This is a genomic window from Streptomyces sp. NPDC052114, assembly GCF_040680155.1.
Classification (GTDB): domain Bacteria; phylum Actinomycetota; class Actinomycetes; order Streptomycetales; family Streptomycetaceae; genus Streptomyces.
Genome location: NZ_JBFAWC010000011.1, coordinates 1 through 226,436, shown reverse-complemented (window position 1 = coordinate 226,436; position 226,436 = coordinate 1). Strand labels below are relative to the sequence as shown.

Below are 226,436 nucleotides of genomic sequence, written 5' to 3'. Positions count from 1 at the left end.
TACGTACGCCGCACCGCCCGCCGCACCCCTCAGGTCAGCGCCGCCCCCAGCGCCACGAACACGCAGATCAGCACCGCCAGGACGACGAGCAGCGGCCACACGAACCGCAGGTACTTGTCGTAGCCCACCTTGGCGAGCGCCACCCCGCCGATGGTGACCGCGGTCGTCGGCACCCACAGGTTCATCCAGCCGCTGGCCGACTGCCAGGCGGTGACGACGACCGCGCGCGGGACGCCGGCGAAGTCGGCGAGCGGCGCGAGGATCGGCATGGCGAGCGTGGCGTGGCCCGAGGTGGAGGGGATCAGGAAGGCGAGCGGCAGGTTCACGAGGAAGACGATGACCGCGAAGAGCCCCGAGGAGGTCCCCTTGACCACGCCCTCGATGGAGTGCAGCACGGTGTCCGTGATCTTCGAGTTGTTCATGATGGTCGTGACGCCGCGGGCCAGCAGGATGACCAGCGCGGGCGAGACGAAGTCGGCCGCGCCCTGGATGATCGTCGAGCTGAGCTTCTGCTCGCCCATCCGCGCGACGAGCCCCACCAGCACGGCCGCGCACAGGAACAGGGCCGCCAGCTGCGGGAAGGACCAGCCGAGCTCGAATCCGTACGGTCGCGCGTCCGCCTTGCCCGTGAGCGCGCTCGACCAGGGCACCACCGAGAAGATCATGAAGGTGAAGACGAGCGCGGTCACGACGAGCACGGCCTTGTGCAGAGCGGTCAGCTCCGGCACCTCGACCGCGTCGGCGGCGGACTGCTCCCGGTCCCCCGGCAGGAACCCGGACAGGGAGCGCCCCGGATCCCTGCGTACGCGCCTGGCGTACCGGATGACGTACGCGACGGTGACCCCCGTCAGCACGCACCACATGGCGAAGCGCAGCACGATGCCGTCGCCCAGCGAGATGTCGGCGGCGGACGAGGCGACGCCCGTCGCGAAGGGGTTCACGGTCGAGCAGAGGACGCCGACGCCCGCGCCGAGGATGATCGCGCCGACGGCGGTCATGCGGTCGTAGCCGAGGGCGAGCATGAGCGGCACGATCAGCCCGTAGAAGCCGAGGGTCTCCTCCGCGAAGCCCTCCACGGTCCCGAGGACGGAGAAGACGACCATGACACCGGCGATGAGCAGCGCGCCGCGCTCGCGCAGCCGGTGGGCGAGCCGTCCGATGCCCCGGTCGAGCGCCCCGGTCGCGAAGACGACGGTGATGAAGGCACCGATGGCGAGCACGAACAGGAAGACACCGGCACTGCCGTACAGCGCGCCGACGTTGTCGGGCGCGACCAGCGAGGTCTTCTCGTCCTGGATGCCGTACAGGCCGTTGACGGGCGACAGGAAGAGGTCGTTGAGCCGGTCGACGAAGGACTGCCCGGAGTCGACGCGGTGGTAGGTGCCCTGGACGGGCGCGCCGGAGTCGTTGCGGTCGTACTGCCCGGAGGGGATGAGGAAGGCGAGCAGCCACACCGCGACGGTGACGATCGCGAGAACGGTCAGCGCGCTGGGAAAGGTGAACTTCCGCTTGCCGGTGGGCTCTTCGGCCGGGTCGCCGCCCACGGAGGTCTCGCTCGCACTCACGCGACGCCACCGTCCGACCGCTCGGACCCCTGCGCCTGCGCGTCCCGGAAGCCGGCGGCGTACTCGCGCACGAAGGCGCACAGGGCGACGACCGTGTTGCGCAGCTCGGAGAAGAGGACGCGCTCGTTCGGGGCATGGAGATTGCACATGCCGTCCTGCGCGCCGAAGAGCAGCACCTCGGCGCCGGGCGCGGCCTTCGCGAGCCCGTTGACCAGCGGAATGGAACCCCCGGTTGCCACGTACGAGGCCTCCTTCCCCCAGCCCTCCCGCAGCGCGGTGAGCGCGGCGCGGTAGGCGGGCCCGCCGGTGGCGGCCTCGTAGCCGGGCCCGGTGTCGCCGGGCGTGACGGTGAGCGCGACACCGAAGGGCTTGAGCGACCGCAGGTGCTCCACGAGCCGCGCCTGTGCCTCGCGCGGATCCTGCAGGGGATGGAAGCGGAGGTTCAGTTTGGCGCGGGCGTACGGCACGACGGCCGACGCGGCATGTTCCACGCTCGGCGCGTCGAGCCCGATGACGGTGAGCGCGGGACCGCTCCACAACCGCTCCCCGAGCCCTCCGCTGCCCACGAGAGGCACCCCGTCCCGCACCCCCGCCAGGGACCGGAACTCCTCCTCCGTGTACCCGGCGCCCGCCCACTCCTCGCGCCGCAGCCCCTCCACCGCGACGTCGCCGTGCACGTCGTGCAGCGTGGCGAGCGCCTTGACCAGGACGAGCAGCGCGTCGGGGGCCGCGCCGCCGAACTCCCCGCTGTGGCGCGGCTCGTCGAGGGTGCGGACCTCGACCGTCACCTCGCAGGCGCCGCGCAGACCGGTGGTGAGGGTGGGGGTGCCGGGGCGCAGGTTGCCGAGATCGGCGATGACCATGGCGTCGCAGGCGAACCGCTCGGGGTCGGTGGGCGGGTAGTCGTCGAAGGCGCTGCCGTACTCCTCCTGCCCCTCGATGACGATCTTGACGCCGACCGGCGGCCGGCCCTCGTAGGCCCGCAGCATCCCGAGGTGCGCGATGACGTTGGACTTGTCGTCCGCGATGCCCCGGGCGCGCAGCCCGCCCTCGACGGGCGTCGGTTCGAAGGGCGGCGACTTCCACAGCGACGCGTCGCCGGGCGGCTGTACGTCGTAGTGCCCGTACAGCAGCACGGTCGGCGCGTCGGGCGAAGGGGGCGGGATCTCGCCGTAGATCACCGGCGCGGTGTCGGGCAGGTCGAGGCGCTCCACCCTCGCCACCCCGGCGTCCCGCAGCAGCCCGGCCAGCAGGTCGTGGGCCTCCTCCACCGGCCCGGCGGGGAACCCGGGGAACGCGATCGAGGGGATCGCGGCGAGACGTTCGAGGTCGACGCGCAGCCGGTCCATCAGACCGTCGACGGTGGCTTCGAGGGCTTCGTGAGAGTTCATGGGAGCTTCCCGGGAGTCGTCCATGTGCCACGTCAGGTCCGTTCTGTGGCGATAGGGACGGATTATCGACGGCCGGGGTCAGCGGATTCCGGACGGCTCGCCGGGAGGCGGGGATGCCGCACCGAAGCCGGACTAAGGTCGGGGCATGGCTTCGGAGACTTCAGGCGACGGCACGGGCGGCGGCCCCAGGGGCGGCGGCGAGGGCGGCTCGGTGCGCGTCGACAGCTGGATCTGGTCGGTCCGCCTGGTCAAGACCCGCTCGGCCGGCGCGGCCGCCTGCAAGGGCGGCCATGTGCGGGTCAACGGCGAGCGCGTCAAGCCGGCGTACGGCGTGCACGTCGGCGACGAGGTACGCGTACGGAGCGCGGGCGGCCACGAGCGGATCGTCGTCGTCAAGCAGTTGATCCGCAAGCGCGTGGGCGCCCCGGTGGCCGTCACCTGCTACGTCGACAACACCCCGCCTCCCCCGCCCCGCGAGACGTTCGCCCCCGCGGGCATCCGCGACCGCGGCGCGGGCCGCCCCACCAAACGCGACCGCCGGGAGATGGACCGTCTCCGCCCTCCGGGCGGCTGAGGCGAACTCACCGCCGCAGCAGGCCGATCAGGCGCACGGTCTCCTCGCGGCGCGCCCAGGCGATCCAGGCCAGGGGCACGACGAGGATCAGCGGCGTGGCGGCGTTCTCCCCGCCCATCGCGGTGACGGTCACGACGAACGCGCCGGTCATCAGCCCGATGAACGCCGTCGCGGCGACCGAGGAGAGCAGCGGGACCAACAGCGCGATACCGCCGAGCAGTTCCAGCGCCCCGATGGTGTACATGCCGGGAGCGCCCCACCCGAGCTTGTCGAAGGACTCGACGGCGGTGGGGTGCGCGATCAGCTTGGGCACCCCGCTCGCGACACCGAAGAACACCCCGAGCAGCACCTGCAGGGAACGCAGCGCCATGCGGGCCGCACGGCGCCGCGGGGCGGTGCGGGTGGTGGAGGAGGCCGCCGCGACGGGGGTGGCGGAAGTGGCGGTGGCGGGAGTGGCGGTGGTGGACATCTGAGGTCTCCTCAAAAGCGTGGTGCCGTGCTGTCATGGAGGTAGACGGGTCACCAACGCGGAACTCATCGGCCCCGGGACGGGGAATCCCTCGGGGCCGCGAGGGATCCCTCAGCCCCTCGGCACCGCCCTCACCCACACGCCGTCCTCCGTCAGGTACGTGTCGACCTTCAGGTCGGCCTCGGCCAAGGCGTCCTCGAACTGTTCCGGGGTGAGGGGGCGGGCGAGGAAGGTCTGGGTCCAGACGGCGTCCGGGAACACGTACTCCGCGCGGACCTGGTTCACGCCGTCGCCCACCGGCTCCGCGGAGACGATGCGGACCGTGTAGCCGCCGGGGTCGACCCGTTCGCGGGGCAGGTCCGTGTGGTAGTCCGCGCCCTCGCGCTGGATCAGTACGCAGCCGTCGTCGGTGACATGGCTGCGGCAGGCCCGCAGCATGCCGCGCCGGACCGCAGGATCGCCGTTGTGCACGAGGAACGACGCGAGCATCACCACGGGGAACTTCTCGTCCAGGTCGAGCTTCTCGATGGGGCTCCGCACCGCGCGGACCCCGCCGTCGAGCGCGGCGACCTTCTCCAGCATCTCGGCGGACTCGTCGACGGCCGTCACCCTGAAGCCCCGCTCCAGGAGGGGGCGGGTCACGCGTCCCGCGCCGCTGCCCAGCTCCAGGATGTGCGCGCCGGCCGGCACGGCGCCCGCGACGACGTCGGGCTCGTCCCCCACCGAAAGGCGCGTGTACAGATCGACGGCGCAGCCGTCCGGTGTGATGGCCCCGGGCCCCGTTCCCTCGTATCCCGCCCGCTTCTCCACAGTCATGCCCGGCCAACGACGTGTGCCCCGGCCACGTTCCGCGGGTCCCGTCGGCTACAGCGGGAACCAGCCATGCCCGCCGTACCAGTGGCCGCCCGCCCGCAGATGGTCGCCGACGGCCCTCTCCACCCTTGTGCGTCGCGGGAGTTCGGCCACGGGAAGGGCGTGGTCGCCGAAGACGAAGGAGACCGGGGTGGTGTCGTCGGCCTCGCGCGCGTATCCGTCCGCCGGGACGAATCGGTCCTGGAAGCGGACGATGTTGGAGTCGGCGGGCAGATACTCCTTCAGCTGCGGGTCGAGCAGCCAGGAGTGGCAGACGGCTGTCCGGTATCGCTCCTCGGGGTAGTGGCGGGCGAAGAACTCCTGTGCGAGGGCGAGGGATCGGTCGCAGGACTCGGGGGTCAGCGGGCCCCTGAAGTCGGTGATGTGGAGGTTCAGGCAGGGGTCGCCGGGGGCCGCGTGGCCTGCGGCGGCCGTCGCGCCGCCCATGCGCCCGCCGAGCACGGCCCGTTGGAACTGCAGCCGTCCCAGCTGGTAGAGCTCGCCGCGGAAGTGCAGGGCGGGCCAGCCGGGCGCGACGAGGCCGCCGGTGCCGCGCGCCCTGCGGTGCACCGCGAGATGGCGGCCGAGGTCGGCGAGGGTGCGGCGCGAGACGTCGTCGGGGATGCCGCGCTCGCGGTGACGGGCGCGGGCGTGGTCCAGCGCCGCCACGTACACGAAGACGGGGAAGTACCGCCCGAGCTCCCCCGTCTCCTCGGGCAGCACGGGGACGTGGCCGCCGCTGCCGACCGTGCCCGGGTCGCGGACCAGCGCGTCGACGCACCGGTCGAGCAGCCACCGCGCCTGCGGGTCGGCCCAGAGGCGGTCGCGGAGCGCCACCAGGTCGTTGATGTCCTCGTGCGGCACGGCGAGGTCGAGCAGGACGTCGGGCAGTTCGTCGGGGCCGGGCAGCACCGCCGGGGCGGACGGCTCCCCGGCGGCCTCCAGGGCCGTCAGCCAGGAGCCGAGCCCGTCGTCGGCCTTGAGCGCTTCCAGCACGTTCCCACCCTCTTTATCCTGAAAGGAGGAGATGACCTCGCATGATGCGCACAGGCAGTGAGCCGACGACCGCGCGCAGTCCCCTGCGGATGCGCCTCTGGTTCAGCGTATGGGGGCTGGCCTGGGCGGTCTTCGGCACCGTCGCCTTCGTCCTCACCGGGCGGACGGAGTGGGCGGTGGCGTGCGGCGTCCTGGTCCTGGTGGTCGCCGGGGACCTGGGCTGGGTCGTGCACCGCATCCGCCAGGGACCGCACTACCAGCCCGGCCGGGACGTCCCGCCGTACGAGCCACCGGACGCCCCCTGAGACCCGGCCCCGGGTCGGTCGGCCGACGGGGCTCCCGGGCCGGCCCCCTCAGCCGGCCTGGTCCGTGTCGTCGAAGCGCGCCGCGGCCACGTACTCCGGCTGCGGATCGAGCGCGGCGGCCAGGCGGAAGTGGCGGCGCGCCTGCTCGTTCCGCGAGCCGCGCTCATAGGTGCGGGCGAGGGCGAAGTGCGCGAACGCGTTGTCCGGCTCGCGCTCCAGGACGATGCTGAACTCCAGCTCGGCGGCGCGCAGTTGCGCGGCGGCGAAGAAGGCGCGGGCGCGCAGCAGCCGCGCCGCGGTGTTCTCGGGGTGGGCGGCGATGACCGTGTCGAGCAGCTTCACCGCACCGCGCGGATCCCGCGCGGCAAGGAGTTGCTCGGCCGCGCGGAAATCGATGACATGGGTCTCCGGGGTGATGTCGGGCACGCCGGACTCCTTCCCTCGCTCGCCCGTGTCAACGCCCGCCGCGGCCCCGTGTATTCCGCCCGCCCCACGCGCGCGGGCGGATGCGCGGGACGGGGCGCGCTCAGCCGGCCACGGCCACAAGCACGAGCCCCAGCAGGACGAGTGCCGCGCCCGCGCCGACGAAGGCCCGGTCGAGGCCGGTGCGCTCGCCGCCGACGAGCACGGTCTCGCGCGGGTCGTCGGTGTCGTACGCGATGCCGACCAGGTCGCCGGGGGCGAGCGGTCTGCGCGGGGTGGGCGGCACGGGCGAGACCACCTCGACGACGCGTCCGTCGGCCGTCTCGAACTGGAGGGTGGGCCGCTCCGCGCCGGGCGGCGGGGCCTTCACCAGGGCTTGTGCGAGCGCTCCGGCGGCGGTGATGCGCCGGGTCTGCCACAGGCCGTACGCGCCGGCGAGCGCCGCGACCAGACCGCCCAGAGCCGTGACCACCGCCAGTACGACCACCGCTGCCCCTCCCTAGGCGCGCGCCTTTCGCGCGAGCTCGGCCCACACCTCGTCGACCCGCTGCCGCAGCCCGTCCAGCGGGCCGTCGTTGGCGATCACGATGTCCGCGATCTCCAGGCGCTTCTCGCGGGTGGCCTGGGCGGCCATCCGCGCGCGGGCGTCCTCCTCGCTCATGCCGCGCAGCCGCACCAGTCGGTCGAGCTGGGTCTCGGGGCTCGCGTCGACGACGACCACGACGTCGTACAGCGGCGCGAGGCCGTTCTCCGTGAGGAGCGGCACGTCGTGGACGACCACCGCGTCGTCCGGGGCGGACCGCTCCAGCTCGGCGGAGCGGGCGCCGACGAGCGGGTGCACGATCGCGTTCAGGACGGCCAGTCTGTCGGCGTCGGCGAAGACGACGGAGCCCAGCTTCGGCCGGTCGAGCGAGCCGTCCGGGGCGAGGATCTCCCGCCCGAAGGCCTCAACGACCGCCGCCAGTCCGTCGGTTCCCGGTGCCACCACCTCCCGCGCGATCCTGTCCGCGTCGATCAGGACGGCGCCGGACGCGACGAGCAGCCGCGACACCTCGCTCTTGCCGGCACCGATGCCGCCGGTCAGGCCTACTTTCAGCATGACCGGCAGCTTAGGCCCTGGGATTACGCGTCGCCCTCCCGCTCGGCGAGGAAGCGTTCGAATTCACGGCCGATCTCGTCGGCGGACGGGATGTCCATCGGCTCGGCGAGCATGTTGCCCCGCTCCTGCGAGCCGGCCGCCGCGTCGTACTGGTGCTCAAGGCCCTGGACGAGCGCGACCAACTCCTCGTCGCCCTCCTGGATCTGGCGGTCGATCTCGGTCTGGGTGCGGTGCGCCTCGGTGCGCAGTCCGTGCGCGACGGTGGGCAGCACCAGGCCGGTGGCGGCGGTGATCGCCTCCAGGACCGTGAGGGCCGCGTCCGGGTAGGCGGAGCGCGCGATGTAGTGCGGCACGTGCGCGGCGACGCCGAGCACGTCGTGGCCCGCCTCCACGAGGCGGTACTCCACCAGGGCGGCCGCGCTGCCCGGCACCTGCGCCTCGTCGAAGGGGCTGCGGTGGCCCGGCACCAGGTCGGTGCGGTTGCCGTGCGGCGTGAGGCCCACGGGCCGGGTGTGCGGCACGCCCATCGGGATGCCGTGGAAGTTCACCGAGAGGCGCACGCCGAGCCGCTCCACGATCTGCTGGACCGCGGCCGCGAAGCGCTCCCACTCGATGTCGGGCTCGGGCCCGGAGAGCAGCAGGAAGGGCGCGCCGGTGGCGTCCTGGACGAGGCGGACGTCGAGCGACGGCACCTCGTACCCGGTCCAGCGGTCGCGGCGGAAGGTGAGCAGCGGGCGGCGGGCGCGGTAGTCGACGAGCCGGTCGTGGTCGAATCTCGCCACCACCTGCCCGGGAAGGCTGTCCGTGAGCCGTTCGACGATCTGGTCGCCCGTCTCGCCCGCGTCGATGTAGCCGTCGAAGTGGTAGAGCATTACCAGTCCGGCCGATTCCTGGGCGAGCGCCATGTCGACGACGGCGAGGCCCTTCGGCTCCCATGAGTACAAACCCTGCGGATCAAGCACGGTGACCGCTCCTCCTCGTGTTCGTAGGGAAGAACGCACGCGGCGGCACGCGCATTCCCGGCCGCGCCGTCCCGGTCCGTGTTCGTATGCGTGAACTCCCTTACCTGGTACGTACCTTGACGCGCACATGCCCCGCCTCTACGTTCATCTGTGTTCACGCTCACACCCAGCGTTCAGGTAGAAGAACCGACAGGGAAGAACAAGCCCCGGAAGAACCGACGGGAAGGCCACCCCCATGCGCACCCGACGTACCCTCCTCACCGCCCTGCTCACCGCGACGGCCGCCGTCTCGGGGACGGCCGTCGCAGCGACCGCCGCGCCCGCGCGGACCATCGAGGTCACCACCGCCACCGAACTGAAGGCGGCGCTGACCGACGCCTCCCCCGGCGACACGATCCACCTCGCCGACGGCACGTACTCCGGGAACTTCAAGACCTCCGTGGCGGCGAGCGCCGGCTCCCGCATCACGCTGACCGGCTCCTCGAAGGCGGTGCTCACGGCGGGCGGCGGCTACGGCCTGCATCTGAACGGCGCCGCGTACTGGACGGTCAAGGGCATCACCGTCACCGGCGGCCAGAAGGGCATCATGATCGACTCGGCGCGGGGCGTCGTCGTGGACACCGTCACGGTCCACGGGCTCGACATGGAGGGCGTCCACTTCCGGAAGTCGAGCAGCGACGGCGTCATCAAGAACTCGCGGATCTACGACACCGGGAACGACGACCGGGGCATGGGCGAGGGCGTCTACGTGGGCAGCGCCAACACGCTCTCCGACAAGAGCGACAACGTGACGATCACCGGCAACACCATCGGCCCCGACGTGGGCGGCGAGGCGGTCGACCTCAAGGAGGGCACCACGGGCGGCAGGGTCTCGGGCAACACCTTCGACGGCAAGGGCCTGACCGGCAACAACTACGACGACTCGTGGATCGACGTGAAGGGCAACGACTACGTCATCGAGAACAACACCGGCAAGAACACCACGAACAACGGCTACGAGACCCACACCCAACAGTCCGGCTGGGGCTGCGGCACGGTCTTCCGCGGCAACAGGTCGACCCTGACGGGCGCGACGGGCGACAAACAACTGGCGATCAACGTGACGAACCAGAGCGGCGGTTGCCGGACGACGGTCTACGCGAGCAACACGGTGACGGGCGGCAAGGGCCTGACGAACATAGAGGTGACCCCGTAGAAGCGGGTCCCGAAGGGACGAGCTTCTAGGGGCACGGGGAACTGCGCGCCCAGCCCCCCACGGACCCGCACCCAGAAACAACGACAACGGGCCCGCACCTCCCGGAAGGGAGATGCGGGCCCGCAGCGTTCAGCTACCGCCTAGGAAGAGCGACGCGAGGTCAGCTCTGACCGCCGGCCAGCTTCTCGCGAAGCGCGGCCAGCGCCTCGTCCGAAGCCAGGGCGCCGGAGTTGTCGTCCGACTCCGAGGAGTACGAACCGCCGCCGCCACCGGCCGCGGCCGGAGCCGCACCAGCCGCGTCGCCGCCCTCGGCCGCCGCCTGGGCGTCGGCCTCGCGGGACTTGATGACCTGGGCCTGGTGCTGCTCGAAGCGCGTCTGCGCCTCGGCGTACTGGGTCTCCCAGGCCTCGCGCTGGGTCTCGTAGCCCTCGAGCCAGTCGTTGGTCTCGGGGTCGAAGCCCTCGGGGTAGATGTAGTTGCCCTGGTCGTCGTAGGACGCGGCCATGCCGTACAGGGTCGGGTCGAACTCGACGGCCGACGGGTCGGCGCCGAAGGACTCGTTGGCCTGCTTCAGCGACAGCGAGATCCGGCGACGCTCGAGGTCGATGTCGATGACCTTGACGAAGATCTCGTCGTTGACCTGGACGACCTGCTCCGGGATCTCCACGTGGCGCTCGGCCAGCTCGGAGATGTGGACCAGGCCCTCGATGCCCTCGTCGACGCGCACGAACGCACCGAACGGAACGAGCTTGGTGACCTTACCCGGGACGACCTGACCGATCTGGTGGGTCCGGGCGAACTGCTGCCACGGGTCTTCCTGCGTCGCCTTGAGCGACAGGGAGACGCGCTCGCGGTCCATGTCCACGTCGAGAACCTCGACGGTGACTTCCTGGCCGACCTCGACAACCTCGGAGGGGTGGTCGATGTGCTTCCAGGAAAGCTCGGAGACGTGGACGAGACCGTCGACGCCGCCGAGGTCCACGAACGCACCGAAGTTGACGATCGAGGAGACGACGCCGGAGCGGACCTGGCCCTTCTGCAGGGTCGTGAGGAACGTCTGGCGGACCTCGGACTGGGTCTGCTCGAGCCAGGCGCGGCGGGACAGGACCACGTTGTTGCGGTTCTTGTCCAGCTCGATGATCTTGGCCTCGAGCTCCTTGCCCACGTAGGGCTGAAGGTCGCGGACGCGGCGCATCTCGACCAGGGAGGCCGGGAGGAAGCCACGGAGGCCGATGTCGAGGATGAGACCACCCTTGACGACCTCGATGACGGTACCGGTGACGATCCCGTCCTCTTCCTTGATCTTCTCGATGGTGCCCCAGGCACGCTCGTACTGGGCGCGCTTCTTCGAGAGGATCAGGCGGCCTTCCTTGTCCTCCTTCTGGAGAACCAGGGCCTCGATCTCGTCACCAACCGCGACGACCTCGTTCGGGTCGACGTCGTGCTTGATGGAGAGCTCTCGGCTCGGGATGACGCCTTCGGTCTTGTAACCGATGTCGAGCAGGACCTCGTCCCGGTCGACCTTCACGATGACGCCGTCGACGATGTCGCCGTCGTTGAAGTACTTGATCGTCTCGTCGATCGCGGCGAGGAAGGCTTCCTCGTTACCGATGTCGTTGACCGCTACCTGCGGAGTGGTGGCGGTGGTCTCGGTGCTGCTCGTCATGTGGGAAAGGGCTCCGGTACGGACATTGAAGTCGTAGGTACTGCAACGCCGGAGCCGATTTCGCTCTGTAGAAGCCGGACAGCCTTGGAAGCGCGACTTCCGGGTAAGCGGAAGGCGCCTCGACAACCGAGGGGACATACAACAGACGCGAGCGCAGCCTGCTATGTCTGAGGAGCGCAGGCTCGCAGCGCAACTTGTAGCATACGGGGGCCGTCGGGCAGGGTCAATGCGCGAAGGCGCACACCCGGGGCGGAACGCCGCATACCCGGCACAAAACCTGTCGCCTGAGGCCACACGGGCCGCACAGCGCCCCCCTCGCGACGAGTTTCGACGAAGATTACGACGAGGGAGCCGATCATCCAAGAGTCCGAGCCGTCCGAGCCCGAAGCCACCCGGCGTGCAGCGAATGTCACGGAGAGCAGCCGTGCGAACCGCGGCTGGTGGGACCGGAACGCGGACGAGTACCAGATCGAGCACGGCACGTTCCTCGGGGACGACCGGTTCGTGTGGGGCCCCGAGGGCCTCGACGAGGTGGAGGCGGAACTGCTCGGTCCGCCCGAGGAGCTGAAGGGCAAGGCCGTCCTGGAGATCGGCGCGGGCGCGGCCCAGTGCTCGCGCTGGCTGCTCTCCCAGGGCGCGCGCCCGGTCGCCCTCGACCTCTCGCACCGCCAGCTCCAGCACGCGCTGCGCATCGGCGGAAACGTTCCGTTGGTGCAGGCCGACGCCGGGGTGCTGCCGTTCCGCGACGGCTCCTTCGACCTCGCCTGCTCCGCGTACGGGGCGCTGCCCTTCGTCGCCGACCCGGTGCAGGTCCTCAAGGAGGTGCGGCGCGCGCTGCGCCCCGGCGGCCGGTTCGTGTTCTCCGCGACGCACCCGATCCGCTGGGCGTTCCCGGACGAGCCGGGTCCGGAGGGCCTCTCCGTAGCGGCCTCCTATTTCGACCGCACTCCTTATGTGGAGCAGGACGAACAGGGCAACGCCGTCTATGTGGAGCACCACCGGACGATCGGCGACCGGGTGCGGGACATCGTGGCCGCCGGCTTCCGCCTCGTCGACATCGTGGAGCCGGAGTGGCCCGCCTGGAACACCCAGGAGTGGGGCGGCTGGTCCCCGCTGCGCGGAAACCTGATCCCGGGGACGGCGATCTACGTGTGCGTACGGGACTGAGTACGTGACCGGTCTCCGTTACGACGCCCTGGACCTGCCCGTACGCGACGCGCTGCCCGCCCTCCGCGCCGCTCTGGAGGGGCCGGGCAGCGCCGTGCTGTGCGCGCCGCCCGGCACGGGCAAGACGACGCTGGTGCCGCTGGATCTCGCGGGTCTGCTCGACGGCCCCGACGGCGCCGGGCGTCGCGTCGTCGTGGCGGAGCCGCGGCGCATCGCCGCACGGGCCGCCGCGCGGCGGATGGCCTGGCTGCTCGGCGAGAAGGTCGGCGACCGCGTCGGTTACACGGTGCGCGGCGAGCGCGCGGTGGGGCCGCGCACGCGCGTGGAGGTCGTCACGACGGGCGTCCTGCTGCAACGGCTGCAGCGGGACCAGGAGCTGACCGGTGTCGACGTCGTGATCCTCGACGAGTGCCACGAGCGGCATCTGGACGCGGACACCGTGGCGGCCTTCCTGGTGGACGTGCGGGCGGCGCTGCGGCCCGAGCTGCGTCTGGTGGCGGCGTCCGCGACGACCGACGCGCAGGGCTGGGCACGGATCCTCGGGGACGCGCCGGTGGTGGAGGCGCGGGGTGTCGCGCACCCCGTGGAGGTGGTGTGGGCGCCGCCCGCGCGTCCGGTGCGGCCGCCGCACGGGATGCGGGTGGATCCGGCGCTGCTGACGCATGTGGCGTCGGTGGTGCGGCGGGCGCTGGCCGAGCGGGACGGGGACGTCCTGTGCTTCCTGCCCGGGGTCGGTGAGATCGCCCGGGTGGCCGGGCAGCTGGGCGGGCTCGGGGACGTCGAGGTGCTCCAGGTGCACGGGCGGGCGCCGGCCGCGGTGCAGGACGCGGTGCTGTCCGCGGGCGAGCGGCGCCGGGTGGTCCTGGCGACGGCGGTGGCCGAGTCGTCGCTGACGGTGCCGGGGGTGCGGGTCGTCGTGGACGCGGGGCTGGCCAGGGAGCCGCGGGTCGACCACGCGCGCGGGCTGAGCGCGCTGGCGACGGTACGGGCCTCGCAGGCGGCGGGACGGCAGCGGGCGGGCCGGGCCGGACGCGAGGCGCCGGGTGCCGTGTACCGGTGCTGGGACCAGGCGGAGGACGGGCGTCTGCCGCGCTTTCCCGCGCCGGAGATCAAGGTGGCGGACCTCGCGGCGTTCGCCCTCCAGGCGGCGTGCTGGGGCGATCCGGACGCCGCCGGGCTCGCCCTGCTCGATGCCCCGCCGGGCGGTGCGATGGCGGCGGCGCGGGAGGTCCTCGCGGCGGTCGGGGCGGTGGACGCGGGCACGGGCCGGGTGACGGAGCGGGGTGCGCGGATGGCCCGGGTGGGGCTGCACCCGCGGCTGGCGCGGGCCCTGCTGGACGCGGCGCCGCTGGTCGGTGCGCGCCGGGCGGCGGAGGTGGTGGCCCTCCTGAGCGAGGAGCCGCCGCGTGAGTACGGGGACGAGCTGGCGTCGGCCTGGCGTGCGGCACGGCGGGGCGGGGACGGTTACGCGGCGCGCTGGCGGGCCGAGGCCGGGCGCCTGGCGTCGTCGGCGCCGAAGGACGGTGCCGCGGCGGCGGACGGCGGCGGGGACGAGCGGGTCGCCGGTCTGGTGGCGGCGCTCGCGTTTCCCGAGCGGGTGGCCAGGAACGCGGGCGGCGGGGCGTATCTGATGGCCGGCGGGACGCGGGCCGAGGTGCGGCAGGGTTCGGCGCTGGGCGGGGCGCGGTGGCTCGCGGTGGCCGTGGCCGACCGGCCGGTGGGCGCGGGGCACGCGCGCGTGCTGCTGGCCGGGCACATCGACGAGGACATCGCACGGAGCGCGGCGGCCCCGCTGCGCGCGGAGGGCGACGAGGTGGCCTGGGCCGGCGGCGACCTGGTCGCGCGGCACGTCGAGCGGCTGGGGGCGGTGGAACTCGCGGTGCGGCCGCTCAGGGACCCCGACCCCGGGCTCGTACGAGAAGCGCTCGTGGCCGGGCTGCGGGAGGAGGGGACCGGGCTGCTGACGTGGTCGCGGGGTGCGCGGGAGCTGCGGGAGCGGCTCGCGTTCCTGCACCGGCAGCTGGGGGCGCCCTGGCCCGACGTATCGGAAAGCGCCCTCCACGCGCGCGTGGACGAATGGCTGGAGCCCGAGCTGTCGGCGGCGCGGCGGCGGGCCGATCTGGCGCGGGTCGACGCGGGGCAGGCGCTCGGGCGGCTCCTGCCGTGGGCGACCGGTGAGGCCGCGCGCCTGGACGAGCTGGCGCCCGAGCGCCTGGAGGTGCCGAGCGGGTCCAGGATCCGGATCGACTACGCCGATCCCGAGCAGCCGGTGCTCGCCGTGAAGCTCCAGGAGATGTTCGGCCTCGCCCGGACGCCGAGGATCGCGGACGGGCGCGTACCGGTGCTCGTGCATCTGCTGTCCCCCGCGGGGCGTCCCGCGGCGGTCACCGCGGACCTCGCCTCCTTCTGGGGGTCCGGCTACCGCGCGGTCCGCGCCGATCTGCGCGGCCGCTATCCCAGGCACCCGTGGCCCGAGGATCCGGCGACGGCCGAGCCGACCCGCCACACCAAGGCGCGGCAGGCCAGGCAGGGCGGCGCCTAGGCGTTGACCGGTTCGGGCTCGGGGTCCCGGTCGGCATTCGCGGTGGGCTCGCCCGGCCTGCGGCCGCGGGCCTCCAGCCACAGGGAGAGGGCCAGCAGGAGCACGCCGAGGACCAGGAAGCCCCAGGGCAGGTAGGAGGTCAGCAGGAGCACCAGGACGCGCTGGGACTTGACCAGGTCGACGGTGTGCTCGATGTAGTCCTCGCGCATCTTCACGTGCCCGGAGAAGACGGTGACCTTGTCGCGTCCGCCGAGCAGGGTGCCGCCGCGCAGTTCGTTGTTCTGGATCTCCTCGCCGTAGACGGGGGCGCCGGTGGTCGGGTCGACCCAGAACTTGCGGACGGTGGTGTACCAGCGGGTGGTGCCGGTCTTGGCGAGGGACTCCGGAGTGATGCCCTTGACGGGCATCGTCTTGGGGAAGGGGACCTTGGTCCAGGGGATGGTCTGCTCGAAGTAGTAGACCTCGACGCCGCGGAAGTTCCGGGTGCCCTTGTAGTGGATGGGGCGGGTGATGCGGGCCTGCGCGTCGAAGTACTCGTAGTCCCTCTTCTCGGTCAGGAAGGGCCACTTGAACTCGATGCCCTGGCGCTTGACCGGGTCCCCGTCGACCGACTCCCCGGTGGCGTGGACCGGTTCCTGGCTGTGGGCGTCGAAGATGTAGCGCTCGGGGACCTTGGAGACCATCTTGCCCTCGGCGTCCTGGACGTAGGACAGGGCGTCCCAGACCACGACGTCGCGGTCCGCGCTCTTCTCGATCTTCTCGGAGGCCTCCACGTTGCCCTTGAGGGTCTGCACGATGGTGACCTTGTCGACCTTCTTGGCCTTCATGGAGCCGTAGTCGATGAGGGTGGGGTTCTTCGCCTCCAGGACCGCCTCCTGGTACTGGCTCGGCGGGATCTTCGCGAGGCGCGGGAAGGCGTACCAGCGCATGAGCGGGGACATGGCCGTGAAGAACACGGCGAAGGCGAGCAGGACGAGGCTGGCCTTGCGGCGCATCGCGGCGACCCTCCCTACGTCTACGGGTGCTTGGGGACGGTGGTGAGGAGCGGTTTCGGGGACGTCTCGCCCGGTGGGGCGCCGATCGCCGTGATCGTCAGGACCAGGGCGAACGCGACGGCGAGGCCGGTGGCGGCGGCGATGAGGGCGCGCATGCGGGGCCTCCCGATTCGGCGTACGGCCGGAACTGATAGGGCGTCAGGGCGGGCACCGTAGCAACGGAGGGGCGAGATGAGAACACGTTGCACAAACACGGACCGCCCCTCCGCCACGGGTGGCGAAGGGGCGGTCCCCTGCGGTCGTGCGGCGGCCCGGCGGCCGCCCGGTCAGGCGCCGGGCGAGGCGCTCGGGGTGGCGCCGGGCGAGGCGCTGCCGGACTCCGTCGGCGACGGCGTCGCGTCGGGCTCCGGCTCGGTCACCTTCAGCTCGACGGTGAGGGTGGCGCCGCCCGCCGTGGCGATCCGCAGCAGATAGGTGCCCTCCGCGTCGTCCGCGTACAGCTTCGGGAGCTTCAGCACGCCGTTCGCGCCGGTCTTCAGGCCCTTGAGGGTGCGGACCGGCTTGCCGTCCGCGTCCTTGAAGTAGGGGCCCTTGTCGTTGACCGTCGCGTCGGTGGCCGACGTGATCAGGGTGGCGGTGGTCGCGACGCCGCCGGCCGCCTCGCCCTTGTACGTCGCCTTGACCTCGACCTGGTCGGCGAACTCCTTGCCCGTCTCGCAGACCAGCGCCTTGTCGCCGGTCCTGGCGAGCGCGTCGGCCTGCCGGGCGGTGACCTCGGCCTCGAAGTCGACGCCGGTCGCCCGGCCGCCCACGACCGTGGCGCGCACGGTGAACTTCCCGGCCTTCTCGCCCGCTTCGAGCACCGGGGCGGTGGCCTTGCCCGAACCGCTCGTGGTGACGGTGGCGCTCCTGGCGCCGCCGTCGAAGCGGGCGTCCGTGTCACCGACGACGGTGAACTTCACCTTGGCCTTGGGCACGAACGCGCCCGACTTGGAGAGCGCGCGCACCTCGATCCGCTCGGTGAAGGCGTCGCCCGTCTTCGCGACGAGGTCGCCCGTCCCGGCGTTCGCCAGCGCGTCGACCCGCTCGCTCGGCGTGGGCGTCTCGTTGCCGCCCTCGCCCGGCGGCTTGGGCTTGGTGCTGCCGCCGCCGTCGCCCGGCCTGTTGGGCTTGTCCGGCTTGTCGCCGGGCTTGTCCGTGCCGGGCTTGTCCGTGCCGGGTTTGACCGGCGTGTGCGAGGGCGAGCCGGTGCCCGGCACCGGGTTCGGGGTGACGCCCGGGTACCGGCTGTCGCTGCGGTCGTCCGGCAGGACGCCCTTGCCGTCCGGGACCTCGTGGGTGCCCTTGCGGTAGTACTCCAGCCACGACAGGACCGTGTTCAGGTACTCCGTGGAGCGGTTGTAGCTGAGGATCGCCTTGTGCAGGTCGGCCTCGACGGACAGGTCGCGGTCGGCCGCGCACAGGTAGCGGCCCGCGGCGAGCGCCGCGTCGTAGATGTTGTTGGGGTCCTTCTTGCCGTCGCCGTTGCCGTCCTGGCCCCAGGTGTCCCACGTCGAGGGGATGAACTGCATGGGGCCGACCGCGCGGTCGTGCGTCGTGTCGCCGTCGTACGCGCCGCCGTCGGTGTCGGTGATCTTCGCGAAGCCGTTGCCGTTCAGGACCGGGCCGAGGATCGGGGTGAGCGTCGTGCCGTTGGCGTCGACGCGGCCGCCGCGGGCCTGGCCGGACTCCACCTTGCCGATGGCGGCGAGCAGTTGCCAGGGGAGGTTGCAGCCGGGCTTGTCGGTCGCGAGCGCGGTCTCGGCCTTCTTGTACGCGTCCAGGACGGTGGCCGGCAGGCCCGCCTCGGCCTCCTTGTCACCGCCGCCCGGCGGGGCGCCGGTCGGCGGGACGGGGCTCTGCAGGGGCGGCAGGTCCGTGAAGTAGGGCGAGTTGCCGGTCGCGGAGTCGCCGCCGGGCGGCGGTGTGCTGTCCGAGGAGTCCGCGGTCCGCTCGTCGCGTGGGAGGTTCGCCGCTCCCGGGGCCTGCGACGCGGCGAGCGCCGCCACCGCCGCCGCGGCCACCGCCGTGGTCACCGCTCCCCTGCGCAGCCGCCTGCCGAATACCGGCGCCATGACCGAGCCACCCCTCCCCTTTGACGACTGTTGCGCGCCGCCCCCACATCCGTACACGCTGTCCTGTACGCACACGCATGCCTTCGCACGCGCGTGCCCGCAGAGGGCCGACTCAGGCGACACTACGACAACTACATGCGCCCAGGCACCCGTTCGTGCCCGGTTTTTACCGGTTGGCCAGCAGGCCGCGACAGGGCTGTTACGCGGCCTCGCGGACCGGCCGCTACGGCGTGGGCTCCCCGCCCGCGCACTCCGGCGGCGCCGACCCGTCGGGCACCTCGCTGATCGCGCTCTCCGGGGTGAGGCCCTGGGCGATGGCCCGGCCCTTGTTCAGCCCCCGGTGCACGGCCTGCGCGACGCGTTCCACGGTCCGCACCCCGTACGCCATCGACGGGTTGCCATGGGTGAGGACGACGATGCGGTACGTACGTCCCACGCCGGTGAACGCGCCGACGCTGTGCACGCGCCAGCCGTTCGTCGCACGGGGCAGCCAGCCGTTCTTGAGGTGGGCGCGGACGCCGCGCGGCATCCCCGCGGGCACCCCCCAGCGCTGGTCGCGCCGCACCTCGGCCAGCTGCTTCAGACCGTACGCACGCGCGCTCGGCCGCAGGGTGTCGCGGGCCCCGGTGAGCACGCCGAGCAGCCGCAACTGGTCGCCCGACGTGGTGCGGGTCAGGCCCCAGAGCCGGGACGGGCCAAGGGTGGTGGCGGTGGTGCCGACGCGGCTCAGGAAGCGGGAGAGGTAGGGGTGGCCGAGGTCGTTCCACAGCCGCCAGGCCGCGTTGTTGTCCGAGACGGTGATCATGGGGCGGATCTTGCGGCGCTCCCAGTCGGTGAGTTCGCGGCGCCAGTCCTGCGCGCGGCGCAGCGCGGCCTCCATCATCAGGACCTTGGTGATGCTCGCCGCGTCGTAGCGGCGGTGGCTCGCGAGGTTGCACACGAGTCCGGTGCGGGTGTCGTGCACGGAGACGGAGACGCTGCCCCGCCTGGACGACAGCGCCGCCCGGATGTCCTGGGACATCCGGGCGGCGAGGGAACGGTCGCGGCCTGCCGTGCAGAGGGCCGCGCCCTGCTGACGACTGGCTTCGGCGGCGGTCGCCGGTATGGGGGCCAACAGGGCCGTCGTGACCGCCGCGACAACGGCGACACGGCACTTTCGCAGGTGAGGGGCCATGCGCTCATCCTGACCCCCGCTCCCGCCGGGAGGCGCCTTGCCGGGGGCCACGCGAGTGAGGGCCCGCTGCGCGGGGCTCGAACGGACTCCTGGGGCCCAATGCGCCGCAGAGGCACGGGGGCAGGGGTGAACCTGCGCCGGAAGGGGCGCGGGGAACTGCGCGCCCAGCCAGCACGAACCCGCACCAGAACAACGACACGGGCCACGAAAGGGGCGCGGGGAACGGCGCGAGCAACCACACCTCACCCGCAGCGGAACACCAACACAAGCCCCCGGAAGGGGCGCGAGGAACTGCGCGACCAGCCACAACCCACCCGCACCCGAAGCGGAAACACACAGCCCCACAGGGGCAAGGCCCCCCCGCCAGAGGGGGGGGGGCCGAGCCCGGTGGTGGTCTCCCGGCCCGGGAGGGCTAGTGCGCCGCGGATTCCCAGTCCGCGCCGACCCCCACCGACACATCCAGCGGCGCCCGCAGCGTCACCGCCCCGGCCATTTCCCTGCGGACCAGCTCCTCCACCTTCGCCCGCTCACCGGGAGCGATCTCCAGGACGATTTCGTCGTGGACCTGGAGCAGCATCCGGGAGTCGAGCTTCGCCTCGGTCAGCGCACCGTGCACGTTCAGCATGGCGATCTTGACGATGTCCGCGGCCGTGCCCTGGATCGGCGCGTTCAACGCCATCCGCTCGGCCATCTCGCGCCGCTGGCGGTTGTCGCTGTTGAGGTCGGGCAGATACCGGCGGCGCCCCAGCATCGTCTCCGTGTACCCCGTCGCGCGGGCCTCGTCGACGACGCGGCGCAGATAGTCCCGCACCCCGCCGAACCGCTCGAAGTACGTGTCCATCAGCGCACGCGCCTCGCCCGCGTCGATGTTCAGCTGCTGCGAGAGGCCGAAGGCGGACAGGCCGTACGCCAAGCCGTACGACATGGCCTTGATCTTGCGCCGCATCTCCGCGTCGACGTCGGAGCCGTCCACGCCGAACACCTGCGAGGCGACCGTGGTGTGCAGGTCCTCGCCGGACGTGAACGCCTCCAGGAGACCCTCGTCCTCGGACAGGTGGGCCATCACGCGCAGTTCGATCTGGCTGTAGTCCGCGGTCATCAGGGACTCGAAGCCCTCGCCGACCACGAAGCCGCGGCGGATCGCCCGGCCCTCGTCGGTGCGGACCGGGATGTTCTGGAGGTTGGGGTCCGTGGAGGAGAGCCGGCCCGTCGCCGCCACCGTCTGGTTGAACGTGGTGTGGATGCGGCCGTCCGCGGCGACCGTCTTGATCAGACCCTCGACGGTCACCCGCAGCTTCGCCTGCTCGCGGTGGCGGAGCATGACGACCGGCAGTTCGTTCTCCGTCTGGGCGGCCAGCCAGGCCAGCGCGTCGGCGTCCGTGGTGTAACCGGTCTTGGTCTTCTTCGTCTTGGGGAGGTTCAGCTCACCGAAGAGGACTTCCTGGAGCTGCTTGGGCGAACCCAGGTTGAACTCGCGCCCGGCCGCCGCGTGCGCCTCCTTCACCGCCTGCTGCACCGCGCCCGCGAACTGCTGCTCCATGGACTCCAGGTGGGCGCGGTCGGCCGCGATGCCGTGCCGCTCCAGGCGGGCCAGCAGCGTGGACGTCGGCAGTTCGACGTCCGTCAGCAGGTCGCCCGCGCCGACCTCCGGGAGCTTGTCCCCGAAGGCCGCACCGAGGTCGAGGATCGTCCGGGCCTGCGCCATCAGCGACTCGGCCTCGGCCTGGTCGTCCTCCTCCGTACCGAAGGCGAGCTGGCCGTCGGCCGCGGAGGCGGGCGCCAGCTCACGGCCCAGGTACTCCAGGGACAGCGCGTCCAGGGCGAAGGAACGGCGGCCCGGCTTCACCAGATACGCGGCGAGCGCCGTGTCCATGGTGACGCCGTCGACCGTCCAGCCGTGCTCGGGGAAGACCCGCATCGCGCCCTTGGCGTTGTGCATGACCTTCGGCCTGGCCGGGTCGGCGATCCACTGCGCGAACGCGTTCTCGTCGGACTCGTCCAGGGCGGAGGGGTCGAACCACGCGGCCGCCCCGCCGGCCGCGGCGAGCGCGACCTCGGTGACGGTGCCCGCGCCCAGCTGCCAGGTGTCGACCGTGGCGACGCCGAGCACCGCCGTGCCGTGCTCGGCCAGCCACGGGGCGAGCTCGCCCGCGCCCAGCACCGCGCCGTCCAGCTCGACGCCCGGCTCCACCGGGGTCTGCTCGGCCTCCTCGGCGCCCGGGTCGACGGCCAGGAGCCGCTCCCGCAGCGAGGGATTGCGGATCTCCAGGGTGTCCAGGACCATCGCGAGCGCCGTACGGTCGTACGCCGCGCGCTCCAACTCCTCGACCGTCCTGGGCAGTTCGACGTCGCGCACCATCTCCGTCAGGCGGCGGTTGAGCTTCACCGACTCCAGGTGGTCGCGGAAGTTCTGCCCGGCCTTGCCCTTGACCTCCTCGGCGCGCTCCACGAGGTCGGCGAACGAACCGAACTGGTTGATCCACTTCGCGGCGGTCTTCTCACCGACCCCCGGAATGCCCGGCAGGTTGTCCGACGGGTCGCCGCGCAGCGCCGCGAAGTCGGGGTACTGGCTCGGGGTCAGGCCGTACTTCTCCTGGACCTTCTCCGGAGTGAAGCGCGTCAGCTCCGAGACGCCCTTCGTCGGGTACAGCACCGTCACGTGGTCGGTGATCAGCTGGAAGGAGTCACGGTCACCCGTGACGATCAGGACCTCGAAGCCGGCCGCCTCCGCCTGCGTGGCCAGGGTGGCGATGACGTCGTCCGCCTCGAAGCCGTCGACCGCGAAACGCACCGCGTGCATCGCGTCGAGCATCTCGCCGATCAGCTCGACCTGCCCCTTGAACTCGTCCGGGGTCTTGGAGCGGTTCGCCTTGTACTCGGGGAACTCCTCGGAGCGCCACGTCTTGCGCGAGACGTCGAACGCCACCGCGAAGTGCGTGGGCGCCTCGTCGCGCAGCGTGTTCGCCAGCATCGACGCGAAGCCGTAGATCGCGTTCGTCGGCTGGCCCGTCGCGGTCGTGAAATTCTCCGCGGGCAGCGCGAAGAACGCCCGGTACGCCAGGGAGTGCCCGTCCATGAGGAGCAGCCGCGGGCGCTGCCCGTCGCTCGCCCCGGGGGCCTTCGTCGCCGCGGTCTCGGACTTCTTCTTCGATGCTGTTTCTGCCACGTCCCCGATCCTGCCACGCCCCACTGACAGTCCGGCCCCGCCCGACCCCTGCGCCGGGCATTGTCACCGTCGCGTGGGAGGATCGGAGACATACCTCACGCCTGTGCTCGAAGGGGAGCCGACCATGGCAAGCAAGCCGCCCAAGGGCGATCCGGTCCAGGACGCGCCGCAGGTAGCCCAGGTGCAGCACGCCGCGGCGGGCCTGCCCGCCATCGGTCACACCCTGCGGATCGCACAGCAGCAGATGGGCGTGCGCCGCACCGCGCTGACGCTGCTGCGCGTCAATCAGAAGGACGGCTTCGACTGCCCCGGCTGCGCCTGGCCCGAGCCGGACCACCGCCACAAGGCGGAGTTCTGCGAGAACGGCGCGAAGGCGGTCGCCGAGGAAGCCACGCTGCGCCGCGTCACGCCCGACTTCTTCGCCGCGCACCCCGTCGCCGACCTCGCCACCCGCAGCGGGTACTGGCTGGGCCAGCAGGGCCGCCTCACCCACCCCATGTACCTGGCGGACGGCGCCGAGCGCTACGAACCGGTGTCCTGGGAGCGGGCCTTCGACATCATCGCCGAGGAGATCGAGGCCCTCGACTCCCCCGACGAGTCCGTCTTCTACACCTCGGGCCGCACGAGCAACGAGGCGGCGTTCCTCTACCAGCTGTTCGCCCGCGAGCTCGGCACGAACAACCTGCCCGACTGCTCGAACATGTGCCACGAGTCGTCCGGCTCCGCGCTGACCGAGACGATCGGCATCGGCAAGGGCAGCGTCCTGCTCGACGACCTCTACAAAGCCGACCTGATCATCGTCGCCGGGCAGAACCCCGGCACGAACCACCCGCGCATGCTCTCCGCCCTGGAGAAGGCCAAGAACAACGGCGCGCGGATCATCACGGTCAACCCGCTGCCCGAGGCCGGCCTGGAGCGCTTCAAGAACCCCCAGACCCCGCAGGGCATGCTCAAGGGCACCGCCCTGACCGACCTCTTCCTGCAGATCCGCCTCGGCGGCGACCAGGCCCTCTTCCGCCTCCTGAACAAGCTGATCCTGGAGACGGACGGCGCGGTCGACGAAGAATTCGTCCGCGAACACACCCACGGCTACGAGGACTTCGCCGCCGCCGCCCGCGCCGCCGACTGGGACGAGACCCTCACGGCGACGGGCCTGGAGCGCGAGCGCATCGAAGAGGCCCTGCGCATGGTGCTCGCCTCGCAGCGCACCGTCGTGTGCTGGGCGATGGGCCTGACCCAGCACAAGCACGCGGTGCCCACCATCCGCGAGGTCGTCAACTTCCTGCTGCTGCGCGGCAACATCGGCCGGCCCGGCGCGGGCGTCTGCCCGGTGCGCGGCCATTCGAACGTGCAGGGCGACCGCACGATGGGCATCTTCGAGCGGCCCGCGCCCGCGTTCCTCGACGCCCTGGAGAAGGAGTTCGGCTTCGCGCCGCCCCGCGAACACGGCCTGGACGTCGTCCGCGCCATCCGGGCGCTGCGCGACGGCGAGGCGAAGGTGTTCTTCGCGATGGGCGGCAACTTCGTCGCCGCCTCCCCCGACACGGACGTCACCGAGGCCGCGATGCGCCGCGCCCGCCTGACCGTGCACGTCTCGACGAAGCTGAACCGCTCGCACGCCGTCACGGGCGCCCGCGCCCTGATCCTGCCGACGCTCGGGCGCACCGAGCGCGATGCGCGGATCACCCCGGACGGGAAGAGCGCCGAGCAGTTCGTCACCGTCGAGGACTCCATGGGCATGGTGCACGCCTCGCGGGGCCGCCTGGAGCCCGCGGGCAAGCAGCTGCTCTCCGAACCCGCCATCGTGTGCCGCCTCGCGCGCCGCGTCCTCGGCAGCGGTTCCCGTACGCCCTGGGAGGAGTTCGAGCAGGACTACGCCACCGTGCGCGACCGCATCGCGCGCGTGATCCCCGGCTTCGAGGACTTCAACGAGAAGGTGGCCCGCCCCGGCGGCTTCGCCCTGCCGCACGCCCCGCGCGACGAGCGCCGCTTCCCCACCGCCACCGGCAAGGCCAACTTCACGGCGGCCCCCGTCGAGTACCCGGACCTGCCCAAGGGGCGGCTCCTGCTGCAGACGCTGCGCTCGCACGACCAGTACAACACCACGATCTACGGCCTGGACGACCGCTACCGCGGCATCAGGAACGGCCGCCGCGTGGTCCTGGTCCACCCCGACGACGCGGCCGGGCTGGGCCTCGCCGACGGGTCGTACGCGGACCTGATCAGCGAGTGGCGGGACGGCGTGGAGCGCCGCGCGGACGGCTTCCGGGTCGTGCACTACCCGACGGCCCGGGGCTGCGCCGCCGCGTACTACCCCGAGACCAACGTCCTGGTGCCGCTGGATGCCACCGCCGACACCAGCAACACCCCTGCCAGCAAGTCCGTCGTCGTACGCCTGGAACAATCATCGACCGACTGAGCGTTTGCTCAGCCACCAAGCGACAAGTGGACGACGAACGGAGCCGGGCCCCATGGGTGAGCAGCACAGCGTGAAGTTCCCGCAGGAGGTCATCGACGAGTACGCCTCGCTCGGTGTGGACCTGCCCTCTCTGTTCTCCGCGGGGCACCTCGGCACCCGCATGGGCGTGCAGATCCTGGAGGCCTCGGCGGAGCGGGTCGTCGGCACCATGCCGGTCGAGGGCAACACCCAGCCCTATGGCCTGCTGCACGGCGGCGCCTCCGCCGTGCTCGCCGAGACCCTCGGCTCGGTCGGCGCGATGCTGCACGGCGGCATCACCAAGCTCGCCGTCGGCGTCGACCTGAACTGCACGCACCACCGCGGCGCCCGCTCCGGCCTGGTCACCGGCGTGGCCACGCCCGTGCACCGGGGCCGCTCCACGGCGACGTACGAGATCGCGATCAGTGACGAGGAGGGCAAGCGGGTGTGCAGCGCGCGCCTGACGTGCATGCTGCGGGACGTCCCCGCGGGCGGCGGAGCCACGGCCGCCGCGGCCGGCTGACCACGCGCCGGCCTCCCCGGATCCCGTGCGCCCGCACGGGATCCACCGCCGGCCCCCCCGCGGCGGGCGCCCGCGTCCGCCCCACCCGGCGGGCGCACACACATTGTCGGAGCGTGACGCTCCGGTCTAGCGTCGGTGCATGAGGCACCGGATACGGCTCTGTGCGCTCGCCCTCGCCCTCCCCCTGACACTCGCCACCGCGGGCTGCGGCGACTCGGGGACCCCGGACGCCGACGGCACCACCACGCCCCCCACGGCCTCCCCGGGCACCACCGCCCCCGCCGACCTCTGCGCCACGGTCATCGCCAAGTGGGCACGGAAGATCTACGACTCGGGGGACTCCGGCTACGGCGACTACCAGTCGATGGGCCTGTCCAACGGGCAGTACATGATCCTGCGCGACATCCTGGACGCCGCGCGCGCCGAACGAAAACGCACATCCACCGACGACGGACGGCAGTTGATCGACCGTCAGGCCCGCAAGCGGTGCGCCGAGCGCTACCGCGACGGCGGGCCGAGCGGCGGGCCGTGGGTGTGAACGCCATCGGCCCCGTCGAGCCGGGCGAGGACACCTTCGACCACGAGACGACCGAGCCACGCCCGGTGCGGCTCGATCCGCACCGGCTCCGCCACCGCCGCACGGCGCTGGCGATCACCGCGGCCGCGCTCGTCGCCGCCACCGGGACCACCCTCTATCTGACCCGCCCCGAGCCACCGCCCCCACCACCCCCGCCCTGGCCGTCGCAGAGCGTGTCCGTGAAGTACGCGGGCGACATGTCGAGCCCTCGCGCCGGGGAGCGGAACTTCACCTTCGCCGTCACCGTCTCGCAGGAGTCGGGGCCGCCGGCCACCGTCCGTCGCGTCACCCAGCCATCGGCGGCGCTTTCGGTCAGCACATCCCCTCCCGCCCCTTTCACGGTGAAAACGGGAACTCCCCGGAAGTTGATCATCACGATGCACATTCGCGAATGCGGAGAAGTGCCCCGGAACGCCGGACTCCCTTTCGTGGAAGTAACGCTGCGTAATACGCGCGCAATCGAGAAGCAGAGTTACATCCTCGGTCCGGAATACGCGAATGATCTTTCTCGCGCCCTGGCCGCCGCATGCCCACGAACACCACTGTCATGAGTCAAACGACCTTACAGTCCTGCCAGTTGTCCTGGAGATTCTCAGCATGCGGATACGTCTAGACCCACCGAACAAGGCAATATTCAGCCCCAACCGCCCCCTGCGTTCCAGCCCGGAATACTCCGTGGCATAACAAGAGCGTCACAGCCTTGGTCCGACCACTCCACCTGGAACAAAGGCGCCCTTAGAGTCACGGCCAGTCACCGCGCCCACCGGATTCCTGTCAGTTCGGTTCCGCGCTCGACTCGGCATCCCAACAAGGGACAGCCGTGCCAGGGGAAAGGACTGATCGTGCGCCAACGTTCGCTCATAGCCATCACCGCCGCACTCACCGCGGGGGCACTCACCCTCACCGCCTGTGGCTCGCGCGACGACAAGGACAAGGACAGCGCCGGGGGCGGTGGCACCACGGTCATCATCGGCGTGGACGCGCCACTGACCGGAGAACTCTCCGCGCTGGGCCTCGGCATCCGCAACTCCGTCGACCTCGCCACCAAGCAGGCCAACGCCAAGAAGTACGTCGACGGCGTCACCTTCAAGATCCAGGCCCTCGACGACCAGGGCCAGCCCTCGTCCGGCCAGACCAACGCGACCAAGCTCGTCGCCGACAAGGAAGTCCTCGGCGCCGTCGGCCCCCTGAACTCCTCCGTCGCCGAGTCCATGCAGAAGGTCTTCGACGACGCCAAGCTCGTCCAGGTCTCCCCCGCCAACACCAACCCCGCCCTCTCCCAGGGCGCGGACTGGAACGGCGGCAAAAAGGTGCGGCCCTACAAGTCCTACTTCCGCACGGCCACCACCGACGCGATCCAGGGCCCCTTCGCCGCGCAGTACCTCTACAACAAGGCCAAGAAGAAGAAGGTCTTCGTCGTCGACGACAAGAAGACCTACGGCGCAGGCCTCGCCGCCACCTTCAAGGACGAGTTCACCAAGCTCGGCGGCAAGGTCGTCGGAACCGAACACATCAACCCCGACACCAAGGACTTCGGCGCCGTCGCCACCAAGATCCGCAACAGCGACGCCGACCTCGTCTACTACGGCGGCGAATACCCCCAGGCAGGCCCCCTCAGCAAGCAGATGAAGCAGGCCGGCTCCAAAGCCCCCCTCGTCGGCGGCGACGGCATCTACAGCGCCGACTTCATCAAGCTCTCCGGCAAGCAGGGCATCGGCGACTACGCCACCTCCGTCGGCCAGCCCGTCGAAGAACTCCCCTCCGCCAAGGAGTTCATCGCCAACTACAAGAAGGCCGGCTACAAGGAGGCCTACGAGGCCTACGGCGGCTACTCCTACGACAGCGCCTGGGCCATCATCGAAGCCGTCAAGAAGGTCGTCGACGACAACGACGGCAAACTCCCCTCCGACGCCCGCGCCAAGGTCATCGACGCCATGAAGGACGTCTCCTTCGACGGCGTGACCGGCAAGGTCTCCTTCGACGAGTACGGCGACGCCACCAACAAGCAGCTCACCGTCTACCAGGTCAAGTCGACCGACCCCAAGAGCGGCTGGAAGCCCGTCGAATCCGGCACCTACACCGGATCCAACTGACGTACGACCCGCAGCCCACGACACACCGCGCGGGGCGCCGCACCACAGCGCCCCGCGCGGCGTCGCATCCCCGTCGCACTCGTCACTGACCGTGCGGCCGCGCACAGGCCGATGAGCCACCGCACGACGGCCGCACGACACCGAAAGACTCGGAGGACCTGCGGTGCACGAACTGCCGCAACAGCTGGTCAACGGCCTGCTATTGGGATCCATGTACGGCCTGATCGCCATCGGCTACACAATGGTCTACGGCATCGTCCAGCTCATCAACTTCGCCCACGGCGAGATCTTCATGACCGGCGGCTTCGGCGCCCTCACCGTCTGGCTCTGGCTCCCCGCGGGCACCAGCGTATGGACCGCACTCCCCCTCATGCTCGTCGGCGCCATCTTCGTCTCCACCACCATCGCCATCGGCGCGGAACGATTCGCCTACCGGCCCCTGCGCGGCGCACCACGCCTCGCCCCGCTCATCACCGCCATCGGCCTCTCCCTCGCCCTCCAGCAAGCCGTCTGGGCCTGGTACCCCGAAGCCAAATCGGCCCGCTCCTTCCCCGAACTCCCCGGCGGCACCATCCACATCGGCTCCGTCACCATGCAGCCCGCCGACATCTTCCTGCTCGTCATGGCACCCCTCTGCATGGTCGTCCTCGGCTACTTCGTCATGAAGACACGCATCGGCCGCGGCATGCAGGCCACCGCCCAGGACCCCGACACCGCCAAACTCATGGGGATCAACACCGACCGCGTCATCGTCGTCGCCTTCGCCATCGGCGCCGCCTTCGCCGGCATCGCCGCCGTCTGCCGCGGCCTCAAATACGGCCAGATCGACTTCCGCATGGGATTCATCCTCGGCCTCAAAGCCTTCACCGCCGCCGTCCTCGGCGGCATCGGCAACATCTACGGCGCCATGATCGGCGGCCTCGTCCTCGGCCTCGCCGAATCCATGGCCACCGCCTACATCAACGACGTCCCCGGCATGGACAAACTCGGCGGCCAGTCCTGGGCCGACGTCTGGGCCTTCGTACTCCTCATCGTCGTCCTCCTCGTCAGGCCCCAAGGCCTCCTCGGCGAGCGCGTCGCGGACAGGGCGTGACCACCATGACCACACAGCACACCACGGCCGACAACGCCCACCCGCACAAGGACAAGGCCCCCACCGGACTCCTCCCCATCCCACCCGGCCCCGCCCGCGCACTCGCCACCGGCGGCGGCATCCTCACCATCATCTCCGCCTTCCTCGCCTGGACCTGGACCGCCGCATTCCCCGGCGACCTCACCGTCTACGGCTACCCCGGCGGCCTCCAATGGCTCGTCCTCATCGCAGGCGCCCTCACCACCCTCTACGCACTCGCCTCCTACGGCATCAAGGGCCTCCGCGTCATCGCCCCCGCCGGAGCCGACGCCGCCCTCAAATACGCCGCACTCGCCGCCTTCGCCACCACCTGGTACACCATGTTCGCCATCAGCGAGGAACTCGGCGGACTCGCCAACCTCGAACCCGGCGGCTGGATCGCGGCCCTCGCCACCCTCACCGCCCTCGTCGGCGCACTCGCCCTGCCCTTCGAACGGCCCCACACCTACCCGGTGGACCCCGAAGACAGCTCCTGGGAACAGTTCAAACACCGCGCGCGCAACAGCAAGACGACCCTCAAGGGCGCCTTCGCCGCCGAACCCGCCGCCCCGCCACGCAAACTGAACTCCTACGTCGAGATCCTCGGCATCATCGCCGCCCTCGCCGTCGGCCTGTTCGTCTTCACCTACGGCATCGGCACCGAATACGACCAGCTCTTCATCGGGTTCCTCATCACCGTCGGCCTCGGCTTCGCCGCACTCTCCAAAGCCGGCCTCGTCGCCTACGTCTCCGCCTTCACCGCACGACACCGCAACGTCACCCTCACCGGAGCGTTCCTCGCCGCCGCGGCCTTCCCCTTCACCCAGAGCGACGACCAATACGCCACCATCGGCGTCTACATCCTCATCTTCGCCACCGTCGCCCTCGGCCTGAACATCGTCGTCGGCCTCGCCGGACTCCTCGACCTCGGATACGTCGCCTTCCTCGGCGTCGGCGCCTACGCCGCCTCCATGGTCTCCGGATCCCCCGCCTCACCCTTCGACATCCACCTCCCCTTCTGGGGAGCCATCCTCGTCGGCGCCTGCGCCTCCCTGATCTTCGGCGTCCTCATCGGCGCACCCACCCTGCGCCTGCGCGGCGACTACCTCGCCATCGTCACCCTCGGCTTCGGCGAGATCTTCCGCATCGCCGCCAACAACTCCGACGGATCCTCCGGACCCGACATCACCAACGGATCCAACGGCATCTCCTCCATCCCCAACCTGAAGATCCTCGGCTTCGACTTCGGCGTCGAACACAGCATCCTCGGCTTCACCATCGGCCGATTCGCGAACTACTTCTTCCTGATGCTGCTCATCACCCTCGTCGTCGTCCTCGTCTTCCGCCGCAGCGAGAACTCCCGCATCGGACGCGCCTGGGTCGCCATCCGCGAAGACGAGACCGCCGCCCTCGCCATGGGCATCAACGGCTTCCGCGTCAAACTCATCGCCTTCGCCCTCGGCGCCTCCCTCGCCGGACTCGCCGGCACCGTCCAAGCACACGTCACCTACACCGTGACCCCCGAGCAATACCAGTTCGCCAACTCCGTACCACCCAACTCCGCCTTCCTCCTGGCAGCCGTCGTCCTCGGCGGCATGGGCACCATCAGCGGCCCCCTCGTCGGCGCCGCACTCCTCTACCTCATCCCCAACAAGCTCCAATTCCTCGGCGACTACCAGCTCTTCGCCTTCGGCCTCGCCCTCGTCCTCCTCATGCGCTTCCGCCCCGAAGGCCTCATCCCCAACCGCCGCCGCCAGCTCGAGTTCCACGAGGCCGAACTCAGCCCCGGCGAGACGCCGCCACCCGCAGCCCTCAGCAAGACAGGGGTCTGACCCAATGACAACCGACACCACCCAAGAGGACCGCACCCCGGCCACCCCGACCGGCCAGACCGTCCTCGACGCCCGCGGCGTCACCATGCGCTTCGGCGGACTCACCGCCGTCCGCTCCGTCGACCTCACCGTCAACAGCGGCGAAATCGTCGGCCTCATCGGCCCCAACGGCGCCGGCAAAACCACCTTCTTCAACTGCCTCACCGGCCTCTACATCCCCACCGAAGGCGAAGTCCGCTACAAGGGCGACGTCCTGCCGGCGAAATCCTTCAAGGTCACCGCCGCGGGAATCGCCCGCACCTTCCAGAACATCCGCCTCTTCGCCAACATGACCGTCCTCGAAAACGTCCTCGTCGGACGCCACACCCGCACAAAAGAAGGCCTCTGGTCCGCACTCCTGCGCGGCCCCGGCTTCCACAAAGCCGAAGCAGCATCCAAAGCACGCGCCCTCGAACTCCTCGAATTCGTCGGCCTCGCCGACAAGGCCGAACACCTCTCCCGCAACCTCCCCTACGGAGAACAACGAAAGCTGGAGATCGCCCGCGCCCTCGCCAGCGAACCCGGCCTCCTGCTCCTCGACGAACCCACCGCCGGCATGAACCCCCAAGAAACCCGCGCCACCGAAGAACTCGTCTTCGCCATCCGGGACATGGGCATCGCCGTCCTCGTCATCGAGCACGACATGCGCTTCATCTTCAACCTCTGCGACCGCGTCGCCGTCCTCGTCCAGGGCGAAAAACTCGTCGAAGGATCCAGCGAAACGGTCCAACAGGACGACCGCGTCATCGCCGCCTACCTCGGCGAACCCTTCGAGGAGAACAACTGATGACCGCACTCCTTGAAGTCGAGGACCTCCGCGTCGCCTACGGCAAGATCGAAGCCGTCAAAGGCATCTCATTCAGCGTCGAAGCAGGACAAGTCGTCACCCTGATCGGCACCAACGGCGCCGGCAAGACCACCACCCTGCGCACCATCTCCGGCCTCCTCAAGCCCGTCGGCGGCTCCATCACCTTCGACGGCAAAGCCCTCAGGAAATACCGCGCCGACCAAATCGTGTCACTCGGCCTCGCCCACTCCCCCGAAGGCCGGCACATCTTCCCCCGCATGACCATCGAGAACAACCTCCGCCTCGGCGCCTACCTCCGCTCCGACAAAGCCGGCATCGAAAAAGACATCAACCGCGCCTACGAACTCTTCCCCATCCTCGGAGAACGCAGAAAACAAGCAGCAGGAACCCTCTCCGGCGGCGAACAACAAATGCTCGCCATGGGCCGCGCCCTCATGTCCCAGCCGAAACTCCTCATGCTCGACGAACCCTCCATGGGCCTCTCACCCATCATGATGCAGAAGATCATGGAGACCATCGCCGAACTGAAATCCCAGGGCACGACGATCCTCCTCGTCGAACAGAACGCCCAAGCCGCACTCTCCCTCGCCGACGCCGGCCACGTCATGGAAGTCGGCAAGATCGTCCTCTCCGGGACCGGCCAGGACCTCCTCCACGACGAGTCCGTACGCAAGGCGTACCTCGGCGAGGACTGACCCTCCCCGCACCCGTCCGCACACGCGACGAGGCCCGCACCCCGGGTTCGGGGTGCGGGCCTCTTCGTCGTACGTACGCGTGCGGGCCTGGGCTAGCCCTTCGACGCCTTCTTCTCCTCGGCGTCCTCGATGACCGCCTCCGCGACCTGCTGCATCGACAGACGCCGGTCCATCGACGTCTTCTGGATCCACCGGAACGCGGCGGGCTCCGTCAGGCCGTACTCCGTCTGAAGGATCGACTTCGCCCGGTCCACGAGCTTGCGCGTCTCCAGCCGCTGCGAGAGGTCGGCGACCTCCTTCTCCAGCGTCTTCAGCTCCGTGAAGCGGGACACCGCCATCTCGATCGCCGGGACGACGTCACTCTTGCTGAAGGGCTTCACCAGGTACGCCATCGCGCCGGCGTCACGGGCACGCTCGACGAGGTCCCGCTGCGAGAACGCGGTGAGCATCAGGACCGGGGCGATGGACTCCTCGGCGATCTTCTCCGCCGCGGAGATGCCGTCGAGGACGGGCATCTTCACGTCCAGGATCACGAGGTCCGGCTTGTGCTCGCGGGCCAGCTCGACGGCCTTCTCGCCGTCACCGGCCTCGCCGACGACGCTGTACCCCTCCTCCTCCAGCATCTCTTTGAGGTCGAGCCGGATCAGGGCCTCGTCCTCGGCGATGACGACGCGGGTCGTCAGCGGCGGGACGTGCGACTTGTCGTCATCGGACACGTCGGTGGGCTGGGGCGACTCGGGGGCGGTCACGGGGGCTCCTCGTTCATGGCAGGTGCGCTGCCCTAGCAGGGTACCTAGCTGCGGTGTCACGCGGTGACCCGGTACACTTCCGGCAGCGCCTGGCCGGGTTGGTGGAACGGTATACACGGAGGTCTCAAACACCTCTGCCTGAGAGGGCTTGCGGGTTCGAATCCCGCACCCGGCACCTTCCAATGAAGCGGAGGTCCACGTTCTCGTGGACCTCCGCTTTTTGCTACACATGGCCACGTTTGGTTGCGCAGAGTGGTCGCATGAATTTTCACGGCACAGAGGTACGACAGCGTGCCCTTTCTCTTCTACGCGGCGGAGCCAAGAACGCAGAGGTCGCCCGCACGCTGAATGTGCCCCTCGGCACCATCGGCTACTGGCTCCATGTGGATCGCACCAAACGCGGAGAGTGTCCGGGCAGGCACGACCCTCGGTGCCCTCGCTGTGACGGCCGCGATCTCGACGAGGCCGCCTACTCGTACCTTCTGGGGCTCTACCTCGGAGACGGCCACATCGTCCAATATGCCCGACACCGAGTACCCAGCCTCATGATCACTTGTGGTGACACATGGCCGGGCCTGAAGGACGACTGCGAGCAGGCTATGCGCACAGTATTCCCCGATAACTCCGTCTGCCGGGTCGCCAAGGTCGGCTGCGAGAACATCAAGGTCTATTCGAACCACCTGCGGTGCATGTTTCCCCAGCACGGCCCCGGCAAGAAGCACGAGCGCACCATCACCCTCGAACCATGGCAGCAGGAGATTGTCGACACCCACCCTTGGGGCCTCGTCCGGGGGCTCGTCCACTCCGACGGCTGCCGCATCACGAACTGGACGACACGGCTCGTCGCCGGCGAGCGCAAGCGTTACGAGTACCCCCGGTACATGTTCACCAACAAATCCGACGACATCCGGCGCCTCTACACCGACACTCTCGACAATCTCGGCGTCGCCTGGACGCACTGCACCCGGCACGGGAACGCGTACAACATCTCCGTCGCCCGCAAAGCCTCCGTGGCCCTCATGGACGCCCACGTCGGGCCGAAGTACTGACAGGCCCCGTCCCCTACTTCGGGCTGTCGTCCTCGCCGATGTGGTGGATGCGGACGAGGTTCGTGGAGCCGGGGACCCCGGGCGGGGAGCCGGCGGTGATGACGACCGTGTCGCCCTTCCGGCAGCGGCCGATCTTGAGGAGGAGCTCGTCGACCTGGTCGACCATCGCGTCGGTGGAGTCGACGTGCGGGCCGAGGAGGGTCTCGACGCCCCAGGTCAGGTTGAGCTGGGCGCGGGTGGCCGGGTCGGGGGTGAAGGCGAGGAGCGGGATGGGTGAGCGGTAGCGGGAGAGGCGGCGGACGGTGTCGCCGGACTGGGTGAAGGCGACGAGGAACTTGGCGCCGAGGAAGTCGCCCATTTCGGCGGCGGCGCGGGCGACGGCGCCGCCCTGGGTGCGGGGCTTGTTCCGCTCGGTCAGCGGCGGCAGCCCCTTCGCGAGGATGTCTTCCTCGGCCGCTTCGACGATGCGGCCCATCGTGCGGACCGTTTCGACGGGGTATTTTCCGACGCTGGTCTCGCCGGAGAGCATGACGGCGTCGGTGCCGTCGATGACGGCGTTGGCGACGTCGCTGGCCTCGGCCCTGGTGGGGCGGGAGTTGTCGATCATCGAGTCGAGCATCTGCGTGGCGACGATGACCGGTTTGGCGTTGCGCTTGGCGAGTTTGATGGCGCGCTTTTGGACGATGGGGACTTGTTCGAGGGGCATTTCGACGCCGAGGTCGCCGCGGGCGACCATGATGCCGTCGAAGGCAGCGACGATGTCTTCGATGTTGTCGACGGCCTGGGGCTTTTCGACCTTGGCGATGACGGGGAGGCGGTGGCCTTCTTCGTCCATGATGCGGTGGACGTCTTCGATGTCGCGTCCGCTGCGGACGAAGGAGAGGGCGATGACGTCGAATCCTGAACGCAGGGCCCAGCGGAGGTCGGCTTCGTCCTTGTCGGAGAGTGCGGGGACGGAGACGGCGACGCCGGGGAGGTTGAGGCCCTTGTGGTCGGAGACCATGCCGCCTTCGACGACGGTGGTGGTGACGCGGGGTCCGTCGACCGCGGTGACCTGGAGGGTGACTTTGCCGTCGTCGACGAGGATGCGTTCGCCGGTGGTGACGTCGTCGGCGAGGCCGTCGTAGGTGGTGCCGCAGATCTGGCGGTCGCCTTGGATGCCGTTCTCGACGGTGATGGTGAATTCGTCGCCGCGTTCAAGGAGTACGGGGCCTTCGCTGAAGCGGCCGAGGCGGATCTTCGGGCCTTGAAGGTCGGCGAGGATGCCGACGCTGCGGCCGGTTTCCTCGGAGGCCTTGCGCACGCGCTGGTACCGCTCCTCGTGTTCGGCGTAGGTGCCGTGGCTGAGGTTGAAGCGGGCGACGTCCATTCCGGCTTCGACCAGTGCCTTGATCTGGTCGTACGAGTCGGTGGCGGGTCCCAGGGTGCAGACGATTTTTGCTCGGCGCATGCTTCGAGCCTAGGCCTTACCGGTGGGTAGAGAATTGGCCGGGCGTGACTACTCAACAACCTTTGCATGAAGGGTTATTGACAAGTGTTGAAGTGTGCGGGTGGGCGCTCCGATGAGCGATCACGGGGTGGGCTTGGGGTTCAATTCCGGTGGTGTCATGGTGAATCGGGCGTTGACCTGCGCGTAGACGTGCTGGCGTTGGGGTTCGAGGTCGAGGGGCGGTGCTTCTGTGGCGAGGTCGGGGGCGCCGTAGGAGGCGGCGCGCATGCCTCCGGCGGGGCCGCCGTAGCCGTAGGCGGGGGTGTTCTCGGCGCCGATGTCGGCGAGTTCGACGAGGGCGGCGAGGGTGGTGTCGAGGGCTTCGGCGTATTCGCGGGCGCGTTGGACGGCTTCGCGGACGGCGTGCTGGCGGGCGCGGCGGTGGACGGGTGAGTCGGGGCGCAGGGCCCACCAGGGTCCGTCGACGCGGGTGAGGTCGAGGTCGGCGAGGCGGGTGGTGAGTTCGCCGAGGGCGGTGAAGTCGGCGAGTTCGGCGGTGATGTGGACGCGTCCTTGGTAGGAGTGGATGCGTTCGCCGCGGCCGTGTTTGGTGAGTTGGGGGGTGATGGCGAAGGCGCCGGTCTCGAGTTTTTCGACGGCGTCGCCGTAGGTTTTGACGAGGTCGAGGGCGGTGGTGTTGCGGCGGGTGAGGTCGGCGAGGGCGTCGCGGCGGTCGGTGCCGCGGGCGCTGACGGTGATGCCGATGCGGGCGATTTCGGGGTCGACTTCGAGGCGGGCTTCGCCGCGGACGGCGAGGCGGGGGGCGTCGGGGGTTCCGTAGGGGGTGGCGGTGGGTGTGTCCATGGGGTCACTTTCGCATCATGCGGAGGTACCGGACAGTCACCGGATCGAAACCTGTGGGGGCTGTTGCGGTGGTGGTGGGCGGGTCAGAATCTACGCGCGCTGTCTACGCGCGTTACGTCGGTCGACCGAGGAGTACGAGAGATGCCGTTGAACCGCCGGAAGTTCCTGGGTACGTCTGCCGTCACGGGTGCGGGGGTGGCGCTGACGGGCGGGGGGCTCGCGCCGGCCGCGCGGGCGGCCGAGGGCGGGCGGGGTGGGCCGGGGCGGCGGAAGCGGTATGCGTTCACGGTGCTGGGCACGACGGATCTGCACGGGAATGTCTTCAACTGGGACTATTTCACGGACAAGGAGTTCGACGACAAGGACCACAATGACGTGGGTCTGGCGAAGATCTCGACGTTGGTGAACGAGGTGCGTGCGGAGAAGGGTCGCCGGAACACGCTGTTGATCGATGCGGGTGACACGATCCAGGGCACGCAGTTGTCGTACTACTACGCGAAGGTCGATCCGATCACGGCGGCGCGGGGTCCGGTGCATCCGATGGCGCAGGCGATGAACGCGATCGGGTACGACGCGGCGGCGCTCGGCAATCATGAGTTCAATTACGGCATTCCGGTGTTGCGCAAGTTCGAGGAGCAGTGTGATTTCCCGCTGCTGGGGGCGAACGCGCTGGATGCGAAGACGCAGCGGCCGGCTTTTCCGCCGTATTTCATGAAGCGGTTGCGTACGCCGCACGGCCGGGATGTGCGGGTGGCGGTGCTGGGGCTGACGAATCCGGGTATCGCGATCTGGGACAAGGCGAATGTGCAGGGGAAGATGACGTTCCCGGGTCTTGAGGAGCAGGCGGCGAAGTGGGTGCCGAGGCTGCGGTCGATGGGCGCGGATGTCGTGATCGTGTCGGCGCATTCGGGTTCGAGTGGTACGTCGTCGTACGGGGATCAGCTGCCGTATGTGGAGAACGCGGCGGGTCTGGTGGCGGAGCAGGTGCCGGGGATCGACGCGATTCTGGTGGGTCACGCGCACACAGAGATTCCTGAGTACTTCGTGGAGAACAAGGCGACGGGCAAGAAGGTGGTCCTGTCGGAGCCGTTGAAGTGGGGTCAGCGGTTGACGCTGTTCGACTTCGATCTGGTGTGGTCCAGGGGCCGTTGGACGGTGGAGAAGGTCGGCGCGAAGGTCTTGAACTCGAATGCGGCGGTCGAGGACAGGAAGATCACGAAGCTGCTCGCGGATGAGCACGAGAAGGTCGTGGCGTACGTGAATCAGGTGATCGGGACGTCGAAGGCGGCGATGAGTACGGCCGAGGGCCCGTACAGGGATGTCGCGATCATCGATCTGATCAATCTGGTGCAGCAGGAGACGGTGGCCGGGGCGCTGAAGGGTGGGGCGTATGCGGCGCTGCCGGTGTTGTCGCAGGCGTCGTGTTTTTCGCGGACGGCGCAGATTCCCGCGGGTGAGGTGACGATCCGGGATGCGGCGGGGTTGTATCCGTTCGAGAACACGTTGGAGGCGCGGCTGCTGACGGGTGCGCAGTTGAAGGAGTATCTGGAGTTCTCGGCGCGTTATTACGTGCGGACGGCGGCGGGTGGTCCGGTGGATCCGGCGAAGTTGACGAATGCGGAGAATATTCCGGATTACAACTATGACGCGGTGCGTGGTGTGACGTATGAGATCGACATCGCGAAGCCGGTGGGGTCGCGGATCGCGGAGTTGTCGTTCGAGGGGAAGCCGGTGGATCCGAAGGCGGAGTTCGTCCTTGCGGTGAACAATTACCGGGCGAGTGGGGGCGGGAATTTCCCGCACATCGCGGGTGCCAAGCAGTTGTGGGCGAATTCGGAGGAGATCCGGAACACGATCATCGGCTGGGTGAAGGCGAAGGGGACGATCGACCCGGGGCAGTTCGCGTCGGTGGACTGGAGGCTGACCCGGGACGGTACGCCGGTCTTCTAGGCGGGCTGGGTCTTCAGGGTGGTGAGGTCGACGGCGTCGGCGAGGGCCTTGGCTCCGGCGTCGTTGACGTGGAGGCCGTCGCCGCTGTCGTAGTCGTCGTGGATCCGGTCGGGGTCGGCGGGGTCCGCGACGGCGGCGGCGAGGTCGGCGTAGGCGTCGAAGGGGCTGTCGGTGCCGCGGATCCAGTCGTTGACCTCGCGGGCGACGGCGATGCCTTCGGGGGTGGAGTAGCCCTCGAAGAGGGTGTCCTTGTAGGGGCCGATGGTGGTGGCGATGGTGGTGAGGCCGGCGGCGTGGAGGCGGTCGGCGAGGGCGGTGAAGCCGGCGATGAGGTCGGCGGCGCTGGGGATGGGCGCGGGTTCGGGGTAGGCCTCTTGGCCGGGGATGCCGAGGTCGTTGAGGCCGAAGTGGATGAGTACGTGGGTGGCGCCGGGGACGTCGAGGACGTCGTGTTGGAGGCGGGCGAGGGCGTGTTCGCCGATCTCGTCGGTGAGCAGGCGGTTGGCGGAGAGGCCTTGGTTGACGATCCAGCCCGGGTGTCCGGCGGCGCGGAGGCGGTTGTTGAGCAGGTCGGGGAAGCGCTGGTCGGTGTCGGGGGTGGTGCCGGTGCCTTCGAACCAGGAGTCTCCGAAGGCGACGGTGACGGGGGTGCCGGTGGGGGCGAGGACGTCGGCGCCGCTGATGAAGTGGCGGGTGGCGAGTTCTTCGAGGCCTTCGGTGCCGTCGAGGGTGGGTGCGGTGAGGGCGTTGCCGGGGACGGTGTAGCCGGTGCGCAGGGGGATGGCGGAGTAGGTGGACAGGCCGGTGTCGTGGGGCAGCCAGAGGGTGACGGCGAGTTCGTCGCCGGTGTGCACGGTGCCTTCGACGGGGTCGGTGAGGATGTCCTGGCCTGCGGGGACGGTGAATTCTTCGGCGCCGGCGACGTGCAGGGGGGTGTCGGTGCCGGATTCGATGCCGCTTCCTTCGGTGCGTCTGGCGAGGCGGGCGCCGCCGATGTGGAGGGGTTCCTTGCCGTAGCGGTTGCTGAGGTGGATGCGCAGGGCGGTGCCGCCGCCGTCGAGGCGGATGATCTGGCGGAGTGTCTGGGCGTGGAAGCCGCGGAGTTCGAAGAGGTCGATGCTTTCGTGGGGGCTGATGACGGCGGAGCGGAAGGCGGCGGTCCAGGAGGCCGTGTTGTGTGTGGTCATGGTCGTCCGAACAGGGGTGGTGGGGTTGATATTTCCTGTTCGGGTTCGTTTTCCGGGGGAATATTCGGGGGCGCGGGGGCGCTTGGGGGCGGACAATTCCGGTCATGGACAGTGAACTTGCGGGTGCTCTTGATCTGGTGCTGCGCGATATGAGGGCGACGTGTGCGGTGCAGCCGATCGTCCGTGAGGTGCGTGACGACGACGGCATGGATCTGGTCGTGTTCTATGAGTCGGACGGCTCGGGTGCGGGTCTGGTGGTGCGGTATGGCGCCGGTGGGGCGGAGTTGGCGGCGGATTTCGCGGATCAGGCGCAGGACTGGGCGGTGGAGGCGCTGTGTGCGGTGTTGAAGCCAGCGGTGTGGCCGGAGTGTCCGGCGCACCCCGACGCGCATCCGCTGGCGGCGGGGGTGGTGTCGGGGGTGGCGGTGTGGTCGTGCCCGAAGACGCGGCGGACGGTGGCGCCGATCGGTGAACTTGGGTCTTGAGGGCCGTCAGTTCTTGAGGCGTACGAGGTTTCCGCGCTGTTCGCCGATGCGGCCGGTGGCGGTGGGGTGCGGGGTGGCGGGGTTCTGTAGGCCGAAGCTGGTGAAGGCGGTGCGCTGGGGCAGCGGGTAGGGGTCTTTTCCGGTGAGGGAGTTGAGGATGGTGGCGCTGCGCCAGGCGGCGAGGCCGAGGTCGGGGGCGCCGACGCCGTGGGTGTGGCGTTCGGCGTTCTGTACGTAGACGTTGCAGCCGGTGCCGGTGACGGACGGGTCGAGGACGAGGCGGTACTGCTCGTCGACGCGGGGGCGGGCCGAGGAGTCCTTGCGGATGTAGGGGTCGAGGCCGGCGAGGAGTTGGTCGAGGGGGCGCTCGCGGTAGCCGGTGGCGAGGACGACGGCGTCGGTGGTGAGGCGGGAGCGGGTGCCTTGCTGGAGGTGTTCGAGGTGGAGTTCGACGCGGGTGGTGGCGACGCGTCCCGCGGTGCGGACGGAGACGCCGGGGGTGAGGACGGCGTCGGGCCAGCCGCCGTGGAGGGTGCGCCGGTAGAGCTCGTCGTGGATGGCGGCGATGGTGTCGGCGTCGATGCCTTTGTGGAGCTGCCACTGGTGGGGGACGAGGCCGTCGCGGACGGCTTCGGGCAGGGCGTGGAAGTAGCGGGTGTAGTCGGGTGTGAAGTGTTCCAGGCCGAGCTTGGAGTACTCCATGGGTGCGAAGGCCTCGGTGCGGGCGAGCCAGTGGATCTTTTCGTGGCCGGTGGGGCGGGCGCGGAGCAGGTCGAGGAAGATCTCGGCGCCGGACTGGCCGGAGCCGATGACGGTGATGTGGTCGGCGGCGAGGAGTTGTTCGCGGTGCTGGAGGTAGTCGGCGGAGTGGTAGACGGGGACGGTGGGGGCTTCGGCGAGGGGTTTGAGGGGTTCGGGGATGTGGGGGGCGGTGCCGATGCCGAGGGCGACGTTCCTGGTGTAGGTGCGGCCGAGTGCTTCGGCTTCGCCGTCGGCGTCGAGCTGGGTGAAGTCGACCTCGAACAGGCTGCGTTCGGGGTTCCAGCGGACGGCGTCGATCTGGTGGCCGAAGTGGAGGGTGGGGAGGTTGTCGCTGACCCAGCGGCAGTAGGCGTCGTATTCGGCGCGTTGGATGTGGAAGCGTTCGGCGAAGTAGAAGGGGAAGAGGCGTTCGCGGGTCTTGAGGTAGTTGAGGAAGGTCCAGGGGCTCGTGGGGTCGGCGAGGGTGACGAGGTCGGCGAGGAAGGGGACCTGGAGGGTGGCGCCGTCGATGAGGAGGCCGGGGTGCCAGTGGAAGGCGGGGCTCTGTTCGTAGAAGGCGGTGTCGAGTTCGCCGAGGGGCTGGGCGAGGGCGGCCAGGGAGAGGTTGAACGGGCCGATGCCGATGCCGACCAGGTCGCGGGGGTCTTCGGGGGTGGTGAGCGGCTGGGGGCCGGGGTGGTCGGGCGTGCCGGTCATCGGGGGGTGGTTCCTTCCACGAGCTTGAGGAGCGCGGCGAGGTCGCCGGGCCGGGTGTGGGGGTTGAGGAGGGTGGCCTTGAGCCAGCGGCGTCCTTCGAGGTCGGCGCGGCCGAGGACGGCGGTTCCTTCGGTGAGGAGCTGCCTGCGGACGTGGGAGATGTGGTCGTCGTCGGCGCCGGTGGGGCGGAAGAGGACGGTGCTGATGGTGGGGGTGTCGTAGAGCTGGAAGCCGGGGTGGGCGGCGATGAGGTGGGCGAACTCGGTGGCGTGGTCGCAGACCTGGTCGACGAGGGTGCCGAGTCCGGTGCGGCCGAGGGCCTTGAGGGTGACGGCGATCTTGAGGATGTCGGGGCGTCGGGTGGTGCGCAGGGAGCGGCCGAGGAGGTCGGGCAGTCCGGCGTCGGTGTCGTCGTCGGCGTTGAGGTAGTCGGCGCGGTGGTCGAGGGTGTCGAGGTCGGCGGGGTCGCGGACGGCGAGGAGTCCGGCGGCGGCGGGCTGCCAGCCGAGTTTGTGCAGGTCGAGGGTGACGCTGTCGGCGCGTTCGAGGCCGTGCAGGCGTGTTTTGCGTGTGTCGCTGAAGAGGAGGCCTCCGCCGTAGGCGGCGTCGATGTGCAGGCGGGCGCCGTGGGCCGCGCACAGGTCGGCGATGTCGTCGAGGGGGTCGATGAGTCCGGCGTCGGTGGTGCCGGCGGTGGCGGCGACGAGCAGGGTGTGGGGTGGGCCGGCGAGTTCGGTGAGGGCGTCGTCGAGTGCGGCGGGGTCGAGGGTGCCTGCGGGGGCGGGGACGACGACGGGTTCGGGCAGGCCGAGGAGCCAGGCGGCGCGGGCGAAGGAGTGGTGGGCGTTCTCTCCGACGAGGAGGCGCAGGGGGCCGTGGCGGGTGGGGGTCTCGCGGGCCAGGAGCAGGGCGAGCTGGTTGGACTCGGTGCCGCCGGTGGTGACGAGGGCGTCGCCGCCGGGGTGGATCTCGTCGGCGAGGGCGCGGGTGACGAGGGCTTCGAGGGCGGAGGCGGCGGGGGCCTGGTCCCAGGAGTCCATGGAGGGGTTGAGGGCGGAGGCGGCGAGGTCGGCGGCGGTGGCGACGGCGAGGGGCGGGCAGTGCAGGTGGGCCGCGCACAGGGGGTCGGCGGGGTCGGCGGCGCCTTCGGCGAGGGTGTGCAGGAGGGTGCGCAGGGCCGCTTGGGGTCCGGTGCCGTGGTCGGGCAGGACGGGGTCGGCGGCGGCGCGGACGCGCTCGGCGACGGTGTGGGGGCCGCCGGCGGGCAGGGGGCCGCGGCGGGCGGCCGTCCCCTCGCGCAGGGCGTCGAGCGCGACGGCGATCAACGGCCGTAGGGCATCGGGTCCTTGGGCGCCTCCGGCGAGGGGCGGCGGGCTGCTCATGGGCGAGTCCTTCGGGTGCGCGCGTACAGGGGCACCAGCCTGTACGGCGCGTGGGCCGCGTGGGTGATGTCCTCGGCGAACGGAACCCGAAAGTGGTACTGCCGTGCGGAGAAAACGTGTTGGTGAGGGGAAGGGTGCTAGGGGGTTCGGGGCGTGTCCCGCGTGTCCCGCGTGTCTCAGGGCGTTTCGCGGCGGAAGTCGTCCTTGTGGTCGCGGGCCCATTCCTCGAAGGTGCGGGCGGGCCTGCCGGTGACGGTCTCGACGGTGGTGGTGATCTCGGGTTCGGCGCCGACGGCGGCGGCGAAGGAGGCGAGGATCGCGGGCAGCATCTGTGGCGGGACGTGCGGGAAGAGTTCGGGTCCGACTTCCTGGGGCGGCAGTTCGGTGAATCGCAGGGGTGTGCCGAGGGCCGCGCCGATGGCGTGGATCTGCTGCTCGGTCGTGATCGCCTCGGGTCCGGTGAGGCGGTGGACGGCGCCCTGGTGTCCGTCGTCGAGGAAGGCTCGGGCGGCGACGGCCGCGATGTCGTCCTCGTGGATGGGGGTGGTGACGGCCTGGGCGAAGGGGCCGCGGACGGTGTCGCCGGCGCGTATCTGGGGTGCCCACTGGAGGGAGTTGGTGGCGAAGGCGCCCGGGCGCAGGAAGGTCCAGTCGAAGCCCGCTTCGCGTACGGCGGTTTCCAGGGCGGTGTGGACGACGTGGATGGGGTGGGTCTCGTCGGCGCCGTCCTCGATGATGGCGGAGGAGAGGACGACGACGTGCCGGACGCCGCCGGCGCGGGCCGCGTCCAGGAGTGCCGTGGTGTGTTCGCCGTGTTCGCCGACGGCGTGCAGGTGCAGGAAGAGGCCGCGGGCGCCGGTGAACAGCGGGGCGAGCGTGGCGGGTTCGGAGGGGTCGAGGCGGGCGACGTCGGCGTCTTCGGGGAGGTGGGCGCGGGCGGGGTCGCGGGTCAGGGCGCGCACGGGTACGCCGTCGGCGGCGAGTCGGCCGACGAGGGCGCGGCCGACGTTGCCGGTGGCTCCGGTCACGACGATCACAGGGGCTCCTTGGGGTCCTGGTGGCGGCTGGACCGGCGGGCCCGGCCCGGCTCTTGATCGAGCCTAGGCCGGGGTGCCGGTCGCCGGATCGTCGTGGAGGACCAGGGGGTTGGGCCGCTGGTCCCCGGTCCGGGGACCTAGGACCTGTGGCTCTGGCGTACTCGCAACGCCCGTGCGAGGTCGTCGAGTTGGTCGGCGAGTTTGCGGCGCAGGGCGGGGGTGGGCCGTGCGTCGCGCAGGCACCGTTCGCCCAGTTCGAGGGTTTCGGTGTCGACGAAGGGGAACGGGAACGCGTACCGTCCGGCGGCTTCGGCCATGGCGGGGCCGCGGCGTGCGGCGAGGGCGACGGCGTCTTCGTAGAAGCGGGGGACGTACTCGCGCAGGAGGTCGGTCTGTTCGGGCTGCCAGAAGCCTTGGGCGGTGGCGGCGAAGAGGTAGTTGGACAGGTCGTCCGAGCCGAACATGGCGTCCCACGCGGCGTGTTTGGCGGCGGCGTCGGGCAGGGCGGCGCGGCAGCGGGCGGCGCCTTCCTGGCCGGTGGCGCTCGGGTCGCGGGCCAGTTCGGCGGCGATGGCGGTCTCGTCGGTCGCGTCGAGGACGGCGAGGCGGGCGAGGACGCGCCAGCGCAGTTCGGGGTCGAGTTCGGGGCCGCCTGGCACGGTGCCCTCGGCGAGCCAGGCCTGGAGGGGTGCGGCCTGGGTGGCGACGTCGATGGCGGTGCGGACGGCGGTCAGGCGCAGGCCGGGGTCGGAGCCGTCCTCGGTGCGGCGGACGAGGTCGCGGCAGAGGTCGCCGAGGGTGGCGAGGGCGGTGGGCCGCTCCTCGGGGGTGGTGTAGCGGTCGGCGATGTGGACGGCGAAGAAGAGGACGCCTTGGACGACGGCGAGGTCGTTCTCCTCGGGGAGGTGGTCGTGGGCGGCCCGGAGGTAGGTGGTGGCGTCGAGTTCGCCGTCGCGGACCATGTCGCGCAGGCTGTTCCACAGGACGGCGCGGGTGAGGGCGTCGGGGACGCCGGAGAGGCCGCGCAGTGCGGTTTCCTGGGAGACGTCGTCGAGGCGGATCTTGGCGTAGGTGAGGTCCTGGTCGTTGGGGACGATCAGGGCGGGGCGGCCGCCGTCGCGGGCGGTGGGGGTCTGGGCGGTGTTCTCGTCGGCGAGGATGTCGGTCTCGAAGCGCTCGCGCAGGACGAGGCCGCGGCCGCCGGAGAGGTCGCGGTCGTAGACGCCGACGGCGATGCGGTGGGGCCGGGTGGCGTCTGCGTGTGCGTCTGTGGGGGCGGTGCTGCGGTCGACGGTGAGTGTCCACTCGCGTCCGGCGTGTGCGACCTTCGAGGTGAGTGTGTCGACGCCGGTGGTGCGCAGCCAGGCCCGCGCCCAGGCGTGCACGTCGCGGTCGGTGGCGTGGGCGAGGGAGTCGATGAAGTCGGCGAGGGTGGCGTTGGCGAACTTGTGCCGGGCGAAGTGGATGTTGATGCCGGCGAGGAAGTCCTTCTCGCCGAGCCAGGCGACGAGCTGGCGCAGGGCGCTGGCGCCCTTGGCGTAGGAGATGCCGTCGAAGTTGAGCATCGCGGACGCGGTGTCGGGGACGGCGTCCGGGTCGGGGGCGACGGGGTGGGTGGAGGGGCGCTGGTCGGCCTCGTATCCCCAGGCCTTGCGGGCGACGCCGAAGTCGGTCCAGGGGTCGGTGAAGCGGGTGGCCTCGGCGGTGATCTGGAAGCCCATGTACTCGGCGAAGGACTCGTTCAGCCAGATGTCGTCCCACCAGGTGAGGGTGACGAGGTCGCCGAACCACATGTGGGCCATCTCGTGGGCGATGACCATGGCGCGGGTCTGCCGCTCGGTCTCGGTGACGGCGGAGCGGTAGACGAATTCGTCGCGGAAGGTGACGAGGCCGGGGTTCTCCATCGCGCCCGCGTTGAACTCGGGGACGAACGCCTGGTCGTAGGAGTCGAAGGGGTAGGGCTCCTCGAACTTCTCGTGGTAGCGGTCGTAGCAGGCGCGGGTGATGTCGAGGATTTCGTCGGCGTCGGCGTCGAGGTGGGGTGCGAGGGAGCGGCGGCAGTGGATGCCGAAGGGCAGTCCGCGGTGTTCGGTGCGCACGGAGTGCCAGGGGCCCGCGGCGACGGCGACGAGGTAGGTGGCGATGGTCGGGGTCGCGGCGGCCTGCCAGGTGCCGTCGGCCAGGCGTTCGGTGATGCTGTTGGCGAGGACGGTCCAGCCGTCGGGGACGGTGACGGACAGCTCGAAGACGGCCTTCAGGTCGGGCTGGTCGAAGGCGGCGAAGACGCGCTGGACGTCTTCCATGAAGAGCTGGGTGTAGGTGTACGTCTCGCCGTCGGTGGGGTCGGTGAAGCGGTGCATGCCCTCGCCGGTGCGGGAGAAGCGCATCGTGGCGTCGACGCGCAGCTCGTGCTCGCCGGCGGTGAGGCCGTCGAGGGTGAGGCGGTTGTCGACGAGGCCGGCCGGGTCGAGGGGGTGTCCGTCGAGGGTGACGGAGCGCAGCTCGGCGGGCTTGAGCTCGACGAAGGTGGCGCCGTCCGCGCGGGCGCTGAACCGGATGACGGTCCGGGAGCCGAAGGTGTCGCCGGCGGGGTCGGCCGCCCGGGTCAGGTCGAGGGCCACCGTGTAGTGGTGGACGTCGATGAGTCGGGCTCGGGTCTGCGCTTCGTCGCGCGTCAGTACGGGCATGGGCCCATGCTGCCCGATGGTGCCGTCATGGGTGTATGACTCGGCTCTCAGGGGCCGTGCCGCCGGGCCGGCCCCGGTGCGGGGCCCGGCGGTGCCGCGGGTGTGCTAGGCCGACTTGGCGATCGTCTCGTGGTGGCGGATGACCTCGGCGATGATGAAGTTGAGGAGCTTCTCGGCGAACGCGGGGTCGAGTTTGGCGCTCTCGGCGAGTTCACGCAGGCGCTCGATCTGGCGGGCCTCGCGGGCGGGGTCGGCGGGCGGCAGGTGGTGGTTGGCCTTGAGGTGGCCGACCTGCTGGGTGCATTTGAAGCGTTCGGCGAGCATGTGGACGACGGCGGCGTCGATGTTGTCGATGCTGTCGCGCAGCCGGGACAGCTCGGCGCGGACGGCCTCGTCGGTCTCGGTGCGGGCTCCGGCGCGGGCGCCGTTGGCGGCGGCCGGGTTCGTGTTCTCGTCACTGGTGTGGCTGGTGGTCATGGGCCACGAGCCTACGTTGCCGCTCCGGGGCCGCCGGTCGCGGAGGAGCGCAAAATCGGCGGGTGGTCGGGGTCGGGTATCTGCTGCGACCAGCCGCCAGGTACGGCCCTTCCCTGCTGGTCGCGGAAGCGGACGGGGGCCATGCCCACGCGGCGGGTGAAGAGGCGTGAAAAGTACGCCGGGTCGTCGTAGCCGACGCGGCGGGCGACGGCGGCGACGGGCAGTTCGGTGGCGGCGAGGAGTTCCTTGGCGCGGCCCAGGCGGATGCCGAGGAGGTAGTCCTTGGGGCTGCATCCGGCGCCTCTGCGGACGGCGGTGCGCAGTTCGGCGGGGGTCATGCCGTGCCGTGCGGCGTGCTCGGCCACGGACAGGGGCTGGAAGGCGTCGCGGGCCAGGGCCTGGAGGACGGGGTCGCCGTCGGGGGCGATGTCGGCGCGGGCGCGGCGCAGCGCGACGAGGAGTTCGTGGACGGCGGCGCCCGTCTCGACTTCGAGGAGGGGGTTGCCGCGGCGGGCGGCGCGGGCGATGCGGCCGACGGCGGCGCGGGCGCCCGCCGCGTCGGAGAGCGGCACGACGGGGCGGGCCGGTTCGATGTAGCCGAGTTCGGTGTACGTGGTGGTGGCGGGGCCGGTGAAGTCGACGAAGCACTCGTCCCAGCCGGTGTCGGGGTCGGGGCCGTAGTGGTGGCGTACGCCGGGGGTGAGCCAGATCAGGGCGGGTGCGGTCACGGTGGTGCGGCGGCCGTCGGCGCCGCGGAACCAGCCGCCGCCCGCGCTGATCACGACGGCGACGTGGTGGTCGAGGGTGCGGGGTCCGACGGTCGGCAGGAGGCCGTGCTGGAGGCCGACGCCGAGGCAGGCGAGGCCCAGTTTGTGGTGGGTCGGGCTGGGAGTGAAATACCGCATCCACGTGTGGTACATCCGCGTGCGCCCCTTCCGGTGCGGTCCTTACCCGGCCCGCTCGCTGCGTTGTCGAGATGCGTGCTGTTCGCTCGCTGCGTCCAACCGGACCCGATCTTTGTCCATGGACCCTGCCGCCCGCCAGAGGTGATCGTGGCCGGACGTGAGCGAGAGGACGCGATGAACGGGTTCAGGGTCGGCGAGGACGATTTCGAGCTGGACGGGCGGCCGGTGCGGCTGCTGTCGGGCGCGCTGCACTATTTCCGGGTGCACGAGGCGCAGTGGGGGCACCGTCTGGCGATGCTGCGGGCGATGGGCCTGAACTGTGTGGAGACCTATGTCCCGTGGAATCTGCACGAGCCGCGTCCGGGCGCGTTCCACGACGTGGAGGCGCTGGGCCGGTTCCTGGACGCGGCGCGGGAGGCGGGTCTGTGGGCGATCGTGCGGCCCGGTCCCTACATCTGCGCGGAGTGGGAGAACGGTGGTCTGCCGCACTGGCTGACGGGTGCGGTGGGGGCCCGTGCGCGGACCCGTGACGAGGAGTACCTGGGGCATGTGAACCGCTGGTTCCGGCGGTTGCTGCCGCAGGTCGTGGCGCGCCAGCACCGCGGCGCCGGGGACGGCTCCGGGGCGGGCGGCCCGGTGATCATGGTGCAGGTCGAGAACGAGTACGGCAGCTACGGCTCGGACCAGGTGTATCTGCGCCATCTGGTGGATCTGCTGCGCGCCGAGGGCGTCACCGTGCCGCTGTTCACGTCGGACGGTCCCGAGGACCACATGCTGACCGGCGGTTCGGTCCCGGACGTGCTGGCGACGGTGAACTTCGGCTCGGGTGCCCGCGCGGGCTTCGACACGCTCCGCAGGCATCGCGCCAAGGGCCCGCTGATGTGCATGGAGTTCTGGTGCGGCTGGTTCGACCACTGGGGCGCGGACCATGTCGTGCGGGATGCCGCCGACGCGGCAGGGGCGCTGCGCGAGATCCTGGAGTGCGGGGCGTCCGTGAACCTGTACATGGCGCACGGCGGCACGAACTTCGCGGGCTGGGCGGGCGCCAACCGGGGCGGCGGCGCGCTGCACGACGGGGTGCTTCAGCCGGACGTCACCTCCTACGACTACGACGCGCCGGTGGACGAGTTCGGCCGTGCCACGGCGAAGTTCTGGGCGTTCAGGGAGGTCCTGGCGCCGTACGCGGCGGGCCCGCTGCCGGATCCTCCCCCGCCGCCGCCGTCCCTGGGCGCCCCCGTCTCGGCGGCCCTGACGGACTGGTGCTCCCTCGACACGGTCCTGGACGCGCTGGGCTCCCCGGAGTCGGAGCACGCGGTGCCGCCCACGTTCGAGGAGCTGGACGTGGACCGCGGTCTGGTGCGGTACGCGGTGACGGTGCCGGGGCCGCGTGAGCCGTATCCGCTGAGTGTGCGCGGTCTTCGGGACCGTGCGGTCGTGTACGTCGACGGGGTGCGGGCCGATGTCCTGACGGAGGGCACGCCGACGCTGACCGCGCCCGTGGCCGGGCACGCGCGCGTGGAGCTGTGGGTGGAGTCGCTGGGGCGGGTCAACTACGGTCCGCGCACGGGCGAGCCGAAGGGGGTCACCGGGGGCATCCTGCACGAGCGGCAGTACCTGCACGGGGTGCGGGCGCGGAGTCTGCGGCTGGACGCGTTCGACGTGCCGTCGGCGGTGCGGGCGCTGCCGGTGACCGGGGCTTCCCAGGGCCGCCCCGGCCTGTACCGGGGCGTCGTCGAGGTCGGCTCCCCCGGTGACGCGTTCCTCGAACTTCCCGGCTGGACGCGGGGGTTCGTGTGGCTGAACGGCTTCAATCTGGGCCGCTACTGGTCGGCGGGCCCGCAGACCTCGCTGTACGTGCCCGGCCCGGTCCTCCGGGAGGGTGCGAACGAGGTGTGGGTGCTGGAGCTGGAGGGGGGCGGGGAGCGGGTGGAGCTGGGCTGAGGCCCGGTTCCGTCGATCGCGTCGCGCGCTCGCACCCGAACGCCGGAGGGGCTGGTTCTCGGCCCCTCCGGCGTTCGGGTGCGCCCGTCTGCCCTACAGCTCCGTCACCTCGAAGGCGTCCAGGACGAACTCCGCCTTGCCGTCGTCGCCGGTCTTGCGCAGGCCCACCCAGGCCTCGCCCTCGGCGGGGGCGGTGAACTCGTGGGTCAGGGTGGTGGGCGCGGTGGCGACGGGGAGCGGCTCGCGGGAGAGTTCGCGGGGCGCCGGCGCGTCGACCGCCGTGACCCAGGCGTACTGTCCGGCCTTCTCGTTCTCGTACCGGAACGACACCCGGTAGCGCCGCCCGGCCACGAAGCGGACGGTGTGCGGCACGGTCCGGTAGACGAGCCCGTCGTTCTCGCCGCGGGACTTCAGCGAGTTGGTGCCGTCGATGACGTCGTCGATCTCCTTGCCGTGCCAGCCGCGCTGCGTGTACGGCGCGTGCCGCTGCGCGATGTGCGTCCGCGGATCGGTGACGTCACCGGCGTCGCCCTTCACGAACGGCCCCCAGCCCTGCGGCACGTGCTCGAAGTCCTCGCGCACGAGCGTGGCCCGGGGCAGCTCGGCCGGCCGTGCGGTCGCGACGACGCGTACGTTGTCGAAGCGCACGCGCGCGTCCCCCGCCGCGGCGCGCAGGGTCAGTTCGACGGGCCCGCCGCCCTCGGGGACGGTGAAGTACGTGAACATCCGCTGGAAGCGGGTCCCGTGCTTGCGGTCGGCGGCGACGTAGTTGCCCGCGGTGGACGTCGGGGTGGAGTTGGCGGCGGTGACGCCGTCGGCGGTGCGTACCTCCAGGGAGGCCTCGCGCCGCTCCCCCGCCTTCTCGCCGACCTCGACCTGCACGGAGGCGACGTAGGTGCCGGCCTTCAGGCGGGCGAGCCGCTGCCCCACCGCCGCCGCGCCGCCCGCGCCGATGACCAGTTCGTGGTCGCCGAGCGCGCTGAGCTCGACGGAGGCGGGCCCGGTGACTTTCCAGCCCTTCAGGGAGCCGGAGTGGAAGCCGGGGTCGTGGAGCGGGGTGCCCTGGCCCCAGCGGGGGTCGGGCAGGGCGGCGGCGCGCTCGCGGTAGAGGACGTAGGGCTGCTTCGCGTTGGCGTACAGCGTGACTTTTCCGCCTGCTACGGAGACGTACGACTGGAAGACCCTGCCCTGGTCGGTGAGCCGGTACAGGGCGACGCGGGAGCGGTTGGCCCACGCGCGCGGCAGGCGCCAGGTGCTGCTGCCGCCGGACGGGTTGTAGTGGTAGAGCTTGGCCGGGTCGGTGGCCTTGCGGGGCTCCCAGGGGAGCAGATAGCGGCCCTCTTCGTAGACGACGCGTCCGTCGGTGGTGATGCGCCGGGTGCCGCCGGTGTCGGAGACCGTCGTCGCGGCGCCGGAGCGTGCGTCTCCGAAGAAGGCGATCTCGTGCTCGCCCCACGTCTTGACGGGGTAGGCCTGGAGGTACTTGGCGGGCAGCGAGTGGGTCCAGATCAGGTCGTAGAAGGCGTGCCAGTCGGTCTTGCCGACCCAGCCCTCGAAGTTGCCCATGCGGGCGATGCCCAGGAGGGTGGGCCACTTGTCGGCGAAGACGTCCTTCTGGTGGTTGCGGACGAAGCGGATCAGGCGGGAGTTGATGCCGCGCGAGGTGTCGCCGCCGTAGTCGGGTTCGGTGGCCCAGTGCGACCAGATCGCGGAGCGCTCGAAGCCGTGGCCCCACTCGGTGGTGATCGTCCAGCCCTGTTCGCGGAAGGCCCGCTGGAGGCGGTCGGAGGTCCAGCCGGACTCGCGGAACACGTCGATGTAGAGGGTGTTGAGGCCGCCGTGGGTCTGGGCGCGCAGGTCGGCGAAGCGCTTGACGATGTCTCCGGAGACCAGGTCGCGGCGCTGGTCGATGCGGTAGCTCTGGTCGAGCCAGTCCCATTGCTCGTTGGTCTTGTCGACGAGCTTCTCGGAGAAGGCGTTGGCCACGGGGTAGGACTCGGTGGCGTTGACGTGCACGCTGAAGTCGCTGTTCCACTTCTTGCCCTCGCGGACCAGGGTGTTGAGGTCGTCGAGGCCGCCCGCGCGCGTGTTGTAGTTGTCCGCGTAGTCGGGGTGGGCGGAGTCGTGGCCCTCGGACTGGTAGCCCTTGAGGAGCGTGTACTGGCGCAGTCCGTCGGTCGCCAGGTGGATGCGCTTGACGTTGTCGAGCGTGGCGAGGAACGGGTTGGTGGCCTGCGAGGCGAAGTTGAAGGGGATGTGGGGGACGACGCGCAGGTGCTGCTCGTCGGCGCCGAGCGGGTTCACCATGATGTCGCGGAAGGCGATCGCGGCGTCCTGCCAGTCGACCTTGCCGTCGCCGTTGCGGTCGCGGGTGATCACGACGGTGGCGTACGGGAGGGGTTCGGTGGCGTCGACGGGCGCGGTCGCGGCCCGGTGGGTCCACTGTCCGGGGGTCAACCGGGCCTCTACGTAGTCGGCGTTCCCGGTGGGTCTCACGGTCTCGCGCCACAGGCGGCCGTTCTCCCAGGTGGTGCCGGCCTCGCTGGTGGGCTTGTCGTAGACGGTGTTCGTCTCGATCGCGCCGCCGAGCCCGTCGTGCGCGACGACGGCGTACGCGCAGCCGGTGGCCGCCTCGGCGGGGGTGTCCTTGGTGGGCTGTACGAGGGTGTCGCCGCTCTTGGCCTTGTCGAGCTGCACCTTCGCGGCGAGGAGGGCGGCGCCGGGCTGGTCGCTGCGTACGGAGAGCAGGGACAGGCCGGGGATCCGCAGGGTGCCGACGCGCAGCGCGTCCGTGTCGGCGATCCTGGTGATGCGCCAGTGCACCTGCCGGCCCTCGACCGCGATCTCGACGTCGATACGGGTGCCGCCGTCGAAGGCCAGGACGTACGCGACGCGCTTCTTGCCGGGCGTGGCGGTGACCTCGGGGGTGTGCGCGGTCTCGTCGATCAGGACCGTGGTGAGCGCGTCCGCCCGGCCGTGCAGGACGGCGCCGGAGGCGCGGTCCGTGTACGAGACGACGCGCGGGAAGTCGGTGGCGACGCGCACGTCGAGGTCGGCCGAGCGCAGCACGGTCTCGGCCGCGGGGCGCGTGCCGGACGCGGGCGCGGCCAGCGCGCTGCCACCCGCCCCTACGGCGACCCCGATCCCGGCGATCGCACCCGTGGCGACCACGGCTCTGCGGCTCGGCCCGGACGTGTGTGACGGCAGCATGGGGCACCCCTCCACGGGACGGAACATCGGACGGAACGTGCCGATCACGATGCGCCGGGCGGGGTGAACGCGCCCATGGACAAAGGAGGGACAGGTCTTGGACTTACCGAGGCCCGGCCACCGGCACGGACGGGGGCGCGGGGCGTACGGCGGCTCGGGGCGTACGGCGGCTCGGGGCGTACACGGCGACGCGGGGCGTCCGCAAGAAGCGGACGCCCCGCGCCTGAGCCGTTCGGATGCGTCACACGGGACTCGGATGCGGGCGCACCCGAGGCTCACATGTGAGGGAAGGCGGGTTCGGTCAGAGCTCCGACGCCGCCTTCTCTATGTCGGCCGCGAAGGTCGACACCTCGGTGTAGACACCGGGGAACTTCGGCCGCGCGCAGCCGTTGCCCCAGCTGACGATGCCGACCTGGATGTACTCGCCGGCCTCGTCCTTGCGGAACATCGGGCCGCCGGAGTCGCCCTGGCAGGTGTCCGTGCCGCCCTCGGCGATCTTGCCGGCGCAGAGCTCCTCGCCGGGCGTGAGGTCGGCGCCGTACGCGGCCTCGCAGTCGGCGTCGCTGACGAAGGGGACCTTCGCCTTGAGGAGGTAGCGCTGCTGGTCGCCACCCTCCTTGTCGGCACCCCAGCCGGCGATGTCGAACTCGCCCTCGTTGTACTTGGTGTCCTTGGCGATCTTCAGCGTGGGCTGGTCGATCGGCTTCTCGAGCTTGATGAGCGCCCAGTCCTTGCCCTTGCCGTTGTAGCCGGGGGCCTGGAGGACCTTGGTGGACTTCACCGTGATGGCGTCCGGGCTCTCCAGGTCCACGACACCACCGGTGGCCGTGATGCTGGTGTTGTCGCCGGAGCCGTCCACACAGTGGGCGGCGGTGAGCACGATGTCCTTGGCGTACAGCGCGCCGCCACAGCCCATCGAGAGACGGACCATGAACGGGAATTCACCCTGCTCGGCAGGGGTGCCGCCGACGACACGCTCGCTCGGCGGGGTGGGCTTGGGAGCCGCCTGGGCGGCGACGGGCTGAAGGCTGACGGCGGCGAGGCCGATCGCACCGAGGGTGGCGGCTCTCTTCACTCCACGCAGCTTGGTCTTCAACTGACTTCCCTTCGTGGGGGGTTCGTGGGGGGTCGCACGCGTGACGGGCCCTTGCCGTCCTCGCAGGGTGCGCGTGGATGGCATGAGCCCGCCAAAGCGTTGTTGCGGATTATGGAGATCGATGTCCGCTCAGGACAAGGGGCGGTTTTCGGCCACGGCATGTCGCACGGGCCTCCCCCGGGCGAGGGCAACCCCCTTACAGTGGGACCGAGTTGCGGTGTCCCGGGATGCGGTATCAGGGGGTACGGACGTGACGGTCGGCGGCGGACCTGTGGTGCACGGCTACCCCCACCTGGAGACCGTGCGGGCCGCCGTCACGGCGCTCTACAAACGCCTCTCGTACGACACCGTCCACGCCTTCGACACGAGCGTCGCCCCCGCCGACGTGGCCTTCAGCGACCAGGACGACCTGCACCTCGGCGTGCAGCGGATCGCCCGTGAGATGGTGCGGCACCTGCGGCTGCCCGACGCCCGCGTCATCGTCAGCTTCCGCGAGATGGAGCACGCCGCGTACGTCGAACTCGCCGCAGGACCCGAGTACTTCATCGAGCTGAACGACCGCTTCCGCAGGCACCGCAGGGACATCGGCGCGGCGCTCGCGCACGAGGTCATGCACGTGTATCTGCACCGCCTCGGCCTGTCGTTCCCCGGCACGCGCGACAACGAGATCCTGACCGACACAGCCACCACGTACCTGGGCGCGGGCTGGCTGCTGCTCGACGCCTACCGCGAGGACGGCGCGTCCTCGCAGAAGCTCGGCTATCTCACGCCGGAGGAGTTCGGCTACGTCCTGGCCAAGCGGGCGCTGGCCTTCGGCGAGGCGCCGGAGACGTGGTTCACCAGCCCGCAGGCGTACACGGCGTACACCAAGGGACTCGCGCAGGCCCGCCGCGACGGACAGCAGCCGCCGCTGACGGCGGCGGGGTGGGCGGGGCGGCGGCGGTACGCGAAGGACCGGCGCTACGCCCGCGAACAGGGCGGCGCCGCCGCGTCGGGCGGCCCCTACGCCTTCTCCGTCGACGGCGGGGCGCTGCGGGTGTCGTTCCCGTGCCCCACCTGCCATCAGCGGATCCGGGTGCCGGCGCGGGGGCGGGTGCGGGCGCGGTGCGGGTTGTGCCGGACGGTGCTGGAGTGCGACGCGTAGGCCGCCCTTGGTGTCGCCCTTGGTGCCGCCCTTGGGGCGTCCGGCCGCTCGTTACCGGGTCACCCAGTGTGCGGGGCGGTCGAGGTCGTCGGAGATCCTGGTGCGCTCGTCGCCCTTCGCCGCGTTCACCTGGGTCTGGGTGAGGAAGAGCGCGCCGGTGAGGTCGGCGCCGCGCAGGTCCGCGTCGCGGAAGTCCACGCCGATCAGGTCGGCGTCCCGCAGGTCCGCGTCCCGCAGGTCGGCGGCGATGAGGTACGCGCCGCGCAGGTCCGCGCCCCTGAGGTCGGCGCCCTTGAGCCGGGCGCCGAAGAGGTCGGCGCCCCGGCGGTTCTTCTTCTTGCCGCCCTTGCGCACGTGCTCGGCGCGGACGAGTTCGCTGGTGCGCAGGAGGAGGACGTTGACGTCCTGGCGGTGGGCGGCAACGTCGGTGGCGGCGACGGCCTCGGGGGTGGCCCGGGTGAGGGCCTCCGTCTCGGCGAGGGCGCGCTTCAGGTCGGCGGTGATCGGGCGGGTCTGCGGGAAGGTCAGCGCCTGGGTCACGTACCAGAGGAGTTCGTGGAGCTGCCGCATGATCGGGAAGACCTCGAACATCTGACGGGCGGTGGCCGGATCCTGACGCCAGTCGCGGCCGTCGAAGGTGCCCTGGGAGACGTGCTGTCCCGCGCCGAAGCAGTCGTAGACGGTGCAGCCCCGGTACCCCGTGTCGCGCAGCTTGTCGTGGATGCCGCAGCGGTGGTCGGCCCGGAGGTTGGTGCAGGGCTTGCCCGCGTCCTTGTTCACGGGGAAGTCGGAGGACGCGGAGAAGGCCAGAGCGACGCAGCAGAGCCCGAAACAACTCCCGCAGTCGGCCCGCAACAGAGGCAACGGGACGACTTCACGCTCCGACGACATGAACGGGGCTCCTTGTTCGGGGGAGGGGGGTAGGTGACGCTTCGGCCCCCATTGTGCGTTGTCTGGCGGGGCGCCTTGGGCGGGGGCGCCTTGGCTCCGCCGGCGGGGCGGGTCCGCGGGCGTCTGCACCTTGCCGGGTCTGCGCGCCCGCTTCGTCGGTGGGGCGGGCGGCGCTGGCGTCTGCACCTTGCCGGTCTGCGCGCCCGCTCCGTCGGTGGGGCGGGCGGCGCTGGCGTCTGCGCCGTGTCGGGTCTGCGCGCTCGCTTCGTCGGTGGGGCGGGGCCGCGGGGGTATGTGCGTACTCGCCATCCCTGCGCCCCGCCCCAAGTACAAAGACGCCAACGTGCGCTCAGTGCTCCGTTCGCACATACCCCCACGTCCCCTCAGGCCGGTCGGGCGCCTGCCGGCCGGTGGGGGCCGTTGTGCCGGTGCTGCGGTAGGCGGGACCGTGCCGCTCCGCTGTGGGCGGCGGCACCGGCTGGGTAGCCGCTCCCGCTGTGGGCAGGCGTTCCGCACGGCGGAACGGGTGGGCACAGCCCCCGGCGCCGGGCAGCGATGAAGGTGGCTTAAGCCCCGGCGCAGCCGGACGGGGCCGGGCAGCGGTCAAGGAGGCTCCTGCCCCGGCGCAGGGGGGAAGAACCCCGGTGCCGGGCGGCGATGAAGGTGGCCCCAGCCCCGGCGCCGCCGGACGGCGCCGGGCGGCGATGACCGTGGCCCCAGCCCGGCGCAGCCGTTACGCCGCGCCGCGACGCGCCGTCGAACCGCCGCCGCCGCCTCCGCCACCGCCCCGTCGACCCCGACGAGCACGACCGCCCCCCGCACCGGCCCCACCGGGAGCACCCGAGCCCCCGCCCCCACGGGGCCGCCGGCGCCGCGGCGAGGAGGAGGACGCGGCCGGCGCCGCCGGCTGCGGCGTCTCGATGACCACCGGCACCCCCGACGGCTCCCGCGCCCCGGTGATCCGCACCAGCTCCTCGTCGGAGGAGGCGATCCGCGCCGTGTGCGGACGAATCTCCGCGTCGGACATCAGCCGCGTCATGTCCCGCTTCTCGTCCGGCAGGACCAGCGTCACGACACTGCCCGACTCCCCCGCACGGGCGGTCCGCCCGCCCCGGTGGAGATAGTCCTTGTGATCGGTGGGCGGATCGACGTTGACGACGAGGTCGAGGTCGTCGACGTGGATGCCGCGCGCCGCGACATTCGTCGCGATCAACGCGGTGACCTGGCCGTTCTTGAACTGGTCCAGCGTCCGGTTGCGCTGCGGCTGAGAACGGCCGCCGTGCAGGCCGGAGGCCCGTACACCGTTGGCGAGCAGCCGCTTGGTGAAGCGGTCGACGGCCCGCTTGGTGTCCAGGAACATGATCACCCGGCCCTCGCGCGCGGCGATCCGCATGGCGACGGCCTTCTTGTCGGTCTCGTCCGCGACGTAGAGGACGTGGTGCTCCATCGTCGTGACCGCGCCCGCGGAGGGGTCGACGGAGTGCACGACGGGGTCGGAGAGGAACATCCGGACGAGCCGGTCGATGTTCTTGTCGAGCGTCGCCGAGAACAGCATCGTCTGGCCGCCCTGCTCGACCTGCTTGAGCAGCGCGGTGACCTGCGGCATGAACCCCATGTCGGCCATCTGGTCGGCCTCGTCGAGCACCGTCGTACGCACCTGCGAGAGGTCGCAGTCGCCGCGCTCGATCAGGTCCTTGAGGCGGCCGGGCGTGGCCACGAGGATCTCGGCGCCGCGCCGCAGCGTGCCCGCCTGCCGGGTGATCGACAGACCGCCGACGACGGTCGCGACCCGCAGGTTCACCGACGTCGCGTACGGCGTGAGCGCGTCCGTCACCTGCTGGGCCAGCTCGCGCGTGGGGACCAGGACCATGGCGAGCGGCGACCTCGGCTCGGCGCGCCGGCCGGCGGTGCGGGCCAGCAGGGCCAGGCCGAAGGCGAGGGTCTTGCCGGAGCCGGTGCGTCCGCGGCCCAGGATGTCGCGCCCGGCCAAGGAGTTGGGGAGGGTGGCCGCCTGGATCGGGAAGGGGTCCGTGACGCCCTGGGCGGCCAGCGTCTTCAGGAGGGCCTCGGGCATGTCGAGCTCACCGAAGGACTCGACGGCCGGCAGCGCGGGCGTGACGGTCTCGGGCAGCGCGAACTCGCCGCCCTGCACGGGCCGCGGCTTGCGGTTTCCGGACTTCTTCGCGGAATGCGCGGAGCGCGCCGAGCCGTTCGGCCTGCCTTTTCCACCCGCGGGGGCGGGCCGCTTTCGGGCGGGGCGTGCCGGGCGTTCGGAGCGGTTCATACGGAAATGCCTTCCTGGTCGCTGGACTTCCGGACCTCTGAGCCGGTGCTCGGCTCTGGGCCCGGTCGGGCCCGATGACAGCGCAAGCCGAGGCCCGCACCGTGACGGTGCGGGCCTCGGCTGTGAGGTTCGCGCGCTGCGACGATCAGGCGGGAACGATGTTCTCGGCCTGCAGGCCCTTCTGGCCCTGGGTCACGTCGAAGGAGACCTTCTGGCCCTCCAGGAGCTCACGGAAGCCCTGGCTGGCGATGTTCGAGTAGTGGGCGAAGACGTCGGGGCCGCCGCCGTCCTGCTCGATGAAGCCGAAGCCCTTTTCCGAGTTGAACCACTTAACGGTGCCGGTTGCCATGTCAATCTCCTCAACAGGGGCAGAGTAGGGAGAATCGCGGAATTGCGAATCCCCAGCGCCGCAATGACCCCCATCCGGAGAGAACCGGAAAAACAATAATGCGCCTTCGGAGCATTCCCGTCAGGCGCACATAAAGTTCATGGGTACCAAAACTGCAACACAGTACTTTAACACGTTCGCGGGCCTCCGGTGTTCCAGGGACCGGAGAGACGTACGCCACTCATGCGGCCGGCGCGCCCGGCCCCGTGGACCGTGGCGCTCGCGCGGCCGGGGCCGCCGCCCGGCTCTACAAGAATTGACGATTCGTCAGTACTTGGCGCGCTGCCCTTCCTCCCGCACGGACGCCTCGCTACCTTCGCCCAAACAATCGCTTGGTTGGGAAGGCGGACCGATGCGCATCTCTCGTACCCGTACCGCGGCCGGACTGGCGATCTCGGCCCTCGCCCTGGGCACGCTGCCCGCCTGGGCGGCTCCCGCCGAAACCGCCCCCACGGCCGTCACGGCCCCCGCACCCGCAATCCGCCAGGGCCAGGTCCCGCTCCAGGGCGCCGTCAACGTCCGGGACGTCGGTGGCCACCGGACCTACGACGGCGAGACGGTCCGCACCGGCCGGGTCTTCCGCGCCGACGCCCTCGGCAAGCTCACCGACGCCGACCTGACCACCCTGTCCTGGCTCGGCCTGAAGACCGTCATCGACTTCCGGGTGCCCGCCGAGGTGCAGTACGACGGCCCGGACCGGCTGCCCGCCGGGCTCACCCCCGTGTCCCGGCCGGTCACGGACAACGGCCTGTTCACGCAGCTCCTCACCGCGATCGGCTCGAAGGACCCGGTCAAGCAGGAGGAGATGCTGGGCAACGGCAGGGCCGCCGCGTTCATGCGGGACGTCTACCGCACGTTCGTCACCGACTCCACCAACCGCGAGCGGTTCGCGGCCACCCTGCGCGACATCGCGAACAGCCGCTCGCCGCTGCTCTACCACTGCACCTCGGGCAAGGACCGCACCGGCTGGACGACGTACCTGCTGCTGCGGCTGGTCGGCGTCCCCGAGCGCACGGCCGTGGGCGACTACCTCGCGTCCAACACGTACCGGGCCGCGTACGACGCGAAGGTGCGCGAGGCGCTCAAGCAGGGCGGCATGATGCAGAACCCCGACCTGATCATCCCGCTCCAGGAGGTCCGCACGGACTATCTGGACACGGCGCTGTCCGAGGCCGCCCAGCGGTACGGCGGGCTGCAGGGCTATCTCACCAAGGGGCTCGGCCTCGACGCGGGCACGATCCTGAAGCTGCGCGAGCGGATGGTCGACTGACGTACGGGCGGGGCCGGTTGGCCACCGCGGTCCCGGAGCACCGGCCCGCTCGCCGCAACCGGACCCCGCCCCACCGCTCAAGATCACCGCGTGCAGAATGACCCGTATGCCGATATCGAACACGCCGACGTCGACGACCCCCGACGACGCGCCGCTGATCAGCCGCACCCTGACCCGCGCCTTCGACGACGACCCGATGATGCGCTGGTTCTTCCCCGACGCCGCCTCGCGCGAGGCGGCGCTCGGCCGCTACTTCACCACGATCTTCACGCGGCAGTACGGCCTGCACGGCGTGTGCGAACGCACCGACGCGGCGGCCGCGTTCTGGGTGCCGGCGGACGCGCAGGACAAGGCCGTGCCCGACGCCGCGACCATCCAGGAGCTCCTGGACATCCTCGGCGACCGGGCCGGACTCTTCCGGGACGCGGTCGAGACGGCGGCCGAGCACACGCCCCAGGAGCCGCACTGGTCCCTGGCCCTCATCGGCGCCGACCCGGCCGCCCAGGGACAGGGCCACGGGTCGGCCCTGCTGCGCTCGGGGCTCGCGCGGGCCGACGCCGCGGGCCTGCCCGTCTACCTGGAGTCCTCCAAGCCGTCCAACATCCCCGTCTATGAGCACTTCGGGTTCACCGTGCGCGAGGAGATGCGGCTGCCGGGCGAGGGCCCGGTGCTGTGGACGATGTGGCGCGCGCCGCGGCGCCCGGACGGCGCCCCCGCGGACGCGGCCTAACCCACGATCCCCCGCTCCCGCGCCGCCGCGAGCCACGCCGGGAACTCGCCCACCAACTGGTCGTACAGCCGTTCGTCCGGCACCGCCAGCGGGTCCGTCCCGGCGTGGAAGAAGCCCGCGTTGTCCACGGGCCGCTCAGCGGGGACGGCGAGTTCGTCGAGCCTGCGCAGATAGTCGAACTGCTTGCTCGCCGGGTCGCCGAAGCCGATGAACTGCCAGAACAGCGGAAGCCTCGCCGCCTTGCACAGATAGCGCTCGGCGGCGGGCCTGCTGATCGGGCCGCCGTCGGTCTGGAAGACGACGAGCGCGGGCGCGGTCGAGCCGCTGTCCAGGTAGTGGTCGATGACCGCGTCCATCGCCACGTGGTAGCTGGTCCTGCCCATGTGCCCGAGCCCGGCGACGATCTCGTCGACGCGGCCGCGGTGGTTGTCGAGGGCGATGTCGGTGACCGCGTCGATGTCGGTGGAGAAGAAGACGGTCGGCACGATCCCGTCGTCGTCGAGGTGGGCGGACAGGCCGAGGACGCGGTCGGCGAGCGCCTGGACGCTGCCGTCGGCGTAGTACGGGCGCATGGAGCCGGAGTGGTCGACGACGAGGTAGACGGCGGCCCGCGCCCCTTCGAGCCCGTGCTTGCGCAGGGACACCCCGGCACTCTTGTAGAGGCCGACCAGCGCGGGCGCCGCGTCCTCCACCTTGCGCAGACTGATCGCAGGTCCCATGCGCCGCTCCGTTCCTCGGTGGCGGACCGCCACCGTGCCGGTCCGTCGGCGGTCGAGGGTACGGGGCGCGGCCGGTCCGGCGCGTCATGGCTCTTCTTCCTTGCGCATATGACTGCTAGAGATATTCCTCTTCGTCCGGTGTTCGTCCTATGCGAGGAGGCGCGTCATGGGCGGTGTCCGGGAGATCTCCCACGGGCTCGACGGCAGGACGGTGCTGATCACCGGCGCGGGCCGGGGGCAGGGCGCGGCGGAGGCGCGGCTGTTCGCCGCGGCCGGGGCGCGGGTGGTGGTCACGGACGTGCGTGAGGAGGAGGGGCGCGAGGTCGCCGGTTCCCTCGGGGACCAGGGCGTGTTCGTACGTCATGACGTCACGGACGCGGCGAGCTGGGCGTCGGCCGTGGCCCGTGCCGTCGAGGCCTTCGGGCGGCTGGACGCCCTGGTGAACAACGCGGCGCTGTGGCGCACGGCGTCCGTGGAGGACGAGACGTACGAGAACTTCGAGGCGCTGGTCCGGGTCAATCTCCTGGGGCCGTTCCTGGGCATCCAGGCGGTGCTGCCGGCGCTGCGGGAAGCCGGTGGCGGGTCGGTCGTGAACGTGTCGTCGACGGCCGGGCTCGTCGGGATCGCGGGGCACGCGGCGTACGGGTCCACGAAGTTCGGGCTGCGGGGGCTGACGCGTTCCTCGGCGCTGGATCTGGCGAAGTACGGGGTGCGGGTCAACTCCGTGCACCCGGGGGCGATCGACACCCCGATGATCTCCGCGGCCTCCGCCGGGCGGGACTGGTCGCATCTGCCGCTGGGCAGGATGGGCCGCCCGGAGGAGGTCGGCGAGCTGGTGCTGTTCCTGGCGTCGGACGCGTCGTCGTACATCACGGGCGCGGAGTTCGCCGTGGACGGCGGGTCGACGACGGGGTGAGCGCCCGGTGGGTCAGTGGCGGTCGGTCAGGTACACCGAGCGCAGCTTGAGGCGGTCGGTGGCGGGGTGCCCGTGCGGACGCAGCGTCCAGGAGTCGCCGGTGCAGTCCGGCTCGGTGAACACCATCGCCCATACGTCGGTGTCGTTGTGCGGGGCGAAGGCGGGCTCGGAGGCGTCCGGGTCCGCGGCCTCCGGCAGGGTGACGCAGCCGGGGCTCGGCGGGTCGTGCAGGGTGATCGACTGCGGGTGGCCGTCGGGGCCGGCGAACTTGTAGGAGAAGTCGCCGGTGGCGGCGCTCGCGGAGGTCGGCAGGGTGACGACGAGGGCGAGCGCGCCGAGAGCTGCGGCGGCGGTGTGGCGAAGACGCATGAAGACCTTTTCCGTCGGGGGAGCCGGTCCGTGCGGCCCGGCTCGTGGATGCCTCTGCCGCATCCCCTGACGGCGGTCCCTGGATGCGCGGTGTCACCCGTGCGGGTGTGCCGCATCGATCCTTCGTCCGCCATGTGGGCTACCCGGGCCGCCGAGGCCCGGACCTGTGGACCACCGGGCCGGCGCCGCCGCCCGTCGCTCAGCCCGCCTGGTCCTGGAACGCGGGCAGGGCGAAGATCCGCGTCTTGGCGTCGTCGTCCATCAACTCGACCAGCGGCATGACCAGTTCCCACAGGTCCTGCTTGTCGACCTCGCGGGCGAGCGCGTCGAGGTCGGGCGCGGGCAGCGCCCCCGCGGTGTCGGCGACGACCTTGCGGGACGCGACGGGCAGCGCGTCCACCAGGGGCAGGAACTCGGCCCACAGTCCGGTGGCGACGACGGCCCGCACGACTCCGCCGAGCACGTCCGCGCCGCGCAGCGAGGGCAGTTCGGCCACCGCCCGCCGCTCCTGTGCGCCGAGCAGTGCGACGAGCGGCAGCAGGGACTCCCACAGGTCCTGCTCGGCGACCGTCGTGACGAGCGAGTCGAGGCGGTCACCGGGCTGTCCGGCGGCGAGCGAGGCGATGCGGGCGCGCTGCTCGCCCGTGACCATGCCCGCGACGGCGAGCGCCTCGGGCCACAGTCCGCCGGCGGCGGCCGAGCCGATGACGGAGGCGAGCCGTTCGGCGCCCATCAGGTCGATGATGTGGCCGAGCCGTTCGGGTTCGTCGACGGCGAAGCCCGTCCTGAGGACGGCGGCGTCGTCGACCTGCGGCAGGATGCGGCGCAGCGCGGCGTCCGGGAGGTGGCCGACGAAGCGGCCCATGGTCGGATGGTCGCCGCGTTCGGCGAGGGCGACGGCGACGCGGACGAGGAGGTTCTCGTCCAGGTGGTCGACGATGCCCTTGATGCGGCGGGGGTCGAGGTGGGCGCACGACTCGGCGGTGAAGGACACCGGGAGCTTCTCGATGATGTCGGCGGCGCGCGCCGGTTCCAGGCGTCCGGCGACGGCGGCGGCCAGGCGCGGGCCGAGCGCCTTCTGCGAGATGGCGGCGGCGACACCGGCGGGCACCAGTTTGGTCGCGGCGGCGATCCTGTCGAGCATGTCGGGTGCCCGGTCGAAGAGCGCCGCGACGCTCTGGGCGCGGAAGCGGCGTACGTCGTCGACGGGCAGCGCCTGGAGGAAGGCGAGCGTGTCCGGTTCCACGTCGAGCAGGCGGGCGATCTTGAGGGTCTCGGCCCTGCCGCGCAGCTTGTCCATGCTGACTCCTCGCTCCTGTCGGCTAGCGGAAGAGAATCCGGCGTACGGGGCCGCGGGCCAGCGCGGGCACGAGTTTGAGCGCCTCCTCGGCGGCCTCGTTCAGGCCCGCGGCGCGGTTCTCGCGCTGTCTCTTCAGCGCGTCGGCCAGCGCGGTGAGCTGTTCGGGCGCCAGTTGCCCGAAGGACTCCGGTGGTGTGTCGCGCAGCTCCGCGCCCAGCTGTTCCCGTCGCTCGTGTGCTTCGGTGCTCACGTCGCCTCCCCGGGCCGACCCCCATGGCGGGGTACGGGTCCCGAGACTGGCGCCGAATTGACTATTAGTCAATAGAGTCGGATCCGGTCCTTGGGGCGTCGAATCCGGAAGACGCGCTACCGCACAAGCGCACGTAATCTTGCGCGAATGAAACGCGCCGGTCTCCTTCTCCTCATCGCCGTGGCCCCTCTGGCCACGGTGGCCGCCTACCTCCTGGGCGACGACGCGGACGACGGCGGCACCGACGCGAAGGGCCCCCGGGCCGGGCGTCCGTACGACAAGGACAGGACGGCGGCCGAGATCAGGGCCGACGACGAGCTGATCGAGCAGCTGCCGCCCGGCCTCGCCGCCCCCGCCAAGAAGGACCTCGCCAACAAGCTCGTCGCGAGCGCGGAGAACTCGACGCTGAACTGGCGCGGCCAGTACGGCTACATCGAGGACATAGGCGACGGGAACGGCTACACCGCGGGCATCATCGGCTTCTGCACCGGCACCCACGACCTGCTGACCCTCGTCGAGCGCTACACGAAGGACCACCCGGACAACGGCCTGGCCCGCTATCTGCCCGCCCTGCGCGCGGTCGACGGCAGCGACTCGCACGAAGGCCTGGACCCCGGCTTCACGAAGGCGTGGCGGGCGGAGGCCGCCGAGCCCGCGTTCCGGCGGGCCCAGGACAGGACGCGCGACCGCGTCTACTTCGACCCGGCGGTGCGCCTGGCCAAGCTCGACGGGCTCGGCACGCTCGGCCAGTTCATCTACTACGACGCGATGGTCCTGCACGGCCCCGGCACGGGCCCCCGCGGTTTCTACGGCCTGCGCGAGGCCGCACTGAAGGAGGCGAACACGCCCTCCCAGGGCGGCAAGGAGAAGGCGTACCTCGACATCTTCCTCGACATCCGCACCAAGGCGATGAAGGAGAAGAAGGCCCACCGCGACACGACCCGCGTGGAGACGGCCCAGCGCCAGTTCCTCTACGACGGCAATCTGGGCCTGCGGACTCCGCTGACCTGGAAGGTGTACGGGGAGACGTTCAAGGTGCCGTAGTCCGCACCGTGAACGCCTCCCCGCGGGCGGTGGGTCAGCCCTTGACGGCGCCCGCCGCCAGGCCCGAGCCGAGCTTGCGGTGCACGATCACGAAGAAGATCATGACCGGCAGCGTGACCAGCGTGGAGCTGGCCATGACCGGACCCCAGGCCGTGGAGTTCTCACCGAAGAACTGGTAGATGCCCACGGCCGCCGTGTACTTGTCGCTGCCCTTCATGAACGTGTACGCGAAGACGAACTCGTTCCACGCCGTGATGAAGGCGAAGATCGAGGTGGCGACGAGCCCCGGCGCGACCAACGGCAGCAGCACCGACCAGAACATCCGCGGCCAGGACGCCCCGTCGATGTAGGCGGCCTCCTCGACCTCCTTGGGGATGGTCGCGACGAAGCCGCGCAGCGTCCAGATGGCGAAGGGGAGCGAGAGCGCGATGTAGACGATGCTCAGTCCCAGCAGGGAGTTGAGCATGTCGTAGTCCCGCATCTGGATGAAGAGCGGGATGACAAGGGCCTCCAGCGGCACCATCTGCACGATCAGGATCATGATCAGTACGGAGGTGCGGAAGCGGAACTTGAACCGGGCCACCGCGATGGCCGCGAAGAGCGAGAGCAGCGCGGCCGCGACGATCGTGGCGAGGCCGACGACCGCCGAGTTCAGCAGGTACGTGCCGAAGTTGCCCTTCTCGAAGACGAAGGTGAAGTGCTCGAAGCTGATGCCGCTCGGCAGCACGTCCGAGCCGCGCAGGGAGGCCTTCGGGTCCAGCGCCGTGGAGATCATCCAGTAGACGGGGAACAGCGTGAAGACCAGGAGCGCCACGACCGCGGCCGGGAGGCCGATGCGCGAGGCGAGGGTGGTGCGGCGGGTACTCACAGGTCCTCCTCGCCCTGCCGGAACAGCGTGCGGATGTAGACGATGGTGATCACCAGGAGCAGCACGGTCAGCAGGACCGCGGCCGCGGCGCCCGTGCCGTAGTCGTTCTTGGCGAAGGCCTGGATGTAGGAGAAGACGCCGAGGTTGTAGACGTCCTCGTTGGAGCCGTCGCCGCCCGGCTGGAGATAGATCTGGGTGAAGACCTTGAAGTCCCAGATGGTGGAGAGGATGGTCACCACCAGGAAGACGGGCTTGATCGTCGGCACGGTGATGTTCCAGAACCGCTGCCAGGCGTTCGCGCCGTCCAGCTCCCCCGCCTCGTACAGCTCCTTGGGGATCGTCATGAGTCCCGCGAGGACGGTGATGGCGACGAAGGGGAAGCCGTGGTGGATGACGTTGAGCGTGGCGATCGCGTAGAACGGGCCGCGCTCGGTGAACCAGTTGGTGGTCTCCGGGTCGATCAGGCCGATCGACCCGGCGAGCTGGCTCATCATGCCGTCCTGCGGCTGGAAGAGCCAGATCCACACGTACGTGCCCGTGACCGCCGGCATCGCCCAGGCGGCGAGGATCGCGATCGAGCAGATCACCCGCCAGGTGGACCCCAGGCGGTTGAGCAGCAGCGCCACCAGGGTGCCGAGCGCGACGGTGAGGCCGACGCAGGCGACGGCGAAGAAGACGGTGTTGGGCAGGACCGTCTTCCACAGCAGTCCGCTGGAGAGGAGGTCCTTGTAGTGGTCGAATCCGGTGAACGTCCCTACGCCGCCGCCGAACTTGACCTCGTAGTCCTGCAGGGAGAGCTTGCCGACCTGGATCAGCGGCCAGAGCAGCAGGCCCGCGAGGACCACGAGGGAGGGGGCGAGCAGGAGCCAGGGGCGGGTGAGGTTGATGAGCTTCTTGCGGCGGCGGGCCGCCTCGGCCGCGCCGTCCGGCTGCCGGGGGCCGGGGCGGGCCGGGGATTCCGGCCCGCCGCTGACGAGCGTGTCTTTCACGGTGTCGTGTCTTTCACGAGGTTGGCGTCCTTGACCGTGGCGAACTCGCCCGTGCCTACTCGTCCTTGGCGAAGATCGCGTCCATGTCCTTGGCGGCCTTGTCCGCCGCTTCCTTGACCGACGACTTGCCGGTGAGGATCGACTGGACCATGCCGGGGATGACCTTCGAGGCCTGGATCTCGCCGTACGCCTTGGTCTTGGGGACGGTCGCGCCGGCCTCCAGCATCTGCTTGGCGAACGGCTCGACCAGCGGGTCCTTCTTCGCCTCGATCTTCTTCAGCTCGGAGTTCTGGCCGGGGAAGTAGTTGGTCTGCTCGGCCCACTTGGCGGCGAACTCACCGGTGGTCAGCATCTTCACGAACTCCCAGGACAGGTCCTTCTTGTCCGTGTTGAACGTGGACAGGTAGGAGCCGCCGAGGAACGACTTGCTCATGCCGCCGTTCTCGCCCGGGATCGGCACGGCGCCGAGCTTGCCCTTGAGGTCGGGGTTCTTGTCGACGATGGCCTTCGGGGTCCAGTTGCCGCCGATGGCCATGGCGACCTCACCCTTGTTCCAGGCGTCGCCGACCTCCTTCTCCGTCCAGGTGTTGACCTTGGCCGGGGAGACCTTGTCCTTGGTGGCGAGGCCCGTGTAGAACTCGATGCCCTTGATGGCCTCGGGCGAGTTCACGCCGGACTTCCACTTGCCGCCGGACTCGGTGGCCAGTTCGCCGCCGGCGCCCCAGATGAAGGGGGCCGCGAACATCTCGGCGCCGCCCGCCACCGGGAAGGAGACGAGCTTCGGCTCCTTCTCCTTGAGCGTCTTGGCGGTGGCCTGGAGCTCCTTCCACGTGGTCGGGGGCTTCAGGCCGTGCTTCTCGAAGATGTCCTTGCGGTAGACGATGCTGCGGACGCCCGCGTACCAGGGCATGCCGTACTGCTTGCCGCCCAGCGTGCCGGCGTCCTTGAGGCCCGCGACGAGGTCGTCGTTCAGGCCGGACTTCTTCACCTGGTCGGTGACGTCGACGAGGGCGCCCGTCTCGGCGAACTGCGGCACCCAGGTGGTGCCCACCTCGGCCACGTCGGGCACCTGGTCCTCGCCGCCCTCGATGGCGGTCGTGAACTTCTTCTGGGCCGAGGCCCACTGCTGGTACTCGACCTTGATCTTGGCGCCGGTCTTCTTCTCGAAGGCCTTCCCGGCCTCGTCGAAGAACGGCCGGGCGTCGGGGTTGGTCCCCTCCATGATCCATACAGTGAGGGTCTTGCCCTTGCCGTCGGTGGCCTTGTCGCCCGAGTCGCCGTCATCCCCACCGCACGCCGTGGCGGTCAGTCCGAGACTCATGGCGATACAACCAGCGGCGATGACACGTCGATTCATGCCGGCCCCCTCCAGGTTCCGATTGGTGGGAGCGATTGTGGTCACACAGGACGGAGGCGGTCTAGACCCATTGGGATAAGCGGCCGAACCGTAATGAGGGTTGCGAGTGACGCAACATACGCTCATGCCATTGCGCACCACGCAACGCAACCGTCACGGCGCGGCGCCGTCCAGCGCCGCGCCGCCTTGACGGGAAGGGCCGCGAACGCCACGACGCCCGCCTCCGTCCGGTCGGGGACAAAGCGGGCGCCGCGTCAGTTCCGCACACCGTTGTGCGGGACGTATGAGGGGTCGTACGGACGAGACCGTACGGGAAGGAACCGTAAGGGTTAGACCGTCAGGGAACGGTCCGTCGGACGGATCGGGGCCGGAAGATCACTCGCACCGGTGAGGAAGCGGTCCACTCCGCGCGCCGCCGAGCGGCCCTCGGCGATCGCCCAGACGATGAGCGACTGGCCGCGGCCGGCGTCGCCGGCGACGAAGACACCGGGGACGTTCGTCTGGAACTCGCCGTCGCGCGCGACGTTGCCGCGCTCGTCGAGGTCCAGGGCGAACTGGTCCACGAGGCCGTTCTCGCGGTCCGTGCCGGTGAAGCCCATCGCCAGGGTGACGAGCTGGGCGGGGATCTTCCGCTCGGTGCCCGGCTTCTGGGTCAGCTTGCCGTCGACGAACTCGACCTCGATGAGGTGCAGGAACTGGACGTTGCCGTCCTCGTCGCCCTCGAAGTGCGTGGTCGAGACGGAGTAGACCCGCTCGCCGCCCTCCTCGTGCGCCGAGGTGACCTTGTAGAGCATGGGGAAGGTCGGCCACGGCTGGTGCGGGGCGCGGTCCTCGCCCGGCCGGGGCATGATCTCCAGCTGGGTCACGGACGCCGCGCCCTGGCGGTGCGCGGTGCCCACGCAGTCCGCGCCGGTGTCACCGCCGCCGATGACGACGACGTGCTTGCCCTCGGCGGAGACCGGCGTGGTGACGTAGTCGCCCTCCTGGACCTTGTTGGCCAGGGGCAGGTACTCCATCGCCTGGTAGACGCCCTTCAGCTCCCGCCCGGGGACGGGGAGGTCACGGGCGGTCGTGGCGCCCGCCGCGATGACCACGGCGTCGTACCGCTTGCGCAGCTTCACCGCGTCGATGTCACGGCCGATCTCCACGCCCGTGCGGAACTTGGTGCCCTCCGCGCGCATCTGCTCGATGCGCCGGTTGATGTGCCGCTTCTCCATCTTGAACTCGGGGATGCCGTAGCGGAGCAGTCCGCCGATGCGGTCGGCGCGCTCGTAGACGGCGACCGTGTGGCCCGCCCGGGTCAGCTGCTGGGCGGCGGCAAGGCCCGCCGGGCCCGAGCCGATGACCGCGACGGTCTTGCCGGACAGGCGCTCCGGCGCCTGCGGCTTGACGTCGTTGGAGTCCCACGCTTTGTCGATGATGGAGACTTCGACGTTCTTGATGGTGACGGCCGGCTGGTTGATGCCGAGCACGCACGCCGCCTCGCACGGCGCCGGGCACAGCCGGCCCGTGAACTCCGGGAAGTTGTTCGTGGCGTGCAGCCGCTCGGACGCGGCCGACCAGTCCTCGCGGTAGGCGTAGTCGTTCCACTCGGGGATGAGGTTCCCCAGCGGACAGCCGTTGTGGCAGAACGGGATGCCGCAGTCCATGCAGCGCGAGGCCTGCTTGGAGATGATCGGCAGGAGCGAACCGGGAACGTAGACCTCGTTCCAGTCCTGGACGCGCTCGCCGACGGGACGGCTCTGCGCGACCTCACGGCCGTGGTTCAGAAAGCCCTTGGGATCAGCCATTGGTCGCCGCCTCCATCATCTTCTCGGTGATCTCGGTCTCGGAGAGACCGGCTCGCTCGGCGGCGTCCTTGGCGGCGAGCACTGCCTTGTACGTGCTGGGGATGATCTTGCTGAAGCGGTCCACGGCGGTGTCCCACTCCGCGAGGAGCTTCTCGGCGACGGTCGAGCCCGTCTCCTCCTGGTGGCGGCGCACCACGTCGTGCAGCCACTGCTTGTCGGTGTCGTCCAGCGGCTCGATCGCCGCCAGGTTCCCGGCGTTGACGTTGTCGCGGTCGAGGTCGACCACGTACGCGATGCCGCCCGACATGCCGGCCGCGAAGTTGCGGCCCGTCTCGCCGAGGACGACGGCGTGGCCGCCGGTCATGTACTCGCAGCCGTGGTCGCCCACGCCCTCGGAGACCACCGTCGCGCCGGAGTTGCGGACGCAGAAGCGCTCGCCGGTGCGGCCGCGCAGGAACAGCTCACCGCCGGTCGCGCCGTACGCGATGGTGTTGCCCGCGATCGTCGAGTACTCGGCGAGGTGGTCGGCGCCCCGGTCGGGCCGGACCACGATGCGGCCGCCCGAAAGGCCCTTGCCCACGTAGTCGTTGGCGTCGCCTTCGAGGCGCAGCGTCACACCGCGCGGCACGAAGGCGCCGAACGACTGGCCCGCCGAGCCGGTGAAGGTGATGTCGATCGTGTCGTCGGGCAGGCCCGCCCCGCCGAACTTCTTCGTCACCTCGTGGCCGAGCATCGTGCCGACCGTGCGGTTGATGTTGCGGATCGCGACCTGCGCGCGCACCGGCTGGGCGTCGGTCGCGCCGGACGCGGCGAGCGCGTCGGCGGAGAGCTTGATCAGCTCGTTGTCGAGCGCCTTCGCCAGACCGTGGTCCTGGACCGTGATCTGGTGGCGCACGGCGCCGGCCGGCAGGTCCGGCACGTGGAAGAGCGGCTCCAGGTCCAGGCCCTGCGCCTTCCAGTGGCTGACGGCCCGGGTGGTGTCGAGCAGCTCGGCGTGGCCGACGGCCTCCTCGATGGAGCGGAAGCCCAGCTCGGCGAGGAGCTCGCGGACCTCCTCGGCGATGAACTCGAAGAAGTTCACGACGTACTCGGCCTTGCCGGAGAAGCGCTCGCGCAGCGCCGGGTTCTGCGTGGCGATGCCCACCGGGCAGGTGTCGAGGTGGCAGACGCGCATCATGACGCAGCCGGAGACGACGAGCGGCGCGGTCGCGAAGCCGAACTCCTCGGCGCCGAGCAGCGCGGCGACGATGACGTCACGGCCGGTCTTGAGCTGGCCGTCGGTCTGCACGACGATGCGGTCGCGCAGGCCGTTGAGCAGCAGGGTCTGCTGGGTCTCGGCGAGGCCGAGCTCCCAGGGGCCGCCCGCGTGCTTGAGCGAGGTGAGCGGGGACGCGCCCGTGCCGCCGTCGTGGCCGGAGATGAGGACGACGTCCGCATGGGCCTTGGACACACCGGCCGCGACCGTGCCGACGCCGACCTCGGAGACCAGCTTCACGTGGATGCGGGCCGCCGGGTTGGCGTTCTTGAGGTCGTGGATCAGCTGGGCGAGGTCCTCGATGGAGTAGATGTCGTGGTGCGGCGGCGGCGAGATGAGGCCGACGCCCGGCGTCGAGTGACGCGTCTTGGCGACCCACGGGTAGACCTTGTGGCCGGGCAGCTGGCCGCCCTCGCCGGGCTTGGCGCCCTGGGCCATCTTGATCTGGATGTCGTCCGCGTTGACCAGGTACTCCGAGGTCACGCCGAAGCGGCCGGAGGCGACCTGCTTGATGGCGGAGCGGCGCGCCGGGTCGTACAGGCGCTCCGGGTCCTCGCCGCCCTCACCGGTGTTGGACTTGCCGCCCAGCTGGTTCATGGCGATGGCGAGGGTCTCGTGCGCCTCGCGGGAGATCGAGCCGTACGACATGGCGCCGGTGGAGAAGCGCTTGACGATCTCGCTGACCGGCTCGACCTCGTCGACGGGGATCGAGGGGCGGTCGCTCTTGAAGCCGAAGAGTCCGCGCAGCGTCATCAGGCGCTCGGACTGCTCGTTCACGCGGTCCGTGTACTGCTTGAAGACGTCGTAGCGGCGGTTGCGCGCGGAGTGCTGGAGGCGGAAGACCGTCTCGGGGTCGAACAGGTGCGGCTCGCCCTCGCGGCGCCACTGGTACTCGCCGCCGATCTCCAGGGCACGGTGCGCGGAGGGGACGCCGGAGGCCGGGTAGGCCTTGGCGTGCCGGGCGGCGACCTCCTTGGCGATGACGTCGAGACCGGCGCCGCCGATCTTCGTGGTCGTGCCCGCGAAGTACCGCTCCACGAAGGCCTGCTGGAGGCCGATGGCCTCGAAGACCTGGGCGCCGCGGTAGGAGGCGACGGTCGAGATGCCCATCTTGGACATGACCTTCAGGACACCCTTGCCGAGCGCCTTGATGAGGTTGCGGATCGCGTCCTCGGCCTCGATGCCGGGCAGGAACGTGCTGGCGCGGACCAGGTCCTCGACGGATTCCATGGCGAGGTAGGGGTTGACCGCGGCGGCGCCGTAGCCGATCAGGAGGGCCACGTGGTGGACCTCGCGGACGTCGCCCGCCTCGACGAGCAGGCCCACCTCGGTGCGCTGCTTCGTACGGATGAGGTGGTGGTGGACGGCCGCGGTGAGCAGCAGCGAGGGGATCGGCGCGTGCTCGGCGTCGGAGTGCCGGTCGGAGAGCACGATGAGGCGGGCGCCGGCCTCTATGGCGGCGTCGGTCTCGGCGCAGATCTCGTCGATGCGGTCGGCGAGCGCGTCGCCGCCGCCGCCGACGCGGTAGAGGCCGGAGAGGGTCGCGGCCTTCATGCCGGGCATGTCGCCGTCGGCGTTGATGTGGATGAGCTTGGCCAGCTCGTCGTTGTCGATCACCGGGAAGGGCAGGGTGACGCTGCGACAGGACGCGGCGGTCGGGTCGAGCAGATTGCCCTGCGGGCCCAGCGAGGAGTTCAGCGAGGTGACGAGCTCCTCGCGGATGGCGTCCAGCGGCGGGTTGGTGACCTGCGCGAACAGCTGGGTGAAGTAGTCGAAGATCAGCCGCGGGCGCTCGGAGAGGGCGGCGATCGGGGTGTCCGTGCCCATGGAGCCGAGCGGCTCGCCGCCGGTCTTGGCCATCGGCGCGAGGATGACGCGCAGCTCTTCCTCGGTGTAGCCGAAGGTCTGCTGGCGGCGCGTGACGGAGGCGTGCGTGTGCACGATGTGCTCGCGCTCGGGCAGGTCGGAGAGCTCGATCTCGCCGGCTTCCAGCCACTCCTGGTACGGGTTCTCGGCGGCGAGGGCGGCCTTGATCTCGTCGTCCTCGACGATGCGGTGCTCGGCGGTGTCGACGAGGAACATCCGGCCGGGCTGGAGGCGGCCCTTGCGGACGACCTTGGCGGGGTCGATGTCGAGGACGCCGACCTCGGAGCCGAGGACGACGAGGCCGTCGTCGGTGACCCAGTAGCGGCCGGGGCGCAGGCCGTTGCGGTCGAGGACGGCGCCGACCTGGGTGCCGTCGGTGAAGGTGACGCAGGCCGGGCCGTCCCAGGGCTCCATCATCGTGGAGTGGAACTGGTAGAAGGCGCGCCGTGCCGGGTCCATGGAGGCGTGGTTCTCCCAGGCCTCCGGGATCATCATCAGCACGGAGTGCGGCAGCGAGCGCCCGCCCAGGTGCAGCAGTTCGAGCACCTCGTCGAAGGACGCGGAGTCGGAGGCGTCGGGCGTGCAGATCGGGAAGATCCGGTCGATCTTCTCCTGGCCGAAGAGGTCCGAGGCGAGCTGCGACTCACGGGCGCGCATCCAGTTGCGGTTGCCCTTGACGGTGTTGATCTCGCCGTTGTGCGCGACGAAGCGGTAGGGGTGCGCGAGCGGCCAGCTCGGGAACGTGTTCGTCGAGAAGCGGGAGTGGACGAGCGCGACGGCGGTGGCGAAGCGGCGGTCGGACAGGTCCGGGAAGAAGGGCTCCAGCTGGCCGGTGGTCAGCATGCCCTTGTAGACGATCGTGCGGGCGGAGAGCGAGGGGAAGTACGTCCCGGCCTCGCGCTCGGCGCGCTTGCGCAGCACGAACGCCTTGCGGTCAAGATCAAGGCCCTTGGTGTCGCCGTCGGCGACGAAGATCTGCCGGAAGACGGGCATCGTCGAGCGGGCGGTGGCGCCGAGCAGCTCGGGGGCGACGGGCACGTCGCGCCAGCCGAGGACGGTCAGCCCCTCCTCCGAGGCGATCGTCTCGATCTGCGAGACGGCGGCGTCGGTGGTGCCGGCGGTGTCGACGGGCAGGAAGGCGATGCCGACGGCGTAGGCGCCGGCTTCGGGCAGCTCGAATCCGGCCTCTTCGCGCAGGAAGGCGTCCGGGACCTGGAGCAGGATTCCGGCGCCGTCGCCGGAGTCGGGCTCCGAGCCCGTGGCGCCGCGGTGCTCGAGGTTGCGCAGTACCGTCAGCGCCTGTTCGACCAGCTCATGGCTGGCAACACCGGTGAGGGTGGCCACGAACCCGACACCGCAGGCGTCGTGTTCGTTACGGGGGTCGTACATCCCCTGGGGGGCGGGGCGACCGTCCATGGGCGACCAGGCGTGGGTACGCATCGGCACTCCCGTCGTCGTCGTGTGCATAGGCAATGAGCGAGGGACGACGTTGGCCCTGGCGAAATTTCGTGCAGGTTACATGATGGAACGCTTCTCGAAAAGCGGATAGTTCATTCCACCATGTGGACACCGCTCGCGCAGGTGGGGAGCGGTTCAGAGGGGACCTTTGCGGACAGATCAATGGCCGAAGGCCCGAAGCGACACAGGCCTCATTGCCCGCAGCGCTTACGGCTCATGCCCGGTGGTCATGGAATTGAAACCGCCGAGTAACGGCTACTTATGCAAGGTCCCGCATAGGCCTGCACTGCCTTATCCTACGGCGGTCCCGAACAGGCTGCCCAGGGCGTACGTCACACCGGCCGCCGCACCGCCGAGCGCGAGCTGCCGCAGACCGCTGAACCACCAGGACCGCGCCGTCACCTTGGCCACCACCGCACCACAGGCGAAGAGCCCCACGAGCGCGAGCAGCAGCGCGGGCCACAGCACGGTGGCACCGAGCAGATACGGCAGTACGGGAAGCAGGGCGCCCAGCGCGAACGCGCCGAAGGACGACACCGCGGCGACCAGCGGCGAGGGCAGGTCGCCCGGGTCGATGCCGAGCTCCTCGCGGGCGTGGATCTCCAGGGCCTGCTCGGGGTCCTGCGACAGCTGCCGGGCGACCTCGCGGGCCAGCTCGGGCTCGACGCCGCGCGAGACGTAGAGCGCGGCGAGCTCCCGCTCCTCGTCCTTGGGGTGCTTGCGCAACTCGCGCCGCTCGACGTCCAGTTCCGCCTGCACCAGCTCGCGCTGGGAGGCCACGGAGGTGTACTCGCCCGCGGCCATGGAGAAGGCGCCGGCGGCCAGGCCCACCAGACCGGTGACGACGATGGTCTGCTGCGAGGCGGCACCGCCCGCGACACCGGTCATCAGCGCCAGGTTGGAGACGAGTCCGTCCATCGCCCCGAAGACGGCCGGGCGCAGCCAGCCACCGTTCACGTCGCGGTGGGTGTGGTTGTCGCGGTGCGCCTCGTGCAGCGTCGCTTCGGTCTCGATGATCGCCATGGTGGTGAGCCCCCTCAATGTGCTTGGACAACGTCGAAAGTACGCGCGAAAAAAATCTCCCGCCAGCAAGGAAGGCCGTACTTACCTGCGAAAACGCGGGGTTTTGCGATCCTTTTCGGCCGCCGCGAGAGGGGTGCGTCCGGGGTCCGGAAGGGGGTGCCCGAAGGGGTGACGTCGGCCCGTCGGATGCTCGCGCGCGGGGCGCCGCGTGGGAGGGATAGGGACGTGAGCGACCTCCTGGAAAGGGCGCGCGGCGCGCTCCTCGGCCTCGCCGTCGGCGACGCGCTCGGCGCGCCCGCGGAGAACATGAAGCCGTCCGAGATCCGGGCCCGTTGGGGCCGGATCACCGGATACGTCGCCGAGCATCCGGCCGGCACGGACGACACGGAGTACGCGATCTTCTCGGGACTGCTGCTCGCCCGGCACGGCTCGGCGCTGACCGTCGCCCATGTCGAACGGGCCTGGCACCAGTGGATCGCCGACCTGGACGAGGGCCCGTTCCGCGGGGCGGGCTTCAGCGAACGCGGCACGCTGGAGAACCTCCGCCGCGGCCTCACGGCCCCCATCACGGCCCAGCACCGGCACGCCTGGAGCGACGGTCTCGCGATGCGGGCCGCCCCCTTCGGGGTCTTCGCCGCGGGCCGGCCCGCCGAGGCGGCCCGCCTGGTCGCGATCGACGGCTCCGTCAGCCACGACGGCGAGGGCATCTACGGCGGCCAGGCGGTCGCGGCGGGCGTCGCCGCCGCGATGGCCGGGGAACCGGTGCGGTCGGTGGTGGCCGCGGCCCTCGCCGTCATCCCCGAGGACTGCTGGACGTCCCGCTCGCTGCGGCGCGCCGTGGCGGTCGCCCACCGCGGCGAACGCGCGGTGCGCTCCGCGGTGGTGATCGGCGGCTACCCCTGGACGGACCTCGCGCCGGAGGCGGTGGGCCTGGCCTTCGGGGCGTACGCGGCGGCGCGCGGGGAGTTCTCGGCGGCCGTCCTGACCGCGGTCAACATGGGCCGCGACGCGGACACCACGGCGGCGGTCGCGGGCGCGCTGTCCGGCGCCGCGTGCGGGGCCTCGGCGATCCCCCAGCCCTGGTCCACCGCGATCGGCCCGGCCCGCGGCTCCTGCCTCCCCTCGATGCGGGGCCACCACGTCCTGGACATCGCGGAACTGCTGACCCCGGACGAGGAGGGCAGATGACTGGTACGGACGGATACGGCCCCTCTGCGGGCAGGCGGTCCACACCCGCCCCCGCCGTGGGCAGGCGTTCCGCAGGGCGAGTGGGGCATCCCCCGGTCGAGCGGAGCCGAGAGCTCGGGGAAGGGTGGGCACAGCCCCCGGTGCCGGGCGCCGTTCAAGGGGGCGTTCACGAAGCCGACGTGTCGGCGCCCAAGATCGAGGGCCTCCTCCTCGGGCTGGCCGCGGGCGACGCCGCCGGGTGGCCCGCCGCCCGGCACCGCGCGGCGAGGATGCCCGAGTGGACCCGAAGACTGACCAGGGAACTGGACACCTTCGCCGAGCAGAACGCCACGACCACCCTCCCCGTCCCGATCGCCCTGAACCAGCCCCCCGAGCCCCTGCGGCTCGGCCCCTCGGACGACGCGGAGTGGGCGGCGTTCACCGCCGAGTCCCTGCTCCGCGCGGCGGACGGCACCCTCACCACCCCCCTTCCCCCGCACCGCCGGGTCCGCGCCACCCTGGACCTGGCGTGGTCCGCCCTCGCCGCCGAGGTCGCCGCCGCCTCCGCCCGCGCCCCGGAGGTCGAGTCCGCCGTCCTCCCCCTGCGCGCCCGCATCTCCGTCCGCGCCGGCCTCGGCAACCTCGCCGCGGGCCTGCGCCCGCCCGCCACGGGCCACGACAACCCGCACTACTTCGACGACGCGGCCTGCGTACGCGCCTGCGTGCTCGCCCTCGTCCACCCCGGCGACCCCGAACGGGCCGCGGACCTCGCGGAGTTCGACGCCCGCTACACCCAGGACGGCGACGGCGTGCACGGCGCCCGCGCGATGGCCGCGGCGATCGCGGCCGCCCTGACCGACACCGACGTCGACACGGCCGTGGACGCCGCCCTCGCCGAGCTCCCCGCGCACACGGAGATCGGCCGCAACGCCCGGCACGCCGTGAAGCTCGCCCGCGCCCAGCCGGACGACGGCGCCTTCGCCCTGGTCCCCCTCCTGGAGCACCAGATCGTCGACCACGTCTACAGCTACGGCATCGCCGCCGCCGAGACCGTCCCGGTCGCCCTCGCCCTGACGACCGCCGCGCGCGGCCGTATCGCGGAGGCGGTGCCCGCCGCCGCCTGCCTCTCGCGCGTCGCCGACTCCGCCCCCGCGCTCGCCGGGGCGCTGACCGGCGTCCTCGGCACGGCGGCCGCGATTCCCGAGGCCTGGCGGGAGGCCTGCCGCACCCTCTCGGGCTGTGCGCTCCCCCGTCTCGCGGGCACCGACCTGGTGGAACTCGCCGGGCACCTGGCAGACACGGAACCGACCACTCCAGGTGGACAATCCCGACATGACGACCATGACGCCACGCACTGAGCCGTCCCTGTCCGACCGCATCACGGGCAGCCTCGTCGGAGCCGCGGTCGGCGACGCGCTCGGCGGCCCCGTCGAGGGGTACGCCCCCGAGCAGATCGCCGAGCGGCACGGCGGCCGGGTCCAGGGCATCGTCGGCCCCTGGAACGGCGACCGCTGGCGCACCGCCCGCCCCATCGCGCCGTACCACAAGGGCGACGGGCACGTCACCGACGACACCTTGATGACCCACGCGCTCGTGCGCGTGTACGCCGCCGTCCGCGACCACCTCGACGCCTACTCCGTCGCCGAGCACCTGGTCCCCGACCTGATGACGACACCGCGCTGGATCCCGGAGCTGGAGGCCGAGGCACTCCCCCTCCAGCGGATCTTCCTCGCCGAGAAGTGGCTCGTCGCCCGCGTCCACTACGGCCACGTCGACCCGCGCGAGGCCGGCACCGGAAACATCGTCAACTGCGGCGCGGCGATGTACATGGCGCCGGTCGGCCTGGTCAACGCGGCAGACCCGGCGGCCGCGTACGCCGAGGCGCTCGACGTCGCGGGCGCCCACCAGTCCTCGTACGGCCGTGAGGCGGCGGGCGTCTTCGCGGCGGCCGTCGCGGCGGCCTGCGCGCCGGGCGCCACCGCGGACGCCGTGGTCGAGGCGTGCCTGGACCTCGCGAAGGACGGCACGCGCGCGGCGATCGAGGCGGTGGCGGAAGTGGCCGCGGGGCACCGGGACTTCGAGACGGCCCTGGCGCCGATCCGGGCCGCCGTCGCCCCCTTCGACACGGTCGGACCCGACTACCGCGCCCCCTCCCTCGGCGCCCGCCGCCCCTCCCGCCTGCACGCCATCGAGGAACTGCCCGTCGCCCTCGGCATGCTCCTGACCGGCGAGGGCGACTACCGCCGCACGGTCCTCGGCGCGGTCAACTACGGCCGCGACTGCGACTCCATCGCCACGATGGGCGGCGCGCTCGCGGGCGCCCTGCGCGGCGAGGCGGCGGTCCCCGCGGACTGGGCCAAGCGGGTCGCCGAGGCCAGCCGCCTCGACCTGCGCGCCCCGGCGACGGCGCTCACGGAGATCGCCGAGGAGATCTTCGCCCGCGACGTACGCCGCCGCCGCGCCCACGAGTCGGCCTTCGCGGCCCTGACGGCCACCCGATGATCCGCCTGACCTGGGTCCAGCCGGAGGACCTGATCGGCCACGAACTCGCCCAGTCGGAACTGGAGGGCCGCGACGTGGCACCGCTACGCACCCGCTGGCTCGACGCGGGCGGCCACCTGGCACCGGCAACAGCGGGCGCCTCGCCCACCCCGGCACCACCCCATCTACGGGCCCTGGCGGAACAACTCCTGGACGAACTGGCCCCACCGCCCCCGTTGCGGGCAGGCGTTCCGCACGGCGAGTCGGGCATCCCCCGCTCGCGCGAAGCCGAGAACTTGCACGCCCTACGGCACCGCCTCCACGCCGCCTGGCTCGGCAGAGCCGCAGGCTGCCTCCTGGGCAAGCCGGTCGAGAAGCTCCCGCTGGACGGCATCCGCGCCCTCGCCAAGGCAACAGGGAACTGGCCCCTCCACACCTGGTTCACGGAAAGAGGCGTCCCGCCCGAGCTGAGGGCCACGTACCCCTGGAACCGCCGCTCCGCGCCGACCTCCCTCGCCGAGAACATCGACGGCATGCCGGAGGACGACGACCTCAACTACCCCCTCCTCAACCTCGTCCTCCTCCAGCGCCACGGAAAGACCTTCACCACCACGGACGTGGCAAGGCTCTGGCTCGACGAGCTCCCGGCGGGCCGCACGTTCACCGCCGAACGCATCGCGTACCGCAACCTCCTCGACGGCATCGAGCCCCCGCACACCGCCACCCACCGCAACCCCTTCCGCGAGTGGATCGGCGCGCTCATCCGCGCCGACCTGCACGGCTGGACGAACCCCGGCGCCCCGGAGGCCGCCGCCGAGCAGGCGTACCGCGACGCGGCCCTGACCCACACGGAGAACGGCGTGCACGGCGCGGTGTTCGCGGCGGCCACGATCGCGGACGCGGCGACCGGACGCGCGGACGTCCACCAGTGCCTGAACACCGGCCTCGCCGCCGTCCCTGCGGCCTCGCGTCTGGCCGAGGCCGTCCGCCACGCCGTCCGACTCGCCCACGGCACACGGGACTTCGACGAGGTGGTGGACCGCCTCCACGAGCGGTACGCCACCCACCACTGGGTCCACGTCGTCCCGAACACCGCCCTCGTCGCCGCCGCCCTCACCCACGCCGACGGCGACTTCACCGGCTCCATCACCCGCGCCGTCTCCGGCGGCTGGGACACCGACTCCAACGGCGCGACCGCAGGATCGGTCGCCGGTCTGCTGGCCGGCCGCCCGGACCGGATCCCCGACCGCTGGACCACTCCCCTCAAGAACCGGCTCGCCACGTCCATCGGCGACTTCGACGGCATCGGCTTCGACACCCTCGCAGAACTCACCGCCCGGGAGGCGCACCGCCCATGACAGACCCGACGAAGACCCCCCACATCGCCGTCCTCGGCAGCGCGAACATGGACCTCGTCGCGTACGTCGCCAAGGCCCCGGAGCGCGGAGAGACCGTCACGGGACGCGAGTTCCGCACGGTTCCCGGCGGCAAGGGCGCCAACCAGGCCGTCGCGGCGGCCCGCGCGGGCGCCACCGTCTCGATGATCGGCGCGGTCGGCACCGACGCCTTCGGCACACAGCTGCGCACCTCGCTGGAGCAGTCCGGCGTCGACACGGACCTGCTGCGCACCGTGGAGACGCCCACCGGCACCGCGCACATCGTCGTCGACGACGAGGGCGGCAACGCGATCGTCGTCATCCCCGGCGCCAACGGCACCGTCACCGCCCTGGCCCCCGGTGACGAGGGCCTGATCGCCTCCGCCGACACCCTGCTGCTCCAGCTGGAGGTGCCCGTCGACGGGGTGCTCGCCGCCGCGCAGGCCGCCCGCAGGCACGGCGTGCGCACCGTCCTGACCCCGGCCCCCGCCCGCCCCCTGCCGCCCGAACTCCTGGCCGCCACCGACCTGTTGCTGCCCAACGAGCACGAGGCGGCCGCCCTCACCGGCATCACCGACGACCCGTACGCCGCCGCCGGGGCGCTGCTCTCCCAGGTCCCCGAGGTCGTCATCACGCTCGGCTCGCGCGGCAGTCTGTACGCGGCACGCGGCGCCGAGCCCGTCACGGTCCCGGCCCGGCAGGTCACGGCGGTCGACACGACGGGCGCGGGCGACACCTTCGCGGGCACCCTCGCCGTCGCGCTGGCGGAGGGCAACTCCGTCGTGGACGCGCTGAGTTGGGCCTCCTGCGCGGCGGCCCTCTCCGTGCAGCGCCCGGGGGCGTCGGCGTCCATGCCGTACCGCACGGAGATCGACGGCGCGGCGGACGGCGGATCATGACCGCGCCCCTGACCGGTCTGCGCGTCCTCGACCTGGCCACCCTCTTCGCGGGTCCCCTCGCGGCCACGATGCTCGGCGACTTCGGCGCGGAGGTCATCAAGGTCGAGCACCCCACGCGCCCCGACCCCTCCCGCGGCCACGGCCCCTCGAAGGACGGCGTCGGGCTGTGGTGGAAGCTGCTGGGCCGCAACAAGCGCACGATGACGCTCGACCTGTCGACGCCCGGCGGCCGTGACACCCTGCTGCGCCTGGCCGCCACCGCCGACGTGCTCGTCGAGAACTTCCGCCCCGGCACGCTGGAGAAGTGGGACCTGGGCTGGGCCGAGCTGCACGCCGCCAACCCCCGGCTGGTGCTGACCCGCGTCACGGGCTTCGGCCAGTTCGGCCCGTACGCCCGCCGCCCCGGCTTCGGCACGCTCGCCGAGGCGATGAGCGGTTTCGCCGCGGTCACCGGCGAGCCGGACGGTCCCCCGACCCTGCCGCCGTTCGGCCTCGCCGACTCGATCGCGGGTCTGGCGACGGCGTACGCGGTGCTGACGGCCCTCGCGGCCCGCGACCGCACGGGCGAGGGCCAGGTGGTGGACATGGCGATCATCGAGCCGATCCTCACGGTCCTCGGCCCCCAGCCGCTCTGGTACGACCAGCTCGGCCACGTCCAGCCCCGCACCGGCAACCGCTCCACGAACAACGCGCCCCGCAACACCTACCGCACGGCGGACGGCGACTGGGTCGCGGTCTCCACCTCCGCCCAGTCGGTCGCGGAGCGCGTGCTGCGGCTGGTCGGCCGCCCCGAGCTGATCGCCGAGCCGTGGTTCGCCTCGGGCGCCGGCCGGGCCCGGCACACGGACGTCCTGGACGAGGCGGTCGGCGGCTGGATCGCCCGGCACACCCGCGCCGAGGTGATCGAGGCCTTCGAGAAGGCGGAGGCGGCGGTCGCGCCCGTCCAGGACGTACGCGACGTCATGACGGACCCCCAGTACGCGGCCCTGGACACGATCACCACGGTCCACGACCCGGAGCTGGGCCCCCTGCGCATGCAGAACGTCCTCTTCCGTCTCTCCGCCACCCCCGGCGCGATCCACTGGGCGGGCCGCCCGCACGGCGCCGACACCGACGCGGTCCTGACCGAACTCGGCCTGTCCGAACGGGAGATCACCACCCTGCGCAAGGAGGGCGCCCTGTGACCGCCCTGTCCCCCCTGACCTGGCTGTACGTCCCCGGGGACCGCCCCGAGGTGGTCGCCAAGGCCCTGCACGCGGGCGCCGACGTGGTGATCGTCGACCTGGAGGACGCGGTCGCCCCCGACCGCAAGGAGTACGCGCGCGCGGCGACCGCCGAGCTCCTCTCCGAGCCGCAGCCGCTCCCCGTCCACGTCCGCGTGAACGCCCTGGACGGCCCGCTGGCGGAGGCCGACCTGCGCGCCGTCGCCACGCTCCCCGGCGTCGCGGGCCTGCGCCTGCCCAAGGTCGTCAGCCGCGCGGAGGTCGTCCGGGTCGCCGACCGCGCGGCTCTCGCCACCGCCGAACCCCCTGCCCTGCACGCCCTCGTCGAGTCGGCGCTCGGCCTGGAGCACGCCTTCGCCATCGCCACCGCGCACCCGGCGCTGCGCGGCATCTCGCTCGGCGAGGCCGACCTCCGCGCGGACCTCGGGGTGCGCGACGGAGCGGGCCTGGACTGGGCGCGCTCCCGCGTGGTGGTGGCCGCGCGGGCGGCGGGCCTGGCCCCGCCCACCCAGTCGGTCCACCCGGACATCCGGGATCTGGACGGCCTCACCGCGTCCTGCGCCCACGGCCGCGCCCTCGGCTTCCTCGGCCGCGCGGCGATCCATCCCCGCCAGCTGCCCGTGATCGAACGGGCCTACCTCCCCTCCCCCGAGGAGATCGAGCGCGCGGAGGAGATCACCAAGGCGGCGGCCACGGACGAGGGCGCCCTGGCCCTCCCCGACGGCCGCTTCGTGGACAAGGCGGTGGTGGAGGGGGCGCGGCGGGTCCTGGCCCTGGCCCGGCGGGTCTAGCGCCGTACGCAGTCGACGGGGCCGCCGGACCAATGGTCCGGCGGCCCCGTCGACGTACGAAAAGCGGTGCTGGTCAGGCCTTCTTCGCCGACTCGGCGTCCTCGGGCGTGCCCTTGGCCGCGTCCTTCGAGTCGTCCTTCGCCTTGTCCTCGGCGGCGGACCCGGAGGACTTCTCGTCCTCGCCCTTGTCCGGCTTCACGGAGTCGCTGTCGCCCTCGCCGTCGCCCTCGCGGGCGGCCACCGCCGCGGGTTCGACGATCTCCTCGCGCCCGGGGCGGATCTTCGCGGAGACCACGAGGTAGACCACGGCCAGGACGAACACGACGATCGCGGTCCACACGTTGAGGCGCAGGCCGAGGACGTGGTGCGCGTCGTCGACGCGCATGTACTCGATCCAGCCGCGCCCGGCGCAGTACGAGGCGACGTACAGCGCGAACGCCCGCCCGTGCCCGAGCTTGAAGCGGCGGTCGGCCCAGATGACCAGGACGGCGACGCCGATGCACCACAGGGACTCGTACAGGAAGGTGGGGTGGTACGTGCCGGGGACCCGGCCGTCCTCCGCCGAGGTGATCTTCAGCGCCCAGGGCAGATCCGTGGGCTTGCCGTACAGCTCCTGGTTGAACCAGTTGCCCCAGCGGCCGATGGCCTGCGCGAGGGCGATGCCGGGGGCCAGCGCGTCGGCCCAGGCCGGCAGCGGGATGCCGCGCCGGCGACAGCCGATCCAGGCGCCGACCGCGCCGAGGGCGATCGCTCCCCAGATGCCGAGGCCGCCCTCCCAGATCTTGAAGGCGTCGACCCAGTCACGGCCCTCGCTGAAGTACAGCTGGTAGTCCGTGATCACGTGGTAGAGACGCCCGCCGACGAGACCGAACGGCACGGCCCACACGGCGATGTCGGCCACGGTGCCGGACTGGCCCCCGCGGGCGACCCACCGCTTGTTGCCGAGCCAGACGGCCACGAAGACGCCGATGATGATGCAGAACGCGTAGCCGCGCAGCGGAATGGGGCCTAGTTCGACCACACCGCGCGACGGACTGGGAATGAAGGCAAGGTCCATGGCAGGTCCGACGCTACCGTGCCGGGCGGTGCGGACGGCAACCAGCCCGGCTACGGGTCCATAACGGGCGCCCGGGCGCCGGGCGCTAGCCCTTGTTCGCCTCCTCGACCAGCTGCTTCAGCTTCGCCGGCGTCAGCGGGTTCTGCTGGTCCCCGAAGATGTCCTTGCCGTCGAGCAGCACGGTGGGGGTGCCCCGCAGCTTCGCGTCCCGGAAGGCCTGGTCGGACTTGGCGACCCAGCTGTCGTGCCGCCCCTCGTCCACGCACTTCTTGAAGGAGTCCGTGACCAGTCCGTCGACCTCGCCCGCCAGCTCGGTCAGGCGGCTGTTCTTGGCGTAGGCGTCGTCGGACTCCTCGGGCTGGTTCTTGAAGAGCACGTCGTGGTACGGCGGGAACTTGCCGGCGTCCTGGGCGCACGCCGCGGCGTTGGCCGCGCGCAGCGAGCCCTCACCGCGGAGGTTGTTGTCGATGAGCGTCGCCAGGTGGTACTCGACCTTCAGCTGCCCCTTGTCCACGAGGCCGTTGATCGTCGAGCGATACGTGTCCTCGAACTGCTTGCAGGCCGGGCAGCGGAAGTCCTCCCAGACGGTGAGGGTCGACTTGGCGCCGCCCTTGCCGACGGGGATCGACAGGTCGTCCTTGCCGTTCGCCCCCTCGGGGGCCACCAGCGGGCCCGCCGAGTCGCCCTTGTCGCCGCCGGAGTTGGAGGCGAGCAGCCCCACCACCGCGGCCAGGCCGAGGACTCCCACCACGGCGGCGCCGACGATCAGCGCCCGGCGCTTCTTGTCGCGGCCCTTCTGCCGCTCTCGCTCTTCCGCCAGCCGCTCGCGGGCCGTGCGCTTTCCCTCACGGTTCTTCTCACTCACACCCCGCAAACGAACCGGGGAGGCACGAGCGTGCCTCCCCGGTCCCAGGTCCACCCGTACGGGTTAGGACTTGCCGCGTACGCCGTCCGCGAGCTCACCCGCGAGGAGCCGCACGGCGGCCAGGCCGGACGCCTCGTCCGGCGCGTCCAGCATCCGCTGCACGAAGGCGGAACCGACGATCACGCCGTCGGCGAAGCCCGCCACCTCGGCGGCCTGGCGGGCGTTGGAGACGCCGAGGCCGACGCAGACCGGCAGGTCGGTGGTGGCCTTGGTGCGCCGCACCAGCTCCTGCGCCTGCTCGCCGACCGACGCGCGGGTGCCGGTGACGCCCATCAGCGACGCCGCGTAGACGAAGCCGGAGCCCGCCGCCGTGATGGTGGCGAGCCGCTCGTCCTTGCTGCTCGGCGCGACGACGAAGACCGTCGCAAGGCCGTGCTTCTCGGCGTGCTCCCGCCAGAGCGCCGACTCCTGCACGGGCAGGTCGGGCAGGATGCAGCCCGCGCCGCCCGCCTCGGCCAGCTCGGCGGTGAAGCGCTCCACGCCGTAGCGGTCGATGGGGTTCCAGTACGTCATGACGAGCACCGGCTTGCCGGTCGCCTCGAAGGCCTCGCGGACCGTGCGCAGCACGTCACGGATCTTGAGGCCGCCGCGCAGCGCGATGTCGTCGGCGGTCTGGATGACCGGGCCGTCGAGCACCGGGTCGGAGTGCGGCAGGCCGACCTCGACCACGTCCGCGCCGCCGTCGAAGACGGCCTTGATCGCCGCGATGCCGCCGTCGACGGTCGGGAAGCCGGCCGGGAGGTAGGCGATCAGGGCGGAGCGGCCCTCGGCCTTCGCGGCCGCCAGGGTGTCGCTCAACAGCTGAATGTTCCCGCTCACTTGGCGTCCCCCTCGATCTCCGCGCCGGTGCCGGACGCGTCCGCGTCGACGGTCGCGTCCGTGTCGTACAGGCCGAAGTAGCGCGCGGCCGTGTCCATGTCCTTGTCGCCGCGCCCGGAGAGGTTGACGACGATCAGCCCGTCCTTGCCGAGCTCCTTGCCGACCTCCAGCGCGCCCGCGAGGGCGTGCGCGGACTCGATGGCCGGGATGATGCCCTCGGTCCTGGAGAGGAGGCGCAGGGCCTGCATCGCCGCGTCGTCGGTGACCGCGCGGTACTCGCCGCGGCCGCTGTCCTTGAGGTAGGCGTGCTCGGGGCCGATGCCGGGGTAGTCCAGTCCGGCGGAGATCGAGTAGGGCTCGGTGATCTGGCCCTCCTCGTCCTGGAGGACGTAGGAACGGGAGCCGTGCAGGATGCCCGGCTCGCCCGCCGTCAGCGTCGCCGCGTGCTCGCCGGTCTCCACGCCGTGCCCGGCGGGCTCGCAGCCGATGAGGCGTACGTCCGTGTCGGGGATGAAGGCGTGGAAGAGGCCGATGGCGTTGGAGCCGCCGCCCACGCAGGCGACGGCGGCGTCGGGCAGGCGTCCGGCGCGCTCCAGGATCTGCCGGCGGGCCTCGACGCCGATGACGCGGTGGAAGTCGCGGACCATGGCGGGGAAGGGGTGGGGTCCGGCGACGGTGCCGAAGAGGTAGTGCGTGCGGTCGACGTTGGCGACCCAGTCGCGGAACGCCTCGTTGATGGCGTCCTTGAGGGTGCGGCTGCCGGACTTCACGGCCACGACCTCGGCGCCCAGCATCCGCATCCGGGCCACGTTCAGGGCCTGGCGCTGGGTGTCGATCTCGCCCATGTAGATGGTGCATTCGAGGCCGAAGAGCGCGCAGGCGGTGGCGGTGGCCACACCGTGCTGGCCGGCGCCGGTCTCGGCGATGACGCGGGTCTTGCCCATGCGCTTGGTGAGCAGGGCCTGCCCGAGCACGTTGTTGATCTTGTGCGAGCCGGTGTGGTTGAGGTCCTCGCGCTTGAGGAAGACACGGGCGCCGCCCGCGTGCTCCGCGAAGCGGGGGACCTCGGTGAGGCTGCTGGGGCGGCCGGTGTAGTGGACCAGGAGGTCGTCGAGCTCGCGGGCGAACTCGGGGTCGCTCTTGGCCTTGTCGTACTCGACGGCGACCTCGTCCACGGCGGCGACGAGGGCCTCCGGGATGAACTTGCCGCCGAACGCACCGAAATAGCCCTCGGCGCTGGGGACTTGACCCTCCGGGTCCGGAATGAAGTACTCGCTGGGCATGCGGAAACCTCGCAATGGCTGGCGTGGGCGTGTGCAGTTCGGCATGAGCACGCCTGTGCGCCGTTGCTGGCCACGGCTCTGTGGCGACGCTCGGGCTCGTCGCACAGTTCCCTACACCCCTGACGGGGCGCTGATCAGCTCGGCGGCGCTCAGGCGCCGCCCCGCCATCGCATTCCGGGGATCTGGCCCGGTTCCGCACCGATGTGGTACCGCACGCGCCTGCCCCGCACGCGGCGTGCGGGGGCCCGGCAGCCGCGCGGGCGGCAGCCGGGGGCGAGGCGGGCGGCGAGGGACATCGGGGAGGTCAGCCCCGTCCGTGGCGCAGGGCCGGGTGGGCGCCCGCGGCGACCAGGTCGGAGACCGCGGCCTTCGGGTCGCGGCCGGTGACGAGGGACTCGCCCACGAGGACCGCGTCGGCGCCTGCGTTGGCGTACGCGATCAGGTCGTGGGGGCCGCGCACGCCGGACTCGGCGATCTTGACGACGCTGTCCGGGAGCTCGGGGGCGATCCGCTCGAAGGTGGAGCGGTCGACCTTGAGGGTCTTCAGGTCGCGGGCGTTGACGCCGATGACACGGGCGCCCGCGTCGACGGCCCGCTCGGCCTCGTCCTCGTCGTGCACCTCGACGATCGGCGTGAGGCCGATCGACTCGGCGCGCTCGATGAGCGATTCGAGGGCGGGCTGCTCCAGCGCGGCCACGATCAGCAGCGCGAGGTCGGCGCCGTACGCCCTGGCCTCCCACAGCTGGTACGAGGTGACGATGAAGTCCTTGCGGAGCACCGGGATGTCGACCTTGGCGCGGACGGCCTCCAGGTCGGCGAGCGAGCCGCCGAAGCGGCGCTCCTCGGTGAGCACGGAGATGACGGCGGCGCCGCCCGCCTCGTAGTCGGCGGCGAGGCCGGCCGGGTCGGCGATCGCGGCGAGCGCGCCCTTGGAGGGGCTGGAGCGCTTGACCTCGCAGATGACCTTGACGCCGTCGCCCCGCAGGGCCGCCGCGCCGTCCTTGGCCGCCGGAGCCTTGGCCGCTCGCTCCTTGAGCTCGTCGAGGCTGACGCGCGCCTGCCGCTCCGCGAGGTCGGCACGGACTCCGTCGATGATCTCGTCGAGCACACTCACGCGAGCGGCCCCCTTCCCTGACGGTTGAAGAAGCTGACGTTCAAGCTGGTCACTGCGATGGTATCCGCAGGAGGGCGAAGGCCCCGCATCCGGTTGACGCCCGTCCCACGAAATGGACATCGATCGGGCCCGCCGCCTGCGGATTCAAGGGTGCAGCCACGACCCGAACGGCAGGTTGCGGACGAGCGTGAACAGCGCGACGACCACACCGACGGCCCACAGCTGCGCCGTGCCCCACTCGATTCGCACCGGCCTCCCGCGCACCAGCCGCACCACCCACGCGGTCCACAGGAGCGCGAACAGGCCGTACCCGACGACGGCGAGGGCGTTGGCGCCGAGGGCCGCCGTGAGGTCGCCGTGGATGAAGGCGTGGGCGCTGCGCAGGCCGCCGCAGCCGGGGCAGTAGATGCCGGTGAGGCGCAGCAGCGGGCAGGCGGGGTAGTGGCCCGGTTCGTTCGGGTCGACGGCACCGACGTACGCGAAGGCCCCGGCGACCGCGGCGAGCACCCCGGCCGGCACGAGCAGGCGGGTCAGGACGGCGGGCGCGGCGCTCTCGGTGTCGGCGGTCACCCGTGCATTCTGCCTCCCGCGCGGGCGTGTCGCCCGATGGACGCGGGGGCCGGACGGCGGATACGCCGAGGAGGCGGCCCCGGCTGCCGCCGGACCGCCTCCTCGCGTACGGGGAAGGTCAGCTCTCGGAGGCCGCGACCTGGCGCTGCGGGCGCTTGGCCTGGCCCAGGCCCGCCATGCGCATGGCGCCGCCGACGAGGCCGCCGATCACGATGATCGCCATGCCGGCCCAGAAGCCGGGCACGTTGGCCATCACCATGAAGGCACCCGCGACGCAGAAACCGATGAAGGCGATGATGACACCGGTCCAGGCGGCCGGGGTGTGTCCGTGGCTGGCCATGACTTGCTCCTCGTTGCTGTGTGCGGGGTGATGGGTGGATGGCCCATCGCGCGTCGGACGCTCGGCTCCATTGTCCCGTACTCGGGCGTATGCCCTGAGCGCGGGGTCACGCTTCGCGCGTCGGGTCCTCGCCCCGGTCGAGGGCCTTCCAGAGCTCTTCGGGCCGGTCGGGGTCGGGGGCGCGGCGGGCCTTGCGGGGCGTCGGCGTGCCGTCGCGTTCGTAGCGCCCCGACATCGCGGGCCACGAGCGGCCGCAGGTGAGCGCGACCAGCCCGGCGACCAGGAGCAGCGCGCCCGCCGCGGCGGCGGCGTAGGGCCAGCCGGTGTGGCTGAGGTCACCGATGGTGGCGGCGGCGTCGCCGGAGGCGGTCGCGGCCTTCTCGTCGAGGGCGTCGCGGTCGCCTGCCCCGAGCAGGGCGGCGGCCACGGTGCCCGCGCCGCTGAGCGCGAGCAGCAGGGAGACCAGGACGCGGCCGGTGCGGCGGACCGCGAAGACCGCGACGAGGGCGGCGAGACCCACGACGGCGAGCGCGGCGGGCACGCCCGTGACGTCGCCGCCCTTGGCGGTCAGCGGCAGGTCGCCGCCGGCCACCGAGACGGTCCCGTGGGCCCAGGCCTGGCGGGACGCGAGCAGCGCGAGGGCCGCGCCGACGGCGCCGAGCAGCAGCGCGACGGCGATGCTGCGCCGGCCGCCGCGCCGGTCCGGGCTCTGCGACGGGTTCTCGGTACGGGGCGGTGGTACTGCGGAAGTCACCCGTCCACTATCCCTCACGGCCCGAACCGGCGTGCAGGCGGTTCGCCGTGTGGATGGCGCGCAGCACGGCGGCGGCCTTGTTGCGGCACTCGGTGTCCTCGGCGACGGGGTCGGAATCGGCGACGACCCCGGCCCCGGCCTGCACGTATGCCGTGCCGTCGCGGAGGAGGGCGGTGCGGATGGCGATGGCGGTGTCGGAGTCGCCCGCGAAGTCGAGGTAGCCGACGCAGCCGCCGTACAGGCCGCGCCGGGAGGGCTCCAGCTCGTCGATGATCTGCATCGCGCGCGGCTTGGGCGCGCCGGAGAGCGTGCCCGCGGGGAAGCAGGCGGTGAGCACGTCGAAGGCGCTGCGGCCCTCGGCGACCTCTCCGGTGACCGTCGAGACGATGTGCATGACGTGGGAGTACTTCTCGATGGACATGAAGTCGACGACCTCGACGGAGCCGGGGGTGCAGACCCGGCCCAGGTCGTTGCGGCCGAGATCGACGAGCATGAGGTGCTCGGCGCGCTCCTTGGGGTCGGCGAGCAGCTCGTCGGCGAGCGCCTGGTCCTCCTGCGGGGTGGCGCCGCGGTGCCGGGTGCCGGCGATGGGGTGGACCATCGCGCGCCCGTCCTCGACCTTGACGAGGGCCTCGGGCGAGGAGCCGACCACGTCGAACCCGTCGAGGCGGAAGAGGTACATGTACGGCGACGGGTTGGTCGCCCGCAGCACGCGGTAGACGTCCAACGCGCTGGCCGTGCAGGGGGTTTCGAAGCGCTGCGAGGGCACGACCTGAAAGGCCTCGCCCGCCCGGATGCGCTCCTTGATGTCCTCGACGGCCTCCTGGTACTGCACACCGCCCCACAGCGCGGTGAACTCGGGGAGTTCGGAGGGCGGCAGGGCGGCCGGGGGCTGGGAGACCGGCCGGGAGAGGTCGGCCTCCATGGCGTCGAGGCGGGCGACCGCGTCGGCGTAGGCCTCGTCGACGCCCGTGTCGAGGTCGTTGTGGTTGATCGCGTTGGCGATCAGGAGGACCGAGCCGTCCCAGTGGTCGAGGACGGCGAGGTCGCTGGTGAGCAGCATGGTCAGCTCGGGGAGCCGCAGGTCGTCGCGCTCCCCCGGGCCGATCTTCTCCAGGCGGCGCACGATGTCGTAGCCGAGGTAGCCGACCATGCCGCCGGTGAAGGGCGGCAGTTGGTCGGCACTGACCACGTCGCGCGGGGTGTGCAGCATCTCGACGGTGGCGCGCAGCGCGGCGAGCGGGTCGCCGGAGGTGGGGACGCCGACGGGCGGGCTGCCCAGCCAGTGGGCCTCGCCGTCGCGGACGGTGAGGGTGGCGGCGCTGCGGACGCCGACGAAGGAGTAGCGGGACCACAGGTACGCGGCGCGGCCGTTCTCGGCGGATTCGAGGAGGAAGGTGCCGGGGCGCTCGGCGGCGAGCTTGCGGTAGAGGCCGACGGGGGTGTCGCCGTCCGCGAGGAGCCTGCGGCTGACGGGGATCACGCGGCGGTCGGCCGCCAGCTTGCGGAAGGTCTCGAGGTCCATGGCGTCAGACCCTACTGACCGGGCGACGGCACGCCGGACACCGGAAGCACGTCGGAGTCGAAGCAGGTGCGCGTGCCGGTGTGGCAGGCCGGGCCGACCTGGTCGACCTGGACGAGGACGGTGTCCGCGTCGCAGTCCAGGGCGACCTCCTTGACGTACTGGAAGTGGCCGGAGGTGTCGCCCTTGACCCAGTACTCCTGGCGGCTGCGCGACCAGTAGGTGCAGCGGCCCGTGGTGAGGGTGCGGTGCAGCGCCTCGTCGTCCATCCAGCCGAGCATCAGCACCTCACCGGTGTCGTACTGCTGGGCGATGGCGGGAAGGAGGCCGTCGGCGCTGCGCTTGAGGCGGGCGGCGATCGCCGGGTCGAGGCTGCTGCTGGGCGGGGGCACGCTGGTCATGCGCCCATTGTGCCGCGCCGGCCGGGGCCCTCCGGATGCCGTCCACTGTCCGGACGGGGTGGGCGGTCGTAGGCTGGCCGGCATGTCGACCCATGCGAAGCGTGAACGACTTCTGCTCGCCGATCTCCTGGAGGCGCGGGGCCCGGAGGCCGCGACCCTGTGCGAGGGCTGGAAGACCCGCGATCTCGCGGCCCATGTGGTGGTGCGCGAGCGCCGCGCGGACGCCGCGGGCGGGATCCTGATCAAACAGCTCGCGGGGCGTCTGGAGCGGGTGCAGGCCGAGTTCGCCGCGAAACCGTACGAGGAACTGATCCAGCTGATCCGGACGGGGCCGCCGCGCTTCTCGCCGTTCGCGCTCAAGCAGGTCGACGAGCTGTCGAACGCCGTGGAGTTCTACGTCCACACCGAGGACGTGCGCCGCGCCCAGCCGGACTGGACGCCGCGCGAGCTCGACCGGGTCTTCTCGGACGCCCTGTGGTCCCGTCTGGAGCGCACGGCCCGGCTGGTGGGCCGCAAGGCGCCGGTGGGGCTCGTGCTGCGCCGTCCGGACGGCCAGACGGTGGTGGGGCACCGGGGCACGCCGGTGGTGACGGTGACCGGCGAGCCCGCGGAGCTCCTGATGTTCGCGTACGGCAGGCAGGAGGTCGCCGACGTCGCGCTGGAGGGCGACAAGGAGGCGATCGCGGCGCTGCACGAGACGAAGCGGCTGGGGCTGTGAGCGGCTCTCCCGCCGAGCCCTGTTGAACGGCCTTGTTCAGCGAGGGAGTTCCGCCTGGCGCAGCGGCTTCGAGCACAGGCCGATGACGCCGCCGGCCGCGCTGAGCGCGGCGCACGCCACGAACACCGGCTCGATGCCCCAGGCGCCGATCGCGGCGCCCACGACGGGGTAGCAGAGCGGGGCGACCCCGAGGGTGAAGAGGCTGCCCACCGCGGTGACGCGGCCCAGGTAGGCCGGTTCGCTGACGGTCTGGGCCAACGCCCCGCACAGGGCGCCGCACAGTCCGAGCAGCGCCCCGAGGACGAGGGCGGCGACGACCGCGCCCGCCACCGAGGGCACGAAGCCGAGCGCCGCGAGGGCGGCCGTGCCCGGGAAGGCCACCCAGGACAGCACGGCTCCGGCGCGCGGCACCCGGCCGCGCACGGCGAGCAGCAGCGAGGCGAGCCCGGCGCCCGCGCCGAACCCGGCGATGATCCAGCCCTGCCCCGAGGCGCCCCAGCCGCGCTCCTCGACGAGCAGCACGAGGCCGATGTTGGCGGGCCCGGAGAAGCCCAGCTCGCCGACGGCGATCACGATCATCAGCGGGGCGAGGACGCGGTGACCGCGGATGTACCGCAGCCCGTCGGCCAGGTCGCGCCAGGCGGAGGCGGGCTCGCCCGCCGTGTCGTCGGCGGGCAGTTCGCGCACCCGTACCGCGAGCAGCAGGACAAGCGACCCCGCGAAGAGCACCCCGGCCACGCCGAAGGCCGCCGCCGATCCGCCCGTCGCGACCGCGATCCCGCCCAGCGGGCCGCCCGTGACGGTGGCGACGCGGGCCGCGACCCCGCGCATGCCCTGCACCCGGGCGAGCTGCCCCGGCGCGGTGATGCGGGCCGGCAGGGCGCCCACGCTCGGCAGGAAGAGCGCGTCCACCACGCCGAAGACCAGCGCGACCACGGCGAGGACCCAGATGCCGGGCGTGGCGAGGAGGAGCAGTGCGGCCACGCCGAGGATCACCAGGCAGCGCACGGCGTCGCTCCCGATGACGACGCGGCGCGGCCCGAAGCGGTCGGCGACGACTCCCCCGCCGAGCATGAGGATCGCGCGCGGCACGGCGCCGACGGCGAGGACGAGCCCGGCCTGGGCGGGGCTGCCGGTGCGGGTGGCGGCCCAGGACAGCGCGAGGAAGTAGACGCTGTCGCCGATCATCGACGCGGTGTAGGCGGTCAGCCAGCGCAGGACGTTGCCGTCGCGGTGGGCGGGGCGCTCGACGGCGGCGGGGGCCGGGCGTATGCCGGTGGCGGACACGGCGGCCGTCCCCTTCACAGTGACCGGAAGGGGAACGAGTGCATGAACAGCAGGACGTTCTCGCGGCCCTCGGTGTCCCCGGCCTCCTCGGCGTCCTTGGCGCGTGCCTCGTACGTGCGGACCACGGCGTGCAACTCCTCGGTGAGCGAGGTGAGTTCGGCGGCGGTCAGGCGGGCGAGGAAGTCGGAGTTGTCGGCGGCGTTGCGCCACTCGGGGCTCCAGGCCGAGCGGTGGCCGAGCCAGACGTCCAGGAGGTCGGTGCGCTGTGTGTGGAGGGTGCGGGTCACGGCGGTCAGCGCGGCGGCCTTCTCCGGGGTGTCCTGGAAGTCCTCGGTGTGGAACGACAGGGTCTCCTGCGCCGGCGTCCACCAGCGCTCGCGCCCGTCCCCGCGCTGCGCCTGCGGCGCCTCCTCGATAAGTCCGTGCTCGGCGAGCTTGCGCAGGTGGTAGCTGACGAGCGAGACGGCCTCGTCGACCTCGTCGGCGAGCTGGGAGGCGGTGGCGGTGCGGCCCGGGGCGACCTTCAGGGCGCCGTAGAGCCTCAGGCGCAGGGGGTGGCCGAAGGCCTTGAGGGTGCCGAGGTCGCTGACGCGGCGGCGCTGCTGTCTGCTCATGCACCCACCGTAGATACGAAAGAAAAGTTGCACAACAAATATTGCGCAACTTTCCTTTCGCAGTACGGCGAACAGAAGCCCCGGCCACCTCACGGGTGACCGGGGCCGAAGAGCCGACCAGGAGGGCTACCGCACCGGGTGCCCCGCCTCCCGCAGCGTGTCCTTGACCTCGCCGATCCGCAGATCGCCGAAGTGGAAGACCGAGGCCGCGAGGACCGCGTCGGCGCCCGCCGCCACGGCCGGCGGGAAGTGCTCCAGCTTCCCGGCACCGCCGGAGGCGATCACCGGGACCGTGACGTGCTTGCGCACCGCCTCGATCATCTCGATGTCGTAGCCGTCCTTCGTGCCGTCGGCGTCCATCGAGTTCAGCAGGATCTCGCCCGCGCCGAGCTCGGCCGCCCGGTGTGCCCATTCGACGGCGTCGATCCCGGCGGACGTGCGGCCGCCGTGCGTCGTCACCTCGAAGGCCCCGGACGCGGTGCGCCGCGCGTCCACCGACAGGACGAGCACCTGGCGCCCGAAGCGCTCCGCGATCTCGCGGATCAGGTCGGGCCGCGCGATGGCGGCGGTGTTGACGCCGACCTTGTCCGCGCCCGCGCGCAGCAGCTTGTCGACGTCCTCGGCGGTGCGCACGCCGCCGCCGACGGTGAGCGGGATGAAGACCTGCTCGGCGGTGCGGCGGACCACGTCGTACGTCGTCTCGCGGTTGCCCGACGAGGCCGTGATGTCCAGGAAGGTCAGCTCGTCGGCGCCCTCGGCGTCGTAGACCTTCGCCATCTCGACGGGGTCGCCCGCGTCGCGCAGGTTCTGGAAGTTGACGCCCTTGACGACCCGGCCGTTGTCCACGTCCAGGCAGGGGATGACTCGGACGGCGAGCGTCACGTCGTTGCTCCTCGGAATGCTTCTAGCTCTACTTCGACCAGGATGCGCGGGTCCACGAACCCGGACACGACCAGCAGGGTCGCGGCCGGGCGCACGGCGCCGAACAGCTCCTGGTGGGCGCGGCCGACCTCGTCGACGTCCCGCGCGTGGGTCAGGTACATCCGCGTACGGATGACGGCGTCGGCGCCCAGACCGAACGCGCCGAGCGCCTCCAGGGCGTTGCCGAAGGCGACCCTGGCCTGTTCGTAGGGGTCGCCCTCGCCGTACAGGACGCTGCCCTTGAACGACGTGGTGCCCGCCACCAGGACCCGGTCGCCCGCCGCGACGGCGCGCGCGAAACCGATGGACTCTTCCCAGGGGGATCCGCTCTGCACGCGCCGTGCGGCTTCGCTCATGACGACACGGCCTCCAGGGCCTCTTCGAGGGTGAACGCCTTTGCGTAGAGCGCCTTGCCGACGATCGAGCCCTCGACGCCGAGCGGGACGAGCTCGGCGATGGCGCGCAGGTCGTCCAGGCTGCTCACTCCGCCGGAGGCGACCACGGGACGGTCCGTCGCCGCGCAGACGTTCTTCAGGAGCTCCAGGTTCGGGCCCTGCAGCGTGCCGTCCTTGGCGATGTCGGTCACCACGTAGCGCGCGCAGCCCTCGGAGTCGAGGCGCTCCAGCGTCTCGTAGAGGTCGCCGCCGTCGCGGGTCCAGCCGCGGCCGCGCAGGGTCGTGCCGCGTACGTCGAGACCGACCGCGATCTTGTCGCCGTGCTCGGCGATGACCTTGGCGACCCAGTCGGGGGTCTCCAGGGCGGCCGTGCCGAGGTTGACGCGGGTGCAGCCGGTGGCGAGGGCGGCGGCCAGCGAGGCGTCGTCGCGGATGCCGCCGGACAGCTCGACCTTGATCTCCATGGCCCGGGTGACCTCGGCGATCAGGTCGCGGTTGTCGCCGGTGCCGAACGCGGCGTCCAGGTCGACCAGGTGCAGCCACTCGGCGCCCGCCCGCTGCCAGGCGAGGGCGGCCTCCAGCGGCGAGCCGTAGGAGGTCTCGGTGCCGGACTCGCCGTGGACGAGGCGTACGGCCTGGCCGTCGCGGACGTCGACGGCGGGAAGGAGTTCGAGAGTGCTCACAGGGTTCCGATCCAGTTGGTGAGGAGCTGGGCGCCGGCGTCGCCGGACTTCTCGGGGTGGAACTGGGTGGCGCTCAGGGCGCCGTTCTCGACGGCCGCCACGAAGGGCTCGCCGTGCGTGGACCAGGTGACGCGCGGGGCGCGCATCACCGGGTTCGCGACTTCCAGGGACCAGGTGTGCACGGCGTAGGAGTGCACGAAGTAGAAGCGGGCGTCGTCGTCCAGGCCCTCGAAGAGCGTGGACCCCGCGGAGGCCTGGACGGTGTTCCAGCCCATGTGCGGGACGATGTCGGCCTTGAGCGGCTCGACCGTGCCGGGCCACTCGTCCAGGCCCTCGGTCTCCTCGCCGTGCTCGATGCCGCGCGCGAAGAGGATCTGCATGCCCACGCAGATGCCCATGACCGGGCGCCCGCCGGAGAGGCGGCGGCCGACGATCCAGTCGCCGCGCGCCTCCTTGAGGCCCTGCATGCAGGCGGCGAAGGCGCCGACGCCGGGGACGAGCAGTCCGTCGGCGTTCATGGCCTTGTCGTAGTCGCGCGTTATCTCGACGTCGGCTCCCGTGCGCGCCAGGGCGCGCTCGGCGGAGCGGACGTTGCCGAAGCCGTAGTCGAAGACGACGACCTTCTTGGGAGAGCTCATCTCGCGTACGCCTCCCGTCAGTTCCAGTAGTCGAGCCGCAGGATGCCCGCGGCCAGGCACATCACGGCGCCGATGGAGAGCAGCGTGATGAGGCTCTTGGGCATCCCCTGCTTGGCGAAGGAGATGACGCCGCCGATCAGGAAGAGACCGACGACGATCAGGATCGTGTTCAGACCGGTCATGGCTTTACAGCGCACCCTTCGTGGAGGGCAGGATGCCGGCGGCGCGCGGGTCGTGCTCCGCGGCGTACCGCAGGGCGCGGGCCAGGGCCTTGAACTGGCACTCCACGATGTGGTGGGCGTTGCGCCCGTACGGCACGTGCACGTGCAGGGCGATCTGCGCCTGGGCGACGAAGGACTCCAGGATGTGCCGTGTCATCGTCGTGTCGTAGGAGCCGATCATCGGCGCCATGTTCTCGGGCTCGGTGTGCACGAGGTACGGACGGCCGGAGAGGTCGACGGTCACCTGGGCGAGCGACTCGTCGAGCGGGACCGTGCAGTTGCCGAAGCGGTAGATGCCGACCTTGTCGCCGAGCGCCTGCTTGAAGGCGGCGCCGAGCGCCAGCGCGGTGTCCTCGATCGTGTGGTGCGAGTCGATGTGCAGGTCGCCCTCGGTCTTGACCGTGAGGTCGAAGAGGCCGTGGCGGCCGAGCTGGTCGAGCATGTGGTCGTAGAAGCCGACCCCGGTCGACACGTCGACCTTCCCGGTGCCGTCGAGGTCGATCTCGACGACGACGGAGGTCTCCTTGGTGGTTCTCTCGACCCGTCCTACGCGGCTCATGCTCCCTGCTCCTTCTTGAGTGCGCGTACCGCATCGAGGAACGCGTCGTTTTCGTCGGGGGTTCCCGCGGAGACCCGCAGCCATCCCGGCACGCCGTTGTCCCGGACCAGGACGCCCCGGTCGAGGATCCGCCGCCACACCTCGTGGGAGTCGGCGAACCGCCCGAACTGCACGAAGTTGGCGTCGGATTCGGTCACCTCGTAGCCCGTCGCGCGCAGCTCGGCGACGAGCCGGTCGCGCTCGGTCTTGAGCTGCTCGACATAGCCCAGGAGGGTGTCGGTGTGCTCCAGGGCGGCGAGCGCGGTGGCCTGCGTGACGGCCGACAGGTGGTACGGCAGGCGTACCAGCTGCACCGCGTCGACGACCGCGGGGGCGGCGGCCAGATAGCCGAGGCGCAGGCCCGCCGCGCCGAAGGCCTTCGACATGGTCCGCGAGACGACCAGGTGCGGCCGTCCCTCGATCAGCGGGAGCAGCGAGTCGCCGTGGCTGAACTCGACGTACGCCTCGTCCACGACCACCATCGACGGCTTCGCGGCCTGCGCCGCGTCGTACAGCGCGAGGACGGCCTCGGCCGGGACGGCGTTGCCCGTGGGGTTGTTGGGGGTGGTGATGAAGACGACGTCCGGCCGGTTCTCGGCGATGGCCTTCGTGGCCGCCTCGACGTCGATGGTGAAGTCGTCGTGGCGCGGGCCGGAGATCCAGCCGGTGCCGGTGCCGCGGGCGATGAGGCCGTGCATCGAGTACGACGGCTCGAAACCGATGGCCGTGCGTCCGGGGCCGCCGAAGGTCTGCAGAAGCTGCTGGATCACCTCGTTGGACCCGTTGGCCGCCCAGACGTTGGCGAGCGTGACCTCGTGCCCGGCGGTGCGGGTGAGGTAGCGCGCCAGCTCCGTGCGGAGCTCGACGGCGTCCCGGTCGGGGTAGCGGTTGAGGTCGCGGGCGGCCTCGCGCACGCGCTCGGCGATGCGGTCGACCAGCGCGTCGGGCAGCGGGTAGGGGTTCTCGTTCGTGTTCAGGCGTACGGGTACGTCGAGCTGGGGCGCGCCGTAGGGGGACTTGCCGCGCAGTTCGTCGCGTACGGGAAGGTCGTCGATGTCGGTCACGTCGGTCACTTGCTCTCCGGCACCTTCCATCCGAACCTCGCCTTGATCGCCGCGCCGTGCGCCGGCAGGTCCTCGGCCTCGGCGAGCGTCACGACGTGCCGCGCGACGTCGGCGAGCGCCTCGCGCGTGTAGTCGACGACGTGGATGCCGCGCAGGAACGACTGGACGCTGAGGCCCGAGGAGTGGCAGGCGCAGCCGCCGGTGGGCAGGACGTGGTTGGAGCCCGCGCAGTAGTCGCCGAGGGAGACCGGCGCCCAGGGGCCGACGAACACGGCGCCCGCGTTACGGACGCGGTCGGCGAGCTCGGCGGCGTTCCGGGTCTGGATCTCCAGGTGCTCGGCACCGTAGGCGTTGACGACGGCGAGGCCGTCCTCGGCGGAGTCGACGAGGACGATCGCGGACTGCTCACCGCGCAGGGCGGGCTCGATGCGGTCGGCGCGGTGCTTGGAGACCGCGACCTGCGCGGCCAGCTCCTCCTCGACCGCGGCGGCCAGCTCCGCGGAGTCGGTGACCAGGACGGAGGCGGCCAGCGGGTCGTGCTCGGCCTGGCTGATCAGGTCGGACGCCACGTGCGCGGCGTCCGCGGTGGCGTCGGCGAGGACGGCGATCTCGGTGGGACCGGCCTCCGCGTCGATGCCGATCTTCCCGGTGAAGTAACGCTTCGCGGCGGCCACCCAGATGTTGCCGGGGCCCGCCACCATGTTCGCCGGGGCGCAGGACTCGGTGCCGTACGCGAACATCGCGACCGCCGTGGCACCGCCGGCCGCGTACACCTCGTCGATGCCGAGCAGTGCGCAGGCGGCGAGGATCGTCGGGTGCGGAAGGCCGTCGAACTCCTTCTGCGCCGGGGAGGCGAGCGCGATGGAGGGCACTCCGGCCTCCTGCGCCGGGACCGCGTCCATGATCACGGAGGAGGGGTAGACCGACCGGCCGCCGGGCGCGTACAGGCCCACCCGGTCGACCGGGACCCACTTCTCGGTGACGACACCGCCGGGCGCGACCTCGGTGCGCTCGGTCGTGCGGCGCTGGGCGCGGTGGACGGTGCGGGCGCGGCGGATCGACTCCTCCAGCGCGGCGCGGACGTCGGGGTCGAGGGCGGCCAGCGCCTCGGTGAGCGCGGCGGCGGGCACGCGGACCCGGTCCAGGCGCACGCCGTCGAATTTCTCCGCGTACTCGATCAGCGCCGCGTCGCCACGATGATGCACGTCCTCGCAGATGGGCCGCACCTTCTCCAGGGCGGCCGCGACGTCGAAGTCGGCACGGGGCAGCAGGGCGCGCAGGGCGGGGCCCTCGGGGAGGGCGTCGCCGCGCAGATCGATTCGGGAGATCACATGGCCAATTCTCTCAGACCTTCTTTCGGCACCGGACGCCCGTATCACTGGCTGATATGGAGCGCGGGAGACGACGTTCACCACTAGCGTTCAGCCGGTCACCGAGCGGGCATTAAACAGGTGTACGAGGCACAGGTGTGCCCATCGGTACGGGGAGGACGACAGCAGTGGTCGACGACGTCGGCGCCGGGGACCCGCCGGACGGGCTGACCGCCGCCGAGATCGGCATGTGGCAGGCCTTCCGCAACGGCAGCGTCTACGACCTCAGGTCGGGCGACGCCGCCGCGGACGACCCGCACGGCGGTCATCCCTGGGGCCCCGAGCGCAGCGTGCGGGCGCGCATCGTGTGCTGGCTGCTCCTGGACGGGCCGCCCGCGCTGGCCGGCCGGGTCTCGTCGCTGAAGCTGGCGGGCGTGCAGATCACCGACGTGCTCGACCTCGCGGGCGGCACGGTCGTCCCGTACGCGGAGATGAAGCACTGCCGCTTCGAGAAGGAGGTCCTCCTGCCCGAGGCCCGCTTCACCACGCTGCGGCTCGTCAACTGCTCGGTCCCGCGCATCGAGGCGGCCCGGCTGCACACCGAGGGCGATCTGCACCTGCCGCGCTGCCGCGTCCACAACGGCATCCGCCTGACCGACGCCCACATCGGCACCGACCTGCTCCTGAACCAGGCCGTGGTCTACCGCGACCGGCGCAGCCGCTCCATCACCGGTGACGGACTCACCGTCGGGCAGGACCTGCAGGCCGAGATGATGGAGTCGCACGGCGAGCTGAGCCTGCGCGGCGCGAAGATCGGCGTCTCGCTGAGCCTGCGCGGCAGCAAGCTGATCAACCAGTACGGCAGGCAGGCGCTCAACGCCCCGCAGCTGACCGTCGAGCGCACGCTGTATCTGACGCCCGCCGCCGTCGGCAATCCGCCGCAGACCAGCGGCACCACCCCGGCGCGCGGCACCCGCGTGCAGCGCTTCGAGGCCGAGGGCGGCATCCGCCTGGACGACGGCCGCTTCGGGGACGCCATCGACTGCACGCAGGCCCGCTTCACGCTCCAGAACGACCAGGAGATCTCGCTGCGCCGGGTCCAGACGCCCGAGCTGCGCTTCCTGGGCGAGGCGCCGCAGCGCGGCAAGGTGGTGCTCTCCGGCGCGAAGGTCGTCAACCTCATCGACCGGGCGGCGAGCTGGCCCGGCCCCGGCGGGCTCCAGATGGGCGGCTTCACGTACGAGAACCTCGTGCCGCAGGGCAGTTTCCCGCTCTCGCGGCGGCTGAGCTGGGTGGCGGCCGCGACCGCCGAGTACAACCCGGAGCCGTACGAGAAGCTCGCCACCGTCCTGCGCAACGGCGGCGAGGACGCCGACGCCCGCGAGGTCCTCCTCGCCAAGCAGCGCCGCCGCCGCGAGACGCTGCCGCTGGCGGCGAAGCTGTGGGGGTACGCGCAGGACTGGACGGTCGCGTACGGCTACCGGCCCGGCCGGGCCGCCGTCTGGATGGCGGTGCTGTGGGCGGTGAGCACGGTGGCCTTCTCCCGCGCCGAACACCCGGCGATCAAGCCGGGCGAACACCCCAACTGGGACCCGGCCCTGTTCTCCCTTGACCTCCTCCTCCCCGTCATCAACCTCGGCCAGGACAGCTACTGGCAGCTGAACGGCGGTTGGCAGTGGTTCTCCACGGCCCTGATCCTGCTGGGCTGGATCCTGGCCACGACGGTGGCAGCAGGCGCGACCCGCCTCCTGCGCCGCAGCTGAGCCGCTGAGCCCGCGGGGCGGGCGCGAGGCCGAACGCGGGGCCGACGGCGGCGGGGCGCTGGGGCCGGAGCCGGGGCCGGGGCCGAAGCCGGGGCCGGGGCCAAGGCCGGCGCCGAAGCCGAAGCCGGGGCCGGGGCCAGGGTCGGAGCCGGGGCCAGGGCCAGGGCCGAAGCTGGAGCCGGAGCCAAGGCCGGAAAAGGGCGGCCGTCATGCCGAGGACGGGCGTGATCCGGTCGGCGGCAGGGCCGTCCGGGGCGGCGGCAGGGTCGTCCGGGGCGGCGGGCCGACCGCATCCCACTCCCCCGCACCGCACCGCCCCCGACATGGCTGGATCCGAACGGCCGCGAGGCCGTGGGAGCGGGGCGGGAGCGGGGTGCGGTGGTGCGGACGTGTCCGTTCCGGGGGCGGGCGCGGCCGGAACTCGTCGTCCCGCGCGCCGTCGCCGGACCGTTATGCGACGGCAGGCAACCTTCCCCGCCCTTTGACCGTCATCCCTGCGCAACCAACAATTGAGCAACCACCACGGTGACCGGCACCCCGCGCCAGCGGCGCCGGTTGAGGCGCAAAGGAGGGCACGGTGCTGCGTGCCTTCATCCGTACCGCCCGCATGGTCCGGCACACCCCGCGGCTCGCCGCCGGTCTGCCGCCGGACGACGAGGTACTCCTCGACGTGCCCGACGAGCGGCTCGCACCCGCGCTCGTCGCCGCGGGGCGGGGCGACTACGGCCCGGCCGCGAAGGTCCTCGCCACCACCCGCGAAGCCGCCGAGTGGGAGAACCGCGACCGCTACACCACCCGGCTCGCCGCCTTCGCCCGCTCCCGCCCCGAGTGGTTCGACGACTGGCTCGTCGCGTCCCCGCACGACCCGGACGCCCTGCTCGTCAAGGCCGAGCTCGCGGTGGTGCGCGGCTGGGAGTCGCCGGCCCGCGCCGAGCTGCTCCGGGAGGCGGGACCGCTGCTGAGCGCCGCCGCCGAGGCCGCTCCCCGCGACCCGGTGCCCTGGCGGATCGCCCTCGACCACGCGCGCGGCACGCACGCCCCGCACACCGTCTTCGAGCAGCTGTGGGAGGAGGCCGTGCGCCGCTCCTCGTACCACTACGGCTGCCACGCCTCCGCCCTGCAGTACCTGTCGGCCGCCTGGTACGGCTCGCACCGCGAGTGCTTCGACTTCGCCGAGCGCGCCGCCGCCGACGCGCTGCCCGGCTCGTTGATACAGGTCCTCCCCGCCCGCGCCGCCTTCGCCTATCTGACCAGCCCCTCCGGAAAGGTGCCCCGCGACCGCCTGGACGCGGCCGCCGACCTCGCGATCGGCCTGTCCCGCGAGTACGCGGCCGGGGACCCGTGGCCCGCCGAGGTCCGCAATCTCCTCACCTACGTCCTGATCCGCCTGGAGCGCTGGGAGGACGCCCTCGAACAGCTCCGCCTGATCGGCCCGTACGCGACGTCCTTCCCGTGGGACCGGATGGCGGAGGATCCGCTCGGCCAGTTCCTCGAACTGCGCGACGGCGTACGCATCGAAGTGGCGTCGATGACCCCGCTGCGCACTCCGGGCGGACGCGACCGCTCCGACGAGCATTAGGCTTTCCGGTCGTGACGACCCGGCTTCCGCTCTTCCCGCTCAACTCGGTGCTGTTCCCCGGCCTCGTGCTGCCGCTGAACGTCTTCGAGGAGCGATATCGCGCCATGATGCGCGAGCTGCTCAAGACCCCCGAGGAGGAGCAGCGCCGCTTCGCCGTCGTCGCGATCCGCGACGGCCTGGAGGTGGCGCCCAGCGCGCCCGGGTTCCCCGACCAGACGGCACCGCCCGACCACGGCCCCGCCGCGGGCTTCGGCGAGGACCCGCTGAAGGCCTTCCACGGCATGGGCTGCGTGGCGGACGCGGCGACGATCAGGGAGCGCCCCGACGGCGGCTTCGAGGTCCTCGCGACGGGCACCACGCGCGTGCGGATCCGCTCCGTGGACGCCTCGGGCGCCTTCCTCACCGCCGAGGTCGAGGAGGTGCCCGAAGAGGCGGGCGACGGCGCGGGCACGCTGGCCGAGGGGGTCCTGCGGGCCTTCCGCTCGTACCAGAAGCGGCTGGCCGGGGCCCGCGAGCGCTCGCTGTCGACGGGGGCGGAGCTGCCCGACGACCCGTCGGTCGTGTCGTATCTGGTGGCCGCCGCGGCCGTCCTCGACACCCCGACCAAGCAGCTCCTCCTGGAGGCCCCGGACACGGCGGCACGGCTGCGGGACGAGCTGAAACTGCTGCGCGCCGAGACCGCGATCATCCGTAACCTGCCGTCGCTGCCCGCGATCGACCTGACCCGCGGGACGACCAGCCTCAACTGACGACCAGCCGCACCGGACGCACGGCCTCGACCGGCCCGCGTCCTCGACCGACATGGGGCGCGAGCACCTTGGCGAAGAAGCAGAAGAAGCAGCAGGCGGGCGGGACACCGGCGACGGTGGCGCTCACCGCCGCGGGCACGGCCTTCACGGTCCACTCCTACGAGCACGACCCGTCCCACCCCTCCTACGGCGAGGAGGCCGCCGAGGCCATGGGCGTCTCGCCCGACCGGGTCTTCAAGACGCTGGTCGCCGAGGTCGACGGCGAGCTCACCGTGGCCGTCGTGCCCGTCGCCGGGTCCCTCGACCTGAAGGCACTGGCCGCCGCGGTCTCCGGCAAGCGTGCCGTGATGGCCGACCCGGCCGCCGCCGAGCGCACCACGGGCTATGTGCGGGGCGGCATCTCCCCGCTCGGCCAGCGCAAGAGGCTGCGCACGGTCCTGGACGACTCGGCGTCGGCGCACGCCACCATCTGCGTCTCGGCGGGCCGCCGCGGCCTGGAGGTGGAGCTGGCGCCGGACGACCTGGCGGCCCTCACGGGCGCGGTGCTCGCCCCGATCGGCCGGCCCTGACCGGCGTACGGCCGCGTCCGGACGAGCACGTACGTACGACGTGAAAGCGCCCTCGACACCTGCCCCGCACGGGACTAGTACCGAGGGCATGTCGAAGAAGACGCGCATGCGGAAGTGGCGGGCGAAGAAGCGCAAGGCCAACCACGGAAAGCGTCCCGCCTAGGGCGCCCCCGCACCTCCTGCCCCTGTCCTCACTCAGGAACTCGGACTCATCCCCTCGGGGCGGTCGTCGCCTCGGGGGCCTTCGTAGGCCACCGGCGGCACGGCGTAGGGGTCCGGGTCCCGCGGACCGAACAGCGCGGTGAGGCCGAGGTGCACGGCCAGCGCGGCCACCGGCCAGGCGAGGAGCGTGCCCTTGGCCTTCAGTTCGAGCGGCGCGTCGAAGACGACGCCCTTGCCGACGGCCTTGGCGTGCGCCACGACGTCCGTCTCGGGGCCGAGGAAGATGCCGGCCCGCCATGCCAGGAGCGCGCCGAACAGGCTGCCGAGCGCGAGCCCGACGACGAGCGGGATGCCCCCGCGCTTGCGCAGCAGGAAGACGACGGCGCCGCTGACGACGCCGAAACCCAGCGCGAGCAGCGTGAACGATCCGTCGACGCCGATCGCCTGCTCGCCCTCGGTGTCCTTGAGGTACACCGCCTCGCCGTCCGAGATGAGCGGCACCCGCGGCGCGAGCCACATCCACAGCAGTCCGAGCAGGACGCCGCTCACGGCCACCGCGACCATGATCACTGCGGCCTGCCGCACTTCGGTCTTCATACCGGGACCGTCCTCCTCGTATCCGTGAGGAGGCATGCCTCCCGACGGCTGCGCGGCTGCCTGCCAGGGGTCGTGCGGGGGTTGGTCGTGCGGCGGTTGGGAGGGTGTCAGCGGTGCGGTCACCCCCACATCGTGCCAGCACTCCCTGTGGGGCGCGTCACCGGACGGCCGCCCGGCGGTACGCCCAGGTGGCGACGGCCAGTGAGGCCACCCCGACCCCCGCGCAGACCGCGAGATCGAGGGCGACGACGGCCCAGTCGGGATGCGGCCCGAACGTATGGGCGAAGGCTTCCACGCCGTACGTCGAGGGCAGCAGGTCGCGCGCGTACTGGAGCAGCGCCGGCATGCGGTCGGCCGGCAGCACACCGAGCAGCAGCGCCGCCGACATGCCCATCTGGCCGAGCAGGGTCGCCAGTTCGGGCCGGGGGGCGAGCAGGCCGAGGGCCGCGCCGAGGCCCGCGAGGGCGGCTCCGGCCAGCGGGATCACCGCGACGAGCACCCACAGGTGGGTGAGCGGAAGGCCGAAGAGCGCACAGCCGACGATCGCCGTGACGAAGGTGCCGGGCACCGTGAACGAGGCGTACGCGGCGGCGGCCCCCAGGACCACGGCGGCGGGCGGCACGGGGAGCGTGGCGTAGTGGTCGAGGCCGCCGTCGGCGCGGAGCTGTCCGAAGTACTGGGCGAGCAGATTGAGCGCGACGAACGCCACGACGAGCACCGAGGACCCGGCGACGACCGCCCGCGCCTCCCCGCCCCCGTCGACGACGCCCCGCATCAGGATCATGATCCCGACGGACTGGAAGGTCGCCACGAAGAGCAGCGGAATGCGCGCGACCCTCGCCCGGGACAGCTGGGCCCGGTACACGGCCGAGAGCGCGGGGAACAGCCGCACGGGAGGCCCGAGGGGGGCGGGCCCGTCGGCCTCCCGCTCCGCGCGGGCGCTCTCGGCCCGCACGGCGGCTTCCAAGGGAACCGCGCTCACCGGACGCCCCTCCTGTTCGGGTACGTGTCTGTTCGCTCACCGCACGCGGCCGCAGGACTCACGCCTTCACCAACCCTCTGCCACTCCCGCCCAACGCAAGATAGACGTCCTCCAGACTCGGCGTGGCCAGCGTGAAGTCGTCCAGGGCGGCGAACGCGGCCCCGCCGGTGACGGCCGCGACGGCGGCCCGCGCCTCGTCCGGGGCGAGCCGCAGGGACCACCGCCGGCCCGACTCCACGGCGGAAGAGGCGAGCGCGGCCACCTCGGGGACGTCGAGCGGTGCCCGCTCCCGCCACACCAGCTCCACGCGCACCTCGTCCGCGACCTTCTCCTTGAGCCCTGCCGGGCTGTCGCAGGCGATGACCTTGCCCCGGTCGAGCACCGCGACCCGGTCGAGCACGGTCTCGGCCTCGATGACGTTGTGGGTCACGAGCAGCACCGTCGTGCCGCGCTCGGCCCGGCGCCGGTCGATCGCCGCCCAGACGGCGCGCCGCGCGACGGGGTCCATCCCGGTGGTCGGCTCGTCCAGGACGAGCAGCTGCCGCTCCCCGACCAGCGCGGTGGCGAAGCAGGCGAGCCGGCGCTGCCCGCCGGACAGCTTCTTGAGCGGCCGCGAGGCCAGCTGCACGAGCCCCAGCTCGTCGAGGACCGCGTCCCGCTCGGCCCGTGCCCGCGGCACGTCGAGCCCCCGCAGCCGCCCGGTCGTCTCGACGGCGAGCGACACGGTCAGCTCGTCGAGCGCGGTGGACTCCTGCCCCAGATAGGCGAGGATGCGCGCGGCCCGCTCGGGGTGGCGCACGATGTCGTGCCCGAGGATCTCGACACCGCCGCCGTCGGGCCGCATGAGGCCGGTCAGCTGGCGTACGAGGGTGGACTTGCCGGCGCCGTTGGGCCCGAGCAGCCCGAAGATCTCGCCGCGCCCGACCGTCAGGCAGATGCCGTCGGTGGCGCGGACCTCGGGCGTCGCGGGCCTGCCGCGCCGGGACCGGGCGGCGGGATACGTCTTGACCAGGTCGCGCACCGTACAGACGGCGTCGATGCCGTGTTCCTTGCGGAGCCCCTGTCGGACTGCCGGTGCCGGGCGCGTACTCACGAGGGACGAGACTACGGGGTCCGCGGCCATGAACGACGCCCGGGGCGCCCCGTACGCCCCGTATCAGTCACCTGCCCGGTCCCCCGCGGGCGCGTGCTCGGCGGCCGTGCGCACATCGATCTCCCGCCAGAAACCGGCCCGGATCGCGTAGCGGTCGTGCTCGTCGATCTGGTCGTCCTTGTGCGCGAGCAGGCCGAATCGCGCGGCGTAGCGCAACAGCTCGCCGTCGATGCGGTGCGGGATGCGGGGGTACATCGTCGACAGCTTCTGGAGGTTGTGCTGTTCCGGGAGCCGCGCCATCCAGCGCCGCGCGAACACCTGTCCGACCTCGTAGGGGTCGCCGCCGACGGTGGTGATGTCCTCCTCGCGGTCGGCCCAGCGCTGCTCGGCCGTCGTCAGCTGGGCCAGCGTGGGCAGGGCGGCCGCCTCGGGGCTCTCGGGCGCCCCGCCCGGCCGCTCGACCCAGCCCTTGTCGGAGGACCAGCGCAGGGTCGCGTTCGTGGGGTGCTGCGCGGCATGGGTGCCGGGGCCGCGCAGGGCGGCGAGGTCCTTGGGGGTGGGCACGCCCTTGCCCGCGGGGATGCGGTGCTCACCGCCGCCCCGGCCGTTGGCCGCGGGGGCGGCGTGCGGGACGGAGGTGTCCTCCTCGGCGTGCTGCGCGGCGGCGGCGAGCGCGGACTCCGGCAGCGGTGCGGAGAGGATCGCGGCGATCTCGGGGCGCGGCACGGGCGGCGGCGCGCAGGTGCCGGTCAGCTCCTTGGGGCGGACGGCCTTGGTGATCCACGCCCGGTCGAGCACGCGCCGCTCGTCGGCCTCGGCGACCAGGTCCTCCGACTGGTTGTAGTCGCCGTCGGCGGCCTGGACGGCCCACAGGTGGACGGCGACGCCGTGCTCCTTGGCGGCCATCATGCCGGGCAGCAGGTCGCCGTCGCCGGTCACGAGGACGACGTCGGAGCAGGCGCGGTTGCGGGCCAGCTCGGTGAGCTCGGCGTGCATCGCGGCGTCCACGCCCTTCTGCGCCCACCGCCCGTCGCTGCGGGTCAGGGCGCCGAGCCGGACCGTCACGCGCGGCATGACGCGCAGGCGCCGGTGCTCGGGCTGCGGGACGCGGTCGGGGGCGCCGTCGAACCAGTAGATGCGCAGCAGGGGGCGCTCGGTGTCCGCTTCCGCGCGCTCGCGCAGACCCTGGATCAGGGCGGTGTGCTCGACGGTGATCCGGGACCTGGACGGTTCGCCCGCGAGGAGACTCGCGGCGGCACCCAGCAGATACCCGGCGTCCACCAGGACGATGCAGCGGTCCACGCGATCCACCCTCTTTCCCTGGAGATTCCCTGGAGATTCCCGAAAAGTGCCCGGAGGTTCCTGGACGTTCCCACGAAGGCCCACGAAGACACCCTGTAAGGACAACGAATCAAGGTGCGGGTCCGCGTCGGGTTCCCTTCGAGTCTGCCCGACCGGGCGGAGGTTAACGGCCGGAGCTCGATCTTCGGCGTGGCGCAGCGGCGTACGTCCCTCCGATGGCCCCTGTCACACACGGTAATTCTCCGAAATGCACACCTTGGCGCCATATGTGAATCTGGTCGCGTCCTGGCCCCCAGATCCCCCTCAGGAGGAAGATCACCATGGCCAAGAACAAGAACCGCAAGCAGGGCGGCCAGCAGAACCGCGCCTCGCAGGCCGAGCAGGCGCAGGAGCAGGCCAAGTCGGCCGCGTCCGACGCCCAGTCGGCGGTCCAGTCGCAGGCTCAGGGCAGCCCTGCGGATGTTGCCCGTAAGCACCAGCGTCGCTTCGGCCACAACTGACACACCCCCAGGCACACCTGAGGGGCGCACCCGATGCGGGTGCGCCCCTCAGCGCTGTGGGGTGGTGCGGTGGCTGCGGGGGCCTCAGCCCGCCAGGCAGGACGGGCCGAGCAGCACCTTCAGGTCACCGAAGAGCGCGGGGTCCGGCTTCACGCGGTGCCGGTCGAGCCGGAGCACGGTGGTCTTCTGCGCCCCCTGGAGCTTGATCCGCACCTCGCTGTTGCCCCGGTGGTGGCTGAGGACCTCGCCGAGGCGGGTGATCATCGGCGGGCTCACCTTGACCGTCGGAATGGTGATGATCACGGGCGCGTTGGTGCCCGCGTTCGACAGGTCGGGGACCTGCATCTCCATCGCGACGAGCCGCGGCACGTCCTCGCGCTTGTCGAGGCGTCCCTTGACGAACACCACGGCGTCCTCGACGAGTTGCGTCGAGACGAGCTGGTACGTCGCCGGGAAGAACATGCACTCGATGGAGCCCGCGAGGTCCTCGACCGTGGCGATCGCCCAGGCGTTGCCCTGCTTGGTCATCTTGCGCTGGAGGCCCGAGATGATGCCGCCGATGGTGACGACCGAGCCGTCGGAGAAGTCACCGCCGGTGAGCTGCCCGATGCCCGCGTCCGCCTTGTCCGACAGGACGTGCTCCAGGCCGAAGAGCGGGTGGTCGGAGACGTAGAGGCCGAGCATCTCCCGCTCCTGGGCGAGCAGGTACGTCTTGTCCCACTCGTCCTCGGAGAACTCCACGTCGAGCCCGAAGCCCGGCTCGTCGCCGCCGGACTCGTCGCCCATCCCGCCGAAGAGGTCGAACTGCCCCTCGGCCTCCTTGCGCTTGACCGCGACCACGTTGTCGATCATCGGTTCGTACTGGGCGGTCAGGCCCTTGCGGGTGTGGTTCATGGTGTCGAACGCGCCCGCCTTGATGAGCGATTCGGTGGTGCGCTTGTTGCAGGCGGTCGCCTCGACCTTGTCGAGGTAGTCGGGGAAGGAGACGAACTTCCCCTTCGCCTTGCGCGACCGGATGATCGACTCCACCACGTTCGTACCGACGTTGCGGACGGCCTCCAGGCCGAAGAGGATCACGTCGTCGCCCTGGGCGGCGAAGTTGTGCACCGACTCGTTCACGTTCGGCGGGAGCACCTTGATGCCCATGCGCCGGCACTCGTTCAGATAGACGGCCGACTTGTCCTTGTCGTCCTTGACCGAGGTGAGCAGCGCGGCCATGTACTCGGCCGGGTAGTTCGCCTTCAGGTACGCGGTCCAGTAGGTGACCAGGCCGTACGCGGAGGAGTGCGCCTTGTTGAACGCGTACCCGGCGAAGGGGACCAGGACGTCCCACAGGGCCTGGATCGCCGCGTCGGAGTAGCCGTTCTTCTTCGCGCCCTCCTGGAAGAGGACGAAGTTCTTCGCCAGCTCGTCGGGCTTCTTCTTGCCCATCACGCGGCGCAGGATGTCGGCCTCGCCGAGCGAGTAGCCCGCGATGATCTGGGCGGCCTTCTGCACCTGCTCCTGGTACACGATGAGGCCGTAGGTGAGGCCCAGCGTCTCCTTCAGGGGCTCTTCGAGCTCCGGGTGGATCGGCGTGATCTCCTGGCGGCCGTTCTTGCGCTCGGCGTAGTTCGTGTGCGAGTTCATGCCCATCGGGCCCGGCCGGTACAGGGCCGAGACGGCGGAAATGTCCTCGAAGTTGTCGGGCTGCATCTGGCGCAGCAGGGAGCGCATCGGGCCGCCGTCGAACTGGAAGACGCCGAGCGTGTCACCGCGGCAGAGCAGCTCGAAGGTCTTCGGGTCGTCGAGCGGGAGCGAGAGCATCTCCAGGTCGATGCCCTTGCCCGCGCGCACCATCTTGACGGCGTCGTCCATGATGGTGAGGTTGCGCAGGCCCAGGAAGTCCATCTTGAGCAGGCCGAGCGACTCGCACTGGGGGTAGTCCCACTGCGTGATGGTCACGCCGTCGGTGTGCCGCACCCAGATCGGCGCGTGGTCGACGATCGGCTCGCTGGACATGATCACGCCGGCCGCGTGCACACCCATCTGCCGGACCAGGCCCTCCACACCCTTCGCGGTGTCGATGACCTTCTTCACGTCCGGCTCGTTCTCGTACATCCCCCGGATCTCCCCCGCCTCGCTGTAGCGGGGGTGCTTGGGGTCGGTGATGCCGGAGAGGTCGATGCCCTTGCCGAGGACGTCGGCGGGCATGGCCTTGGTGAGGCGGTCGCCCATCGCGTACGGATATCCGAGCACGCGCGCGGAGTCCTTGATGGCGTTCTTCGCCTTGATCTTTCCGTACGTGCCGATCATGGCGACCTTGTCGGCGCCGTATTTCTCCGTCACGTACCTGATCACCTCGACGCGCCTGCGCTCGTCGAAGTCGATGTCGACATCGGGCATGGAGACGCGCTCGGGGTTGAGGAACCGCTCGAAGATCAGGCCGTGCGTGATCGGGTCGAGGTCGGTGATGCCCATGGCGTACGCGACGATCGAGCCCGCCGCGGAGCCTCGGCCGGGGCCGACCGCGATGCCGTTGTTCTTGGCCCACATGATGAAGTCGGCGACCACGAGGAAGTACCCGGGGAACCCCATCTGGATGATGATGTCCATCTCGTACTCGGCCTGCTTCTGCCGGTCCTCGGGGACACCCTCCGGGTAGCGGCGGTTCATGCCGACCCGGACCTCCTCCTGGAACCAGGTGACTTCGGTGAAGCCGTCCGGGATCTCGAACTTCGGCATCAGGTCGCGCTTCTCGAACATGCCGGTCGTGTCGATCTGCTCGGCCACGAGGAGCGTGTTGCGGCAGCCCTCCTGCCACGCGTCGGAGGAGTCGATCGCGTACATCTCGTCCGTGGACTTCAGGTAGTAGCCCGTGCCGTCGAAACGGAAACGGTCCGGATCCGAGAGGTTCTTGCCCGTCTGGATGCACAGCAGCGCGTCGTGCGCCACGGACTCGTGCGCGTACGTGTAGTGCGAGTCGTTCGTCACCAGCGGCGGGATACCGAGCTTCTTGCCGATCTCCAGCAGCCCGTCCCGGACCCGGCGCTCGATCTCGATGCCGTGATCCATCAGCTCCAGGAAGTACCGGTCCTTGCCGAAGATGTCCTGGTACTCGGCCGCCGACTTCAGCGCCTCGTCGAACTGACCGAGGCGCAGACGGGTCTGGAGCTCACCGGAGGGGCAGCCGGTCGAGGCGATCAGCCCCTCCGACCACTGGGAGATCGTCTCCTTGTCCATCCGCGGCCACTTCTGGAGCCAGCCCTCCGCGTACGCGTCCGAGGACAGCCGGAACAGATTGTGCAGACCCGTCTGGTTCGCCGCCCAGATCGTCTTGTGCGTATAACCACCCGAACCGGAGACGTCGTCGCGCTTCTGGTGCGGCTGCCCCCACTGGATCTTCCGCTTGTTGCGCCGCGACTCCGGCGCCACATACGCCTCGATCCCGATGATCGGCGTCACGCCCGCCTTCTGCGCCGAATGGAAGAAGTCGTACGCCCCGTGCAGATTGCCGTGGTCGGACATCGCGATGTGCGTCATGCCCATTTCATTCGCCGCGTCGAACATGTCCTTCAGCCGGGCGGCACCGTCGAGCAGCGAGTACTGGGTGTGCACGTGCAGGTGCGTGAAGGGCGGCTTGGTCACGGCGGAAGGCCTCCGGAGAACGCTGGGCGACAGGCTGCGGACAGTCTGGGGGGACAGCGTGGAAGTCTAATCCGGCGCACTGACAGACGCCGGGCACTCGGCGGTACGGTCGAACGTTGAAGGGGACGGAAGATCTGTCCCCGTGGGACGGGTCGCCCGTCCCTCACGTCACGCACCACCCCGCACCAGGAGGCACCCAGCGATGTCGGTCCCGCAGCCCACCGCCGAGCAGCGCGGCGAGCAGATCCTCGCCGTCTTCGACACGGCGTTCGGCGAGCTGCTTGCCGCGGACCCCGCCGCGTTCCGGGTGAAGTTCCGGAAGATGGCCTCCTCCGCCTTCGCGTTCTACCGCGGCACGGCCTGCCTCTTCTACGCCGACCTGGAGCGCGAGCAGCACGGCGGCCCCTACCTGGACGACCGCACGGGCCGCGTGTGGATCCACGGCGACCTCCACGCCGAGAACTTCGGCACGTACATGGACGCCCAGGGCCGCCTGATCTTCAACGTGAACGACTTCGACGAGGCGTACGTCGGCCCCTTCACCTGGGACCTGAAGCGCTTCGCCGCCTCCGTGGCCCTGATCGGCTACACCAAGGCGCTCAGCGACGAGCAGATCACCGACCTCGTGCGGGTCTACGCGGCGGCCTACCGCGAGCGGATCCACGACCTGGCGACGGGCGCCAAGAGCGACGAGGTGCCGCCCTTCACGCTGGACACGGCCCAGGGCCCCCTCCTGGACGCGCTGCGCGACGCGCGCTCCCTGACCCGCTTCGGGCTGCTCGACTCGATGACCGAGATCCGCGACTTCGAGCGCCGCTTCGCGCCGGGCGGCGGCTCCATCGAGCTCGACGCCGCCACGCGCTACAAGGTGCTCGCGGCCTTCGACGGCTATCTGGAGACGCTCCCGGAGTCCTCCCTGACCCGCCCCGACTCCTACCGCGTGAAGGACGTCGTGGGCCGCCGCGGCATCGGCATCGGCTCCGCGGGCCTGCCCTCGTACAACATCCTCCTGGAGGGCAACAGCGACGCCCTGGAGAACGACGTCGTGATCTACCTCAAGCAGGCCCAGACCCCGGCGGTCTCGCGGCACATCACGGACGCGGCGATCCGGGACTACTTCCAGCACGAGGGGCACCGCACGGTCATCTCGCAGCGCGCCCTCCAGGCGCACGCCGACCCGTGGCTGGGCTGGACCGAGCTGGACGGCGCGGGCCAGCTGGTCGCCGAGGTGTCGCCGTACGCGGTGGACCTGGACTGGTCCGACATCGACGACCTGGAGGAGATCTCCTCGGTCGTCGCCGACCTGGGCCGTGCCACGGCCACGATGCACGCGGCGGCGGACGACGAGAGCGGCCACTCCGACCTGGTGCCCTTCTCCACGGAGCGCGCCATCGACGCCGCCATCGCGGGCGACGAGTCCGGCTTCGCGGACCTGCTCGTGGACTTCGCTCACATGTACGGGGCACGCGCGCGTGCGGACCACCAGATCTTCGTCGACCTGTTCCGCAACGGCCGGATTCCCGGTCTGTAGGCCCCACCAGGCAAAGCGGAACCAGTGGGCACCCTTCGGGGACCTCCCACAGGAACGCATGGCACACTCCTCGGCGATGGACATATCAGGGACTCGGCTCAGGGCCGTGCGCGCGGCGCTGTTCACGGCACTCGTCGTGACGCTCTCCACCGCGTCGCACGTGCTGCTGTCCCGTGTTCCCCTGCCGCTGACCACGGTCGCGGCGATCGCCGCCGCCGTCTTCGTCATCGCGTACGCGCTGGCGGGGCGTGAGCGGGGCTACGGCCGGATCGCCGCCCTGCTGATCCCGCTGGAACTGGCCGCCGACACGGTGTTCACCGCCGGCCAGCACGTCTGTTACGGCGAGGCGGGCGGCCCGGTCGCGGGTCCGCTGCGCTCCGTCGGCTTCGACGTGCTGTGCGGCGGCACCCCGCTCGGCACCCCGCTGGCGCGGATGACCGCCGACGGCCACGGCAGCGCGGCGACGCTGCTCGCCGAGGCCGAGCCGGGCGCCGCCTGGCTGCTGCTCGGCGCGCACGTCGGCGTGGGCCTCCTCGCGGCGGCCTGGCTGCGGCGCGGCGAGCGGGCGCTGGCCCAGCTGCTGCGCGCGGTGGGCGCCGCCACGTTCCGGCCCCTCCTGATCGCGGTCGCCGCGGTGACCACGTCCCGCATGCCGGTACGCCGTGCGCCGCGCCCCGAGCGCCGGACGCGAACGGCGCGCACGCGGCTGCTCGTGCACTTCGTGGGGCGGCGTGGACCGCCTTGCTCGGCCGTCCTCGCCTGAGCACAGCACCCCACGCAGTTCACCCACACGGAGAAGAATCATGAGCAAGCGCAACAGCCAGGCAGCCAAGGCAGCGGCCCGCGAGCGGATCCGCGCCCAGCAGGAGGCCGAGCGCCGGCGCGAGAAGCGCAAGCGGGCGGCCATCGTCGGTGGCGCGATCGTCGGCGTCCTCGCGATAGCCGGCGGCGTCGGCTACGCCGTCATGCAGTCCAACAAGCCCGGCTACTGGGACGCCGCCAAGGACGACAAGCTGGTCAAGCCCGCCAACACCACGGGCAAGAACGGCACGACCGTCGTCCTCGGCAAGGAGTCCGCGAAGAAGACCCTCAAGGTCTACGAGGACCCGCGCTGCCCGGTCTGCGCCGCCTTCGAGCAGACGGTCGGCCCGACGGTCGAGAAGGACCTGAAGGACGGCAAGTACAAGATCCAGTTCATCGGCGCCACCTTCCTCGACCGGAACATCCCCGGCGAGGGCTCCCGCAACGCCCTCAGCGCGCTCGGCGCGGCGCTGAACGTCAGCGACGACGCGTTCCTGGAGTACAAGAAGGCCCTGTTCTCGGCGAAGTTCCACCCGTCGGAGCAGGAGGACAAGTTCAAGGACGACGCGTACCTGGAGAAGGTCGCGAACACGGTGCCCGAGCTCAAGAAGAGCGCGACCTTCAAGAAGGACGTCGAGAAGGGCACCTTCGACCGGTGGGCCCTGGAGATGTCGCAGACGTTCGACGACAACAAGGACGGCGTCGAGGGCACCCCCTCCTTCGTCATGGACGGCAAGCAGCTGACCGGTCCCGGCTCGAAGAACGCGCCCTCCACGGTCGAGGACTACAAGAAGGCGGTCGACGACGCGCTCAAGGGCTGACCGGACACAGCCGGACATGACCGGCTGAACCGGGACACAACTGAGCGCGCGGACAAGGCGCATGGCGAAAGAGCGGGCGAACTCATCGTGTTCGCCCGCTCTTTGCGATTACCGATCAGTAAGGTGATCGCCCGTGACCAGCCGAAATGATGTTCAGTCGCCGCTCGACCCGCAGACCGCCGGAGCCGAGGGGCGCGCCGCCCGGACGCCCGGCCTCCGGACCCCGAGCCGCCGCACCGTCGTGAAGGCCGCGGCCGCCACCGCCGCGTTCGCCGCCCCGCTCGCCGCGCTCCCGGCGCACGCCGCCGACGGACCGGCCTTCCTGCACGGAGTCGCCTCCGGGGACCCGCTGCCCGACGGGGTCCTGCTGTGGACCCGCGTGACGCCCACGCCGGACGCCGTGCCGGGCTCCGGCAAGGGACCCGACACCGAGGTGCGGTGGGAGATAGCGGAGGACAAGGGGTTCACCCGGGTCGTCGGCCGCGGCGGCACGACCGCGCGGGCGGCCACCGACCACACGGTGAAGGCGGACGTAAGGGGCTTGCGCCCGGCGACCACCTATTACTACCGCTTCTCCGTAGGGGACGGTTCCGCGGTGCGCTCCCCCGTGGGCCGCACCCGCACCACCCCCGCGCACGACGCGTCCGCGCACGGCGTCCGCTTCGGCGTGGTGTCCTGCGCCAACTGGGAGGCGGGCTACTTCTCCGCGTACCGCCACCTCGCGGCCCGCACCGAACTCGACGCGGTCCTGCACCTCGGGGACTACATCTACGAGTATCAGAGCGGCGAGTACCCGGCCGCGAAGTACGTCGTGCGCCCGCACGAGCCGCGGCACGAGATCCTCACGCTCGCCGACTACCGCACCCGGCACGGCGTCCACAAGACCGACGCCGACGCGCAGGCGATGCACGCCACGCACCCCGTCATCGCGATCTGGGACGACCACGAGTTCGCCGACAACGCCTGGTCGGGCGGCGCGGTGAACCACACCCCGGAGACCGAGGGCGACTGGGCGCAGCGGATGGCGGCGGCCAAGCAGGCGTACTTCGAGTGGATGCCGGTGCGCGCCTCCACCGAGGGCACCGTCTACCGCCGCGTCCGCTACGGCAAGCTGGCCGATCTGCACCTGCTCGACCTGCGCTCCTTCCGCTCCGAGCAGGCGGGCTTCGGCAGCGGCAACGTGGACGACCCGGACCGCACGATCACGGGCCGCGCCCAGCTGGACTGGCTGAAGTCGGGCCTGGCGTCCTCGGACGCGTCCTGGAAGCTGGTCGGCACCTCGGTGATGATCTCGCCGGTCGCCTTCGGCTCCCTGCCGGCCCACCTCCTGGAGCCCATCGCGGAGCTGCTCGGGCTGCCCAAGGAGGGTCTGGCCATCAACGCCGACCAGTGGGACGGCTACACGGACGACCGCAAGGAGCTCATCTCCCACCTGCGCGACAACAACATCCGCAACACCGTCTTCCTGACCGGCGACATCCACATGGCCTGGGCGAACGACGTGCCGGCCAAGGCGGCCACGTACCCGCTGTCGGCGTCGGCGGCCACGGAGTTCGTGGTCACCTCGGTGACCTCCGACAACATCGACGACATGCTCCACGTCGCCCCGCACACGCTCTCGCTCGTGGCCGCGGGCGCCCTCAAGGCCGCCAACCGCCATGTGAAGTGGCTGGACATGGACTCGCACGGCTACGGCGTCCTGGACGTCACCGCCGAGCGCTCGCAGATGGACTACTACGTGGTCTCCGACCGGACCGACCCGAAGGCGACGTCGTCCTGGGCCCGTTCGTACCGCACGCTGAACGGCACGCAGAAGGTCGAGCGGGTGCACGCCCCGGTGCGCTGACGCCGCGCACCGTCCCGCCGCCCCCGGTGCGGGGGCGGCGGCACCGGCGTCAGAGGGTCTCCAGGAAGCCCAGCGCCGTGCGCCACGTGGCCTCCGCCGCCTCGGCGTCGTAGTCGTCGAGGTCCGGGTCGGTGTAGAGGTGCCCCGCTCCGGCGTAGCGGTAGACCTCCACGTCGGCCCCGGCCCGTCCCATCCGGAGGTACCACGCGCTCAGCCAGTCGTCGGACTCGAACGGGTCGGGCTCGGCGACGTGCAGCTGCACCGGCAGCTCGTCCACGGAGGCGGTCTCCGCGATGTCGGAGGTGCCGTGCAGGAGCAGCAGGCCGCGCGCCTTGTCGTCGCCGAGGGCGAGGGTCTGGGCGGTCGCGGCGCCGAGGGAGAAGCCGGCGTAGACGAGCCCGCGCTCGGAGTAGGGCGCGGCGGCGAGGATGGCCCGCTTGAGGATCTCGTCCTTGCCGAGCCCGCTCTGAAAGGCCCTGCCTTCCTCGACGCTGTCGAAGACGCGGCCCTCGAAGAGGTCGGGGGTCCACACCTCGTGCCCCGCGGCACGGAGCCGGTCCGCCGCCGCGTGCACCGCGGGCCGCAGACCGTACGTCGAATGGAAAAGCACGATGTTCATGGGGCCATCGTGCCATCCGTGCCCGGCCCCCTACTCTCGGAGGCATGGAGAACGTACTGCGTCCGTTGATCGTGATCGGCGGCTCGGTCGTGCTCACGGTGGTCGTCGGCTGGCTGGTCGACGTGCTGTTGCGCCGGGCCGACGAGAGGCACCGCGAGACCCCGCTGTGGGGTCTGCTGCGCCGCTGCCGTGTCCCACTCCAGCTCGTCCTGTGCACGGCCCTGCTCAGGGGCTCCTACCGACAGACCAAGATCGCCGAGGATCACGAGGCCGGCATCGGCCGCATCCTGTCCCTCGTCCTCATCGGCTCCACCGCCTGGCTCGTGGTGCGGATCGCCACGGCCGTCGTCGAGTCCTCGTACGCGCGCTACGCCACCGCCCACCGCGACCCCGCACGGGTCCGCAGGGTGCGTACGCAGGTGACGCTCATCCAGCGGGTGGTCACCGCGATCGTCGGCGTGCTGGCCGCCGCCGCGATGCTCCTGACCTTCCCCGCGATGCGGGCCGCGGGGGCCTCCCTGCTCGCCTCCGCGGGCATCCTCGGCATCGTCGCCGGTGTCGCCGCCCAGTCCACGCTCGGCAACCTCTTCGCGGGGCTGCAGATCGCCTTCGGGGACATGGTGCGGCTCGGGGACACGGTGGTCGTGGACGGCGAGTGGGGCACCGTCGACGAGATCACCCTCACCTTCCTGACCGTCCGCACCTGGGACGAGCGCCGGATCACGATGCCGGTCTCGTACTTCACGTCGAAGCCCTTCGAGAACTGGTCGCGCGGCAGCGCCCAGATGACCGGCACCGTCTTCTTCCACCTGGACCACTCCGCGCCGGTCGCGCTGATGCGCGACCGGCTCCACGACGTCCTGCGCGACTGCGCGGCGTGGGACGGCCGGGACTGGGGCCTCGCGGTCACCGACACCACGCCGACCACCATCCAGGTCCGCGCCCTGGTCACCGCGAAGGACGCGGACGACATATGGACGGTGCGGGTCACGGTGCGCGAGCAGCTGGTCCGCTGGCTGGCCGAGCACCACCGCTACGCGCTGCCGCGGGTCACCACCGCGGTGGCCGAGCCGCTGTCCAACGGCCACCGGCCCCGGGCCGAGCCGCTCTCGCCGGACGTGCCGCGGACCGGACGCGGCTGAGCCCCGGCCGCGCTGTGCTCACCGCAGGCTGCGTACGTCCAAGTGGTGCAGCACCCGGTCGACGATCTCCGGGTCGGCGCCGGGCTCGCTGCGCGCGGCGAGCACCTCGTGGCGGGCGGCGGACATCATCTCGCGCTGGATGCGCTGGACGGCCTTCCAGCGGTCCACGCGCTTGGCGTACCGCTCGCGGCGCTCGTCGTCGACCAGGTCGGGGCTGATCCTGGCCCCGATGTCGTACGCGCCGCGCTGCAGCCGCTCGGCGACGTCCTCGGGGAGCTCCTCGACCTCCTCGATCTCCTTGAGGCGGCGCTTGGCGGCCTTGGCGGCGCGCAGCGCGAGCTCGCGCTCCAGTTCCCGCTCCGCGTCGGCGTCGGCGCGCACCCCGAGCCTGCGCACCAGCCAGGGCAGCGTGAGGCCCTGGGCGACGAGGGTCGCCATGATGACGCAGAACGCGATGAAGATGATCTCGTCACGGGCCGGGAACGGCGCACCGTCGTCCGTCTTGAGCGGAATGGCGAGCGCGAGCGCCACGGACGCCACGCCCCGCATCCCCGACCACCACATGACGACCGTCTCGCGCCAGCTGGTCGGGATCTCCTCGTCGACGTCCCGCCGCTTGTGCAGCCGCTTGGCCAGCCAGGTCGCGGGCAGCAGCCACATCAGGCGTACGCCGACGACGACGGCGACGATCGCCGCGCCCCAGCCGAACATCTCCCACTCGCGGCCGCTCGCGATGCCGAAGACGTTGTGCAGCTCCAGGCCGATGAGCCCGAACGCGATGCCGGTGACCAGGGTGTCGACGATCTGCCAGAAGGTCTGCCCGGTGATCCGTCCGAGCACGTCGTCGGCGTCGACGGCGTTCTCCGCGAGGTAGAGCGCGGTGGTCAGGACGGCGAGCACTCCGGAGCCGAGCAGTTCCTCGGCCAGGACATAGCTGACGAAGGGCACGAGCAGCGTCAGGCCGGTCTGCAGGGTGGCGTCGCCGAGCAGGCCCATGAGCTTGTTGGTGAGCCAGCCGAGCACCAGGCCGACAGCGACGGCGACCACGGCCGACAGCACCAGCAGGCCCGCGGCGGACGGCCAGGAGAAGCTTCCGCTCACCGCCGCGGCGATCGCCACGTGGTAGAGCACGATCGCCGTGACGTCGTTGAAGAGCCCCTCGCCCTCCAGGATCGACACGAGCCTGCGGGGCAGCCCGAGCGACCCGGCGACGGCGGTCGCGGCGACCGGGTCGGGCGGCGCGACGAGCGCGCCCAGTGCCACGGCGGCCGCGATCGGCAGCCCCGGCACCACCGCGTTGGCCACCGCGGCGACCGCCGCCGTCGTCACGAACACCAGCGCCACGGCGAGCAGGAGGATGGGCCGTACGTTGGCCGTGAACTGCCGCCACGAGGTGCGCTGCACGGAGGCGTAGAGCAGCGGCGGCAGGACCAGCGGAAGGATGTAGTCCGGCGGGATCTCGACGTTCGGCACGAACGGCAGCAGGGCCATGCCGATCCCCGCCAGCGTCATCAGGACAGGCGCGGGCAGCCCGAGCCGGTCCCCCAGCGGCACGGTGACCACGGCACCGAGCAACAAGATGAGCACCAGTGCCAGTTGATCCACGGTGCGGCCTCCGGAGGGTCGAGAAGGGGACGATCAAGACCTCAACCCTGCCACGCATTCACCGCGAACCGGACCAATGCCCCTCATCGCCCGCTCGCGGCGACACCCCGCACGCTCGTGACCCCGCACGCTCGTGGCGACACCCGAACACCCGCGGCGACACCCGGATGTGCCGTGCCGGAGCCCGGCCCCAGCGGCCCGCCCCGACCACCGTGCTACCCCAGCGACCTGCGCATCGCCCGGTGCGGGATGCCCGCGTCGGGGAACTCGGGGCCGTACACCTCGTACCCCAGGCGCTCGTAGAACCCCAGGGCGTGCGTCTGCGCGTGCAGGTCCACCGCCCGCAGGCCACGCGCGCGTGCCGCGTCCTCGATGGCGCGGACCAGGGCGGCCCCGACGCCGAGCCCGCGCGCGGCACGCGTCACCGCGAGCCGGCCGAGGGCGCCCACGCCGACGTCCCCGCCGTTCTTGGCGGCGGCCGCGGCGCCGGTCAGGAGCCGGCCCGTGCCGAGCGCGACGCCGTCCGCGCCCATGGCCAGGACGTGCACCGCCCCTGCGTCGTACGCGTCGTACTCCAGGTCCTCGGGCACCTGCTGCTCGGCGACGAAGACCTCCTTGCGGACCGCGAAGCAGGCCTCCAGGTCGTCCGGGCCCTCGGCGACCCGCACCGTCACCCCGCTCACGTGCTCTCCGCCCGCACCCGGTCCAGGGCCTTCTGGAGGTCGTCGGGGTAGCCGCTCTCGAACTCGACCCACTGGCCGTCGCCCGGGTGCTCGAAGCCGAGCCGGACCGCGTGCAGCCACTGGCGCGTGAGGCCCAGGCGCTTGGCGAGCGTGGGGTCCGCGCCGTACGTCAGGTCGCCCACGCAGGGGTGCCGATGGGCGGACATGTGGACGCGGATCTGGTGCGTGCGACCCGTCTCCAGCTTGATGTCGAGCAGGGAGGCCGCGCGGAAGGCCTCGATGAGGTCGTAGTGCGTCACGGAGGGCTTGCCCTCGGCCGTGACCGCCCACTTGTAGTCGTGGTGGGGGTGCCGGCCGATCGGGGCGTCGATGGTGCCGCTCATCGGGTCGGGGTGGCCCTGCACCAGCGCGTTGTAGCGCTTGTCGACCGTGCGCTCCTTGAACTGGCGCTTCAGCGAGGTGTACGCGCGCTCCGACTTGGCGACCACCATCAGGCCGGAGGTGCCGACGTCCAGGCGGTGCACGATGCCCTGGCGCTCGGCGGCGCCGGAGGTCGAGATGCGGTACCCGGCCGCCGCGAGGCCGCCGATCACGGTGGTCCCGGTCCAGCCGGGGCTCGGGTGCGCGGCCACGCCGACCGGCTTGACGATCACGACGATGTCGTCGTCGTCATGCACGATCTCCATGCCCTCGACGGGCTCGGCGACGATCTGCACCGGAGCGGGCGCCTGCGGCATCTCCACTTCCAGCCAGGCCCCGCCGTGCACGCGCTCGGACTTGCCGACCACCGAGCCGTCGACCGTGACCTTCCCCGCCGCGGCGAGTTCCGCGGCCTTGGTGCGGGAGAACCCGAACATGCGCGAGATGGCGGCGTCGACGCGCTCGCCCTCCAGGCCGTCGGGCACGGGCAGGGTACGGATCTCGGGAATCGTGCTCACCCATTGAGTATGCAGGAGCCCACCGACACTCCCGCACCGCAGGCTCCCCCGCCGGTGGCTCAGTCCTTGTGGACGGTGCCGTCCGGGTCGAGGCCGCGGAAGGACAGCAGCACGATCAGGATGCCGCCGCAGACGATGGCCGAGTCCGCGAGATTGAAGACCGCGAAGCCCTTGGGGGCGATGAAGTCGACCACCGCGCCCTCGAAGACGCCGGGCGAGCGGAAGAGCCGGTCGGTGAGGTTGCCGAGGGCGCCGCCGAGCAGCAGGCCGAGCGCGATCGCCCACGGCAGGCTGTAGAGCTTGCGCGCGAGGCGGGCGATCACCACGATGACCGCCGCGGCAATGCAGGTGAAGATCACGGTGAAGGCCTCGCCGAAGCCGAAGGCCGCGCCGGCGTTCCGGATCGCCGAGAGGCGCAGCCAGTCGCCGATCAGGTCGATCGGCTCGTGGTGCTCCAGCTTGGCGACCACGATCATCTTGCTGATCAGGTCGAGGGCGTACGCGAAGACGGCCACCGCGAACAGCACGGCGATCCTGCGCTTGCCCCTGGGCTGCTGCCCGTCCTCGCCCTCGTCCGCGGCCTCGCCGGACGCCGCCGGCGCGGTCTCGTCGGACTTCTCCGGCACGGCCTCGCCGGGCCCGTCCGACGCGGCCTTGCCGGACTTTTCCGGCGAGGACGTGCCCGCCGCCTTCTCGTCGGAGACCGAGTCGGACCGCTCCGGCTCGGCCCCGGCCGCCTCAGGGATGTCCGGCGTACCGATGATGCGCTCCGCCTCTGCCACGTGAGTCCCTCAACCTAGGTACCTGACTGGGGACGAGAGTACGGCACACGCGTACGGGCCCCGGTGCCCAGGCCGCGCTCAGTAGCGCCGTTCCTGCTTCTGCTTGCACTCCACGCACAGGGTCGCGCGCGGGAAGGCCTGCATCCGGGCCTTGCCGATCGGATTGCCGCAGTTCTCGCAGAGGCCGTACGTCCCCGCGTCCAGGCGCTCCAGGGCGCGCTCGGTCTGCACGAGCATCTCGCGCGCGTTGGCGGCGAGCGCCATCTCGTGCTCCCGCGTGATGTTCTTCGTGCCGGTGTCCGCGTCGTCGTCGCCCGCCCCGTCCCCGGAGTCGCGCATCAGGCCCGCCAGGGACTCCTCGGAGGACGCGATCTCACTGCTGAGCCGCAGCGCCTCGCTCTGAAGCTCCGCGCGGGCCTCCGCGACCTCGTCCGGGGTCCAGGGGTCCTCGCCGGGCCGGACCGCGAGCTCGCCTGGTGCGGCGGCACGCGCCTTGGGTACCGCCGTCGGCTTCTTCGCCGCGGTCGCCGTGCCCGGAGTCTTCTTCGCAACCACCGTCGTGGCTCCCGTCGTCTCCGCGGCCTCAGCCGCACCTTCGGCCGCGGACGCGACCGACTTCTTGGCCGTGCTCTTCTTGGCCGTGCTCTTTGTCGCGGTGCTCTTCTTGGCGGCCGTCCTCTTCGCCGGGACGGCCTTCTCGGCGGTGTCCCCGGCGGCCCGGTCGGCCCCCGCGTCCTGAGCGACCGCCTCCTTGTCCGCCGCCTTCTTGGCGGCGGTCTTCTTGACTGCCGCCTTCTCGGCGGCGGCCTTCTTCGCCGTGCTCTTCGTAGCCGCGCTCTTCGTAGCCGCGGTTTTCGTGGTCGTGGCCTTCGCGGCCGCCGTCTTCTTCGCCGCGGCCTTCTTGGCGGCCGTCTTCTTGGCGGCCGTCTTCTTCGCCGCTGTCTTCTTCGCCGCGGCCTCGGGCCCGGCGGGCTCCGCCCCCTCCCCCGGCGACGTCTTCCCGGCCGCCCGCGCCGCCTCGGCCGCCTTCGCGGCCCCGGCTCCGTGGGTGCTCTTCTTGCCGCTCACGTCCTTGGCCGTCGCCGCGGCCGCGCCTGTGGATCTGCCGGACGCCGAATGCTGTACGGCGGTCTTCTTCGCCACCATGGCCGCGGCCCCTTCACATATTGTGATCTTGCTCGCGAATCGTGCTGGGACGATAAATCGACTTCAGGCCCGCGGCAACGGGGCACGCCGCCCTTTTTGCCCGCCCCGCGGGTGCCGCGCGGCGAGTCTGCATGCGTTGTGCCCAACTCCCTGCCGGGTAATCCGGCCACCTCGGCGCACCCGGATCCGCTCGGTCCGCATGTCGCCATTCGGGTCAGTCGCCACCGCAGGACCCGCCCCTCGCGGGGCTCCCGGAAAAGCGGTCGGCCGCCCCTCCACGGGCGCCGTACACTGGGCTGCAGCGAGAAGCGTGGATGGGGACGAGTAGCGGCGTACGCAGCCATGAGCGACCCGGGGACGGTGTGAGCCCGGGGGCGAGCGCGACGTGAAGATCACCCCGGAGCCACCGGAAGAAAGCCAGGGCCCCGAGCCCGGGCCGGTAGACCCGGTTTCGCGACCCCAATGAGGGGGCTCACCGGCACAGACCCCGTTCCGGAGAGCCAAGGAGGGTGGTACCGCGGGAGCGCGCCTCACCGGGCGCGGGGCTCTCGTCCCTCCGACGGAAGGCAGCACATCCGTTGGAGGAGCTCGTTGATGACGCCGCCGCAGTACCGCCAGGTGCCCGCCCAGGTCGATCTGCCCGCCCTTGAGCACGCCGTGCTCGACTTCTGGCGCGAGCAGAAGATCTTCGCCAAGAGCCTCGAGCAGTCCGAGGGCCGCCCCGAGTGGGTGTTCTACGAGGGCCCGCCGACCGCCAACGGCATGCCGGGCGCCCACCACATCGAGGCCCGCGTCTTCAAGGACGTCTTCCCGCGCTTCCGCACCATGCGGGGCTACCACGTGGCCCGCAAGGCCGGCTGGGACTGCCACGGCCTCCCGGTCGAGCTCGCCGTCGAGAAGGAGCTCGGGTTCAACGGCAAGAAGGACATCGAGGCCTATGGCATCGCCGCCTTCAACGCCAAGTGCCGCGAGTCCGTGACCCGGCACACCGACGCCTTCGCCGAGCTCACGACCCGCATGGGCTACTGGGTCGACCTCGACGACGCCTACCGGACGATGAACCCGGAGTACGTGGACTCGGTCTGGTGGTCCCTGAAGGAGATCTTCAAGAAGGACCTGCTGGTCCAGGACCACCGCGTCGCCCCGTGGTGCCCCCGCTGCGGCACGGGCCTGTCCGACCACGAACTCGCACAGGGCTACGAGACGGTCGTCGACCCGTCGGTCTACGTCCGTTTCCCCCTCACCTCCGGTCCCCTCGCGGGCGAAGCCGCCCTCCTGGTCTGGACGACGACCCCCTGGACCCTCGTCTCCAACACCGCCGTCGCCGCGCACCCCGACGTCACGTACGTCGTCGCGACGAACGGCGAGGAGAAGGTCGTCGTCGCCCAGCCGCTCGTCGAGAAGGCCCTCGGCGAGGAGTGGGAGACGACCGGCGAGACCTTCACCGGCGCCGACATGGAGCGCTGGACCTACCAACGTCCCTTCGAGCTGGTGGAGTTCCCGGCTCCGGCCCACTTCGTGGTCAACGCCGAGTACGTCACCACGGAGGACGGCACCGGTCTGGTCCACCAGTCCCCCGCCTTCGGCGAGGACGACCTCAAGGTCTGCCGCGCGTACGGCCTCCCGGTCGTGAACCCGGTCCGTCCGGACGGCACCTTCGAAGAAGACGTACCGCTGGTGGGCGGTGTCTTCTTCAAGAAGGCAGACGAAAAGCTGACCGAGGACCTCGCGGACCGTGGACTGCTCTTCCGTCACATCCCGTACGAGCACAGCTACCCGCACTGCTGGCGCTGCCACACGGCGCTCCTCTACTACGCGCAGCCGTCCTGGTACATCCGCACGACGGCCATCAAGGACCGCCTGCTCCAGGAGAACGAGAAGACCAACTGGTTCCCCGACTCGGTCAAGCACGGCCGCTTCGGCGACTGGCTGAACAACAACGTCGACTGGGCCCTGTCCCGCAACCGCTACTGGGGCACCCCGCTGCCCATCTGGCGCTGCGAGGAGGACCACCTCACCTGCGTCGGCTCGCGCGCGGAGCTCTCGGAGCTCACCGGCACCGACCAGTCGGGCCTCGACCCGCACCGCCCCTTCATCGACGAGGTCACCTTCACCTGCCCCGAGGAGGGCTGCGCGAGCACGGCCACGCGCGTGCCGGAGGTCATCGACGCCTGGTACGACTCGGGCTCGATGCCGTTCGCGCAGTGGGGCTACCCGTACAAGAACAAGGAGCTCTTCGAGAGCCGCTACCCGGCGCAGTTCATCTCGGAGGCCATCGACCAGACCCGCGGCTGGTTCTACACGCTGATGGCCGTCGGCACCCTGGTCTTCGACAAGTCGTCCTACGAGAACGTGGTCTGCCTCGGCCACATCCTCGCCGAGGACGGCCGCAAGATGTCCAAGCACCTGGGCAACATCCTCCAGCCGATCCCGCTCATGGACCAGCACGGCGCCGACGCGGTCCGCTGGTTCATGGCGGCCGGCGGCTCCCCGTGGGCGGCGCGCCGCGTGGGCCACGGCACCATCCAGGAGGTCGTCCGCAAGACGCTCCTCACGTACTGGAACACGGTCGCCTTCCAGGCCCTGTACGCCCGCACGTCGCAGTGGGCCCCCAGTGAGGCCGACCCGACGCCCGCCCAGCGTCCCCTCCTGGACCGCTGGCTGCTCAGCGAGCTGCACGCGCTGACCGACCAGGTCACCCAGGCCCTGGAGAGCTACGACACCCAGCGCGCGGGCAAGCTCCTGTCCGTCTTCGTCGACAACCTCTCCAACTGGTACGTGCGCCGCTCCCGCCGCCGCTTCTGGCAGGGCGACAAGGCGGCGCTGCGCACCCTGCACGAGGTCGTCGAGACCGTCACGAAGCTGCTGGCCCCGCTGACGCCGTTCATCACCGAGCGCGTCTGGCAGGACCTGATCGTGCCGGTGTCCCCGGACGCCCCGGAGTCGGTCCACCTGTCCTCCTGGCCCGAGGCCGACCTGTCGGCGATCGACCCGGAGCTGTCGAAGCAGATGGTCCTCGTGCGGCGCCTGGTCGAGCTCGGCCGCGCCACGCGCGCGGAGTCCGGCGTCAAGACCCGCCAGCCGCTGTCCCGCGCGCTGGTCGCCGCCTCCGGCTTCGAGTCCCTCAACCCGGAGCTGCACGCCCAGATCACCGAGGAGCTCAACGTCTCCTCGCTGGCGTCGCTCTCCGAGGTCGGCGGCTCCCTGGTCGACACCACGGCCAAGGCCAACTTCCGGGCCCTCGGCAAGCGCTTCGGCAAGGGCGTCCAGGCAGTCGCCAAGGCCGTCGCCGAGGCCGACGCGGCCGCGCTGTCCCTGGCCCTGCGCGAGGGCACGGCCTTCGTCGAGGTCGACGGCGAGAAGGTGACGCTGGCCCCGGACGAGGTGATCATCACGGAGACCCCGCGCGAGGGCTGGTCGGTGGCGTCCGACTCCGGTGCCACGGTCGCCCTGGACCTGGAGATCACCGAGGAGCTGCGCCGCGCGGGCCTGGCCCGTGACGCGATCCGCCTGATCCAGGAGGCCCGCAAGAACAGCGGCCTGGACGTCGCGGACCGCATCGCCCTGCGCTGGACCTCCCCGGACCCGGCCGTGGTGACGGCCCTGTCCGACCACGCCGGGCTCATCGCGGACGAGGTCCTCGCCACGGACTTCGCCCAGGGCGAGGCCGACGACACCTATGGGGAGCCGTTCACCGACGACTCCCTGAAGCTGACCTTCCGCCTCCGCAAGGCGTAAGCGCCCGCGCCCGGGGCACGGCCCCGGGACGCACCGAAGGCCCGGTCCCGCCGAAGATCTTGGCGGGACCGGGCCTTCGGCGTTGCGTCCCCACGTACAGATGAACGTTTCTGCACCACCCTGGCGGCACCACGACGCCCTCGCTGCGCCATCCGTCGAGACACCGCCGCACACAAAAGGGCCGGGCCCCCGGAGAATCTCCGGGGGCCCGGCCCTGAACGCTGCCGACGCCTAAGGCGTGGTCACGCCCGTCAGTTGTCGTCCTCGTCGATGAGGAAGCCGCGCATCGGCGACGGAGCCTGCTGCATCGGAGCGGGGCCCTGGGGCCGCACCGGTGCCATCGGCTGGGTCATCGCCGGGGACATCTGCTGCTGGCCGCCGTAGGACGGACCGCCGGCGGGCTGGTTGTTGCCGCCCATCGACTGGTTGCCGCCGTAGGACGGGGCACCCGCGCCGGCCGGGGCCATCGACGGCGCCGGGGACGGCGGCAGCGAGGCGGTGGCCGGGGTACGCGGCGGGGCCAGCGAGTCGTCGGCCTGGGTCTCCAGCTGACGCAGCTGCGACTCCAGGTAGGACTTCAGACGCGTGCGGTACTCGCGCTCGAAGCCGCGCAGGTCCTCGACCTTGCGCTCCAGCGTGGCGCGGGCGGACTCCAGGGAGCCCATCGCGACGCGGTGCTTCTCCTGCGCGTCCCGCTCCAGGGCGTCGGCCTTGGCACGGGCGTCACGCTCGAGACCCTCGGCGCGCGAGCGCGCCTCGCCGACGATCTTGTTGGCCTCGGAACGGGCCTCCGCGATCGCCTGGTCGGCGGTCTGCTGCGCGAGCGAGAGCACACGGGCGGCGCTGTCGCCACCGGGGCCCTGGCCGGGCTGCGGCATCTGCGGACCGTGGCCGCCCATGGGACCGCCCATGGGGCCGCCCATCGGACCCTGACCCATCGGGCCGGGACCCTGCGGACCGCCCTGCGGGCCGTGCCCACTGGGGCCGGCGGGCAGCTGCGGGGCACCGCCGGGCAGCTGCGGCGGGCCGCCCATCGGGCCGCCCATCTGCTGCTGCGGCGGGACCGGCTGCGGGCCCGATATTGCGGCGGGCACCGGGGCGCCCGGTCCTCGCTGGTCCTGGGGCCCGTCGGGGCCCTTGCGCATGCCGCCCTGCTGCTGGTTCTGAGCAGCGGCGCGGGTGGCGGCGGCCAGCTTGGCGCGCAGGTCCTCGTTCTCGCGGAGCAAGCGGGTCAGTTCGGCTTCGACCTCATCGAGGAAGGCATCGACCTCGTCCTCGTCATAGCCTTCTCGGAGGCGGACGGTCGTGAACTGCTTGTTCCGCACGTCCTCGGGGGTCAACGGCATCTCTTCACCTCAACGTAGTCATCGGCAGTCGGCAAGACCGTATCGTCCACAGTCACCTCGCGAGTTTGCCCACGAGAGCGATCAAGATGTAGACGATGATCATCAGTACGAAGAAGGACAGGTCAAGTGCCACGCCCCCGAGACGCAGCGGCGGAATGAACCGCCGCAGAAGCTTGAGCGGTGGATCAGTGACAGTGTAGGTGGCCTCCAGAACGACCACCATCGCCTTGCCGGGTTGCCATGAGCGGGCGAACTGGAAGACGTAGTCCATGACCAACCGGAAGATCAGCACGATGAGGAAGCACATCAGCGCGACGTAGAGCACCTGCAAGACCACGCCCATGTTCGCGGTTCCCTCTCCCCTGTTTCTCGTACTCGTCGTTCCGGTTCTGCGTCTACAGCAGCTACTTCATCTACTGCGTCTCAGCTCTGGTTGAAGAACCCGCCCTCTGCGATGCGAGCCTTGTCCTCCGCCGTTACATCGACGTTAGCAGGCGACAACAGGAACACCTTCTGCGTCACGCGCTCAATGCTGCCATGCAGACCGAAGACCAGACCGGCGGCAAAGTCGACAAGTCGCTTCGCGTCGGTGTCGTCCATCTCGGTCAGATTCATGATCACCGGAGTGCCCTCACGGAAGTGTTCCCCGATGGTACGGGCCTCGTTGTAGGTCCGGGGGTGCAATGTGGTGATGCGGTAGGGCTCCCGCTCGGACACGACCTTGGGCATGATCACCGGTGCGTTCTTCTCCAGGCTCTGGCGTTCAGGTGTGATGGATGCCACGGGGGCGATTCGTGCCGGACGTCCGGATTCGGCGGCCGACGAAGAGGAATGGACGGCCGGCTCGCGCTGGGCGGGCGGCTGCACCACTCGCACCGATTCGTCCCGTTGAGGCTGATGGGGCTGGTGCGACTGATGCGGCGGTTCGTGCCGCCTGCGGTCGCGCTCGGGCTCCGGCTCGGGTTCGAACTCGTCGTCGGGGTCGAACCCCGGACCGTCGTACCCATCGTCCTCCACGAGGCCGAGGTAGACCGCCATCTTGCGCATCGCGCCGGCCATGCTCTGAGTCCTCCGCTCTGTGGTGGATCGGCTGTCGTCACCAACTGCCCGCGATCCACGAGGTATCCCCGCCCAACAGCGAGAATGACCATATTTTCTGCTGTGGTCCGACTTCTTGGCGACGTTACCCGAGCCCGGGTCGGACTCCGAGTACCGCCGTACCGACGCGCACATGTGTCGCTCCGGCCGCCACGGCCTGTTCGAGGTCCGCACTCATCCCTGCCGACACCATGTTCGCAGCAGGATGAGCCGCGCGCATGAGGGTTGCGAATTCCATCAACCGCTCGAACGCCACCTGTTGCCGTCCCGCGTACGGGCCGGTGAGCGGGGCGACGGTCATCAGACCGTCGAGCCGCAGTCCCGGCGCCCCTGCCACGAGGTCGGCCAACTCTTCGATTCCGCCCGGCCCCACGCCCCCGCGCTCGCCCCGGCCGTTGACCTCCGCGTCGAGCGCGACCTGGATCAGGCAGCCGAGCTCCCGCTCCGCGCGCACCGCGGCCGCCGACAAAGCTGTGACGAGCTTGGGACGATCGACGGACTGCACCAGATCGGCATAACCGACCACGGAACGGACCTTATTGGTCTGCAACTGACCCACGAAGTGCCAGGTGAGCGGGAGGTCGGAGCACTGGGCGGCCTTCGGCGCCGCGTCCTGGTCGCGGTTCTCCGCGACGTGCCGCACCCCCAGTTCCGAGAGGATCCGCACATCGCTCGCGGGGTAGGTCTTCGTGACCACGATGAGGGTCACTTCCTCCCGCTTGCGACCGGCGGCGGCGCACGCCGCGGCGATCCGCTCCTCGACCGCCGCCAGATTTTCCGCGAGTTGAACCTTGCGTTCCGTCATGCCTTATCAGTCCAGCCAGACATAGCCCGCGAGACGACCGGTCGTGCGGTCGCGGCGGTACGAGAAGTGGTCACCGGATTCCAGCGTGCACACCGGCGACTGCTCCCGGTCGCGCACCCCGAGCCGCTCCAGTTGGGCGTGCACTCCGGCGGTCACGTCGACCGCGGGCGTACCCCAGCTCGTCTCGGCGTGCGCCGAGGGCTCGACGGCGGCGACATCGGCGCGCATCGCCTCGGGCACTTCGTAGCAACGCCCGCAGACGGCGGGCCCGGTGCGGGCGACGATGCGGGCCGGGTCCGCGCCGAGCGCCACCATGGCCTCGACGGCGGCCGGGACGACGCCCGCCACCATGCCGGGGCGTCCGGCGTGCGCCGCGGCCGCGACCTTGGCGACCGGATCGGCGAGCAGCACCGGCGTGCAGTCGGCGGTGAGGACCGAGAGGGCGAGGCCCCTGCGGGCGGTCACCACGGCGTCGACGGACGGGATGTCGGCGCCGGACCCCCAGGGGCCGTCGACCACGGCGACGTCACGGCCGTGGACCTGGTTCATCCAGACCACCCGGGCCGGGTCGAGGCCGAGGGTCGTGGCGGCGAGCGTGCGGTTGGCCCGCACGGCCCCGGGGTCGTCGCCGACCGCGCCGCCGAGGTTGAGCTCTTCGTACGGAACGGCGCTCACCCCGCCCCACCTGTCGGTGAAGGCGAAGTGCGCGCCGCTCACGGTGCTGTGCTTGCTTATCACTTCAAGAAGTCCGGCACGTCCAGCTCTTCGGCCTGGCTGTCCTGGTAGGGACGGGCCGGCGGGACCTGGAGCGGCGCCGGGTTCCCGGCCGGGGCCTCGCTCGCCGGGGCGGCCTGCTCGGCGGGCTCCGGCGTCGGGGCCTCCTCGCGCGGGGTGACGCTGCCGAGGCCGCCGAAGGCCGGGCGGGACGATTCGGCGGGGCGGGCGGGCGCCGCGGGCTCCTCGCGCTTGGCCGAGCCGGACGCCGAGCCAAGGACGTTGTCCCGCTTGGACGGTGGCTGTCCGCCGTCGAAGCCCGCCGCGATGACGGTGACCCTGACCTCGTCGCCGAGCGCGTCGTCGATGACCGCGCCGAAGATGATGTTGGCCTCGGGGTGGGCGGCCTCGCTGACCAGCTGGGCCGCTTCGTTGATCTCGAAGAGGCCGAGGTCCGAGCCACCGGAGATGGAGAGCAGCACACCGCGGGCGCCGTCGATGGACGCCTCCAGGAGCGGCGAGGAGATCGCCATCTCGGCGGCGGCCACCGCGCGGTCGTCGCCGCGGGCCGAGCCGATGCCCATGAGGGCCGAACCGGCCTCGGACATGACCGACTTCACGTCGGCGAAGTCGAGGTTGATCAGGCCGGGCGTGGTGATGAGGTCGGTGATGCCCTGGACACCGGAGAGCAGGACCTGGTCCGCCGACTTGAAGGCGTCGAGGACGGAGACCTGGCGGTCCGAGATGGACAGGAGCCGGTCGTTCGGGATGACGATGAGGGTGTCGACCTCTTCGCGCAGCTCCGCGATGCCGTCCTCGGCCTGGTTGGCGCGGCGCCGGCCCTCGAAGGTGAACGGCCGCGTGACCACACCGATGGTGAGGGCGCCGAGCGAGCGCGCGATGTTGGCGACGACGGGTGCGCCGCCGGTGCCGGTGCCGCCGCCTTCACCGGCGGTGACGAAGACCATGTCGGCCCCCTTGAGGACCTCCTCGATCTCCTCGCGGTGGTCTTCTGCGGCCTTGCGGCCGACGGCCGGGTTGGCGCCGGCCCCGAGTCCGCGGGTGAGTTCACGGCCGACGTCGAGCTTGACGTCGGCGTCGCTCATCAACAGGGCTTGCGCGTCGGTGTTGATGGCGATGAACTCGACGCCCTTGAGACCGACCTCGATCATCCGGTTGATGGCATTGACACCACCGCCGCCGACACCGATGACTTTGATGACTGCGAGGTAGTTCTGCGGTGCTGCCACGTCGAAGGCCTCTCGCCTCGAGTTACGTGTCGCCGTTTCGCTCTGCTGCGATGCGACGACTGATGCCGAATGGGACGGTCCGAACGCCGACCCGAACCCTAACGCTGAAGTTTAGGGTTACCAGTGTGTCTGTTCCTTGGACTCTTCCGAACAGGACACTAAGTCGACAAGTGGCGCACGTTCAACGAACACGCCGAACCTCCCGTTTTTCTTTTCACCCTATGTGATCAGCCGTAGCGATGCCGAACCAGGGTGCTGGCCTGCGACGATATGCGTCAACTCCCCGATGACGCAGGGGCGGTGGGGACGCTCACATCGAAGTGCCGTGCCTTGGGCGCCGCTTTCATCAGTGCGGTCAGTGTGGCGGCCTTCGTACGCCCCTTCTCGCCGCTGCCCCAGTCGACCGTTCGTCCGCCTCTCAACTCCAACGAGATCGAGTCGTACGAACGGACCTTGACGTTCCGGGTATCGCGGGCCACGGCTTCGGGCAGGTCACCGGCGACCCGCACCGCCTCGCGCAGCAGCCGGTCGGTGCCGAACCGGCGCAGACTCGCCGCGCCACTGTCCTGATCCGGCGTCAATTCGAGCCGGGGCACCCCCTTCGGGGCGCGTTCGACCGTGGCGAATCGCACTCCCTTGGCGTCCACTTCGGTGAACTTTCCGCCCTTTTCGATGAGAAGAACGGGCTTGCGTTCCGTCACTTTGAGCCCGATTCCGTGCGGCCAGGACCGGACGACCTCAACCGAGTCAATTCGGGGCAATTTCGAGCGGAGCCGCTCTTCGAGCTCGTCGGTGTCGACCGAAATCAGTGGTGCCCCGACCGGGGCCGCGGCCGCCTTCCGCACCTGTTCGGGCGTCAGGACGCGCGTACCGGAGGTCGTCACGCGCTCAAGACGCAGCCACTGCGAGCCGTAGAGCGCCCAGATGGCGCCGGCGCCGAGCAGTACGGCGAGGACCAGCGCCACGATCAGGGTGCGCGACCGCGGCAGTCGCGGGCGGCGGGTGCGCTGCGGGCGGGGCGGGCCGGACTTCTGCTGCTGCCGTTCGGCGGTGGTCGGTCCGGCCACGGTCCCCTGCCTTCTCACGCGTTACGGCGTGACGCAATCGCCTCGTACACCATGCCGACGAGGAGCTCGTCGGCGTCCCGGCGGCCGAACTCCGAGGCGGCACGGGACATCTCGTACAGCCGGTGGGGGTCGGCGAGCACGGGCAGGACATTGCCCTGGACCCACTCGGGCGTCAGTTCCGCGTCGTCGACCAGCAGTCCGCCGCCCGCCTTGACCACCGGCTGGGCGTTGAGCCGCTGCTCGCCGTTGCCGATGGGCAGCGGGACGTAGGCGGCCGGGAGCCCGACGGCGGAGAGTTCGGCGACGGTCATCGCGCCCGCGCGGCAGAGCATCATGTCGGCCGCGGCGTACGCGAGGTCCATCCGGTCCACGTACGGTACCGGGATGTACGGGGGCATCCCCGGCATCTGCTGCACCTGCGGCAATTCGTTCTTCGGACCGACCGCGTGCAGGATCTGGATGCCGGCGCGCTGGAGGACCGGCGCGACCTGCTGGACGACCTCGTTGAGGCGCCGGGCGCCCTGGGAACCGCCGGAGACCAGCAGGGTCGGCAGGTTCGGGTCGAGGCCGAACGCGGCGCGCGCCTCGGGGCGGACCCGGGCCCGGTCCAGCGTGGCGATGGTGTGGCGCAACGGAATGCCGATGTAGCGGGAGTTGCGCAGCTTGCTGTCCGGCGTGGCGACGGCCACCCCGTGGGCGTACCGCGAACCGATCTTGTTGGCCAGGCCGGGGCGCGCGTTGGCCTCGTGCACGACGATCGGCGTCCCCGTCCGCTTGGCGGCGAGGTAGCCGGGCAGCGCGACGTAGCCGCCGAAGCCCACGACGCAGTCCGCCTTGGTGCGCTCCAGGATCTGCTCGGCCGCCTTGATGGTGCCGCGCAGCCGTCCCGGGACGGTGATCAGTTCAGGGGTGGGCTTGCGCGGCAGGGGTACGGCCGGGATCAGCGCCAGTTCGTAGCCCCGCTCGGGTACGAGTCGGGTCTCGAGTCCACGCTCCGTGCCCAGGGCCGTGATCCCCACGGTCGGGTCCTGCCTCCGCAGGGCGTCCGCGAGGGCGAGCGCGGGCTCGATGTGGCCGGCGGTCCCCCCACCGGCGAGTACGACATGCACCGAAATTCACCGCTCTCCGGACGAACGCGCCTTGACGCGCCGTCGCATCGTGTTCCATCTCACCCGAGGTTGCCGCATGGCCAGGGCCGCCTTCGCCGCGGGGTCCGATCGCGCGAAGGCGATGAGGAGTCCGACGGCGAACATGGTCGGCAGCAGGGCCGAACCCCCGTAGGAGAACAGCGGGAGCGGGACACCGGCGATCGGCAGCAGACCGAGCACCGCACCGATGTTGACCACGGCCTGGGCCGTGATCCAGGTGGTCACACCTCCCGCGGCGTACCTCACGAAGGGGTCCTCCGTGCGTCCGGCCACGCGGATACCCGCATAGCCTAGAGCCGCGAACAGGGCGAGTACCGACAGTGTCCCCGCCAGGCCGAGTTCCTCCCCCGTGATGGCGAAGATGAAGTCGGTGTGCGGTTCGGGCAGTTGACCCCATTTTTCCACACTCGCGCCGAGACCGGAACCGAAGAATCCGCCGGAGGCAAGGGCGTAGATGCCGTGCACGGCCTGCCAGCACTGGTCTCCCGGGCCGGGATCCGTCGCGCCGATGCACGCCAGCCGCGCCATGCGGTTGGGGCTCGTCTTGATGAGAATCACACCGAGCAGCGCCGCGACGCCGAGCACGCCGGCGAAGAGCCGGGTGGGCGCTCCCGCGAGCCACAGCAGTCCGAAGAGGATCGCGGTGAGGATGATCGCCGTGCCCATGTCGCCGCCGAGCATGATGAGCCCGAGCAGCATGAACGCGACCGGGACGAGCGGCACCAGCATGTGTTTCCACTGGGTCAGCAACCGCTTGTCGTGTTTACGCGCGAGCAGGTCGGCGCCCCACAGGACCAGGGCGAGCTTGCCGAACTCACTGGGCTGCAACTGGAACGGGCCGCCCAGGTAGATCCAGTTCTGGTTGCCGTTGACGCTGCGCCCTATCCCCGGGATCTGCACGAGGACCATCAGGAAGACGGTCACCGCGAGCATCGGGTAGGCGAGCGCCCGGTGCAGCTTGACGGGCATCCGCATCGCGGCGAGCAGCAGGATCGCGCCGAGCACGGCCGCCACGAACTGCTTGCGGAAGAAGTACGAGGCGGGCAGGTCCAGCTGCAGCGCCTGGATCATCGAGGCCGAGTAGACCATCACCAGGCCGAGCACGGTGATCAGCAGGCTGCTGCCGAAAATCAGGTAGTACGCCGTCAGCGGCCGGTCCCAGGCCTTGCGGGCCCTGTTGTAGAGCCGCCTGGGCCCGCTCTCGCCCGGAGGGTGGGAGGCACCTCTGGCGCGTACCGGAGCCGGTCGTTTGGCGACCCGCACGGAAGACCTGGCCACGTTCCCCTCCCAAGGGTGTGCCCGGCGCCCGGCCGGACGGAAAACCCGGTCAGGCGCTCGTGGAGCCGAGTTCGCGGACGGCGTCCGCGAACGCTTCACCACGCTTGTTGTAGTTGGTGAACATGTCCATCGACGCGCAGGCCGGGGCCATCAGCACGGTGTCCCCCGGCTGAGCCAGCTCCGCCGCCCGCCGTACCGCCTCGGACATCGCACCAGTGTCGGTGCGGTCGAGGTCGACGACCGGGACCTCGGGGGCGTGTCGCGCGAGGGCTTCGCGGATCAGCCCGCGGTCGGCGCCGATCAGGACGACGCCGCGCAGCCGCTTCGCCGCGCCCGTGACGAGCTCGTCGAAGGTGGCGCCCTTGGCGAGCCCGCCCGCGATCCAGACGATCGACTCGTACGCCGCCAACGACGCCTGCGCGGCGTGCGTGTTGGTGGCCTTGGAGTCGTCGACGTACGCGACCTCGGCCACGTCCGCGACGTGCTCGATGCGGTGGGCGTCCGGGCGGAAGGCGCGCAGGCCGTCGCGGACGGCCGTGGCCTGTACGCCGAAGGCGCGCGCGAGGGCCGCGGCGGCCAGCGCGTTGGCGATGTTGTGCGGCGCGGGCGGTCGGACGTCGGAGATCTCGGCGAGCTCCTGGGCCTGCTTCTGGCGGTCCGGCACGAAGGCACGGTCGACCAGGATGCCGTCCACGACGCCCAGTTGCGAGGGCGCGGGCGCGTTCAGCGTGAAACCGATGGCGCGGCAGCCCTCTTCGACGTCGGCCTCGCGGACCAGGTCCTCGGTGGCCTTGTCGGCGACGTTGTAGACGCAGGCGACGTGGTTGCCCTCGTAGATGCGGCCCTTGTCGGCGGCGTACGCCTCCATGGAGCCGTGCCAGTCGAGGTGGTCGGGCGCGAGGTTCAGGACCGCCGCGGAGTGGGCGCGCAGCGAGGGCGCCCAGTGCAGCTGGTACGAGGAGAGCTCGACGGCCAGCACGTCGTAGGCGTCGTCGCCCTCCAGGACCACGTCGACGATCGGGGTGCCGATGTTGCCGACGGCGGCCGTGCGCAGGCCCGCCGCCGTCAGGATCGAGGCGAGCATCTGCGTGGTCGTGGTCTTGCCGTTGGTGCCCGTGATGGCGAGCCAGGAGGCCGCGTCGGGGCCGCGCAGACGCCAGGCGATCTCGACGTCGCCGACGACGTCCACGCCCGCGGCGGCGGCCGCCGCGAACAGCGGCGAGGACGGCTTCCAGCCGGGCGAGGTGACCACCAGGTCGGTGCCCTCGGGAAGCGTCTCGGCGTCGCCGAGGCGTACGGCGATGCCCTCGGTCTCCAGGGAGGCGGCGCGTTCGCGGTGTGCCTCGCCGGAGCCGCCGTCCACGACGGTCACCGACGCGCCGAGGCTGGCCAGGGCGCGGGCGGCGGAGATGCCGCTCACGCCGAGACCGGCGACGGTGATGTTCCTGCCCTGCCAGTCGGACGCTGTGGTCACTTTTCGGCTGCCCATCCCGCGTAGAAGAGACCGAGGCCGACGATCACGCACATGCCCTGGATGATCCAGAAGCGGACCACCACAAGGACCTCGGACCACCCCTTGAGTTCGAAGTGGTGCTGGAGTGGCGCCATCCGGAAGACGCGCTTTCCGGTCAGGCGGAACGAGCCGACCTGGATGACGACCGACATGGTGATGAGGACGAAGAGGCCGCCGAGCAGCGCGAGGAGCAGCTCCGTGCGGGAGCAGATCGCGAGGCCCGCGAGCGCACCGCCGAGAGCGAGCGAACCGGTGTCACCCATGAAGATCTTGGCGGGCGAGGTGTTCCACCACAGGAAGCCGAAGCAGGCGCCCATCAGCGCGGAGGCCACCACCGCGAGGTCGAGCGGATCCCTGACCTCGTAGCACGCCTGGGGGTTCATCAGCGTCGCCGAGTTGGCGCAGGACTCCTGGTACTGCCAGACACCGATGAAGGTGTAGGCGCCGAAGACCATCACGGAGGCGCCGGTGGCGAGGCCGTCCAGACCGTCGGTGAGGTTCACGCCGTTCGACATCGCGAGGATCATGAACAGCGCCCAGACCACGAACAGGACCGGGCCGATCGACCAGCCGAAGTCCGTGACGAACGACAGCTTGGTGGAGGCCGGCGTCTGGTTGCGGTTGTCCGGCCAGTTGAGCGCCATCACGGCGAAGCCGATGCCGACGATCAGCTGGCCGAGCATCTTCGCCTTGGCCCGCAGACCCAGCGAACGCTGCTTGACGATCTTGATGTAGTCGTCGAGGAAGCCGACGAGGCCCATGCCCGCCATCAGGAAGAGCACCAGCAGGCCGGAGAGCGTGGTCTCCGTGCCGGTGAGCACCTTCGTGAGGAAGTACGCGATGAGCGTGGCCAGGATGAAGGCGATACCACCCATGGTCGGCGTACCGCGCTTGCTGTGGTGCTCGCGCGGGCCGTCGTCCCGGATGAACTGGCCATAACCCTTGCGGGCCAGGAGCTTGATCAGCAGCGGGGTACCGACCAGGGTCAGGAAGAGCCCGATCACACCCGCGAAGAGGATCTGCCTCATCGGCCGGCGACCTGCCCCTCAGAAGACATCGCGGCGTCGTCGAGCAGCGCCGCGGCGACCCGCTCGAGACCGACCGATCTGGACGCCTTCACCAGCACGACGTCTCCCGCGCGCAGCTCGCTGCGCAGCAGGTCGATCGCCGCCTGTGCGTCGGACACGTGCACCGACTCCTCACCCCACGAACCCTCGTTGTATGCGCCCAGTTGGAGCCAGGACGCTTCCCTGCCCCCGACTGCCACGAGCTTGCTCACGTTGAGCCGGACGGCAAGGCGTCCGACCGCGTCGTGCTCGGCGAGACCCTCGTCCCCGAGCTCGGCCATGTGCCCGAGCACCGCCCACGTACGACGCCCCTTGCCCATGGCCACGAGCGCGCGCAGGGCCGCTCGCATGGACTCGGGGTTCGCGTTGTAGGCGTCGTTGACGACCGTCACACCGTCCGGGCGCTCGGTGACCTCCATCCGCCAGCGGGACAGCGTGCCCGCCTCGGAGAGCGCGAGGGCGATCTCGTCCACGGACATGCCCAGCTCATGGGCGACGGCGGCCGCGGCAAGCGCGTTCGACACGTGGTGCTCACCGTACAGCCGCAAGGTCACGTCGCTGCACCCGGAGGGTGTGTGCAGCGTAAAAGCAGGCTGTCCGTTCTCTGTGAGCCGGACATTTTCCGCGCGTACGTCGGCGTCGTCGGACTCTCCGAACAGGAGCACGCGCGCCTTGGTGCGCGTGGCCATCGCACGGACGAACGGGTCGTCGGCGTTGAGGATCGCGGCGCCGTCCTCGGGCAGCGACTCGACCAGCTCGCCCTTCGCTTCCGCGATCTTCTCGCGGCCGCCGAACTCGCCGATGTGGGCGGTGCCGACGTTCAGGACGAGGCCGATCTTCGGCGGCGTGAGTCCGGTGAGGTAGCGGATATGGCCGATTCCGCGCGCCCCCATCTCCAGGACGAGGAACTTCGTCTCGTCGGTGGCGCTGAGCGCGGTGAGCGGCAGCCCGATCTCGTTGTTGAGCGAGCCCGGCGTCCAGACCGTGGGCGCGTGGCGCCGAAGCACCTGCGCGAGCAGGTCCTTGGAGCTGGTCTTGCCGACCGAGCCGGTCAGCGCCACCAGGGTCGCGCCGAGCCGCTTGACGACGTGCCGGGCCAGGGCGCCGAGCGCCGCCTGCACGTCGTCGACGACGATGGCGGGCACGCCGACCGGCCGCGAGGCGAGCACGGCGACCGCGCCCGCGGCGACCACGTCGGCCGCGTAGTCGTGGCCGTCGACGCGCTCGCCGACGAAGGCGACGAAGAGGCTGCCGGGCGTCACCTCACGGGAGTCCCGGACGACGGGTCCGGTGACCTGGACGGCCGGATCCGGTATGTCGTACGTCTGCCCGCCGACGACGGTGGCGATCTCGGCGAGGGAGAGGGCGATCACAACTTCATCCCTGTGTTTGCTGGATAGCTTCGCGAAGTACCTGGCGGTCGTCGAAGGGACGCACCACCCCGGCGATGTCCTGGCCCTGCTCGTGGCCCTTGCCTGCGACCAGGACGGTGTCGCCCGGACCGGCGTGGGCGACGACCGCGCGGATGGCGGCGGCGCGGTCCTCGAAGACGGCGACCTCGCCGCGCTCGTGGGCCGGCACGTCGGCGGCGCCGGCGAGCATCGTGGCGAGGATCGCGAGGGGGTCCTCGCCACGGGGGTTGTCGGAGGTCAGTACGGCGGTGTCGGCGAGGCGGGCCGCGGCCGCGCCCATCGGCATCCGCTTGGTCTTGTCGCGGTCGCCGCCGCAGCCGAGCACGATGTGCAGCTTGCCCTCGGTGACCTTGCGCAGCGCGCGCAGGACCGATTCGACGGCGTCCGTCTTGTGGGCGTAGTCGACGACGGCGAGGTAGGGCTGGCCCTCGTCGACGCGCTCCAGGCGGCCGGGCACGCCGGGCACCGCGGCGACGCCGTCGGCGGCGAGCTGCGGGTCGATCCCGGCGACGGCCAGCGAGACGATCGCGGCGAGGGTGTTGGCGACGTTGAAGGGGCCGGCGAGCGGCGACCTGGCGGTGATGCGCTCGCCCTTGGGACCGACGGCGACGAACGTCGAGTCCATCGGGCCGACCTCGACGTCCTCCGCGCGCCAGTCGGCGTCGGGGTGTCCCTCGGCGGAGAAGGTCGTGACGGGCACCTCGGACTCGGCGATGAGCCGACGCCCGTACTCGTCGTCGAAGTTGACCACGCCGAGCCGCGAGCGCCGCTGGGTGAACAGCTGCGCCTTGGCCCGGAAGTAGTCCTCCATGTCGGAGTGGAACTCCATGTGCTCCGGGCTGAGGTTGTTGAAGACGGCGACGTCGAAGACGCAGCCGTCCACCCGCCCGAGCACCAGCGCGTGGCTGGAGACCTCCATGGCGACCGCGTCGACGCCGCGCTCGCGCATCACCGCGAACAGCGCCTGCAGATCGGTGGCTTCCGGGGTCGTGCGCTCCGACTTGATGCGCTCGTCGCCGATGCGCATCTCGACCGTGCCGATCAGGCCGGTCGAGCGGACGCTCCTGAGGCCGCCCTCGATGAGGTACGCGGTGGTGGTCTTGCCGGAGGTGCCGGTGATGCCGATCTGGAGGAGGTCGCGGCCGGGGTGGCCGTAGACCGTCGCCGCCAGTTCGCCCATGCTGCCGCGCGGGTCGTCGACGACCAGGACCGGCAGGCCGGTCGCGGCGGCGCGCTCGGCGCCGGTCGGGTCGGTGAGGATGGCTCCGGCACCGAGGTCGGCGGCCTGCGCGACGAAGTCGGCGCCGTGCATGCGGGCGCCGGGCAGGGCGGCGTAGATGTCACCGGGGCGGACCGCTCGGGAGTCGTGCGTGATGCCCGTGATCTCCGCGTCGCCCGGGGCGCTGATGCCCAGCTGGCCCGCGAGCTCCGTCAGTGGGGTCGCGGAGACGTGGTCCGGCCGCGGCGGCCCCGGATAGGTCACGGGAACGCCCTTCTGGGTGGTTTGGGACTGATCAGCGTGTGGCACGGCGGTGAGCGTACCGGGCGTACCCGCTTCAGAGCCAAAAGGGAGGGGCCTGCGCGTAGCGGAGTCCGTCAAGGGTGGTGGCGGGAGACGGGTGGGCGGGTGGTGTGGCGGGGGGTGGTTCCCCGGGCCGGGCGTGATGGTTGTCACGAGCTGTTCCTGGTGGGTCTCAGGGCTTGAAGGTCACCGGAAGGCGGGCCGGCGTGCTTCCGGTGGGCGGTACTTGGAGCGTCTTGAGGGCGAACTCCATCACTTCCTTGTAGATGGGACCGCAGATCTGGCCACCGAAGTAGCTGCCCTTGGTGGCGTTCTGGATGGCGCAGTAGACGGTGACGCGCGGCTTGTCGGCGGGCGCGAAGCCGGCGAACGACGAGGTGTAGCCCTTGTAGCGGCCGGTCATCGGGTCGACCCGGTTGGCCGTGCCGGTCTTGCCCGCGACGCGGTAGCCGGGGATGCGGGCCTTGGTGCCGGTGCCCTCTTCGTCGTCGACGACGGATTCGAGCATCTGCGCGACGGTCTTCGCCGTCCTGTCGCTCACCACGCGCGTCTTCTTCGGCTTGGACGCGGGCTGGAAGCGGCCGTCGGGGCCCTTCGTGCCGCGCACCAGCGTGGGCTCGACGCGCACGCCGCCGTTGGCGATGGTCGAGTAGACCGAGGTCGCCTGCATCGCGTTGATCGAGACGCCCTGGCCGAAGGGGATCGTGAACTGCTGCGAGGTGGACCACTTCTCGGCGGGCGCGAGGATTCCGGAGGTCTCGCCGGGGAAGCCGAGCCCGGTCTCCTTGCCGATGCCGAACTTGCGCAGATACGAGTAGAGGACGTCGTTGGCCTCGCGCTGCGTCTTGCCGAGCTCGCCGGTGGCCAGGATCGTGCCGATGTTGGACGACTTGGCGAGCACGCCGTTGAGCGTGAGGTGCCAGGTCGGGTGGTCGATGTCGTCCTGGAAGAGGCGGTCGCCGCGGTGCAGCCGGTTGGGCACGGTGACGTGCGTGCCGGGCGTGGCCGCGTTCTCCTCCAGGACGGCGGCCATCGACATGACCTTGGCGGTGGAGCCGGGCTCGAAGGCGTCCTGGAGCGCGGCGTTGCCGAGGGCGGCGCCGTTGGCCTGCGAGAGGTCGTTCGGATCGAAGCCGGGGGCGTTGGCCATGGCAAGCACCTCGCCGGTCTGCGTGTCCTGCACCATCACGTAGCCGCGGTCCGCCTTGGACTTCTTGACCTGCTCGGTGATGGCGTTCTGCGCGGCCCACTGGATGTCGCGGTCGATGGTGAGCTCGACGTCGGAGCCGGGCACGGCGGGCGTCTCCGTGGAGCCCGCGGTCGGCACGCGCCGGCCGCCGGACTGGGCGTAGCGGATCTTGCCGTCCTCGCCCGCGAGCCGCTTGTCGAGCTGCTGCTCCAGGCCGCCCGCGCCCTTGCCGTCGGCGTTGACCCATCCCAGTATCCCGGCGGCCAGGTCGTCGTTCGGGTAGACCCGCTTGCTGCTCGGGTCGGCGAGGACGCCGGCGAGGACGTTCGGGGACGCGGGGTCGGTGCCCGCCTTCTCGGCGAGCGCGCCGCGCAGGTCCTTGATCTGCTTCCAGACCTGGGGGGTCTGGCGGCGGGCCAGCAGGACGTAGCGCGTGTTCGGCGTCCTGAGCTTCTTGGTGAGCTCGGTGGCGTCCTTGCCGAGGATGGGCGCGAGGAGCGCGGCCGCCTGCTCGGGCGCGTCCTTGGTCTTCGTCTCCTTCGGCGCGAAGAGCGTGGGGTCGGCGGTGATGTCGTACGCGTCCACGCTGGCGGCGAGCTCGACGCCGCCGCGGTCGGTGATGCGGCCGCGCTCGGCGGCCAGGGTGTGCGTGAAGTAGCGGTTCTTCTCCGCCTTGGCCGCGTACGCGCTGGCATCGACGGCCTGCACCTGCAGCAGCCGTACGACGAAGGCCAGCATGACCAGCGTCAGGCCGAGGCTGACCATGCGCAGGCGCGGCCGGGGGCTGCCGAGGCGGATGGTGCGGGTCCTGCTCCTGGCCGCGGGCCTGCGGGCGTCGGGGCGGCGGCCTGCGGGGCGCCCGCCGGACGCCGGGCGCCGGGGTGCGCCGGGCCTCGCGGGGCGCGCGGGCCTCGCGGGTCCTGGTACCCGGCGCCGCGGGGGTTCCCTGTCGGACACTGAACGTCACCTGCCGGAGGTCGTCGTGGGGCCGGGCACCGTGGGCTGCGCGGGGGCGCGCTGCGGGGCGGCCGAGGAGGGGGCGGGCGGGGCGGCGGCGCTCGGCCGCGCGGCGGCCGCCGGGCGCTGGGCGGGCGGCGACGCCGGGGGCGCCGCGGGGGCGGAGACGCTCGCGGCCGGGGAGGCCACCTCGCGCGGGCGCGGCGCCATCTCGTGCAGCCCCGAGGGCCGGGCGGCGACGCCGGGCACACCGCGCACGGCGCCGTCGGGGTCGAGGAAGGCGGGGTCGCCGCCGGGGACCATGCCGAGCTCGCGGGCGCGGCGCTGGAGCGCGTCGGGGGCGGCATAGCCGTCCACGTCGCGCTGGAGCTCCTGCTCCTCCTCGGTGAGGTCCTTCGTCTCCTTCTTCAGCTCGCTCACCTGGAACGAGCCTTCGTTGAGGGAGGAGTTCAGGATGAGCAGCGTGATCAGGCCGCCGCCGAGGAGCAGCACGACGAGGAGGACGAAGGGCGTGCGCGCCGCCTGGGTGGGGCCCTGTGGCAGCAGCCGTGCGAGGCGGGCGGCCCTCCCCCGCAGCTCGGGCTTCTTGCTCATGGAGCCTCCTCGCGGACTCTGATCAGCGGACTCTGCACTGCGGACTCGGCACTGCGGACGAGCTCAGGGGCCGGCGTGCGGGCGGCGGCTCACCCGACGTCTTCGCGGACGCGCTGGGCGCCCCGCAGCCGCGCGGGCGCCGCCCGGCGGTTCTCCGCGACCTCTTCCTCGGTGGGCAGTTCGGCACCGCGCGTCAAAAGCTTGAGCCGCGGCTGGTAGCGCTCGGGGACGACGGGCAGGCCGGGCGGCGCCGTCGTCGCGGCACCGGCCGCGAACACCTGCTTGACCAGGCGGTCCTCCAGCGAGTGGTACGACAGGACGGCGATCCGGCCGCCGACGGCGAGCGCCTTGACGGCCGCGGGGATGGACCTCTCCAGGACGCTCAGTTCGCCGTTGACCTCGATGCGCAGGGCCTGGAAGGTGCGCTTGGCGGGGTTGCCGCCGGTGCGCTTGGCGGCCTGCGGCAGGGAGTCGCGGATGAGTTCGACGAGCCGCGCGCTGTTGCTGAACGGCTCCTTCTCGCGCTCGCGCACGACGGCGGAGACGATGCGCTTGGCCTGCTTCTCCTCGCCGTACGCCCGCAGGATCCGCACCAGTTCGCCGGGCGCGTAGGTGTTGAGGACCTCGGCGGCGCTGATGCCGGTCGTCTGGTCCATGCGCATGTCCAGGGGGGCGTCCTGGGCGTACGCGAACCCCCGGTCCGCCTCGTCCAGTTGCATGGAGGAGACGCCGAGGTCGAACAGGACGCCCTGGACGCGCGGGACGTCCAGGCGCTCCAGTACGTCGGGCAGTTCGTCGTAGACCGCGTGCACCAGGGTGGCCCGGTCGCCGAAGGGGGCGAGCCGCTCACCGGACAGGCGCAGCGCTTCCTTGTCGCGGTCGAGGGCGATGAGGCGGGCCGACGGGAACGTGGACAGGAGGGCCTCGCTGTGGCCGCCGAGTCCGAGGGTGCAGTCGACGACGACCGCTCCGGGCTCGGCGAGGGCGGGGGCCAACATGTCCAGGCACCGCTGGAGCATCACCGGGACGTGTCGGCTGTTGTCGCTCAAGGGGCCCTCTCAGGTCCGGCGCGGCGTTCGTACGCACTGCCGGGTCCCCACCCGCTCCGAAGAAGGGGAATGGCCTGCTGCCGCCGGGGAAGTGGCGTCAGCCGACCGGGAGCGGGAGGAGGCCGAGCCGTACGTACGCGCCGCGCACGTGGGGGGATTCAGGGAATCTCCGGGATGTGCAGTCCAGCAGGGAGAAGGTCACGTCTCCCGCTTCGCGTCACTTTAGTCCACGCTGTCGCCCGGTCAATCAACCGGCCTGCGCGTCGCGGGCGGGTCCCGGGCCGGGGTGCAAATCCGGTGCATTCACCCATTCGGCCGTAGCCGTACCGCTCCTGTGGGTTACCTCACAACAAGAGTCTTTGACGTCCTTTGTCCCTTCTCACAGCGGGCCCCATCGATCACTGACCACTAACGTCATGACTATGTCGACTTCCGCATCCCCTTCGGGCAGCACCCCCGCAGAGCAGAACGGCGACATAGTCGCCGGCTCCGTCACCGACCGTCTGGTCGACGCGAACAAGAAGTACGCCGCCGGGTTCACCGACCCCGGCATGGACGCCCGCCCCGTCCTCCAGGTCGCCGTCGTCGCCTGCATGGACGCGCGGCTCGACCTGCACGCCGCACTCGGCCTCGACCTGGGCGACTGCCACACCATCCGCAACGCCGGCGGCGTGGTCACGGACGACGTCATCCGCTCCCTGACCATCAGCCAGCGCGCGCTCGGCACCCGCAGCGTCGTCCTCATCCACCACACCGGCTGCGGCCTGGAGTCCCTCACCGAGGAATTCCGGCAGGACCTGGAGAACGAGGTCGGGCAGCGGCCGACCTGGGCGGTGGAGTCCTTCCGCGACGTCGACCAGGACGTGCGCCAGTCGATGCAGCGCGTGCGGACCTCGCCGTTCCTGCTGCACAACGACGACATCCGCGGATTCGTGTTCGACGTGACGACCGGTCTGCTGCGGGAGATCGACCCTGCGTGACTGACAAAGGGTTGTAAGACCCGACAAATCGGCGCCAGTTATCCACAGGCGAGTGACACGACCCGCTATGCCCAACAACAATGCGGGGGTGGCATCACGCGGTCCATTCACGCGTGATGCCGGTGAATTCGGGGTGGACCGGACCGCGCGCGCGAGCGTCGGTCCGGAGAACGGGCCGAGGAGGGCCGGGTGACGACCTATGACGATCGAGCGAGCCTCACAGATCTGACCACCACAGCGGAGCGTGTCCGCAGGTCGGTGGAGGGTGTGATCGAGGGCAAGCCAGAGGTCGTACGGCTTTCGCTGACCGTGCTCCTCGCGGAGGGGCACCTGCTCATCGAGGATGTTCCGGGCGTCGGCAAGACCATGCTCGCCAAGGCGCTCGCGCGGTCCATCGACTGCTCCGTGCGGCGGATCCAGTTCACTCCGGATCTGCTGCCGTCGGACATCACGGGTGTGTCGATCTTCGACCAGCAGCGCAGGGACTTCGAGTTCAAGCCGGGCGCGATCTTCGCGCAGATCGTGATCGGCGACGAGATCAACCGCGCGTCTCCGAAGACGCAGTCCGCGCTCCTGGAGTCCATGGAGGAGCGCCAGGTCACCATCGACGGGCAGACGTACGAACTGCCCAGCCCCTTCATGGTGGTGGCCACGCAGAACCCCGTGGAGATGGAGGGCACCTATCCGCTGCCCGAGGCCCAGCGCGACCGCTTCATGGCGCGGGTCTCGATCGGCTACCCGGGCCCCGAGGCCGAGCTGCAGATGCTCGACGTCCACGGCGGCGTCTCGCCCCTGGACGACCTCCAGCCGGTGGCGCACGCGCACGACATCGTGAAGCTCATCGACGCCGTGCGCACGGTCCACGTGGCCGACTCCGTGCGGCGCTACGCGGTGGACCTGGTCGCCTCGACCCGCAACCACCCGGATCTCAGACTCGGGGCGTCCCCGCGCGCGACGCTGCACCTGCTGCGCGCCGCCAAGGCCTCCGCCGCGCTCAGCGGCCGGGAGTTCGCCCTGCCCGACGACGTGCAGGCGCTGGCCGTCGCGGTCCTCGCGCACCGCCTGCTGCCCACCGCGCAGGCCCAGTTGAACCGCCGTACGGCCGAATCGGTCGTCCTGGAGATCCTCCAGCGCACGCCGGTGCCCGCCACCGGGCAGCCCGGTCCCGGCGCCTACTTCAACCAGCAGCCGCCCGGCGCCCGGAGGCTGTGATGACGGCCGGGGGGATGCCGGCGGGCCCCGCCGAGGAGGACAGGGGCGGGCTGCGCACGGCTCTCGCGGGCCTGACCACACGCGGACGTTCCTTCCTCGCGGCCGGCGTCGCCGCCGCGATCTGTGCCTATGTGCTCGGCCAGGGCGACCTGCTGCGCGTCGGGCTGCTGCTCGCCGTGCTGCCGCTGGTCTGCGCCGTCGTCCTGTTCCGCACCCGCTACCGCGTCGCGGGCAGCCGCAGGCTCTCCCCCGCGCGCGTGCCCGCCGGTTCGGAGGCCCGCGTCCATCTGCGGATGGACAACGTCTCGCGGCTGCCCACGGGGCTGCTGATGCTCCAGGACCGGGTGCCCTACGTCCTGGGGCCCCGGCCCCGTTTCGTGCTGGACCGGGTCGAGGCGGGCGGCCGCCGCGAGGTGTCCTACCGCGTCCGCTCCGACCTGCGCGGACGCTATCCGCTGGGCCCCCTGCAACTGCGCCTGACCGACCCGTTCGGCATGTGCGAACTGACGCGCTCCTTCTCGACGTACGACACCCTGACGGTCATCCCGCGCGTGGAGGCGCTGCCCCCCGTACGCCTCACCGGCGAGGCCAAGGGGTACGGCGACGGGCGCAACCGCTCGCTGGCGCTGGCCGGCGAGGACGACGTCATCCCGCGCGGGTACCGCCACGGCGACGACCTGCGCCGGGTGCACTGGCGCTCCACCGCGCGTTACGGCGAGCTGATGGTGCGCCGCGAGGAGCAGCCCCAGCGGGCCCGCTGCACGGTGCTCCTGGACACCCGGGGCGCGGGCTTCCGCGGCGCGGGACCCGACTCGGCCTTCGAGTGGGCGGTCTCGGGCACGGCGTCCGCCCTGGTGCACATGCTCGAACGGGGCTTCTCGGTACGGCTGTTGACCGACACGGGCACCTCCGTGCCGGGCGAGGGCTCGGACGGCTTCGCGGGCGCCAGCCAGGAGTCGGCGGACGCGGCCGGGCTGATGATGGACACCCTCGCGGTGATCGACCACTCGGACGGCGCCGGGCTCTCCCGGGCGTACGACGTGCTGCGCGGCGGCAACGAGGGACTGCTGGTCGCCTTCCTCGGCGACCTCGACGAGGAGCAGGCCGCGGTGGTCGCCAAGATGCGCCGGCGCAGCGGCTCCGCCGTGGCGTTCGTGCTGGACGGCGCGGCCTGGGCGCAGGGCCCCGGCGGCGCGGTGTCCGCCGCGGGTGAGGAGCGGGTGCGGATGCTGCGCGAGGCGGGCTGGGCGGCCCTCGCGGTGCCTCCGGGCACGGGTCTGGCGGACCTGTGGCGGCAGGCGGACGACGCGCGCGCGAGCGCGGGAGGTACGGCAGTGGGGGGACGTTCATGAGTGGGCGCGCGCGGCTCGCGGTGTGTGCCACCGCGGCCACGCTGATGGCGTCGGGCGCGCTGCTGCCGCTCGTCGATCCCGCGACGTGGTTCCTTCAGGCGGTGGTCCTGCTGGTGCTGCAGAGCGGGGTGGGCGCGCTGGCGCGCCGGATGCCGCTGCCCAGGCCGGTCACCGTGGCGGTGCAGGCGCTGGTGACGCTGCTGCTGCTCACCCTGGCCTTCGCCCGGGAGCAGGCGATCGCGGGGCTGCTGCCGGGGCCCGAGGTGTTCCGCCGGTTCGGCGTGCTCCTGGAGGCCGGCGCCGACGACGTGGGGCGGTTCGCGATCCCCGCGCCGCTCAGCGACGGCATCCGGCTGATGCTGGTCGGCGGTGTCCTGGTGATCGGCCTCGCGGTGGACGCGCTGGCGGTGACCTTCCGTACGGCGGCGCCCGCGGGTCTGCCCCTGCTCGCGCTGTACTCGGTGGCGGCCGGGCTCTCCGGGGACGGTGCCGGGTGGCTGTGGTTCCTGCTCGCCGCGGCCGGCTATCTGCTGCTGCTCCTCGCGGAGGGCCGCGAGCGGCTCTCCCAGTGGGGCCGGGTGTTCGGCGGCGCGGCACGCGCGCCGGGCCGGGTCTCCGGCGGGCTGGAGAGCAACTCGGGGGCGATCGCCCCGGTCCGCACCGGACGCCGGATCGGCGCCCTCGCCCTGGGCATCGCCCTGGTGGTGCCGCTCGCCCTGCCCGCGCTGGACGGCGGCCTGCTCGGCGGCTCCGGCGGCGCGGGCGGCAACGGCACGGGCGGCGGCGGAACGATCTCCGCCATCAACCCGCTGGTCGCGCTCCAGGACAGCCTGAACCAGCCGGAGGACCGCGAGGTCATCTCGTACCGCACGAACGCGGAGCAGACCGACGCGCTGTATCTGCGGATCGTCTCGCTCGACCAGTTCGACGGCACGACGTGGAAGACCACCGTCCGGCGCATCGAGGACGTGCCCTCGCCGCTGCCGAGCCCGCAGGGCCTGCGCCCCGACGTCCGCAGGACCGAGATCCAGACGAACATCTCGGCCGCCGACAGCTACGCGCAGAACTGGCTGCCCATGCCCTTTCCGGCCAGCCAGGTGAAGATCGACGGCCGCTGGCGGTACGAGCCGGTGGGGCGGGCCCTCGTCGGCGACCGCGGCCAGACCACGCGCGGCGCGCAGTACCAGGTCAAGAGCCTGGTCGTGGAGCCCACGGCCGCGCAGCTGGCCGACGCGCCCGCGCCGCCCGACGACCTGCGGCGCGAGTTCACGAAGGTGCCCGACGCGCTGCCCGGCGTCGTCCAGGACACGGCCCGCCGGGTCACCAAGGGCGCCTCGAACCCGTACGAGCAGGCGGTCAAGCTCCAGGACTACTTCGCCTCCGACGGCGGGTTCACGTACAACACGCAGGTGCGGGCGGGCAGCGGTCCCGCCGCGATCGGCCGGTTCCTTGAGCAGAAGGAAGGCTTCTGCGTCCACTTCTCCTTCGCGATGGCCTCCATGGCGCGGACGCTGGGGATCCCGGCCCGGGTCGCGGTGGGCTTCACACCGGGCTCCGCGCAGGCGGACGGCACGATGTCGGTCGGGCTGCGGGACGCGCACGCGTGGCCCGAGCTGTACTTCGAGGGCGTGGGCTGGACCCGCTTCGAGCCGACGCCGAACCGCGGCACGGTGCCCGAGTACACCCGTCCCGACACTCCTTCCGACGGCGCGAGCGACCCGGACAGCCCGGATCCGACCGAGTCCGCCGAGCCGTCCACGGCTCCCTCCGCCTCCGACGACTGCCCGCTCGACCAGCAGAAGCAGGGCGGCTGCACGAGCGCGGCCCCGCAGGTCGCGACCGGTTCGGGCGGCAGCGGACCGCCGGTCGGGATGATCGTCGGCGGCTCCCTCGCGGCGCTGCTCGTCCTCGGGGTTCCCCTGCTGCCCCTGCTGTGGCGGACCCGAGTGCGGGCGGTGCGGCTGGGCTCCGGCGGGCGGACCGAGGCGGACGCGGCGGCGCGGACCCTGGCCGCCTGGCTCGAAGTGACCGATACGGCCTGGGACCACGGCATTGAGCCGGACGAGTCACAGACCCCCCGGAAGGCCGCCGCGCGGATCGTCCGCGTCGGCGAGCTGGCCGCGGGGCCCGCGGAGGCCGTCCATCGGCTGGCGGCCGCGGTGGAGCAGGTGCTGTACGCCCCGCGTCCGCAGCCGGCCGCGGGTCTGGCCGACGACGTCGCGCGGGTACGGGACGGGCTGCGCGCCGCGGTGGGCCGCCCGGCGCGGCTGCGGGCGACACTCGCGCCGCGTTCGGCCGCCCGGGTGGTGTGGGCGGTCTCGGACCGCTGGGCGGCGTTCACCGCACGCTGGAGCGAGCGGGTCGCGAAGCAGTGGACCGCCCTGGTCCGGAAGCTGCCGCGCCGGACGACGCAGGAGGGCTGAGGACCTCCCGATCCACGAAGGGCCGGTGCGGCGGCGTCCCCGCCGCACCGGCCCTTCGTCCGTGCGCTGTCGCTCCCTGTGCCGAAGGCCCCGTAGGGCCTGCGTACGCGAGAGAGCGGTCCCCTCACGCGTGAGGGGCCACACACACGTGAGGGGTGACCGCCTCACAGGGCGGTCACCCCTCACGCGTACAGAAGTCTGTTCGGTCAGTCGTGAGCCGATGTGCTCACTGACCGCCCTGTTGTTCGTCGCGGCGGCGCTGCCACCGCTGCTCGATCCGGTCCATCACGGAACGGCGCTGCCTTGTCTGCCGACGGGCGGGGGCCCCACCTGGCGCGGCGGCCGCGCCCGAGGGCTGTTCACCCGGCTTCGGCGCCTTGCGCCAACCGGTGACGGCGAGCACCGCGCAGCCCAGCATGACGAGGAATCCCACCACACTGATCCAGATCTGCTGCGCGACCATTCCGGCCATGAGGAGGGCGATACCCACCAGGAAACCCGCGACCGCTTGGTAGACCCGCTTCCGGGTGTACGTACGCAGCCCGCTTCCCTCAAGCGCTGTCGCGAATTTGGGATCTTCGGCGTACAGCGCTCGCTCCATTTGCTCGAGCATGCGCTGCTCGTGCTCCGAGAGCGGCACGGAGTCCTCCTCATCGTGCAGTCGCCGGGGCGACCGGGGGTCCCCTTCAGGATAGGCAGGGAATCGCCCCCGTGAAACCCGCCCCTCTACGCCAACTTCGCCAAACCGGACCTTCACGTCGCTCCGGCTCACTGAAGCGTGCATTCCCCAGCGGCCGAACCGTCATGCAGGACGGTGTGCCTCGATCATACGGCGCCGGTAGCCCGTTCGGGGGGCCTGTGGCGTACTCCATGTGCGGCTGCGCCCCTGATCAGCGGCGCAGCCCGTCGGGGCACTCAGGCCCCGTCGGTCTCCCGCGCCTCACCCAGCACATGCAGCTGCGTGGCCACGGAGTGGAACGCGGGCAACTCGGCGGCGGCGGCCTCCAGCTGCAGGAGGGCCTCCATGGCGCCCGGCTCGGTGTCCACGAGGACACCGGGGACCAGGTCGGCGAAGACCCGGACGCCGTGCACCGCGCCGACGCTCACGCCCGCGGCCTCGACCAGCTCGGTGAGCTGTTCGGCGGTGAAGCGCCGCGGCACGGGGTCGCCCGCGCCCCAGCGGCCCGCCGGGTCGGCGAGGGCCGTCCGCGCCTCCTTGAAGTGCCCGGCCAGGGCGCGCGCGAGCACGGCCCCGCCGAGGCCGGCGCCGAGCAGGCTGAGGATGCCGGCGGGGCGCAGCGCGTCGACGGCGAGGCGGACGCCCTCCGCCGGGTCGTCCACGTACTCCAGGACGCCGTGGCACAGGACGGCGTCGAAGCCGCCCCGCTCGACGACGTCGAAGAGGCCGAGCACATCGCCCTGGACGCCGCGCACGCGCTCGGCGACGCCCGCCTCGGCGGCCCGGCGCTCCAGCGCGAAGAGGGCGTTCGGGCTGGGGTCGACGACGGTGACGCGGTGGCCGAGGCCGGCGACCGGCACCGCGAAGTTGCCGCTGCCGCCTCCCGTGTCGAGGACGTCGAGTGACTCCCGGCCCGTGGCCTTGACGCGGCGGTCGAGGGCGTCCTTGAGGACGTCCCAGACCACGGCGGTGCGGAGAGCGGCGCGCGGACGAGGAAGGTCGGAGCGCGACGCCGTCCGGGGCTGGGGGTGAGAGGCGGGCGGGCGCATCGGGTCCGACACGGCAGTTGACTCCTCGGCGCATGGGTTTCGATTACCCCCACCCTATTGCCTGCCGCTCGGTGTCCGGGTCATCCCTCGTCCGGCACAGACGCGCCGGTCAGCCCGCGTCCGGCGGCTCCCTGCCCGCGTCCCGGGATTCCTGCCGCGGCTGGGGCAGCACGGGCTGGAGCACCAGCATCCGCTCGACGATGCGCAGGAACATCGCCACGTCGCGGAGCAGGTCGTCGGCGTCGCGGACGGTGGCGGCGCCCTGGATGCCCGCCTCGGCGCGGGCCCTGCGGGCGGCGCCGGAGGCGAACAGCGCGCTCCACTCGGTCAGTTCGGGGGCTATCTCGGGGAGGACCTCCCAGGCGCTGCGGATGCGCTGCCTGCGGCGCGGGGTCGTCTCGGGGCGCCCGCGCGCGGCGAGGACGGCGGCGGCGGTGCGCAGGGCGGCGAGATGGGCGGTGGCATAGCGCTCGTTCGGCGCGTCGAGGCGGGTGGCCTCGTCGATTCCGGCGCGGGCCTGGGCGAGCAGTTCGAGGGCGGCGGGCGGGGCCGTGGCGCGGCGCAGGACGGGGTGGACATCGCTCGCCGGGCCGGTCAGTGAGGGGGCAGGGCCGACGGCGCGGTGCCGGTGTGCGGCTGCTGCGGAAGTACTGGCCATGACGAACCTCCTGTCGTCGTGTGACGGCGCAGTGGCCGTATGTGCCCATCGTGGAGTACGCCACTGACAATCGGCTCTGACCTGCGGTTTTGCCTCGATCGGGGGTTCGGGCCTATTTTTGAACTGACCAGTCAGTTCAAAAGAGGGGTCAGGGGGGACTGTGGACGGTCCGACCGACGGTGTGCGCGGAGCCGCCGTCACCGCCGAGAACTTCGGACTCAAGGGGCCGCGGGGCTGGGCGTTCCGCGGCATCGGCATCCACGCGGGGCCCGGGTCGTTGATCGCGCTGGAAGGGCCCTCCGGGTCGGGCCGCACCTGCCTGCTGCTCGCGCTCACGGGACGCATGCGCGCCACCGAGGGCCAGGCGTCCGTCGGGCGCCTGCGGCTGCCCAAGCAGCTGGCCGCGGTGCGCCGGATCAGCGGGCTCGGCCCGGTGCCCGGCGTCACCGACCTCGACCCGGCCCTGACCGTCGCCGAGCACCTGCACGAACGGGCGCTCCTGGAGCGGCGGTTCAGCGGCTCACTGCGCGGCCTCCTGCGACCGCGCGCCGAGCGGGCGAACGAGACGCGGCTGCGCATCGACACCGCGCTGGCCGCCGCCGGACTCGACATGGAGAAGCTGCCCAAGGGACGGCGCACCTCCGTGCGCGACCTGGAGCGGCTCGAAGCGCTGCGGCTCTCCGTGGCGCTCGCCCTCATCGGCCGCCCGCGCGTGCTCGGCGTCGACGACACCGACCTGAAGCTCTCCGACGCCGAACGCGGCGAGGCGTGGGGACTGTTGAAGTCCCTCACCGAGCGCGGGACCACCGTCGTGGCGGTGTGCAGCGAGGCGCCCGAGGGCGCGGTCGTGGTGCGCACCGGCGACCGGGGCACCGCGCGCGACCAGGAATCCGGACAGGACCGACCCGGCAGCACCGACGACGACAAGGAGACGGCGGATGCGCTCGCCGAAGCTGGCCGCGCTTGAGCTCAGGCGCTTCGGCAGGGGGAAGCTGCCGCGCGCGGCGCTCGTCGCGCTCCTGCTGCTGCCCCTGCTGTACGGCGCGCTGTACCTGTGCTCCTTCTGGGACCCGTACGGCCGTCTCGACCGCATCCCCGTGGCGCTCGTCAACGACGACAAGGGAGCCACCGCCGGGGGCACGAAGCTCGCCGCGGGCGACAACATCGTCGAGGGGCTGCGCGACAGCAAGACCTTCGACTGGCACGAGGTGAGCGACGCCGAGGCCCGCAAGGGCGTCGAGGACGGCACGTACTACCTGTCGCTGACGATGCCCTCGGACTTCAGCGAGCGCATCGCGTCCAGTTCGGGCGACTCTCCGGAGACGGGTGCCCTTCGGGTCCGGACGAACGACGCCAACAACTACATCGTCGGGCAGATCTCGCGGACGGTCTTCTCCGAGGTGCGCACCGCCGCGTCCACGAAGGCGTCGCGCTCGTTCCTCGACAAGATCTTCATCTCCTTCTCGGACATCCACGGCGCGACGAAGAAGGCCGCCGAGGGCGCCGACAAGCTGGACGACGGCATCGGCAAGGCCAAGAAGGGGTCCAAGGACCTCGCGAACGGTCTGACGGACGCCAAGGACGGCAGCGGCGACCTGGCCGCCGGCGTCAAGAAGCTGCACAAGGGCGCGGGCGACCTGGAGGACGGCTCCAGGAAGGTCGCGGACGGCACCCGGAAGCTGGCCGGCAAGGTCAACGGCACGGCCGACAAGGTCCGCCCCTTCCTGAGGGACAACGGCAGGACCATCGGGGACACGGCCCAGCTCGTCGCCGACTCCTCCAAGGCGATGCGCCACAACCTGAGCACCTGGGTGAAGCTCGCCCCGGAGGCCGCCAAGGGCGCGAAGGAGGGCTCCGCGGTCATCGGCGACTTCTACACGAAGCACTGCGAGAAGGCCCCGGTGCCCGACCCGCTGTGCCCGGAGTTCAAGAACGCCAAGGAGTCCGCCGAGAACGTGTCGACCCTCGCGGACGACATGAACGCCCTGATCGAGGACCAGGACGGCGACGTCAAGAAGCTCGACAGGAACCTGTCCGCGCTGCAGAAGAAGTCCCAGGCCCTCGCCGACCGCGCCCCGCACCTCGACGAGGACATCGAGACCGCCGTCACCCAGATCAACGACCTCGACAAGGGCGCGGGCAAGGTCGCCGCGGGCGCCAAGAAGCTGCACACCGGCCTCGGCACCGCCAGGACCGGCGCCACCGACCTCGACACGGGACTCGGCAAGCTGGAGACGGGCGCGAGCGACCTCAAGGGCGGCATGTTCAAGCTGGCCGACGGCTCCGCGGAGCTGTCCGGCGGGCTGCACGACGGCGTCAAGAAGATCCCCGACTACGACAAGAAGGACCGCGACGACCGCACCGGCGTCATGGCCGACCCCGTGCAGCTCGCCTCCCAGTCCCTGCACAAGGCGCCCAACTACGGCACGGGCTTCGCGCCCTACTTCATCCCGCTGTCCCTGTGGGTCGGCGCGATGGTGGCGTACATGCTGATCCAGCCGCTCAACCGGCGCGCGCTCGCCGCGGGCGCGTCCGCCTGGCGCATCGCGTTCGCGGGCTGGCTCCCGGTGGCCGCCCTGGGCGTACTGCAGACCGCCGCCCTGCTGTCGGTCCTGCACTGGGGGCTCGGCCTCCAGATGGCGCGGGCGGCCGGGACGGCCGGCTTCCTGTGCCTGGTGACGGCGTGCTTCGCGGCCATCGTGCAGTGGCTGAACGCCCGCTTCGGAGCGGCCGGGCGGATCCTCGTCCTGGCCGTGCTGATGCTCCAGCTGACCTCGGCGGGCGGCACCTACCCGGTGCAGACGAGCCCCGGCTTCTTCAACTGGATCCACCCCTTCCTGCCGATGAGTTACGTCGTCGACGCTCTCCGGAGGCTCATCACGGGCGGCGGCCTCGGCCCCGTCTGGCAGGCGAGCGCCGTCCTCGCGGCCTTCACGCTGGGCGCCCTCGCGCTGACCGCCCTCTCCGCGCGCCGCAAGCAGGTGTGGACCCTGGACCGGCTGCACCCGGAGCTGAGCCTGTGAGCGCGACCGGGCCCGGCGGCCCCGGCAGACCTGTGAGAATCAAGGTCATGGACAGCAGTGCAGGCAGCACCCGGCGCGAGGCCACCCGGCAGAAGCTCTACGAGGCCGCCGTCACCCTGATCGCGGAACAGGGCTTCTCCGCCACGACGGTCGACGAGATCGCCGAACGGGCCGGGGTCGCGAAGGGCACCGTCTACTACAACTTCGCGAGCAAATCGGTCCTCTTCGAAGAGCTGCTGCGGCACGGCGTCAGCCTGCTGACCGCCTCACTGAAGGAGGCGGCCGAGCAGGCGGCGGCCGACGGCGGCAGAAAGGTCGACGCCCTCGACGCGATGATCCGGGCGGGCCTGGTCTTCATCAACCGTTACCCGGCCTTCACGCAGCTGTACGTGGCCGAGCTGTGGCGGACCAACCGGGCCTGGCAGTCCACCCTCATGGTCGTCCGGCAGCAGGCCGTCGCGGTGGTCGAGGACGTGCTGCGCGCGGGCGTGGAGAGCGGCGAGCTCAGCGAGGAGATCGACATCCCACTGACGGCCGCGGCGCTCGTCGGCATGGTGCTGGTGGCCGCGCTCGACTGGCAGGCCTTCCAGCCGGAGCGCTCGCTCGACGACGTGCACGCGGCGCTGTCGCGGCTGCTCCAGGGCCGGGTCAGCGGCACGCGCGCGTAGCGCCGCGTCACACGGACGCACGAACGGCGCCGGTCCGGTGCCCCCTGTCACCAGGCGGCACCGGACCGGCGCTTTCTTCGTGTCCCCCCGTAACCCCCGTTCGACCCCCGTGTGGTCGTTCCCCCGAGTCACCCCCGTACCTCGCTCCCGCCCGAGAGCGGGAGGAGCGGCCAAGGGCGCGGCGCCGTTCCGCCGCCCCGTGTCGGCGGTGCCGGCGCCGCGCCCTTTCCCGTGCCCCTCACTCTTCCGTCTCCGCAGGTGGGGCCCCATCCGCGCGGGTACTCATCTCACTCACTAGGTACGGATACTCAGACGTACGCACTCATCCCCAGGCCGCCCGGTCCGTGACTGGTTACGATCGCGTCCGTGTCCGTACTCCCCCTGGTGTTCACCAGCGGCTGGGCGAGCGGGATCAACGCGTACGCCGTTGTCCTGCTCCTCGGCGTCTTCGGCGCGACCGGGCTCAGCGACGAGGTCCCGGAGTCGCTCCAGCGGCCCGACGTCCTGATCGCCGCCGGTGTGCTGTTCGCGTGCGACGCCGTCGCCGACAAGATCCCGTACGTCGACTCCGTCTGGGACGCGGTGCACACCGTGATCCGGCCGGTGTCCGGTGCCGTCGTGGGGGCGCTCCTCGCGGGGCAGAGCGGATCCCTCTCGGATCTGGCCGCGGGCGCGGTCGGCGGGTCGACCGCGCTGGCCAGCCATGCGGTGAAGGCCGGGACCCGGATGGCGATCAACACCTCGCCGGAGCCGTTCAGCAACATCGTGATGAGTACGGCCGAGGACCTCGGGGTCGGCGGGGTCATCACCTTCGCGATGTTCTATCCAGAGGCTGCCGCGATCATCGCCGGCGTGCTCCTGCTGCTCGGCCTGTTCATGATGTTCTTCCTCGTCTCGCGGATCCGCCGGTTCCTGCGGCGCAGGGCGCAGCGGCGGGAGGAGAAGCGCCTCGCGGGCCAGGTGGAGGCGCCGCCGCCCCGGGTCAGGGACTGAGCCCGGGGCTGCGGCACGGCTGTCAGTGGCGGCCGATAAAGTCCCTGGCATGGCACGGATTGTGGTGATCGGCGCCGGGATGGGCGCGATGACGGCGGCCGCCCGGCTGGCCGTCGCGGGCCACCGGGTGGTGGTGTACGAGCGGGGCGGGACGTACGGCGGCGCGCTCGGCGTCGTCGAGCGGGACGGCTTCGCCTTCGACACCGGACCGGGCCTGCTCCAGCTCCCCGCGGTCTACCGCGACCTGTTCGTCAAGACGGGCAAGGAGCCCCTGGAGCAGTGCGTCGAGCTCTCCCAGGTGGAGCCCGCCGTGCGCCATGTCTTCGCGGACGGCACCACGGCCGACCTGCCGAACGCCTCGCGCGCGGGCGTCGGCGAGGCCCTGGACGCGGCCCTCGGCGCGGGCGCCGGAGCGCGCTGGTCGGCGTTCATGAACCGCGCGCGGGAGGCCTGGGACCGCACCCGCCGCCCCCTCCTGGAAGAGCCCCTCTGGCCGAACTGGGACGTGCTGGCCACGCGCGAGCCGTACCCCGCGGTGCCGCACAAGCGCCTGCTGCGCCGCGAGCGCCGGGCGGCCACGCTCGGCGAGATCGGCGATCTCGAGCTGGACGGCGATGCGCGTCTGGTCGCCCTCCTGGAGCAGTTCGCGCTCGCGCACGGCCTGGATCCGCGGACGGCCCCGGCGAGCGCGGCCGTCCTGCCGTACATGGAGCAGACGTTCGGCGTCTGGTCGGTGCGGGGCGGCCTGCGCGCCCTGGCCCGTGCGGTGTACGAGCGGTGCCTGGCCCGGCGCGTCGAGTTCGTGTTCGATGCGGAGGTGGCGCGGATCGTCGAGAAGGACGGCCGCGCGGCGGGCGTGGAGCTCGCGGACGGCACGGTGCGGGACGCGGACTTCGTGGTCGCCGGCGTCGCGCCCGCCGCCCTGGACGGCATGCTGCCCGGCGGGGCTCTTCGGTCCGCGGACGAGGTCCCGGCGCGCTCCGGGATGCCCAGCCGGCTGACGGTGCTGCTCGCGCTGAGCGGGGCGCGGCCGGAGGGGACGCCGCATCGGACGGTGGTGCACTCGGCCGACCGCGAGGACGAGCTGGACCGCCTCTTCGGAGAGCGGCGCGGGCTGCCCGCCTCCCCGACCGTCACGGTGCTGCGCCCCGGTGACGAGGACCTGACTCCCGAGGGACCGCACGAGGCGGTGACGCTCACGGTGACGGTGCCCGCCGGGCTGGAGGTGACCGCGGCGGACGTGGACCGCGTGATCTCCCGCGCCGAGGCCGCCGTCCCCGACCTGCGCGACCGCCTCCTGTGGCACGAGGTCCGCACCCCCGCCGACATCGCCGGGGCCACCGGCGCCGACGGCGGCGCGGTCCCGGCCCCGGCGCTCGCCGCGGCCGACGGCGCGCTCCTGCACCCGTCCAACACCACCCGGCTGCCCGGGCTCTTCGCGGTCGGCGGCTGGTCGCACCCCGGCGGCGGCCTCCCCCACGCGGGCATGTCGGGCACGCTGGTGGCGGGGCTGATCGTCGAGGGCCCGGAGTTCCGCGGCTCGCGGTGAGCCGCGGCCCTCGCCCCGAGGCGGGTCAGTACCGGTACTGCTGCTGCTCGTTGTAGCCCGAGCCGTCGTACCCTCCGGCGTGTCCACCGGCGTGCCCGTCGGCAGGTCCGCCCGCGTGCCCGCCCTGGTACGGATACGGCTGCTCCGGCGGGAGTTCACCGCCGTACGGCTCGTCGGTGGTGCGCTGCTGCGGCACCCAGACCCCGCCGGGCGGGGTGTCCTGGTAGGTCCCGCCGAGGTCGCCGCCGTAGGTGTCGCCGCCGTACGGGGCGTAGGACTGCTGGTCGCCGTAGGTGTCGTAGCTCTGCCGGGCGCCGTAGGTCTGCGTGCCGATGTACGGGTCGGAGTACGCGGCGTACTGCTGCTGACCGGTCTCGTCGTAGCCGTAGCCCTGCTGGTCGTAGCCGGTGTAGGCCGCGGCGTCGTAGCCGTAGGCGTCGTTCTGGTAGGTGTCGCCCTGGTAGGAGTCGCCCGCGGCCGGCGGCGCGTACGCCGAGTCGTTGTACACGCCGTACTGCCCGGTGTCGTCGGGCATCGGCTCCGGTTCGTAGACCCCGGGGTCGTGGGCGGGCGGCGGCGGTACCTGCTCGTACTCCAGGTCGGAGACCTGGAGCGTCGGCTCCTGCGCGGCGGCCTCCCGCGGCGCCCTCCTGCGGCGCTTGCTCAGGCCCGGCTGGCCGCCGAGCGCCCAGCCGGTGGAGAAGCCCTTGCGGAACGACAGCGTCACATACGTCTGGCCCGTGGCGAAGGCGATGGCGCCGACCCCGATGATCCACACCGACGGGATCAGCACGCCGAGGACGACGCCGAGGAAGCCCACGAAGGCCAGCACACGCCAGCGCAGCCGGGCCTTGTACTGCAGCAGCACCTCGCCGAGCAACCACAGCGCGACGAATCCGAACGCGATGTAGAGGACCGCCCAGCCCATGTACGCCCCTCTCCCCTACGGCCGCCGCCCGCGGGTAACGGGGTAGCGCCGGTCAGGCCTGCTGGTGCAGACCCAGATTTTCGTAGATTTCCAGCGTCGCCGTGGAGTTGTTGAGCGTGATGAAGTGCAGCCCCGGCACACCTTCGGCCAGCAGCCGCGCGCAGAACTCCGTCGCGAACTCGATGCCAATGGAGCGTACAGCGGCCGGATCATCTTTGACCGAGAGGATCCTCTCTTTCAGCGCGGCCGGGAATACGGCGTTGCTGAGCTGGGGCAGCCGGTCGAGCTGGCGGACGTTGGTGACCGGCATCATCTCGGGGATGATCGGCGTCTCGCAGCCGGCCGCCTCGACGCGGTCGCGCAGCCGCAGGTACTCCTCCGGGTCGAAGAACATCTGTGTGATCGCGTAGTCCGCGCCGGCCCGGCACTTGTCGATGAAGTGCCGGGTGTCGGAATCCCAGTCGGGCGAGCGCGGGTGCATCGCGGGGAAGGCCGCGACGCCCACGCAGAAGTCACCGGACTCCTTGATGAGTTCGACCAGTTCGGCGGCGTAGGTGAGGCCCTCGGGGTGGGCGATCCAGTCGCCCAGGGGGTCGCCGGGCGGGTCGCCGCGGACCGCGAGCATGTTCCTGATGCCCGCATCCGCGTACTGCCCGATGATGTTGCGCAGTTCGGCCACGGAGTGGTCGACCGCGGTCAGGTGCGCGACGGGCGTCAGCGTCGTGTCGGCGACGATCTGCTGGGTCTCCTTGACCGTGCCGGTGCGCGTGGAGCCGCCCGCCCCGTAGGTCACGGAGACGAAGTCCGGGGCCACCGCCTCGACCCGGCGCAGCGCGTTCCACAGATTCCGCTCACCCTTCGGGGTCTTCGGCGCGGAGAACTCGAACGAGTACGTCGTCTTGCCGGTCGCGAGCATGTCCCGCACGGTGCGCGCGCGGTCAGTCCTGGTGGAAGCTGTGCCAAGGGCCATACCCGCAGGTTAGCCAGGCCGGGGCGGTCGCCCAACCGGGCCTGGGAGATTTGGCCGGTTTGCCGGGTTGTTGTCCACGGATCGGACACTCACGGGCTGTTGATCAGACAGGCGTACGCCCCTCGCGATCACATGGGCGCACGCCCCGCGCATCCGCCCCGGTCAGCCGGTGGCACGCAGCCGCTTGGCGAACTCTGCCGCGGCGGCGCCCGGGTCGTCCGCCTCCGTGATCGCCCGCACGACGACCACCCGGCGCGCACCCGCTTCGAGCACCTCGTCCAGATTGCCCGCGTCGATGCCGCCGATGGCGAACCAGGGGCGGTCCGTGCCGAGCGAGGCGGTGTAGCGGACCAGGTCGAGGCCGGGGGCGTGGCGCCCCGGCTTGGTGGGCGTGGGCCAGCACGGCCCCGTGCAGAAGTAGTCCACGCCCTCCTGGACGGCGGCCGCGGCGGCCTCCGCCTCGGCGTGCGTGGAGCGGCCGACGAGCACGTCCGCGCCGAGAACGGCGCGGGCCGCGGGCACGGGCAGGTCCCCCTGGCCGAGATGCAGCACGTCGGCGCCGATGGCGTGCGCGACGTCCGCGCGGTCGTTCACCGCGAGGAGCTTGCCGTGCCGCCGGGCGGCGTCCGCGAAGACCTGGAGGTGCTCCAGCTCCTCGCCGGCCTCCATGCCCTTGTCGCGCAGCTGCACGATGTCGACGCCGCCCGCGAGGACGGCGTCGAGGAACTCCGGGAGGTCTCCCTGGCGCTTGCGGGCGTCCACACACAGGTAGAGCCGGGCGTCGGCGAGCTGAGCGCGGTGATCGGCGGCCATGGAGAGTCCCCCCGTTATTGGTGGGGCGGGGGCCGCGTGGCGTGCACGCGGCCCCCGCACCGGACGGTTCTTTTCGGTCAGGCGGCCTGCGCCTGCTCAGACGGCGAGCGCCTGGGCACGGCGCTTCACCTCCGTGCCGCGATTCTCGCTCAGGGCCTGCGCGGGGGTGCCGGGCAGGGTCGGATCGGGGGTGAAGAGCCACTCGAGCATCTCTTCGTCGTTGAAGCCGTCGTCCCTCAGGAGCGTCAGGGTGCCGACGAGGCCCTTGACGACCTTGTCGCCGTCGATGAAGGCCGCCGGCACCTGAAGCGCCCGGTTCTCACCACGGCGCACGGCGATCAGCTGGCCCTCCTTGACCAGCTGGCGCACACGCGTCACCTCGACGTCGAGCATTTCGGCGATGTCGGGGAGGTGGAGCCAGGCGGGGACGAGAGCATCAGTCTTTGCGTCAATCTCGGTCACATGGTCCAGCGTATCGCCGGTCGGGCACACGGGCCGGTGAGCCGGTGCCCGGCCGGGGGCCAGGGCCCGCGAAGGCCCGGCCCCGGAGGGCTCCGGGGCCGCCCGCGCGCACCACGACCTACGCGTACTCCGCCTTCTTCAGCGGCACCGACGGATCCTGGACCTTCTCCGGGTCGAGCCGGGACCCCGACTCGATGAGCTTGCGGCCCTGTGCCAGGTCCCGCGGGCGGCCCACCGCGAGGACCGCCACCAGGGCGCCGTCCCGCAGCCAGCACACCGACCAGGCCATGCCCGCCGGGTCGCCGCGCCACACCAGCCGGTCGGCGGCCGCGTGGTGCCCCGCGTACTGCACGAAGCGCCCGAACTGCTCCGACCAGAAGTACGGCACGGGGTCGTAGGCCGCCGGGGTCTCGCCGATGATGTTCGCCGCCAGCGTGCGCGGCCCCTGGACGGCGTTGTCCCAGTGGTGCACGAGCAGGCGCTCGCCGTACCGCGCGGAGGGGAAGGACGAGCAGTCGCCGACCGCGTACACGTCGGGCGCCGAGGCGCGCAGGTGGTCGTCGGCCACGACCTCCCCGTGCGCGCCGAGCGCGATGCCGGAGCCGGCCAGCCAGGCCGTCGCGGGCCGCGCCCCGATGCCGACGACGACGGCGCCGGCGGGCAGCCGGGTCCCGTCGGAGAGGACCACCGCGCCCGGTTCGACGTGCGCCACGCGCGCGTGGGTGCGCAGGGCGGCTCCGGAGTCCGCGTACCAGCCCGTCATCGGGGCCGCGACCTCCTCCGGCAGCGCCCCGGCCAGCGGCCGTGCCGCGGCCTCCACCACGGTGACGGAACAGCCCGCCTCGCGCGCGGCCGTGGCGAACTCCGCGCCGATCCAGCCCGCCCCGACCACCACGATGTCGTGCTGCTCGGCGAGGACCGGCCGCAGCCGCTCCGCGTCGTCCAGGGTGCGCAGGAGGTGCACCCCGGGGACGCCCTCGGTGCCGGGCAGCCGGATCGGCTCGGCGCCGGTCGCAAGGACCAGGGCGTCGTAGGCGACGGGGCCTTCGGCGGTGTCCAGCTCGTGGTCGGCGGGGCGCACGCCCGTGACCTCGCGGCCCAGGCTCAGCTCGATGCCGAGCGCCTCGAAGTCGATGTCGAAGGCGGAGCCCTCCGCCTTGCCGAGGAGGACCGCCTTGGACAGCGGCGGCCTGTCGTACGGCTGGTGCGGCTCCGCCCCGATGAGGGTGACCGCCCCGGTGAATCCCTGCTCGCGCAGGGCCACGGCGGTCTGCACACCGGCCATTCCGGCGCCGACGATCACGACGTGCCGCTCCGGGCGCTTCCGCTGCTGCTCGCTCTGCATCTGCTGCTCGCTCACCCGATCACTCTAGGACGGCGGACGGCGGCGGCTTCAGGGGCCGACGGGGAGATCTCTGACACACAGTCATGGTCCATACCCGGACAGCTCCCCTACTGCCGTGCGAAGCGACGGGCTAGGGTGGCCGGTGCAGAGCACTCGCGGGAGCCCGGACGCACCGGGCTGAGAGGGAGGCTGGGACGGCCTCCGACCGTACGAACCTGATCCGGGTCATGCCGGCGAAGGGAGGGGCTGGACGCCCATGCATTCACCTACGAGTACGCCCTCGCTCACCTCTGACGTCCTGGTCGTCGGGGGCGGTGTGATCGGCCTGGTCACGGCCTGGCGGGCCGCGCAGCGCGGCCTGTCCGTCGCGGTCGTGGACCCCGAGCCGGGCGGCGGCGCCGCCCAGGTCGCGGCGGGCATGCTGGCCGCCGTCACCGAACTGCACTACGGCGAGCAGACGCTGCTGGGCATCAACCTGGAGTCCGCCCGCCGCTATCCGGAGTTCGCCGCCGAGCTGGCCGAGGCGAGCGGGCGCGACCTCGGCTACCGCGCGTGCGGCACGCTCGCGGTCGCGCTCGACTCCGACGACCGCGCCCATCTGCGCGAACTGCACACCCTGCAACGCCAGTCGGGACTGGAGTCGGAGTGGCTCAGCGGCCGCGAGTGCCGGCGCCTGGAGCCGATGCTGGCGCCGGGGGTGCGGGGCGGTCTTCGGGTCGACGGCGACCACCAGATCGACCCGCGCAGGCTCTCTGCGGCGCTTCTGGTGGCCTGTGAGCGGGCGGGGGTGGTCCTCCACCGCGCCTGGGCCGAGCGCCTTCGTGTCGTACGCGACCGGGCGCTCGGTGTCGTCCTCGGGGACGGCACCGAGCTGACCGCACCGTCGACGGTGCTCGCGGCGGGCAGCCTCAGCGGGCGCCTCGCGGGCGTGCCCGACGACGTCCTGCCGCCCGTGCGCCCCGTGAAGGGGCAGGTGCTGCGGCTGACGGTGCCGAAGCCGTACGCGCCGTTCCTGAGCCGTACCGTGCGCGCGGTCGTGCGGGGCAGCCACGTCTACCTCGTGCCGCGCGAGAACGGCGAGCTCGTCGTCGGCGCGACCAGCGAGGAGCTCGGCTGGGACACCACGGTCACCGCGGGCGGCGTCTACGAGCTCCTGCGGGACGCCCACGAGCTCGTCCCCGGCATCACGGAACTGCCGCTGACCGAGACCCGCGCGGGTCTGCGCCCCGGCTCCCCCGACAACGCGCCGATGCTGGGCCCCTCAAGGCTCGACGGGCTCCACCTGGCCACCGGCCACTACCGCAACGGCATCCTCCTGACGCCCCTGACCGGCGACGTCATGGCGCACGCGCTGACCACCGGTGAACTGCCCGACGAGGCGCTCCCGTTCACCCCGTGCCGCTTCGCCGCCTCTTCCCCCGTGTCTTCCCTGTCCTCCCTGCCGCCCGTCTCCCCCACGCCCGTCACGCAGTCCCTCACGGAGCAGCCCGTATGAGCACGCCTTTCGCCGTTTCCGTCAATGGAGAGGTACGCGATGTGACCTCGGGCACCACGCTCGAAGCCCTCGTGGCCACCCTCACCTCCGCGCACTCCGGTGTCGCCGCCGCCCTCAACGAAACCGTCGTCCCGCGCGCGCAGTGGCCCACCACCGCGCTCGCCGACGGCGACCGCGTCGAGGTCCTCACCGCCGTCCAGGGAGGCTGAACCGGCATGGCAGACGACTCCCTCGTCCTCGGCGGGCTCACCCTCTCCTCACGTCTGATCATGGGCACCGGCGGAGCGCCCAGCCTCGACGTCCTTGAGCGGTCCCTCGTCGCGTCCGGCACGGAGCTGACCACGGTCGCGATGCGCCGCCTCGACCCGGCCGTGCAGGGCTCCGTGCTCTCCGTCCTGGACCGGCTCGGCATCCGTGTGCTGCCCAACACCGCGGGCTGCTTCACGGCGGGCGAGGCCGTCCTCACCGCCCGCCTGGCACGCGAGGCGCTCGGCACGGACCTGGTGAAGCTGGAGGTGATCGCCGACGAGCGCACCCTGCTGCCCGACCCGGTCGAGCTCCTGGACGCCGCCGAGGCCTTGGTCGACGACGGCTTCACCGTCCTTCCGTACACGAACGACGACCCGGTGCTCGCGCGGAAGCTGGAGGACGTGGGGTGCGCGGCGATCATGCCGCTCGGCTCCCCCATCGGCTCCGGGCTCGGCATCCGCAACCCGCACAACTTCCAGCTGATCGTGGAGCACGCGCGCGTGCCCGTGATCCTCGACGCGGGCGCGGGCACCGCGTCCGACGCGGTGCTCGCGATGGAGCTGGGGTGCGCGGGCGTGATGCTCGCCTCCGCGGTGACGCGGGCGCAGGAGCCGGTCCTGATGGCGGAGGCCATGCGGCACGGGGTGGAGGCGGGGCGCCTCGCGTACCGCGCCGGGCGGATCCCGCGGCGGCACTTCGCGGAGGCGTCCTCGCCCGGGGAGGGCCTGGCACGGCTGGACCCGGAGCGGCCCGCGTTCTGAGCGCCGGGCCGCCGGTGGCCGCCGGTGGCCGGCGGCGGCCACCGGCGTCCACGGCCCTGTTACAGCTCGGCTGCATTCCCGCTGTGAATACGCCCGTACGGGATGGGGTGTCGGTGTCTGCTCGTAGACTCCCCTCCGTGGACACGACCCTTCAGGACCCGCTCGTCGGGCAGCTGCTCGACAGCCGTTACCGCATCGACGGACGCGTCGCGGTCGGCGGGATGGCCACGGTCTACCGGGCCGTGGACACCCGCCTCGACCGCGTACTCGCCCTGAAGGTGATGCACCCGACGCTCGCGGCGGACGCCTCCTTCGTGGACCGCTTCATCCGCGAGGCCAAGTCGGTGGCCCGCCTCTCGCATCCGAACGTGGTCGGGGTCTTCGACCAGGGCACGGACGGGTCGTACGTCTATCTGGCGATGGAGTACATCGCGGGCTGCACCCTGCGGGACGTGCTGCGCGAGCGGGGCGCCCTGCAGCCGAGGGCCGCGCTCGACATCCTGGAGCCGGTCCTCGCCGCGCTCGGCGCCGCGCACCGCGCCGGGTTCGTGCACCGCGACATGAAGCCCGAGAACGTCCTCATAGGGGACGACGGCCGGGTGAAGGTCGCCGACTTCGGTCTGGTCCGCGCCGTGGACACCGTCACGAACACGACGGGCACCGTCCTCGGCACGGTCTCCTACCTCGCCCCCGAGCAGATCGAGCACGGCACGGCGGACACCCGCGTGGACGTGTACGCCTGCGGGGTCGTGCTCTACGAAATGCTGACCGGCGCCAAGCCGCACTCCGGGGACTCCCCGGCCCAGGTCCTCTACCAGCACCTCAACGAGGACGTGCCGCCCCCGTCGGCGGCCGTCCCGGGGCTCGCCTTCGAGCTCGACGAGCTGGTCGCCTCCGCCACCGCGCGCACCCCCGACGTCCGTCCCTTCGACGCGGTGGCGCTCCTCGCGCAGGCCAGGCAGGCGCGGGCCGCCCTGACCGAGGAGCAGCTCGACGCGGTGCCGCCGCAGGCGCACGCCACGGCGCACGACAACGCCGAGGACCGCACGAGCGTGATCCCGCGCGCGGTGCGCTCCGTCCAGCTGGAGCTGCCCGCCGAGGACGGCCGGAGCGGTCGGGCCGGGCAGAGCGGCCAGGACGCGCTCAACCGCACCAGCATCCTCGCTCCCCCGCCGCCGGCACCGCCCGGACCGCCCGGCGGGTCCAGGGCCGCCCGCCGCCGCTTCGACCCGCGCCGCCGCACGGTCGCGCTGATAGCCGCCGTCCTGCTCGTGCTCGGCGTCGGCACCGGCGTCTGGTACATCAACTCCGGCCAGTTCACGGAGGTCCCGCCGCTCCTGGCGAAGACCGAGGCGCAGGCGAAGAAGCGGCTCGACGAGGCCGGGCTCGACGTCAAGGACATCAGGCACAAGTACAGCGACACGGACAAGCGCGGCACGGTCATGGACAGCGACCCCGCCGCGGGCGACCGCATCCGGCACAACGGCAAGGTGACGCTGACCGTCTCGCTGGGCCCGGAGACCGTGAAGGTCCCGGACCTGAAGAACATCCCGCTGGCCACGGCGAAGAAGGAGCTGAAGGGCTCCGGGCTCGAACCGGGCATGGTCACCAAGTCGTTCAGCGAGGACGTCAAGAAGGGCTCCGTGATCAGCACGGACCCGCGGGCCGGCTTCACCCGCAAGGCGGGCTCGGCCGTCGCCCTGGTCGTCAGCAAGGGCAGGCAGGTCGAGGTCCCGGACGTGACCGGCGAGTCCGAGGAGGACGCCACCGCCGAGCTGGAGGACGCCGGACTCAAGGTCGACGTCGCCCCCGAGCGGGTCTACTCCGACGAGGACGAGGGCGCCGTCGTCAAGCAGGACCCCGTGGGCGACGAGATCGCCGCCGAGGGCGACACGGTGACGCTGACCATCTCCAAGGGCCAGCCGATGATCGAGGTCCCGGACGTGGTCGGCATGAACGTCGACGACGCCACGGCCGAGCTGGAGAAGGCCGGCTTCGAGGTCGACGAGAACCGCGGCCTGCTCGGGATCTTCGGCGACAAGGTGAAGAGCCAGTCGGTGGAGGGCGGCGACAAGGCCCGCAAGGGGTCGACGATCTCCATCGAGATCCGCTGACGGGGCGGGCGCGGGGCCGCCGCGCCAGCGGACGCCGGACCGCCGGAGGGACGCTCACGCGCGCGTGCCACCCTTGAGCGCGTGAGCAGCGATACGTCCCCCAGCACAGCCCTCGGGACGCCGTCCGGCGCGGCGTCCCGCAACCCCGTCGGCGGCCATGTCCCCGTGGCCGGCGGACTCGCCTCCGTCGGCCTCTCGTACGCCCGTGAGCTCGGCGCCGAGACCGTCCAGGTCTTCGTCGCCAACCCGCGCGGCTGGGCGACCCCGCCGGGCAATCCGAAGCAGGACGAGGAGTTCCGCGCGGCCTGCGCGGCCGAGCGGATCCCCGCGTACGTCCACGCGCCCTACCTCATCAACTTCGGCTCGCACACCGAGGCGACCGTCGAGAAGTCCGTGGAGTCCCTGCGCCACTCGCTGCGCAGGGGCCGCGAGATCGGCGCGCTCGGCGTCGTCGTGCACACCGGCTCGGCGACCGGCGGCCGGGACCGCGCGGTGGCCCTGAAGCAGGTGCGGGACCGCATGCTGCCGCTGCTGGACGAGCTGACGCACGACGACGACCCGTTCCTGCTCCTGGAGTCGACCGCCGGCCAGGGCTCCTCGCTCTGCTCCCGCACCTGGGACTTCGGGCCGTACTTCGAGGCGCTCGACGCCCACCCCAAGCTCGGCGTCTGCCTGGACACCTGCCACATCTTCGCGGCGGGGCACGACCTGACGGGCCCGAGCGGCATGGCACAGACCCTGGACCACCTCGTGGAGACGGTCGGCGAGGGCCGCCTGAAGCTGGTGCACGCCAATGACTCCAAGGACGTGGTCGGCGCGCACAAGGACCGCCACGAGAACATCGGCACCGGTCACATCGGCGAGGAGCCCTTCCGCGCGCTGATGGCCCACCCCGCGACCGACGGCGTGCCGCTGATCATCGAGACGCCGGGCGGCAAGGAGGGCCACGCCGCCGACGTGGCGCGCCTGAAGGAGCTCAGGAGTCGCTGACCGCTCTTCGAAGATCCCTTGAGGAATACCCCTGGGGGGTATACGGTTCCTGTCAGACGGCAGGAACCGCTATCCGACGTTGGGGGAACCTCATGCAGCACGACACGCACGCCGAGCACCACGAACACCATGGGCATCACGAGGGCCACGGGAACCATGAGAGTCACGGGAACCACGAGGGCCATGGGCACCACGGTCGGCATGAGGGTCACGCCCACCACGGCACCGGCAAGGTCAGCTGGCGGATGGCGGCGCAGGCCACGCTGCACTGCCTCACCGGGTGCGCCATCGGCGAGGTGCTCGGCATGGTCATCGGCACCGCGCTCGGCTGGGGGAACATGCCGACGATGATCCTCGCGATCATCCTGGCCTTCGCCTTCGGCTACGCCCTGACGCTGCGCGGCATCCTCAAGGCCGGCGTCGACTTCAAGACGGCGTTCCGCGTCGCGCTCGCCGCCGACACCCTCTCCATCGCCGTGATGGAGCTGATCGACAACGGCGTGATCGCGCTGTGGCCCGGCGCCATGGACGCGCACCTGGCGGACGCGATGTTCTGGTGGGTCCTCGCCATCGCCCTGGCCGCCGCGTTCGTGATCACCACACCGGTGAACAAGTGGATGATCGGCCGCGGCAAGGGCCACGCGGTGGTGCACCAGTACCACCACTGACCGGCGAGAACCGCCGGCCGGCCGGACAGCGGCACGCAGGACTAGAGCTCGGGGCCGTCCCCGGGCTCTTCCTGGTAGGAGTAGCGCTGCTCGCGCCAGGGGTCGCCGACGTTGTGATAGCCGCGCTCCTCCCAGAAGCCGCGGCGGTCGGCGGTCATGTACTCGACGCCGCGGACCCACTTGGGCCCCTTCCAGGCGTACAGATGGGGCACCACGAGGCGGAGCGGGAAACCGTGCTCCGCCGTGAGCAGTTCGCCGCCCTTGTGGGTGGCGAAGATCGCGCGGTCGGAGGCGAAGTCCGCCATCCGCAGGTTCGAGCTGAAGCCGTACTCGGCCCAGACCATCACATGGGTGGCGTTCGGCGCGGGCGGGGCGATCTCCAGGAGCGTACGGGCCGGGACCCCGCCCCACTCGGCGCCCAGCATGCTGAACTTCGTGACGCAGTGCAGATCGGCCACCACCGTGTCGTACGGCAGGGCGGAGAACTCCTCGTGCGTCCAGCAGTGCTTCTCGCCGTCGGCGGTGGCGCCGAAGACCCTGAACTCCCAGCGCTCGGGCCGGAACTTCGGCACCGGGCCGTAGTGCGTGACCGGCCAGCCCCGCTGCAGCCGCTGCCCCGGCGGAAGCTCCGGCTCCGCTGCCTGTCGAGATGCGCGTTCCGCCGGCTGACCCATGACTCCATCCTGACAGACCCGGGACGGTGGACGTGACCAGGCGAACCCCGGGGAGCATGGATCGGGGCAACTCCTACTAAGCGTGCACTTACTGGACGGCTTCCGAAGGCCGGTGCAAGGATGCGCGCTACCTGCCCAGTTACCCGTGCGGAAGGAGCCTCTGCGATGCAGGGCGACCCCGAGGTCATCGAATTTCTCAACGAGCAGCTGACCGCCGAACTCACGGCGATCAACCAGTACTTTCTCCACGCCAAGATGCAGGAAAACTTCGGCTGGACGAAGCTCGCGAAGTACACCCGGTCCGAGTCGATCGACGAGATGAAGCACGCGGAGGTGCTGACCGACCGGATCCTGTTCCTCGACGGCCTGCCCAACTACCAGCGGCTCTTCCATGTCCGCGTGGGCCAGTCGGTCACCGAGATGTTCCAGGCCGACCGACAGGTCGAGGTGGAGGCGATCGACCGCCTCAAGCGCGGGATCGAGGTGATGCGCGCCAAGGGCGACATCACGTCCGCCAACATCTTCGAGTCGATCCTCGAGGACGAGGAGCACCACATCGACTATCTCGACACCCAGCTGGAACTGGTCGAGAAGCTGGGCGAGCCGCTCTACATCGCGCAGCTCATCGAGCAGCCGGAGGGCTGAGCGGCCCTCGGGGAGAGCTCCCCGCGGGGCTAGGCGGCCTCGGGAAGCTCGGCCTCGGGAGCCAGCGCCACGGCGGGCTCACCCTGGTCGACGAGCTCACGGCGGGGGCACGCGCCCCGGCCGAGCAGTGCCTGGATGCGGCGTACGCACGAACCGCAGTCCGTGCCCGCCTTGCAGGCCGACGCTATCTGGCGGGGGGTGCAGGCCCCGTCCGCCGCGTGCTTCTTCACCTGCGCCTCGGTGACCCCGAAGCAGTTGCAGACGTACACGCGGTTCACCTCCCGGACAGGACTTATCGGTGGCGCCGTCCCGATTGATCGGTGAGGCTAACCTAACCTTACCCGCGACGTCGGGCGCGCAAAAGCCCCGGATACGCCGGTGGGGCGCGGATCACACGGATCCGCGCCCCACGCGTGTCTACGGGCGAGAACTACTGGTCGCGGTACATCTCCGCGACCAGGAACGCCAGGTCGAGCGACTGGCTGCGGTTGAGCCGCGGGTCGCAGGCCGTCTCGTAGCGCTGGTGCAGGTCGTCGACGAAGATCTCGTCGCCGCCGCCCACGCACTCGGTGACGTCGTCACCGGTGAGCTCGACGTGGATGCCGCCCGGGTGGGTGCCCAGCGCCTTGTGGACCTCGAAGAAGCCCTTGACCTCGTCGAGCACGTCGTCGAAGCGGCGGGTCTTGTGGCCGGAGGCCGCCTCGTAGGTGTTGCCGTGCATCGGGTCGGTGATCCAGGCGACGGTCGCGCCGGACGCGGTGACCTTCTCGACCAGCTCGGGCAGCTTGTCGCGGACCTTGTCGGCGCCCATGCGGACGATGAAGGTCAGCCGGCCGGGCTCGCGGTCGGGGTCGAGACGCTCGACGTACTGGAGCGCCTCCTCGGCCGTCGTGGTCGGGCCGAGCTTGACGCCGATCGGGTTGCGCACCTGGGAGGCGAACTCGATGTGCGCGTGGTCCAGCTGGCGGGTCCGCTCGCCGACCCAGAGCATGTGGCCCGAGGTGTCGTAGAGACGGCCGGTGCGGGAGTCGGTGCGGGTCAGCGCCGTCTCGTAGTCGAGGAGCAGCGCCTCGTGCGAGGCGTAGAACTCGACGGTCTTGAACTCCTCGGGGTCCGTGCCGCAGGCCCGCATGAAGTTGAGCGCGTTGTCGATCTCGCGCGCCAGCTGCTCGTACCGCTGGCCGGAGGGGGAGGACTTCACGAAGTCCTGGTTCCAGGCGTGCACCTGGCGCAGGTCCGCGTAGCCGCCCGTGGTGAAGGCGCGCACGAGGTTGAGCGTGGAGGCGGAGGCGTTGTACATCCGCTTCAGGCGCTCGGGGTCCGGGACGCGGGCGGCCTCGGTGAAGTCGAAGCCGTTGACGGAGTCGCCCCGGTACGTCGGGAGCGTGACGCCGTCGCGGGTCTCGGTGGGCTTGGAACGGGGCTTGGAGTACTGCCCCGCGATGCGGCCCACCTTCACGACGGGCACGGACGCCGCGTACGTGAGGACGGCACCCATCTGGAGCAGGGTCTTCAGCTTGTTCCGGATGTGGTCGGCCGACACGGCGTCGAAGGCCTCGGCACAGTCGCCGCCCTGGAGCAGGAACGCCTCTCCCTTGGCGACAGAGGCCAGTCGGGCGCGCAGCTGGTCGCACTCGCCCGCGAAGACGAGCGGCGGATACGACTCGAGGTCCGCGATCACATCGCGCAGAGCCTCGGCATCGGGGTACTCGGGCTGCTGCGCCGCGGGCAGGTTTCGCCAGGTGTTGCCACCACTCGTGGTGGTCTTAGCGTTCACGGTCACCCGGTCAACCCTAAGGGGTCGGGCGTGCCTCTCCGTCCCCCGCTCACCAAGTGAGACGGAGCAGACACGGTGGAGTGACCGGTTCCTGTCGCCCCTGGGCCGCGCCGGGTGCCGCGCGGGCCGTCCGGTGGTGCCCCGGCATCGGGTAGGGTGCGGCACATGCTCGCGCAGACGTCGTTCCCGACGACGACCCAGAACTGGTGGTGGCCCGCTCATCCGGCGGCCCACTGACTCTGCGCGCACCACAGACTCGCGAAGGCCGCCCGAGGGGCGGCCTTCAGTGTTTTCCGGACTTTCCCGGAAGCCGGGCCGTTCCTCTCCGAGTGAGAAGGAACAGAACCGATGGAGCTGACCGGTCTCCTTTCCGACGACCGTCCGTTCGCCCTGCTGCGCCGCCGCACCCCGGGCCGCGACCACGACACGGTCGAGATCCTCATCGGCCCGACGGCCACGTACGAACGGCTCGCCGACATCCCCGAGGGCCTCGCCCTCGTGCCCTTCCGGCAGATCAGGGAGCGCGGCTTCGACGTCCGCGACGACGGCACGCCGCTGACCGTCCTCATCCCCGAGGAGACCCACGAACTCCCGCTCGCCGAGGCCCTGTCGGCGCTGCCCGCGCACGACGTACGGGTCGAGGGCGGGGCCTTCGACGTCGACGACGCGGCGTACGCGGACATCGTGGAGCGGGTCCTGCGCGAGGAGATCGGGCGGGGCGAGGGCGCCAACTTCGTCATCCGCCGCACCTACGAGGGCGGGATCCCCGGCTTCGGCAGGGCGGACGCGCTCGCGCTCTTCCGGCGGCTGCTGGTGGGCGAGCGGGGCGCGTACTGGACGTACGTCGTGCACACCGGCGAGCGGACGCTCGTCGGCGCGAGCCCCGAGGTGCACGTGCGGATGTCCGGCGGGACCGTCGTCATGAACCCGATCAGCGGCACCTACCGCTACCCGGCCGGGGGTCCCACGGCCGACGACCTGCTGGCCTTCCTCGCCGACGGCAAGGAGATCGAGGAGCTGTCGATGGTCGTCGACGAGGAGCTCAAGATGATGTGCACGGTCGGCGACATGGGCGGCGTGGTGATCGGGCCGCGCCTGAAGGAGATGGCCCATCTCGCACACACCGAGTACGAGCTGCGGGGGAAGTCGTCGCTGGACGTGCGCGAGGTCCTCAAGGAGACGATGTTCGCGGCGACCGTCACCGGGTCGCCGGTGCAGAACGCCTGCCGCGTCATCGAACGCCATGAAGCCGGCGGCCGCGGCTACTACGCGGGCGCCCTGGCCCTCATCGGCAGGGACGCGGGCGGCGCGCAGACCCTGGACTCCCCCATCCTGATCCGCACCGCCGACATCTCCGCGACCGGCCGGCTGCGGGTGCCGGTGGGCGCCACGCTGGTGCGCGGCTCCGACCCGGCGGGCGAGGTCGCCGAGACGCACGCGAAGGCGGCCGGGGTGCTGGCCGCGCTGGGCGTGCGGCCGGGGCGCCCGCGTGCGGAGGGCGCGCGGGCCGCCCTCGCCGACGACCCGCGGGTGCGGGCGGCGCTGGACGGCCGGCGCGCGGGCCTCGCGCCGTTCTGGCTGCGGATGCAGGAGCCCACGCGGGAGCTGACCGGGCACGCGCTCGTGGTGGACGGCGAGGACACGTTCACCGCGATGCTCGCGCACGTCCTGCGCTCGTCCGGCCTCCGGGTCTCCGTGCGGCGCTACGACGAGGAGGGGCTGCGGGAGGCGGTGCTCGCGCACGAGGGGCCCGTCGTGCTCGGGCCCGGCCCCGGCGACCCGTCCGACCTCGACGACCCGAAGATGCGGTTCCTGCGCTCGCTGGCGGCGGAGGTGATCCGGGGGCACCGGCACGGTGTGCTCGGCGTGTGCCTGGGCCATGAGCTGATCGCGGCCGAGCTCGGCCTGGAGATCGTACGGAAGGAAGTGCCCCACCAGGGCGCGCAGACGCGGATCGACCTGTTCGGGCGGGCCGAGACGGTCGGGTTCTACAACAGCTTCGTGGCGCGCTGCGACGACGAGGCCGCGTCGGAGCTGGCCGCGCACGACGTCGAGGTCAGCAGGGAGGCGGCGAGCGGCGAGGTGCACGCGGTGCGCGGGCCGTCCTTCGCGGGCGTGCAGTTCCACCCGGAGTCGGTGCTGACGCTGCGCGGGGCCGCGGTCGTGCGCGAACTGGTCGGTCAGCTGCTCGCCACGGCGGGGACGAGGACGTTCTCGGAGCGGCGGCCCGCCTGATAGTCCAGGACGTTCTGCACCGTGGCGTCGATGATCTGTCCGACGGCGTCCACGGTGTAGTACGCCTGGTGGGAGGTGACCACGACGTTCGGGAACGTCACCAGGCGGGCCAGGGTGTCGTCCTCGACGACCTCCAGGGACTTGTCGAGGAAGAAGAGTCCCGCCTCCGCCTCGTACACGTCGAGGCCGACGCCCGTGAAGCGCCCGGCGCGCAGCTCGGCGACCAGCGCCTCGGTGTCGATCAGGCCGCCGCGGCTGGAGTTCACCAGGATCGCGTCGTCCTTCATGGTGCGCAGCGCGGCGGCGTCGATGAGGTGCTGGGTGGCGGGGAGCAGCGGGACGTGCAGGCTGATCAGGTCGGCCTCGGCGAAGAGCCGGTCCTTCTCGACGTACGTCATGCCGAGCTCGGCGCAGGCGGGGTTCTCGGCGACGTCCCAGCCCAGCAGGCGCATCCCGAAGCCGTGGGCGATCCGGGTGAAGGCCTCGCCGATCTTCCCGGTGCCGAGCACGCCGACCGTGCGGCCCCGCAGGTCGCGGCCCATGAGGCCGTCGAGGCGGAAGTCGAAGTCACGGGTGCGGTTGCTGGCGCGGACGATGCGGCGGTTGACGGCCATCGCGAGGGTCCAGGCGAACTCGGCCACGGAGTAGGGCGAGTAGTACGAGACGCGGGCGACGGTCAGGCCGAGGCGCTCGGCGACCTGCAGGTCGATGTTGTTGAAGCCGGTGGAGCGCTGGGCGATCAGCTGGGTGCCGCCGGCGGCGAGGGTCTGCAGGACGCGGTTGTCGAGGGTCGCGTTGACGCTGGAGGAGATGATCTCGTAGCCCGCGGCGATGGGAGCGGTGTCCTCGTTCAGGAAGACGTCGAGGCAGCGGACGTCGTGGTGGCCCTTGAAGGCCTTCTCGATCAGCGGCTTCTCGTCGGACTGCACGCCGAAGGCGAGGATCTCCACGATTTCTCCCGTATATCGCGCGATTGGCCTGATAACGCGAGGTTGGCCCGGTAGGGCCGAATATACGGGGAGTGGCGGTGCCCCGCCGGGCGGGGCACCGCGGGCCGGTCAGCCGAAGAAGACCCCCACCTCCTGGTACAGCGCGGGGTCCACCGTCTTCAGACGGGCCGTCGCCTCCGAGATCGGCACGCGGACGACGTCCGTGCCGCGCAGCGCGACCATCTTGCCGAAGTCGCCGTCCTTGACGGCCTCGATCGCGTGCAGCCCGAAGCGGGTGGCGAGCCAGCGGTCGAAGGCGCTGGGGGTGCCGCCGCGCTGGACGTGCCCGAGGACCGTGGTGCGCGCCTCCTTGCCGGTGCGCCCCTCGATCTCCTTGGCCAGCCACTCGCCGACGCCGGAGAGCCGCACGTGCCCGAAGGAGTCCTGCGTGCCGTCCTTGAGGACCATGTCGCCGTCCTTGGGCATCGCGCCTTCGGCGACGACGACGATGGGGGCGTACGACGCCTTGAAGCGGGAGGTCACCCAGGCGCAGACCTGGTCGAGGTCGAAGCGCTGCTCGGGGATGAGGATGACGTTCGCGCCGCCGGCGAGGCCGGAGTGCAGGGCGATCCAGCCCGCGTGGCGGCCCATGACCTCCACGACGAGGACGCGCATGTGGGACTCGGCGGTGGTGTGCAGGCGGTCGATCGCCTCGGTGGCGATGCCGACGGCCGTGTCGAAGCCGAAGGTGTAGTCGGTGGCCGAGAGGTCGTTGTCGATGGTCTTGGGGACGCCGACGACCGGGATGCCGTACTCGTCGGTGAGGCGCGCGGCGACGCCGAGCGTGTCCTCCCCGCCGATGGCGATCAGGGCGTCGACCTCGTTCTTGGCGAGCTGCTCCTTGATGCGCCGCACGCCGTTCTCCGCCTTGAACGGATTGGTGCGCGAGGAGCCGAGGATGGTGCCGCCGCGCGGCAGGATGCCACGGACGGCGGGGATGTCGAGCTGGACGGTGTCGCCCTCCAGTGGACCGCGCCAGCCGTCCCGGAAGCCGACGAAGTCGTAGCCGTACTCCTGCACGCCCTTGCGGACGACGCCCCGGATGACGGCGTTGAGCCCGGGGCAGTCGCCGCCTCCGGTCAGTACTCCGACCCGCATGGAAATGTCCCTTCGCCTCAGTGACCTGATGCGAGTCACGCTAATGGTGGGACAGGTCACTCCGGGACGGGGCGAACAGTCAATTCCCGTTCCGTACAAGGGAGTTGATCAAGCGGTCTTCACTCTTACGAGGGGTACGCGTCACCGGCTCACGCGCCCTGAGGCACGCGCGGGCTCACGCGTCGTCGAGCCCCCGCTCTATCGCGTACCGCACGAGCTCCACCCTGTTGTGCAGCTGGAGCTTGCCCAGGGTGTTCTGCACGTGGTTCTGCACGGTGCGGTGCGAGATGACCAGGCGCTCGGCGATCTGCTTGTAGCTCAGGCCCTTGGCGACCAGGCGCAGGACCTCCGTCTCGCGCTCGGTGAGCTGCGGGGCCTTCGGGTCGTCCGGGGTGCCCGCGGCGGGCTCCGTGGCCAGCCTGCGGTACTCGCCGAGGACCAGGCCCGCGAGGCCCGGCGTGAAGACGGCGTCGCCGACGGCCGTGCGGCGCACCGCGTCGATCAGCTCCTCGGTGGACGCGGACTTCAGGAGATAGCCGGTGGCTCCGGACTTGACCGCCTCCAGGACGTCGGCGTGCTCGCCGCTCGCGGAGAGGACCAGGACGCGCAGGGCCGGGTTGGCGCCGACGAGTTCCTTGCAGACCTGGACGCCCGGCTTCAGCGGGAGGTTCAGGTCGAGGACCAGGACGTCGGGGGCGGCGGCCTGCGCGCGGCGGACCGCCTGCTCGCCGTCGCCCGCCGTGGCGACCACGTCGAGGCCCGCCTCCGCGAGGTCGCGGGCGACCGCGTCGCGCCACATGGGGTGGTCGTCCACGACCATGACCTTGATCGCGCCGGTGGCCGCCCCGCCGGCCGCCTCCCCCGCGGCGCCCGCCGTGGCCTGTTCCTGCTGCTGCTCGCTCATCGTGCCTTTCCCGCCTTCCCCCGTGCGTCCCGCGCCGGTTCGCGCGGGACCTTCAATTCCACTTCCGTGCCCTGGCCCGGCACCGAGATCAGCTCGGCCGTGCCCCCGATGTCCCGCAGCCGCCCCCGGATCGACAGGGCGACCCCGAGCCGCCCCTCCCCCTCGGCCTCCGCGAGCCGCCCCTCGGGGATGCCAGGACCGTCGTCCCGCACCGTCACGATCACCGCGTCCGGCTCGTCCTCGACGAGGATCCAGGCGCGGGCGTCCGCTCCGACGTGCCTGCGGACATTGTCCAGGGCTGCACTGACGGCGGCGGCCAGTTCCTTCGCCGCCGCCGGCGCGAGGAGCACCGGCGCCCCCGGCTCGGAGAGCGTCACCCGCGACCCGACGTGCGGGGCCAGGAGCGTGCGCAGGTCGCAGGGCGCCGCGTCACCCGCCAGGGGGTCGTCGTCCGGCACCTCGACGGCACGCACGACGGCGCCCTGCGAGGCGTCCTCCGACGCGTACGAGGTACGCACCAGGCCCCCGGCGACCAGGGTGCGCAGCGCGACCTCCTGCTCGCCCGCGAGCCGGCCGAGCTCCGCGGCCTCGCCGCCGATGGCCGTGCCGCGCCGCTGCACCATGGCGAGGACCTGGAGGACGCTGTCGTGGATGTCTCGGGCGAGCCGCTCGCGCTCGCGGGTCGCGGCCTCGATCTCCAGGGCGCGGGCGAGGGTGCGCTCGGAGGCTCGGGCCACCTCCACGACGTAGCCGATGGCGATGGAGGCGATGCAGACCAGCAGGACGTTGTGCAGGGTGTCGCGGCTGAAGGCGCCGCGCTGCACCACGTTGGCGACGCCCACGAGCAGCGACGCGAAGGCCGCCCACCGCCAGCCGCCCTTGATCGCGTACGCGAGGACGGCGCCGGCCGTCCAGATGGAGGGCAGGGTCGGGCCGCCGTCGACGATCCGCTGGTGCGAGTCGGCGAGCGGGGTGAGCAGGATGCCGACGATCGCGATGGTCAGGTCGGCGACCAGGAAGCGCCGGGTGCAGCTCGCCGCGTTCGCGACGCGGGGCAGGGTGGCCAGGGTCCAGGGCGCGAGCACCGCGTAGTAGGTGATGGCCACCCAGGGGCGGTCGAGCTGGTCGTGCGCCGCGACGAAGAGCCCGATCGCGTACAGCATCGTCAGGACGCGGTAGGCGGTGAGCGCACGCCACAGCGGCTGCTCGACCGACATCCTCATGACTCTCTCGCGCTTGGCCATGTCCCCCACCCCTGAACGGACGCGGCTAGGAGCCGGGCCGTTCCCCGTCCCCCACCTTGTCCATGCCCTTGTCGTCCTTGTCGCCCGCCTTCTCGCCCGCCTTCTCGGCGGCCTTCTCCTCGGCCTTGGCCGCCTTCGCCGCCTCGCTGATCTGCCGCTTGGCCGCCGTCGCGTAGATGTCGACGTACTCCTGGCCGGAGAGCTTCATGATCTCGTACATGACCTCGTCGGTCAGCGCGCGCAGCACGAAGCGGTCCTGCTCCATCCCCTGGTAGCGCGTGAAGTCGAGGGGCTTGCCGATGCGGATGCCGGGGCGCATCAGCTTCGGCACCACCTTGCCGGGCGGCTGGATCTTCTCGGTGTCGATCATCGCGACGGGCAGCACGGGGGCGCCGGTGGCAAGCGCCACGCGCGCGAGGCCGCCGGGCTTGCCGCGGTACAGGCGACCGTCGGGCGAGCGCGTGCCCTCGGGGTAGATGCCGAAGAGCTCGCCGCGCTCCAGGACCTCGATGCCGCTCTTGATGGCCGCCTCGCCCGCACCGCGCGCGCCGGAGCGGTCCACGGGGAGCTGGCCGACGCCCTTGAAGAAGGCGGCGGTGAGCTTGCCCTTCACGCCCGGCGAGGTGAAGTACTCCGCCTTCGCGATGAAGGTGACCTTGCGGTCGAGGACCGCGGGGAGGAAGAAGGAGTCCGAGAACGAGAGGTGATTGCTCGCCAGAATCGCGGGGCCTTCGGCGGGGACGTTCTCAAGGCCCTCCACCCAGGGCCTGAAGCCGAGCTTCAGCGGCCCTCCGATGGCAACCTTCATTGCGCCGTAGATCAAACCGAGTGCCTCCTGTGTCTGTGGATCAGACCATAACCCGGGGTGCCGCCAATGGGCCCGACGACCCTGGTCGGTGTCAGTCCGGTCGCGTACGGTGAAGTACTCCTCGCAACTCTCCTGATCCCTTGATCCCCCGCCACGTCCCAGACCCCCTCATCCGGGATCTCTGCGACACCTCTCACGAAGGAGACCGAAGGTGCCGGTCCTGCCCGGAGCCGAGCCGTACCGCCACGAAGGCGGCGAGGTCGGCGTCCTCCTCTGCCACGGCTTCACCGGATCCCCGCAGTCGATGCGCCCCTGGGCCGAGTACCTGGCGGAGCGCGGCCTGACCGTGGCCCTGCCGCTCCTGCCCGGCCACGGCACGCGCTGGGAGGACATGGCGATCACCAGTTGGCAGGACTGGTACGCCGAGGTGGAGCGCGAGCTGCGCGGTCTCCTGGAGCGGTGCGCGAAGGTCTTCGTCTTCGGCCTGTCGATGGGCGGCACGCTGACGCTGCGTCTCGCGGCGAAGCACGGCGACGCGATCAGCGGCATGGTCGTGGTCAACCCGGGCAACAAGCTGCACGGCCTCGCGCCGTACGCGCTGCCGGTCCTGCGCCACTTCGTGCGCACGACGAAGGGTGTCGCCGACGACATCGCCAAGGAGGGCTCGCACGAGCTGGGGTACGACCGCATCCCGCTCCACTCGGCGTACAACCTGCGCAATCTCTACCGCGTGGTCGACGCCGAGCTGCCCCAGGTGACGCAGCCGCTGGTCGTCCTGCACAGCCCGCGGGACCACGTGGTCTCGCCCGCCGACTCGGCCCGGATCCTCAGCCGCGTCTCCTCCACGGACGTCGAGGAGATCCTGCTGGAACAGAGTTACCACGTCGCGACGTTGGACCACGACGCGGACCGGATCTTCGAGGAGAGCTACGCGTTCATCGGCCGGCTCGCCCCCAGCGTCGGCAAGGAAGGGACGGCCACCGGTGGCTGAGCACGAGGCGGACCGCGAGGAGAGCCGCGAGCCGGACGAGCGCCCCGAGGAGAGAGCGCCGGGCGACGGCGTGCCCCTGGACGAGGAGGCCGCCTGGCAGGCGATCGTCGCGGGGTACGGCGAGGAGCCCGCGGACCCGCCGGGCGCCAAGCCCTTCAAGTCGGTCGAGGACCTGGCGCTCCTGGAGCCCGAGACGAACGGCCCTGCGCAGGACGGCCCCGTCAAGGACGGGTCGGGCAAGGACGGCGCGGACAAGGACGGCGGCACCGGCAAGCCGCTCGGCAGCTCGGTGTCCTTCGCGCCGGGCGTCGGCGGCCCGCGCGACTACAGCGCGCCGGAGCCCTCCGAGGACGACTTCGACGCGGACGACGAGGGGCACTTCGTGCCGCCGGAGCCGCCGCCGCTGCCCGACGCCGACGTGACGTCCAAGTTCGCCTGGCTCGCCGTGCTGGGCGGCCCGCTGCTCATCCTGCTGGCCGTGCTGTTCGGCTGGCAGATGACGTGGTGGCTGACGACGCTCGGCATCGGCGGCTTCCTGGGCGGCTTCGCCACGCTGGTGATGCGGATGAGCAACGGCGACGACGAGGACGAGGACGACCCGGGGCGCGGCGCGGTCGTCTGACCCCCGCAGGCGCCCCCGCAGGCCCCCGCAGGGCCCGTCCGGACACGCTCCGGGCGGGCCCTTCGGCGTCCCTGCCTCCGGCGTCGTACGCGCCCTTCGGGGACCCGGCCCCCGCCACGTACGCGCCCTTCGGCGTCCCGGACCACCCCGTACGAAGGCTTCGGCGACCGCGATGGAACCCGATCCCGCCCACCGGCGAAGGAGAGGTGAACCATCCGCACAGCCCAAGCCTTCGAGGCGTTCAGACGAACGAAAGGAGCCCCGATGACCGTCGATCCGGGCGTCCCCCTTCGCACGGGGCAGCATCCGCAGAGCGACGCCTGGTCCATCGAGCGGTCCCGGGAAGAGCCCGAGCAGTTCGCCGCCCTCTTCGACCGGCACGCCGACGCCGTCCATCGGTACGCGGCCCGCCGGCTCGGTCCCGAGGCGGCGGAGGACCTGATGGCGGACACCTTCACCACCGCCTTCAAGGAGCGCCACCGCTACGACCTGGCGCGGGCCGACGCCCGCCCCTGGCTGTTCGGCATCGCCACCAACCTCATCGGACGGCACCGCAGGGCGGAGGCCCGCCGCTTCAAGGCGCTGGCCAAGGTGCCCGCCCCGGTGTCGCACGACGAGCCGGTCGCCGACCGCGCGGTCGCCCGCGCGGGGGCCGAGGGGATACGGAGCGATCTGGCGGCGGCCCTTGCGGGGCTCTCCGCCCGCCACCGCGACGTGGTCCTCCTGGTGGCGTGGGCCGACCTCAACTACGAGGAGGCGGCCCAGGCGCTGGGGGTGCCCGTCGGCACCGTCAGATCCCGGCTGCACCGGGCCCGCAGCACGTTGCGCGAAGCACTGGGCGGATCCGATCCGACCGCTTTCCAGGAGGCACACGCCCATGAATGAGCTCGATGAACTGCGCGGCTGGGACGCCGGGGCTCCCCCGCTGGACGACGACACGCGCCACCGCGCGCGGGTCCGGCTGTTCGCCGCCATGAACGAGGAGGGTCCGGCGGTACGTCCCGTGCGGCGCCGCCCGGTGCTGCGCATCGCCCTCGCAGGACTGGTGGCGGCCGCGGTGGCCGCGACCGTCGTGGTCACCGTCGACGGCGCGAAGGGCGGGCAGCAGGCCGGGCCCGGCAGCTCCCCGAACGTGGCGGGCGTCGCCGCGGCGAAGGTGCTCCACGGCGCGGCCGCCTGGGAGCGCGAGCACGAGAAGCGGACCGTGGTGCCCCGCGACGACGAGTTCATCTACTCCAAGCGGGTCATCAGGGAGACGGAGCAGAAGACCGGCGAGGTCAAGACCTACACCGACGAGATGTGGGACTCGGTGGACGGCTCCCAGCGCTCCCTGAGCATGGAGCTCGGCAAGATCATGTGGGAGGGGCCCCTGGGCAAGGGCGAGGGGGTGTGGCCGCCCCGCAGGTGGGAGGAGCTGAAGAAGCTGCCCACCGACCCCGCGAAGCTCGTCCCGGTCATCGTCTCCATGGGCACCTCCGACAAGCCGGTCAGCGCGTTCACCAAGGACGAACGGTGGCAGGCCTACTTCCTGCTCGGCGAGCTCCTGAAGGCGCCGGTACTGCCCGAAGGGCTGCGCGCCGCGGCCTACGAAGGGCTGGCGCTCGTGCCCGGCGTCAAGACGGTCGAAGGGGTCGAGGACTCCGCCGGGCGCACCGGTGTGGGGATCGCCTACCCCGACGAGTTCAAGGGCAGGTACCTCATCTTCGACGCGAAGTCCCATGAGTTCCTGGGCTTCCGCGCCGAGCGGATCTCGCGCGACGGGAAGAAGAAGTACACCCAGCTGTCGCACACGGTCGAGTGGGGACTCGTCGACAAGGTGAGGCAGCGCCCGTAGGTCTCACCGGGCGCTCGCCCCGCAGGCCCTATCGGGAGGGGGGAACCCTGAGGGCGGCCAGGACCGGAAGGTGGTCCGTGGCCGCCCTCAGGTCCGTCTCCGTGATGCCCGGGTGCCCCACCGGGACGCCACAGCCCAGGACTTCGATCCCGCGCGAGGCGAAGATCGCGTCGATGCGCTGGCGCGGGTCGTCGGCCTCCGAGGAGTACTCGCCGCCCCAGGGCCTGACCGCCCAGCAGTCCTGGAGCGCGCCCGCGAGCCGCTTGAACGTGCGGCCGTTCGGCCGTTCGTTGAGGTCGCCGCCCGCGACCGTGTGCTCCACGCCCATGCCCGCGAGCCGGTCGAGCAGCATGCCGCCCTGGTCGTGGCGCTCGTCGGTCTGGAGCGAGAGATGACAGCTCAGGACGCCGAGGCGCGCGCGCCCGAACCGTACGACCGCCGTGGCGAAACCACGGCGGTGCAGCCCCGGGGTCAGCGGCAGCAGCACGTCCTCGGTGCGCTCGACCGTGGCGCGCAGGGAGCAGAGCAGCGCGGGCCCGGCCGCGGTGCCGCCGCCGGAGAGGATCACGAGGTCGGCGGCGCGCGCGAGGCGGGCCAGCTTCTTGCGCCAGCGGAAGAACCGCGGCGCCTCCTGGATGAGGACCAGGTCGGGGTCGCACGCGGCGATGACCCGGGCGAGCGCGTCGGTGTCGTCGCGCATCGAGCGGATGTTGTAGCTGAGCACCCGGACGACGGCCGAACCGTCGGGCTCGGTGCGGGAGTTGGGAAGCGCGTCGCTGGCCATGGCGATCAAGATACGACAGTGCCCGCCGCTCCCCGAGGGGACGCGGCGGGCACGGTCGCATGCCGTGGTGCGGTCTCACATGACCGGGTCGGGCTCCCGCGCCAGGTCGGCCGCGCCGACCAGACCGGCCTTGTTGCCCAGCTGGGCAGCGATGACCTGGGCCTCGGGGCGCCAGTTGCTGCCCACGAGCCAGCGCTTGAAGGACTTGCGGATCGGGTCGAGGACCAGCTCGCCCTCGTCCGAGAGACCGCCGCCGATGATGAACGCGGACGGGTCGAAGAGCGAGGCGAGGTCGGCGAGGCCGGCGCCGGCCCAGCGGGCCAGCTCGCGGTAGGAGTCGACGGCGACCGCGTCGCCCTGCCGGGCGGCCATCGAGATGTGCTTGCCCTCGATGCCCTCGGGGGTGCCGTCGCCCAGCGACAGGAGGTACTCGGCGTTCTCGGGGGTGGCGTTGGCGCGCTGCTTCGCGTACCGCACGAGGGCGCGTCCGGAGGCGTACTGCTCCCAGCAGCCCTGGCTGCCGCAGCCGCAGAGCAGGCCGTCCGGCACCATCCGGATGTGGCCGAACTCGGCGGCCACGCCGAAGTGGCCGCGGCGCAGCTTGTTGCCGATGATGATGCCGCCGCCGAGGCCGGTGCCGAGCGTGATGCAGATGACGTTGCGGTGGCCCTTGCCGCCGCCGAACTTGTACTCGCCCCAGGCCGCGGCGTTGGCGTCGTTCTCCACGACGACCGGCAGGCTGACGCGCTTCTCGACCTCGTCCTTGAGCGGCTCCTGCCGCCAGTCGATGTTCGGCGCGAAGTAGACCGTGGAGCGCTGGCGGTTGACGTAGCCGGCGGCGCCGATGCCCACGCCGACGATCTCGTGACCGGCGCGCGCGCCCTCCACGGCGGAGGCGATCGCGTCGACGATCGCCTCGGATGTACCAGGGGTCGGCACCTTGAAGGTCGAGAGGATGTTGCCGTCCTCGTCGACCACTCCGGCCGCGATCTTCGTGCCGCCGATGTCGACGCCGATGGTGAGTCCCATGAATCCCTCAGTTCGGTCGAGCCCCGCTAGGGCCCACCGTACCCGAGGGGGGTCAGTCCAGATCGATGTGTTCGCCCGCCGCGGGGCCCTCGTCCCGGCGGTCCGGGCCGGGCTTCGCGCCGCCCGTCCCCTCGCCGCGGGTCCACCTGCTCTCCTGGCCCTCGACCGCCGAGCGGTAGGCGGCGAGCAGCTCCGAGCCGGCCGCCGCGAGGTGGTCGAAGACGTCGGGGTTGCGCTCGATGACCGGCTCGACGACCGCCCTGGCCTCCCTGACGACCTGCTTCAGGGTCTGCTCGACGGCGCCCTGCGCGACCGCGCCGAGCAGCGGCGACTGGAGCCCGGACAGCTTCTCGGAGACGGCGTCGACGAGCTTGCGCAGCTCCTCGGCGGCCGAGCCGGGCGGGGGGCCGTACTGCGCGCGGCGGCGGGCCTTCTCCTCGGCGAGGTCCTCGGCGCAGGCCGTCTCCCAGGCGTCGGCGTCGACTTCACGGGGTTCGCGCTCGGTGGCATCGCTCATGCCACTCGACGTTACCCGAATGGCCGTAGCGCGTTCACCGGGTGCGCGGCGGCGGGCCTCAGCGCCCGCGCGGCCACAGGTCGGGATCGGGCGCGAACCGCACCCGCAGCTCGCCCTCGCGCAGCCCGGCGCCCGCGACGGTGCAGCGGCGCAGCGCGGACGGCAGGGTGACGATGCGGCGGAAGGGCCCCGCGGTGACGACCAGTTCGTCGCCGCGCCGGATCAGGCCGAGCTCCTCGCGCCCGATGCCGGGCAGCGGGACGTGCCAGACGTACGCGTGGCTGTCGTTGTCGGCGGGGGCCTCGGTGACGGGCCAGGCGACGGGGTCCTGGGCGGGTCCTGGCGCCGGGAGGCCGAGGGCGGCGAGGTCGTCGGTGCCGCGCGGGTCGCGGCCGAGGTGGCGGACCTCGCCGACGCGCTCGTGGGTGGCCGTCCACTCGTCGAGCGTCTTGCGCTGCTGGGCCGCGAGCCCGGCGAGCCAGGTGTCGGCGCCGGACTCGGGCAGCAGGCGGTTGGCGACCAGGAGGTCGGTGCGCAGGCCGTGCAGGGCGAGGCCCGCGGCGGCGGTGCGCACGGCGTCGGCGCCGGCCGGGCCGGGCTCGGCGACCAGCCGGACGGTGGTGCCTGGAGCCTCCAGGACGGCCTGCGCGGCGGCGAGTTCGTCCTCCCAGCGGGCTGCGGTCTCGTACAGCCAGGCGGCCGGCATCGGGACACCCGCGAGGCGGCCGAGCATGGGGCGCAGCGCGCGGGCGGCCTGCCGCTCGGGCGGGAGCAGTCGGCGCAGATAGCGGCGGAGCTGCTCGGGCAGGGCGAGGGCGGCGAGGGCCCGGGGGGCGGGCGGCAGGTCGACGACCACGGTGTCGTACGCGGTGTCGTGGGCGGCGTCGCGCAGGGCGCGCAGCAGGGCCAGTTCCTCGCTGCCGGGCAGCGGGGTGAGTTCGTCGCCGTCGAGCCGGTCGGCGCCGAGCAGGTCGAGGGCGCCGGCGGCACGTTCCTGCAGGGCGAGCAGGTCGTCCCGGAAGCGGTCGTCGGGGGCGAGGTGTCTGGCCGTGAGCCCCGGGTGCGCGTCCGGTCCGCCGAGCACCGCGCCGAGGGTGTCGGCGCGGTCGGCGGACAGCACGAGGACCCGGTGGCCGGCGCGCGCCGCGGTGAGCGCGGTGGCCGCGGCGACGGTGGTCCGCCCGGAGCCGCCGGGGCCGGTGACGAGAAGGGTGCGCATAAGGGTGAACGGTACGTGAGCGGCGTACCGGACCGCCGGGGTGTCCGTCCCGGCTACTTGCCCGTCTCAACCCGCTTCTTCAGACCCGCAAGGGCGCGGTCGATGATGACCTTCTCGGCCTTGCGCTTGATCATGCCGAGCATCGGGATCTTGACGTCGACGGTGAGCTGGTAGGTGACCTGGGTGCCGGAGCCCGCGGGCTTCAGCAGGTACGAGCCGTCCAGCGAGCGGAGCATCTGGGACTTGACGAGGGTCCAGCTCACTTCGTTGTCGCCGGTCCAGGTGTAGCCCAGCGTCTGGTCGTCCTTGATCGCGCCCGCGTCCATGACGAGGCGGACCTGCTGCGCGCGGCCCTGCTCGTCGGTGGCGAGGACCTCGGCCTCCTTCACCTCTCCCGTCCAGTCCGGGTAGCGCGCGAAGTCGGCGATCACCTCCATGACCTCGGCCGGCGCCGCCTCGATCGTGATGCTCGAGCTGGTGTGTTCCGCCATCGCTGTGGCTCCTCCAGATGCGCCGGGATGAGGTGGTGTGTACCGCGTGAAGGCTACCGCGCGCCGAGCGGTCACCACTCCAGGGCCCACGGCCTTCCCGACCCGGCGAAGTGCCCGACGTTCACGCATTCGGTCGCGCCGATGCGCATGCGCCTGACCAGCGGCTGGTGGACGTGGCCGAAGAGGGCGTACCGGGGGCGGGTCCGGCGGATCGCGTCGAGCAGCGCCCGGCTGCCGCGCTCGAAGCGGCGCGCGACGGTGTCGTAGAGGAGCTCGGGGACGTCCGGCGGGATGTGGGTGCACAGGACATCGACCTCGCCGACGGCCTCGATCTTGGCGGCGTACTCCTCGTCGCCGATCTCGTAGGGCGTACGCATCGGGGTGCGCAGGCCGCCGCCGACGAACCCGAAGACGCGGCCGCCGATCTCGACGCGCTCGCCGTCCAGGACGGTGGTGCCCGGGCCCGCGTACTCGGGCCACAGGGTCGGCATGTCGACATTGCCGTACGTGGCGTACGTCGGGGTGGGGAACGCGGCGAAGAGTTCGGCGTACTGCCTGCGGACCGCCGCCTCGATCGCCGGGGCACGGTCGACGCCCGCCCACAGTTTCCGGCCGAATTCCCTGGCCTCGTCGAAACGGCGCGCGGTGCGCAGCTCGACCAGCCTGGTGGCGTTCCGGGCGCCGAAGAGGTCGGGGAAGATGCCGCGCGAGTGATCGGCGTAGTCGAGGAAGAGCACGAGGTCACCGAGGCAGACGAGCGCGTCCGCGCCCTCACCCGCACGCGCGAGCCCCTCGGCGTTGCCGTGCACGTCACTGACCACATTGACCCGGAAAGCTGGCATACCGATCACCCTAGGACGGGCGCCCCGCAGAGGGTAGAGGGCTTCCGACAGCCGCCGGACCTGCGGTTACTTCCGAGTCGGGAAGACGGTGGCGTACTGTGCGAATCAGACCACAACGACGTGTGACGCACCGAACATCTGGCCCTGCCCCCCTACCGAACCAGCCATACCGATGGGTAACGTCCGGGCAGTCCAGTAGTGCTCAGCCCCCCACCGATTGAGCACCTGCCCGATCTTGGACCGCACCGTCGCAGCACACAACGTCGTGGCGCCGGCGCCCTATGTAGGAGCAGCAGTCTTGCGCGAGTTCAGCCTTCCGGCCCTGTACGAGGTCCCAGCGGACGGCAATCTGACCGACATCGTCCGCCGCAATGCCGCGCAGCACCCGGATGTCGCCGTCATCGGCCGCAAGGTCGCCGGCACCTGGCAGGACGTCACCGCCAAGGCTTTCCTCGCCGATGTGCGCGCCACCGCCAAGGGCCTGATCGCCGCCGGCGTGCGCCCCGGCGACCGCGTCGGCCTGATGTCCCGGACCCGCTACGAGTGGACGCTGGTCGACTTCGCCATCTGGAGCGCGGGCGCGGTCACCGTCCCGGTGTACGAGACGAGCTCGCCCGAGCAGATCCAGTGGATCCTCGGCGACTCCGGCGCCGTGGCCTGCGTCGTCGAGCTGGACGCGCACGCCGCCGCCGTCGAGTCCGTGCGCGACCGGCTGCCCGGCCTCGCGCACGTGTGGCAGATCGACAAGGGCGGCGTCGAGGAGCTGCACCGCACCGGCGCCGAGGTCCCGGACCGCACCGTCGACGAGCGCAGCGCGGCCGCCAAGGCCGACGACCCGGCCACCATCGTCTACACCTCGGGCACCACGGGCCGCCCCAAGGGCTGCGTCCTCACGCACCGCAGCTTCTTCGCCGAGTGCGGCAACGTGGTGGAGCGCCTCAAGCCCCTCTTCCGCACGGGCGAGTGCTCCGTCCTGCTCTTCCTGCCCGTCGCGCACGTCTTCGGACGGCTGGTCCAGGTCGCCGCGCTGATGGCGCCGATCAAGCTCGGCCACGCGCCGGACATCAAGCACCTCACCGATGAACTGGCCGCGTTCCGGCCGACGCTGATCCTCGGCGTCCCGCGCGTCTTCGAGAAGGTCTACAACTCGGCGCGCGCCAGGGCGCAGGCCGACGGCAAGGGCAAGATCTTCGACAGGGCCGCGGACACGGCCATCGCGTACAGCCGCGCGCTCGACACGCCCTCGGGCCCGTCGTTCGGCCTGCGGATCAGGTACAAGGTCTTCGACAAGCTGGTCTACAGCAAGCTGCGGGCCGTCCTCGGCGGCCGCGGCGAGTACGCGATCTCCGGCGGCGCCCCGCTCGGCGAGCGCCTCGGCCACTTCTTCCGCGGCATCGGCTTCACGGTCCTGGAGGGCTACGGCCTGACCGAGTCCTGCGCCGCCACCGCCTTCAACCCGTGGGACCGCCAGAAGATCGGCACGGTCGGCCAGCCGCTGCCGGGTTCGGTCGTGCGGATCGCCGACGACGGCGAGGTGCTGCTCCACGGCGAGCACCTGTTCAAGGAGTACTGGAACAACGAGGGCGCCACGCAGGAGGCGCTCGCCGACGGCTGGTTCCACACCGGCGACATCGGCACGCTCGACGAGGACGGCTATCTGCGGATCACCGGCCGCAAGAAGGAGATCATCGTCACCGCGGGCGGCAAGAACGTCGCCCCGGCGGTGATCGAGGACCGCATCCGCGCGCACGCGCTCGTCGCCGAGTGCATGGTCGTCGGCGACGGCCGGCCCTTCGTGGGCGCGCTCGTCACGGTCGACGACGAGTTCCTCGGCCGCTGGGCCTCCGACCACGGGAAGCCGGCGGACTCCACCGCGGCGTCGCTGCGGGACGACCCGGATCTGCTCGCGGCGATCCAGAGCGCGGTGGACGACGGCAACGCGGCGGTGTCCAAGGCGGAGTCGGTGCGCAAGTTCCGTGTCCTCGCCTCGCAGTTCACCGAGGAGTCGGGGCACCTGACGCCGTCGCTGAAGCTGAAGCGGAACGTGGTGGCGAAGGACTACGCGGACGAGATCGAGGCGATCTACCGCGGGTAGCGTGGGCGGGGGCGCCCACGCGCCGTGGGGGTTCCTCTCTCGCTTGCGGCTCTCGGTCGTGGGTGGTTGCTCGCGCAGTTCCCCGCGCCCCTGGAAGGCGGCTCCGCCGCCTCCAGGGGGCAGTCGTGCAAGAGCCTCCCTGGCAGACCAGTAGGCGCTACAGGAGTTCCTTCAGCCTCTCCGCCAAGAGGTCCCAGCGCCACTTCTCCTCCACCCAGGAACGGCCCCGCTCCCCCATCCGGGAGCGAAGCTCCGCGTCGCCGAGGAGGGTGACGATGCGGTCGGCCGCGTCCTCGGGCACACCGCCCCGGACGACCCAGCCCGTCTCCCCGTCGAGCACCGCGTCCGGCGCCCCGCCGGAGTCTCCGGCGACGACCGGCAGGCCCGTGGCCGACGCCTCCAGGTAGACGATGCCGAGGCCCTCGACGTCCAGGCCCCCGCGCCGGGTCCGGCAGGGCATGGCGAAGACGTCGCCCGCTCCGTAGTGCGCGGGCAGTTCCGCCCACGGCACGGCGCCGGTGAACCGTACGGAGTCCGCGACCCCCGTCTCGGCCGCGAGCCTGCGGAGGTCCTTCTCGTACGGGCCGCCCCCGACGATCAACAGCACCGCGTCCGGCTCCGAGGAGAGAATCCGCGGCATGGCGAGGATCAGCGTGTCCTGGCCCTTGCGCGGCACGAGCCGTGAGACGCAGACGACGACGGGCCGGTCGGTCAGGCCGAGCCGGGCCCGCACCGCGTCACCGCCCGAGCCCGGGTGGAAGGTCTTCTCGTCGACGCCGGGCGGCAGTTGGACCATGCGGTCCGCCGCGGCGGGCGTCAGCGCGGCGGCGATCCGCGAGCGCGTGTACTCACCCAGATAGGTGATCGTGTCCGTCGACTCTCCGATGCGGCGCAGCAACTGGCGCGAGGCGGGCAGCTGGGCCCACCCGGCCTCGTGCCCGTGGGTCGTGGCCACGAGCCGCGTCGCGCCAGCCTTCCGCAGGGCCGGCGCCATGAGCCCGAGCGGGGCGGCGGCCCCGAACCACACCGACGTACAGCCGTGTTCGCGCAGCAGCGAGACCGCGCGGCGGGTGGCGCGCGGGGTCGGCAGCAGCATCGTCGTGGGGTCGCGCACGACCGTGAAGGGCTGCTCGGCGTCGAAGGCGGCGGTGGCCTCGGCGCCCTCGCGGCCGCGCTTCCAGGTGGAGGCGTAGACGACGATCTGCTCGGGGTCCAGGCGCAGCGCCATGTTGTGCAGGAACGCCTGGATGCCACCGGGCCTGGGCGGGAAGTCGTTCGTGACGATCAGGGTCTTGTGCATCGCGCCCGACAGTACCGAAAGCCGTCGGCGGCGCCGAACGGGCCAGCCTCTTCGACCTCACCCGGCTCCGCCCGGCATCATGACTCCTCGAATCACGACGAAGTACGTGAAATGGGGCGAGGAACGCATGGCGCGCATCCTGACCGTCTGGGTCCTGACGAGGGCCGTGCTGCTGCTCTGCGTCTTTCATGTCCTCACGGCCCCGGGCCCGGACGTGACCAGCGACGTGTCCGTCATCTACCAGGGCTGGTACGAGGTCCTGCGCACCGGCACCTTCCCGCTCGACGACGTCACCTGGCAGTACCCGCCCGCCGCCGCCCTCGCGATCCTCTCCCCCGCCCTGCTGCCCTTCCTCGGCTACGCCTCCGCCTTCTTCGTGCTCTCCTTCCTCTGCGACGCGGCGGTGTGCGGACTGCTCCTGTACGCCGGCCGGCGGCCCGGCACGTCACTGCGCGGCGCCTGGACGTGGGTCCTCGGCGTGGCCCTGCTCGGCCCCATCGTGTACGCCCGCTACGACGTGATGGTGACCGCCGTCGCGGTCGCCGCGCTGCTCGCCGGGGCCCGGCATCCGCGTGCCATGGGCGCGCTCGCCGGGTTCGGGGCGCTGCTCAAGGTGTGGCCGGTGCTGCTGCTCGTCGGCACGCCGCGCGGGCGGGCGACCCGGCGGTCCTGGGCCGCGGCGGCGGGCACGGCCGCCCTCCTCACGTCGGCGTTCCTGGTGGCGATGCCGGGCGCGCTGGCCTTCCTCACCTTCCAGCGCGACCGCGGCACGGAGGTGGAGTCGCTGGGCGCCCTCGTCCTGCACGTGGCGCGCAATCTGGGCTGGCGGGGCGAAGTACGGCTCAACTACGGCTCGGTGGAGTTCCTCGGCCCGTACGTGCCGCTGGTGAGCACCGCGGCGCAGCTCCTGACGGCGGCGGCCTTCGGCTGGCTGCTGGTGTGGCGGCTGCGGGCGCGGGCCTGGTCGGCGGGGACGGTGGCGGACGCCGCGTTCGTGGCGGTGCTGCTCTTCACCGTCACGAGCCGGGTGATCAGCCCGCAGTACATGCTGTGGCTGATCGGGATCGCCGCCGTCTGCCGGGTGTTCCGCGCGAGCCGCATGGAGGTGCCCGCGCGGCTGGTCCTCGCGGCGGCCCCGGTGACCTTCCTGGAGTTCCCGGTGTGGTTCTCGCACGTCGTGGCGAGCGATCCGCTGGGGGTGGCGCTGCTGACCGTACGCAACGGCCTGCTCGTCGCGGCGGCCCTGGTGGCCTGCCGGAACCTGTGGCGGCGGACCGTGTCCGAACCGCGCGCCCAGGAGCGGCGCTCCGCCCCCGCGGAGGTCAGCCGAGCTCGGAGCGCAGATACGTACGCCAGCGCGCCGTGAAGTCCTGCGGCGTCGTGTCGAGGACCTCGCCCAGCGCGTCCTCGACCGCGCCCGCCCGCTCCTCGTGGGCGCCCACCGCGCGGTAGAAGTCCGTCAGCTTCCGCTCGCCCCAGTGCTCCGCGATCAGCCGGCAGGCCAGCCACGCGCCCTCGTACGCCCCCGCGAGCCGCTCGGCGTCCCCCGCGAAGCCGAAGTCCTCGTCGCCGGGGAGCGCGCCCGGCAGCTCGCCGCGCTGCACCGCGCGGCGCAGCTCGGGCGCCGCCTGCTCCGGGGTGCGCCCCGTGCCGCGGTAGCCCACCCAGTCCGCGAAGCCCTCGGAGAGCCAGAGCGGGGTGGCCGCGGAGGTCTGCGCGCGGGTCGCGACATGCGTCGTCTCGTGGGTGAGGACGACCTGCTTGCCGAAGTCGCCGAGGACGCCGTACGCCTCGGGGTTGATGATGATCCGGTCCGCGGGCGCCCGCCGGGACCCGCCCGCCTCGCCCGTGGTGACCGCCGCGATCCCCCGGTACCCGGAGGCCGGCGACCCGAGCAGTCCCGCCATGCCGTCCAGGGAGCGCGGCGCGAGGACGACGACCCGCCCCGGCCACTTCGGGGGCCAGGCCTCCGTGACCGCGGGCACCGCGCGGTCGGCGAGCTCGCGGTAGGCGCGCAGCTCCGAGGGGCTCTGCCCGACGCCGAGGACGAGGCTGCGCGCGCCGCGCTCGGCGATCACGCGCCCCTGGTCCCAGAGTTGCTGGCCCGCCTTCTTCGCGGGCCGCTCGGCGGTGACGTACCAGCGCCCGTCGTCCCGTCTGAGGGAGAGCGTGCGCTCCGCGGTGAGCGGGGCGCGGTCGTAGCCCTTGAGGCGGTAGCGCAGTTCGGCGTCGGCCGTGGCCTCGGATCCCGAGCGGTCGAGGCGGGTCAGGCGGTACTCCCAGGACGCCAGCGGGATGCCGCGCGCGTTGTCGAACAGGTCGGCGCCGCCGGGGCGGCGCTCGGTCCTGTCGTACGCCCGCTCGTCGCCGTCGAGGACGGCCCGCGCGCGCCGGTCGAGGAGTGCGCGCACCTCGCCGGTGGCGGCGTCCGGCGCCGGACCGCCGCCGCATCCGGCGAGCACGGCGAGGCACAGCGCGAGGCACAGCGCCACCGCCCACGACCCACGCCTGTGACCAGCCACCTTCCCGATCGTACGGGGCGGGGCCGGTCAGCGGCGGGTCAGACCCGGGTCACGGACGACACCGGCATCATGCCGACGGGGTCGTAGCGCACCGCCGCCCCGGGGTACGGGGCGTGCACCACCTGGCCGTTGCCCATGTACATCCCGATATGGCTGGCGTCGTCGCGGTAGGTCACCAGGTCGCCGGGCTGCGCCTCGGCGAGGGACACCTGCCGCCCGGCGTACCGCTGGGCCTGCGAGGTGCGCGGCAGCCCGACCCCGGCCTGCGCGTACGACCACTGGGTCAGGCCCGAACAGTCGAATCCGGAGGGACCGTTGGCGCCCCAGACGTAGGGGCGGCCGACCGCGGACCGGGCGGCGGCGATGGCCGCGGCGGCCCGCGAGGAGGACGGGGCGCCGCTGCCGAGGTCGGGGATCTCGGTGCGCCCTTCGCCGCCGGAGCGCGAGGACCGGTCGTACGCCTCGCGCTCCTCGCTCGGCAGCGAGTTGAGCAGCCGTCTGGCCTTGGCGAGCTTGTGCTCGACGGTGCGCTTGTGGCGGGCGACGGTGGTACGGCTCTTCTCCAGCTCGGCGAGCTTGCGGCTCGCCTCGGAGCGCTCCTGCGCGAGGCCGCGCTGGGCCCGCTGGAGATCGGCGAGTTCGCCCGCGTGCCGGGCGCTGATGCGGTCCAGGGCCGCGGCCTTGTCGAGGTAGCCGTCCGGGTCGGAGGAGAGCATCAGGGCCAGCGAGGGGTCGATGCCGCCGGAGCGGTACTGCGCCCCGGCGAGCGAGCCGAGCGCGCCGCGCATGCGGTTGATGCGCTCCTGGCCGCGCGCGACGCTGTCCTTGGCCCGCTCGACCTGCCCGCGCAGCTTGTCCGCGCGCTCATCGGCCTTGTTGTACGCCTCGGTTGCCTTCTCGGCCTGTTCGTACAGCCGGTCCACCTGGGCGCGGGTGTCGGACGGCTTGTCCTGCGGCGCGGCACCCGCGGGTGCGGCGGCGAGGGCGGCCGCCGCGGTGGCCGCGGCCGCTGAGAGGACGGTCACGCGCGTGCTCCGGTCGAGACCGGACTGCGCGGGACGGCGATGGGACCCCACGGGAAGCCGCTCTCCCTTCCGCTGACGAACCCCCGGCTGTCCGGGGGAATGCGCGCCGACAGTAGCCGTGCGACCACACGGGGGCCAAAGACCTCGCGGGGCGGGGAAAGCGCGCGGACAGCCCGACGCCCCGCCTCAGACGCAGGTCATCAACGGGGCGTGGGGTCAGCGGGAGTTGCCGGAATTCGCCCGTTTGGGCGGTGCCGACAGCGCGTTGACGTCCGGGTCAGCCGATGCGGACGCCGAACTGGAAGTTGCCGAGGTACTCGATCTTCTCGTAGCGCACCACGGCGCCGGGCTTGGGGGCGTGCAGCACCTGGCCGTTGCCCGCGTAGAAGCCGACGTGCGCGAGGTTGTTGAAGAACACCAGGTCGCCGGGCTTGAGCTGGCTGCGGCCTATCTTCGTGCCGTCGTTCTGCTGGGTGTACGTGGTCCGGGTGATGGACACGTCGGCCTGGGCGTACGCCCACTGGGTGAGGCCGGAGCAGTCGTAGGAGTTGGGGCCCGAGCCGCCGGAGACGTACGGCTTGCCGAGCTGGGTCGCGGCGGCGGCCAGGGCCGCGGCGCCACGGTTCGAGGCCGGGGCCTCCTTGCCGAGGTCCGCGCGGTCGCTGGCGGCGCGGCTCGCGCGCTGCTCCTTGGCCGCCATGTCCGCCTTCTCCTTGGCGGTCAGGGTGTTGAGGAGCTTCTGCGCCTCGCCCAGCTTGCCCTGGACTTCCTTCTTCTTCCTGCCGAGCTCCTTGCGGGTGTCGGCGAGGTCGTCCAGCTTGCCCGCGGCCTCCTTGCGCTGCTGCGCGAGGTCCCGCTGCTTCTTCTGGATCTTCTTGAGGCCCTCGACCTGCTGGCTGCTCAGCTGGTCCAGGGTGGACGCCTTGTCGAGGTAGTCGTCCGGGTCGGCGGAGAGGAAGAGCTGCAGGGAGGGGTCGATGCCGCCGGAGCGGTACTGCGCGCTGGCCAGCGAACCGAGGCCGTCGCGCAGGTCGTTGAGCTCCTCCTGGCCGCGGGCGACCTTGTCCTGGAGCTCGCCGATCTGCTTCTCGAGCTTCTCCTGCTTCTCCTTGGCCCCGTTGTACTTGTCGGTGGCCCGGCCCGCGTCCTCGTAGAGCGCGTCGACCTTGGACTTGACCTCGTCCTTGCTCGGCTTCGGGGCGGCCTGGGCGGCACCCTGCGAGGTGAGGGCGACGGCAGCGGCGGCGGTCGCGGTGAGCACGGTCACGCGGGTGCGGCTCGGCTGCTTGGGTCGACGGTGGGACGCCACGAAGGCGGCTCCTTCTTCCTCCGACCGCCTACCGAGACCCGGTGGGCGGGCACCACCGCCGCCACCCCGGATGGGTGATCAACCGAGCGGAGGTTCGGGCGTGACCCTAGTGACCTTCTTGTGATCAGTTCAAATCCCACCGGCAAAAAACCGGTGGACGAGCGCATTCTTTACCGATGACGCACTGCCAGTAATGATCTTCTGACGCTACGTCGCGCCAACGGCCCCTCAATTCGGTCATAGGGCACGTGAGTTACGTGTGCACCTTTAGCCCCGCGAAAGCCGCGCGGGAGCGCCGCGCGGAACCGGCGCTTCAGCCCCGCGGAAGCCGTGCGCGGAACCGGCGCTTCAGCCCCGCGAGAGCCGCTTCAGCAGGACCGCCGAAGCCACCGGCCGCGCACCCGCCTTGGCGATGCCGTCGGCCACCTCGCGGTCGGTCGAGACGACCACCACGGGCCGTCCCGGCGGCTCCGCGCGCACCAGCTGACGGATCAACTCGTCCGCGGTGACACCGGGCTTGGAGAACAGCACCCGCACCCCGCGCGGCGGCGCGAGCAGCACGGGTGCGGCCAGCTCCGCGCCGTCGAAGACGCAGGTGACCTCGGCGCCCGACTGCAGGGCGAGCTGCGAGAGCGAGCCGAGCAGCCGCAGCCGCTGCTTCTCCAGCGGCATCGTCGGATAGCCGGTCTTGGTGACGTTGTAGCCGTCCACGACCAGGTGCGCCTGCGGCAGGGCGAGCAGCTGGTCCAGGATGGCCGGATCGTTCTCGGAGAGCGCGCGGGTGGCGATGTCCTTGGGCGACATCCGGCCCGGCTCGACGGCGTCCACGGTCTCCGCGGGCCGCACCGAGACGGGCGGCAGGGCCAGTTCGCGCCGCAGCCCCTGGGCCGCGTCCAGGACGGTGTCGAGCAGCAGCCGCACCCGCATGTCCTCGACGCTGCGCCCCTCGCGGGCCGCCCGGCGGCTGGCCTCCAGCGCGGCCTCGGTCTCGCCGAGCCGCGCCTTGAGCCGCCGGGTCTCGCTCTCGGCGGCGGACACCTGCGCCTGCCCCTCGGCGCGCACGGCCTCGGTCTCGGCGGCCGCCTTGCGCAGGGCGGCCTCGCCCCGCTTGACGTCGCTGAGGGCCCCGCGCAGCTTGCGGTGCATCGATTCGGCTTCCCTGCGGGCCGACTCCAGCTCGGCGCGCAGCCGCTCGGTCTCGGCCCTGGTCTGGCCGCGGGCCGCGGCGAGCTCGTCGCGCAGCCGGTCCAGCTCGGCCCTGGTCTCCTCGTCGGCCCGCTCGGCGTCGGCCCGCTGGGCCTCCTCGCCGGCGGCGGTGACCAGCTTCACCCAGCCCGTGGGGCGCAGCACGTAGGCCGCGGCCGCCACGTCCAGGGGGTCCGCGGCCGGGGGCGGCGAGCCCGCGTCCAGGGCGCCGGCGAGCTCGGGCTGGGCCTCTCTGAGACGTTCGCCGATGCGCTGGCGGAAGAGCGGCTCGCTCTCCAGCGCCGCCGCCATGGCGTTGCCCGCGAACTTCGCGCGCCGGGTGGGCGTGAAGCGGGCGTACTGCCGCAGCTGGGCGGGCAGTTCGGCCGGGGTGAGCCCGCCGAAGCCGTCCGAGACGATCTGGACGACCCGCCGGCGCACCCCGTCGGGCAGCGGGCGGTCGAGCACCTCAGCGGCGCCGTCGTCCGGCTCCCCGCCTGCGCTCTCCACCATCCGTCACCCCACTAGCTGTGCGGGCCCCGCTCCCTCAGGAGTCGGTGCCCGGCCTGTCCACGAGTTCCACTTGATCCACGGCGTTGCACCAGCGGCAGCGCACCGACTCGATGGTCTCACTGACCACCTCGCGTTCCTCGACCTTCGCCTCACCGGCGAGGTCGAGATGGACATACTCGACGACCTTGGAGGTGCGGGTCACGTCGAAACGCGTGAGATTGCCGCAGAGCGTGCAGCGCCACCGGGTGGTGGCGGTCGGCAGGGGAACCGTCATCGTGGCTGTTCGCTTTCTTCGGTGACTCGTTCGATGCTTGTTCGGCGACGTCATCGGCGCGTGGTGCCCACCGCGGTTCCCCGCGGTGCGCATTGCCCGTAACCCTAAGGCCTGTAAGGGGCGCCATGCGGCGGCCTCCGGCGCGGCATGGCGGTCTGTGCAGGTAGCGCCCGTTACGTCATGCTCTGTTCATGATCAAGACATGGAGCGCGCGGGCGGGCCGACTGCTGCGGGGCCAGTCCGCCCCGGTGACGTACGGACTGATCGCCGTCTGCTGCCTGGTCTTCGTGGTCTCGCCGGTGTCCGGGTTCAACCCCGTCTACGGCCGCGGCGACGAGCTGCTCGCCGCGCAGCAGACGTACTTCGAGCGGTGGGGGGTGGTACCCGTCGAACTGTTCAGCGGGGTCCCGCGCGCCGCCCTCGGTCCGTTCACCGCTCTGTTCGTGCACGGAAGCTGGCTTCATCTGCTCGGGAACATGCTGTTCTTGTACGTATTCGGGGCCATGGTCGAGGAACGCATGGGGCACCTCCCGTATCTGCTGTTCTACGTCGTCTGCGGTTATCTCGCCCTGCTCGCCTACGCGGCCGCGCACGCAGGCTCCGACCAGACGCTCGTGGGCGCCTCCGGAGCGATCTCCGCCGTCCTCGGCGCCTTTCTCTATCTCTTCCCGAAGGCGCGCGTCACCAGCCTCTTCCCGTTCCTCTTCTTTCTGCCGCTGCGGTTCCCGGCGTGGGTGGTGCTGCCGTTCTGGGTGGCGATCCAGTGGCTGGCCGCGGGGCAGGGCGGCAACGGCACGGGGGTGGCCTACCTCGCGCACCTCGTGGGGTTCTCGCTCGGGTTCGTGCACGCGTGGGTCGCCTACGGCCTGCGGGCTAGAGTGAAGGGCACAGCACCGGCCACCGAGGGAGACAGTCAGCCGTGATCACCGCGATCGTGCTCATCAAGACCAGCGTGGACCGGATTCCGGAGATCGCCGAGTCGATCGCCGCGCTCGACTCCGTCAGCGAGGTCTTCTCCGTGACCGGCACGTACGACCTGATCGCGATGGTGCGGGTCTCGCGCCACGACGACCTGGCGGACGTCATCCCCGGCCGCATCAGCAAGATCCCCGGCGTCGAGGGGACGGACACGCACGTGGCGTTCCGCACCTACTCGCAGCACGACCTGGAGGCCGCGTTCGCGATCGGGCTCGACTCCTAACCCGGCCGCTCCCCCGGCCCCGCCGCACGCCGCGGGGCGTATGAAGGTTTCTTCATCCGCGCCTCATCCGGGCGGCACGGTACGCCCGCCACCCTCGCTGTCATGGTCTTCACCCACCGCATGGCCGCCCTGGCCGCCGTCGTCGCGATCCCGCTCGGCATCGCCGCGACCAGCTACGCCCTGACCGACAGCCCGGCGCCGCCCAAGGCCCCGCCGAAGGTGGAGCTGGAGAGCGGCTCCCCGTCGTCGACACCGTCCTCGCCCCGGCCCACCCCGACCGACGAGAAGGTCTCGCCGCCGCCGGTGAGCGAGAATTCCTCGGGCGATGACAACGACGACGACGGCGACGACGGCCGGGGCGACACCCACGACGACGACGGCCCCGGTGACGACGGCTGAACCCCCGCGCCGCTGGATATCGGCCCGTGTCCGCATCCTGCTGTGGCTGCTCGTCGTGATGACCGTCGCGCTCACCGCGGTCGCGGCCACCACCCGCTCGGTCCTGCTGCGCGACGTCGACCACCGCATCGACCGCCTCCTGACCCAGGAGACCGGGGAGTTCACCAACCTCGCGCGCGAGGGCGTCGATCCGCACACCGGCGAGAAGTTCACCGACCCCGACCCGCTCCTGCGGCTCTTCCTGTCGCGGCAGTACGCCGACCCCGACGAGGAGCTCCTCGGCCTGGTCGGCCGCCCCGGCACGGCGCCCGCCAAGAAGGAGCAGGCCCGCGAGCCGCGGATCGACCACCCGCTGGCCGAGGACCCCGCAGCGCTGCGGGCCGTGTTCGAGTCCCGCGACGCGACCGGCACGCTCCACCGCGACCGGGGCGAGGTCCGCTGGGCGAAGGTGGAGATCGAGGAGGGGGCAGGACACCCGGCCGCGGCGTTCGTCGTGGCCTTCCACCCGGCGGGCGAGCGGGCCAGGGCCGGTGACGTGTTCACCATGCTGCTCGCCATCTCCGGCGTCGCGCTCCTGCTGACGACGGGCATCGGCTGGGCGGTGGCCGGGCGCATCCTCAAGCCGGTGCGGCTGGTGCGCACGGCCGCGGCCCAGCTCACCGAGCAGGACCTGACCCGGCGCATCCCGGTGCAGGGCAGGGACGACATCGCGGCCCTCGCCGAGACGTTCAACGGCATGCTGGACCGCCTGGAGCGGGCCTTCGCCGCGCAGCGCGAGTTCGTCGACGACGCGGGACACGAGCTGCGCACCCCCATCACCATCGTCCGCGGCCACCTGGAGCTGATGGGCGACGAGCCCGGCGAGCGCGAGGAGACCGTCCGGATCGTGACGGAGGAGCTGGACCGGATGAGCCGCATCGTCGAGGACCTGCTGCTGCTCGCCAAGGCCGAGCGCCCCGACTTCGTCACCCCGGAGCCGGTGCAGCTCGCCGAGCTGACCGCGGACGTGTTCGTCAAGGCACGGGCGCTCGGCGAGCGCGACTGGCGGCTGGCCGAGGTCGCCGACGCCGAGGCCGATCTCGACCCCCAGCGGATCACCCAGGCGATGGTGCAGCTGGCCCAGAACGCCGTCCAGCACACCGTCCCCGGCCAGCGCGTCTCCATCGGCTCGCGGCTGACCGCGGGGCGGATCGAGCTGTACGTCGCCGACAGCGGGCCCGGCGTCCAGCCGCAGGACGCCGCGGTGATCTTCGAGCGGTTCCGGCGCGGCACCGCGCGGCGCGGCTCCCGCGCCACCGGGGCCGGGCTCGGCCTCGCCATCGTCAGGGCCATCGCCGAGAGCCACGGCGGGCGCGTCGAACTGCGCCCCACGGACGGCGGCGGCGCCACGTTCGTCCTCGTGCAGGAACCACCGGAAGGAGCGGCGCAGCAGTGAACCGGCTACTGATCGTCGAGGACGAGGAGCGCATCGCCTCCTTCGTCGAGAAGGGGCTGCGCGCCAACGGCTTCACGACCACCGTGGTCGCCGACGGCGAGACCGCCCACGACTACGCCCTGACCGGCGGATTCGACCTGATCGTCCTGGACATCGGGCTGCCCGGGAAGGACGGCTTCACGGTGCTGCGCCAGCTGCGCGAGGCCCGGGTGTCCACGCCCGTCATCGTGCTGACCGCGCGGGACTCGGTGCGCGACACGGTGGCCGGTCTGGAGGGCGGCGCCGACGACTGGATGACCAAGCCGTTCCGCTTCGAGGAGCTGCTCGCCCGGGTGCGGCTGCGGCTGCGCACGGCGGCGCGGGCGCCCGAGGTGACGGTGCTGCGCAGCGGGGAGCTGACGCTTGACCTGCGTACCCGCAGGGCGCGTTCGGGCGAGCGGACGGTGGATCTGACGGCGCGCGAGTTCGTCCTGCTCGAACTGTTCCTGCGCCACCCCGGGCAGGTGCTCTCGCGCGAGCAGATCCTCTCCCACGTGTGGGGCTACGACTTCGACCCGGGTTCGAACATCGTCGACGTGTACGTGCGCGCGCTGCGCAAGAAGCTCGGCTCGGAGCGCGTGGAGACGGTGCGCGGGATGGGCTACCGGCTGCCGGAGTGAACACCCGTGCGCCCCGGCGCGACCGCGCGCGGGGCTCGGTGAAGTTCCTTTCATCTACGGCTCATTGAGGGCTCACGGCGCCGCACCACGCTGAACGGCGTGACCTTGAACCCGCGGCAAGCCGTGACCCTCTGCGTCGCGCTCAGCATCTGCGCCCTGCTGGTGGTGCCCGGGAACTTCCCCGGCCTGAGCGGCGACGCGCGCCTGACCCTCGCCGTCTTCGCCCTGGCGACCTGCGCCTGGATCGGTACGCCGATCGACGACACGTACATCGCGCTCGGCGCCGGCCTCGCCCTCACCGCGACCGGCGTGATCAGCAGCGACACCCTCTTCGGCACCCTCGGCGACGAGACGGTGTGGCTGCTGATCTGCGCGTTCGTGCTCGCGGCCGCCGTGGCGCGCAGCGGTCTCTCGGGGCGCGCGGCGGCCTTCCTCGTCAGCGGCGCCCGCACGGTGCGGCAGCTGACGCACCTGACGACCGCCGCGCTGGTCGTGACCGCCTTCGCGGTGCCCGCCACCTCGGGGCGCGCCGCGCTCGCGCTGCCCGTCTTCCTCGCCCTCGCCAAGGTCCTCGCCGACCGGAAGCGACTGGTCGTGATGCTCGCGCTGCTCTTCCCGACCGTGATCCTCCTGTCCGCGGTCGCGACCCTGATCGGCGCGGGCGCGCATCTGATCACGGTGTCGGTCCTGTGGGAGGCGACGGGCGAGCGGATCGGCTTCACCCAGTGGCTGCTGCTCGGGCTCCCGCTCGCCGTCGCCTCCTCCCATCTGGCGGCGGAGGCCGTCCTGCTCACGACCACGCGGCGCGCCGACCGCAAGGGTCCGGTCCACATCACTCTCGACCAGCTCCAGGAGCACAGCGAGCAGCCGGTCACCGGCCCCTGGGAGCCCGCCGAGACGCGCTGCGCCCTGCTCCTCGCCACGGTCGTCGCCCTGTGGTGCAGCGAGCCGCTGCACCAGGTGCCGCCCGCCGTCGTCGCGCTGATCGGCGCGGTCGTGGCCGCCTCCCCCGCGCTCGGCACCGTACGCCTCAAGGACGCGCTCAGGACGGTCCCCTGGGCGCTGCTCCTGTTCATGGCGGCCACGATGGCGATGGGCGTCGCGCTCGCCGACTCGGGGGCGGCGAAGTGGCTGGTGTCCGGGCTGCCCCTGGACCTGTCGCCCTGGGTGTTCCTCACCGTCGTCGTGGTGGTCAGCACGGCCGCGCACCTCGTCCTGCAGTCGCGCTCGGCCCGTTCCTCGGTGCTCGTCCCGCTGGTCGTCGCGGCGGCCGTCGGCGCGGGCGTCAACCCGGTCGCCGCCGCCCTCGCCTCCACGGCCGCCGCCGGCTTCTGCCACACCCTGCCCGCCTCCGCGAAACCGGTCACCCTCTTCGCCGAGATCCCCGGCACCCCCACCTACACCCCGCGCGACCTGCTGCGCCTGTCCGCGGTCCTGGCACCACTGACCGCCGCGCTGGTCCTGCTCTTCGCCGTGACGCTGTGGCCGCTGCTCGGCGTCCCCGTCCGCTGAATCCGAAGTCGCCCGAACGGCCGAGGTCCGCTGAACCACCGAGGAGACCCTCATGCTCACCCGTTTCGCCATCGCCCCCAGCGGCTTCAAGGAATCCCTGTCCGCGAGCTCCGTGGCCGAGGCCATCGCCGCGGGCGTACGCCGTGTCGTCCCGGACGCCGAGACCGATCTGATCCCGCTGGTGGACGGCGGCGAGGGCACCGCCCGCGCGCTGGCCGCGGCGGACGGCGGCCGGCTGGTCGCCCTGCCCGCGACCGGCCCGGTCGGCCAGTCCATCGGCACCCACTTCGCCCTGCTGCGCGACGGCACCGCGGTGGTCGAGATGGCCGCCGTGGCCGGACTCTCCCTGGTCCCCCGCGACCTGCGCGACCCGGGCGCCACCACGACGTACGGCGTCGGCGAGCTGATCCGCGCCGCCCTCGACAAGGGCGCCCGGCGCATCCTCGTCGGCTGCGGCGACTCGGGCACCTCGGACGGCGGCGCGGGCGCCCTGCAAGCACTCGGCGCCCGCCTCCTGGACGCGGACGGCTGGGAACTCCCGCACGGCGGACGGGAGCTGACGCGGCTGAGCCGCATCGACGCGAGCGGTCTCGACCCGCGCCTCGCGGACACCGAGATCCGGGTGGCCTGCAACCCCTTCAACGTGCTGTGCGGCGAGCGCGGCGTCGCCCGCGTCTTCGGCCCCCAGAAGGGCGCGACCCCCGCGCAGGTCGAGGAGCTCGCGGCCGCCCTGGAGCACTGGGCGTACGTCCTCACCCGCGACCTGCGCGTGCGCGCCGACCTCTCGCGCGGGCCCGGCACCGGCGCGTCCGGGGGCCTCGGCGCCGGGCTCGCCGCGCTCGGCGCCGTGCTGCTGCCCCGCTTCGACGTGCTGCTCGGCCCGCTCGACCTGGACGCCCGACTCGGCCGCGCCGACCTCGTCATCACCGCGGAGGGCGCCCTGGACCACCAGACGCCGCGCGGCAAGATCCCCGCCGAAGTGGCCCGCCGCGCCAAGCGGTTCGACCGTCCGGTCCTGGTGCTCGCCGGCACGATCGGGCACGGCGCCCACCAGGTGCGGGCGGCCGGCGTGGACGCCTACAGCGCGATCCTGCCCGCTCCCGTCTCCCTGACGGAGGCCCTCGGCCGGGGCGGCGAGTTCCTCACCGACGCGACCGAACGGGCCCTGCGCATGATCCAGCTCGGCTCACGGCTGCCGTCGCCGCGTGCTCAGGCGGCGGTGGTGTCGGGCACGCAGCGCCCGTCCTCGGTGCGGTAGCTCCAGCGCGCGCCGTCGGACACCAGCTCCTTGACGGCGCGCACGAAACGCTCGACGTGCTCGTCGGGGGTGCCCGCGCCGAAGCTCACCCGGATCGCGTTCAGCGACTTCTCGCCGGGCGCGGCCTCGGGGGCGCCGCACTCGCCGGGCTCGTCGGGCTCGCTGCCGAGCAGGGTGCGCACCAGCGGGTGCGCGCAGAACAGGCCGTCGCGCACCCCGATGCCGTACTCGGCCGAGAGCGCGGCGGCGAAGTGCGAGCTGTTCCAGCCGTCCACCACGAAGGAGATGACGCCCACGCGCGGCGCGTCGTCCCCGAAGAGCGACAGGATCCGCACCTGGGGCACCTGGGCGAGGCCCTCGCGGACCGTGCGGATCAGGTACTGCTCACGGGCCACGAGCTCGTCGAAGCCCGCCTCGGTGAGCGCCTTGCAGGCCGCGGCGATGGAGTAGACGCCGATGACGTTCGGGGAGCCGGCCTCGTGCCGCGCGGCGCTGTCGTGCCACTCCACGTCCACGCCGCCGTCCGTGCGCCGGGCCACCTTCCGCGAGGCCCCGCCGCCCGCGAGGTAGGGCTCGGCCGCGCGCAGCCAGTCGGAGCGGCCCGCGAGGACGCCCGAGCCGAAGGGCGCGTACAGCTTGTGGCCGGAGAAGGCGACCCAGTCGACGTCCAGCTCGTCGATGGAGACGGGGTGGTGGGGCGCGAGCTGCGCGGCGTCGAGCACGATGCGGGCACCGTGCGCGTGAGCGGCCGCCGCGAGCTCGCGCACCGGCCAGAGCTCACCGGTGACGTTGGAGGCACCGGTGACGCAGACCAGGGCCGGGCCAGTGGGGCCTCCCCTGCTCGAACGAAGTTGAGAGCTTGGGGAAGGGTCACGGTCGGCGAGCGCCCGCTCCAGGGTCTGCACGGCCTCGTCGGGGGTGCGCGGCGCGTTGAGGTAGGTGACGCGGGCGTCCCGCCACGGCAGGAGCGAGGCGTGGTGCTCGGTCTCGAAGACGAAGACCTGGCAGTCGGCGGGCAGGGCGGCGGCCAGCAGGTTCAGCGAGTCGGTGGTCGACCGGGTGAAGACGACCTGGTCGCCCTCGCGGCAGCCGAGGAACTCGGCGACGGCCGTACGGGAGTTCTCGAAGAGGTCGGTGGAGAGCTGCGAGAGGTAGCCGGCGCCGCGGTGCACGCTGCCGTAGTACGGCGCGTACGCGGCCACGTCGTCCCAGACCCGCTGCAGCGCCGGCGCGCTCGCCGCGTAGTCGAGCGCGGCGTAGGTGACTTCGCCACCGGTGACCAGCGGAACGGTGACGTCCCGGCCGAGGACCGGCAGCGGGGCACAGACGGAGGCGTCGACGGCAACGGCGGAAACAGACATGGCGAACTCCCGTGAGAGGCAGGTGAATTCACCGCGCCGGAGCTGCGTCGGGGGCTGCGTCGACGGCGCGGGAGAAGGGTGAAGAAGGGTGTGCGGAGGCGGGGCGTGGAAGCCCTGTCACATTCGCTTGCTCACGAGACTGCTCCCTTGAGGACCAGGACCCCAGGGTTGCGAGGGGTCCGCGCTTGCCATACGCCTTGCTGCGTACGGCCTGGTCTTCACCCGGGGCACCCCGCCACGGACGGAGGGTTGCCGGACAGCGGGCCGGGGCCGTAGTCGCTGTCACTCATGACCTGTGCAGCATCCTGCCACACGATCTTCGACGCGCAAGGCGCAGTCCAGAATCCGGACTGCGCCCTGCGTCACACCTGTCGGGGGTTTCAGCGGTTGCTGGCCGCCACCCACCGCTCCAGGGCCTTCTTCGCGGCCCCCGAGTCGATGGACTGCGCCGCCCGCGCCATGCCGGCCCGGATCTGCTCCACGAGGCTGCCCTCCTCCTGCGCGAGGGCCGCCAGCGCCGCCGCCGAGTTGAGCAGCACCGCGTCCCGCACGGGACCGGTCTCGCCGTCGAGCAGCCGCAGCGCCACCTCGGCGTTGTACGAGGCGTCGGCGCCCCGCAGCGCCTCGACGGGCACCAGGTCGATCCCCACGTCCCGGGGGTCGAAGGCCTCCTCGCGCACGGCGCCGTCGCGCACCACCCAGACCCGGGAGGTCGACGTCGTCGTCAGCTCGTCGAGCCCGTCGTCACCGCGGAAGACGAGGGAGGAGTGCCCGCGCTCGGCGAAGACCCCGGCGACGACGGGCGCCATCCGCGGGTCGGCCACACCGACCGCCTGCGAGCGCACCCGCGCCGGGTTGGTCAGCGGACCCAGGAGGTTGAAGACGGTCCGGATGCCCAGCTGGCCGCGCGCGGCACCCGCGTGCCGCAGCGCCGGGTGGAACTTCACGGCGAAGCAGAAGGTGATGCCCGCCTCCTCGGCCACCTCGACGACCCGCGCCGGGGTGAGCTGGAGGTTGACGCCGAGCTTCTCCAGGACGTCGGAGGCACCGCTGGCCGACGACGCGGCGCGGTTGCCGTGCTTGACGACCTTCGCGCCCGCCCCCGCGACGACGATCGCGGACATGGTGGAGATGTTGACGGTCTTGGCGCCGTCGCCGCCGGTGCCGACGATGTCGACCGTCTGCCCCGGCACCTCGATCACGTTGGCGTGCTCGTACATCGCACGCACCAGACCGGAGATCTCCTCGACGGTCTCGCCCTTGGCCCGCAGCGCGACCACGAAGCCCGCGATCTGCGCGTCGGTGGCCTCGCCGCGCATGATGCGGTCCATGGCCCAGGCCGTGTCGTCGGCGCTCTGGTCGCGTCCTTCGAGCAGGCCGTTCAGTACGTCGGGCCAGGACCGGCCCGCCGCGGTGTCGCCTCCTGCGGGGGTCACAGCGCTCATGGCCGCTCCTGGGTCTTCGTCGATGAAGTCGATGGGAACCGATGTGAATCGGCGGGGAAAGCAGACACCCCGACAAAGGGGGCCGGGACCACCCTATCCAGCCCGGGGGACGGCAAAGAGCCCCGTCCATGCACTGGACGGGGCTCCTGCCGTGGCGACCTCGTGGTCGTTGCTCTCAGAGGAGCATCAGGTGATCAGTGGTGACCGTGGCCGCTCGTGATCTCCTTGTACTCCTCGACGGTGGGCTTGGGGATCTGGTTGTCCTCCCCGTAGTAGCCCTTGGAGAGCTTGGCCCGGAGCTTCTGCGAACCGGACACCTTGCGCTCGACGCCGTTCTCGTCGACCGTCGGGCCGATCTCGAGCGGCTTGTACTGCTCGTGCGCGGTGAGGGTGTGCAGCTGCTCCTGGCTGAGCGGCTCGTGGACCTCGATGAACTCGCCGTGCGGCAGGCGCTTGATGATGCCGGACTCGCGTCCGTGCAGCACCTTGTCCTTGTCGCGCCGCTGCAGACCCAGGCAGATCCGCTTGGTGACGATGAACGCGATGACCGGTCCGACGAAGAAGAAGATCCGGACGAACCAGGTGATCGAGTTGATCGACAGGTGGAAGTGCGTGGCCCAGAGGTCGTTGCCACCACCGACGAGCATGATCATGTACGCCGTCACCCAGGCGACACCGAAGGCCGTACGGGTCGGGGCGTTGCGCGGGCGGTCCAGGATGTGGTGCTCGCGCTTGTCGCCGGTGACCCAGGACTCGATGAACGGGTAGACCGCGATGGCCGCCAGGACCAGCGGGAAGATGATCAGCGGGATGAACACGCCCAGGACGAGCGTGTGGCCCCACAGGTTGATCTCCCAGCCCGGCATGACGCGGATCAGACCCTCGGCGAAGCCCATGTACCAGTCGGGCTGGGCGCCGGTGGACACCTGGTCCGGACGGTACGGGCCGATGGCCCAGATCGGGTTGATCGAGGCGATCGCCGCGATGGCCGCGATGACACCGAAGACCAGGAAGAAGAAGCCTCCGGCCTTGGCCATGTAGACCGGGAGCAGCGGCATGCCGACGACGTTCTTGTTGGTCTTCCCGGGGCCCGCGAACTGCGTGTGCTTGTGGTAGAAGACCAGGATCAGGTGCGCCACCATCAGGCCGAGCATGATGCCCGGCAGCAGCAGGATGTGCACCGAGTAGAACCGCGCCACGAAGTCGCCGCCCGGGAACTCCCCGCCGAACAGGAACATCGACAGGTAGGTGCCGATGACCGGGACGGACAGGATCGCGCCCTGCATGAAGCGGACACCGGTGCCGGAGAGCAGGTCGTCCGGGAGCGAGTAACCGGTGAAGCCGGTGAACATGCCGAGGACGAACAGCAGGAAGCCGAACAGCCAGTTGACCTCACGCGGCTTGCGGAACGCGCCCGTGAAGAACACACGCATCATGTGCACGAACATGCCGGCGAGGAAGATCAGCGCCGCCCAGTGGTGGATCTGCCGGATCAGCAGACCACCGCGCACATCGAAGGAGATGTGCATGGTCGAGTTGAACGCCTCGGACATCAGCTGTCCCTGCAGCGGGACGTAGCTGCCGTGGTACTCCACCTCGTTCATCGACGGGTGGAAGAACAGCGTCAGGTACACACCCGTGAGGATGATGATGATGAAGCTGTACATGCAGATCTCGCCGAGCATGAAGGACCAGTGGTCCGGAAAGATCTTGCGCATGTTGGCCTTGGCGAGGGAGTAGATCCCCAGCCGGCCATCGGCCCAGTCGGCCACCCGCTCGCCGGCGGGCGCCTTCTTCCGTGAGTTGTCGTTGGTGCTCATCCGCGCTCCCAGAAGGCAGGACCGACGGGCTCTTCGAAGTCGCCGAGCGCCTCGAGGTAGCCCTCCTCGTTCACACCGATGCGCAGCTGCGGCAGGGCGTGACCGGCCGGGCCGAAGATCACTCGGGCACCGTCGGAGAGGTCGAAGGTGGACTGGTGGCACGGGCAGAGGACGTGGTGCGTCTGCTGCTCGTACAGGGAGATCGGGCAGCCCACGTGGGTGCAGATCTTGGAGTACGCCACGACGCCCTCGTGCGACCACTCCAGCTCGCGCTTGTCCTTGATGTTCTCCGGCTGGATCCGGACGATCATCAGGGCGGCCTTGGCGATCTGGGTCTGGAAGTCGTGGTCGTGCTCGGACATGCCCTCGGGCATCGCGAACGTCAGCGAACCGACCTGCACGTCCGAGGGACGCAGCGGCTCGTGCGTGTTCATGTTCACGAGCATCTTGCCCTTGGCCCACTTGGTGTGCCGGAGCTTGTCCTCGGGCAGCGGACCGAGGTCACGCAGCAGGACGACGCCGGAGAGCGGGACCAGGGCGAGCGCGCCGAACATCGTGTTGCGGATCAGCTTGCGCCGACCGAACTGCGACTCCTCGGCACCGGCCTTGAAGTCGGCCATGACCTTGGCCTTGACCTCGGGCTCGGCCTCGATGGCGTGCCGATCGTCGGCGACCTCCACGTCGGACATCAGGGTGCGGGCCCAGTGGACCGCGCCCGCGCCGATGCAGAAGAGCGCCAGGCCGAGGGTCATGCCCAGGGCGAAGTTCAGGCCGCTGATGTGACCGATGGGCCAGATGAACACGCTCTTGTCCGCCGGGATGGCGACGAACGAGGCGATGAATCCGACCGTGGCCAGCATCGAGAGCGTGAACAGGAAGGCGATCGCGCGCTCGGAGCGCTTGGCCGCCTGCTCGTCGATGTCCTGGATGCGGTGCTCGTGGGGCGGAAGGCCCGGGTCGGCGAACGGGTTCTCGTCCGCGACCGCCACCGAGCCGTGCTCGGCGTCCTGCTCGCTGGGCAGGTTCTTCTCTTCTGGAATCTCTTGGCTACTCATGACTTCTTGGCCTTTGCGGTCCGAGCGGCGACCCACACGGCGACCGCGATCAGCGAACCGAGACCGAAGATCCAGGCGAAGAGGCCTTCACTGACCGGCCCCAGACCACCCAGCTTGAGACCGCCAGGGCTCTCGGTCTTCTCACCGTTGACCGCGTCGAGGTACGCGATGATGTCCTTCTTTTCCTTCTCCGGCATCGTCGTGTCGGGGAAGGACGGCATGTTCTGCGGGCCGGTCTGCATGGCCTCGTAGATGTGCTTCGGGGAGACGCCCTCAAGCGTGGGCGCGAACTTGCCGTGCGTCAGCGCTCCACCTTCACCGGTGAAGTTGTGACACTGCGCGCAGTTGGTACGGAACAGCTCACCGCCCTTGGCGATGTCCGCCCCGTCCGGGCTGTACTGCTTCTCGGTCGGGACCGTGGGACCGGCGCCCAGCGACGAGATGTACGCCGCGAGCTGGTCGATCTGGGCCTGGTTGTAGATGACCTTCTTCTTGGGCGCCTGGGCGCCCTGCTGCTGGAGCGGCATACGACCGGTGCCGACCTGGAAGTCGACAGCGGCGGCGCCCACGCCCACCAGGCTCGGACCGTCGGAGGAGCCCTGACCGCCGGTTCCGTGGCAGCTGGAGCAGCCCACGGCGTAGAGCTTCTTGCCCTCGTCGATGGCGAGGGACTGGGCGGTGTCATCGGCCTGCGCCTTGTCCGCCGGCGCGAACGCGGCGTACAGCCCCCCGGTGGCCGCCAGCGCGAGGAGTAGGACGACGACCGCCGCCAGCGGATGGCGTCGTCGTGCGGAGAGCTTTTTCACGGATTACCCCGGTGTCAGGATCTTCTGCGTCGATGCTTCTGGAATGAGTCGGTACGTCGCCGGAGCGACCCGCCGAGTTACTTGATCATGTAGATCGTGGCGAAGAGGCCGATCCAGACCACATCGACGAAGTGCCAGTAGTAGGACACGACGATGGCTGCGGTCGCCTGCTCGTGGGTGAACCTCCGGGCCGCGTAGGTGCGGCCGAGGACCAGCAGGAAGGCGATCAGGCCGCCCGTCACGTGCAGTCCGTGGAAGCCGGTGGTCAGGTAGAAGACCGAGCCGTACGGGTCGGACGAGAGCGAGAGGCCCTCGTGCTTGACCAGCTCGGTGTACTCGTACACCTGACCGCCGATGAAGATCGCACCCATGATGAACGTGACGATGAACCACATCCTGAGCTTCTTCACGTCACCGCGCTCGGCGGCGAAGACGCCGAGCTGGCAGGTGAGTGAGGAGAGCACCAGGATCGTGGTGTTCGTCGCCGAGAACGGGAAGTTCAGGGCCGAAGCCATTTCCTTCCAGTGATCGGGACCCGTCACCGATCGCAGGGTGAAGTACATCGCGAAGAGGGCCGCGAAGAACATCAGCTCGGAACTCAACCAGATGATGGTTCCGACGCTGGTGAGGTTCGGTCGATTGACCGGCGGGTGCGCGTGCCCGGTATCTACTGTCGTTGCTGTCGCCACGACCGACATTATGTCGGTCGCTTATCCCGCCCTCACCCCGGGGGGTGCCGTTCGGAGTGTCTGTGGGGTGTGTCCTGCCCGGATGGCCCATCGGAGGCCTGTCCGAACCGGTGTTGACGGGGTGTCGGGAGGAGTAGCATCCGCGCATCGGTTCCCGATCCCATGACGGCACAGCTTCGCTCAGCCCGACGTTCTGGAGGAACAATGCAGCCGACCGCCACGGTGCTGGTCTACAGCGACAACGCGAGCACCCGCGAGCAAGTCCGGCTGGCGACCGGCCGCCGGCCGGCGAGCGACGTCCCCCCGGTCGAGTTCGTGGAGTGCGCCACGCTCCCCGCGGTCCTGAAGGAGCTGGACCAGGGCGGCATCGACATCTGCGTCCTGGACGGCGAGGCGGTGCCCGCGGGCGGCATGGGCGTGTGCCGCCAGATCAAGGACGAGGTCTTCCAGGCGCCGCCCGTGCTGCTGCTCATGGGGCGCCCGCAGGACGCCTGGCTGGCCACCTGGAGCCGCGCGGAAGCGGCGGTGACCCTTCCGGTCGAGCCGGTGGAGTTCGCGGACGCACTGGCCGGTCTGCTGCGCACGCGTCTCGCCGTGGAGGCCTGACGCCGCGCGCCGAGGCGCCACAGCACCACAAGAGGGGCCCGCGTGATCGCGCGGGCCCCTCTTGCATGGCGCTGAGAGCCGCTCTGCCGAGCCGCTAGACCTGCGGCCGCAGTCGGGCCGCGTCGACCGGCGCGGGGCCCTCCTTGGTGCCGGAGAGCAGCGCGCTGCCCTCCCGCCACTTCTTCCAGCTCATGTTCCAGTCGCCGAGGCCGTTGCCGAAGGCCGGCATGTCCTCGCCGTAGCTGTTGACCGTCCGGGTGATGTCGCCCTGGCGCACGGTCTCGAAGAACCAGGCGGCGTTACCGGTGCTCATGCCGACACAGCCGTGGCTGACGTTGTCGTAGCCCTGCGATCCCACCGACCAGGGGGCGGCGTGCACATATTCACCCGTGTCGGTGAGCCGCGTCGCGTAGTACACCGGCAGGTTGTACGAGTCGGCGCTGCCCGTCGGGATGCCGATGCTGGTGCCGCGCATGCGTACGAAGTACTCCTTGCCGAGCACCACCTTGACGCCGTTGCGGGTGGAGTAGCCGGGCTTGCCGGTGGTCACCGGGATGGAGTTGATCTCCTCGCCGTTGCGGTACACCGTCATCCAGTGGGACGAGGCGTCCGTCACAGCCTCGATCCGGTCGCCGATGGTGAGCTTGAGCGGCTTGGCGTCGCCGCCCCACAGCTTGTCGTTGACCTTGATGCCCTCCAGATTGCTGGAGACGTGCACGGTCGCGCCCGCGGGCCAGTACTCCTTGGGGCGGAAGTGCAGCGTCTCGCTGTCCACCCAGTACCAGGCGCCGTCGGCGGCGGGCACCGAGCGGACCTTCAGGGCGCGCTCGACGATCGCCCTGGCCTCCTTGCCCTTCACGGGCCTGTTGAGGGAGGCCGTGACGGGCTGCCCGACGCCGTACTTGCCCGCCTCGGGGCCGAAGGTGACCTTCAGCTGCTTCTTCTTGGCGGCCTCCGACGTGTCGAAGGTCATCACCTTGCGGCCCGGCGAGCCCTCCTCGTCCTCGGTGCTCACCCGGACCGTGTACTGGGCCCCTGCCGCCAGCGGGGCGGTGCTGTGCCACCGCTCCCCGTCGGCGGAGAGTTCGCCCGCCACATAGCGCCCCATCGCGTCGGTGGCCGTCACATCGGTGATGCGCCCCTCCTTGCCCTGGGCGGTGACCTCCAAGGGCTTGTCGGGGTCCGCCTTCTGACTGCCCACGGGGCCGTTGAAGGCGATCTGGCCGGCCGCGTCGTACGGCTTCGCCGAGAGCGGGTGGCCGTCGGAGCTGCCGCACGCCGTGGCCCCCGCACCGAGGGCGGCCACCAGCATCGTGCAGCTCAGTACCGTGCGAATTCGCGGTGAGTGGCTCATGAACACACGGTATGAAGGTTCATCAGGTCCGGCGCGGCGGGTGACCCGTCCGGGTTCGTCCGGAATGCGCACCCGTCGCACTTCGGGATGCGCCCCTCCCCCGTTCGGGGCACGCGCCCCGCGACACGCCGAAGGGCCCGGACGCTCCTGACGGAGTGTCCGGGCCCTTCGGGTGCGGGCGGAGCTACAGACTCACTGGGTCTGGTTCTCGCCGCGGTAGTACTCGAACACCCAGCCCCACAGGCCGATCAGGATGATCGGGGCCGAGAAGTACAGCAGCCACCAGCCGAAGACGACGCCCAGGAAGGCGAGCGCGCCACCGACGGCCAGCGAGAGCGGCTGCCAGCTGTGCGGGCTGAAGAAGCCCACCTCGCCGGCCTCGTCCGCGACGTCGGCCTCCTTGTTGTCCTGCGCGGCCGCGTCGACCCGCCGGGCCGTGAAGGCCAGGTAGTAGCCGATCATCACGCACAGGCCGAAGGCCAGGAAGAGCGCCGTGGTACCGGCCGGCTCCTTCGACCACACGCCATAGACGATCGCCATGGCGAGGACGAAGACGCTCAGCCAGATGAACATCTTGCCCTGGATCTTCACTTGCCGGCCTCCTTGCCGCCCGCGAGCGCCTTGTCCTCGTGGCCGTGGGCCTCGAGGTGGTCCAGGGCCGCGATCTCAGGGTGGTGCAGGTCGAACGCCGGCGATTCCGAGCGGATGCGCGGCAGGGTGAGGAAGTTGTGCCGCGGCGGCGGGCAGGACGTCGCCCACTCCAGCGAGCGGCCGTAGCCCCACGGGTCGTCGACCTCGATCTTCTTGCCGTACTTGGCCGTCTTCCAGATGTTGTAGAAGAACGGCAGGATCGACAGGCCGAGCACGAACGAGCAGATCGTGGAGATCGTGTTCAGGGCGGTGAAGCCGTCGGCGGCGAGGTAGTCCGCGTAACGACGCGGCATGCCCTCGGCACCCAGCCAGTGCTGGACGAGGAAGGTGCCGTGGAAGCCGACGAACAGCGTCCAGAAGGTGATCTTGCCCAGACGCTCGTCGAGCATCTTGCCGGTGAACTTCGGCCACCAGAAGTGGAAGCCGGAGAACATCGCGAACACCACGGTGCCGAAGACCACGTAGTGGAAGTGCGCCACCACGAAGTACGAGTCCGAGACGTGGAAGTCCATCGGCGGCGAGGCCAGGATGACACCCGTCAGACCACCGAAGGTGAAGGTGATCAGGAAGCCGACCGCCCAGAGCATCGGGGTCTCGAAGGACAAGGACCCCTTCCACATCGTTCCGATCCAGTTGAAGAACTTCACGCCTGTTGGCACGGCGATGAGGAACGTCATGAAGGAGAAGAACGGGAGCAGCACGCCGCCGGTGACGTACATGTGGTGCGCCCACACCGTCACGGACAGACCCGCGATCGCGATGGTCGCGCCGATCAGACCCATGTAGCCGAACATCGGCTTGCGGGAGAAGACCGGGATGACCTCGGAGATGATGCCGAAGAACGGCAAGGCGATGATGTACACCTCTGGATGGCCGAAGAACCAGAAGAGGTGTTGCCACAGCAAGGCGCCGCCGTTGGCCGCGTCGAAGATGTGGGCACCGAACTTGCGGTCCGCCTCCAGGGCGAACAGCGCGGCCGCGAGGACCGGGAAGGCCAGCAGGACCAGGACGGCCGTCAGCAGCACGTTCCACACGAAGATCGGCATGCGGAACATGGTCATGCCCGGTGCGCGCATGCAGATGATCGTGGTGATGAAGTTGACCGAGCCGAGGATCGTGCCGAAGCCGGAGAAGGCCAGACCCATGATCCACATGTCGGCGCCGATGCCCGGCGAACGGACGGCGTCCGAGAGCGGGCTGTAGGCGAACCAGCCGAAGTCGGCCGCGCCGTTCGGCGTCAGGAACCCGCCGACCGCGATGAGCGAGCCGAACAGGTAGAGCCAGTAGGCGAACATGTTCAGTCGCGGGAAGGCGACGTCGGGCGCGCCGATCTGGAGCGGCATGATCCAGTTCGCGAAGCCGGCGAACAGCGGCGTCGCGAACATCAGCAGCATGATCGTGCCGTGCATCGTGAACGCCTGGTTGAACTGCTCGTTCGACATGATCTGCGTGCCGGGACGGGCGAGTTCGGCGCGCATGAAGAGCGCCATGACGCCGCCGATGCAGAAGAACGCGAACGACGTGACCAGATAAAGCGTGCCGATCGTCTTGTGGTCAGTGGTGGTCAACCACTTGATGACGACGTTTCCCGGCTGCTTGCGCCTGACCGGCAGCTCGTTCTCGTACGAGTCCTCTGCTGCCGCGGCACCCTGGGGTTCGTTGAGGATGCTCACAGGTTGTTCGTCTCCCGGTTCTTCTCATGGGGCGTCTGCTCGATGCCGGCCGGGATGTATCCGGTCTGGTTCTTCTTCGCCAGGTCCTCGAGGTGCTGCTTGTAGCGCTCGGGAGAGACGACCTTGACGTTGAAGAGCATCCGGGAGTGGTCGACACCGCAGAGCTCGGCGCACTTGCCCATGAAGGTGCCCTCCTTGTTGGGAGTCACCTCGAAGGCGTTGGTGTGGCCCGGGATGACGTCCTGCTTCATGAGGAACGGCACCACCCAGAAGGAGTGGATGACGTCACGCGAAGTCAGCACGAAGCGGACCTTCTCGCCCTTGGGGAGCCAGAGGGTCGGTCCGGGGTTGCCGTTCTGGGGGTTCCGCTCGCCGGGCGTGCCGACCTCGTAGACACCGTTGGCGTTCGCGGGGAAGTCCTTGCGGAACCTCTCCGGGATGGCCTCCAGGTCCTTGGACGTCTTGGCGTTGTCCTTGCCTGCGCCCGGAACGTTCTCGACGTAGTTGAAGCCCCAGCTCCACTGGTAGCCGACCACATTGATGGTGTGGGCCGGCTTGTCTTCCAGCTTGAGGAGCTTGGACTCGTCACGTGCCGTGAAGTAGAAGAGCACCGAGACGATGATGAGCGGAACCACCGTGTACAGCGCCTCGATGGGCATGTTGTAACGCGTCTGCGCCGGTACTTCCACCTTGGTGCGGCTGCGCCGGTGGAAGATGACGCTCCACAGGATCAGGCCCCAGACCAGCACGCCCGTGGCGAGCGCTGCCGCCCACGAGCCCTGCCAGAGGGAGAGAATCCGCGGAGCCTCTTCCGTTACCGGGGTGGGCATTCCGAGGCGGGGGAAATCCTTGTATGTGCAACCGGTGGCGGTCGCCAGGATCAGGCCCGCAGTCAGCACCTGCGGCAGCTTCCGCCGCATCGGGCGCCGCGACGAGCGGTCGGAGCCGTTGGGACTCACGTAGCGCCTTCCCGAGAGTCTCGCCCGCGCGGTCGGCTGCGGCCTTACTCGCTGGTCGGTCGCCGCCCTGCGGCGGGCAGGGGTTTGGATGTTTATGCGGACCAAACCCTACTGGACGCTATTTGGGGTCGCGCGGGGAGGGTGCCTAACGCGCCGCGGGTCACTCCGAAGGGTGGGCGCCCCGCCCTCCGCGGCTTTCTGACGGGGGGTCGGAACGCCCGGGAACGCGGCGGAATCCGTGGGTCCGCGACGGCGGGTCCCCCGGGGGCCGGGCGTGCCGTTCCCCGTGCCCCTCCGTGGCGCCCCATGACGTCACCCGAAGGAGCGGCTCGCCTCGTGGACGTTCTACTTTTGGGGCGTGTCCTACTTCGATGCCGCCTCCTCCGCTCCCCTTCATCCCGTCGCCCGGCAGGCCCTGCATGCCTCGCTCGACGAGGGGTGGGCCGATCCGGCGCGGCTGTACCGCGAGGGGCGGCGGGCCCGGATGCTGCTCGACGCCGCGCGCGAGGCGGCCGCGGAGGCGGTGGGCTGCCGCCCGGACGAGCTGGTCTTCACCTCTTCGGGGACCCGGGCCGTGCACTCCGGGATCGCCGGGGCGCTGGCCGGGCGGCGGCGCGTCGGACGCCACCTGATCGTGTCCGCCGTCGAACACTCGTCGGTGCTCCATTCGGCCGAGGCCCACGAGGCCGACGGCGGGGCGGTGACCTCCGTGGCAGTGGACCGGGGCGGGGCGGTGACCCCGGAGGCGTACGCCGAGGCGCTGCGCGAGGACACCGCGCTCGCCTGTCTCCAGTCCGCCAACCACGAGGTGGGCACCGAGCAGCCGGTCGCCGCGGTGGCCGCGGCCTGCCGCGCCGCGGGGGTGCCGCTCCTGGTGGACGCCGCGCAGTCGCTGGCCTGGGGGCCGGTGGACGGCGACTGGTCCCTGTTGACGGGCAGCGCCCATAAATGGGGTGGACCGGCAGGTGTCGGACTTCTCGTCGTACGCAAAGGGGTGCGGTTCGCCGCGCACGGTCCGGTCGACGAGCGGGAGTCCGGGCGGGCGGCCGGGTTCGAGAACATTCCGGCGGTCGTCGCGGCGGCCGCCGCGCTGCGGGCGGTGCGGGCCGAGGCCGCCGCGGAGGGCGCGCGGCTGCGGGAGCTGACGGAGCGGATCCGGGCGCGGGTGCCGGAGCTGGTGCCGGACGTGGAGGTGGTGGGCGATCCGGTGCGCCGGCTGCCGCACCTGGTCACCTTCTCCTGTCTCTATGTCGACGGGGAGAGCGTGCTGCACGAGCTGGACCGGGCCGGGTTCTCCGTCTCGTCCGGCTCGTCCTGCACCAGCTCGACGCTGACGCCGAGCCATGTGCTGCGCGCCATGGGCGTGGTGAGCGAGGGGAACGTACGGGTCTCGCTGCCGCTCGGCGCCGAGGGGGCCGAGGTCGAGCGGTTCCTCGACGTGCTGCCGGGGGTCGTGCGGGGCGTGCGGGAGACGCTGGGCGCCCCGGTCGCGGGCGGGAGCGGGGACGCCGAGGCCGTCACCGTGGACGCGCTCGGGACGAGCTGCCCGCAGCCGGTGATCGAGCTGGCCGGGGCGATCGGGCGGGTACGGGTGGGCGGCACCGTCACCGTGCTCGCCGACGACGAGGTCGCGGCGGTGGACATCCCGGCCTGGTGCTGGACGCAGCACCACGAGTACGTGGGTGAGCGGCCGGCGGACCACGGTGTCGCCTACGTGGTCCGCCGGAGCTCATGAGTCACTGGCCGAGGTGCGCCTTGATCTCGGTGGCGGCGTCGTCGCCGTACGCCTTGGTGAAGCGGTCCATGAAGTTGCTGCGCTGCAGCTCGTACTCCTGGGTGCCGACGGTCTCGATGACCAGGGTGGCGAGCATGCAGCCGACCTGGGCCGCGCGCTCCAGGGAGACGCCCCAGGACAGGCCGGAGAGGAAGCCGGCGCGGAACGCGTCGCCGACGCCGGTCGGCTCGACCTTCGCCTCTTCCTCGGGGACGCCGACCTCGACCGGGTCCTGGCCCACGGCCTCGATGCGGACGCCGCGCGAGCCGAGGGTGGTCACGCGGTGGCCGACCTTCGCGAGGATCTCGGCGTCGCTCCAGCCGGTCTTGGACTCGATGAGGCCCTTCTCGTACTCGTTCGAGAAGAGGTACGTGGCGCCGTCGAGGAGGGTGCGGATCTCGTCGCCGTCCATGCGCGCGATCTGCTGCGAGAAGTCGGCGGCGAAGGGGATCTCGCGGGTGCGGCACTCCTCGGTGTGACGGAGCATCGCCTCGGGGTCGTCGGCGCCGATCAGAACGAGGTCGAGCCCGCCCACGCGGTCGGCGACCGTCTTGAGCTCGATCAGCCGGGCCTCGCTCATCGCGCCCGTGTAGAAGGAGCCGATCTGGTTGTGGTCGGCGTCCGTGGTGCACACGAAGCGGGCCGTGTGCAGGGTCTCGGAGATACGGACCGACGCGGTGTCCACGCCGTGCCGGTCGAGCCAGGCGCGGTACTCGTCGAAGTCCTGCCCCGCGGCGCCGACGAGGATCGGGGCGCCGCCGAGCTGGCCCATGCCGAAGCAGATGTTGGGGGCGACGCCGCCCCTGCGGACGTCGAGGGCGTCGACCAGGAAGGAGAGGGAGACCGTGTGCAGCTGATCGGCGACCAGCTGGTCGGCGAAGCGGCCGGGGAAGGTCATCAGATGGTCGGTGGCGATGGAGCCGGTGACTGCGATACGCACGGCTGGATGCTCCTGAGGAAAGACGAGGAGTTGACGGTTCACGCTATCGGGTCGGGGCACCCGCGCTGAAGTGGCAAAACTACCCGATAGTAGGTCTTTTTCGTTGAGGCTTCAGATGCGTACGGTGCCGTTATGACCGTTATCCCGAAGGATGTCGCCATGCAGCGTTCCGTCGTACTTCCCGCGGACACCCCGGAGAGCATGGAGACGCTGCGCGGCGACTGCGCGCGCATGGCCCCGCACTGGGCGGTGCCCGCCGCGGCCGCCACCGCCCCCGTGCCGCCCTCCCTGATCCACGGAGTCACGGTCCCGCCCTCCTCCGCGCGACTGATCGACAAAATGTCCGAGTACGGAGACTGAGGGAGACGAATTCCGGGCTTCTGCCCCCTGTGAGGGAACCGTGCGCTCCCCCGCTGCGTCCCATCGCCGTCCCCCGTAAAGGGGAACTGAGATACGAACGGAGCCCACCCGTGGGTTTCCCGGGACAGCAGTCCAGTCGAAGGAGCGATGCGGTGAACACCGAGCGATCCGATCATGAGGCGCCCGAGCCGCGGCGGCGGCGTTCCCGCCTGGCCGTCGCCTCGGTCGCGGCCACCGTGCTGCTGATCGGCGGCGGTGGCGCGTATATGGCGGCGACCGCGTCCGGCGGTGGTGGCGACGGCGGCGACGGAGCCCCCGCGGGAGACGGCGGCGCCCCGCCCCCGCTCGCCCTGGACGGCTACAAGAGCGGCGAGCGGCAGGGCGACGGCGGCACGGGCGGGAGCGGCGGCACCGGCGGCATCGCGCCGGGCGAGCCCGACCCGAGCGGCGCCCGGTACAAGGCGACCGGCAAGCTGCCCGACGGCCCGGAGTCGGCGGCGGTCTACCACGCGCGCGGCGAGGTCACCCGGGCCGAGGTGGCCGCGCTGGCCGAGGCGCTCGGCGTCAGCGGCACGCCCACGTCGCAGGACGGCACCTGGAAGGTGGCGCCGGACAAGGACGGCTCGGGCCCCACCCTTCAGGTGAACAAGCAGGCGCCCGGCACCTGGACGTACGCCAGGAGCGGCATGGGCGGCACCGACAACTGCCCCAAGGGCAAGCCCTGTTCCGGCACCTCCACCGCACCGAACGGCGAGACGGGCGACGCGGTCGGCGAGCAGGCCGCCAAGAAGGCGGCGGCGCCGGTCCTCAAGGCCCTCGGCCAGGACGACGCGAAGCTCGACGCACGTCAACTCATGGGCGCGGTACGGGTGGTGAACGCCGACCCGAAGATCGGCGGGCTGCCGACGTACGGCTGGTCGACCGGCATCCAGGTCGGCTCCGACGGCCAGGTGGTCGGCGGCAGCGGCCAGTTGAAGGCGCCGGAGAAGGGCGCGACGTACCCGGTGATCGGGGCCCAGGAGACGCTGGACCGGCTGAACTCCGGCGCCGGTGACGGCCGCGTCGGCATCGGCGGCTGCGCGACCCCGGTGCCGCACGCCGACGACGACACGAAGGCGGAGGGCGGCAGCGGCGGGAAGCAGGCCCCCTGCGAGCCGTCGTCCGCGCCGCCGAAGACGGAGCCGGTCGCCGTCAGCGGCGCCACCTTCGGGCTCGCGACGCACTTCGTGGCCGGTAAGCAGACCCTCGTACCGTCGTGGCTGTTCGACGTGAAGCCGAAGGGCGCGCAGGACACCTTCACGGTGACGCACCCGGCGGTGGCCCCCAAGTACCTGACGTCGCCCAGCGATCCGGGTACGCCCACGCCGACCGAGCACCCCGGCGACCAGGGCGGCAAGGGCAAGGACGACGTGAGCCGGGCCGACGTCGAGTCCTACAGCGCCGACGGGAAGTCGCTGACCCTGAACTTCTGGGGCGGCGCGTGCAGCGAGTACTCCGCCTCCGCGAGCGAGTCCGGCGGCCGCGTGACGGTGAAGATCACCGAGACCCGGCAGAAGGGCGAGGTCTGCATCATGATCGCCAAGGAGCTCAAGGAGACGGTGACGCTGGACAAGCCGCTGGGCGACCGCGAGGTCGTGAACGCGGCGGGCGGCGCGACCGTGCCGCGGAAGTAGGGCACCGCACGAGCCGGAGCGGGACACCGCGCGAGCGGCCGGCGGCAGCACGCGCGAAGGCGGCGGCCCCCCGAGAACCTCGGGGCGACGACCGGCTGGCGCCGGGCGTGCTGGCCCGCGATCTTTCGGCCCTGGAGGACGACCCGGAGCTCGGCTG

At 71.5% G+C, this 226,436-nt stretch carries 203 protein-coding genes, 1 tRNA gene and 2 riboswitches; of the genes, 78 read left to right on the top strand and 126 right to left on the bottom strand.

Annotation, left to right across the window (positions count from 1 at the left end):
* Positions 1-29: 29 nt before the first annotated feature.
* Positions 30-1,565 carry a YfcC family protein gene (locus AB0L89_RS25090; protein ID WP_365144832.1) on the bottom strand — a complete coding sequence of 512 codons (1,536 nt, stop codon included), beginning with the start codon at positions 1,563-1,565 and terminating at the stop codon, positions 30-32.
* Positions 1,562-2,956 carry a M20/M25/M40 family metallo-hydrolase gene (locus AB0L89_RS25085; protein ID WP_365144829.1) on the bottom strand — a complete coding sequence of 465 codons (1,395 nt, stop codon included), beginning with the start codon at positions 2,954-2,956 and terminating at the stop codon, positions 1,562-1,564. The genes AB0L89_RS25090 and AB0L89_RS25085 overlap by 4 nt, the downstream gene beginning before the upstream one ends.
* Positions 2,957-3,101: 145 nt before the next feature.
* On the opposite strand from AB0L89_RS25085, the gene AB0L89_RS25080 reads away from it, so the two are divergent.
* Complete coding sequence (locus tag AB0L89_RS25080) at positions 3,102-3,530, top strand: RNA-binding S4 domain-containing protein (RefSeq protein ID WP_365144826.1); 429 nt, start codon at positions 3,102-3,104, stop codon at positions 3,528-3,530.
* 7 nt (positions 3,531-3,537) lie between these two features.
* On the opposite strand, the gene AB0L89_RS25075 is transcribed toward AB0L89_RS25080, so the two are convergent.
* From AB0L89_RS25075 to AB0L89_RS25065, 3 genes are all read right to left on the bottom strand, one after another.
* The gene (locus AB0L89_RS25075; protein ID WP_365144823.1) at positions 3,538-3,999 is read right to left on the bottom strand and encodes a DoxX family protein; all 462 of its coding nucleotides are present in this window, start codon (positions 3,997-3,999) and stop codon (positions 3,538-3,540) included.
* A gap of 111 nt (positions 4,000-4,110) precedes the next feature.
* On the bottom strand, positions 4,111-4,815 hold the full coding sequence (locus AB0L89_RS25070) for a methyltransferase domain-containing protein (RefSeq protein WP_365144820.1): 705 nt from the start codon (positions 4,813-4,815) through the stop codon (positions 4,111-4,113).
* 48 nt (positions 4,816-4,863) lie between these two features.
* Entirely contained in the window at positions 4,864-5,763 is a 900-nt protein-coding gene (locus tag AB0L89_RS25065) for an acyltransferase domain-containing protein (protein ID WP_365145209.1), read from the bottom strand.
* 128 nt (positions 5,764-5,891) lie between these two features.
* Here AB0L89_RS25065 and AB0L89_RS25060 point away from each other — a divergent pair, with 128 nt between their 5' ends.
* A complete protein-coding gene (locus tag AB0L89_RS25060) occupies positions 5,892-6,152 on the top strand; it encodes a DUF6343 family protein (protein WP_365145206.1) in 261 nt (86 codons plus the stop codon).
* A 48-nt stretch (positions 6,153-6,200) separates the two neighbouring features.
* On the opposite strand, the gene AB0L89_RS25055 is transcribed toward AB0L89_RS25060, so the two are convergent.
* The 4 genes from AB0L89_RS25055 to AB0L89_RS25040 all read right to left on the bottom strand — a co-directional run bounded on the left by AB0L89_RS25055 (position 6,201) and on the right by AB0L89_RS25040 (position 8,636).
* Complete coding sequence (locus tag AB0L89_RS25055; protein WP_365144817.1) at positions 6,201-6,578, bottom strand: tetratricopeptide repeat protein; 378 nt, start codon at positions 6,576-6,578, stop codon at positions 6,201-6,203.
* 100 nt (positions 6,579-6,678) lie between these two features.
* Positions 6,679-7,062, bottom strand: coding sequence for a DUF3592 domain-containing protein (locus AB0L89_RS25050; RefSeq protein ID WP_365144814.1), 384 nt, complete (start codon positions 7,060-7,062; stop codon positions 6,679-6,681).
* Positions 7,063-7,074: 12 nt separating this feature from the next.
* Positions 7,075-7,674 carry a dephospho-CoA kinase gene (gene coaE / locus AB0L89_RS25045; protein ID WP_365144811.1) on the bottom strand — a complete coding sequence of 200 codons (600 nt, stop codon included), beginning with the start codon at positions 7,672-7,674 and terminating at the stop codon, positions 7,075-7,077.
* A 23-nt stretch (positions 7,675-7,697) separates the two neighbouring features.
* Complete coding sequence (locus tag AB0L89_RS25040) at positions 7,698-8,636, bottom strand: PAC2 family protein (RefSeq protein ID WP_365144808.1); 939 nt, start codon at positions 8,634-8,636, stop codon at positions 7,698-7,700.
* A gap of 235 nt (positions 8,637-8,871) precedes the next feature.
* On the opposite strand from AB0L89_RS25040, the gene AB0L89_RS25035 reads away from it, so the two are divergent.
* Entirely contained in the window at positions 8,872-9,831 is a 960-nt protein-coding gene (locus AB0L89_RS25035; RefSeq protein WP_365144805.1) for a sheath polysaccharide-degrading enzyme, read from the top strand.
* A 160-nt stretch (positions 9,832-9,991) separates the two neighbouring features.
* Here AB0L89_RS25035 and rpsA read toward each other — a convergent pair whose 3' ends face one another.
* Positions 9,992-11,497, bottom strand: a complete 1,506-nt coding sequence (gene rpsA, locus AB0L89_RS25030; protein ID WP_365144802.1) for a 30S ribosomal protein S1 — start codon at positions 11,495-11,497, stop codon at positions 9,992-9,994.
* A gap of 336 nt (positions 11,498-11,833) precedes the next feature.
* Between rpsA and AB0L89_RS25025 the strand changes: the two genes are divergently transcribed.
* Both AB0L89_RS25025 and hrpB read left to right on the top strand, forming a co-directional pair.
* On the top strand, positions 11,834-12,664 hold the full coding sequence (locus AB0L89_RS25025; RefSeq protein WP_365145203.1) for a class I SAM-dependent methyltransferase: 831 nt from the start codon (positions 11,834-11,836) through the stop codon (positions 12,662-12,664).
* Between the two features lie 4 nt (positions 12,665-12,668).
* The gene (hrpB, locus tag AB0L89_RS25020; RefSeq protein ID WP_365144799.1) at positions 12,669-15,206 is read left to right on the top strand and encodes an ATP-dependent helicase HrpB; all 2,538 of its coding nucleotides are present in this window, start codon (positions 12,669-12,671) and stop codon (positions 15,204-15,206) included.
* Here hrpB and AB0L89_RS25015 read toward each other — a convergent pair.
* The 5 genes from AB0L89_RS25015 to polA form a co-directional block, all read right to left on the bottom strand.
* Positions 15,203-16,201: a DUF3068 domain-containing protein gene (locus AB0L89_RS25015; protein WP_365144796.1), complete on the bottom strand. Its 999-nt coding sequence runs from the start codon at positions 16,199-16,201 to the stop codon at positions 15,203-15,205. The two genes, hrpB and AB0L89_RS25015, sit on opposite strands and share 4 nt — an antisense overlap.
* Before the next feature lie 20 nt (positions 16,202-16,221).
* Complete coding sequence (locus tag AB0L89_RS25010) at positions 16,222-16,356, bottom strand: SPW_0924 family protein (protein ID WP_107102075.1); 135 nt, start codon at positions 16,354-16,356, stop codon at positions 16,222-16,224.
* Between the two features lie 171 nt (positions 16,357-16,527).
* Positions 16,528-18,315, bottom strand: coding sequence for a lytic murein transglycosylase (locus AB0L89_RS25005; RefSeq protein WP_365144792.1), 1,788 nt, complete (start codon positions 18,313-18,315; stop codon positions 16,528-16,530).
* Positions 18,316-18,538: 223 nt separating this feature from the next.
* Positions 18,539-19,489, bottom strand: coding sequence for a serine hydrolase (locus tag AB0L89_RS25000; protein WP_365144789.1), 951 nt, complete (start codon positions 19,487-19,489; stop codon positions 18,539-18,541).
* 412 nt (positions 19,490-19,901) lie between these two features.
* Positions 19,902-22,655, bottom strand: a complete 2,754-nt coding sequence (polA, locus tag AB0L89_RS24995; protein WP_365144786.1) for a DNA polymerase I — start codon at positions 22,653-22,655, stop codon at positions 19,902-19,904.
* Between the two features lie 124 nt (positions 22,656-22,779).
* Here polA and AB0L89_RS24990 point away from each other — a divergent pair, with 124 nt between their 5' ends.
* From AB0L89_RS24990 to AB0L89_RS24950, 9 genes are all read left to right on the top strand, one after another.
* Positions 22,780-25,074 carry an FdhF/YdeP family oxidoreductase gene (locus AB0L89_RS24990; RefSeq protein ID WP_365144783.1) on the top strand — a complete coding sequence of 765 codons (2,295 nt, stop codon included), beginning with the start codon at positions 22,780-22,782 and terminating at the stop codon, positions 25,072-25,074.
* Between the two features lie 52 nt (positions 25,075-25,126).
* Positions 25,127-25,615: a hotdog fold thioesterase gene (locus tag AB0L89_RS24985; RefSeq protein ID WP_365144780.1), complete on the top strand. Its 489-nt coding sequence runs from the start codon at positions 25,127-25,129 to the stop codon at positions 25,613-25,615.
* 139 nt (positions 25,616-25,754) lie between these two features.
* Positions 25,755-26,153, top strand: coding sequence for a hypothetical protein (locus AB0L89_RS24980; RefSeq protein WP_365144777.1), 399 nt, complete (start codon positions 25,755-25,757; stop codon positions 26,151-26,153).
* Positions 26,150-26,743 carry a Tat pathway signal sequence domain protein gene (locus AB0L89_RS24975; RefSeq protein WP_365144774.1) on the top strand — a complete coding sequence of 198 codons (594 nt, stop codon included), beginning with the start codon at positions 26,150-26,152 and terminating at the stop codon, positions 26,741-26,743. Before AB0L89_RS24980 ends, AB0L89_RS24975 begins: the two co-directional genes overlap by 4 nt.
* A 291-nt stretch (positions 26,744-27,034) precedes the next feature.
* Positions 27,035-28,285 (top strand): branched-chain amino acid ABC transporter substrate-binding protein, encoded by a 1,251-nt coding sequence (locus AB0L89_RS24970; protein ID WP_365144771.1) that lies wholly within the window; start codon positions 27,035-27,037, stop codon positions 28,283-28,285.
* Positions 28,286-28,448: 163 nt separating this feature from the next.
* Entirely contained in the window at positions 28,449-29,378 is a 930-nt protein-coding gene (locus tag AB0L89_RS24965; protein WP_365144768.1) for a branched-chain amino acid ABC transporter permease, read from the top strand.
* A 5-nt stretch (positions 29,379-29,383) separates the two neighbouring features.
* Positions 29,384-31,228, top strand: a complete 1,845-nt coding sequence (locus AB0L89_RS24960; RefSeq protein WP_365144765.1) for a branched-chain amino acid ABC transporter permease — start codon at positions 29,384-29,386, stop codon at positions 31,226-31,228.
* A 4-nt stretch (positions 31,229-31,232) separates the two neighbouring features.
* On the top strand, positions 31,233-32,054 hold the full coding sequence (locus AB0L89_RS24955) for an ABC transporter ATP-binding protein (protein ID WP_237773595.1): 822 nt from the start codon (positions 31,233-31,235) through the stop codon (positions 32,052-32,054).
* Positions 32,054-32,770, top strand: coding sequence for an ABC transporter ATP-binding protein (locus AB0L89_RS24950; RefSeq protein WP_365144761.1), 717 nt, complete (start codon positions 32,054-32,056; stop codon positions 32,768-32,770). Before AB0L89_RS24955 ends, AB0L89_RS24950 begins: the two co-directional genes overlap by 1 nt.
* 92 nt (positions 32,771-32,862) lie before the next feature.
* Here AB0L89_RS24950 and AB0L89_RS24945 read toward each other — a convergent pair whose 3' ends face one another.
* Positions 32,863-33,519: a response regulator gene (locus AB0L89_RS24945; RefSeq protein WP_365144758.1), complete on the bottom strand. Its 657-nt coding sequence runs from the start codon at positions 33,517-33,519 to the stop codon at positions 32,863-32,865.
* Positions 33,520-33,611: 92 nt separating this feature from the next.
* Here AB0L89_RS24945 and AB0L89_RS24940 point away from each other — a divergent pair.
* Positions 33,612-33,694: transfer RNA gene (locus AB0L89_RS24940), tRNA-Leu, on the top strand.
* An 85-nt stretch (positions 33,695-33,779) separates the two neighbouring features.
* On the top strand, positions 33,780-34,568 hold the full coding sequence (locus AB0L89_RS24935) for a helix-turn-helix domain-containing protein (RefSeq protein ID WP_365144755.1): 789 nt from the start codon (positions 33,780-33,782) through the stop codon (positions 34,566-34,568).
* A gap of 13 nt (positions 34,569-34,581) precedes the next feature.
* On the opposite strand, the gene pyk is transcribed toward AB0L89_RS24935, so the two are convergent.
* Together pyk and AB0L89_RS24925 are read right to left on the bottom strand one after the other, a co-directional pair.
* Positions 34,582-36,018 (bottom strand): pyruvate kinase, encoded by a 1,437-nt coding sequence (gene pyk / locus AB0L89_RS24930; RefSeq protein ID WP_365144752.1) that lies wholly within the window; start codon positions 36,016-36,018, stop codon positions 34,582-34,584.
* Between the two features lie 120 nt (positions 36,019-36,138).
* Positions 36,139-36,861 (bottom strand): SIMPL domain-containing protein, encoded by a 723-nt coding sequence (locus AB0L89_RS24925; protein ID WP_365144749.1) that lies wholly within the window; start codon positions 36,859-36,861, stop codon positions 36,139-36,141.
* A gap of 141 nt (positions 36,862-37,002) precedes the next feature.
* Here AB0L89_RS24925 and AB0L89_RS24920 point away from each other — a divergent pair, with 141 nt between their 5' ends.
* Positions 37,003-38,811 (top strand): 5'-nucleotidase C-terminal domain-containing protein, encoded by a 1,809-nt coding sequence (locus tag AB0L89_RS24920; RefSeq protein WP_365144746.1) that lies wholly within the window; start codon positions 37,003-37,005, stop codon positions 38,809-38,811.
* Here the strand turns inward: AB0L89_RS24920 and AB0L89_RS24915 are convergent.
* Complete coding sequence (locus AB0L89_RS24915; RefSeq protein ID WP_365144743.1) at positions 38,808-39,998, bottom strand: GDSL-type esterase/lipase family protein; 1,191 nt, start codon at positions 39,996-39,998, stop codon at positions 38,808-38,810. The genes AB0L89_RS24920 and AB0L89_RS24915 overlap by 4 nt on opposite strands.
* Before the next feature lie 104 nt (positions 39,999-40,102).
* Here AB0L89_RS24915 and AB0L89_RS24910 point away from each other — a divergent pair, with 104 nt between their 5' ends.
* Entirely contained in the window at positions 40,103-40,483 is a 381-nt protein-coding gene (locus tag AB0L89_RS24910) for a hypothetical protein (protein ID WP_365144740.1), read from the top strand.
* Positions 40,484-40,489: 6 nt separating this feature from the next.
* Here AB0L89_RS24910 and AB0L89_RS24905 read toward each other — a convergent pair whose 3' ends face one another.
* The 6 genes from AB0L89_RS24905 to AB0L89_RS24880 all read right to left on the bottom strand — a co-directional run bounded on the left by AB0L89_RS24905 (position 40,490) and on the right by AB0L89_RS24880 (position 48,444).
* Complete coding sequence (locus tag AB0L89_RS24905; protein ID WP_365144737.1) at positions 40,490-41,941, bottom strand: SidA/IucD/PvdA family monooxygenase; 1,452 nt, start codon at positions 41,939-41,941, stop codon at positions 40,490-40,492.
* Positions 41,938-43,323 carry an aminotransferase class V-fold PLP-dependent enzyme gene (locus AB0L89_RS24900; RefSeq protein ID WP_365144734.1) on the bottom strand — a complete coding sequence of 462 codons (1,386 nt, stop codon included), beginning with the start codon at positions 43,321-43,323 and terminating at the stop codon, positions 41,938-41,940. The genes AB0L89_RS24905 and AB0L89_RS24900 overlap by 4 nt, the downstream gene beginning before the upstream one ends.
* Positions 43,324-43,499: 176 nt before the next feature.
* Positions 43,500-44,360: an NAD(P)H-binding protein gene (locus AB0L89_RS24895; RefSeq protein WP_365144731.1), complete on the bottom strand. Its 861-nt coding sequence runs from the start codon at positions 44,358-44,360 to the stop codon at positions 43,500-43,502.
* A 137-nt stretch (positions 44,361-44,497) separates the two neighbouring features.
* Positions 44,498-47,047, bottom strand: coding sequence for an aminopeptidase N (pepN, locus tag AB0L89_RS24890; protein WP_365144728.1), 2,550 nt, complete (start codon positions 47,045-47,047; stop codon positions 44,498-44,500).
* 105 nt (positions 47,048-47,152) lie between these two features.
* On the bottom strand, positions 47,153-47,524 hold the full coding sequence (locus AB0L89_RS24885) for a chorismate mutase (protein ID WP_365144725.1): 372 nt from the start codon (positions 47,522-47,524) through the stop codon (positions 47,153-47,155).
* An 11-nt stretch (positions 47,525-47,535) separates the two neighbouring features.
* Entirely contained in the window at positions 47,536-48,444 is a 909-nt protein-coding gene (locus AB0L89_RS24880) for an AraC family transcriptional regulator (RefSeq protein WP_365144722.1), read from the bottom strand.
* 159 nt (positions 48,445-48,603) lie between these two features.
* Between AB0L89_RS24880 and AB0L89_RS24875 the strand changes: the two genes are divergently transcribed.
* A complete protein-coding gene (locus tag AB0L89_RS24875; RefSeq protein WP_365144719.1) occupies positions 48,604-50,370 on the top strand; it encodes a beta-galactosidase family protein in 1,767 nt (588 codons plus the stop codon).
* Positions 50,371-50,463: 93 nt separating this feature from the next.
* On the opposite strand, the gene AB0L89_RS24870 is transcribed toward AB0L89_RS24875, so the two are convergent.
* Both AB0L89_RS24870 and AB0L89_RS24865 read right to left on the bottom strand, forming a co-directional pair.
* Complete coding sequence (locus AB0L89_RS24870) at positions 50,464-53,580, bottom strand: endo-alpha-N-acetylgalactosaminidase family protein (protein ID WP_365144716.1); 3,117 nt, start codon at positions 53,578-53,580, stop codon at positions 50,464-50,466.
* A 301-nt stretch (positions 53,581-53,881) separates the two neighbouring features.
* On the bottom strand, positions 53,882-54,676 hold the full coding sequence (locus AB0L89_RS24865; protein ID WP_365144713.1) for a serine protease: 795 nt from the start codon (positions 54,674-54,676) through the stop codon (positions 53,882-53,884).
* Between the two features lie 250 nt (positions 54,677-54,926).
* Between AB0L89_RS24865 and AB0L89_RS24860 the strand changes: the two genes are divergently transcribed.
* Positions 54,927-55,820: a hypothetical protein gene (locus AB0L89_RS24860; RefSeq protein WP_365144710.1), complete on the top strand. Its 894-nt coding sequence runs from the start codon at positions 54,927-54,929 to the stop codon at positions 55,818-55,820.
* 51 nt (positions 55,821-55,871) lie between these two features.
* Here AB0L89_RS24860 and AB0L89_RS24855 read toward each other — a convergent pair whose 3' ends face one another.
* The 3 genes from AB0L89_RS24855 to AB0L89_RS24845 form a co-directional block, all read right to left on the bottom strand.
* Entirely contained in the window at positions 55,872-56,711 is an 840-nt protein-coding gene (locus AB0L89_RS24855) for a pentapeptide repeat-containing protein (RefSeq protein ID WP_365144707.1), read from the bottom strand.
* Between the two features lie 733 nt (positions 56,712-57,444).
* A complete protein-coding gene (locus AB0L89_RS24850; RefSeq protein ID WP_365144704.1) occupies positions 57,445-58,995 on the bottom strand; it encodes a DEAD/DEAH box helicase in 1,551 nt (516 codons plus the stop codon).
* A 145-nt stretch (positions 58,996-59,140) separates the two neighbouring features.
* Complete coding sequence (locus tag AB0L89_RS24845) at positions 59,141-59,344, bottom strand: cold-shock protein (RefSeq protein WP_365144701.1); 204 nt, start codon at positions 59,342-59,344, stop codon at positions 59,141-59,143.
* 391 nt (positions 59,345-59,735) lie between these two features.
* On the opposite strand from AB0L89_RS24845, the gene AB0L89_RS24840 reads away from it, so the two are divergent.
* Both AB0L89_RS24840 and AB0L89_RS24835 read left to right on the top strand, forming a co-directional pair.
* Positions 59,736-60,653: a tyrosine-protein phosphatase gene (locus AB0L89_RS24840; protein WP_365144698.1), complete on the top strand. Its 918-nt coding sequence runs from the start codon at positions 59,736-59,738 to the stop codon at positions 60,651-60,653.
* A gap of 106 nt (positions 60,654-60,759) precedes the next feature.
* Positions 60,760-61,383 carry a GNAT family N-acetyltransferase gene (locus tag AB0L89_RS24835; RefSeq protein ID WP_365144695.1) on the top strand — a complete coding sequence of 208 codons (624 nt, stop codon included), beginning with the start codon at positions 60,760-60,762 and terminating at the stop codon, positions 61,381-61,383.
* Here the strand turns inward: AB0L89_RS24835 and AB0L89_RS24830 are convergent.
* Positions 61,380-62,102, bottom strand: a complete 723-nt coding sequence (locus AB0L89_RS24830; RefSeq protein ID WP_365144692.1) for a VWA domain-containing protein — start codon at positions 62,100-62,102, stop codon at positions 61,380-61,382. The two genes, AB0L89_RS24835 and AB0L89_RS24830, sit on opposite strands and share 4 nt — an antisense overlap.
* A gap of 166 nt (positions 62,103-62,268) precedes the next feature.
* On the opposite strand from AB0L89_RS24830, the gene AB0L89_RS24825 reads away from it, so the two are divergent.
* Positions 62,269-63,018 (top strand): glucose 1-dehydrogenase, encoded by a 750-nt coding sequence (locus AB0L89_RS24825; protein WP_365144689.1) that lies wholly within the window; start codon positions 62,269-62,271, stop codon positions 63,016-63,018.
* 12 nt (positions 63,019-63,030) lie between these two features.
* Here the strand turns inward: AB0L89_RS24825 and AB0L89_RS24820 are convergent, their stop codons facing one another.
* From AB0L89_RS24820 to AB0L89_RS24810, 3 genes are all read right to left on the bottom strand, one after another.
* Positions 63,031-63,387 (bottom strand): hypothetical protein, encoded by a 357-nt coding sequence (locus AB0L89_RS24820; RefSeq protein WP_365144686.1) that lies wholly within the window; start codon positions 63,385-63,387, stop codon positions 63,031-63,033.
* Positions 63,388-63,586: 199 nt separating this feature from the next.
* A complete protein-coding gene (locus AB0L89_RS24815; RefSeq protein WP_365144683.1) occupies positions 63,587-64,687 on the bottom strand; it encodes a hypothetical protein in 1,101 nt (366 codons plus the stop codon).
* 22 nt (positions 64,688-64,709) lie between these two features.
* Positions 64,710-64,937: a hypothetical protein gene (locus AB0L89_RS24810; RefSeq protein ID WP_365144680.1), complete on the bottom strand. Its 228-nt coding sequence runs from the start codon at positions 64,935-64,937 to the stop codon at positions 64,710-64,712.
* Positions 64,938-65,084: 147 nt separating this feature from the next.
* Between AB0L89_RS24810 and AB0L89_RS24805 the strand changes: the two genes are divergently transcribed.
* On the top strand, positions 65,085-65,981 hold the full coding sequence (locus AB0L89_RS24805) for a chitosanase (RefSeq protein WP_365144677.1): 897 nt from the start codon (positions 65,085-65,087) through the stop codon (positions 65,979-65,981).
* A gap of 34 nt (positions 65,982-66,015) precedes the next feature.
* Here the strand turns inward: AB0L89_RS24805 and AB0L89_RS24800 are convergent, their stop codons facing one another.
* From AB0L89_RS24800 to AB0L89_RS24775, 6 genes are all read right to left on the bottom strand, one after another.
* Positions 66,016-66,849: a carbohydrate ABC transporter permease gene (locus AB0L89_RS24800; RefSeq protein ID WP_365144674.1), complete on the bottom strand. Its 834-nt coding sequence runs from the start codon at positions 66,847-66,849 to the stop codon at positions 66,016-66,018.
* Positions 66,846-67,838 (bottom strand): sugar ABC transporter permease, encoded by a 993-nt coding sequence (locus AB0L89_RS24795; protein WP_365144671.1) that lies wholly within the window; start codon positions 67,836-67,838, stop codon positions 66,846-66,848. The genes AB0L89_RS24800 and AB0L89_RS24795 overlap by 4 nt, the downstream gene beginning before the upstream one ends.
* Positions 67,839-67,893: 55 nt before the next feature.
* Positions 67,894-69,159, bottom strand: a complete 1,266-nt coding sequence (locus AB0L89_RS24790) for a sugar ABC transporter substrate-binding protein (protein WP_365144667.1) — start codon at positions 69,157-69,159, stop codon at positions 67,894-67,896.
* Between the two features lie 365 nt (positions 69,160-69,524).
* Positions 69,525-70,985, bottom strand: a complete 1,461-nt coding sequence (locus AB0L89_RS24785) for a glutamate synthase subunit beta (RefSeq protein WP_365144664.1) — start codon at positions 70,983-70,985, stop codon at positions 69,525-69,527.
* Positions 70,978-75,495 (bottom strand): glutamate synthase large subunit, encoded by a 4,518-nt coding sequence (gene gltB / locus AB0L89_RS24780; protein WP_365145200.1) that lies wholly within the window; start codon positions 75,493-75,495, stop codon positions 70,978-70,980. Before gltB ends, AB0L89_RS24785 begins: the two co-directional genes overlap by 8 nt.
* Before the next feature lie 360 nt (positions 75,496-75,855).
* A complete protein-coding gene (locus AB0L89_RS24775) occupies positions 75,856-76,587 on the bottom strand; it encodes a VIT1/CCC1 transporter family protein (RefSeq protein WP_365144661.1) in 732 nt (243 codons plus the stop codon).
* A gap of 186 nt (positions 76,588-76,773) precedes the next feature.
* Here AB0L89_RS24775 and AB0L89_RS24770 point away from each other — a divergent pair, with 186 nt between their 5' ends.
* From AB0L89_RS24770 to AB0L89_RS24740, 7 genes are read left to right on the top strand one after another with little or no spacing between them, the layout of a single operon-like run.
* The gene (locus AB0L89_RS24770) at positions 76,774-77,775 is read left to right on the top strand and encodes an ADP-ribosylglycohydrolase family protein (protein ID WP_365145197.1); all 1,002 of its coding nucleotides are present in this window, start codon (positions 76,774-76,776) and stop codon (positions 77,773-77,775) included.
* A complete protein-coding gene (locus AB0L89_RS24765; RefSeq protein WP_365144658.1) occupies positions 77,772-79,112 on the top strand; it encodes an ADP-ribosylglycohydrolase family protein in 1,341 nt (446 codons plus the stop codon). The genes AB0L89_RS24770 and AB0L89_RS24765 overlap by 4 nt, the downstream gene beginning before the upstream one ends.
* A complete protein-coding gene (locus AB0L89_RS24760) occupies positions 79,096-80,256 on the top strand; it encodes an ADP-ribosylglycohydrolase family protein (RefSeq protein WP_365145194.1) in 1,161 nt (386 codons plus the stop codon). Before AB0L89_RS24765 ends, AB0L89_RS24760 begins: the two co-directional genes overlap by 17 nt.
* Positions 80,253-81,593: an ADP-ribosylglycohydrolase family protein gene (locus tag AB0L89_RS24755; RefSeq protein WP_365144655.1), complete on the top strand. Its 1,341-nt coding sequence runs from the start codon at positions 80,253-80,255 to the stop codon at positions 81,591-81,593. The genes AB0L89_RS24760 and AB0L89_RS24755 overlap by 4 nt, the downstream gene beginning before the upstream one ends.
* Positions 81,590-82,510, top strand: coding sequence for a ribokinase (gene rbsK / locus AB0L89_RS24750; RefSeq protein WP_365144652.1), 921 nt, complete (start codon positions 81,590-81,592; stop codon positions 82,508-82,510). The genes AB0L89_RS24755 and rbsK overlap by 4 nt, the downstream gene beginning before the upstream one ends.
* Positions 82,507-83,694: a CoA transferase gene (locus AB0L89_RS24745; RefSeq protein WP_365144650.1), complete on the top strand. Its 1,188-nt coding sequence runs from the start codon at positions 82,507-82,509 to the stop codon at positions 83,692-83,694. The genes rbsK and AB0L89_RS24745 overlap by 4 nt, the downstream gene beginning before the upstream one ends.
* Complete coding sequence (locus tag AB0L89_RS24740) at positions 83,691-84,524, top strand: CoA ester lyase (protein ID WP_365144647.1); 834 nt, start codon at positions 83,691-83,693, stop codon at positions 84,522-84,524. Before AB0L89_RS24745 ends, AB0L89_RS24740 begins: the two co-directional genes overlap by 4 nt.
* 73 nt (positions 84,525-84,597) lie before the next feature.
* Here the strand turns inward: AB0L89_RS24740 and lgt are convergent, their stop codons facing one another.
* From lgt to hisI, 10 genes are all read right to left on the bottom strand, one after another.
* The gene (gene lgt / locus AB0L89_RS24735; RefSeq protein ID WP_365144644.1) at positions 84,598-85,581 is read right to left on the bottom strand and encodes a prolipoprotein diacylglyceryl transferase; all 984 of its coding nucleotides are present in this window, start codon (positions 85,579-85,581) and stop codon (positions 84,598-84,600) included.
* An 85-nt stretch (positions 85,582-85,666) separates the two neighbouring features.
* Positions 85,667-86,446: a thioredoxin domain-containing protein gene (locus tag AB0L89_RS24730; RefSeq protein ID WP_365144641.1), complete on the bottom strand. Its 780-nt coding sequence runs from the start codon at positions 86,444-86,446 to the stop codon at positions 85,667-85,669.
* Positions 86,447-86,509: 63 nt separating this feature from the next.
* The gene (gene trpA, locus AB0L89_RS24725; protein ID WP_365144638.1) at positions 86,510-87,325 is read right to left on the bottom strand and encodes a tryptophan synthase subunit alpha; all 816 of its coding nucleotides are present in this window, start codon (positions 87,323-87,325) and stop codon (positions 86,510-86,512) included.
* Positions 87,322-88,608 carry a tryptophan synthase subunit beta gene (gene trpB, locus AB0L89_RS24720; RefSeq protein ID WP_365144635.1) on the bottom strand — a complete coding sequence of 429 codons (1,287 nt, stop codon included), beginning with the start codon at positions 88,606-88,608 and terminating at the stop codon, positions 87,322-87,324. Before trpB ends, trpA begins: the two co-directional genes overlap by 4 nt.
* A gap of 304 nt (positions 88,609-88,912) precedes the next feature.
* Complete coding sequence (gene trpC, locus AB0L89_RS24715) at positions 88,913-89,722, bottom strand: indole-3-glycerol phosphate synthase TrpC (RefSeq protein WP_365144632.1); 810 nt, start codon at positions 89,720-89,722, stop codon at positions 88,913-88,915.
* Positions 89,723-89,866: 144 nt separating this feature from the next.
* Complete coding sequence (locus tag AB0L89_RS24710; RefSeq protein WP_365144629.1) at positions 89,867-90,292, bottom strand: DUF2752 domain-containing protein; 426 nt, start codon at positions 90,290-90,292, stop codon at positions 89,867-89,869.
* 118 nt (positions 90,293-90,410) lie between these two features.
* Positions 90,411-90,632, bottom strand: coding sequence for an HGxxPAAW family protein (locus AB0L89_RS24705; protein WP_365144626.1), 222 nt, complete (start codon positions 90,630-90,632; stop codon positions 90,411-90,413).
* A 106-nt stretch (positions 90,633-90,738) separates the two neighbouring features.
* The gene (locus AB0L89_RS24700) at positions 90,739-91,386 is read right to left on the bottom strand and encodes a TIGR02234 family membrane protein (RefSeq protein WP_365144623.1); all 648 of its coding nucleotides are present in this window, start codon (positions 91,384-91,386) and stop codon (positions 90,739-90,741) included.
* 7 nt (positions 91,387-91,393) lie between these two features.
* Positions 91,394-92,911: an anthranilate synthase component I gene (locus AB0L89_RS24695; protein WP_365144620.1), complete on the bottom strand. Its 1,518-nt coding sequence runs from the start codon at positions 92,909-92,911 to the stop codon at positions 91,394-91,396.
* Positions 92,912-92,922: 11 nt separating this feature from the next.
* On the bottom strand, positions 92,923-93,309 hold the full coding sequence (gene hisI, locus AB0L89_RS24690; RefSeq protein WP_365144617.1) for a phosphoribosyl-AMP cyclohydrolase: 387 nt from the start codon (positions 93,307-93,309) through the stop codon (positions 92,923-92,925).
* Between the two features lie 82 nt (positions 93,310-93,391).
* Between hisI and AB0L89_RS24685 the strand changes: the two genes are divergently transcribed.
* Positions 93,392-94,027: a TIGR03085 family metal-binding protein gene (locus AB0L89_RS24685; RefSeq protein WP_365144615.1), complete on the top strand. Its 636-nt coding sequence runs from the start codon at positions 93,392-93,394 to the stop codon at positions 94,025-94,027.
* 36 nt (positions 94,028-94,063) lie between these two features.
* Here AB0L89_RS24685 and AB0L89_RS24680 read toward each other — a convergent pair whose 3' ends face one another.
* From AB0L89_RS24680 to hisD, 10 genes are all read right to left on the bottom strand, one after another.
* Positions 94,064-95,314, bottom strand: a complete 1,251-nt coding sequence (locus tag AB0L89_RS24680; protein ID WP_365144612.1) for an MFS transporter — start codon at positions 95,312-95,314, stop codon at positions 94,064-94,066.
* Positions 95,315-95,328: 14 nt separating this feature from the next.
* Entirely contained in the window at positions 95,329-95,928 is a 600-nt protein-coding gene (locus AB0L89_RS24675) for a helix-turn-helix domain-containing protein (protein ID WP_365144609.1), read from the bottom strand.
* A gap of 126 nt (positions 95,929-96,054) precedes the next feature.
* Complete coding sequence (gene hisF, locus AB0L89_RS24670) at positions 96,055-96,810, bottom strand: imidazole glycerol phosphate synthase subunit HisF (protein ID WP_365144606.1); 756 nt, start codon at positions 96,808-96,810, stop codon at positions 96,055-96,057.
* Positions 96,807-97,205 (bottom strand): RidA family protein, encoded by a 399-nt coding sequence (locus AB0L89_RS24665; RefSeq protein WP_365144603.1) that lies wholly within the window; start codon positions 97,203-97,205, stop codon positions 96,807-96,809. The genes hisF and AB0L89_RS24665 overlap by 4 nt, the downstream gene beginning before the upstream one ends.
* Entirely contained in the window at positions 97,202-97,927 is a 726-nt protein-coding gene (gene priA, locus AB0L89_RS24660) for a bifunctional 1-(5-phosphoribosyl)-5-((5-phosphoribosylamino)methylideneamino)imidazole-4-carboxamide isomerase/phosphoribosylanthranilate isomerase PriA (RefSeq protein ID WP_365144600.1), read from the bottom strand. Before priA ends, AB0L89_RS24665 begins: the two co-directional genes overlap by 4 nt.
* The gene (hisH, locus tag AB0L89_RS24655; protein WP_365144597.1) at positions 97,924-98,565 is read right to left on the bottom strand and encodes an imidazole glycerol phosphate synthase subunit HisH; all 642 of its coding nucleotides are present in this window, start codon (positions 98,563-98,565) and stop codon (positions 97,924-97,926) included. Before hisH ends, priA begins: the two co-directional genes overlap by 4 nt.
* Before the next feature lie 17 nt (positions 98,566-98,582).
* Complete coding sequence (locus AB0L89_RS24650; protein WP_365144594.1) at positions 98,583-98,747, bottom strand: hypothetical protein; 165 nt, start codon at positions 98,745-98,747, stop codon at positions 98,583-98,585.
* Positions 98,748-98,751: 4 nt separating this feature from the next.
* Complete coding sequence (hisB, locus tag AB0L89_RS24645; RefSeq protein WP_365144591.1) at positions 98,752-99,345, bottom strand: imidazoleglycerol-phosphate dehydratase HisB; 594 nt, start codon at positions 99,343-99,345, stop codon at positions 98,752-98,754.
* A complete protein-coding gene (locus AB0L89_RS24640) occupies positions 99,342-100,478 on the bottom strand; it encodes a histidinol-phosphate transaminase (protein ID WP_365144588.1) in 1,137 nt (378 codons plus the stop codon). Before AB0L89_RS24640 ends, hisB begins: the two co-directional genes overlap by 4 nt.
* Positions 100,454-101,779 carry a histidinol dehydrogenase gene (gene hisD, locus AB0L89_RS24635; RefSeq protein ID WP_365144585.1) on the bottom strand — a complete coding sequence of 442 codons (1,326 nt, stop codon included), beginning with the start codon at positions 101,777-101,779 and terminating at the stop codon, positions 100,454-100,456. Before hisD ends, AB0L89_RS24640 begins: the two co-directional genes overlap by 25 nt.
* Before the next feature lie 227 nt (positions 101,780-102,006).
* Here hisD and AB0L89_RS24630 point away from each other — a divergent pair, with 227 nt between their 5' ends.
* The 4 genes from AB0L89_RS24630 to ybaK all read left to right on the top strand — a co-directional run bounded on the left by AB0L89_RS24630 (position 102,007) and on the right by ybaK (position 106,418).
* A complete protein-coding gene (locus AB0L89_RS24630; protein ID WP_365145191.1) occupies positions 102,007-103,521 on the top strand; it encodes an oxidoreductase in 1,515 nt (504 codons plus the stop codon).
* A gap of 607 nt (positions 103,522-104,128) precedes the next feature.
* Positions 104,129-105,100 carry a hypothetical protein gene (locus AB0L89_RS24625; RefSeq protein WP_365145188.1) on the top strand — a complete coding sequence of 324 codons (972 nt, stop codon included), beginning with the start codon at positions 104,129-104,131 and terminating at the stop codon, positions 105,098-105,100.
* 11 nt (positions 105,101-105,111) lie between these two features.
* Positions 105,112-105,849 (top strand): LON peptidase substrate-binding domain-containing protein, encoded by a 738-nt coding sequence (locus AB0L89_RS24620; RefSeq protein WP_365144582.1) that lies wholly within the window; start codon positions 105,112-105,114, stop codon positions 105,847-105,849.
* A gap of 68 nt (positions 105,850-105,917) precedes the next feature.
* Positions 105,918-106,418: a Cys-tRNA(Pro) deacylase gene (ybaK, locus tag AB0L89_RS24615; RefSeq protein ID WP_365144579.1), complete on the top strand. Its 501-nt coding sequence runs from the start codon at positions 105,918-105,920 to the stop codon at positions 106,416-106,418.
* 195 nt (positions 106,419-106,613) lie between these two features.
* On the opposite strand, the gene AB0L89_RS24610 is transcribed toward ybaK, so the two are convergent.
* The 4 genes from AB0L89_RS24610 to AB0L89_RS24595 form a co-directional block, all read right to left on the bottom strand.
* Positions 106,614-107,300: a DUF2567 domain-containing protein gene (locus AB0L89_RS24610; protein WP_365144576.1), complete on the bottom strand. Its 687-nt coding sequence runs from the start codon at positions 107,298-107,300 to the stop codon at positions 106,614-106,616.
* Between the two features lie 34 nt (positions 107,301-107,334).
* Positions 107,335-108,132 carry an ABC transporter permease gene (locus AB0L89_RS24605; RefSeq protein WP_365145185.1) on the bottom strand — a complete coding sequence of 266 codons (798 nt, stop codon included), beginning with the start codon at positions 108,130-108,132 and terminating at the stop codon, positions 107,335-107,337.
* A gap of 85 nt (positions 108,133-108,217) precedes the next feature.
* Positions 108,218-109,252, bottom strand: coding sequence for an ABC transporter ATP-binding protein (locus AB0L89_RS24600; protein ID WP_365144573.1), 1,035 nt, complete (start codon positions 109,250-109,252; stop codon positions 108,218-108,220).
* Between the two features lie 63 nt (positions 109,253-109,315).
* Positions 109,316-110,554 (bottom strand): NYN domain-containing protein, encoded by a 1,239-nt coding sequence (locus AB0L89_RS24595; protein WP_365144570.1) that lies wholly within the window; start codon positions 110,552-110,554, stop codon positions 109,316-109,318.
* A gap of 320 nt (positions 110,555-110,874) precedes the next feature.
* On the opposite strand from AB0L89_RS24595, the gene AB0L89_RS24590 reads away from it, so the two are divergent.
* A complete protein-coding gene (locus tag AB0L89_RS24590) occupies positions 110,875-111,054 on the top strand; it encodes a hypothetical protein (protein WP_362334916.1) in 180 nt (59 codons plus the stop codon).
* 84 nt (positions 111,055-111,138) lie between these two features.
* On the opposite strand, the gene dnaE is transcribed toward AB0L89_RS24590, so the two are convergent.
* Entirely contained in the window at positions 111,139-114,681 is a 3,543-nt protein-coding gene (gene dnaE / locus AB0L89_RS24585; RefSeq protein ID WP_365144566.1) for a DNA polymerase III subunit alpha, read from the bottom strand.
* Positions 114,682-114,883: 202 nt separating this feature from the next.
* On the opposite strand from dnaE, the gene AB0L89_RS24580 reads away from it, so the two are divergent.
* The 4 genes from AB0L89_RS24580 to AB0L89_RS24565 all read left to right on the top strand — a co-directional run bounded on the left by AB0L89_RS24580 (position 114,884) and on the right by AB0L89_RS24565 (position 119,680).
* Complete coding sequence (locus AB0L89_RS24580) at positions 114,884-116,212, top strand: DUF2252 domain-containing protein (protein ID WP_365144563.1); 1,329 nt, start codon at positions 114,884-114,886, stop codon at positions 116,210-116,212.
* Positions 116,213-116,288: 76 nt separating this feature from the next.
* Positions 116,289-116,975, top strand: a complete 687-nt coding sequence (locus AB0L89_RS24575; protein WP_365144560.1) for a hypothetical protein — start codon at positions 116,289-116,291, stop codon at positions 116,973-116,975.
* 40 nt (positions 116,976-117,015) lie between these two features.
* A complete protein-coding gene (locus AB0L89_RS24570) occupies positions 117,016-117,834 on the top strand; it encodes a thioredoxin domain-containing protein (RefSeq protein ID WP_365144557.1) in 819 nt (272 codons plus the stop codon).
* Between the two features lie 241 nt (positions 117,835-118,075).
* Positions 118,076-119,680, top strand: a complete 1,605-nt coding sequence (locus tag AB0L89_RS24565; protein ID WP_365145182.1) for an alkaline phosphatase D family protein — start codon at positions 118,076-118,078, stop codon at positions 119,678-119,680.
* 49 nt (positions 119,681-119,729) lie between these two features.
* Here AB0L89_RS24565 and AB0L89_RS24560 read toward each other — a convergent pair whose 3' ends face one another.
* Positions 119,730-120,299 carry a dienelactone hydrolase family protein gene (locus tag AB0L89_RS24560; RefSeq protein ID WP_365144554.1) on the bottom strand — a complete coding sequence of 190 codons (570 nt, stop codon included), beginning with the start codon at positions 120,297-120,299 and terminating at the stop codon, positions 119,730-119,732.
* 44 nt (positions 120,300-120,343) lie between these two features.
* On the opposite strand from AB0L89_RS24560, the gene AB0L89_RS24555 reads away from it, so the two are divergent.
* Positions 120,344-121,441 (top strand): mechanosensitive ion channel domain-containing protein, encoded by a 1,098-nt coding sequence (locus tag AB0L89_RS24555; RefSeq protein ID WP_365144551.1) that lies wholly within the window; start codon positions 120,344-120,346, stop codon positions 121,439-121,441.
* Between the two features lie 18 nt (positions 121,442-121,459).
* Here the strand turns inward: AB0L89_RS24555 and AB0L89_RS24550 are convergent, their stop codons facing one another.
* The 5 genes from AB0L89_RS24550 to AB0L89_RS24530 all read right to left on the bottom strand — a co-directional run bounded on the left by AB0L89_RS24550 (position 121,460) and on the right by AB0L89_RS24530 (position 126,595).
* Positions 121,460-123,046, bottom strand: a complete 1,587-nt coding sequence (locus tag AB0L89_RS24550; protein WP_365144548.1) for a Na+/H+ antiporter — start codon at positions 123,044-123,046, stop codon at positions 121,460-121,462.
* A 215-nt stretch (positions 123,047-123,261) separates the two neighbouring features.
* Complete coding sequence (locus AB0L89_RS24545) at positions 123,262-123,729, bottom strand: GNAT family N-acetyltransferase (RefSeq protein WP_365144545.1); 468 nt, start codon at positions 123,727-123,729, stop codon at positions 123,262-123,264.
* On the bottom strand, positions 123,726-124,667 hold the full coding sequence (locus AB0L89_RS24540) for an RluA family pseudouridine synthase (protein WP_365144543.1): 942 nt from the start codon (positions 124,665-124,667) through the stop codon (positions 123,726-123,728). The genes AB0L89_RS24545 and AB0L89_RS24540 overlap by 4 nt, the downstream gene beginning before the upstream one ends.
* 59 nt (positions 124,668-124,726) lie before the next feature.
* Positions 124,727-125,449 (bottom strand): signal peptidase II, encoded by a 723-nt coding sequence (gene lspA, locus AB0L89_RS24535; RefSeq protein WP_365144540.1) that lies wholly within the window; start codon positions 125,447-125,449, stop codon positions 124,727-124,729.
* A 78-nt stretch (positions 125,450-125,527) separates the two neighbouring features.
* On the bottom strand, positions 125,528-126,595 hold the full coding sequence (locus tag AB0L89_RS24530; protein WP_365144537.1) for a TraR/DksA C4-type zinc finger protein: 1,068 nt from the start codon (positions 126,593-126,595) through the stop codon (positions 125,528-125,530).
* 594 nt (positions 126,596-127,189) lie between these two features.
* Here AB0L89_RS24530 and ileS point away from each other — a divergent pair.
* The gene (ileS, locus tag AB0L89_RS24525) at positions 127,190-130,333 is read left to right on the top strand and encodes an isoleucine--tRNA ligase (protein ID WP_365144534.1); all 3,144 of its coding nucleotides are present in this window, start codon (positions 127,190-127,192) and stop codon (positions 130,331-130,333) included.
* A 251-nt stretch (positions 130,334-130,584) separates the two neighbouring features.
* Here the strand turns inward: ileS and AB0L89_RS24520 are convergent, their stop codons facing one another.
* The 16 genes from AB0L89_RS24520 to rsmH form a co-directional block, all read right to left on the bottom strand.
* The gene (locus AB0L89_RS24520; protein WP_362340652.1) at positions 130,585-131,679 is read right to left on the bottom strand and encodes a DivIVA domain-containing protein; all 1,095 of its coding nucleotides are present in this window, start codon (positions 131,677-131,679) and stop codon (positions 130,585-130,587) included.
* A gap of 52 nt (positions 131,680-131,731) precedes the next feature.
* On the bottom strand, positions 131,732-132,022 hold the full coding sequence (locus tag AB0L89_RS24515) for a YggT family protein (protein WP_365144530.1): 291 nt from the start codon (positions 132,020-132,022) through the stop codon (positions 131,732-131,734).
* 80 nt (positions 132,023-132,102) lie between these two features.
* The gene (gene sepF / locus AB0L89_RS24510) at positions 132,103-132,738 is read right to left on the bottom strand and encodes a cell division protein SepF (RefSeq protein ID WP_365144527.1); all 636 of its coding nucleotides are present in this window, start codon (positions 132,736-132,738) and stop codon (positions 132,103-132,105) included.
* 124 nt (positions 132,739-132,862) lie between these two features.
* The gene (locus AB0L89_RS24505; RefSeq protein ID WP_365144524.1) at positions 132,863-133,582 is read right to left on the bottom strand and encodes a YggS family pyridoxal phosphate-dependent enzyme; all 720 of its coding nucleotides are present in this window, start codon (positions 133,580-133,582) and stop codon (positions 132,863-132,865) included.
* A 6-nt stretch (positions 133,583-133,588) separates the two neighbouring features.
* Positions 133,589-134,320 carry a peptidoglycan editing factor PgeF gene (pgeF, locus tag AB0L89_RS24500; RefSeq protein ID WP_365144521.1) on the bottom strand — a complete coding sequence of 244 codons (732 nt, stop codon included), beginning with the start codon at positions 134,318-134,320 and terminating at the stop codon, positions 133,589-133,591.
* The gene (gene ftsZ / locus AB0L89_RS24495; RefSeq protein WP_365144518.1) at positions 134,317-135,546 is read right to left on the bottom strand and encodes a cell division protein FtsZ; all 1,230 of its coding nucleotides are present in this window, start codon (positions 135,544-135,546) and stop codon (positions 134,317-134,319) included. The genes pgeF and ftsZ overlap by 4 nt, the downstream gene beginning before the upstream one ends.
* 275 nt (positions 135,547-135,821) lie before the next feature.
* The gene (locus tag AB0L89_RS24490; RefSeq protein WP_365144515.1) at positions 135,822-136,613 is read right to left on the bottom strand and encodes an FtsQ-type POTRA domain-containing protein; all 792 of its coding nucleotides are present in this window, start codon (positions 136,611-136,613) and stop codon (positions 135,822-135,824) included.
* A gap of 14 nt (positions 136,614-136,627) precedes the next feature.
* Positions 136,628-137,722 carry an undecaprenyldiphospho-muramoylpentapeptide beta-N-acetylglucosaminyltransferase gene (murG, locus tag AB0L89_RS24485; RefSeq protein ID WP_055565236.1) on the bottom strand — a complete coding sequence of 365 codons (1,095 nt, stop codon included), beginning with the start codon at positions 137,720-137,722 and terminating at the stop codon, positions 136,628-136,630.
* Positions 137,723-137,728: 6 nt separating this feature from the next.
* Positions 137,729-139,039: a putative lipid II flippase FtsW gene (gene ftsW / locus AB0L89_RS24480; RefSeq protein ID WP_365144511.1), complete on the bottom strand. Its 1,311-nt coding sequence runs from the start codon at positions 139,037-139,039 to the stop codon at positions 137,729-137,731.
* A gap of 49 nt (positions 139,040-139,088) precedes the next feature.
* Positions 139,089-140,528 (bottom strand): UDP-N-acetylmuramoyl-L-alanine--D-glutamate ligase, encoded by a 1,440-nt coding sequence (murD, locus tag AB0L89_RS24475; protein ID WP_365144508.1) that lies wholly within the window; start codon positions 140,526-140,528, stop codon positions 139,089-139,091.
* Complete coding sequence (gene mraY / locus AB0L89_RS24470; protein WP_055699889.1) at positions 140,510-141,580, bottom strand: phospho-N-acetylmuramoyl-pentapeptide-transferase; 1,071 nt, start codon at positions 141,578-141,580, stop codon at positions 140,510-140,512. The genes murD and mraY overlap by 19 nt, the downstream gene beginning before the upstream one ends.
* Positions 141,577-142,992: a UDP-N-acetylmuramoyl-tripeptide--D-alanyl-D-alanine ligase gene (murF, locus tag AB0L89_RS24465; RefSeq protein ID WP_365144504.1), complete on the bottom strand. Its 1,416-nt coding sequence runs from the start codon at positions 142,990-142,992 to the stop codon at positions 141,577-141,579. Before murF ends, mraY begins: the two co-directional genes overlap by 4 nt.
* A gap of 4 nt (positions 142,993-142,996) precedes the next feature.
* Positions 142,997-144,631 carry a UDP-N-acetylmuramoyl-L-alanyl-D-glutamate--2,6-diaminopimelate ligase gene (locus AB0L89_RS24460; protein WP_365144501.1) on the bottom strand — a complete coding sequence of 545 codons (1,635 nt, stop codon included), beginning with the start codon at positions 144,629-144,631 and terminating at the stop codon, positions 142,997-142,999.
* Positions 144,632-144,725: 94 nt separating this feature from the next.
* The gene (locus tag AB0L89_RS24455) at positions 144,726-146,699 is read right to left on the bottom strand and encodes a penicillin-binding protein 2 (protein WP_365144498.1); all 1,974 of its coding nucleotides are present in this window, start codon (positions 146,697-146,699) and stop codon (positions 144,726-144,728) included.
* 6 nt (positions 146,700-146,705) lie between these two features.
* The gene (locus AB0L89_RS24450; protein ID WP_365144495.1) at positions 146,706-147,293 is read right to left on the bottom strand and encodes a septum formation initiator family protein; all 588 of its coding nucleotides are present in this window, start codon (positions 147,291-147,293) and stop codon (positions 146,706-146,708) included.
* A gap of 89 nt (positions 147,294-147,382) precedes the next feature.
* Positions 147,383-148,342, bottom strand: coding sequence for a 16S rRNA (cytosine(1402)-N(4))-methyltransferase RsmH (rsmH, locus tag AB0L89_RS24445; protein WP_365144492.1), 960 nt, complete (start codon positions 148,340-148,342; stop codon positions 147,383-147,385).
* Between the two features lie 422 nt (positions 148,343-148,764).
* On the opposite strand from rsmH, the gene AB0L89_RS24440 reads away from it, so the two are divergent.
* From AB0L89_RS24440 to AB0L89_RS24425, 4 genes are all read left to right on the top strand, one after another.
* Positions 148,765-149,322 (top strand): carbonic anhydrase, encoded by a 558-nt coding sequence (locus AB0L89_RS24440; protein WP_365144489.1) that lies wholly within the window; start codon positions 148,765-148,767, stop codon positions 149,320-149,322.
* A gap of 189 nt (positions 149,323-149,511) precedes the next feature.
* Positions 149,512-150,534, top strand: a complete 1,023-nt coding sequence (locus AB0L89_RS24435) for a MoxR family ATPase (RefSeq protein WP_365144486.1) — start codon at positions 149,512-149,514, stop codon at positions 150,532-150,534.
* Complete coding sequence (locus AB0L89_RS24430) at positions 150,534-151,886, top strand: DUF58 domain-containing protein (RefSeq protein WP_365144483.1); 1,353 nt, start codon at positions 150,534-150,536, stop codon at positions 151,884-151,886. Before AB0L89_RS24435 ends, AB0L89_RS24430 begins: the two co-directional genes overlap by 1 nt.
* The gene (locus tag AB0L89_RS24425) at positions 151,883-154,309 is read left to right on the top strand and encodes a DUF3488 and transglutaminase-like domain-containing protein (protein ID WP_365144480.1); all 2,427 of its coding nucleotides are present in this window, start codon (positions 151,883-151,885) and stop codon (positions 154,307-154,309) included. Before AB0L89_RS24430 ends, AB0L89_RS24425 begins: the two co-directional genes overlap by 4 nt.
* A 226-nt stretch (positions 154,310-154,535) precedes the next feature.
* On the opposite strand, the gene AB0L89_RS24420 is transcribed toward AB0L89_RS24425, so the two are convergent.
* The 3 genes from AB0L89_RS24420 to AB0L89_RS24410 form a co-directional block, all read right to left on the bottom strand.
* On the bottom strand, positions 154,536-154,949 hold the full coding sequence (locus AB0L89_RS24420) for a DUF3040 domain-containing protein (RefSeq protein ID WP_055702132.1): 414 nt from the start codon (positions 154,947-154,949) through the stop codon (positions 154,536-154,538).
* Positions 154,950-155,224: 275 nt separating this feature from the next.
* Entirely contained in the window at positions 155,225-156,049 is an 825-nt protein-coding gene (locus AB0L89_RS24415) for a methyltransferase (protein ID WP_365144476.1), read from the bottom strand.
* Between the two features lie 97 nt (positions 156,050-156,146).
* Positions 156,147-156,695, bottom strand: coding sequence for an SAV_6107 family HEPN domain-containing protein (locus tag AB0L89_RS24410; protein WP_365144473.1), 549 nt, complete (start codon positions 156,693-156,695; stop codon positions 156,147-156,149).
* 160 nt (positions 156,696-156,855) lie between these two features.
* Here AB0L89_RS24410 and AB0L89_RS24405 point away from each other — a divergent pair, with 160 nt between their 5' ends.
* From AB0L89_RS24405 to AB0L89_RS24385, 5 genes are all read left to right on the top strand, one after another.
* Positions 156,856-157,662: an ATP-binding cassette domain-containing protein gene (locus tag AB0L89_RS24405; RefSeq protein ID WP_365144470.1), complete on the top strand. Its 807-nt coding sequence runs from the start codon at positions 156,856-156,858 to the stop codon at positions 157,660-157,662.
* Positions 157,634-159,718, top strand: coding sequence for a YhgE/Pip domain-containing protein (locus tag AB0L89_RS24400; protein WP_365144467.1), 2,085 nt, complete (start codon positions 157,634-157,636; stop codon positions 159,716-159,718). The genes AB0L89_RS24405 and AB0L89_RS24400 overlap by 29 nt, the downstream gene beginning before the upstream one ends.
* A 47-nt stretch (positions 159,719-159,765) precedes the next feature.
* Positions 159,766-160,386 (top strand): TetR/AcrR family transcriptional regulator, encoded by a 621-nt coding sequence (locus AB0L89_RS24395; RefSeq protein ID WP_365144464.1) that lies wholly within the window; start codon positions 159,766-159,768, stop codon positions 160,384-160,386.
* A gap of 366 nt (positions 160,387-160,752) precedes the next feature.
* Positions 160,753-161,379: a DUF4126 domain-containing protein gene (locus tag AB0L89_RS24390; protein ID WP_365144461.1), complete on the top strand. Its 627-nt coding sequence runs from the start codon at positions 160,753-160,755 to the stop codon at positions 161,377-161,379.
* 49 nt (positions 161,380-161,428) lie between these two features.
* Positions 161,429-162,928 (top strand): NAD(P)/FAD-dependent oxidoreductase, encoded by a 1,500-nt coding sequence (locus AB0L89_RS24385; RefSeq protein WP_365144459.1) that lies wholly within the window; start codon positions 161,429-161,431, stop codon positions 162,926-162,928.
* Positions 162,929-162,953: 25 nt separating this feature from the next.
* Here AB0L89_RS24385 and AB0L89_RS24380 read toward each other — a convergent pair whose 3' ends face one another.
* From AB0L89_RS24380 to AB0L89_RS24360, 5 genes are all read right to left on the bottom strand, one after another.
* Positions 162,954-163,856, bottom strand: a complete 903-nt coding sequence (locus AB0L89_RS24380) for a hypothetical protein (protein WP_365144456.1) — start codon at positions 163,854-163,856, stop codon at positions 162,954-162,956.
* Positions 163,857-163,908: 52 nt separating this feature from the next.
* Positions 163,909-164,826 carry a methylenetetrahydrofolate reductase [NAD(P)H] gene (gene metF, locus AB0L89_RS24375; protein WP_362340600.1) on the bottom strand — a complete coding sequence of 306 codons (918 nt, stop codon included), beginning with the start codon at positions 164,824-164,826 and terminating at the stop codon, positions 163,909-163,911.
* A gap of 162 nt (positions 164,827-164,988) precedes the next feature.
* The gene (gene thiE / locus AB0L89_RS24370; protein WP_365144452.1) at positions 164,989-165,639 is read right to left on the bottom strand and encodes a thiamine phosphate synthase; all 651 of its coding nucleotides are present in this window, start codon (positions 165,637-165,639) and stop codon (positions 164,989-164,991) included.
* Positions 165,640-165,735: 96 nt separating this feature from the next.
* Positions 165,736-166,101 (bottom strand): Rv2175c family DNA-binding protein, encoded by a 366-nt coding sequence (locus AB0L89_RS24365; RefSeq protein WP_365144449.1) that lies wholly within the window; start codon positions 166,099-166,101, stop codon positions 165,736-165,738.
* Between the two features lie 118 nt (positions 166,102-166,219).
* The gene (locus AB0L89_RS24360; protein ID WP_365145179.1) at positions 166,220-167,446 is read right to left on the bottom strand and encodes an FAD-dependent oxidoreductase; all 1,227 of its coding nucleotides are present in this window, start codon (positions 167,444-167,446) and stop codon (positions 166,220-166,222) included.
* Between the two features lie 145 nt (positions 167,447-167,591).
* Positions 167,592-167,705, top strand: a riboswitch (TPP riboswitch).
* On the opposite strand from AB0L89_RS24360, the gene thiO reads away from it, so the two are divergent.
* The 6 genes from thiO to AB0L89_RS24330 all read left to right on the top strand — a co-directional run bounded on the left by thiO (position 167,703) and on the right by AB0L89_RS24330 (position 173,723).
* Positions 167,703-168,941 carry a glycine oxidase ThiO gene (gene thiO, locus AB0L89_RS24355; protein ID WP_365144446.1) on the top strand — a complete coding sequence of 413 codons (1,239 nt, stop codon included), beginning with the start codon at positions 167,703-167,705 and terminating at the stop codon, positions 168,939-168,941. It overlaps the preceding riboswitch by 3 nt.
* Complete coding sequence (thiS, locus tag AB0L89_RS24350) at positions 168,938-169,150, top strand: sulfur carrier protein ThiS (RefSeq protein ID WP_055700693.1); 213 nt, start codon at positions 168,938-168,940, stop codon at positions 169,148-169,150. Before thiO ends, thiS begins: the two co-directional genes overlap by 4 nt.
* Before the next feature lie 6 nt (positions 169,151-169,156).
* Positions 169,157-169,951: a thiazole synthase gene (locus AB0L89_RS24345; RefSeq protein WP_365144442.1), complete on the top strand. Its 795-nt coding sequence runs from the start codon at positions 169,157-169,159 to the stop codon at positions 169,949-169,951.
* Positions 169,952-170,088: 137 nt separating this feature from the next.
* Complete coding sequence (gene pknB, locus AB0L89_RS24340) at positions 170,089-172,065, top strand: Stk1 family PASTA domain-containing Ser/Thr kinase (RefSeq protein WP_365144439.1); 1,977 nt, start codon at positions 170,089-170,091, stop codon at positions 172,063-172,065.
* An 81-nt stretch (positions 172,066-172,146) separates the two neighbouring features.
* A complete protein-coding gene (locus AB0L89_RS24335) occupies positions 172,147-173,055 on the top strand; it encodes a deoxyribonuclease IV (protein ID WP_365144436.1) in 909 nt (302 codons plus the stop codon).
* A 92-nt stretch (positions 173,056-173,147) separates the two neighbouring features.
* On the top strand, positions 173,148-173,723 hold the full coding sequence (locus AB0L89_RS24330) for a DUF4396 domain-containing protein (protein WP_365144433.1): 576 nt from the start codon (positions 173,148-173,150) through the stop codon (positions 173,721-173,723).
* Positions 173,724-173,764: 41 nt separating this feature from the next.
* On the opposite strand, the gene AB0L89_RS24325 is transcribed toward AB0L89_RS24330, so the two are convergent.
* Positions 173,765-174,397 (bottom strand): sulfite oxidase-like oxidoreductase, encoded by a 633-nt coding sequence (locus AB0L89_RS24325; RefSeq protein ID WP_365144430.1) that lies wholly within the window; start codon positions 174,395-174,397, stop codon positions 173,765-173,767.
* 165 nt (positions 174,398-174,562) lie between these two features.
* Here AB0L89_RS24325 and bfr point away from each other — a divergent pair, with 165 nt between their 5' ends.
* A complete protein-coding gene (gene bfr / locus AB0L89_RS24320) occupies positions 174,563-175,042 on the top strand; it encodes a bacterioferritin (protein WP_055700687.1) in 480 nt (159 codons plus the stop codon).
* Positions 175,043-175,071: 29 nt separating this feature from the next.
* On the opposite strand, the gene AB0L89_RS24315 is transcribed toward bfr, so the two are convergent.
* Positions 175,072-175,320: a bacterioferritin-associated ferredoxin gene (locus AB0L89_RS24315; RefSeq protein ID WP_055700686.1), complete on the bottom strand. Its 249-nt coding sequence runs from the start codon at positions 175,318-175,320 to the stop codon at positions 175,072-175,074.
* A 152-nt stretch (positions 175,321-175,472) separates the two neighbouring features.
* Positions 175,473-176,825 (bottom strand): class II 3-deoxy-7-phosphoheptulonate synthase, encoded by a 1,353-nt coding sequence (locus AB0L89_RS24310; protein WP_365144425.1) that lies wholly within the window; start codon positions 176,823-176,825, stop codon positions 175,473-175,475.
* 159 nt (positions 176,826-176,984) lie between these two features.
* Between AB0L89_RS24310 and AB0L89_RS24305 the strand changes: the two genes are divergently transcribed.
* Both AB0L89_RS24305 and AB0L89_RS24300 read left to right on the top strand, forming a co-directional pair.
* The gene (locus AB0L89_RS24305) at positions 176,985-177,056 is read left to right on the top strand and encodes a trp operon leader peptide (protein WP_365145176.1); all 72 of its coding nucleotides are present in this window, start codon (positions 176,985-176,987) and stop codon (positions 177,054-177,056) included.
* A gap of 111 nt (positions 177,057-177,167) precedes the next feature.
* Positions 177,168-179,054: an anthranilate synthase family protein gene (locus AB0L89_RS24300; RefSeq protein WP_365144422.1), complete on the top strand. Its 1,887-nt coding sequence runs from the start codon at positions 177,168-177,170 to the stop codon at positions 179,052-179,054.
* Here the strand turns inward: AB0L89_RS24300 and AB0L89_RS24295 are convergent.
* From AB0L89_RS24295 to AB0L89_RS24275, 5 genes are all read right to left on the bottom strand, one after another.
* Positions 179,000-180,004: a 2-hydroxyacid dehydrogenase gene (locus tag AB0L89_RS24295; protein ID WP_365144419.1), complete on the bottom strand. Its 1,005-nt coding sequence runs from the start codon at positions 180,002-180,004 to the stop codon at positions 179,000-179,002. The two genes, AB0L89_RS24300 and AB0L89_RS24295, sit on opposite strands and share 55 nt — an antisense overlap.
* A 108-nt stretch (positions 180,005-180,112) precedes the next feature.
* Positions 180,113-181,141 (bottom strand): 6-phosphofructokinase, encoded by a 1,029-nt coding sequence (locus tag AB0L89_RS24290; protein ID WP_365144416.1) that lies wholly within the window; start codon positions 181,139-181,141, stop codon positions 180,113-180,115.
* Between the two features lie 175 nt (positions 181,142-181,316).
* Complete coding sequence (locus AB0L89_RS24285) at positions 181,317-181,961, bottom strand: response regulator transcription factor (RefSeq protein WP_365145173.1); 645 nt, start codon at positions 181,959-181,961, stop codon at positions 181,317-181,319.
* Positions 181,962-182,041: 80 nt separating this feature from the next.
* Positions 182,042-183,289, bottom strand: coding sequence for a DUF5931 domain-containing protein (locus tag AB0L89_RS24280; protein ID WP_365144413.1), 1,248 nt, complete (start codon positions 183,287-183,289; stop codon positions 182,042-182,044).
* 25 nt (positions 183,290-183,314) lie between these two features.
* The gene (locus AB0L89_RS24275) at positions 183,315-184,109 is read right to left on the bottom strand and encodes a lysophospholipid acyltransferase family protein (RefSeq protein ID WP_365145170.1); all 795 of its coding nucleotides are present in this window, start codon (positions 184,107-184,109) and stop codon (positions 183,315-183,317) included.
* 199 nt (positions 184,110-184,308) lie between these two features.
* Between AB0L89_RS24275 and AB0L89_RS24270 the strand changes: the two genes are divergently transcribed.
* The 4 genes from AB0L89_RS24270 (at position 184,309) to AB0L89_RS24255 (ending at position 187,544) form a co-directional block, all read left to right on the top strand.
* A complete protein-coding gene (locus AB0L89_RS24270) occupies positions 184,309-185,088 on the top strand; it encodes an alpha/beta fold hydrolase (protein WP_365144410.1) in 780 nt (259 codons plus the stop codon).
* Positions 185,081-185,710, top strand: a complete 630-nt coding sequence (locus tag AB0L89_RS24265) for a hypothetical protein (RefSeq protein ID WP_365144407.1) — start codon at positions 185,081-185,083, stop codon at positions 185,708-185,710. Before AB0L89_RS24270 ends, AB0L89_RS24265 begins: the two co-directional genes overlap by 8 nt.
* A gap of 264 nt (positions 185,711-185,974) precedes the next feature.
* Positions 185,975-186,595, top strand: coding sequence for an RNA polymerase sigma factor (locus tag AB0L89_RS24260; RefSeq protein WP_365144404.1), 621 nt, complete (start codon positions 185,975-185,977; stop codon positions 186,593-186,595).
* Positions 186,588-187,544 carry a CU044_5270 family protein gene (locus AB0L89_RS24255; RefSeq protein WP_365144401.1) on the top strand — a complete coding sequence of 319 codons (957 nt, stop codon included), beginning with the start codon at positions 186,588-186,590 and terminating at the stop codon, positions 187,542-187,544. Before AB0L89_RS24260 ends, AB0L89_RS24255 begins: the two co-directional genes overlap by 8 nt.
* A gap of 28 nt (positions 187,545-187,572) precedes the next feature.
* Here the strand turns inward: AB0L89_RS24255 and AB0L89_RS24250 are convergent, their stop codons facing one another.
* From AB0L89_RS24250 to AB0L89_RS24225, 6 genes are all read right to left on the bottom strand, one after another.
* A complete protein-coding gene (locus tag AB0L89_RS24250; protein WP_365144398.1) occupies positions 187,573-188,328 on the bottom strand; it encodes an endonuclease/exonuclease/phosphatase family protein in 756 nt (251 codons plus the stop codon).
* A 75-nt stretch (positions 188,329-188,403) separates the two neighbouring features.
* Entirely contained in the window at positions 188,404-189,357 is a 954-nt protein-coding gene (locus AB0L89_RS24245) for an ROK family glucokinase (protein WP_362340553.1), read from the bottom strand.
* A 52-nt stretch (positions 189,358-189,409) separates the two neighbouring features.
* Positions 189,410-189,874 carry a DUF5304 domain-containing protein gene (locus tag AB0L89_RS24240; protein ID WP_365144394.1) on the bottom strand — a complete coding sequence of 155 codons (465 nt, stop codon included), beginning with the start codon at positions 189,872-189,874 and terminating at the stop codon, positions 189,410-189,412.
* A 58-nt stretch (positions 189,875-189,932) separates the two neighbouring features.
* Positions 189,933-191,093, bottom strand: a complete 1,161-nt coding sequence (locus AB0L89_RS24235; RefSeq protein ID WP_365144391.1) for an ArsA-related P-loop ATPase — start codon at positions 191,091-191,093, stop codon at positions 189,933-189,935.
* Between the two features lie 53 nt (positions 191,094-191,146).
* The gene (locus AB0L89_RS24230; RefSeq protein WP_365144388.1) at positions 191,147-191,584 is read right to left on the bottom strand and encodes an SRPBCC family protein; all 438 of its coding nucleotides are present in this window, start codon (positions 191,582-191,584) and stop codon (positions 191,147-191,149) included.
* 71 nt (positions 191,585-191,655) lie between these two features.
* Entirely contained in the window at positions 191,656-192,426 is a 771-nt protein-coding gene (locus AB0L89_RS24225) for a metallophosphoesterase (RefSeq protein WP_365144385.1), read from the bottom strand.
* A gap of 298 nt (positions 192,427-192,724) precedes the next feature.
* Between AB0L89_RS24225 and AB0L89_RS24220 the strand changes: the two genes are divergently transcribed.
* Positions 192,725-194,521: an AMP-dependent synthetase/ligase gene (locus AB0L89_RS24220; protein ID WP_365144383.1), complete on the top strand. Its 1,797-nt coding sequence runs from the start codon at positions 192,725-192,727 to the stop codon at positions 194,519-194,521.
* Between the two features lie 157 nt (positions 194,522-194,678).
* Here AB0L89_RS24220 and AB0L89_RS24215 read toward each other — a convergent pair whose 3' ends face one another.
* Positions 194,679-195,821 carry a glycosyltransferase family 4 protein gene (locus AB0L89_RS24215; RefSeq protein ID WP_365144380.1) on the bottom strand — a complete coding sequence of 381 codons (1,143 nt, stop codon included), beginning with the start codon at positions 195,819-195,821 and terminating at the stop codon, positions 194,679-194,681.
* A gap of 127 nt (positions 195,822-195,948) precedes the next feature.
* Between AB0L89_RS24215 and AB0L89_RS24210 the strand changes: the two genes are divergently transcribed.
* Positions 195,949-197,187, top strand: coding sequence for a glycosyltransferase 87 family protein (locus tag AB0L89_RS24210; RefSeq protein WP_365145167.1), 1,239 nt, complete (start codon positions 195,949-195,951; stop codon positions 197,185-197,187).
* On the opposite strand, the gene AB0L89_RS24205 is transcribed toward AB0L89_RS24210, so the two are convergent.
* The 5 genes from AB0L89_RS24205 to AB0L89_RS24185 all read right to left on the bottom strand — a co-directional run bounded on the left by AB0L89_RS24205 (position 197,144) and on the right by AB0L89_RS24185 (position 202,649).
* Positions 197,144-198,343: a hypothetical protein gene (locus AB0L89_RS24205; RefSeq protein WP_365144377.1), complete on the bottom strand. Its 1,200-nt coding sequence runs from the start codon at positions 198,341-198,343 to the stop codon at positions 197,144-197,146. The two genes, AB0L89_RS24210 and AB0L89_RS24205, sit on opposite strands and share 44 nt — an antisense overlap.
* Before the next feature lie 38 nt (positions 198,344-198,381).
* The gene (locus AB0L89_RS24200; protein ID WP_365144374.1) at positions 198,382-199,419 is read right to left on the bottom strand and encodes an NlpC/P60 family protein; all 1,038 of its coding nucleotides are present in this window, start codon (positions 199,417-199,419) and stop codon (positions 198,382-198,384) included.
* Positions 199,420-199,645: 226 nt separating this feature from the next.
* Positions 199,646-200,677: an NlpC/P60 family protein gene (locus tag AB0L89_RS24195; protein ID WP_365144371.1), complete on the bottom strand. Its 1,032-nt coding sequence runs from the start codon at positions 200,675-200,677 to the stop codon at positions 199,646-199,648.
* 348 nt (positions 200,678-201,025) lie between these two features.
* A complete protein-coding gene (locus tag AB0L89_RS24190) occupies positions 201,026-202,375 on the bottom strand; it encodes an NYN domain-containing protein (protein ID WP_365144368.1) in 1,350 nt (449 codons plus the stop codon).
* 34 nt (positions 202,376-202,409) lie between these two features.
* Entirely contained in the window at positions 202,410-202,649 is a 240-nt protein-coding gene (locus tag AB0L89_RS24185; protein WP_055700496.1) for a hypothetical protein, read from the bottom strand.
* 191 nt (positions 202,650-202,840) lie between these two features.
* On the opposite strand from AB0L89_RS24185, the gene AB0L89_RS24180 reads away from it, so the two are divergent.
* From AB0L89_RS24180 to AB0L89_RS24150, 7 genes are all read left to right on the top strand, one after another.
* The gene (locus tag AB0L89_RS24180) at positions 202,841-203,572 is read left to right on the top strand and encodes a rhomboid family intramembrane serine protease (RefSeq protein ID WP_365144365.1); all 732 of its coding nucleotides are present in this window, start codon (positions 202,841-202,843) and stop codon (positions 203,570-203,572) included.
* Positions 203,569-203,850: an Lrp/AsnC ligand binding domain-containing protein gene (locus AB0L89_RS24175; protein WP_055700494.1), complete on the top strand. Its 282-nt coding sequence runs from the start codon at positions 203,569-203,571 to the stop codon at positions 203,848-203,850. Before AB0L89_RS24180 ends, AB0L89_RS24175 begins: the two co-directional genes overlap by 4 nt.
* A 102-nt stretch (positions 203,851-203,952) precedes the next feature.
* Positions 203,953-204,249: a hypothetical protein gene (locus AB0L89_RS24170; protein WP_055700493.1), complete on the top strand. Its 297-nt coding sequence runs from the start codon at positions 203,953-203,955 to the stop codon at positions 204,247-204,249.
* Positions 204,176-205,684 carry an ATP-binding protein gene (locus AB0L89_RS24165; RefSeq protein ID WP_365144360.1) on the top strand — a complete coding sequence of 503 codons (1,509 nt, stop codon included), beginning with the start codon at positions 204,176-204,178 and terminating at the stop codon, positions 205,682-205,684. Before AB0L89_RS24170 ends, AB0L89_RS24165 begins: the two co-directional genes overlap by 74 nt.
* On the top strand, positions 205,681-206,343 hold the full coding sequence (locus tag AB0L89_RS24160; protein ID WP_365144357.1) for a response regulator transcription factor: 663 nt from the start codon (positions 205,681-205,683) through the stop codon (positions 206,341-206,343). The genes AB0L89_RS24165 and AB0L89_RS24160 overlap by 4 nt, the downstream gene beginning before the upstream one ends.
* Positions 206,344-206,442: 99 nt before the next feature.
* Complete coding sequence (locus tag AB0L89_RS24155; RefSeq protein ID WP_365144355.1) at positions 206,443-207,855, top strand: SLC13 family permease; 1,413 nt, start codon at positions 206,443-206,445, stop codon at positions 207,853-207,855.
* Between the two features lie 52 nt (positions 207,856-207,907).
* Positions 207,908-209,113, top strand: coding sequence for a glycerate kinase (locus AB0L89_RS24150; RefSeq protein ID WP_365144352.1), 1,206 nt, complete (start codon positions 207,908-207,910; stop codon positions 209,111-209,113).
* Here AB0L89_RS24150 and AB0L89_RS24145 read toward each other — a convergent pair.
* The 6 genes from AB0L89_RS24145 to AB0L89_RS24120 all read right to left on the bottom strand — a co-directional run bounded on the left by AB0L89_RS24145 (position 209,065) and on the right by AB0L89_RS24120 (position 216,298).
* Entirely contained in the window at positions 209,065-210,474 is a 1,410-nt protein-coding gene (locus tag AB0L89_RS24145; protein ID WP_365144348.1) for an aminotransferase class V-fold PLP-dependent enzyme, read from the bottom strand. The two genes, AB0L89_RS24150 and AB0L89_RS24145, sit on opposite strands and share 49 nt — an antisense overlap.
* A 176-nt stretch (positions 210,475-210,650) precedes the next feature.
* Positions 210,651-210,768, bottom strand: a riboswitch (SAM riboswitch).
* An 86-nt stretch (positions 210,769-210,854) separates the two neighbouring features.
* Entirely contained in the window at positions 210,855-211,919 is a 1,065-nt protein-coding gene (trpD, locus tag AB0L89_RS24140) for an anthranilate phosphoribosyltransferase (RefSeq protein ID WP_365144345.1), read from the bottom strand.
* A 194-nt stretch (positions 211,920-212,113) separates the two neighbouring features.
* On the bottom strand, positions 212,114-213,739 hold the full coding sequence (locus AB0L89_RS24135; RefSeq protein WP_365144342.1) for a cytochrome bc complex cytochrome b subunit: 1,626 nt from the start codon (positions 213,737-213,739) through the stop codon (positions 212,114-212,116).
* Complete coding sequence (locus AB0L89_RS24130; RefSeq protein ID WP_365144340.1) at positions 213,736-214,794, bottom strand: Rieske 2Fe-2S domain-containing protein; 1,059 nt, start codon at positions 214,792-214,794, stop codon at positions 213,736-213,738. The genes AB0L89_RS24135 and AB0L89_RS24130 overlap by 4 nt, the downstream gene beginning before the upstream one ends.
* On the bottom strand, positions 214,791-215,600 hold the full coding sequence (locus tag AB0L89_RS24125; protein WP_365144337.1) for a cytochrome c: 810 nt from the start codon (positions 215,598-215,600) through the stop codon (positions 214,791-214,793). The genes AB0L89_RS24130 and AB0L89_RS24125 overlap by 4 nt, the downstream gene beginning before the upstream one ends.
* A 77-nt stretch (positions 215,601-215,677) precedes the next feature.
* Entirely contained in the window at positions 215,678-216,298 is a 621-nt protein-coding gene (locus tag AB0L89_RS24120; protein ID WP_055566234.1) for a heme-copper oxidase subunit III, read from the bottom strand.
* A 195-nt stretch (positions 216,299-216,493) separates the two neighbouring features.
* Between AB0L89_RS24120 and AB0L89_RS24115 the strand changes: the two genes are divergently transcribed.
* The gene (locus AB0L89_RS24115) at positions 216,494-216,895 is read left to right on the top strand and encodes a hypothetical protein (RefSeq protein WP_365144333.1); all 402 of its coding nucleotides are present in this window, start codon (positions 216,494-216,496) and stop codon (positions 216,893-216,895) included.
* A 94-nt stretch (positions 216,896-216,989) separates the two neighbouring features.
* Here AB0L89_RS24115 and AB0L89_RS24110 read toward each other — a convergent pair whose 3' ends face one another.
* From AB0L89_RS24110 to coxB, 4 genes are all read right to left on the bottom strand, one after another.
* On the bottom strand, positions 216,990-218,249 hold the full coding sequence (locus AB0L89_RS24110) for an Ig-like domain-containing protein (protein WP_365144330.1): 1,260 nt from the start codon (positions 218,247-218,249) through the stop codon (positions 216,990-216,992).
* A gap of 192 nt (positions 218,250-218,441) precedes the next feature.
* Positions 218,442-218,840 (bottom strand): cytochrome c oxidase subunit 4, encoded by a 399-nt coding sequence (locus tag AB0L89_RS24105; RefSeq protein ID WP_055700482.1) that lies wholly within the window; start codon positions 218,838-218,840, stop codon positions 218,442-218,444.
* The gene (gene ctaD, locus AB0L89_RS24100) at positions 218,837-220,573 is read right to left on the bottom strand and encodes a cytochrome c oxidase subunit I (protein ID WP_362331499.1); all 1,737 of its coding nucleotides are present in this window, start codon (positions 220,571-220,573) and stop codon (positions 218,837-218,839) included. Before ctaD ends, AB0L89_RS24105 begins: the two co-directional genes overlap by 4 nt.
* On the bottom strand, positions 220,570-221,532 hold the full coding sequence (gene coxB / locus AB0L89_RS24095) for a cytochrome c oxidase subunit II (RefSeq protein WP_055700480.1): 963 nt from the start codon (positions 221,530-221,532) through the stop codon (positions 220,570-220,572). Before coxB ends, ctaD begins: the two co-directional genes overlap by 4 nt.
* 358 nt (positions 221,533-221,890) lie before the next feature.
* Here coxB and AB0L89_RS24090 point away from each other — a divergent pair, with 358 nt between their 5' ends.
* On the top strand, positions 221,891-223,267 hold the full coding sequence (locus AB0L89_RS24090; RefSeq protein ID WP_365144324.1) for an aminotransferase class V-fold PLP-dependent enzyme: 1,377 nt from the start codon (positions 221,891-221,893) through the stop codon (positions 223,265-223,267).
* A gap of 1 nt (position 223,268) precedes the next feature.
* Here AB0L89_RS24090 and AB0L89_RS24085 read toward each other — a convergent pair whose 3' ends face one another.
* The gene (locus AB0L89_RS24085; RefSeq protein ID WP_365144321.1) at positions 223,269-224,246 is read right to left on the bottom strand and encodes a carbohydrate kinase family protein; all 978 of its coding nucleotides are present in this window, start codon (positions 224,244-224,246) and stop codon (positions 223,269-223,271) included.
* 159 nt (positions 224,247-224,405) lie between these two features.
* On the opposite strand from AB0L89_RS24085, the gene AB0L89_RS24080 reads away from it, so the two are divergent.
* Positions 224,406-224,606: a hypothetical protein gene (locus tag AB0L89_RS24080; RefSeq protein ID WP_365144318.1), complete on the top strand. Its 201-nt coding sequence runs from the start codon at positions 224,406-224,408 to the stop codon at positions 224,604-224,606.
* Between the two features lie 152 nt (positions 224,607-224,758).
* Positions 224,759-226,279: a hypothetical protein gene (locus tag AB0L89_RS24075; protein ID WP_365144315.1), complete on the top strand. Its 1,521-nt coding sequence runs from the start codon at positions 224,759-224,761 to the stop codon at positions 226,277-226,279.
* Positions 226,280-226,436: the final 157 nt, after the last annotated feature.

What these genes read in the sequence shown, in the direction of transcription:
- AB0L89_RS25085 (WP_365144829.1), bottom strand. Translation starts at nt 2,956, where the DNA reads ATGAACTCTCACGAAGCCCTCGAAGCCACCGTCGACGGTCTGATGGAC.
- AB0L89_RS25080 (WP_365144826.1), top strand. Translation starts at nt 3,102, where the DNA reads ATGGCTTCGGAGACTTCAGGCGACGGCACGGGCGGCGGCCCCAGGGGC.
- AB0L89_RS25075 (WP_365144823.1), bottom strand. Translation starts at nt 3,999, where the DNA reads ATGTCCACCACCGCCACTCCCGCCACCGCCACTTCCGCCACCCCCGTC.
- AB0L89_RS25070 (WP_365144820.1), bottom strand. Translation starts at nt 4,815, where the DNA reads ATGACTGTGGAGAAGCGGGCGGGATACGAGGGAACGGGGCCCGGGGCC.
- AB0L89_RS25060 (WP_365145206.1), top strand. Translation starts at nt 5,892, where the DNA reads ATGCGCACAGGCAGTGAGCCGACGACCGCGCGCAGTCCCCTGCGGATG.
- coaE (WP_365144811.1), bottom strand. Translation starts at nt 7,674, where the DNA reads ATGCTGAAAGTAGGCCTGACCGGCGGCATCGGTGCCGGCAAGAGCGAG.
- AB0L89_RS25035 (WP_365144805.1), top strand. Translation starts at nt 8,872, where the DNA reads ATGCGCACCCGACGTACCCTCCTCACCGCCCTGCTCACCGCGACGGCC.
- rpsA (WP_365144802.1), bottom strand. Translation starts at nt 11,497, where the DNA reads ATGACGAGCAGCACCGAGACCACCGCCACCACTCCGCAGGTAGCGGTC.
- AB0L89_RS25015 (WP_365144796.1), bottom strand. Translation starts at nt 16,201, where the DNA reads ATGCGCCGCAAGGCCAGCCTCGTCCTGCTCGCCTTCGCCGTGTTCTTC.
- AB0L89_RS25010 (WP_107102075.1), bottom strand. Translation starts at nt 16,356, where the DNA reads ATGCGCGCCCTCATCGCCGCCGCCACCGGCCTCGCCGTCGCGTTCGCC.
- AB0L89_RS25005 (WP_365144792.1), bottom strand. Translation starts at nt 18,315, where the DNA reads ATGGCGCCGGTATTCGGCAGGCGGCTGCGCAGGGGAGCGGTGACCACG.
- AB0L89_RS25000 (WP_365144789.1), bottom strand. Translation starts at nt 19,489, where the DNA reads ATGGCCCCTCACCTGCGAAAGTGCCGTGTCGCCGTTGTCGCGGCGGTC.
- AB0L89_RS24990 (WP_365144783.1), top strand. Translation starts at nt 22,780, where the DNA reads ATGGCAAGCAAGCCGCCCAAGGGCGATCCGGTCCAGGACGCGCCGCAG.
- AB0L89_RS24985 (WP_365144780.1), top strand. Translation starts at nt 25,127, where the DNA reads ATGGGTGAGCAGCACAGCGTGAAGTTCCCGCAGGAGGTCATCGACGAG.
- AB0L89_RS24980 (WP_365144777.1), top strand. Translation starts at nt 25,755, where the DNA reads ATGAGGCACCGGATACGGCTCTGTGCGCTCGCCCTCGCCCTCCCCCTG.
- AB0L89_RS24960 (WP_365144765.1), top strand. Translation starts at nt 29,384, where the DNA reads ATGACCACACAGCACACCACGGCCGACAACGCCCACCCGCACAAGGAC.
- AB0L89_RS24955 (WP_237773595.1), top strand. Translation starts at nt 31,233, where the DNA reads ATGACAACCGACACCACCCAAGAGGACCGCACCCCGGCCACCCCGACC.
- AB0L89_RS24950 (WP_365144761.1), top strand. Translation starts at nt 32,054, where the DNA reads ATGACCGCACTCCTTGAAGTCGAGGACCTCCGCGTCGCCTACGGCAAG.
- AB0L89_RS24935 (WP_365144755.1), top strand. Translation starts at nt 33,780, where the DNA reads ATGAATTTTCACGGCACAGAGGTACGACAGCGTGCCCTTTCTCTTCTA.
- pyk (WP_365144752.1), bottom strand. Translation starts at nt 36,018, where the DNA reads ATGCGCCGAGCAAAAATCGTCTGCACCCTGGGACCCGCCACCGACTCG.
- AB0L89_RS24925 (WP_365144749.1), bottom strand. Translation starts at nt 36,861, where the DNA reads ATGGACACACCCACCGCCACCCCCTACGGAACCCCCGACGCCCCCCGC.
- AB0L89_RS24920 (WP_365144746.1), top strand. Translation starts at nt 37,003, where the DNA reads ATGCCGTTGAACCGCCGGAAGTTCCTGGGTACGTCTGCCGTCACGGGT.
- AB0L89_RS24915 (WP_365144743.1), bottom strand. Translation starts at nt 39,998, where the DNA reads ATGACCACACACAACACGGCCTCCTGGACCGCCGCCTTCCGCTCCGCC.
- AB0L89_RS24910 (WP_365144740.1), top strand. Translation starts at nt 40,103, where the DNA reads ATGGACAGTGAACTTGCGGGTGCTCTTGATCTGGTGCTGCGCGATATG.
- AB0L89_RS24905 (WP_365144737.1), bottom strand. Translation starts at nt 41,941, where the DNA reads ATGACCGGCACGCCCGACCACCCCGGCCCCCAGCCGCTCACCACCCCC.
- AB0L89_RS24900 (WP_365144734.1), bottom strand. Translation starts at nt 43,323, where the DNA reads ATGAGCAGCCCGCCGCCCCTCGCCGGAGGCGCCCAAGGACCCGATGCC.
- pepN (WP_365144728.1), bottom strand. Translation starts at nt 47,047, where the DNA reads ATGCCCGTACTGACGCGCGACGAAGCGCAGACCCGAGCCCGACTCATC.
- AB0L89_RS24885 (WP_365144725.1), bottom strand. Translation starts at nt 47,524, where the DNA reads ATGACCACCAGCCACACCAGTGACGAGAACACGAACCCGGCCGCCGCC.
- AB0L89_RS24880 (WP_365144722.1), bottom strand. Translation starts at nt 48,444, where the DNA reads ATGTACCACACGTGGATGCGGTATTTCACTCCCAGCCCGACCCACCAC.
- AB0L89_RS24875 (WP_365144719.1), top strand. Translation starts at nt 48,604, where the DNA reads ATGAACGGGTTCAGGGTCGGCGAGGACGATTTCGAGCTGGACGGGCGG.
- AB0L89_RS24870 (WP_365144716.1), bottom strand. Translation starts at nt 53,580, where the DNA reads ATGCTGCCGTCACACACGTCCGGGCCGAGCCGCAGAGCCGTGGTCGCC.
- AB0L89_RS24855 (WP_365144707.1), bottom strand. Translation starts at nt 56,711, where the DNA reads ATGTCGTCGGAGCGTGAAGTCGTCCCGTTGCCTCTGTTGCGGGCCGAC.
- AB0L89_RS24850 (WP_365144704.1), bottom strand. Translation starts at nt 58,995, where the DNA reads ATGAACCGCTCCGAACGCCCGGCACGCCCCGCCCGAAAGCGGCCCGCC.
- AB0L89_RS24845 (WP_365144701.1), bottom strand. Translation starts at nt 59,344, where the DNA reads ATGGCAACCGGCACCGTTAAGTGGTTCAACTCGGAAAAGGGCTTCGGC.
- AB0L89_RS24840 (WP_365144698.1), top strand. Translation starts at nt 59,736, where the DNA reads ATGCGCATCTCTCGTACCCGTACCGCGGCCGGACTGGCGATCTCGGCC.
- AB0L89_RS24835 (WP_365144695.1), top strand. Translation starts at nt 60,760, where the DNA reads ATGCCGATATCGAACACGCCGACGTCGACGACCCCCGACGACGCGCCG.
- AB0L89_RS24830 (WP_365144692.1), bottom strand. Translation starts at nt 62,102, where the DNA reads ATGGGACCTGCGATCAGTCTGCGCAAGGTGGAGGACGCGGCGCCCGCG.
- AB0L89_RS24825 (WP_365144689.1), top strand. Translation starts at nt 62,269, where the DNA reads ATGGGCGGTGTCCGGGAGATCTCCCACGGGCTCGACGGCAGGACGGTG.
- AB0L89_RS24820 (WP_365144686.1), bottom strand. Translation starts at nt 63,387, where the DNA reads ATGCGTCTTCGCCACACCGCCGCCGCAGCTCTCGGCGCGCTCGCCCTC.
- AB0L89_RS24815 (WP_365144683.1), bottom strand. Translation starts at nt 64,687, where the DNA reads ATGGACAAGCTGCGCGGCAGGGCCGAGACCCTCAAGATCGCCCGCCTG.
- AB0L89_RS24805 (WP_365144677.1), top strand. Translation starts at nt 65,085, where the DNA reads ATGAAACGCGCCGGTCTCCTTCTCCTCATCGCCGTGGCCCCTCTGGCC.
- AB0L89_RS24790 (WP_365144667.1), bottom strand. Translation starts at nt 69,159, where the DNA reads ATGAGTCTCGGACTGACCGCCACGGCGTGCGGTGGGGATGACGGCGAC.
- AB0L89_RS24785 (WP_365144664.1), bottom strand. Translation starts at nt 70,985, where the DNA reads ATGGCTGATCCCAAGGGCTTTCTGAACCACGGCCGTGAGGTCGCGCAG.
- gltB (WP_365145200.1), bottom strand. Translation starts at nt 75,495, where the DNA reads ATGTACGACCCCCGTAACGAACACGACGCCTGCGGTGTCGGGTTCGTG.
- AB0L89_RS24775 (WP_365144661.1), bottom strand. Translation starts at nt 76,587, where the DNA reads ATGGCGATCATCGAGACCGAAGCGACGCTGCACGAGGCGCACCGCGAC.
- AB0L89_RS24770 (WP_365145197.1), top strand. Translation starts at nt 76,774, where the DNA reads ATGCTCGCGCGCGGGGCGCCGCGTGGGAGGGATAGGGACGTGAGCGAC.
- AB0L89_RS24765 (WP_365144658.1), top strand. Translation starts at nt 77,772, where the DNA reads ATGACTGGTACGGACGGATACGGCCCCTCTGCGGGCAGGCGGTCCACA.
- AB0L89_RS24760 (WP_365145194.1), top strand. Translation starts at nt 79,096, where the DNA reads ATGACGCCACGCACTGAGCCGTCCCTGTCCGACCGCATCACGGGCAGC.
- AB0L89_RS24755 (WP_365144655.1), top strand. Translation starts at nt 80,253, where the DNA reads ATGATCCGCCTGACCTGGGTCCAGCCGGAGGACCTGATCGGCCACGAA.
- rbsK (WP_365144652.1), top strand. Translation starts at nt 81,590, where the DNA reads ATGACAGACCCGACGAAGACCCCCCACATCGCCGTCCTCGGCAGCGCG.
- AB0L89_RS24745 (WP_365144650.1), top strand. Translation starts at nt 82,507, where the DNA reads ATGACCGCGCCCCTGACCGGTCTGCGCGTCCTCGACCTGGCCACCCTC.
- lgt (WP_365144644.1), bottom strand. Translation starts at nt 85,581, where the DNA reads ATGGACCTTGCCTTCATTCCCAGTCCGTCGCGCGGTGTGGTCGAACTA.
- trpB (WP_365144635.1), bottom strand. Translation starts at nt 88,608, where the DNA reads ATGCCCAGCGAGTACTTCATTCCGGACCCGGAGGGTCAAGTCCCCAGC.
- AB0L89_RS24705 (WP_365144626.1), bottom strand. Translation starts at nt 90,632, where the DNA reads ATGGCCAGCCACGGACACACCCCGGCCGCCTGGACCGGTGTCATCATC.
- AB0L89_RS24695 (WP_365144620.1), bottom strand. Translation starts at nt 92,911, where the DNA reads ATGGACCTCGAGACCTTCCGCAAGCTGGCGGCCGACCGCCGCGTGATC.
- hisI (WP_365144617.1), bottom strand. Translation starts at nt 93,309, where the DNA reads ATGACCAGCGTGCCCCCGCCCAGCAGCAGCCTCGACCCGGCGATCGCC.
- AB0L89_RS24685 (WP_365144615.1), top strand. Translation starts at nt 93,392, where the DNA reads ATGTCGACCCATGCGAAGCGTGAACGACTTCTGCTCGCCGATCTCCTG.
- AB0L89_RS24675 (WP_365144609.1), bottom strand. Translation starts at nt 95,928, where the DNA reads ATGAGCAGACAGCAGCGCCGCCGCGTCAGCGACCTCGGCACCCTCAAG.
- AB0L89_RS24665 (WP_365144603.1), bottom strand. Translation starts at nt 97,205, where the DNA reads ATGAGCGAAGCCGCACGGCGCGTGCAGAGCGGATCCCCCTGGGAAGAG.
- hisH (WP_365144597.1), bottom strand. Translation starts at nt 98,565, where the DNA reads ATGAGCTCTCCCAAGAAGGTCGTCGTCTTCGACTACGGCTTCGGCAAC.
- AB0L89_RS24650 (WP_365144594.1), bottom strand. Translation starts at nt 98,747, where the DNA reads ATGACCGGTCTGAACACGATCCTGATCGTCGTCGGTCTCTTCCTGATC.
- hisB (WP_365144591.1), bottom strand. Translation starts at nt 99,345, where the DNA reads ATGAGCCGCGTAGGACGGGTCGAGAGAACCACCAAGGAGACCTCCGTC.
- AB0L89_RS24640 (WP_365144588.1), bottom strand. Translation starts at nt 100,478, where the DNA reads ATGGAAGGTGCCGGAGAGCAAGTGACCGACGTGACCGACATCGACGAC.
- AB0L89_RS24630 (WP_365145191.1), top strand. Translation starts at nt 102,007, where the DNA reads ATGTGGCAGGCCTTCCGCAACGGCAGCGTCTACGACCTCAGGTCGGGC.
- AB0L89_RS24625 (WP_365145188.1), top strand. Translation starts at nt 104,129, where the DNA reads ATGGTCCGGCACACCCCGCGGCTCGCCGCCGGTCTGCCGCCGGACGAC.
- AB0L89_RS24590 (WP_362334916.1), top strand. Translation starts at nt 110,875, where the DNA reads ATGGCCAAGAACAAGAACCGCAAGCAGGGCGGCCAGCAGAACCGCGCC.
- AB0L89_RS24580 (WP_365144563.1), top strand. Translation starts at nt 114,884, where the DNA reads ATGTCGGTCCCGCAGCCCACCGCCGAGCAGCGCGGCGAGCAGATCCTC.
- AB0L89_RS24575 (WP_365144560.1), top strand. Translation starts at nt 116,289, where the DNA reads ATGGACATATCAGGGACTCGGCTCAGGGCCGTGCGCGCGGCGCTGTTC.
- AB0L89_RS24570 (WP_365144557.1), top strand. Translation starts at nt 117,016, where the DNA reads ATGAGCAAGCGCAACAGCCAGGCAGCCAAGGCAGCGGCCCGCGAGCGG.
- AB0L89_RS24560 (WP_365144554.1), bottom strand. Translation starts at nt 120,299, where the DNA reads ATGAACATCGTGCTTTTCCATTCGACGTACGGTCTGCGGCCCGCGGTG.
- AB0L89_RS24555 (WP_365144551.1), top strand. Translation starts at nt 120,344, where the DNA reads ATGGAGAACGTACTGCGTCCGTTGATCGTGATCGGCGGCTCGGTCGTG.
- AB0L89_RS24530 (WP_365144537.1), bottom strand. Translation starts at nt 126,595, where the DNA reads ATGGTGGCGAAGAAGACCGCCGTACAGCATTCGGCGTCCGGCAGATCC.
- ileS (WP_365144534.1), top strand. Translation starts at nt 127,190, where the DNA reads ATGACGCCGCCGCAGTACCGCCAGGTGCCCGCCCAGGTCGATCTGCCC.
- AB0L89_RS24520 (WP_362340652.1), bottom strand. Translation starts at nt 131,679, where the DNA reads ATGCCGTTGACCCCCGAGGACGTGCGGAACAAGCAGTTCACGACCGTC.
- AB0L89_RS24515 (WP_365144530.1), bottom strand. Translation starts at nt 132,022, where the DNA reads ATGGGCGTGGTCTTGCAGGTGCTCTACGTCGCGCTGATGTGCTTCCTC.
- sepF (WP_365144527.1), bottom strand. Translation starts at nt 132,738, where the DNA reads ATGGCCGGCGCGATGCGCAAGATGGCGGTCTACCTCGGCCTCGTGGAG.
- AB0L89_RS24505 (WP_365144524.1), bottom strand. Translation starts at nt 133,582, where the DNA reads ATGACGGAACGCAAGGTTCAACTCGCGGAAAATCTGGCGGCGGTCGAG.
- murD (WP_365144508.1), bottom strand. Translation starts at nt 140,528, where the DNA reads ATGGGCAGCCGAAAAGTGACCACAGCGTCCGACTGGCAGGGCAGGAAC.
- mraY (WP_055699889.1), bottom strand. Translation starts at nt 141,580, where the DNA reads ATGAGGCAGATCCTCTTCGCGGGTGTGATCGGGCTCTTCCTGACCCTG.
- AB0L89_RS24450 (WP_365144495.1), bottom strand. Translation starts at nt 147,293, where the DNA reads ATGAGCAAGAAGCCCGAGCTGCGGGGGAGGGCCGCCCGCCTCGCACGG.
- AB0L89_RS24440 (WP_365144489.1), top strand. Translation starts at nt 148,765, where the DNA reads ATGTCGACTTCCGCATCCCCTTCGGGCAGCACCCCCGCAGAGCAGAAC.
- AB0L89_RS24430 (WP_365144483.1), top strand. Translation starts at nt 150,534, where the DNA reads ATGACGGCCGGGGGGATGCCGGCGGGCCCCGCCGAGGAGGACAGGGGC.
- AB0L89_RS24425 (WP_365144480.1), top strand. Translation starts at nt 151,883, where the DNA reads ATGAGTGGGCGCGCGCGGCTCGCGGTGTGTGCCACCGCGGCCACGCTG.
- AB0L89_RS24410 (WP_365144473.1), bottom strand. Translation starts at nt 156,695, where the DNA reads ATGGCCAGTACTTCCGCAGCAGCCGCACACCGGCACCGCGCCGTCGGC.
- AB0L89_RS24400 (WP_365144467.1), top strand. Translation starts at nt 157,634, where the DNA reads ATGCGCTCGCCGAAGCTGGCCGCGCTTGAGCTCAGGCGCTTCGGCAGG.
- AB0L89_RS24395 (WP_365144464.1), top strand. Translation starts at nt 159,766, where the DNA reads ATGGACAGCAGTGCAGGCAGCACCCGGCGCGAGGCCACCCGGCAGAAG.
- AB0L89_RS24385 (WP_365144459.1), top strand. Translation starts at nt 161,429, where the DNA reads ATGGCACGGATTGTGGTGATCGGCGCCGGGATGGGCGCGATGACGGCG.
- AB0L89_RS24380 (WP_365144456.1), bottom strand. Translation starts at nt 163,856, where the DNA reads ATGGGCTGGGCGGTCCTCTACATCGCGTTCGGATTCGTCGCGCTGTGG.
- metF (WP_362340600.1), bottom strand. Translation starts at nt 164,826, where the DNA reads ATGGCCCTTGGCACAGCTTCCACCAGGACTGACCGCGCGCGCACCGTG.
- thiE (WP_365144452.1), bottom strand. Translation starts at nt 165,639, where the DNA reads ATGGCCGCCGATCACCGCGCTCAGCTCGCCGACGCCCGGCTCTACCTG.
- AB0L89_RS24360 (WP_365145179.1), bottom strand. Translation starts at nt 167,446, where the DNA reads ATGCAGAGCGAGCAGCAGCGGAAGCGCCCGGAGCGGCACGTCGTGATC.
- thiO (WP_365144446.1), top strand. Translation starts at nt 167,703, where the DNA reads ATGCATTCACCTACGAGTACGCCCTCGCTCACCTCTGACGTCCTGGTC.
- thiS (WP_055700693.1), top strand. Translation starts at nt 168,938, where the DNA reads ATGAGCACGCCTTTCGCCGTTTCCGTCAATGGAGAGGTACGCGATGTG.
- AB0L89_RS24345 (WP_365144442.1), top strand. Translation starts at nt 169,157, where the DNA reads ATGGCAGACGACTCCCTCGTCCTCGGCGGGCTCACCCTCTCCTCACGT.
- AB0L89_RS24330 (WP_365144433.1), top strand. Translation starts at nt 173,148, where the DNA reads ATGCAGCACGACACGCACGCCGAGCACCACGAACACCATGGGCATCAC.
- AB0L89_RS24325 (WP_365144430.1), bottom strand. Translation starts at nt 174,397, where the DNA reads ATGGGTCAGCCGGCGGAACGCGCATCTCGACAGGCAGCGGAGCCGGAG.
- bfr (WP_055700687.1), top strand. Translation starts at nt 174,563, where the DNA reads ATGCAGGGCGACCCCGAGGTCATCGAATTTCTCAACGAGCAGCTGACC.
- AB0L89_RS24300 (WP_365144422.1), top strand. Translation starts at nt 177,168, where the DNA reads ATGGAGCTGACCGGTCTCCTTTCCGACGACCGTCCGTTCGCCCTGCTG.
- AB0L89_RS24290 (WP_365144416.1), bottom strand. Translation starts at nt 181,141, where the DNA reads ATGCGGGTCGGAGTACTGACCGGAGGCGGCGACTGCCCCGGGCTCAAC.
- AB0L89_RS24285 (WP_365145173.1), bottom strand. Translation starts at nt 181,961, where the DNA reads ATGGTCGTGGACGACCACCCCATGTGGCGCGACGCGGTCGCCCGCGAC.
- AB0L89_RS24280 (WP_365144413.1), bottom strand. Translation starts at nt 183,289, where the DNA reads ATGGCCAAGCGCGAGAGAGTCATGAGGATGTCGGTCGAGCAGCCGCTG.
- AB0L89_RS24260 (WP_365144404.1), top strand. Translation starts at nt 185,975, where the DNA reads ATGACCGTCGATCCGGGCGTCCCCCTTCGCACGGGGCAGCATCCGCAG.
- AB0L89_RS24255 (WP_365144401.1), top strand. Translation starts at nt 186,588, where the DNA reads ATGAATGAGCTCGATGAACTGCGCGGCTGGGACGCCGGGGCTCCCCCG.
- AB0L89_RS24250 (WP_365144398.1), bottom strand. Translation starts at nt 188,328, where the DNA reads ATGGCCAGCGACGCGCTTCCCAACTCCCGCACCGAGCCCGACGGTTCG.
- AB0L89_RS24245 (WP_362340553.1), bottom strand. Translation starts at nt 189,357, where the DNA reads ATGGGACTCACCATCGGCGTCGACATCGGCGGCACGAAGATCGCGGCC.
- AB0L89_RS24240 (WP_365144394.1), bottom strand. Translation starts at nt 189,874, where the DNA reads ATGAGCGATGCCACCGAGCGCGAACCCCGTGAAGTCGACGCCGACGCC.
- AB0L89_RS24235 (WP_365144391.1), bottom strand. Translation starts at nt 191,093, where the DNA reads ATGCGCACCCTTCTCGTCACCGGCCCCGGCGGCTCCGGGCGGACCACC.
- AB0L89_RS24230 (WP_365144388.1), bottom strand. Translation starts at nt 191,584, where the DNA reads ATGGCGGAACACACCAGCTCGAGCATCACGATCGAGGCGGCGCCGGCC.
- AB0L89_RS24225 (WP_365144385.1), bottom strand. Translation starts at nt 192,426, where the DNA reads ATGCCAGCTTTCCGGGTCAATGTGGTCAGTGACGTGCACGGCAACGCC.
- AB0L89_RS24215 (WP_365144380.1), bottom strand. Translation starts at nt 195,821, where the DNA reads ATGCACAAGACCCTGATCGTCACGAACGACTTCCCGCCCAGGCCCGGT.
- AB0L89_RS24210 (WP_365145167.1), top strand. Translation starts at nt 195,949, where the DNA reads ATGGCGCGCATCCTGACCGTCTGGGTCCTGACGAGGGCCGTGCTGCTG.
- AB0L89_RS24190 (WP_365144368.1), bottom strand. Translation starts at nt 202,375, where the DNA reads ATGGTGGAGAGCGCAGGCGGGGAGCCGGACGACGGCGCCGCTGAGGTG.
- AB0L89_RS24185 (WP_055700496.1), bottom strand. Translation starts at nt 202,649, where the DNA reads ATGACGGTTCCCCTGCCGACCGCCACCACCCGGTGGCGCTGCACGCTC.
- AB0L89_RS24180 (WP_365144365.1), top strand. Translation starts at nt 202,841, where the DNA reads ATGATCAAGACATGGAGCGCGCGGGCGGGCCGACTGCTGCGGGGCCAG.
- AB0L89_RS24170 (WP_055700493.1), top strand. Translation starts at nt 203,953, where the DNA reads ATGGTCTTCACCCACCGCATGGCCGCCCTGGCCGCCGTCGTCGCGATC.
- AB0L89_RS24165 (WP_365144360.1), top strand. Translation starts at nt 204,176, where the DNA reads ATGACAACGACGACGACGGCGACGACGGCCGGGGCGACACCCACGACG.
- AB0L89_RS24150 (WP_365144352.1), top strand. Translation starts at nt 207,908, where the DNA reads ATGCTCACCCGTTTCGCCATCGCCCCCAGCGGCTTCAAGGAATCCCTG.
- AB0L89_RS24145 (WP_365144348.1), bottom strand. Translation starts at nt 210,474, where the DNA reads ATGTCTGTTTCCGCCGTTGCCGTCGACGCCTCCGTCTGTGCCCCGCTG.
- trpD (WP_365144345.1), bottom strand. Translation starts at nt 211,919, where the DNA reads ATGAGCGCTGTGACCCCCGCAGGAGGCGACACCGCGGCGGGCCGGTCC.
- AB0L89_RS24135 (WP_365144342.1), bottom strand. Translation starts at nt 213,739, where the DNA reads ATGAGCACCAACGACAACTCACGGAAGAAGGCGCCCGCCGGCGAGCGG.
- AB0L89_RS24130 (WP_365144340.1), bottom strand. Translation starts at nt 214,794, where the DNA reads ATGAGTAGCCAAGAGATTCCAGAAGAGAAGAACCTGCCCAGCGAGCAG.
- AB0L89_RS24120 (WP_055566234.1), bottom strand. Translation starts at nt 216,298, where the DNA reads ATGTCGGTCGTGGCGACAGCAACGACAGTAGATACCGGGCACGCGCAC.
- AB0L89_RS24115 (WP_365144333.1), top strand. Translation starts at nt 216,494, where the DNA reads ATGCAGCCGACCGCCACGGTGCTGGTCTACAGCGACAACGCGAGCACC.
- AB0L89_RS24110 (WP_365144330.1), bottom strand. Translation starts at nt 218,249, where the DNA reads ATGAGCCACTCACCGCGAATTCGCACGGTACTGAGCTGCACGATGCTG.
- AB0L89_RS24080 (WP_365144318.1), top strand. Translation starts at nt 224,406, where the DNA reads ATGCAGCGTTCCGTCGTACTTCCCGCGGACACCCCGGAGAGCATGGAG.